At 40.8% G+C, this 230,686-nt stretch carries 176 protein-coding genes, 3 tRNA genes and 2 pseudogenes; 92 read left to right on the forward strand and 89 right to left on the reverse strand.

Going from position 1 to position 230,686, the window contains the following annotated elements:
- Nucleotides 1-80: 80 nt before the first annotated feature.
- From torA to SFRI_RS10270, 4 genes are all read right to left on the reverse strand, one after another.
- Nucleotides 81-2,573, reverse strand: a complete 2,493-nt coding sequence (torA, locus tag SFRI_RS10255) for a trimethylamine-N-oxide reductase TorA (protein ID WP_011637455.1) — start codon at nt 2,571-2,573, stop codon at nt 81-83.
- A gap of 12 nt (nt 2,574-2,585) precedes the next feature.
- On the reverse strand, nt 2,586-3,764 hold the full coding sequence (gene torC, locus SFRI_RS10260; RefSeq protein WP_011637456.1) for a pentaheme c-type cytochrome TorC: 1,179 nt from the start codon (nt 3,762-3,764) through the stop codon (nt 2,586-2,588).
- Between the two features lie 42 nt (nt 3,765-3,806).
- A complete protein-coding gene (locus SFRI_RS10265; RefSeq protein WP_011637457.1) occupies nt 3,807-3,977 on the reverse strand; it encodes a nitrate reductase in 171 nt (56 codons plus the stop codon).
- A 398-nt stretch (nt 3,978-4,375) separates the two neighbouring features.
- Nucleotides 4,376-4,969, reverse strand: coding sequence for a response regulator transcription factor (locus SFRI_RS10270; RefSeq protein ID WP_011637458.1), 594 nt, complete (start codon nt 4,967-4,969; stop codon nt 4,376-4,378).
- Between the two features lie 201 nt (nt 4,970-5,170).
- Here SFRI_RS10270 and SFRI_RS10275 point away from each other — a divergent pair, with 201 nt between their 5' ends.
- The 9 genes and pseudogenes from SFRI_RS10275 to SFRI_RS10315 all read left to right on the forward strand — a co-directional run.
- Nucleotides 5,171-7,024 (forward strand): sensor histidine kinase, encoded by a 1,854-nt coding sequence (locus tag SFRI_RS10275; protein ID WP_011637459.1) that lies wholly within the window; start codon nt 5,171-5,173, stop codon nt 7,022-7,024.
- A gap of 253 nt (nt 7,025-7,277) precedes the next feature.
- Nucleotides 7,278-9,560, forward strand: a complete 2,283-nt coding sequence (phsA, locus tag SFRI_RS10280) for a thiosulfate reductase PhsA (protein WP_011637460.1) — start codon at nt 7,278-7,280, stop codon at nt 9,558-9,560.
- Nucleotides 9,561-9,588: 28 nt separating this feature from the next.
- Nucleotides 9,589-10,161 carry a 4Fe-4S dicluster domain-containing protein gene (locus SFRI_RS10285; RefSeq protein ID WP_011637461.1) on the forward strand — a complete coding sequence of 191 codons (573 nt, stop codon included), beginning with the start codon at nt 9,589-9,591 and terminating at the stop codon, nt 10,159-10,161.
- Complete coding sequence (gene nrfD, locus SFRI_RS10290) at nt 10,158-11,099, forward strand: NrfD/PsrC family molybdoenzyme membrane anchor subunit (RefSeq protein WP_011637462.1); 942 nt, start codon at nt 10,158-10,160, stop codon at nt 11,097-11,099. The genes SFRI_RS10285 and nrfD overlap by 4 nt, the downstream gene beginning before the upstream one ends.
- Before the next feature lie 1,076 nt (nt 11,100-12,175).
- Complete coding sequence (locus SFRI_RS10295; protein ID WP_011637463.1) at nt 12,176-12,436, forward strand: hypothetical protein; 261 nt, start codon at nt 12,176-12,178, stop codon at nt 12,434-12,436.
- Between the two features lie 420 nt (nt 12,437-12,856).
- Entirely contained in the window at nt 12,857-13,270 is a 414-nt protein-coding gene (gene rnk / locus SFRI_RS10300; protein WP_011637464.1) for a nucleoside diphosphate kinase regulator, read from the forward strand.
- Nucleotides 13,271-14,288: 1,018 nt separating this feature from the next.
- Entirely contained in the window at nt 14,289-14,558 is a 270-nt protein-coding gene (locus SFRI_RS10305; RefSeq protein WP_011637465.1) for a hypothetical protein, read from the forward strand.
- A gap of 303 nt (nt 14,559-14,861) precedes the next feature.
- Nucleotides 14,862-15,332: a GNAT family N-acetyltransferase gene (locus SFRI_RS10310; RefSeq protein ID WP_244262870.1), complete on the forward strand. Its 471-nt coding sequence runs from the start codon at nt 14,862-14,864 to the stop codon at nt 15,330-15,332.
- Between the two features lie 335 nt (nt 15,333-15,667).
- Nucleotides 15,668-15,913 (forward strand): annotated as a pseudogene (locus SFRI_RS10315) (type I restriction endonuclease); the annotation flags it as partial.
- Nucleotides 15,914-16,334: 421 nt separating this feature from the next.
- Here the strand turns inward: SFRI_RS10315 and SFRI_RS10320 are convergent.
- From SFRI_RS10320 to SFRI_RS10330, 3 genes are all read right to left on the reverse strand, one after another.
- A complete protein-coding gene (locus tag SFRI_RS10320; protein ID WP_011637468.1) occupies nt 16,335-17,642 on the reverse strand; it encodes a tyrosine-type recombinase/integrase in 1,308 nt (435 codons plus the stop codon).
- 79 nt (nt 17,643-17,721) lie between these two features.
- Complete coding sequence (locus SFRI_RS21010) at nt 17,722-18,009, reverse strand: hypothetical protein (RefSeq protein WP_011637469.1); 288 nt, start codon at nt 18,007-18,009, stop codon at nt 17,722-17,724.
- 439 nt (nt 18,010-18,448) lie between these two features.
- Nucleotides 18,449-18,901, reverse strand: a complete 453-nt coding sequence (locus SFRI_RS10330) for a hypothetical protein (protein WP_011637470.1) — start codon at nt 18,899-18,901, stop codon at nt 18,449-18,451.
- A gap of 270 nt (nt 18,902-19,171) precedes the next feature.
- Here SFRI_RS10330 and ccoN point away from each other — a divergent pair, with 270 nt between their 5' ends.
- The 11 genes and pseudogenes from ccoN (at nt 19,172) to ttcA (ending at nt 29,589) form a co-directional block, all read left to right on the forward strand.
- Nucleotides 19,172-20,599 (forward strand): cytochrome-c oxidase, cbb3-type subunit I, encoded by a 1,428-nt coding sequence (ccoN, locus tag SFRI_RS10335; protein WP_011637471.1) that lies wholly within the window; start codon nt 19,172-19,174, stop codon nt 20,597-20,599.
- Nucleotides 20,600-20,611: 12 nt separating this feature from the next.
- Nucleotides 20,612-21,238, forward strand: coding sequence for a cytochrome-c oxidase, cbb3-type subunit II (gene ccoO, locus SFRI_RS10340; protein ID WP_011637472.1), 627 nt, complete (start codon nt 20,612-20,614; stop codon nt 21,236-21,238).
- Between the two features lie 9 nt (nt 21,239-21,247).
- Entirely contained in the window at nt 21,248-21,424 is a 177-nt protein-coding gene (locus tag SFRI_RS10345) for a cbb3-type cytochrome oxidase subunit 3 (RefSeq protein WP_011637473.1), read from the forward strand.
- 5 nt (nt 21,425-21,429) lie between these two features.
- On the forward strand, nt 21,430-22,398 hold the full coding sequence (ccoP, locus tag SFRI_RS10350) for a cytochrome-c oxidase, cbb3-type subunit III (protein WP_041413567.1): 969 nt from the start codon (nt 21,430-21,432) through the stop codon (nt 22,396-22,398).
- A 116-nt stretch (nt 22,399-22,514) separates the two neighbouring features.
- Complete coding sequence (locus SFRI_RS10355; RefSeq protein WP_011637475.1) at nt 22,515-22,994, forward strand: FixH family protein; 480 nt, start codon at nt 22,515-22,517, stop codon at nt 22,992-22,994.
- A gap of 57 nt (nt 22,995-23,051) precedes the next feature.
- Nucleotides 23,052-25,445: a heavy metal translocating P-type ATPase gene (locus SFRI_RS10360; protein ID WP_011637476.1), complete on the forward strand. Its 2,394-nt coding sequence runs from the start codon at nt 23,052-23,054 to the stop codon at nt 25,443-25,445.
- Nucleotides 25,442-25,606 (forward strand): annotated as a pseudogene (ccoS, locus tag SFRI_RS10365) (cbb3-type cytochrome oxidase assembly protein CcoS); the annotation flags it as partial. The gene SFRI_RS10360 and the pseudogene ccoS, both read left to right, overlap by 4 nt.
- A gap of 155 nt (nt 25,607-25,761) precedes the next feature.
- Nucleotides 25,762-26,451 (forward strand): sulfite exporter TauE/SafE family protein, encoded by a 690-nt coding sequence (locus SFRI_RS10370; protein WP_011637478.1) that lies wholly within the window; start codon nt 25,762-25,764, stop codon nt 26,449-26,451.
- A gap of 328 nt (nt 26,452-26,779) precedes the next feature.
- On the forward strand, nt 26,780-27,532 hold the full coding sequence (gene etrA, locus SFRI_RS10375; RefSeq protein WP_041412942.1) for an electron transport transcriptional regulator EtrA: 753 nt from the start codon (nt 26,780-26,782) through the stop codon (nt 27,530-27,532).
- Between the two features lie 98 nt (nt 27,533-27,630).
- Entirely contained in the window at nt 27,631-28,560 is a 930-nt protein-coding gene (gene uspE / locus SFRI_RS10380; protein ID WP_011637480.1) for a universal stress protein UspE, read from the forward strand.
- A 90-nt stretch (nt 28,561-28,650) separates the two neighbouring features.
- Nucleotides 28,651-29,589 carry a tRNA 2-thiocytidine(32) synthetase TtcA gene (gene ttcA, locus SFRI_RS10385; RefSeq protein WP_011637481.1) on the forward strand — a complete coding sequence of 313 codons (939 nt, stop codon included), beginning with the start codon at nt 28,651-28,653 and terminating at the stop codon, nt 29,587-29,589.
- A gap of 80 nt (nt 29,590-29,669) precedes the next feature.
- On the opposite strand, the gene SFRI_RS10390 is transcribed toward ttcA, so the two are convergent.
- Together SFRI_RS10390 and SFRI_RS10395 are read right to left on the reverse strand one after the other, a co-directional pair.
- Entirely contained in the window at nt 29,670-30,323 is a 654-nt protein-coding gene (locus SFRI_RS10390) for a DUF2987 domain-containing protein (protein WP_011637482.1), read from the reverse strand.
- Complete coding sequence (locus SFRI_RS10395) at nt 30,316-31,134, reverse strand: glucosaminidase domain-containing protein (RefSeq protein ID WP_011637483.1); 819 nt, start codon at nt 31,132-31,134, stop codon at nt 30,316-30,318. Before SFRI_RS10395 ends, SFRI_RS10390 begins: the two co-directional genes overlap by 8 nt.
- 269 nt (nt 31,135-31,403) lie before the next feature.
- Here SFRI_RS10395 and yvcK point away from each other — a divergent pair, with 269 nt between their 5' ends.
- A complete protein-coding gene (gene yvcK / locus SFRI_RS10400) occupies nt 31,404-32,360 on the forward strand; it encodes a uridine diphosphate-N-acetylglucosamine-binding protein YvcK (protein ID WP_011637484.1) in 957 nt (318 codons plus the stop codon).
- A 199-nt stretch (nt 32,361-32,559) separates the two neighbouring features.
- Here yvcK and SFRI_RS10405 read toward each other — a convergent pair whose 3' ends face one another.
- The 5 genes from SFRI_RS10405 to thrS form a co-directional block, all read right to left on the reverse strand.
- A complete protein-coding gene (locus SFRI_RS10405; protein ID WP_011637485.1) occupies nt 32,560-33,753 on the reverse strand; it encodes an amino acid aminotransferase in 1,194 nt (397 codons plus the stop codon).
- Between the two features lie 548 nt (nt 33,754-34,301).
- Nucleotides 34,302-34,661 (reverse strand): 50S ribosomal protein L20, encoded by a 360-nt coding sequence (rplT, locus tag SFRI_RS10410; protein WP_011637486.1) that lies wholly within the window; start codon nt 34,659-34,661, stop codon nt 34,302-34,304.
- A gap of 16 nt (nt 34,662-34,677) precedes the next feature.
- Nucleotides 34,678-34,872 (reverse strand): 50S ribosomal protein L35, encoded by a 195-nt coding sequence (gene rpmI / locus SFRI_RS10415; protein ID WP_011496149.1) that lies wholly within the window; start codon nt 34,870-34,872, stop codon nt 34,678-34,680.
- An 83-nt stretch (nt 34,873-34,955) separates the two neighbouring features.
- The gene (gene infC / locus SFRI_RS21265) at nt 34,956-35,498 is read right to left on the reverse strand and encodes a translation initiation factor IF-3 (RefSeq protein ID WP_081430133.1); all 543 of its coding nucleotides are present in this window, start codon (nt 35,496-35,498) and stop codon (nt 34,956-34,958) included.
- A gap of 3 nt (nt 35,499-35,501) precedes the next feature.
- Nucleotides 35,502-37,430: a threonine--tRNA ligase gene (gene thrS / locus SFRI_RS10425; protein ID WP_011637488.1), complete on the reverse strand. Its 1,929-nt coding sequence runs from the start codon at nt 37,428-37,430 to the stop codon at nt 35,502-35,504.
- Between the two features lie 493 nt (nt 37,431-37,923).
- Between thrS and SFRI_RS21270 the strand changes: the two genes are divergently transcribed.
- Complete coding sequence (locus SFRI_RS21270) at nt 37,924-38,124, forward strand: CPXCG motif-containing cysteine-rich protein (protein ID WP_011637489.1); 201 nt, start codon at nt 37,924-37,926, stop codon at nt 38,122-38,124.
- 63 nt (nt 38,125-38,187) lie between these two features.
- On the opposite strand, the gene SFRI_RS10430 is transcribed toward SFRI_RS21270, so the two are convergent.
- Nucleotides 38,188-38,802, reverse strand: coding sequence for a riboflavin synthase (locus SFRI_RS10430; protein WP_011637490.1), 615 nt, complete (start codon nt 38,800-38,802; stop codon nt 38,188-38,190).
- Nucleotides 38,803-38,831: 29 nt separating this feature from the next.
- Here SFRI_RS10430 and SFRI_RS10435 point away from each other — a divergent pair, with 29 nt between their 5' ends.
- The 3 genes from SFRI_RS10435 to SFRI_RS10445 all read left to right on the forward strand — a co-directional run bounded on the left by SFRI_RS10435 (nt 38,832) and on the right by SFRI_RS10445 (nt 40,724).
- Complete coding sequence (locus tag SFRI_RS10435; protein ID WP_011637491.1) at nt 38,832-40,193, forward strand: MATE family efflux transporter; 1,362 nt, start codon at nt 38,832-38,834, stop codon at nt 40,191-40,193.
- A 329-nt stretch (nt 40,194-40,522) separates the two neighbouring features.
- A tRNA-Val gene (locus SFRI_RS10440) sits at nt 40,523-40,599 on the forward strand.
- A 48-nt stretch (nt 40,600-40,647) separates the two neighbouring features.
- A tRNA-Val gene (locus tag SFRI_RS10445) sits at nt 40,648-40,724 on the forward strand.
- A 547-nt stretch (nt 40,725-41,271) separates the two neighbouring features.
- Here SFRI_RS10445 and SFRI_RS10450 read toward each other — a convergent pair.
- Complete coding sequence (locus SFRI_RS10450) at nt 41,272-42,654, reverse strand: NAD-dependent succinate-semialdehyde dehydrogenase (RefSeq protein ID WP_011637492.1); 1,383 nt, start codon at nt 42,652-42,654, stop codon at nt 41,272-41,274.
- 256 nt (nt 42,655-42,910) lie between these two features.
- Entirely contained in the window at nt 42,911-44,068 is a 1,158-nt protein-coding gene (locus tag SFRI_RS10455) for an iron-containing alcohol dehydrogenase (RefSeq protein ID WP_011637493.1), read from the reverse strand.
- A gap of 1,221 nt (nt 44,069-45,289) precedes the next feature.
- Here SFRI_RS10455 and SFRI_RS10460 point away from each other — a divergent pair.
- Complete coding sequence (locus tag SFRI_RS10460; protein ID WP_011637494.1) at nt 45,290-45,502, forward strand: hypothetical protein; 213 nt, start codon at nt 45,290-45,292, stop codon at nt 45,500-45,502.
- A gap of 132 nt (nt 45,503-45,634) precedes the next feature.
- On the opposite strand, the gene SFRI_RS10465 is transcribed toward SFRI_RS10460, so the two are convergent.
- Complete coding sequence (locus tag SFRI_RS10465; RefSeq protein WP_011637495.1) at nt 45,635-46,105, reverse strand: hypothetical protein; 471 nt, start codon at nt 46,103-46,105, stop codon at nt 45,635-45,637.
- A gap of 793 nt (nt 46,106-46,898) precedes the next feature.
- Nucleotides 46,899-47,186, reverse strand: a complete 288-nt coding sequence (locus SFRI_RS10470; RefSeq protein ID WP_011637496.1) for a sll1863 family stress response protein — start codon at nt 47,184-47,186, stop codon at nt 46,899-46,901.
- 554 nt (nt 47,187-47,740) lie between these two features.
- Between SFRI_RS10470 and SFRI_RS10475 the strand changes: the two genes are divergently transcribed.
- Nucleotides 47,741-48,349, forward strand: coding sequence for a flavin reductase family protein (locus tag SFRI_RS10475; RefSeq protein WP_011637497.1), 609 nt, complete (start codon nt 47,741-47,743; stop codon nt 48,347-48,349).
- A 127-nt stretch (nt 48,350-48,476) separates the two neighbouring features.
- On the opposite strand, the gene SFRI_RS10480 is transcribed toward SFRI_RS10475, so the two are convergent.
- Nucleotides 48,477-50,216, reverse strand: a complete 1,740-nt coding sequence (locus SFRI_RS10480; RefSeq protein WP_011637498.1) for a DUF885 domain-containing protein — start codon at nt 50,214-50,216, stop codon at nt 48,477-48,479.
- A gap of 261 nt (nt 50,217-50,477) precedes the next feature.
- Entirely contained in the window at nt 50,478-52,274 is a 1,797-nt protein-coding gene (locus SFRI_RS10485) for an acyl-CoA dehydrogenase C-terminal domain-containing protein (RefSeq protein ID WP_011637499.1), read from the reverse strand.
- Between the two features lie 574 nt (nt 52,275-52,848).
- On the opposite strand from SFRI_RS10485, the gene SFRI_RS10490 reads away from it, so the two are divergent.
- The 9 genes from SFRI_RS10490 (at nt 52,849) to SFRI_RS10530 (ending at nt 63,204) form a co-directional block, all read left to right on the forward strand.
- Nucleotides 52,849-55,296 carry a TonB-dependent receptor gene (locus SFRI_RS10490; RefSeq protein ID WP_011637500.1) on the forward strand — a complete coding sequence of 816 codons (2,448 nt, stop codon included), beginning with the start codon at nt 52,849-52,851 and terminating at the stop codon, nt 55,294-55,296.
- Between the two features lie 141 nt (nt 55,297-55,437).
- Nucleotides 55,438-56,100 (forward strand): nitroreductase, encoded by a 663-nt coding sequence (locus SFRI_RS10495; RefSeq protein WP_011637501.1) that lies wholly within the window; start codon nt 55,438-55,440, stop codon nt 56,098-56,100.
- Nucleotides 56,101-56,125: 25 nt separating this feature from the next.
- Nucleotides 56,126-57,103, forward strand: a complete 978-nt coding sequence (locus SFRI_RS10500) for an alpha/beta fold hydrolase (RefSeq protein ID WP_041412947.1) — start codon at nt 56,126-56,128, stop codon at nt 57,101-57,103.
- 124 nt (nt 57,104-57,227) lie between these two features.
- Entirely contained in the window at nt 57,228-58,418 is a 1,191-nt protein-coding gene (locus tag SFRI_RS10505; RefSeq protein ID WP_011637503.1) for a DUF2855 family protein, read from the forward strand.
- An 86-nt stretch (nt 58,419-58,504) separates the two neighbouring features.
- Entirely contained in the window at nt 58,505-59,416 is a 912-nt protein-coding gene (locus tag SFRI_RS10510; protein WP_011637504.1) for a bile acid:sodium symporter family protein, read from the forward strand.
- 177 nt (nt 59,417-59,593) lie between these two features.
- Complete coding sequence (locus SFRI_RS10515) at nt 59,594-60,286, forward strand: crotonase/enoyl-CoA hydratase family protein (protein ID WP_011637505.1); 693 nt, start codon at nt 59,594-59,596, stop codon at nt 60,284-60,286.
- Nucleotides 60,287-60,296: 10 nt separating this feature from the next.
- Nucleotides 60,297-61,151, forward strand: a complete 855-nt coding sequence (locus tag SFRI_RS10520) for a crotonase/enoyl-CoA hydratase family protein (RefSeq protein ID WP_011637506.1) — start codon at nt 60,297-60,299, stop codon at nt 61,149-61,151.
- A 90-nt stretch (nt 61,152-61,241) separates the two neighbouring features.
- Nucleotides 61,242-62,027 carry an alpha/beta fold hydrolase gene (locus SFRI_RS10525; RefSeq protein ID WP_011637507.1) on the forward strand — a complete coding sequence of 262 codons (786 nt, stop codon included), beginning with the start codon at nt 61,242-61,244 and terminating at the stop codon, nt 62,025-62,027.
- A gap of 73 nt (nt 62,028-62,100) precedes the next feature.
- On the forward strand, nt 62,101-63,204 hold the full coding sequence (locus SFRI_RS10530; RefSeq protein WP_011637508.1) for a PQQ-dependent sugar dehydrogenase: 1,104 nt from the start codon (nt 62,101-62,103) through the stop codon (nt 63,202-63,204).
- Between the two features lie 643 nt (nt 63,205-63,847).
- Here SFRI_RS10530 and SFRI_RS10535 read toward each other — a convergent pair.
- Nucleotides 63,848-64,924, reverse strand: coding sequence for a PDDEXK family nuclease (locus tag SFRI_RS10535; protein ID WP_011637509.1), 1,077 nt, complete (start codon nt 64,922-64,924; stop codon nt 63,848-63,850).
- A 497-nt stretch (nt 64,925-65,421) separates the two neighbouring features.
- On the opposite strand from SFRI_RS10535, the gene SFRI_RS10545 reads away from it, so the two are divergent.
- Nucleotides 65,422-66,599 (forward strand): IS3-like element ISShfr6 family transposase gene (locus SFRI_RS10545; protein ID WP_086019740.1). Its coding sequence is split into 2 segments (ribosomal slippage): nt 65,422-65,680 and nt 65,680-66,599, totalling 1,179 coding nucleotides; the frame shifts between segments, so codons are not numbered across the junction.
- 3 nt (nt 66,600-66,602) lie between these two features.
- Here SFRI_RS10545 and SFRI_RS10550 read toward each other — a convergent pair.
- Nucleotides 66,603-66,881, reverse strand: a complete 279-nt coding sequence (locus SFRI_RS10550) for a hypothetical protein (protein ID WP_049763536.1) — start codon at nt 66,879-66,881, stop codon at nt 66,603-66,605.
- A gap of 714 nt (nt 66,882-67,595) precedes the next feature.
- Between SFRI_RS10550 and SFRI_RS10555 the strand changes: the two genes are divergently transcribed.
- The 3 genes from SFRI_RS10555 to istB all read left to right on the forward strand — a co-directional run bounded on the left by SFRI_RS10555 (nt 67,596) and on the right by istB (nt 71,173).
- Complete coding sequence (locus tag SFRI_RS10555) at nt 67,596-67,934, forward strand: hypothetical protein (protein ID WP_041413570.1); 339 nt, start codon at nt 67,596-67,598, stop codon at nt 67,932-67,934.
- A gap of 907 nt (nt 67,935-68,841) precedes the next feature.
- Entirely contained in the window at nt 68,842-70,386 is a 1,545-nt protein-coding gene (istA, locus tag SFRI_RS10565) for an IS21-like element ISShfr5 family transposase (protein WP_041412878.1), read from the forward strand.
- Between the two features lie 28 nt (nt 70,387-70,414).
- Nucleotides 70,415-71,173: an IS21-like element ISShfr5 family helper ATPase IstB gene (gene istB / locus SFRI_RS10570; protein ID WP_011637026.1), complete on the forward strand. Its 759-nt coding sequence runs from the start codon at nt 70,415-70,417 to the stop codon at nt 71,171-71,173.
- A 78-nt stretch (nt 71,174-71,251) separates the two neighbouring features.
- On the opposite strand, the gene SFRI_RS10575 is transcribed toward istB, so the two are convergent.
- The 18 genes from SFRI_RS10575 to SFRI_RS10660 all read right to left on the reverse strand — a co-directional run bounded on the left by SFRI_RS10575 (nt 71,252) and on the right by SFRI_RS10660 (nt 92,849).
- Nucleotides 71,252-72,046, reverse strand: coding sequence for an SGNH/GDSL hydrolase family protein (locus SFRI_RS10575; RefSeq protein ID WP_011637511.1), 795 nt, complete (start codon nt 72,044-72,046; stop codon nt 71,252-71,254).
- An 87-nt stretch (nt 72,047-72,133) separates the two neighbouring features.
- Nucleotides 72,134-73,042, reverse strand: coding sequence for a haloalkane dehalogenase (locus SFRI_RS10580; protein WP_011637512.1), 909 nt, complete (start codon nt 73,040-73,042; stop codon nt 72,134-72,136).
- A 146-nt stretch (nt 73,043-73,188) separates the two neighbouring features.
- Nucleotides 73,189-74,361: a vWA domain-containing protein gene (locus tag SFRI_RS10585; protein WP_011637513.1), complete on the reverse strand. Its 1,173-nt coding sequence runs from the start codon at nt 74,359-74,361 to the stop codon at nt 73,189-73,191.
- A 6-nt stretch (nt 74,362-74,367) separates the two neighbouring features.
- Nucleotides 74,368-75,201 (reverse strand): AAA family ATPase, encoded by an 834-nt coding sequence (locus SFRI_RS10590; protein WP_011637514.1) that lies wholly within the window; start codon nt 75,199-75,201, stop codon nt 74,368-74,370.
- A 73-nt stretch (nt 75,202-75,274) separates the two neighbouring features.
- Nucleotides 75,275-77,389 carry a molybdopterin-dependent oxidoreductase gene (locus tag SFRI_RS10595; RefSeq protein WP_011637515.1) on the reverse strand — a complete coding sequence of 705 codons (2,115 nt, stop codon included), beginning with the start codon at nt 77,387-77,389 and terminating at the stop codon, nt 75,275-75,277.
- Between the two features lie 182 nt (nt 77,390-77,571).
- Complete coding sequence (locus tag SFRI_RS10600; protein ID WP_011637516.1) at nt 77,572-78,570, reverse strand: NADP-dependent oxidoreductase; 999 nt, start codon at nt 78,568-78,570, stop codon at nt 77,572-77,574.
- A gap of 85 nt (nt 78,571-78,655) precedes the next feature.
- Nucleotides 78,656-79,720: a patatin-like phospholipase family protein gene (locus tag SFRI_RS10605; protein WP_011637517.1), complete on the reverse strand. Its 1,065-nt coding sequence runs from the start codon at nt 79,718-79,720 to the stop codon at nt 78,656-78,658.
- Nucleotides 79,721-79,774: 54 nt separating this feature from the next.
- Complete coding sequence (locus SFRI_RS10610; RefSeq protein WP_011637518.1) at nt 79,775-81,445, reverse strand: AMP-binding protein; 1,671 nt, start codon at nt 81,443-81,445, stop codon at nt 79,775-79,777.
- Between the two features lie 106 nt (nt 81,446-81,551).
- A complete protein-coding gene (locus SFRI_RS10615) occupies nt 81,552-82,733 on the reverse strand; it encodes an acetyl-CoA C-acyltransferase (protein WP_011637519.1) in 1,182 nt (393 codons plus the stop codon).
- Between the two features lie 130 nt (nt 82,734-82,863).
- Nucleotides 82,864-83,784: an SDR family NAD(P)-dependent oxidoreductase gene (locus SFRI_RS10620; protein WP_011637520.1), complete on the reverse strand. Its 921-nt coding sequence runs from the start codon at nt 83,782-83,784 to the stop codon at nt 82,864-82,866.
- A gap of 57 nt (nt 83,785-83,841) precedes the next feature.
- A complete protein-coding gene (locus tag SFRI_RS10625; protein WP_011637521.1) occupies nt 83,842-84,303 on the reverse strand; it encodes a MaoC family dehydratase in 462 nt (153 codons plus the stop codon).
- Between the two features lie 386 nt (nt 84,304-84,689).
- Nucleotides 84,690-86,495, reverse strand: a complete 1,806-nt coding sequence (locus SFRI_RS10630; protein ID WP_011637522.1) for an acyl-CoA dehydrogenase — start codon at nt 86,493-86,495, stop codon at nt 84,690-84,692.
- A 125-nt stretch (nt 86,496-86,620) separates the two neighbouring features.
- The gene (locus SFRI_RS10635; protein WP_011637523.1) at nt 86,621-87,382 is read right to left on the reverse strand and encodes an SDR family NAD(P)-dependent oxidoreductase; all 762 of its coding nucleotides are present in this window, start codon (nt 87,380-87,382) and stop codon (nt 86,621-86,623) included.
- 154 nt (nt 87,383-87,536) lie between these two features.
- Nucleotides 87,537-88,571 (reverse strand): phosphotransferase family protein, encoded by a 1,035-nt coding sequence (locus SFRI_RS10640; protein WP_011637524.1) that lies wholly within the window; start codon nt 88,569-88,571, stop codon nt 87,537-87,539.
- A gap of 208 nt (nt 88,572-88,779) precedes the next feature.
- A complete protein-coding gene (locus SFRI_RS10645) occupies nt 88,780-89,991 on the reverse strand; it encodes an acyl-CoA dehydrogenase family protein (protein ID WP_011637525.1) in 1,212 nt (403 codons plus the stop codon).
- 90 nt (nt 89,992-90,081) lie between these two features.
- The gene (locus SFRI_RS10650) at nt 90,082-91,206 is read right to left on the reverse strand and encodes an NADH:flavin oxidoreductase (protein ID WP_011637526.1); all 1,125 of its coding nucleotides are present in this window, start codon (nt 91,204-91,206) and stop codon (nt 90,082-90,084) included.
- Nucleotides 91,207-91,288: 82 nt separating this feature from the next.
- Entirely contained in the window at nt 91,289-92,059 is a 771-nt protein-coding gene (locus SFRI_RS10655) for an SDR family oxidoreductase (RefSeq protein ID WP_011637527.1), read from the reverse strand.
- Nucleotides 92,060-92,114: 55 nt separating this feature from the next.
- Nucleotides 92,115-92,849, reverse strand: coding sequence for a histidine phosphatase family protein (locus SFRI_RS10660; RefSeq protein ID WP_011637528.1), 735 nt, complete (start codon nt 92,847-92,849; stop codon nt 92,115-92,117).
- Nucleotides 92,850-93,226: 377 nt separating this feature from the next.
- Between SFRI_RS10660 and SFRI_RS10665 the strand changes: the two genes are divergently transcribed.
- The gene (locus SFRI_RS10665; protein ID WP_011637529.1) at nt 93,227-94,138 is read left to right on the forward strand and encodes a LysR family transcriptional regulator; all 912 of its coding nucleotides are present in this window, start codon (nt 93,227-93,229) and stop codon (nt 94,136-94,138) included.
- Nucleotides 94,139-94,407: 269 nt separating this feature from the next.
- Here SFRI_RS10665 and SFRI_RS21015 read toward each other — a convergent pair whose 3' ends face one another.
- The 3 genes from SFRI_RS21015 to SFRI_RS10680 form a co-directional block, all read right to left on the reverse strand.
- Complete coding sequence (locus SFRI_RS21015) at nt 94,408-97,146, reverse strand: EAL domain-containing protein (protein WP_011637530.1); 2,739 nt, start codon at nt 97,144-97,146, stop codon at nt 94,408-94,410.
- A 539-nt stretch (nt 97,147-97,685) separates the two neighbouring features.
- Nucleotides 97,686-98,462, reverse strand: coding sequence for a hydratase/decarboxylase (locus SFRI_RS10675; RefSeq protein WP_011637531.1), 777 nt, complete (start codon nt 98,460-98,462; stop codon nt 97,686-97,688).
- A gap of 211 nt (nt 98,463-98,673) precedes the next feature.
- Nucleotides 98,674-99,816, reverse strand: coding sequence for a PcfJ domain-containing protein (locus SFRI_RS10680; RefSeq protein ID WP_011637532.1), 1,143 nt, complete (start codon nt 99,814-99,816; stop codon nt 98,674-98,676).
- 303 nt (nt 99,817-100,119) lie between these two features.
- Between SFRI_RS10680 and SFRI_RS10685 the strand changes: the two genes are divergently transcribed.
- The 8 genes from SFRI_RS10685 (at nt 100,120) to SFRI_RS10720 (ending at nt 113,074) form a co-directional block, all read left to right on the forward strand.
- Nucleotides 100,120-101,721 (forward strand): ABC-F family ATPase, encoded by a 1,602-nt coding sequence (locus tag SFRI_RS10685; RefSeq protein ID WP_041412957.1) that lies wholly within the window; start codon nt 100,120-100,122, stop codon nt 101,719-101,721.
- Nucleotides 101,722-102,103: 382 nt separating this feature from the next.
- Entirely contained in the window at nt 102,104-104,344 is a 2,241-nt protein-coding gene (locus tag SFRI_RS10690) for a peptidase U32 family protein (RefSeq protein WP_011637534.1), read from the forward strand.
- Nucleotides 104,345-105,015: 671 nt separating this feature from the next.
- The gene (locus tag SFRI_RS10700; RefSeq protein WP_011637535.1) at nt 105,016-108,000 is read left to right on the forward strand and encodes a TonB-dependent receptor; all 2,985 of its coding nucleotides are present in this window, start codon (nt 105,016-105,018) and stop codon (nt 107,998-108,000) included.
- Nucleotides 108,001-108,596: 596 nt separating this feature from the next.
- The gene (locus SFRI_RS10705; RefSeq protein WP_011637536.1) at nt 108,597-109,475 is read left to right on the forward strand and encodes an NAD(P)-dependent oxidoreductase; all 879 of its coding nucleotides are present in this window, start codon (nt 108,597-108,599) and stop codon (nt 109,473-109,475) included.
- 292 nt (nt 109,476-109,767) lie between these two features.
- Nucleotides 109,768-110,121 carry a YkgJ family cysteine cluster protein gene (locus tag SFRI_RS10710; RefSeq protein WP_011637537.1) on the forward strand — a complete coding sequence of 118 codons (354 nt, stop codon included), beginning with the start codon at nt 109,768-109,770 and terminating at the stop codon, nt 110,119-110,121.
- A gap of 248 nt (nt 110,122-110,369) precedes the next feature.
- Nucleotides 110,370-110,960 carry a hypothetical protein gene (locus SFRI_RS10715; protein WP_011637538.1) on the forward strand — a complete coding sequence of 197 codons (591 nt, stop codon included), beginning with the start codon at nt 110,370-110,372 and terminating at the stop codon, nt 110,958-110,960.
- A gap of 17 nt (nt 110,961-110,977) precedes the next feature.
- Nucleotides 110,978-111,148: a hypothetical protein gene (locus tag SFRI_RS21670; RefSeq protein WP_167526094.1), complete on the forward strand. Its 171-nt coding sequence runs from the start codon at nt 110,978-110,980 to the stop codon at nt 111,146-111,148.
- A gap of 42 nt (nt 111,149-111,190) precedes the next feature.
- Complete coding sequence (locus SFRI_RS10720; RefSeq protein WP_081430134.1) at nt 111,191-113,074, forward strand: DNA phosphorothioation-associated putative methyltransferase; 1,884 nt, start codon at nt 111,191-111,193, stop codon at nt 113,072-113,074.
- 54 nt (nt 113,075-113,128) lie between these two features.
- Here the strand turns inward: SFRI_RS10720 and SFRI_RS10725 are convergent, their stop codons facing one another.
- The 5 genes from SFRI_RS10725 to SFRI_RS10745 are packed head-to-tail and all read right to left on the reverse strand — an operon-like array spanning nt 113,129 to nt 120,343.
- On the reverse strand, nt 113,129-113,581 hold the full coding sequence (locus tag SFRI_RS10725) for a hypothetical protein (RefSeq protein WP_041412962.1): 453 nt from the start codon (nt 113,579-113,581) through the stop codon (nt 113,129-113,131).
- On the reverse strand, nt 113,574-115,634 hold the full coding sequence (locus SFRI_RS10730; RefSeq protein WP_011637541.1) for an AAA family ATPase: 2,061 nt from the start codon (nt 115,632-115,634) through the stop codon (nt 113,574-113,576). Before SFRI_RS10730 ends, SFRI_RS10725 begins: the two co-directional genes overlap by 8 nt.
- Nucleotides 115,621-115,845 carry a CxC ATPase DNA modification system associated small protein gene (locus tag SFRI_RS10735; RefSeq protein WP_011637542.1) on the reverse strand — a complete coding sequence of 75 codons (225 nt, stop codon included), beginning with the start codon at nt 115,843-115,845 and terminating at the stop codon, nt 115,621-115,623. Before SFRI_RS10735 ends, SFRI_RS10730 begins: the two co-directional genes overlap by 14 nt.
- Nucleotides 115,845-117,992, reverse strand: coding sequence for a DEAD/DEAH box helicase family protein (locus tag SFRI_RS10740; protein ID WP_011637543.1), 2,148 nt, complete (start codon nt 117,990-117,992; stop codon nt 115,845-115,847). Before SFRI_RS10740 ends, SFRI_RS10735 begins: the two co-directional genes overlap by 1 nt.
- 8 nt (nt 117,993-118,000) lie before the next feature.
- Nucleotides 118,001-120,343: a DUF262 domain-containing protein gene (locus SFRI_RS10745; protein ID WP_011637544.1), complete on the reverse strand. Its 2,343-nt coding sequence runs from the start codon at nt 120,341-120,343 to the stop codon at nt 118,001-118,003.
- 384 nt (nt 120,344-120,727) lie between these two features.
- On the opposite strand from SFRI_RS10745, the gene SFRI_RS10750 reads away from it, so the two are divergent.
- The 3 genes from SFRI_RS10750 (at nt 120,728) to SFRI_RS10760 (ending at nt 125,970) form a co-directional block, all read left to right on the forward strand.
- Nucleotides 120,728-121,684 (forward strand): DUF4007 family protein, encoded by a 957-nt coding sequence (locus SFRI_RS10750; RefSeq protein ID WP_011637545.1) that lies wholly within the window; start codon nt 120,728-120,730, stop codon nt 121,682-121,684.
- A 286-nt stretch (nt 121,685-121,970) separates the two neighbouring features.
- Nucleotides 121,971-125,081 carry a hypothetical protein gene (locus SFRI_RS10755; RefSeq protein ID WP_244262823.1) on the forward strand — a complete coding sequence of 1,037 codons (3,111 nt, stop codon included), beginning with the start codon at nt 121,971-121,973 and terminating at the stop codon, nt 125,079-125,081.
- Complete coding sequence (locus tag SFRI_RS10760) at nt 125,074-125,970, forward strand: phosphoadenosine phosphosulfate reductase family protein (RefSeq protein WP_011637547.1); 897 nt, start codon at nt 125,074-125,076, stop codon at nt 125,968-125,970. The genes SFRI_RS10755 and SFRI_RS10760 overlap by 8 nt, the downstream gene beginning before the upstream one ends.
- An 11-nt stretch (nt 125,971-125,981) precedes the next feature.
- Here the strand turns inward: SFRI_RS10760 and SFRI_RS10765 are convergent, their stop codons facing one another.
- Entirely contained in the window at nt 125,982-127,103 is a 1,122-nt protein-coding gene (locus tag SFRI_RS10765; protein ID WP_041412966.1) for a cysteine desulfurase family protein, read from the reverse strand.
- A 584-nt stretch (nt 127,104-127,687) separates the two neighbouring features.
- Between SFRI_RS10765 and SFRI_RS10770 the strand changes: the two genes are divergently transcribed.
- The gene (locus SFRI_RS10770) at nt 127,688-128,983 is read left to right on the forward strand and encodes a Xaa-Pro dipeptidase (protein ID WP_011637549.1); all 1,296 of its coding nucleotides are present in this window, start codon (nt 127,688-127,690) and stop codon (nt 128,981-128,983) included.
- 1,042 nt (nt 128,984-130,025) lie between these two features.
- Here SFRI_RS10770 and SFRI_RS10775 read toward each other — a convergent pair.
- The gene (locus SFRI_RS10775) at nt 130,026-130,928 is read right to left on the reverse strand and encodes a CLCA_X family protein (protein WP_011637550.1); all 903 of its coding nucleotides are present in this window, start codon (nt 130,926-130,928) and stop codon (nt 130,026-130,028) included.
- Between the two features lie 611 nt (nt 130,929-131,539).
- Here SFRI_RS10775 and SFRI_RS10780 point away from each other — a divergent pair.
- From SFRI_RS10780 to SFRI_RS10800, 5 genes are all read left to right on the forward strand, one after another.
- Nucleotides 131,540-131,863, forward strand: a complete 324-nt coding sequence (locus tag SFRI_RS10780) for a heavy metal-binding domain-containing protein (protein ID WP_011637551.1) — start codon at nt 131,540-131,542, stop codon at nt 131,861-131,863.
- Between the two features lie 243 nt (nt 131,864-132,106).
- Nucleotides 132,107-132,559, forward strand: a complete 453-nt coding sequence (locus tag SFRI_RS10785; RefSeq protein WP_011637552.1) for a DUF302 domain-containing protein — start codon at nt 132,107-132,109, stop codon at nt 132,557-132,559.
- 348 nt (nt 132,560-132,907) lie between these two features.
- Nucleotides 132,908-133,615 (forward strand): SDR family oxidoreductase, encoded by a 708-nt coding sequence (locus tag SFRI_RS10790; protein ID WP_011637553.1) that lies wholly within the window; start codon nt 132,908-132,910, stop codon nt 133,613-133,615.
- A 278-nt stretch (nt 133,616-133,893) separates the two neighbouring features.
- Nucleotides 133,894-134,280, forward strand: coding sequence for a lactoylglutathione lyase (gloA, locus tag SFRI_RS10795; protein ID WP_011637554.1), 387 nt, complete (start codon nt 133,894-133,896; stop codon nt 134,278-134,280).
- Nucleotides 134,281-134,293: 13 nt separating this feature from the next.
- On the forward strand, nt 134,294-135,394 hold the full coding sequence (locus tag SFRI_RS10800; RefSeq protein WP_011637555.1) for an alkene reductase: 1,101 nt from the start codon (nt 134,294-134,296) through the stop codon (nt 135,392-135,394).
- A 393-nt stretch (nt 135,395-135,787) separates the two neighbouring features.
- On the opposite strand, the gene SFRI_RS10805 is transcribed toward SFRI_RS10800, so the two are convergent.
- The 3 genes from SFRI_RS10805 to SFRI_RS10815 all read right to left on the reverse strand — a co-directional run bounded on the left by SFRI_RS10805 (nt 135,788) and on the right by SFRI_RS10815 (nt 138,677).
- Nucleotides 135,788-136,540, reverse strand: a complete 753-nt coding sequence (locus tag SFRI_RS10805) for a mechanosensitive ion channel domain-containing protein (protein WP_425271576.1) — start codon at nt 136,538-136,540, stop codon at nt 135,788-135,790.
- A gap of 354 nt (nt 136,541-136,894) precedes the next feature.
- The gene (locus tag SFRI_RS10810; RefSeq protein ID WP_011637557.1) at nt 136,895-137,728 is read right to left on the reverse strand and encodes a hypothetical protein; all 834 of its coding nucleotides are present in this window, start codon (nt 137,726-137,728) and stop codon (nt 136,895-136,897) included.
- 292 nt (nt 137,729-138,020) lie between these two features.
- Nucleotides 138,021-138,677 carry a Qnr family pentapeptide repeat protein gene (locus tag SFRI_RS10815; protein ID WP_150099423.1) on the reverse strand — a complete coding sequence of 219 codons (657 nt, stop codon included), beginning with the start codon at nt 138,675-138,677 and terminating at the stop codon, nt 138,021-138,023.
- Nucleotides 138,678-139,527: 850 nt separating this feature from the next.
- On the opposite strand from SFRI_RS10815, the gene hyaA reads away from it, so the two are divergent.
- The 12 genes from hyaA to SFRI_RS21675 all read left to right on the forward strand — a co-directional run bounded on the left by hyaA (nt 139,528) and on the right by SFRI_RS21675 (nt 152,067).
- On the forward strand, nt 139,528-140,664 hold the full coding sequence (gene hyaA / locus SFRI_RS10820; RefSeq protein ID WP_011637559.1) for a nickel-dependent hydrogenase small subunit: 1,137 nt from the start codon (nt 139,528-139,530) through the stop codon (nt 140,662-140,664).
- Nucleotides 140,665-140,666: 2 nt separating this feature from the next.
- Complete coding sequence (gene hyaB / locus SFRI_RS10825) at nt 140,667-142,370, forward strand: nickel-dependent hydrogenase large subunit (RefSeq protein ID WP_011637560.1); 1,704 nt, start codon at nt 140,667-140,669, stop codon at nt 142,368-142,370.
- Nucleotides 142,371-142,401: 31 nt separating this feature from the next.
- Complete coding sequence (gene cybH, locus SFRI_RS10830; RefSeq protein ID WP_011637561.1) at nt 142,402-143,070, forward strand: Ni/Fe-hydrogenase, b-type cytochrome subunit; 669 nt, start codon at nt 142,402-142,404, stop codon at nt 143,068-143,070.
- Between the two features lie 15 nt (nt 143,071-143,085).
- On the forward strand, nt 143,086-143,640 hold the full coding sequence (locus SFRI_RS10835; protein WP_011637562.1) for a HyaD/HybD family hydrogenase maturation endopeptidase: 555 nt from the start codon (nt 143,086-143,088) through the stop codon (nt 143,638-143,640).
- Nucleotides 143,633-145,630 carry a hypothetical protein gene (locus tag SFRI_RS10840; protein WP_041412970.1) on the forward strand — a complete coding sequence of 666 codons (1,998 nt, stop codon included), beginning with the start codon at nt 143,633-143,635 and terminating at the stop codon, nt 145,628-145,630. The genes SFRI_RS10835 and SFRI_RS10840 overlap by 8 nt, the downstream gene beginning before the upstream one ends.
- 55 nt (nt 145,631-145,685) lie before the next feature.
- Nucleotides 145,686-148,097, forward strand: a complete 2,412-nt coding sequence (gene hypF / locus SFRI_RS10845; RefSeq protein ID WP_011637564.1) for a carbamoyltransferase HypF — start codon at nt 145,686-145,688, stop codon at nt 148,095-148,097.
- 296 nt (nt 148,098-148,393) lie between these two features.
- A complete protein-coding gene (hypB, locus tag SFRI_RS10850) occupies nt 148,394-149,113 on the forward strand; it encodes a hydrogenase nickel incorporation protein HypB (protein WP_011637565.1) in 720 nt (239 codons plus the stop codon).
- Nucleotides 149,114-149,115: 2 nt separating this feature from the next.
- On the forward strand, nt 149,116-149,358 hold the full coding sequence (locus tag SFRI_RS10855) for a HypC/HybG/HupF family hydrogenase formation chaperone (RefSeq protein WP_011637566.1): 243 nt from the start codon (nt 149,116-149,118) through the stop codon (nt 149,356-149,358).
- Nucleotides 149,355-150,482 (forward strand): hydrogenase formation protein HypD, encoded by a 1,128-nt coding sequence (gene hypD, locus SFRI_RS10860; protein ID WP_011637567.1) that lies wholly within the window; start codon nt 149,355-149,357, stop codon nt 150,480-150,482. Before SFRI_RS10855 ends, hypD begins: the two co-directional genes overlap by 4 nt.
- A complete protein-coding gene (hypE, locus tag SFRI_RS10865; protein WP_011637568.1) occupies nt 150,472-151,479 on the forward strand; it encodes a hydrogenase expression/formation protein HypE in 1,008 nt (335 codons plus the stop codon). Before hypD ends, hypE begins: the two co-directional genes overlap by 11 nt.
- Entirely contained in the window at nt 151,479-151,823 is a 345-nt protein-coding gene (locus SFRI_RS10870) for a hydrogenase maturation nickel metallochaperone HypA/HybF (RefSeq protein ID WP_011637569.1), read from the forward strand. The genes hypE and SFRI_RS10870 overlap by 1 nt, the downstream gene beginning before the upstream one ends.
- Before the next feature lie 79 nt (nt 151,824-151,902).
- Nucleotides 151,903-152,067, forward strand: coding sequence for a hypothetical protein (locus SFRI_RS21675; protein ID WP_011637570.1), 165 nt, complete (start codon nt 151,903-151,905; stop codon nt 152,065-152,067).
- Between the two features lie 183 nt (nt 152,068-152,250).
- Here SFRI_RS21675 and SFRI_RS10875 read toward each other — a convergent pair whose 3' ends face one another.
- Nucleotides 152,251-154,008 (reverse strand): acyl-CoA dehydrogenase C-terminal domain-containing protein, encoded by a 1,758-nt coding sequence (locus SFRI_RS10875; RefSeq protein WP_011637571.1) that lies wholly within the window; start codon nt 154,006-154,008, stop codon nt 152,251-152,253.
- A 345-nt stretch (nt 154,009-154,353) separates the two neighbouring features.
- Between SFRI_RS10875 and SFRI_RS10880 the strand changes: the two genes are divergently transcribed.
- Nucleotides 154,354-155,289 carry a hypothetical protein gene (locus SFRI_RS10880; RefSeq protein ID WP_011637572.1) on the forward strand — a complete coding sequence of 312 codons (936 nt, stop codon included), beginning with the start codon at nt 154,354-154,356 and terminating at the stop codon, nt 155,287-155,289.
- 78 nt (nt 155,290-155,367) lie between these two features.
- Here the strand turns inward: SFRI_RS10880 and SFRI_RS10885 are convergent, their stop codons facing one another.
- The 9 genes from SFRI_RS10885 to aroA all read right to left on the reverse strand — a co-directional run bounded on the left by SFRI_RS10885 (nt 155,368) and on the right by aroA (nt 163,545).
- On the reverse strand, nt 155,368-155,919 hold the full coding sequence (locus SFRI_RS10885; RefSeq protein WP_011637573.1) for a DUF2058 domain-containing protein: 552 nt from the start codon (nt 155,917-155,919) through the stop codon (nt 155,368-155,370).
- Nucleotides 155,920-155,946: 27 nt separating this feature from the next.
- Entirely contained in the window at nt 155,947-156,789 is an 843-nt protein-coding gene (locus tag SFRI_RS10890; RefSeq protein WP_011637574.1) for an SDR family oxidoreductase, read from the reverse strand.
- Nucleotides 156,790-156,899: 110 nt separating this feature from the next.
- Complete coding sequence (gene pyrF, locus SFRI_RS10895) at nt 156,900-157,598, reverse strand: orotidine-5'-phosphate decarboxylase (protein WP_011637575.1); 699 nt, start codon at nt 157,596-157,598, stop codon at nt 156,900-156,902.
- Nucleotides 157,599-157,666: 68 nt separating this feature from the next.
- Entirely contained in the window at nt 157,667-158,827 is a 1,161-nt protein-coding gene (lapB, locus tag SFRI_RS10900) for a lipopolysaccharide assembly protein LapB (protein WP_011637576.1), read from the reverse strand.
- 1 nt (nt 158,828) lies between these two features.
- The gene (locus SFRI_RS10905; protein WP_049763537.1) at nt 158,829-159,125 is read right to left on the reverse strand and encodes a LapA family protein; all 297 of its coding nucleotides are present in this window, start codon (nt 159,123-159,125) and stop codon (nt 158,829-158,831) included.
- A 122-nt stretch (nt 159,126-159,247) separates the two neighbouring features.
- Entirely contained in the window at nt 159,248-159,535 is a 288-nt protein-coding gene (ihfB, locus tag SFRI_RS10910) for an integration host factor subunit beta (protein WP_011637578.1), read from the reverse strand.
- Between the two features lie 77 nt (nt 159,536-159,612).
- Nucleotides 159,613-161,280, reverse strand: coding sequence for a 30S ribosomal protein S1 (gene rpsA / locus SFRI_RS10915; RefSeq protein ID WP_011637579.1), 1,668 nt, complete (start codon nt 161,278-161,280; stop codon nt 159,613-159,615).
- Between the two features lie 114 nt (nt 161,281-161,394).
- A complete protein-coding gene (cmk, locus tag SFRI_RS10920; protein ID WP_011637580.1) occupies nt 161,395-162,084 on the reverse strand; it encodes a (d)CMP kinase in 690 nt (229 codons plus the stop codon).
- Between the two features lie 180 nt (nt 162,085-162,264).
- Nucleotides 162,265-163,545: a 3-phosphoshikimate 1-carboxyvinyltransferase gene (gene aroA, locus SFRI_RS10925; protein WP_011637581.1), complete on the reverse strand. Its 1,281-nt coding sequence runs from the start codon at nt 163,543-163,545 to the stop codon at nt 162,265-162,267.
- Nucleotides 163,546-163,983: 438 nt separating this feature from the next.
- Between aroA and SFRI_RS10935 the strand changes: the two genes are divergently transcribed.
- The 3 genes from SFRI_RS10935 to SFRI_RS10945 all read left to right on the forward strand — a co-directional run bounded on the left by SFRI_RS10935 (nt 163,984) and on the right by SFRI_RS10945 (nt 168,334).
- A complete protein-coding gene (locus tag SFRI_RS10935; protein ID WP_011637582.1) occupies nt 163,984-165,174 on the forward strand; it encodes an amino acid aminotransferase in 1,191 nt (396 codons plus the stop codon).
- Nucleotides 165,175-165,679: 505 nt separating this feature from the next.
- Nucleotides 165,680-167,041, forward strand: coding sequence for an SLC5/6 family protein (locus SFRI_RS10940; protein WP_011637583.1), 1,362 nt, complete (start codon nt 165,680-165,682; stop codon nt 167,039-167,041).
- 213 nt (nt 167,042-167,254) lie between these two features.
- Nucleotides 167,255-168,334: a methyltransferase gene (locus SFRI_RS10945; RefSeq protein WP_011637584.1), complete on the forward strand. Its 1,080-nt coding sequence runs from the start codon at nt 167,255-167,257 to the stop codon at nt 168,332-168,334.
- A 159-nt stretch (nt 168,335-168,493) separates the two neighbouring features.
- On the opposite strand, the gene serC is transcribed toward SFRI_RS10945, so the two are convergent.
- Entirely contained in the window at nt 168,494-169,585 is a 1,092-nt protein-coding gene (gene serC / locus SFRI_RS10950) for a 3-phosphoserine/phosphohydroxythreonine transaminase (RefSeq protein WP_011637585.1), read from the reverse strand.
- A 177-nt stretch (nt 169,586-169,762) separates the two neighbouring features.
- Nucleotides 169,763-172,492, reverse strand: a complete 2,730-nt coding sequence (gyrA, locus tag SFRI_RS10955) for a DNA gyrase subunit A (RefSeq protein WP_011637586.1) — start codon at nt 172,490-172,492, stop codon at nt 169,763-169,765.
- Nucleotides 172,493-172,879: 387 nt separating this feature from the next.
- Here gyrA and ubiG point away from each other — a divergent pair, with 387 nt between their 5' ends.
- From ubiG to yfaE, 5 genes are all read left to right on the forward strand, one after another.
- The gene (gene ubiG, locus SFRI_RS10960) at nt 172,880-173,602 is read left to right on the forward strand and encodes a bifunctional 2-polyprenyl-6-hydroxyphenol methylase/3-demethylubiquinol 3-O-methyltransferase UbiG (protein ID WP_011637587.1); all 723 of its coding nucleotides are present in this window, start codon (nt 172,880-172,882) and stop codon (nt 173,600-173,602) included.
- A 123-nt stretch (nt 173,603-173,725) separates the two neighbouring features.
- Nucleotides 173,726-174,388 carry an HAD family hydrolase gene (locus tag SFRI_RS10965; protein ID WP_011637588.1) on the forward strand — a complete coding sequence of 221 codons (663 nt, stop codon included), beginning with the start codon at nt 173,726-173,728 and terminating at the stop codon, nt 174,386-174,388.
- A gap of 591 nt (nt 174,389-174,979) precedes the next feature.
- Nucleotides 174,980-177,268 carry a class 1a ribonucleoside-diphosphate reductase subunit alpha gene (gene nrdA, locus SFRI_RS10970; RefSeq protein ID WP_011637589.1) on the forward strand — a complete coding sequence of 763 codons (2,289 nt, stop codon included), beginning with the start codon at nt 174,980-174,982 and terminating at the stop codon, nt 177,266-177,268.
- A gap of 72 nt (nt 177,269-177,340) precedes the next feature.
- Nucleotides 177,341-178,471: a class Ia ribonucleoside-diphosphate reductase subunit beta gene (nrdB, locus tag SFRI_RS10975; protein ID WP_011637590.1), complete on the forward strand. Its 1,131-nt coding sequence runs from the start codon at nt 177,341-177,343 to the stop codon at nt 178,469-178,471.
- Nucleotides 178,461-178,862, forward strand: a complete 402-nt coding sequence (gene yfaE / locus SFRI_RS10980) for a class I ribonucleotide reductase maintenance protein YfaE (RefSeq protein ID WP_011637591.1) — start codon at nt 178,461-178,463, stop codon at nt 178,860-178,862. The genes nrdB and yfaE overlap by 11 nt, the downstream gene beginning before the upstream one ends.
- Before the next feature lie 23 nt (nt 178,863-178,885).
- Here yfaE and SFRI_RS10985 read toward each other — a convergent pair whose 3' ends face one another.
- The 3 genes from SFRI_RS10985 to SFRI_RS10995 all read right to left on the reverse strand — a co-directional run bounded on the left by SFRI_RS10985 (nt 178,886) and on the right by SFRI_RS10995 (nt 181,601).
- Nucleotides 178,886-179,182, reverse strand: a complete 297-nt coding sequence (locus SFRI_RS10985; RefSeq protein ID WP_011637592.1) for a hypothetical protein — start codon at nt 179,180-179,182, stop codon at nt 178,886-178,888.
- Nucleotides 179,183-179,632: 450 nt separating this feature from the next.
- The gene (locus SFRI_RS10990) at nt 179,633-180,466 is read right to left on the reverse strand and encodes a hypothetical protein (protein WP_011637593.1); all 834 of its coding nucleotides are present in this window, start codon (nt 180,464-180,466) and stop codon (nt 179,633-179,635) included.
- Entirely contained in the window at nt 180,453-181,601 is a 1,149-nt protein-coding gene (locus SFRI_RS10995; protein WP_011637594.1) for a BamA/TamA family outer membrane protein, read from the reverse strand. The genes SFRI_RS10990 and SFRI_RS10995 overlap by 14 nt, the downstream gene beginning before the upstream one ends.
- A 631-nt stretch (nt 181,602-182,232) precedes the next feature.
- Between SFRI_RS10995 and SFRI_RS11000 the strand changes: the two genes are divergently transcribed.
- Both SFRI_RS11000 and SFRI_RS11005 read left to right on the forward strand, forming a co-directional pair.
- Nucleotides 182,233-183,096, forward strand: a complete 864-nt coding sequence (locus SFRI_RS11000) for a PA4780 family RIO1-like protein kinase (RefSeq protein WP_011637595.1) — start codon at nt 182,233-182,235, stop codon at nt 183,094-183,096.
- A 442-nt stretch (nt 183,097-183,538) separates the two neighbouring features.
- Nucleotides 183,539-183,865 (forward strand): EF-hand domain-containing protein, encoded by a 327-nt coding sequence (locus SFRI_RS11005; protein WP_011637596.1) that lies wholly within the window; start codon nt 183,539-183,541, stop codon nt 183,863-183,865.
- Nucleotides 183,866-184,053: 188 nt separating this feature from the next.
- On the opposite strand, the gene SFRI_RS11010 is transcribed toward SFRI_RS11005, so the two are convergent.
- Nucleotides 184,054-184,347, reverse strand: coding sequence for a hypothetical protein (locus SFRI_RS11010; protein ID WP_011637597.1), 294 nt, complete (start codon nt 184,345-184,347; stop codon nt 184,054-184,056).
- A 289-nt stretch (nt 184,348-184,636) separates the two neighbouring features.
- Here SFRI_RS11010 and SFRI_RS11015 point away from each other — a divergent pair, with 289 nt between their 5' ends.
- Complete coding sequence (locus SFRI_RS11015; protein ID WP_041412980.1) at nt 184,637-185,311, forward strand: haloacid dehalogenase type II; 675 nt, start codon at nt 184,637-184,639, stop codon at nt 185,309-185,311.
- Between the two features lie 148 nt (nt 185,312-185,459).
- On the forward strand, nt 185,460-186,329 hold the full coding sequence (yghU, locus tag SFRI_RS11020) for a glutathione-dependent disulfide-bond oxidoreductase (protein ID WP_011637599.1): 870 nt from the start codon (nt 185,460-185,462) through the stop codon (nt 186,327-186,329).
- Nucleotides 186,330-186,483: 154 nt separating this feature from the next.
- Here the strand turns inward: yghU and SFRI_RS11025 are convergent, their stop codons facing one another.
- Nucleotides 186,484-188,499, reverse strand: a complete 2,016-nt coding sequence (locus tag SFRI_RS11025) for an oxidoreductase (RefSeq protein WP_011637600.1) — start codon at nt 188,497-188,499, stop codon at nt 186,484-186,486.
- A gap of 163 nt (nt 188,500-188,662) precedes the next feature.
- On the opposite strand from SFRI_RS11025, the gene sppA reads away from it, so the two are divergent.
- The gene (gene sppA / locus SFRI_RS11030) at nt 188,663-190,507 is read left to right on the forward strand and encodes a signal peptide peptidase SppA (protein ID WP_011637601.1); all 1,845 of its coding nucleotides are present in this window, start codon (nt 188,663-188,665) and stop codon (nt 190,505-190,507) included.
- A 131-nt stretch (nt 190,508-190,638) separates the two neighbouring features.
- Nucleotides 190,639-191,652, forward strand: a complete 1,014-nt coding sequence (gene ansA / locus SFRI_RS11035; protein WP_011637602.1) for an asparaginase — start codon at nt 190,639-190,641, stop codon at nt 191,650-191,652.
- A gap of 134 nt (nt 191,653-191,786) precedes the next feature.
- Here the strand turns inward: ansA and SFRI_RS11040 are convergent, their stop codons facing one another.
- From SFRI_RS11040 to SFRI_RS11060, 5 genes are all read right to left on the reverse strand, one after another.
- Entirely contained in the window at nt 191,787-192,068 is a 282-nt protein-coding gene (locus SFRI_RS11040; protein ID WP_011637603.1) for a YeaC family protein, read from the reverse strand.
- Entirely contained in the window at nt 192,065-192,382 is a 318-nt protein-coding gene (locus SFRI_RS11045) for a hypothetical protein (protein ID WP_011637604.1), read from the reverse strand. The genes SFRI_RS11040 and SFRI_RS11045 overlap by 4 nt, the downstream gene beginning before the upstream one ends.
- Nucleotides 192,383-192,438: 56 nt before the next feature.
- Nucleotides 192,439-193,563 carry a M14 family metallopeptidase gene (locus tag SFRI_RS11050; protein WP_011637605.1) on the reverse strand — a complete coding sequence of 375 codons (1,125 nt, stop codon included), beginning with the start codon at nt 193,561-193,563 and terminating at the stop codon, nt 192,439-192,441.
- A 106-nt stretch (nt 193,564-193,669) separates the two neighbouring features.
- Nucleotides 193,670-194,332: a response regulator transcription factor gene (locus tag SFRI_RS11055; RefSeq protein WP_011637606.1), complete on the reverse strand. Its 663-nt coding sequence runs from the start codon at nt 194,330-194,332 to the stop codon at nt 193,670-193,672.
- A gap of 158 nt (nt 194,333-194,490) precedes the next feature.
- Nucleotides 194,491-196,290: a DUF885 domain-containing protein gene (locus SFRI_RS11060; protein WP_011637607.1), complete on the reverse strand. Its 1,800-nt coding sequence runs from the start codon at nt 196,288-196,290 to the stop codon at nt 194,491-194,493.
- Between the two features lie 270 nt (nt 196,291-196,560).
- On the opposite strand from SFRI_RS11060, the gene yegS reads away from it, so the two are divergent.
- Nucleotides 196,561-197,490 carry a lipid kinase YegS gene (gene yegS / locus SFRI_RS11065; RefSeq protein ID WP_011637608.1) on the forward strand — a complete coding sequence of 310 codons (930 nt, stop codon included), beginning with the start codon at nt 196,561-196,563 and terminating at the stop codon, nt 197,488-197,490.
- A gap of 53 nt (nt 197,491-197,543) precedes the next feature.
- On the opposite strand, the gene SFRI_RS11070 is transcribed toward yegS, so the two are convergent.
- From SFRI_RS11070 to SFRI_RS11095, 5 genes are all read right to left on the reverse strand, one after another.
- On the reverse strand, nt 197,544-198,863 hold the full coding sequence (locus tag SFRI_RS11070) for a DEAD/DEAH box helicase (RefSeq protein ID WP_011637609.1): 1,320 nt from the start codon (nt 198,861-198,863) through the stop codon (nt 197,544-197,546).
- Between the two features lie 183 nt (nt 198,864-199,046).
- Nucleotides 199,047-199,136: transfer RNA gene (locus SFRI_RS11075), tRNA-Ser, on the reverse strand.
- A gap of 231 nt (nt 199,137-199,367) precedes the next feature.
- Nucleotides 199,368-199,991, reverse strand: coding sequence for a YchE family NAAT transporter (locus tag SFRI_RS11085; protein ID WP_220491623.1), 624 nt, complete (start codon nt 199,989-199,991; stop codon nt 199,368-199,370).
- 680 nt (nt 199,992-200,671) lie between these two features.
- The gene (locus tag SFRI_RS11090) at nt 200,672-202,732 is read right to left on the reverse strand and encodes a dipeptidyl-peptidase 5 (protein ID WP_011637611.1); all 2,061 of its coding nucleotides are present in this window, start codon (nt 202,730-202,732) and stop codon (nt 200,672-200,674) included.
- A 197-nt stretch (nt 202,733-202,929) separates the two neighbouring features.
- Entirely contained in the window at nt 202,930-204,507 is a 1,578-nt protein-coding gene (locus SFRI_RS11095; protein WP_011637612.1) for a fumarate hydratase, read from the reverse strand.
- Between the two features lie 138 nt (nt 204,508-204,645).
- On the opposite strand from SFRI_RS11095, the gene pabB reads away from it, so the two are divergent.
- From pabB to SFRI_RS11115, 4 genes are all read left to right on the forward strand, one after another.
- Nucleotides 204,646-206,067, forward strand: coding sequence for an aminodeoxychorismate synthase component I (gene pabB, locus SFRI_RS11100; RefSeq protein WP_011637613.1), 1,422 nt, complete (start codon nt 204,646-204,648; stop codon nt 206,065-206,067).
- A 618-nt stretch (nt 206,068-206,685) separates the two neighbouring features.
- Entirely contained in the window at nt 206,686-207,360 is a 675-nt protein-coding gene (locus tag SFRI_RS11105; RefSeq protein ID WP_011637614.1) for a glutathione S-transferase family protein, read from the forward strand.
- 373 nt (nt 207,361-207,733) lie between these two features.
- On the forward strand, nt 207,734-209,455 hold the full coding sequence (locus SFRI_RS11110) for a phospho-sugar mutase (RefSeq protein ID WP_011637615.1): 1,722 nt from the start codon (nt 207,734-207,736) through the stop codon (nt 209,453-209,455).
- 263 nt (nt 209,456-209,718) lie between these two features.
- Nucleotides 209,719-212,112 carry a TonB-dependent receptor plug domain-containing protein gene (locus SFRI_RS11115; RefSeq protein WP_011637616.1) on the forward strand — a complete coding sequence of 798 codons (2,394 nt, stop codon included), beginning with the start codon at nt 209,719-209,721 and terminating at the stop codon, nt 212,110-212,112.
- A gap of 178 nt (nt 212,113-212,290) precedes the next feature.
- On the opposite strand, the gene SFRI_RS11120 is transcribed toward SFRI_RS11115, so the two are convergent.
- From SFRI_RS11120 to malQ, 6 genes are all read right to left on the reverse strand, one after another.
- Nucleotides 212,291-214,006, reverse strand: coding sequence for a glycogen synthase (locus SFRI_RS11120; RefSeq protein ID WP_011637617.1), 1,716 nt, complete (start codon nt 214,004-214,006; stop codon nt 212,291-212,293).
- A 9-nt stretch (nt 214,007-214,015) separates the two neighbouring features.
- A complete protein-coding gene (gene glgC / locus SFRI_RS11125; RefSeq protein ID WP_011637618.1) occupies nt 214,016-215,278 on the reverse strand; it encodes a glucose-1-phosphate adenylyltransferase in 1,263 nt (420 codons plus the stop codon).
- A gap of 95 nt (nt 215,279-215,373) precedes the next feature.
- Nucleotides 215,374-217,890 (reverse strand): glycogen/starch/alpha-glucan phosphorylase, encoded by a 2,517-nt coding sequence (locus tag SFRI_RS11130; RefSeq protein ID WP_011637619.1) that lies wholly within the window; start codon nt 217,888-217,890, stop codon nt 215,374-215,376.
- On the reverse strand, nt 217,890-219,989 hold the full coding sequence (gene glgX, locus SFRI_RS11135; protein ID WP_150099384.1) for a glycogen debranching protein GlgX: 2,100 nt from the start codon (nt 219,987-219,989) through the stop codon (nt 217,890-217,892). The genes SFRI_RS11130 and glgX overlap by 1 nt, the downstream gene beginning before the upstream one ends.
- A 42-nt stretch (nt 219,990-220,031) precedes the next feature.
- Nucleotides 220,032-222,266 carry a 1,4-alpha-glucan branching protein GlgB gene (gene glgB, locus SFRI_RS11140; RefSeq protein WP_011637621.1) on the reverse strand — a complete coding sequence of 745 codons (2,235 nt, stop codon included), beginning with the start codon at nt 222,264-222,266 and terminating at the stop codon, nt 220,032-220,034.
- Between the two features lie 13 nt (nt 222,267-222,279).
- Entirely contained in the window at nt 222,280-224,565 is a 2,286-nt protein-coding gene (gene malQ, locus SFRI_RS11145) for a 4-alpha-glucanotransferase (RefSeq protein WP_011637622.1), read from the reverse strand.
- 796 nt (nt 224,566-225,361) lie between these two features.
- Between malQ and SFRI_RS11150 the strand changes: the two genes are divergently transcribed.
- A complete protein-coding gene (locus SFRI_RS11150; RefSeq protein WP_011637623.1) occupies nt 225,362-225,937 on the forward strand; it encodes a CoA pyrophosphatase in 576 nt (191 codons plus the stop codon).
- Between the two features lie 113 nt (nt 225,938-226,050).
- On the opposite strand, the gene SFRI_RS11155 is transcribed toward SFRI_RS11150, so the two are convergent.
- The gene (locus SFRI_RS11155; RefSeq protein WP_011637624.1) at nt 226,051-226,386 is read right to left on the reverse strand and encodes a hypothetical protein; all 336 of its coding nucleotides are present in this window, start codon (nt 226,384-226,386) and stop codon (nt 226,051-226,053) included.
- Between the two features lie 181 nt (nt 226,387-226,567).
- On the opposite strand from SFRI_RS11155, the gene asnS reads away from it, so the two are divergent.
- Complete coding sequence (asnS, locus tag SFRI_RS11160; protein WP_011637625.1) at nt 226,568-227,968, forward strand: asparagine--tRNA ligase; 1,401 nt, start codon at nt 226,568-226,570, stop codon at nt 227,966-227,968.
- A gap of 316 nt (nt 227,969-228,284) precedes the next feature.
- Here asnS and uvrB read toward each other — a convergent pair whose 3' ends face one another.
- Nucleotides 228,285-230,306 (reverse strand): excinuclease ABC subunit UvrB, encoded by a 2,022-nt coding sequence (uvrB, locus tag SFRI_RS11165; RefSeq protein WP_011637626.1) that lies wholly within the window; start codon nt 230,304-230,306, stop codon nt 228,285-228,287.
- Between the last annotated feature and the right edge of the window lie 380 nt (nt 230,307-230,686).

A 230,686-nucleotide genomic window follows, 5' to 3' on the forward strand; every position in this document is an offset into this window, starting at 1 on the left:
TTATCTCCTGACCCTATTATGGCTGTTAACTTAAGCGCCAAGAATTAAATCGCTTGGCGCACAGTGATAATACTTACACGTTATAGCTGCGTTTCTATTGGGCCACTAAAAGAACTGACGTCAGGTAACTTACCTTGATACTTTTCGAAATCGACCAAGCAAGTGTATGCGGAGCAAGCCTGGGCAAGCTTTGATGTACCAATATCTTGCGTTAACGTATTTGGGTCACCATAGCTGCACAACGCCCCAATTTCACTACCGCCTTCTTTAGACCCATCTTTACCGACTGGGCCATACCAAGCCCCTTCATGAATTCGGATAACCCCACTAGGGAAGCTGTCGGATACCACTGCACCCGCTAACAGTTGACCTCGGTCATTAAACACACGAACAACATCGCCATCTTTAATGCCGCGCTGTTTTGCATCGGTAGGATTCAAGTACACGGGTTCACGACCTTGTACCGTATAGGTTTCCCGATATTGCTGCGACTCACACATTTGTGAATGTAAGCGTTTATCTGGGTGGCAAGATTGCATCCACATTGGGTATTTATCTGAACCAGGACCACCATGGCTGCGCTCTGACTTTTCTATCCAAGTAGGATGGCCAGGACAGTCATCGTAATTGAATTGGGCGATTTTACGGCTGAAAATTTCAATCAAGCCCGATGGTGTACCCAATGGATTCATTTCAGGATCATCCCTAAAGTCAGCATGGCGAGTCCAAGGTTGGCCTTCACCAAAATGTACATAACCTTGTTTCCAGAACGTGTCGAAATTTGGCATATCGAACTTACCGGCATTATCGGCTTTACAGTCCTTATAAAGTTTCTTAATCCAGTCAAATTCAGACATGCCACGGGTATATTCTGTCTCTTTACCCATTATTTTGGCAAAGCGGGTAAAGATATCAAAATCAGACAAGCTATCAAATAATGGTTCAACCATTTTTTGCATCGCTAAAACACCACGGTTAGCGTAGCTGCCATAAACGTCAATGTCATTACGTTCAAATGTAGTACAAGCGGGTAAAACGATGTCTGAGAAACGGCACGTTGCTGTCCAGTTAATGTCGACAGTGACCACACATTCAAGCTTTTGAAATGCTTGCTTCATCTTATTTCTATCTTGGTGATGACTCCATGGATTATTACCTGAAAATACCATCATCTTAATATCAGGATAAGTGACCTTAGCCCCGTTGGCATCGATGGTTTTACCCGGTTCTAAAATGGCATCAATCCAACGTGCAATCGGAATGGTGCTACTCGCACCTTTAAAATCATTACTGTCGAATAATGGCTTTTGGCCTTCATCAAGATTACGAGGAAACGCGCCCGGTGCCGCTGCGCCCGATGAAGGAACACCAATACTTGAGTAATGATGGCCATAGCTGATACCACCACCAGGTAAACCAATTTGGCCAATCATAGTGGCAAGTACAGCTGCCATCCAATAAGGTTGTTCACCGTGTTGTTGACGTTGAATACACCAACCCATCATGATTTGAGTACGACCTTTGGTCATCACTTTAGCTAAATCACGTATAATTTCAGGGCTAACACCAGTAATTTTACTGGCCCACTCTGGTGTTTTAGCTACGTTATCTGACTCGCCTAAAATATAAGGTACGAATCTGTCGAAACCTAGGCTGTAGCCCTCAATAAATTTTTCATCGTGTAACTTACTGGTGATCATTTCATGGGCAATACCCAGCATTAACGCAACGTCAGTTTGTGGGTTGACGTAAAGTTGCTCACAGCCTAAGTATTTTTGGGTTTTAGTGACCACTGGGTCGATACTGATCACCCGGATCTTACCTTGTTTTACTTTTTCTTTAAGCTCCGCTAGATAAGCGAACGATTCATGGGTTTCGGCGTTCCAACCCACTTGCAGGTTTTTATAGGGATCATTTGACCACAAAATGATGGTTTTAGATTGCTCAAGGATCAACGGCCATGAAGTACCTTGGGCATAAACTTCAGTAGAACCTAAAATATAAGGCAAAATAGTTTGGCCAGCACCCGTTGAGTAGTCACCTATTTTTTTGACAAAATTACCGTGCATTCCAACAGCGCGTTGCATGTGACTGGTACTTGAATGCAGTTGTCCAGTGGCGCGCCAGCCAGTTTGACCTGCGTGCAGTCCTGATGGGCCATATTGAGTCTGTACCTCATCAAGTGAATCTTTAAACAGAGTCAATGCTTTATCCCAAGTGACACGGACAAAGCGAAAATCACCTCGTTGACTGGTATCGCTTTTATGACCTTTCAATAAAAAATCTAGGCGTACCATAGGGTAGCGAACCCGTGAAGGGTTGTAGACTAAGCCTTTAACGCCATTAATCATATCGGTAGGGTATTTGTCCAACTCAAATGGAATCACCTGGTCAATCACGCCATTCTTACGTTTCATCTTGAATGCACCAAAGTGCGAACCGGTAGTCAACCAGTCGTCATTTGCTTTAGTGCCCGCAGCTGCAAGGGCATTGAATGGTGCCAAAACTGATGTACTGCTTAGTCCAACATAAGAAGTCGCCACTAAGCCTTTAAGAAAATGTCTTCTGTTCATGATGATGTCCTATTAATGCGCCGACTTATCGAAAGTAGATGAATGCTCTTGTAAGTACTTTTGTACAAGCGCTTGAGTGTCTTGGTCCATGTTGACGAATGCAATCATGCCTTTAAACATTCCAGGCCAGCTGTTAGCGTCAAAGTGTGCTTCTGCTGGTTGGGTATGGCACACACTACAACTTCTGGTATAAGTGGTGCGGGCATAATCCCAAAGTGGCTGTAAATCGTTAATTAGGTAGTCAGCATCTGTCCAAATTTTGGCTTCAACACGCTGCCATGTTAATCCGGTCATAGGGTCTTCTTTCTGTTCAAAAACATTCATTACGCCTTCTTCTAACGCAGCATCTTTTGATAACTGAGCTGACAGAATGTTAAGACCAAAATCGAAATAGATAACACGACCAGCACCAATTTTTTTACGCCAACCATTAATCCCAACTAGTACACGACTGCCATTGATTTCAAGTACCGTCACTTTAGTGGCAATGTTTAACGTGCCAGCTTCAACATCTGTTTTTTGATTAAAATAAAGGGGTTTAGTCAAGGCAGTAAAGTACTGAGCACCAACCACAAGACCAGTTTCGCCAGATCCTACTTGTGCAATGAGTTCTGGTGCACGAGAAGTCCCCATGTCAGGAAGTTTGTGAGCAATACCTTTATGGCAATCAACACAGCTCTGGTCTATCTCTGCTGCACGCTTCATTTGTTTTTGCGCCAACTTTGACATGTCATCCCATTTCATCGAGTCATAGTTATGGCAGTTTTTACACGCCAAAGAGTTATCACGGTCGAAGCGTTTCCACTCACGGCTAGCCATCTCTAGACGTTTTGATTCAAATTTTTCTTCAGTATTAACAGTTTGCATCAACCAACCCCACATATCATGTGATGCTTCAATCTTGCGCCCAATTTTACGACTCCAGTTATGAGGCACGTGACAATCGGGGCAAGTGGCCCGAACGCCAGAGTGATTAGACCAATGAACCGTTTGCTGTAGCTCTTGGTAGGGCTTGCTTTCCATACTGTGACAGCTAATACAGAACTCTTCAGTGTTGGTCATTTCCAGTGCGGTATTAAAACCACCCCAGAATATAATCCCCATTAAAAAAGCAGATAGGCTAATTGTGCCTAATGTAAGATATTTGGCAGGCTGGTTTAGCCTCCGCCAGGTATTAATAAACCATTTCATAACAGCATCCTTTATAAGATTGACTCATAATTTGTTTGAGGATTAGTGCGCAACAACGCCACCAAATGCTTGGATCATCCAAATGACAAAACCGTACGCACTAATGCTGGTTACGGTGATAATGGGAAAGAATAAAAAAATGATAAATCCAAGAGCTTTCAGCTCCTTAGACTTCACATTACTTTGGGGATCTACTACGTTTTTTGTTGTCATAGCTTGCTCGCTTAAAAATTACCTTTGCTGATGACAGCTATATTAGATAACAATTGTTAATGGCACTCAGACAGTGGATGAATGAACGTAGACAATATATGAAAGATTATGAACAGACTGATTGAGGGTTAGCTTGCTGTGAGGATTAACAATGTACGGCTTTATAAAATCAACTTAAGAAGGGTATCAATCAAGGGTCACTAAAATGTACAGTGCTTAATAAGCTAAATAAAAGTGATAGCAAACTTAATAACTGTTAATACCACTCAAAAGTTGGGATTCATAACCGGGGACAACATTTATAAAAGGTATCATATAAATTGCGTTGCAATTTGCTTGAAAAACATAGGGCTATGGGCAGTGTAAACACAATTGAACATGTCATAAGCTAGTAAAAACTAGGCTAATAAAGGGCTGAATTTAGCCAGTTCAGCAGCATTATGCACAGCTAGTTTTTTAATAATTTTAGAGCGGTGCACCTCAATTGTGCGCAGAGAAAGGTATAATTCATCTGCCATTTGTTTGTTAGTTTTACCTTCAATTAATAGATGCAATACTTGGATTTCACGCTCTGTTAACGTGTTATATCGTTGTTTTAGTAGAATAGATTCAAACATCTTATGACTACACGTAAAGGCCTTTTCTATAGCGACAACCAGCTCTTTACCGTTCACAGGTTTTTGAAAAAAATAACAGGCCCCTTGTCTAAATGCATTTACCGCCATCGGCAGATCACCGTGACCTGTTAAAAAAATGATGCCTAACGGACTGTTAGCGGCAATTAATTTTTGTTGTAGTTCTTGGCCTGTAATTTCTGGCATTTTGCTGTCCACAATAAGACAACCTGGTAGGGTAATATCAATGGTATTAATAAACGAAATGGCACTATTGAATACCTGTAAGTTGTATTCATATTGCAATAGCATAAATTGCATAGAATCAAGAATTGCTAGGTCATCATCCACCATATAAATATCTTTAAGCATGTGCATATGTAGTATCAATTCATTAAATGTTAACACAGTGTAAGCATTGTTGATTGTGGATCAAGTTGTTCGGTTGCTTTTGTGCTGTATGCATCTGTTTTGTTAATTAAGTTGCACTACACTGAGTTTGTTGCATAAAAACGGGTTGCTTTGTTTATGACTAAGTACCGATTAACTAAATATTGTTAGATGGCTAAAAGGTTACGGATGCGAATTGAAACTTTGCTGATTGGAGCACTTTCATTAATTCTTGCTGGATATTTAACTCAAGCAAGTGCGCAGCCTGTAACACCTGATGCGGACATTGAAAAACCCATTACGACTCAAACTGAAGTACATTACCGAGTTGCAGTGCTTGCCAATTATGGTGTGGCTAAAAGTATTGAACGCTGGCAGCCATTAATGGACTATTTAAGCCAAAATGTTGCCAATGCCAGCTTTGAAGTTGTGCCGTTAGACTTCAACAACATGAATCAAAAGCTAATCAGTGGCGACATACAGTTTGTTGTCACCAATCCTGGCCATTACTTTAATATGAGTGGCGACTATCCAATTTCCTGGTTGGCAACCATGAAGAGCAATCAACATAATGGCAGCACCTTTGCGATAGGTGCGACTATTATCGTCCGTAAAGACAGTCATTTGTTTAGTGTAGAAGATCTTGCTGGTCATTCCGTGGTGGCCAGTGATCCTAATGCATTAGGAGGGTACCAAGCCGCGATAGGGCTAATTCATTCAATGGATTATTCGATCAATAACTTCTTTTCCAAAGTGACGTTTCTCGGTTTTCCTCTTGAACCGCTTATTTATCAAGTCCGCGATGGCACAGCTGATATAGCCATTACTCCATTTTGTACTTTAGAACAGATGGTTGCAGAGGGTTATATCGAGGCTAGCGATTATCGTGTAATAAATGATGTCACTCCAGCTGATTATGAATGTGCTGTAAGCACCCCTTTATATCCGAATTGGTCGTTTGCATCGTCGGATGCGGTGCCGTTAATGGTGAGAACGGGGATCACTCGGGCATTACTGTCGATAAGTATGGATGACCCAGCGTCAATCATCGGACAAAATCGAGGCTGGGCAGCTCCCATTAGTCAGTTTCAAGTGGTTAAATTGTTTAATGACCTTAACTTAAATGCAGATGATAGCCCTGTGCATCTACAGGTGTTGCAATGGATAAAGCTTAATCAAAAATGGGGCTTTAGTTTATTGGGTTTATTTGTTATCGCGACCATATATCATCTTTGGTTGGAATATAAATTTAGACAAAAGAGCGAGTTCTTAATCAATACAGAGCGCCAATTGAAAAATAAAGCATTGCAGCTTGAGCGCATGCAAAGCGCAGCAATTTTAGGTGAAATAGGAGCCGGTTTAGCTCACGAACTCAATCAACCCATTGCGGCCATTACACAATATAGTGAAGGCGGTATGATTGAGCAGGCAAAAAATATTGGTACAAACTCAGTACAATACCAATTACTTGAAAAAATACACCAGCAGTCAATGCGTGCAGGAGAAATCGTTCATAGGATCAGAGAATTGTTGCAACGAAAAGGTACTGCAAGTACTGAGTTTGATGTACAAGAACAATTAATGATTTGCCTAGACTTACTAGAGCATGAGTTCGAAAAAGAAAAAATCAACATCAAAACTCAATTGACTACCACTGAAATTAAGCTAAATGGTGATAAAGTTGGTTTTTGTCAGGTGTTGATTAACGTGTTAAAAAATGCCATTGATGCAGTGTCTGAAAAAGAGTTTCCACTTCATAGCCGCAAACGGATATTGATAGATTTACACATTGTTGATCAAAGTTTACAGCTGAAAATTTATGATAATGGTATTGGGTTAACCTGTGCCAACGATGATTTTAAAACAAGTTTCTTTTCTACCAAAGCCAATGGCTTAGGGCTAGGACTGGCTATTTGTAGTGATGTTATTGCGCTTTTTGGTGGCCAGATAAACTTATCAAAATGCAAAGATGACCCAAGCCCACCGTGGCGATATGGATGTAGGGTTCTCATTGTTATCCCATTAAATGCTATGCCCGATTAATCAATCAAATACCCCTAGTTACTTTTATTCCAACCTGTCTTTTTTGGCTTATCTCATTTTATTGAGATGTTAAACCGTGACATCAATCAAATCACGCCCCTCAATGTGGTTTACCACAATACCCTTAATTTACATATGGATTAACAATGGTGTTAGCGATGATGCTGACTACAGATTGGGTCTGGTTAGTACCATTAATAATAAGTAAACAGAGAAAAACTTCGTGCTTCGTTGAAGATGAAGGGGGGCAATCATGATTGAGTTAAATCGACGTCATTTTTTAAAGGGAGCGGGTGCCAGTGGTGCCACATGTGCTTTAGCAAGCATGCTTCCTGGTTCGCTAGCAGCGTTAGAAAAGTCACCATTAAAAGGTGTTGCTTCTGAAGTTGCCAGTATTTGTGAAATGTGTTCAACGCGGTGTCCTATTAAGGCACGCATTGTAGATGGCAAAAACGTATTTATTACGGGTAATAAAGAAGCAAAATCGTTTGGTGGCAAAGTCTGCGCCCGAGGTGGAGCTGGCCATAGCTTACTTTACGATCCACAGCGTATCGTTAATCCACTTAAGCGTGTGGGTGAACGCGGCGCAGGTGAATGGGCTGAGATTTCATGGGCTGATGCTTATAAAGAAATCGCCACCAAAATGAACCAAATAAAACAACAATATGGTGCAGAAACCATAGCGTTCTCTTCAAAGTCTGGTTCACTTTCAGGTCATATATTTCATCTTGCTGAGGCTTTTGGATCGCCCAATACATTTACTCATGCCTCAACGTGCCCGGGCAGTTATGTTGTTGCTGCTAAGGCAATATTTGGCACCAAAATGAAGCGTGATTTGAGCAATGCCAAATACATCATCAACTTTGGGCATAACTTGTATGAAGGCATCAATATGTCTGAAACAAGAGGCTTGATGCAAGCTCAAATGGATAGAGGAGCCAAGTTAGTCGTATTTGAACCTAGATTCTCAATTGTGGCAGATAAGGCTGATGAGTGGCATGCAATACGTCCGGGTACCGACGTCGCGGTCGCGTTAGCGTTATGTCATGTGTTGATTAATGACAATTTATATGACCATGACTTCATTGAAAAATATGTTGTTGGTTTTGATGAGTTCGCCGCTGAAGTACAAAAATATACCCCAGAATGGGCCGAAACTATTTCAGATGTGTCTGCCACTGCCATTCGACGTATTGCACATGAATACGCAAGCCACGCTCCACACGCCGTTGTTGATTTTGGCCACAGGGCAACCTTTACACCAGAAGAGTTCGACATGCGCCGTGCACTATATGCAGCCAACATATTGATTGGCAACATCGAACGAAAAGGGGGCATTTACATGGGCCAGAAAGCACCTGGCTACAATAAATTTGCCGGTGAGAATGTGGCCCCAACGCTAGCCAAACCGGGTGTTAAAGGCATGCCTAAGCCAACGGCAATCCGCATTGACCAGGTTGAAAAGCAGTATGCAATGATGTGGTCAAATGGTGGCATTTATCAAACCATTTTAGATGCAACATTAGACGCCAAACCGTATCAATTAAAAGCATGGGTAATGAGCCGTACTAACCCAATGCAAACCCTTACAGACCGAGCCAAAGTAGAACAATCGCTTAAAAAGCTAGATTTAGTGGTGTCATGTGACCTGTATATCAGTGAAACCGCTGCATACGCAGATTATATTTTGCCAGAATCGACTTATCTTGAACGCGATGAAGAGATACAAGATAAATCAGGTAAAAATCCGGCCTATTATGTTCGTCAACGTGTGGTTGAAACCATTGGTAATACTCGCCCAAGCTGGCAAATATTTAAAGAATTAGGTCAAGCTTTAGGGCTTGAACAATTTTACCCTTGGGACAATATACAAACATTGCAATTAATGCAGCTGAATCGCGATCATAGCTTATTGGAACACATCAAAAAAATGGGTTACGTCAGCTACGGTAAGCCATTGATGTTGCGTGAACCTGAAATGGTTACCGAATTCGTTAAGGCTTATCCCAATGCCAAAAGTGTTGATGCAGACGGTACTTATGCAAGCTCAATGAGCTTTAAAACACCCAGCGGCAAGATTGAGTTAACGTCACCCAAAATAGAAGGCATGGCTCCAGGTCGAGGTGTGATTAAGCATCGCGATGTACAACTAAAACAAGCTGATGAGTTGTACTTTATACAAGGGAAGGTCGCGGTACACACCAATGGCGCCACCCATAATATTCCAATGTTAGCCAATCTTATGTCGAAAAATGCGATTTGGATCCATCCAATAACGGCCGGGCGACTCGATATCCATAGCGGTGATGCGATTAGATTAACCAGCAGTGTGGGCAGTGAGGAAGGCACCGCCTTAGTCACCCCAGGGATTCGTCAAGATACTGTGTTTGCATACATGGGCTTTGGCTCCAAAAATAAAGAACTGGTGCGAGCCACAGGAAAAGGTATCCATTGCGGCAACCTACTTCCTAATGTCATCGCCCCCATCTGTGGCATGAATTTACATACCACGGGTGTCAAGTTGGTAAAAATTTAGCCGGTAACTAATTGATTTGGAGTCTCCTATGAGCAAACGATATGTCATGGTGCATGATGAAAATAAATGCATCGGCTGCCAAGCTTGCAATATAGCTTGTCGTAGTGAAAACGAAGTCCCTGAAGGGGTAACACGCCTGCAAGTTAGAGTGGAAGGTCCTTTTGGTGAAGCACCAAACTTACATTTTAAATATCACCGAGTGTCCTGTCAGCAATGCGAAGACGCACCTTGTGTCAGTGTTTGCCCTACAGGTGCTGCTTACATAGACGAAAATGGCTTAGTGTCTATTCATAACGATAAGTGCGTTGGCTGTATGTATTGTGTCGCGGCATGTCCATACAAAGTGCGCTTTATGAATCCTATAACAAAGGCTGCAGACAAATGTAATTTCTGTAAAGACTCGCGCCTAACCAGAGATGAACAACCCGCTTGCGTTACAGCATGCCCAACAGATGCATTGTATTTTGGTGATGCTAACGACAGCAAAAGTGAGGTTGCTCAATTACTGAATACAAAAATAACCTATCAAGACAAAACGCATTTAGGTACCAAACCACGAGTGTACCGTGTTCCGACTAAACGAGGAGGGATAGAGTCATGAACAATATATGGGGCGACATGGCGCAATATGATCCAGTGACATGGAACTGGGTTATCGCCGTTTATTTATTTATGGCCGGTTTATCGGCAGGTAGCGTACTCATTGGTATTGGTATGCGTTGGTATAGTAAAGGGGGCAATATTGAAACTTCGATATTAAAAGCCTCTGCCATTATCGGGCCTGTAGCCATAAGCTTAGGCTTGGCCTGTTTAGTGTTTGATTTAACCAAACCATTTCATTTCTGGCTCATCTTAGTCAATTATAATTTTACATCTGTAATGGCGATTGGTGTGTTGGCCTTATTGGCTTATTCACCGTTAGGTATTGCTTATGCATTGATTGTATTGCGAGATGATTTACCAAAGTGGAAGTTAGGATTTTTAGCCCCAATAGGGCACATGCTATTGCCAATGCGTAAAGTAATCGAAATCCTACTGTTTGTACTTGCTATAGGTGTTGGTGCGTATACTGGCTTTTTAATCTCGGCCATGAATGCCTACCCAATGCTCAATACTGCAGTATTACCGGCATTGTTTTTAGCATCTGGTTTATCAGCGGGAGCAGCGGGTAACTTGATCGTTGCGTTAACCTGTTTTAATAGCAGCCCCCATGATAACGATGTGGCAAAAATGCATAGCCTAGATTTACCGGTAATCGTGTCTGAAATGATGTTTTTAGTGATGCTGTTTAGTACTCTTTATTTCACCGGAGGCGCAGCAGCTGAAGCATTAGCATCGTTAAGTACCGACATTTGGGCTAGCGTGTTTTGGATAGGCGTAGTCGGAATCGGGTTTATCGTTCCTATTCTGTCTATGTTTTTACCTGCCAATGCTCGTCACACTAAAGCCATCATGATATCAGTTGCCTGTTGTAGTTTGACGGGGGTTTTAGCGTTACGCCACTTCATCATCTATGCTGGACAAAGTTATATAAGTTAACCAAGAAATAAGTAAATAAGTAAATAAGTAAATAAGTATATAAGTAATCTTTTACCCTCCAGTTGACTTAAGTTGATTGGAGGGTAAAAATTAGGTCATTGGCTGCAGTATTCAGTTGTAACAACAATTAACGTGGGTCTTTGGTTTGTAACCAAACACTAATGTCGACCGTATTCACAGTCAAACCCATACGTTTGGGATGACAGCCGTAGAATACTCAACTTTACCGCTAACCTATACTTGAAGTTATTATTTAAGCTGCTATATTGGCTTTATGAAAACATCAATATTCACATTCTATTCAATTATTTTTTTAGGGAGCTTCGCCCTAAAATTCCCCGATTAAGCGGGCGTACATTTGCGCCCATCTGTTTCTGACAGAATCTACAATTAAAATTAACATTTTAAAAACAGCTTACATTTATATGTTGAGGCTTAGATTTTGTTAAACTATTTTTCGTCAATAGGATTAACTCAACCTTTGCTTTATCTACAGATAATAATTAGTTTTTTAAAAGTCTGTAATGACAATTAATTTTAATATAATACAAATAAACCAAAAAAGTTCTAAAAGGAGGGCGGTGGATTATTTATTTCAAAAAACGAGTTTGTTGCATTAAATAAACGTGATTAATATTTAGTTTATAAGGTAATAATATGTCTAAGCATGAAATGAAAAAACCATTGTTGTCGCTAAAAGAAAAGCGTAAGTTGAAAAAAGAATCAAATGCTACAGAGGTAGTCAAGGTAAGGAAGAAAAAAGGCTAGTACACTAAATATGTAGTACTTCCCCCCTTAATTAACTGAACAATTTTTGGATTAAATTTGTCAGTAAAAACACCATTTTGTGGGGCTAGGTCACAACAGTGTAGAATTGTAATATATAGGCTGAAGGTGTTTTTTATATTTAGCCTATTTTTTTACATTCAAAACTTTTGCTCATTAACATTACAGGCAGCTTAAGTGTATTAACTATTTATAATTAAAGACTTATTGGATTTTTGTTGCATTAATGATTTTTTAAAATTGATAATGATGTTAACTTTCTCTATGAAACAAAGTGCAGGAGTCTAGAGATGTCAGCAAAAAATAGCGAGGTTAAATCGCATCATGTTGGAGTAAGTATCATTAGAGCTCAAACAACTCAGCGATCAAAAAAAGTAGCCATAAGGATACCTGAAAATTACATTGGTCTAGTTAAGCAGTTAGTTAACTATTTGGATGAATTTACAATGGTTAATGGACACAAGGTTCAGGTGGAGTCTGAAAAAGTGTTAGTAAACTCTATACAACATAAGGCTCAAGAGATCATCTTTAAAGCATTAATTTCTAAATAGACTTCATGATAAAAATTTATTAAACCCTTAGTACACAAAAAGACACCAGATTAAAATTTAATACCAGAGATAATCCCCCAATCTTAAAGGTACTGCACAGCTTATTGGTTTATTTGTTAAATTCATGTGTGATTTTTGGTGTTATAAATTCAGCCGCAGAGCAATATAATAACGATTGAAAGTACAAACATGGATGTTTACATTGTAGTAGCTTGCATCTTCCGCCATATTTTAAGGTACTGGCACTCAGCTATTCAGTTATTTTTAATAAACTAGGAATAATATTTACAACCGCATGTAATTTCTTAAATTAATGTCACTAGATTAATAATGTTATTTACCTCATTGAACTTTCTAAAATCAAAGTTTGATCGTTAGGTAAAATATTCAAAGCATGATTATTAGATTTTGGAGGAAAAAATGAATAACAGACCTGAAATAACGATCTCATCACTTGATGCACAGAGATTATTTACGCTAATCGAGTCCTTACCTACAAAGAAAATGGTAGGTATAAGTGAGCTTGAAGAAGAACTCGCTCGAGCCATTATCGTAGATCCAAAAGAAATACCCACTACGATTGTTACCATGAATTCAACGGTTAAATTTACTGTCGAGGCGTCTCGAGAAGAGTTTTTAATGACGCTTGTTTATCCCAAAGATCTCGATTTGAAAGGCGATAAAATTTCTATTCTAGCGCCGGTTGGGAGTGCCTTACTTGGGTTGGCTCAAGGAGATCAAATTGAATGGCCAAAGCCTGGTGGGGGGTTAATAAAAATAACCATTAATGAAATTTTTTATCAACCAGAAAGGGCTGGTGAATACCATCGTTGATACATCATCTAGTCAATAGATTGATAAGGATCTAAACCAGCTCAATGAAGACACACTATTGAACTGGTTTAGAAATATTGGCTAAATCGTTAGACCTTAGAGCTACATTTCCTCATATTTTGAGTCTACATTGAGTTGATAACTCTAAACGTTATGTCGAAAACTGATCTAGATGCCTTGATTAAAAATGTTTGAATTCAACTCTAATCTGAGGCCGTTGAAGACTCTTTATAAAAGAATGCGTGAGCTTGATAGGACGTCAGGCTAGCTTTGGAGGGGAAGGGTCGTTCCTTGGCATCTGATCCATATGGATATGGGGAATGTCATTATGATGTCGGGAACATCATTGACCTTGCCACCACGACATTCGTGAATCCATTCACATAAGACTCCCATCTGAAGCGTTAGCATTTTCACTCTTTATTACCAGAGGGGCCGAAGACGGTTATAAACGAAGTCCAAAACTGGATTGATTTTCATCGTAATTTTTCGCTGCTGTTGTTTTTGTTAAAAAGCAAAGAAAATTGCCGGAATGCTGACGGTTTGCACAGGCTGATTCATAAACCAGAATGCGCTTTACCCCTTTGCTCTGGTGTGGGCGATGCGCACGACGTTAGTGGCCGCAGGCCATAAATACATAAAGGCCATAAGTACAAAACAAAAAACAGCTGGCTCACGGCTCAAAAGTATTACCGGGTCGACGTGAGAGTTGGGGGCGACAAGAAGGCTATTAGCAATCATCTGTTCATATATGAGTAGATGCCTTAGCTTGTAAATGAGCACAAATGGATTAGGGGCTTAACCCATTTGTGCTTCTTTAAGTATTAGTCGATGATATTGTCAGCTCAAAAAATTCGTTACGGCGCACAAAATTCAATCAGATTATCAACACAGATAAATCATACTCTACCTTTACGTTACGATATTGACTGCAACGCTCGAATATTTCAGAGTTTACTCTATTGCTTGCACTATGCTTGCGGCATAATGGCGTCAAATATTTAACAGAGTCGTTATAATGGATAAGCAGCAAGACAGTTACATGACCGAAGAAACACTCATTGAAGTAGTCGAAAATCAAATCGCCGACGGTGAACCCAAAAAGGTAAAAGAAACCTTGATGCGCTTAGTCATGACAGGTACACCGCGTGACGAAGCTATTCAAATGATGGCTTGCGCGTTGGCTATCGAAGTTTTTGATGTCATGAAAAATGGTTGCTCTTTTAACGAAATACGTTATGGCCAGCATTTGAATGCACTACCGAATATGGATTGGATGGAAGATTAATAGCAACTCATAAATTCCTGTTTTGTTAATCCCGATAAGTGACATTATCGGGGGTTAATTGAAAAGTCTAAAGTAAGATGTTGGATTTGCACTTTCGAAGAGTAGTGTTGGAGCCTGTTTAGAACTCGTAATCGCAAACTTAGTCTTTATTATGCTGATTTTGCGCTCTATTTATATAAAAGTAAGTTCACAGGTCAATGTTAAATTACTTACGAAGATTCACAGGGTTTATTAATGCTTAGATTCGAACACTGTAATGTCAAAACGTGTACTCATGAATTACTCGCCTTGGGTCAGGCCGACATGAAAATGTGGTACATTTTTGAGTGGTTAGATAAGCACGAGGAATTACAAAATGGGACTCAAGCAGAAATAATTAAACTTTATGCAAATGATGAATTGGTAGGGTACAGTCTTTTTGAAAACTTTGAAGCACGTGCAGACAAAGTTACTGTTCATCAAGGTGTGAACTATAAAGAATTGGGTATTATTCATTTTGTAACAGTCATAGAGCATCGTAATAAAGGTTATGCTACGTTGTTGGCTAATGCGTTGCTTAAAAATATTATTGAACCTATGTTGGCACGTTATAAAGATTTTCATGTTTACGTCATTGCGACGGGTCGAGCGGTCCCATTAATGGAACGGACTGATATCCCTTCAAAATACCTAATCAAGCAATTCTATTCTGATTTATCGTTTGAAGAGAAAGTTGTAAATTACCTAAGAAAACAAGAACAAAATGCATTGAATGCAGTTGCTGGTGAAATTTAAAATAAACAGCTAACAAGCCAATCTAAAGCATACTTATCATAATGCGAATAGTGAGTGTTAGAGCTTAGGCTCTAACACGATTTGGTCTAGATACGCTTTGTCTATACGAAATAAAATGCACTAAACCTCGAAAAACATGATCAGTTTGGGCGGTAAAGTAAGGCTAATCGATTTAAGATCCTTCATCAACATCAAACAATCGTAATGTTTACGCAAAATCACGCTTTTACATTTTTAGATCTGTATCTGTATGTATCCATTGGTGTTAACAAGGTTATGTGGCAAACTCAATATTATTGTCGTTTGCAATCGCGCTAGAAGGATCTAGATCTCGTATGAGTATCAATAAAGCCAAGCTTACCGAAACAGACATCATCAGCAAATTCATCATGCCAGCTATCAAAAATGCTGGGTGGGATGATATGTCGCAAATTCGCCAAGAGGTGAAATTGCGCGATGGTAAAGTCATTGTGCGTGGTCAATTGGGTGTGCGCAAAACGGTTAAGTCTGCTGATATCGTGCTGTATCACAAACCCAGTATGCCGCTGGCTGTTATTGAAGCTAAAGCAAACAAGCATGAGTAATGCATACTAAAACACACTGACAATCAAACCAAAAACATACCACAGGATTTGAAAAAGTCAGGTGGTATAAACTGACAACAAAAAGCGCTCTGAATAGGTTATTGCACCGTAATTGTGCAATGAAATCGTTAGTTTCAATATAACCATCTGATTACAAAAACTAAAACGCCAAAGTCACTAAGTGAGACAAAAGTCATTTGGTATGAGAAGCCACAAGAAGCTATTGAGTAACACTACACAAATTGTCTATTTAACATAATATACATTGTGCGCATGCTTATGCGTACATTAGACGTTATGTTCAATACTAAGTCTTTGTAGGCATTGATTGCGCATTAACAGCCTAATGTAGCTTAATGTGCTTTTATCATCGTGCTGAGATTGCATGCTTTAACTATTTACGGCTTGTGCCTGCCAATTATTTAATCTCAGCAAGATGATTTAACGGTTTATTGAATGCGCTTTGATGTCGTTCAGTTTGTGTGGTGTGTAAATACTGTGATGTTGTGTCGATGCTCTCATGACCGGCATCGGCCTGGACATGCGACAATGGTCGACGGTTGATATTGATGTCATGCGTGATCCCAGTGTGACGAATATTATGCGCACTGAGTTTTCGCATAAGTTGGCTGTCGTGTTCAAAACCATCTTTAGCAGCATTGTCTGCAGCTAAGTTAATCAGTTTATCTATTTCGTCACGTATGTGCCGAATACCAAGATTGGCGTTGATGATTCCAGATTCACGTCCATGGGCTGCGGCTTTGTGACGGACAAATATAGGATGTTGATCGTTGATGTTGGGTAAATCACTGAGACGCAGATAACGTCGATAATCAACTAGTCCAGCCAGCAATGCTTTTGATATGGCAATATTACGTGCTTTGCCGCTTTTAGAAAATGGTACGTGAAAATACCAGACACCAGAATGTGGATCTTGTCTAAACTGGCTCATGATGGGCGCGTAACCTGCACGTGCACTGATCTCGGAGATTCGTAAGTAGCAGCTATATAATAGTATGATGAGGAATAAACTGCGTTGATGCTGCTCTGGTTGAGTGTCTGCAAGCTGGCTTACGGTGCTTATAACATAAGACCATTGTAACTCTGTAAAGGCATGATGGTTATTGTCTTCGTCGATGGTAAATTTACGTTTAATAGCAAAACGACTGTGTTTTAACCATAACTGAGCCGGGTTACGCTCGGTATATTCTTCACTAATTAGGTAGCCATAAAATGATGATAATATTGCTATTTTAGTCTTCAGCGCATTATCACTCAGTTGATATGGTAGGCATTTCCCCAGGTGCTTTTTACCAATAAATGGCCGCCATTGTGGGTTTGGTGAACGCTCCCCAGTGGCTTTATCGAGTTTGAATTGCGCTACATTGAAATAGCCTATTAGTGTTTGTGGCGGCGATTGGCAGTAATCGATGTATTTGGCGATGTCTTTACGCGTTACCGCAATTGGCGATAATGCGACTACGTCAAAACACCAATGCAGAAATGTGGTTAACTCACTGCGGTAGGCTTTATAGTTGTTTTCTGACTGTTTTTGCTCAAATAACCAATCGGCACAGTGCTCTATAATGAGTCCTGCATCGGCAACTTTATCGATTGAAATTCGGGTAATATACTGATTAACAGACGCATTACCTTGTAATACATGCTCTGCAGCATCAAATAGTGGTAATACTGGTGGCAGTTCATCAGTGATATTTTTGGTCATATGATTAAATATAGGTTATTGATTGTATTACCTTATTATACTATTTTTTGCCTGATGCCGATAATGTTATTTATCGGCATCAATCGTACCGATTATTAGCGATGTGTTTTGGATATGTTGATACTGCAATATCTGTGTCTGTTATCAATTGTTGCATACAAAGCTCTACTGCAGTTGATGGCATACATGCTTGCTGACACTGCTTATTGTGACATGTCGACCTTTTTTGGCAGCTCCATAAACACAATTGCCAAACGGTTTGTTTGCTTGCCCTGTCTAGGCATTGTAAGTCTGCAGCACATAAATGACCTGCTTTAATTAATTGGGCCACTTTATCTGCATCGATAGACACATTTATTCTGTTCATGTGTGCTCCTTATTTCACGCTACTCTTTTTCATAACGTTATTGCTCTATTCCCTACTCACCCTGGAAAGATGAATGCTGTAGCTTAATAATACATTAATGAGAATAGTTATCAATTGCATTATGACTGTTCTAACCACTTCTGTGCTGTTGATCATATATAAGCGCATATAAAGGCTCACTTGAAATGTTTAATCGACAAGTGCTGTTGAGCATTAATGCAATATAATGTCAGTACTAGTCATAAGATTCGAAGTGAAATGAAATATAGACAGTAGGAGTGAAGTTTTTGACAGGATGACACTGATACTAACCATAGTGACAATTAAATAGGCCATTTCAAGACCTTTGCTATAGTGAAATGAAATGCCGAAAGCCATTAAATTACCTCTGCCCTAGCCCACAAAGGTATCGTCATCTGCATATAAGTTAGCGATAACGTTAGTTGTTATCGTTATCGGCTAAGAAATCGTACATTAATGTCCGTGGCTGTTGTTGGTAATCAAATGAAACAAATACTCGCCATACCATATAATCACTGCTGCATGAGCCAAAAATCAATGGTCCTTGATAGACATTATCTTTTATTTCGGACAATGAAACTGGGATAATACCCATGAACATGTCGCGCCCTTCAATTCTAATTGAAATATTAGTGATCGCTTGATTGCTGCTAAGCGTAACTATTAATGGTTTTTCGCTGGGGGTATTGACGGGATCAATCAATAAACCGACCTGCAAGTCGGCTACTTTTTTGTAACATTCTCCAACAGAAAACTGACATAACGTTTTATCGATGGCTAAATTAGCGTGTTCTTGTGTTTGTGGGTTGTCACAGGCTACTAAAAACATTAACAAAAAATTTAAAATGATAATTCGGACAAGTTTGTGCACAATTATTAACCTTTATGGTTGAGTGAGTAACATTATCTTTCACAGATTGATCTAGATCAACTTTGATACCTTTTGCTAAGTATCTTTTTTGACTTAGCTCAAGTATCATTACACCGCCTCATGCTAGAGAGAATTAACATGAGGTAACACCTTGACAAATGGCATTAAAAACAGCATTAATTAGTTTGTTTTATGACCACTTGTTAATCTAACTGGTAAAGCTCGCTTTACTAAATATTAAAAGTATAAGTAATAAGCCGTGGAAGCATTATGATGAACCATTCCCAGTCTACAGGCGCTGATTACAACTACACTATTGTCCGCCAATTCGCACTAACCACAGTTTTGTGGGGAATCGTTGGTATGTCAGTGGGTGTATTGATTGCGGCTCAGTTAATCTGGCCACAACTGAACTTCGACACTCCTTGGTTAACGTATAGTCGTTTACGACCATTACACACCAATGCGGTGATATTCGCGTTCGGAACATCAGCTCTTTTCGCTACATCCTACTATGTTGTGCAACGCACTTGTCAAATCCGTCTCTTTGCGCCCAAATTGGCCGCATTTACGTTCTGGGGTTGGCAAGCCGTTATTATTGCAGCTGCTATCACTTTACCAATGGGCTTTACCCAAGGCAAAGAATATGCAGAACTAGAATGGCCTATCGATATCGCGATTGCGATTATTTGGGTTAGCTATGCAATTGTATTCTTTGGCACAATCGCTAAACGAACGACATCCCACATTTATGTGGCAAACTGGTTCTTTGGTGCCTTTATCATTACTGTTGCAGTACTTCACATTGTTAACTCAATGGCAGTACCAGTAAGCTTATTTAAGTCTTACTCTCTGTACTCCGGTGCAGTCGATGCGATGGTTCAGTGGTGGTACGGTCATAATGCGGTAGGCTTCTTACTTACTGCTGGTTTCTTGGGGATGATGTATTACTTCGTGCCTAAGCAAGCTGGTCGTCCAGTGTATTCATACCGTTTATCAATTGTCCATTTTTGGGCGTTGATTGCGTTATACATTTGGGCTGGTCCTCACCACTTACATTACACTGCCCTTCCTGACTGGACTCAGTCATTAGGCATGGTAATGTCATTAATTCTATTCGCACCATCTTGGGGCGGTATGATTAACGGTATTATGACCTTGTCTGGTGCGTGGCATAAGCTGCGTACGGACCCTGTATTACGTTTCTTAGTTGTTTCATTGTCTTTCTACGGTATGTCTACCTTCGAAGGCCCAATGATGGCAATCAAAACAGTTAATGCTTTATCTCATTATACTGACTGGACTATTGGTCACGTTCACTCTGGCGCGCTAGGCTGGGTTGCAATGGTGTCTATTGGTTCTTTATATCACTTAATTCCAGTGCTATTTGGTCATGGTCGTATGTACAGCATGAAGCTGGTTAACGTCCATTTCTGGTTAGCGACTATCGGTACTGTTTTATATATCGTGAGTATGTGGATTTCTGGTGTTATGCAAGGTCTTATGTGGCGTGCGGTTAACTCTGATGGAACACTAACGTATAGTTTCGTTGAGAGTTTAGAAGCCTCGTACCCATTCTACTTTGTACGCTTTATTGGTGGTTGTTTCTTCTTAACCGGTATGTTTATTATGGCCTATAACGTTATCCGTACCGTTAAAGCGTCTAAAGATTCATTACCTGCTATTGCAGAAGCTTAAGGAGCAGATTCGATGAAATTTAATCATGAATTAATTGAAAAGAATGTCGGCCTGCTTGCTATCTTCACTGTTATCGCCATTAGCTTTGGTGGTTTGGTGCAGATTACTCCACTGATATTTCAGAAAGACACTACCGAAGCTGTTGAAGGTCTTATTCCTTATACTGCTTTACAGATTGAAGGTCGTGACATTTATGTTCGTGAAGGTTGTTACAACTGTCACAGCCAAATGATCCGTCCTTTACGTGCTGAAACAGAACGTTATGGTCATTATTCTGTTGCTGGCGAGTCTGTTTGGGACCACCCTTTCCAATGGGGTTCTAAGCGTACTGGTCCTGATTTAGCCCGTGTTGGTGGACGTTACAGTGATAAGTGGCACGAAGTGCATTTAATTAATCCTCGTGACGTTGTACCACAGTCAAACATGCCTGGTTTCCCTTGGTTAGCTGAAAATAAGCTAGACGGCGAACTCACTGGTGACAAGATGACTATTCTGCGTAACCTGCATAAAGGCGGTTACAAAGGTAATGATCTTTACACTGATGAAGAAGTTGCTGGCGCTAAAAAAGCGGTTGAAGGCAAGACAGAAATGCAGGCGCTGATCGCTTATTTGCAATCTTTGGGTCACGCACTCAAATAGGAGGCAATAATGGATTATGGTACTTTTCAAGGTATTTTAACCATAGTTGTTATGGTGACCTTTGTAGGCATTTTCTTTTGGGCATACAGTAAGCATAGCAAGTCAAAATTTGACGAAGCGGCTAACTTGGTGTTTACAGAAGATGAACTTGCAAAAATGTCAAAAGACTCGGGAGATCAGAAGTAATGATTATGAGTAACTTCTGGAGCATTTGGATTTCTGTACTGACGATTGTGGTCATTGCTGGTTGTTTTATCCTTCTAAAACTGGTTAATAATAATTACACCGGTGTTGAAGAAGGTAAATCAATGGGCCACAGTTTTGATGGTATTGAAGAACTGAACAACCCACTACCAAAGTGGTGGGCGTACATGTTCTATTTAACCATCGTATTCGGTGTGATCTATTTAGCTCTATATCCAGGCCTAGGTAACTACAAAGGTCTGTTTGGTTGGACAAGTTCGAACCAAAGTATTGGTACTGAAAAAGGCATTAAAGCCGACTCAGCTGCAGCGCTTGAAGCAGCAAAAGCTGACAACCGTTTATCTCAATATGACCGCGAAGTGGCCCATGCTGACGAAAAATACGGTCCAATTTTTGCGGCATATTTAGCGACACCGTTAGAAGAGCTAGTAAAAGACCCTGAAGCATTAAAAGTGGGCGGTCGTTTGTTTTTACAAAACTGTTCACAATGTCATGGTTCTGATGCTCGTGGCTCTAAGGGCTTCCCTAACCTTACCGACAGTGATTGGTTATATGGCGGCGAACTAGCCACTATTAAAACCACTATCATGAACGGTCGCAACGGCATGATGCCGCCAAAAGGTGGTTTACCTATCGAAGACAGCGAAATTAAAGGTCTTGCTGAATACGTAGTTAAACTTTCTGGTGGTGAACATGACGAAGCGTTAGCCGCTCAAGGTCAAGGTTCATTTATGAAAGGTTGTTTTGCGTGTCATGGTATGGATGCAAAAGGCAACAAATTCATGGGTTCGCCTAACCTAACTGATAACGTATGGTTGTATGGCGGTAGCCGTGGTGTGATTGCAGAATCTATCACTAATGGCCGCGCAGGCGTTATGCCAGCATGGAAAGACATTCTTGGTGAAGAGAAAGTCCATGTCGTAGCAGCTTATGTTTATAGCTTATCAAACAAATAGTTACATATGAGTAACAACAAGGCCTCGAGATTATCGAGGCCTTTTTTTTAAGTGATTATTAAGCCATTACGGGGTAAAATAGCCCCCGAATTATTAACACCATTTTAGGACGTATTATGTCGGATCAACTCCCTTGGTATAAGCAGTTTTGGCCTTGGTTTTTAATCATCTTGCCAATGTGTGCCGTTATTGCCAGTTTAACCACACTAAAAATTGCTCTAGATAATTCTGATTCATTAGTTGCCGAAGATTATTATAAGCAAGGCAAAGCGATTAACATGGATTTGCGCAAAATTAAGTATGCTCAGCAGATTGGAATGAAATTTTTAGTGACTGTCGATGATCAAGAGTTAACTATCACTCAACACGGTGGCCCTGAATATCGCGCTGCGCTGAATGTACGTTTTTATCATCCGACTATTGAAGCTAAAGATTTCAGCCTCAATGCAACGGCCGATGCTAATTATGTTTATCACATCCCATTAGATGCTGCGATTACCGGTCCTTGGGAAGTGCGCATAGAAGGATTTGATGCTAAGTGGCGTATACAACAACGTATTGATATTAAAGATGACGTTGAATATTGGCTAAATTAATAGTAAATCGATTAAGTCTTTGAATGATGACATATTTAATTAAGCTGGTATAAATAGATGACATCTTGCTTTCATTGCAATGAGCCGGTGCTAACGGGTGAACAGTTTACAACCGTGATTAATGGGCAACCACAACCTATGTGCTGCCCAGGTTGTCAGGCGGTTTCGCAAGCGATTATGGATGCTGGCTTAAGCAGCTATTATCAATTTCGTAGTGAGCCAGGCAATCGCCAAACTGCTTTGATACCTGAGCAATTGTCGCAGTACAGTGCTTATGATTTACCTGAAGTACAGCAAGACTTTGTTCATAAACAAGGGGCTATTGATTCGACCTCTTTGTCTATCGACGGCATTACCTGCGCCGCTTGTGCATGGTTAATTGAGCATAAACTCAAACCCATTGCTGGTGTCACCAATGTATTGGTTAACTCAACTACACAACGCGCATTGGTAAGTTGGGATAGTCAAATTATTCAGCTCAGTGAAATTTTGCAGATTATCAGTAAAATTGGCTATCAAGCAGCACCTTATCAAGTTGATGAACAAGAAAAACAATCAAAAGCAGACAGTCGTAAATTTTTACTTCGTTTAGGACTTGCAGGCTTTGCCACCATGCAGGTGATGATGTTTGCCCTCGCCTTATATACTGGATACTTTACCGACCTAGATGTCGAGTTTCGCGATTATTTCCGCTGGGTGAGTTTAATTTTTGCCGCTCCAGTGGTGTTGTATTCTGCTCAACCCTTTTATTTCAGTGCGCTTCGTAGTTTATTAAGTGGCAAGCTTAATATGGATGTCTCTGTCTCCATCGCTATTTTAGGTGCTTATATCGCCAGTTGTGTCGCGACTATTCAGGCCAATGGCGAAGTGTATTTTGAATCTGTTTCCATGTTTACCTTCTTCTTATTACTCGGCCGCTATTTTGAACAAACAGCGAGACAAAAAGCCTCTGTTAGTTCGAGTAATTTACATAAACTGGTTCCTTTAACCGCACATTTATACCGTGATGGCGAGATTACTGAGATTGCTGCTAAGCAGCTGGTCATTGGCGATATTATTTTGGTCAAACCAGGTGAAGTCATTGCAGCAGATGCTGAGGTGGTTAATGGCCTATCAAGTGTCAATGAAGCCATGCTAACCGGCGAACAAATGCCAATAGGTAAACAGATTAATGATACCGTTTATGCTGGAACCATTAATGTCGAACAACCTCTGCAAGTTAAAGTCACTGCGTTAGGCCAAGATCAACTCGTGGCTGAAATTATTCGCTTACAAGAACTTGCATCAAACAATAAACCAGCTATTGCTTTGGTGGCCGACCGTTTAGCACGTTATTTTTCCGCAACGATATTATCGATTGCAGCGCTAACCTATATTGTTTGGTTGTTTATTTCTGCCGATGATGCTTTTTGGATTACCTTGTCGGTATTAGTTGCCACTTGTCCATGTGCCCTCGCCCTTGCTACGCCGACAGCTGTGACATGTGCAACGGCAATTTTTACCAAGTTAGGCGTTATTCCGCGCAAAGCCGGCATTTTTGAAAAACTGACTAAAATTGATCATGTGGTGTTTGATAAAACAGGAACCTTAACCTGCGGTCAATTATCGATTGGTGAAGTGCAAACCTTTGGCGAATACTCATCAGAGCAAGTGTTATCGTTGGCTGCAGCAATTGAGCAAGGCTCTTTACATCCCATCGCACTAGCATTTAAACCTTTTTATGATAATAAACACCTTGTCGAAAATGTTGATCATCATATAGGTTTAGGCATTCGCGCGAGTATCGGTCAACTGCAAGTTTGTATTGGTACGGCTCAATTTGTTACCCCAGACGCAAATGTAGCGGCTTCACAGGCAATTGAAACCCAGTGGATATATCTGTCTGTCAATAACAAATTGATCGCTAAAATTGAAATGCTTGATGAGTTAAGAGTCGACAGTTTAGCCACCGTGAATGCGTTAAAAGCGGCCAATATAAAACTCAGTATTGCCAGTGGTGATAATTCGGGACATGTTGAGTTTTTGGCAAGTAAACTCGGTATTTCAGATGTACATTCAGGTTTATCGCCGCAAGATAAGTTAGCGTTAGTGAATCAATTACAACAACAAGCCAATGTGGCTATGTTTGGAGATGGCATTAATGATGCGCCAGTACTTGCCGGAGCAAACTTGTCTGTTGCAATGGGAAGCGGCAGTGCTATTGCAAAAAATAGTGCTGACTTAATTTTACTAGGCGATCACTTGTCACGATTTAATGATGCTATTGATGTCGCTAAGCAAACACAGCGCATTATTCATCAAAATTTGTTATGGGCTTTTGCTTATAACATAGTTATTTTGCCATTAGCAGTTACCGGACATGTAGCCCCGTATATTGCCGCGATTGGCATGTCGGTTAGTTCACTGATTGTGGTGAGCAATAGTTTACGCCTTCTTAGGATAAAATTATGAGTATCATTTACGTATTAATACCTATTGCGATGTTGTTTGTATTGATAGCAGTCTCTATTTTCTTTTGGGCAGTAAAGTCTGAGCAATTTGATGATTTAGATAGACAAAGCGTGTCTATTTTATTCGATGAAGACGAAAACAGCATGAACAAAAACAGCAGTGCTAATGCCGACTCTTCCAACGATAGCTCTGCAACTAATGATTTTCCAACTAACAGCTCTCCAATTAACCGTTCTGCTACTACCGATGTTGCCCAACAAAATACAGTTGGTTCTGCTGCTTCATCTACTACTCACACTAAACCAGAGTAAACCCAATGATTGAATATAATGTTGGTGGTGCATTTATTGTTGGTTTAATGGGCGCTGCACATTGTTTTGGCATGTGTGGCGGATTAATTGGGGCTTTTTCGGCAAACATACCCACCAATGGACAGACACGTTTAGGCACGCAACTGACATTTCTGTGTGGCTACAATTTTGGACGCATCTTTAGTTACACTGTGGCAGGGGCCATTGTCGGTGGTAGTGTCTCCGCTCTTGGTCATTTATTTGATGTTGATAGTTATTTAATTTTTCTTCGCATTTTTGCGGGCACCATGATGATTCTTACTGGCCTTTATATTGCTCAGATATGGTTTGGAATCGTTCATATTGAAAAAGTTGGAAAAGTGTTGTGGCGATACTTACAACCTTTAACACGTAAATTTATCCCCATTACTCATCCATTCCAAGCCGTTATGGCGGGTATGGTATGGGGCTGGCTCCCCTGCGGCCTGGTGTACAGTACATTAACTTGGTCTGTTGCATCTGGAAGTGCATTACAAGGTGGCTTGATTATGTTCGCTTTTGGTTTAGGTACTTTACCCGCTTTATTTGCGGCGGGATTAGCAGCTAAAACCTTGGCCCAATGGGTACAAAAACGAGCAGTGAGATTATTCAGTGGCGGACTTTTGGTGTTGTTTGGATTACAAACGCTTTACATTGCTTTTAATCAACTCACCTAGTCAATTACTTTTAAATATGCCTATATTAATTTTAAGCTAGAGCAGATTTAAAACTACTTTACACAGATTTGTTTAATGAATTTTATCCTTAAAATCAATGCTTATGAGTTAAGCGGTTAAGTATGTAGAATGTTTTTTAGATAGGCATTAGTTATAAGCGATTATATCTGCAATGCGTCGAAGCGAAGCGAGTTACAGTTGTGCTTTAAAATGTCATTATTACAGTGTCTGTTCTCTTTATTTAGTAGGTAATACTCTGATGTCGAAGAGTACCTTATTAAGGCAAAATGGTATAACATGATAACGTCTTCATAAATTGAGAATGGGTATGTCTTCAGATTTGATTAAACCTCGTCGTCCATCAACTAGCGGTTGCGCCATTCATTGTCACGACTGCAGTATGGAAGCCCTGTGTATCCCTTTCACGTTAAACAATGATGAGCTTGATAAACTCGACAGCATTATTGAACGTAAAAAACCCATTCAAAAAGGTGACCTTATCTTTAAGTCTGGTGACGTGCTTAAGTCCCTCTATGCAATTCGCTCCGGTACAATCAAAAGCTATACCATCACTGAGCAAGGTGATGAGCAAATTACTGGATTCCATTTGGCCGGTGACGTCATTGGTTTTGATGGTATTCATGCACAACGCCATCAAAGCTTTGCCCAAGCGCTAGAAACCTCAATGGTCTGTGAAATCCCCTATGACACATTAGATGATTTATCTGGATCGATGCCTAAGCTGCGCCAGCAAATTATGCGTTTAATGAGTAATGAAATAATGAGTGATCAAGAGATGATCCTCCTGCTTTCAAAGAAAAATGCCGAAGAACGTTTAGCTGCATTTATCAATAACCTGGCTAATCGCTTTGGTAATAGAGGTTTCTCGCCTCATGAATTCCGTCTGACAATGACTCGTGGTGATATCGGCAACTATTTAGGCCTAACAGTTGAGACTATTAGCCGCTTATTAGGGCGGTTTCAAAAATCAGGTTTAATTGAGGTCAAAGGTAAGTATATTTCTATTATCGATCACTCGGCATTAAGTACCCTTGCAGGAAATGCTCGCATCGCCACTTAAATTTGATATATATGATCTATCTCAAAGTTTATTTATTAGCAAACGGTAATACTATCAACAGGTAATGTAAATAAAAACTCAACAGCTTTGGAGGTTATATGAAGGATTATAAAAAGATATTAGTGGTGATTAATCCTACAACGGATCATCAACCCGCATTGGCACGTGCTGTTGAATTAGCGTCAAAAAGTCAGGCAGAGATAACTGCATTTTTATCTATTTTTGACTTCTCTTATGAAATGACCTCAATTTTGTCTAGTCAAGAACGTGAAGCAATGCGCCAAGGTGTTATTGATCAACGAGTCGCTTGGTTAGAAAATGCCATTGATGGTTTCAGTAAACTCAATATAAAAATTAATACCGAAGTGGTTTGGCATAACCGCCCTTTCGAAAGTGTGATTAACCATGCGATGAAAGGCAATTATGATTTAATTGTTAAAAGCACCCACGTACATGACAAATTAAAAGCCGTTATTTTTACACCGACTGATTGGCATTTAATGCGTAAATCTCCTGTTCCTGTTTTATTAGTCAAAGAACACGATTGGCCAGTGGCTGGTAAGATTATTTGTGCGGTTAATGTAGTGACTGAAGATGAAGATCATCAAACTCTTAATGGCAAAATTATTAATCACGCTCTCGATTTGGCCAAAAAATTCTCTGCCAGTGTTCACTTAGTTAATGGCTACCCTGGTACGCCAGTCAATTTGGCTATTGAACTGCCCGACTTTGATGCCAATGTGTATAACAACACAGTGCGGATGCAACATGAACAACGAGTACAATATTTAGCGCAAGCATATAATATTCCGCTTGAAAATTGTCATGTTGAAGAAGGTTTGCCGGAAGATGTGATTCCAGAAATGGCGGCGAAATTAGATGCCGAACTAGTGGTACTGGGTACAGTTGGTCGCACTGGTTTTTCAGCTGCATTAATTGGTAATACTGCTGAACATGTCATCGACAGCATTAATTGTGATTTGTTAGCGATTAAACCTGATGGCTATAAATCACCTTTAGAAGATTAGTCTCCAATAGAATAGGTTAACTACTTTACCCTGACCTCGAATACTGGAATAATACGCGCCCTGAAACACTTGGTTACTGGGCGCATTTTTATGTCTGAAGTTGATACAATCGCTAAACAAAATATTACTCGTATGAATAAACTGCAAAAGCGTCTACGACATGAAGTCGGTTCAGCCATTGCAGACTACAATATGATCGAAGACGGTGATCGTGTTATGTGCTGCCTTTCCGGCGGCAAAGACAGCTACACCATGCTGGATATTTTATTAACCCTTCAACAACGTGCCCCAATCAAATTTGAAATTGTGGCTGTTAACCTAGACCAAAAGCAACCAGGTTTTCCTGAGCACGTTTTACCTGCTTATTTAGATAAGTTAGGCGTGGCTTATCATATTCTCGAAAAAGATACGTATTCTATCGTTAAAGAAAAGATCCCTGAAGGCAAAACGACATGTTCACTTTGCTCTCGCTTACGTCGCGGCACTCTTTATGGATTTGCCCAACATATTGGCGCAACAAAAATTGCTTTAGGTCATCATCGTGACGATATTATTGAAACCATGTTTTTGAATATGTTCTACGCTGGCAAACAAAAAGCAATGCCGCCTAAACTATTGTCTGATGACGGCGCTAATATGGTCATTCGTCCATTGGCCTATTGCCGTGAAAAAGATATTGAAGAATATTCAACTCTAAAATCATTTCCTATTATTCCTTGCAACTTATGCGGCTCACAAGAAAACTTAAAACGTGGCGCAGTTAAAGACATGTTACAAATGTGGGATAAGCAACACCCTGGTCGTATTGAAACTATTTTTACTGCAATGCAGAATACCTCACCTTCACAAGGTGTTGATCGCGAGAATTTTGATTTTATATCATTAAAGCGTAATCCCGATGCTGTTAACACCGGTGATGTAGCCGATGCTGACTTACCTGCTTTTGATTTTGTTGATATCAGTAATAATGGTCATATCAATTTAGACATTAGTAATAGAATCGATGTGGTAGCAACGTTTAAGCCATAATCAATATATTAGATGTTAATAGATAAACAAAAGGCGTTGATATCAACGCCTTTTATACTATTATTTATCCCGAGTTCAGGTTACTGAGAAACGAAAGGACTGACAACACTGGGTTTGTGAGTAAATGAAATGTTTTTCAGCTGAGTGATTTGTTCGAGTGTTAAAGTGAATTTCTCGTTAGCCATTGATTCAACATCATCTATAACAACTTTAATTGTTTTGCCATCAGCTTGTATTTCAGCAAACTCAAACGTGAGTCCATTAATCGGTTTTCTAAAATACTTCATTGGAAAACCCTGTAAGCCATCAAGCAGTTTATTCATATCGTTAGTTAATGCTAATAGTTCTGTTTGAGTGAAACTTTGTTTAGTTTCTTTAGCGCGAACTTGCATGGCAATTCCACATTGAGCAGCATCACCCACCACATTAATATTCACCAAGCCGCGGTCAGACTTAAGCTGTGGATCGTAAGGAATAAATAAACGTTGTTGTTTGGTATATGTTAACGGAAACTGTTCTTTTTCGGTGGTAATACTGCCTGATACTATGGTGCAATCAGGTGTTATAGGAACACTAAAGGCTAGCTCAACTAGTGGATAGTTTTGCTTGTTGACTTGCTTTAATCGATCATAAAAGCCGTTGTACTCTAAAGAAACAGTTTCAGCAAAACTGCTATTCACTATAAAAATAGTCGATATAAAAATAAATCCGTTAAGTAGCGTACGATTACGCATTAGCTTTGTTCCCTTGTAAATAAGGCTTATTGTGTTTAAGCATTTCGAGGAGTTCATCAATGTACTCATCTTTTCGTTCTGAATAATTCATTAACCCATAAACCAATTTCTCGGCTGTTGGTTTAACTTTTTGAGCCCGTAAATCGGCTCGAATAGAACGAAATAAACGGTACGCAGAATTGGTGTTTAAATTGATCATGTAAGCAATAATGGAATCTTTGGGTGAATCGAATACTGCAACTTCATGGATTTTGCCATCAGCTCTTGCTAATGGCACTAAACCACAGCCCTCAATAAAACACCACTGGCCAAAAAAGTTAAACCCGTCGACAGCAAAACGTGAACTGCCCCAACCGCTTTCATTGGCCGCTTGTACTAATACCATATCGACTGGAATAATATCGATACGCTTTAATAATGGCGTTAACGTTATGCGAGTAAATGCTTGAACATCATATTGATATTTAGCAATAATAGATGTCAATCTATCATTATCATGTTCACTTAACCCTAAACCATTATCAATTTGCTCAATAACGGCCAGTAAAAATTGACGATCGTGAATAATTATCTGATTTTGTGCTTCAATGGCAGGACGTAAAAAATCAAAAAATGTTTGTTTTTTAGTGGCAACATCTTCTATTTCAGCAAACATTGGCACTTTACCTAGGTCAATATTATTCAGCTGACGCGCACCAGATGATACTGATACTTGACTAGTATTAGGAAAAATGAACAGTCGCATCGCTAACAAAGCAACAACGGCTAAACCTAATGCAAATGTCACCTGACCTACATTGCCTATCTTCAATATTACCTGCCTTATCAAAAATTGATTTTCTACTTATTAATCTTACTAATTATAACCTTAAAAAACGATGGGATACAGTAAACCCCTTTTGTAGATTGCGTACTTACCCGTAATGGATCACGGTATGTTAAGTCATCATCCACAAAAACAAAAATTAATTACACTTTAAAGACTATATCCAGTTAAAATTGATTACATGTAATTACGGTGCGGTCTTGTATTGGCTGCTTATCGTCTTATTCAACAACTCAAGGACTTGAGCACAGATTATGTTGAATCATAAACTCAATAATTATCACCATGTGGTAGCCATCGGTGGCGGACATGGGTTAGGCAGAATTCTTGCTTCATTATCTTTTTTAGGCCCAAGATTAACGGGCATTGTTGCAACTACGGATAATGGCGGTTCTACCGGTCGACTTAGGCAAGATCAGCAAACTATTGCATGGGGGGATTTACGTAATTGTCTTTCTCATCTTGCACATCGACCATCGTTAGGTTCAATGTTATTTGATCATCGTTTTACCGGTGATAATGAACTTTCTGGGCATAATTTAGGTAATGTCGTATTACACGCACTTGATCAACTTTGTGTAAGACCACTTGAAGCGGTTAATCTAATTCGTGGCTTACTTAAAATTGAAACACAAATTATTCCGATGTCAGAGGCTTCGACTCATCTTGTAGCACTTACCCACTGTGGTAATAAAGTGTTTGGTGAACTCAATGTTGATGGCATGAAGGAAGCACCGATCGCGTTATCTTTGGAACCTGAAGTTGAGGCGACATCAGAGGCATGCGATGCATTAGCAAAAGCTGATTTGATTATTATCGGTCCGGGCAGTTTTTTAACCAGCATACTGCCACCTTTATTACTGCCACAAATTGCCAAGAGCATTCGTGACTCAAACGCACATGTCATGTTAATTGATAACTTAACGGCTGAGTACTCCCCTGCAAGCACTTTTAGTATTGAAGATAAAATTGCTTGGTTTAACCAGGTAATAGGCAAAGAAGTGATTGCTGATGTTATTCAGCATGCAGATGAAATTAAGCTGTCTTACTCCAACATTAATGGTGTTCGTTTTAATCACTTTCCTTTAGTCAGTCAACACCATCCGGGATTACATGATAAAACCGCATTAGCTGAAGCGATTAGCCAAGTTTGTGACTTACACCACACGCCAATTGATATGGCACAATACCGTCATTGCAATATGAAATAAGTTTATCGATGTTGGGTTATATCGACGCTCAAAGCGTTTAACATTCGTTATTGATTTGGTTTATAGACAGACTGCTCACTGAAGTGATTTTTGATTTGATGAACACTTGACTATCGTTGTGATTTCTTAGGTATTAATATTGAAATGGAAAACAAAAATGGCTGCATATTGCAGCCATTTTTGTATCACAATAGTAAAACTAAATCACTTGAGCTATAGCTTTACAAACCGCTGGAATATTATTTTTCGTTAAGCCTGCAACGCTAATACGACCCGAGCCGACAATATAAATTGCAAACTCATCTTTTAAACGTGCAACTTGGCTTTTGTTCAAACCAGAAAAGCTGAACATACCATTTTGACGAGAGATAAAACTGAAATCTTGTTCAACACCTTCAGCTTTTAGGCTTTGCACAAATAAACTGCGCATCTCAGCAATACGTTCTCGCATTAGTGTTAATTCTGTTTCCCATTCTTGACGCAGTGTAGCATCAGCTAAAATGGTACTAACAATTAATCCACCATGTGCCGGAGGATTGGAATAGTTTGCGCGAATAGTTTTTTTAATTTGGCTAAAGCTTTTTACTGCATCATCTTGATTTTCAGCGACGATGGTTACCGCACCAATACGTTCGTTGTATAAACCAAAGTTTTTAGAAAATGAATTTGCAATCAATAACTCTGGTACCACGGCTGCAACCGCTCGTAAACCTTGCGCATCTTCATCAATGCCGGCACCAAAACCTTGGTAAGCAAAATCAAATAATGGCAACAATGATTTTTCCAAACAAACCTTGGCAACTAATTTCCATTGTTCAATCGATAAATCAATACCCGTTGGGTTATGACAGCAGCCATGAAGTAAAACAACATCACCGGCATTCGCATTGGCTAAATCAACCAACATTGAATCGAAATCCATGTCATGTGTTTCAGCTTTGTAGTAGCGGTATTCTTTAACGGTTAATCCTGCTGTTTCAAAAATATTCTGGTGATTGGCCCAAGTAGGATTACTAACCCAAATAGTTGTTGATTTAGTATTTCGGACGAGAAACTCTGACGCTACCCGTAATGCACCCGTTCCACCGGGTGCTTGCGCTGTTACCGCTCGTTTATCCGATATAATTTGGCTATCAGCGCCAAAGAGTAATTCTTGAACCACTTGGTTGTAAGCTTGTACACCTTCAATACCGAGGTAATTTTTGGTCTTTTCGGTTTCAAGTAAAATAGCTTCAGCTTTTTTTACTGAAGATAATACCGGCGTTTGCCCAGCTTCATCTTTATAAATGCCAACACCTAAGTTGACTTTGTGAGAGCGAGTATCTGCTTTGAAAGCATCTGTTAAGCCTAAGATGGGATCTGCTGGAGCAAGTGTTACTTGAGAAAAGATCATTACAACTATCCTAAGTGAGGTGAATAGACAAATTTTGCTTAGTTATACCACTCTATGTCCCTTGTGAGTAGTGAGTTTTTTGATTGTTGAGATAAAAATACAAAATTGATAAAAACAACGCAAAATATTTTAATGCTCTGGGCATTCTTATGGTCAAGATACATTTGGATAAACAGATTATTTGTACTAAGTGTGCCGAATTGGATAACACCTAATCATTAATAATCTTTCAAAAATGATATATCGTTTAGTTGCCCTATTCAGTGCTACGTTCATAGCTTCATTCAACTGCATTACCGCTTACTCGTATTGAATGTTTATATCATAAACTCAGTCTTGTATAACATTTGCAACTACAGCAACATTTATCTTTAAAGATAAACAGGCCCTAATCATCATCAATTTTTTGAACACAGTGAAAGTGCTCAAATGAAGACAGTTTATTGGGAGTAAACAAGATAACTCAATTTATTAATAATACAGGTGATATAAAAAATAAGTATAAAAAAAGGAACCCGAAGGTTCCTCTTTTTAAAGCGACAAACTAATTACTTAGTTAACGCTTCTTTTGCTTTCTCAACTAAAGTTGCAAAAACAACTTTGTCGAAAACAGCGATGTCAGCCAAAATCTTACGATCGATTTCAATAGACGCCTTTTTCAAGCCGTTAATGAAACGGCTGTAAGACAGACCATTTTGACGAGACGCTGCATTAATACGTGCAATCCATAACTGACGGAATTGACGTTTTTTCTGACGACGGTCACGGTAAGCATATTGACCAGCTTTAGTTACTGCCTGAACAGCAACACGGTAAGTACGGCTACGAGCGCCATAATAACCTTTAGCTAATTTTAAAACTTTCTTGTGACGAGCACGTGCGGTTACACCACGCTTAACTCTTGGCATTTTCTAAACTCCTAAATTAAGCGTATGGTAGTTGACGCGCGATTGCTGGAACGTCAGATTTAGCAACTAAACATTTAGCACGTAAGTGACGCTTACGCTTAGTGCTTTTCTTGGTCAAAATGTGACGTAAGTGTGCTTGCTTGCGCTTGAAACCATTAGCGGTTTTCTTAAAACGCTTCGCTACACCCTTGTCTGTTTTCATTTTAGGCATTTCTAAAACTCCGCATTGGGACGTTAATAAACGTAAGGCGAGCAAAAGCCTCAAGAGACTTTTGCTACTTTAGGGTTGCCCTACTATTTCTTTTTAGGTGCTAGCACCATAATTGCTTGTCGACCTTCCATTTTCGGGAAAGATTCAACAACCGCATACTCTTCCAAATCAGCCTTGATACGGTTCAAAAGATCCATACCTAGGTTTTGGTGTGCCATTTCGCGACCACGGAAACGCAGCGTAATTTTCGCTTTGTCCCCATCTTCTAGAAAACGAATCAGGTTGCGTAGTTTTACCTGATAGTCGTTTTCATCAGTGCCAGGACGGAATTTAATTTCCTTAACCTGGACCTGTTTCTGCTTCTTCTTTTGTTCTTTTTGAGCTTTCGCTTTATCAAAAAGGAACTTACCGTAGTCCATTATGCGACAGACAGGAGGCTCAGCATTGGGACTGATCTCTACAAGATCAACTCCGGCTTCATCTGCAACGTTCTGAGCTTCTTTTATACTTAATATACCAATTGGCTCACCATCTAAACCTGATAAACGGACTTCAGGTACACCAGTGATTTCATCATTGATTCTATTAGGGGCTGGCTGTCGCCCTGCTGTTCTTTTGATCTTTATGACCTATTCCTCCAACAATTTGAGACTACGGAGCGAAATCTGTTGACGTATCATCGCGGCGAAATCTTCTAGTTTTAACTTGCCTAAATCGATACCGTCACGTGTACGCACCGCTACTTCCTTATTTTCCATTTCTTGATCACCAACGACCAATAAATAAGGCACACGTCTTAGGGTGTGTTCGCGTATTTTAAAGCCTATTTTCTCATTCCTCAAGTCAAAAGATGCTCGAATACCCTGTTCTTTGAAGAATTTAACGATTTCTTCAACATAATCAGCTTGTTTGTCGGTAATGTTCATTACAACTACTTGCATTGGAGCAAGCCAAGTTGGGAATTTACCGGCGTATTCTTCTATCAATATACCTATGAAACGTTCTAAAGAACCTAAAATAGCACGATGGATCATTACTGGCGTCTGGCGACTGTTGTCTTCTGCGACATAAGTGGCACCCAAACGAGTCGGTAATGCATAATCGAGTTGTACTGTACCACATTGCCATGCACGATCTAAACAGTCATGCAAAGTAAATTCGATTTTTGGACCATAAAACGCGCCTTCACCCGGTAATATTTCATATTTAATATTATTATTGGCAAGAGCTTGCTTTAAAGCGTCTTCAGCTCGGTCCCACATATCGTCGTCGCCAATACGCTTTTCAGGGCGAGTTGACAGTTTAACTACGATATTATCGAAACCAAATGTAGCGTATGTGTCATATACCATTTGGATACATGCACTGACTTCTTCTTGTACTTGATCATCAGTACAGAAAACATGAGCGTCGTCTTGAGTAAAACCACGCACGCGCATTAAACCGTGAAGTGAACCAGATGGTTCGTTACGATGACAGCAACCAAACTCTGCCATACGTAATGGTAAGTCACGATAAGATTTTAACCCTTGGTTGAAAATCTGTACATGACCAGGACAGTTCATTGGCTTGATCGCGTATTCACGGTTTTCGCTATTAGTAGTGAACATGGCTTCTGCGTATTTATCCCAGTGACCAGAACGTTCCCATAACACACGATCCATCATTAGTGGGCCTTTCACTTCTTGATAAGTGTATTGACCTAGCTTTTGACGAATGAATTTCTCAAGTTCTAAAAATATGCTCCAACCATCGTTATGCCAAAACACCATTCCTGGTGCTTCTTCTTGCATATGGTACAAATCTAATTGTTTACCAATTTTACGGTGATCACGCTTAGCCGCTTCTTCTAAACGCACTAAATGAGTTTTAAGGGCTTTTTTATCGGCCCATGCTGTTCCGTATACACGTTGCAGCATTTTGTTATCAGAGTTACCGCGCCAATATGCACCAGCAACGCTCATTAACTTAAAGTTCTGACAAAAACGCATGTTTGGCACATGAGGACCACGACACATATCGATGTATTCTTCGTGGTGATAAAGCGCTGGTGTTGCGTCTTTACTGATGTTTTCATCTAAAATAGCAATTTTGTATTCTTCACCACGACCATCAAATGCATCGCGGGCCTCTTGCCAAGATACAACCTTTTTAACCACATCGTAGTTAGTTTTGGCTAATGCAAGCATACGCTTTTCTAGGGCTTCGATGTCTTCATGCGTCAGCTTATGGTCTAAGTCGATGTCGTAATAAAAACCGTTGTCGATAACCGGGCCGATTGCCATTTTGGTTTCTGGCCACATTTGCTTGATCGCGTGACCTAATAAATGCGCACAAGAATGGCGAAGGATTTCAACACCCTCTTCGTCTTTGGCCGTGATGATAGCTAATTCTGAGTCTGCAGTGATTAAGTCAGTTGCATCTTTTAATTCACCGTTTACACGGCCAGCAATACACGCTTTTGCTAAACCAGGGCCGATGTCTAATGCAACATCAAGAGTCGATACAGGATTGGCAAACTCACGTTTGCTGCCATCAGGCAATGTAATAATAGGCATGAAATTTCCTTTTCCAGTGGTGACCCACACGTAGGGCCACATGGTAATTAAGTATGTTCTTTTTGAACGAGAGCACGTTAATGAAATCAAGACAGTACAGGAGTCTTAGTTACCCAAAAACGTAAGTCTCTATTCTATGTGATAAGCGGATTATTGCGCAACCATCATGCGGCCAATAACTGCCAGAAATAGCATGTTTAAGTCAAATTAATCACGTGAGCTGACTGTATTAGTGAGTGATGATTTTAGGCGGAGACTGTATTGACAATGCTATGTAGGTTCTAACGATATTGATTTAGCGATACCAATTTCATTGAATGAATTAAACTATCAAGATAAGAGATTGATTAATAGTGATAAAATCATAGATCGTTACGCATTAACTTTTTTGGGTGAATTATATTCGCCACAAATAGAATCATTCTTAGGGATGATCCAAAATATAAAATGCTCACTATACTTATTTAAAAGGAGTCAGTGAGGAGTATTAGCTATGAGATTACTTTCGCGTGCCATTTGTTGCCCACATTGCGGACATCATCAATACGTCACTTTAGATGCAAGTTCTGGAGATCAAGAGTATTACGACGACTGTCGTATTTGTTGCAATCCGATACACATTAGAATGCACCTAGATGATAACCGTCGTACAATTGAACTTCATATCGGTTCTGACGACGAACAAATTTATTAATTTTTAGCTCGCCTGCTTAAAATTCAAAGCAGGCAAGTTAATGTTCAATATTCAGTTGGGTGATTAGGCGAGCTGCTTTTTAGCTAAAATTCGCTCAACAGTATCAACAATCACCTGTGTTTGACTGTCTATTTCGATATTAATTTTGTCACCAACACTGTAATGATTCAAATTGGTCAACTTCAAGGTTTCAGGTATTAAATGCAGCAAAAAACCACTGTCACTGACTTTTCCTACTGTTAAGCTGCAACCGTTTATTCCCACAAATCCTTTATAAAAGATGTAGTTCATCCACTGTGGCTCAACTTGTAGTTCTATATTGTAATGTTCGTTGGTGTCACTGACGGCCTTAACAGTTGCCAGAGTGTGTACATGACCAGATAATATATGCCCACCAATCTCAGTCCCAAACGTTAATGAACGCTCAATATTGACCTTGTCGCCGACACTGGTATTACCTAGGTTAGTTACGGCTAATGTTTCTTCCATTACATCAAAAAAAACCTTATCATTTAGTATCTTGGTTACGGTAAGACAAACGCCATTATTGGCTACGCTAGCGCCAGTCACTAATCCTTGTGTTAACTCTGGCGTCATTGCGACTTCAAAGGTTTTAAGACCAGCTGCATTGTTAATCGATACCACTTCACACGTGGCTTGGACTATACCAGTAAACATATTTATCTCGTTCCATTATAGGTTTTTTAATGAATAATACAGGTTTTCAGATTTCACGCTTGATAAAATTGGCGCTTCCAGTGCTGATAGCCCAAGTGACACAAACCATGATGGGTTTTATTGACACTGTGATGGCTGGCCGTGTGAGTGCAGTGGATATGGCAGCCGTCGCCGTTGGGACCAGTTTGTGGCTACCTGCTATATTATTTGTTCAAGGCTTATTAATGTCCTTTACCCCGGTGTTTTCACAACATCACGGGGCGAATAATCAACAAATCATTCCATCACTCATTTTTCAGGCGGGTTATATTGCCATAATTGGCGGTATTGGGGTGATGTTGTTTCTCGCATCTTCAACATATTTACTCGACTTTATGCATTTAGAACCAAAACTGCATGCATTAACCGTGGGTTATATAGATGCAATCTTGTGGGGAGCACCAGCTTTCGTTTTGTATCAGGTATTACGCGGTTGCAGTGAAGGGATTTCTTATACCATGCCGACAATGGTCATTGGATTTATCGGGTTAGCCGTCAATATACCCGCCAATTACGTGTTTATTTATGGTGGTTTTGGTATTCCCGCTATGGGCGGTGCTGGTTGTGGTGTTGCAACTGCATTAGTGTTTTGGGCTATGTTAGCTGCGATGATTATTTACATGTTAGTAGATAAAACATTTAAAGAGCTCGCGCCATTCAAGCAGTTTTTTCGTCCTCATTTAGCCAGTATGTGGTCCATGACCAAATTGGGTATGCCGATTGCGATGGCATTATTTTTTGAGGTAAGCCTGTTTGCTGTCATCGCATTATTTTTAGCGCCATTAGGCGCTAACGTCGTTGCAAGCCATCAAATCGCCCTCAACTTCTCATCAATTATATTTATGTTGCCCTTATCAATTGGTATAGCAGTATCGATCCGAATTGGCTATTACCTTGGCCGTGGGCAACCAGAAATATCGGCCTTAGTTGCAAAAGTAGGTTTAGGGTTATCATTAACGCTAGCCATTTTTACCGCGATACTAACCGTCACCTTTAAGCACCAAATCGCACTGCTATATAATGACAACCCTGAAGTCGTTGCATTAGCTGGCAGCCTAATGATGTTAGCTGCGTTCTATCAGATATCAGATTCTATTCAAGTTGTCGCAGCTGGCGCATTACGCGGCTATAAAGATACTCGAAGTGCATTTTACATTACCTTGTTCTCGTACTGGGTGATCGGCATGACAACGGGTTATATTTTAGGGTATACGAATTTAATTGTTGAACCTATGGGCGCACACGGTTTTTGGATTGGCTTAATTGCAGGTTTAACCTCTGCAGCAATTTTGTTTGCTATTAGATTGAAATACATTCAAAAGAAAGGATTTGAGTTTCAACAGATTGGCTAATCTAATTGATTTTTTACAAGCTTAAGCGACTCACATTGCTTAAGCTTGAATCAAGTTGCACAGCAAATCACCGTTTAGTCATAAAAATGTTTTTTTTGCTTGCATGCAATAGCCTATCCCCCTTAAGATAGCGTCCGCTTTGAAGCAAAAGTATTTAAAGCAAGCGTTAACAATACACCCGTAGCTCAGCTGTTAGAAAGAGTCGCACTACACTCTTCACAAATGCAAATGGCAGGTGTCGGTATTCTGTTGAAATAATAGAAGTCCACTCGGGTTTACCACTCTTCTCAAAGAGTCTAATAATTGAAATTGTAATAAATGTAAACAATACACCCGTAGCTCAGCTGGTTAGAGCACTACCTTGACATGGTAGGGGTCGGTGGTTCGAGTCCACTCGGGTGTACCACTCTTTTCAAAGAGTCTAAACATTGGAATTGTAATAAAAGTAAACAATACACCCGTAGCTCAGCTGGTTAGAGCACTACCTTGACATGGTAGGGGTCGGTGGTTCGAGTCCACTCGGGTGTACCATTTCAAAAATTACAAAATCACTTACCTGCTCAAAATAAATCCTTCGAATTAAATCAAATTTTCATATCTTCTAAATAATTAAAAAATCGATTTCTAGATTTGGACAAATTCATATAATCAATGACACACGATGATTTGTTAATGTTAGCCTCACCTCACATGATGAAAATACGGTGTAATGCAGATCCCAAAGATGAGCCTGACGCTTTAGAAGAATTTGAAACAAACACAATTAGAGACTCATTCAGTTTTTGCAAACCACGCGGGCCAGTTCATTAAGACTTTTAGTCTCGGTTACTGACTCCGATGATTTGATGATAGTCCAAAGTTTAGCGTTATTGGCTAAGCCATTTAACGTGAAATTAATTACCGTGGGCGTTGTACTTTGGATCGTTACTAAAGGTCGCTAGCAAAATGAGTTATCTATTTTGATATTTTTGCATGCTTAGAAGTGTTTATGTTGATATCGCTAAACAACTCACTATTTAACGATTTATGTCCTTACTGGATAAGCCAATCCGACTAGACATCGGATTGGCAATTAGCGCTAGAACGGAGCGTCGATGTCGACAATGGCGATAAGTTTGTGGTTAACAAATTCCTTGATGCCAAGACCGACCAGCTCGCGGCCGTAACCTGAACGTTTAACGCCACCGAATGGTAAATCCGCCTTAGCCATTGTTGGATGATTGACAAAGACCATACCTGTGGATATTCGCTTCGCAATTTCTGCACCATGGATTGGGTTGGCAGTAAATACCGAACCGCCCAAACCGAACGGTGAATCATTGGCTATATGAACCGCGTCATCTTCATCCTTGGCGCGAAACAGCATAGAAACAGGACCGAAAAATTCCCAATAGCGTGCAGGGTTATCTTCTGCAACGTCAGTCAATATGGTCGGCTGAACGAAATTGCCTGAATCGGGAACAATTGGCCCAACCTCAGTTGCTGTAGCCCCGTAAGAAACCGCCTGGCGAATCTTGTCTTTGATTTCATCGGCTGCCGCCTTAGATGACAGTGGTGCTAGCGTTGTGCTTGGTTCAAACGGATCGCCCGCTTTAAGATTTACAACACTACCGATATAACCTTCGAGGAACCGATCATACACCTCATCAACAATGATCATTCGTTTTGATGACACACAAACCTGACCTCCATTCCAATGTCGACCTAGAACAGCCCAGTTAATCGTTTTTTGCATATCTGCATCGGCTAAAACAACGAATGCATCAGCACCGCCAAGTTCAAGGGTCGATTTCTTCAAAGCCTTGCCTGCCTGTGCGGCAACAACTGCACCAGCCCCTTCAGACCCCGTTAATGCTACGCCCTGAACACGCGGATCGTTAATGATAGTTTCTATCTGTGACCGTGTAGCATACAGATTCTTAAACACACCTTGAGGCAAACCAGCATCGAGCATTAATTTTTCGAATGCGGCAGCAGCCTGCGGAACGTTAGACGCGTGCTTGAGCAACAAGGTATTACCAGCAGATATTTGCGGTGCAGCAATACGCACAACCTGATAGAAAGGAAAGTTCCATGGTTCAATCGCCAATAATACACCCAGCGGCTCACACAAAATTTCCGCATCAGCGTCGGCAACCGGTAGCTTTTGTGGTGCCAGCAATTTCTGTGCGTTATCTGCATAGTAGTCGAAGATATCTGCTGACAACGCTATTTCGGCTTTGGCTTCGGATATAAGCTTACCCATCTCAATGGTGAGCAGATTGGCATAATAATCAACGTCACGGCGTAATAATTCGGCGGCGGCGTGCATTATGCGCGCACGCTCAGTAAACCCAGTATTTTTCCAAAGTAAAAAAGCATCATGCGCATTTTCAATTGCTTGCTTTACTTCTGAGTCGCTTGCGTCTGGGAACGTTACCAGAAGATCACCAGTGTAAGGATTGCGTGTTTCATATGTCATAATATTTACCTTTTTTGGGTAATGTACCAACAGGAGACTGGTATTTAACAACCGCCCTCCCGGTTTTTTTTGCAAAAGCTATCGCCTTAGGGCGAACTCAGTACCATCAAGATGGTACTGAATTGATATTTTACTTTTTAGCAACATAGCGCATTAGCTTGCCGACGTTTCCCCCAGTTCATAAGACCAATGAGTCCATCAAGAGTATTTTTAGCCCAACCTTCTTCGAGTTTTTTTGTGTCATATTCAATCTCCTTTAAAGTGACGCTTCAAGAATGCGACGGACATCAGTTGGGGTGATGTCTTTGTGTTCGCCAAGGGCTGTCATGCCATGTTCCTGCAAAGCGCTAACGATAAGTTCAATTTCTGCTGCGGCAATACCGTAGTCGCTCAATCGAGTCTTGATCCCTAATTGCTCGAAAAACGCACGTGTAGCGTCTATTGCTGCGTCAATTCGCACAGCATCTGTGCCTTCGGTGATCCCCCAAACATTGCTCGCATATTGCAGTAATTTTTCGTGCTTGTGGCCACGCTGATCATTCAATAGTGACGGTAACACGACGGCAAGAGTACGGGCGTGGTCTGTATCATTGAGCGCGGTGATTTCATGTCCGATCATGTGAGAAGCCCAATCTTGTGGCACTCCGGTACCGATTAATCCATTCAAAGCCAGTGTGGCTGTCCACATCAGACTTGCACGAATGTCATAATCTTCTGGTGTCTCTAGCGCTTTAGGGCCAAGCTCAATAATGGTGCGTAGCAGAGACTCGGCAAAACCATCCTGCACGTGTGCGCCACTGGGATAAGTCAGATACTGCTCGATAATATGGACAAAGGCATCTGCAGCGCCATTGGCAATCTGACGCGCAGGCAGCGTATAGGTGAGTTCAGGATCGAGGACCGAAAAAATTGGGTAGCAATGTGGACTTCTAAAAGGAAGCTTGGCTATTTTCTCAGGGTTGGTTATCACCCCACCATTGTTCATTTCAGATCCTGTTGCAGGCAATGTAAGCACAGTTCCAAACGGCATTGCCGCGGTCACTTTTGCAGTGCCGGCAGTAAGGATCTCCCAGGGGTCACCTACATAAAGCGACGCCATCGCGATAAATTTAGTCGCATCAATGACAGATCCGCCACCAACGGCAAGCAAAAAGGTGATGTTGTTATCTACGATTACTTTGACGGCATTAAGAGTCGTGGCATAACGAGGATTTGGTTCTATACCACCAAACTCGACTAATGTGCGACCAGATAGTGCTGTTCTAACTTGTTCTAATACACCAGTTCGTTCCGCGCTACCACCGCCATAGATAATCAATACTTTTGCATCTACTGGAATATGATCGTTAAGGTGTTCGATTCGGCCTTTACCAAAGAGAATTTTTGTCGGGTTGTGAAAGTCAAAGTTGTTCATATTCTATGTTTCCTTCTGTTTCAATGTGAAGGCGTACGTTTATGCTGACATACGTCAATTTTTCTGTGTCTAGTATTCGAATATAGGCAGGCCTGATGAACACATATACTGCGACAGCTTGTAACTCAGGCGATAAATAAGAGACTTAGCAACAGCATCGCCAATATCGCTATTTTGCCGTTCATGGTAATTTCCTAGATCGTATAAAATGCATTGATCATATTCACTTACTTGATATCTACATTGTTATTTTTTCCTAAATGAGTAAACCACCTAAAGTAACCACTTGAATATGTCAATACGATATTTAAGTATAAAACTCGTTATTACCTCTGATTTAAGAAATTTATATTTAGATATAATATTAAAATATATTTTCAGCATGACGCTAACCATATTAAAACCAGATAATTAAAATCACTGTTAGTGTGACGTTTTAAATAAACCAAATTATATTTTACGGTTTAGTTACACTAACATACCAATGTTAGCCTTTCCAATTAGGCTAATAAATCTTAATAGTTGTAAACAGTTCAGACTAAAAGGATGTAATTGAGTGCATCCTTTTAACAATACTAACGATTGGGATTAAGTTTTGTTTGAATATAAAAATGATGATAGGACTAACTATAATCAGCGTATGTTATTAGCAACATAACATCTGCTTGATAACAATTCTGAAGTTTATATACATAGATAGAAAAGCATCTACGTTTTAAATAAGCCTTAACGTGCGTGAAAACCAACAGGTTAAATACTGCATAAGTTGTGCAAGCTTATTTTGATGAATGTAAACTGGCGTGTAAGAGTAAGTCGTAGGCATCTCTGTGGCATTTTAGCAATGATACTTTTACCTGTATGAATTGTTCACAATGTGAAAAATTATGCAGAAAAACATAATGAGAATGACAACATAACCCCAGCGCCAGCCATAATATTACTAAGATATAGATTAGAGAGAGTGTAAACGTGTCCAAACTTGGTCAATAGCAAAAGTGGCGTTTTCTGTAACGCTTTCTACTCATTGCGCAGGCTCAAAAAAACCGCTACGGTTTACTTAATGTATGTAACTAACATCAAATCGTTTAATCAACTGACTATGTCATCGGGTCAGATTTGATATGAATTTACTATCACTTTGATTGCAACATACACGGTTATATTGTTAGTGTGAGTAACCCGCTATAACATAACTATCGAACAATTAACGGAGCGAAACTAATGGGATCTAACAATACTGATCAACATAAACACAGTATCGCGACTTTTGCAGCCTTGAAAACCGCCATTGCAAATGATGAAGAGCAGTTAGTAAAGGAATTATTGGCAGATGAACCGATGCAAGAGCTTGAGAAAAGCTACCTACTTGACCTAGCCCATCTAAACAATAATCGTACTATCATCAAATTACTTGAAGATATTCCTGAAAAATAGCTAAACAGAAGAATATAGTGTGTTGATGTCACCTCTATTTAGATGACCACTTTTCGCTTAAGAGAATCGCCGCATATAGCGGCGAAAAATGTTCATATAAGCCGTAATAACTAAGTATCATTTTTGATACTGTTACAATTCACTTTCCTCTTCTCTTTTTTCTATAGTAGCGCTTAATTTTTGATATACGCCAAGCGAAACAATCAAAATCGCTGATACCATAATAAGTAAAGCCGGATAGAGTAAAAGGCTAAGGTCTTTCGTTCCGGCTTTAAATATAAAAACCAATCCTTCAATACTGACTGCTATGGTAATAATGACAATGATTTTTGTGATTGTTCGTCTTGCCTCTTTGGGATCCCGCAGCTCTTTGTCCTTAAAAACCTCTTCTTCCATCATATATTGTGCAACATCAATAATGGCTGCGGCTATGATTATAGCTGCGACAGATTGAAGCATTAATGGGATAAATCCAGAGTCATACTGAATGCCGGAAATGACTTCATAAATAGACCACAGCATAATTATCAAGGATAATATGATAAGAATTACAGCTGCGAACAGATGAACCCCAGCGAAAATCTTATTAAACAGTTTTTTCATATTTTTAGCCTTTAATATTTTATAAAATAGCGTCGCTCATTCAGCTATTAAGTTGTACACACAATTAGGTTTTGATCTTCATTCAATGTAATGCTGATTATTTTTAACAACTCTTGATTGTCACAGGCTTATCACCCCAGAGGTTAATGTAGATAAGGTAGCGATAATGGCAACAGATGATAAAACATCATTTTAAGCTCATGCGAGGGTTAATTTGACTGTTAATGTCTTAAAAAATTGAATGGGGCACAATGAAGTGATGTGATATCACTACCGCCAAAATGATGCAGTAGCGAAATAAAGTTAATATTTTTATTTAGTTAACAAGTTGATTGTCATCAACCCGTATTGTTCTTGTTTTTAAATATCAAGTTAGCTGAACATGATCAATATTAAAATCGCCTACTAAATGAAAATAAATGGAACTTGAAGAAGTCACTCAACAGCGCTTATCTACGCTGTTACTAATTGAAGGGTAACACACTATGGAGTATTAATGGCCGATTAATTCGACCGCATCGAGAAAGCCACTTACGCTGGTTTCTTCAAGCGTAGTAGAAATATTTATAGTGCTAGAGAGTAAATGCCTACGGTAACCTGTTTAGGGTAATCAAATGGAGAAACCAAATTATCTGCCAAATCGGTAATTATAAGCTTACTTTAAGTCTCTATTTATCGGTGCTATGCCGACCAATGTTAATACTTGCTTGTATCATTTAATATATAAACACATTAATGATTGGTCGCCATAATATTGGATGACTTTTAACTCGAATAGCCATTATCTAGCATTTTATTTGAATCTTGACGTCGCAGACTTAAATGCAGAGCCAAGTGAATCCCATGCGCTATCAATACCGACTTTTATGTCTTCCCAAGCATCGTCCCCAGCCTTTTTAAGCTCAGTAAGCTTTTTATTGGCATTGTCCTGCATAGACTGAAGTTCCTCTATTTTTTTGTAGTATTCAAGCTGTTTATCAGCAGTTGCAGCGTCAGCTTTTGCTTTCAGTTTGTCGATATCTGCGCTCCACTCGTCAAGTTGCGCCTGCAATTTTTTTTCGTATGCTTGTTTCTTGCTCATAATGATTGTCCTTTTAAATACATTGGATACGCTATACATTTTAAGTGTTTCTAGTTTATTTGAATCACTGGGCCTCAGCATATTTGATTCTTTACCGGCATAAATTTACGTTACCACGCAACGCGGCATATTACTCACTTATGCCTCATTATTCCTTGTTCATGTAATATCGTTATGAAGAGATTTTAATGGATCTATTTGCAACTTTTGCTCGTAAAAACTAACTATAGACTAATCAAATTAATTACATGATCGTTTTTACGAAAGCAATTCACCAATATGCCGCATCTTAATAAAGAAGCTATAACACAGTGAGATTAACAATAATTTTACTATAGACATCATGATGCAATTGATTTTACTATTTAATATCAATGGATAACTACCATAAAAGCAATGAGTTATTTACAGGAAAATACGTAATCAGATGAAATGATTTATGGTCTAGATTCCACAGAATACACATTTACGTACAATATCCCACATGTAGATCTAATTGGTGAACCTACGAATTTGATTGATAAGGTTGCACGACTAAGTGTTAAGGACAATTAATGCATTTTTCTAAAGAGCACATAAACGCACTTGAAACTCGTACTCGCGCACATTTTATTAATTCGTTGTCTGGATTTAAAAGCGCCAATCTCATCGGCACACAAGATCGACAAGGTAATACTAATTTATCTATTGTGAGCTCGGTCATTCATCTCGGTGCAAATCCCCCGCTAATGGGTATGATAATCCGGCCTCATAGTGTGCCACGTCATACCTTTGAAAATATTATGCAAACCGGTTTGTATACCATTAATCACGTCAATCAATCCATTTATGAGCAAGCTCATCAAACTTCTGCTCGTTATGATAAAGATGAATCAGAGTTTGAAGCAACGGGATTAACGCCTGAATATCTATCAGACTTTTGCGCCCCTTTTGTAAAAGAAAGTCGCCTAAAATATTCAGTTAAACTAGTAGAGCATCAACATTTAGCTATCAATGGTACTGAGTTTGTTATTGGTGAAATAGTAGATGTGTATGTAGACGATAATGCGGTGCAAACGGATGGTTTTATAGATTTACAAGCCATTGATACGGTAGCGATTAGCGGGCTCGATTGTTACTACACAGGCGATAAACTGGCTCGTTTGCCTTATGCTAAAAAATAGTTGTGAGGTAATTTTATAGTGTTTAAGGTAATTTATAGCGATGCGGCTACATAAAATAGCCAGAATACGAGTCGTATTTGATAAAATCCCATTTAACTAAATGGGATTTTATCAATATCAACGTATTTTACTTTTTAGTTAAAAAGCGTTCTTTAACGGCTTCAGCCATTAGGTTTGGTGGAATTAACCCTTGCTCTAACACAAAGTTATTAAACGCTAAGCGGTCAAATTTATCACCAAGGGCAATTTCTACATCGGCTCGGATTTCTAATAATCGTGATAAGCCATAAAAGTAACTACCAGCCTGCCCAGGCATTCTCATAGTGTATCGATCTACTTCTTGTTTCACTGCCGCTTCAGAAAACACCACGTCATTGCGTAACAATGTATAGGCGTTTTCTTTTGTTGTTAGACCTAGGTTTAACATCGGATCTAACATCGCGCGGGCATTACGTAATAATCGGTGTTGAAGCGCTATAAGCTGTGCTTCTATAGGAAGATATGGCAACATTTCTGCTTCGGCGTACAGTGCCCAACCTTCAACGTTGACACTGTTAAAAGCATAATACACACGGGCCAAAGACACGCCCTGCTCTAACATGACCGCAAATTGTAATTCATGACCGGGTCTGCCTTCGTGGGCACTTAATGTATAAGCAACGGCATTAAAATTAAAGTCATCATAAGCAGCGTCACCGGTTAATGCCGGGTTACCTGTTGTTAGTACAAATTGGCCTTGTTCACCTGTGTTACCAATAAACGGTGGTGGCAGCATATGAGGTGCAGGGCTGCCCGCCGCTTCTGCTTCACTCGCCAATCGCATAATCATGTCGCGTTCAGGTAAATTCACCACATTTTGCTGAGTGATTAATCCTTCAAGTTTCTTATTAATAGCTCTGTAATGATCTTCAATTTTATCGTTGGCTAAAGAGTCTTTTTTCAGTGTTTTAATCACATCGCGATAATCACTAGATGGCATATTAAATTTTTGTGCCACCAAGGGAGCTAACGCCTGCATATTCGCCTTGGTTATCATGTAACTGGCTTTAGCACGTTCAATCAACAACTCAGGTTCGATATCAATGCCAACCGTTTTGAGTTTTAAAGCATAAATCTCTGAAGGTAAACGAAAGTCATCTCGGCTAGTCGGAATTACAGTTTTTTCTGCCCACTGACGGTAATCAGCAATTTGCTGCTTTAGTAGCGACAGATTCTCATCGGCTTTTATGAATTCATTTTTCTCAAACAACTGCTGCAAACCTTGCAATAAGGTATCGGTTCTTGCCAGTGCTTGGTTTACTTCTTCTTTTGTTGGCCCCATTAACTTTTTGTTGGCTAATGCGGCTTCATATAAGGTTTTTGCTTGTTCAGTTAATGCAGGTTGACCCGTTTTACCGACATAACACGCTAAACGAGTATTAGCCGCTTGTTTACGCGTATCAGACATTTGATCATCTAATAATGCTGAAACACCTCTAAAGACAATTAACGGCACATCTACCCAAGGCAGCATGTATTTGTCTTCTAACTTACCAGAGGCAATAGTCTGATCAATATTATTGATAATAATGTTGAGATCTTGACGAACAGGCAATGACTTTTCTGTCTTAAGCGCTTGTAGTAAGGTCTTTTTACTGGCTTCTAGCGTGCGAATATACTTATCTTGTTGTGCCTTAGTAATGCTACTGCACTGACCGTCAGCCTCTGTTATACCAATCGAGCTCGCCATTTCCGGTTGGAATTGGCTAGTGATTTTGATTTGTTTATTGGTGTATGCATTACTGACATCAACCCAGGATTCCGCTGATGATGCGAACGGAATAAGAGCAAGTAGTGGAATCACAGACGTGAGTATTTTGCCTGGCATCGGCTTAATCCTTTTTTATTATGAAGTGATTACTATAACCGAATAATGATCTAAAGTGATGAGCGCTGAATTAACTAATCTGTAACGAATAGTGATCATCAGCCATTATGGATAAAGCCATTTTAGTTAACGTCGTGATGATAAAAACACTCAGTATGAACATATCGCTAAGTCGCACCCAATAAAAAACCGCAGCGATTGACGCTGCGGCTTGTTCTATCGAGAATATAATCGATATTAGCGGATTAGATGATTGCTCAATTAAAAAGCAAAGTCTTCGCTATCTAGTGCCATCATTGAATCAACACCATTGGCAATACATGCCGCATGGCCTTTGGCTCTTGGTAACATACGCTGCATAAAGAATTGAGCGGTTTTGATTTTAGCTTCATAAAACGCAGTTTCAGTGGTGCCTGCAGCCAATTTGTCTTGTGCCACTTTAGCCATTTTTGCCCAGAAGAAAGCAAGTGTCACATAACCGGCATACATTAAGTAATCAACAGATGCACCGCCGATTTCATCCGGGTTCTTCATCGCTTTGCCGCCAATTAACACGGTCAGTTCATGCCACTCTTTGGCATAAGACATAATCGGTTTAATAAACTCAGCCATGGCTGGGTTGTCCATGTTTTGTTGGCAGAATACGGTAACGTCTTTAGAGAAAGGCTTTAATACTTCACCCTGAGTACCAATAATTTTACGAGCCAGTAAGTCTAATGCCTGAATACCAGTAGTGCCTTCATATAAGCAGCTAATCTTGGTGTCGCGCATTAACTGTTCCATGCCCCACTCTTTAATAAAGCCGTGGCCACCGAATATTTGCACGCCGTGGCTGGTACATTCAAAACCAAGCTCGGATAAAAATGCTTTAGCAATAGGTGTTAACAAGGCTAACTTAGTTTCAGCATCAGCTTTAATGGCTTCGTCTTTTTCGGCATGGCCAATATCAACTAGCTGGGCAAGATACGAAATTAACGCTCGGCCGCCTTCAGCAATCGACTTTTGGGTCAATAGCATTCTACGCACATCTGGATGAACAATGATTGGGTCTGCTGGGCCATTAGGGTTTTTAACACCGCTAATTGAACGCATTTGTAGGCGATCTTTTGCGTAGGCTAATGCCCCCTGGAATGATGCTTCAGCAGCCGCAACACCTTCACTTGCCACACCAATACGTGCAGCATTCATAAAGGTAAACATGCACTTAAGGCCGCGATTAGGTTCACCAATCAAATGCCCAGTTGCACCATCAAAATTAATCACACAGGTAGCGTTACCATTAATGCCCATTTTATGTTCAATAGAACCACAACTCACGCCGTTTCTATCTGAAATTGTGCCATCTTCATTAACGTTGAACTTAGGTACGATAAATAGCGAGATACCTTTGTTGCCTTCTGGCGCACCAGGAATACGGGCAATAACAATATGCACAATGTTGTCAGACAGATCATGCTCGCCTGCTGAGATAAAGATTTTAGTGCCACTCAATGAATAAGTGCCGTCAGCTTGCAGTTCAGCTTTGGTGCGCAACATGCCTAAGTCAGTACCACAATGTGGCTCTGTTAAACACATTGTGCCAGTCCACTTACCTTCTACTAGGCTTGGCATAAACTGCTGTTTTTGAGCCTCTGTACCGTGGGCTTCAATTGTGGCTAATGCGCCATGGCTAAGGCCTGGGTACATAGCAAAGCTGTGGTTCGCGCTGGAAAACAACTCAGCAATACTGATATTTAATGAATGAGGTAAACCTTGGCCACCAAACTCTTCAGACTGAGATAACGTTGGCCAGCCGCCTTCTACATATTGTGCGTACGCCTCTTTAAATCCGTCTGGTGTGGTTACAACGCCGTCTTTCCAGGTACAACCTTGTTGATCGCCAATTTGATTTAATGGTGCAACAACTTGTTCAGTTAATTTTGCCGCTTCAGCAATAATGGCATCAACCATGTCGATACTGGCATCTTGGTAACCCAAACGCTGATAGTGCCCTTCACAATCTAGCAGCTCTTGCATAACAAATTTTACGTCACGAATGGGGGCTTTATATTCAGGCATTGTTACTCTCCATGTCATTATCAATCGATATCTAGTTAGTGATTATTTGGATGAAACCTTTCATACCAATAATGTTTGTACTACTGATGCTAAGTTAACTGTAAGTATTATCCAAATGCATATTAATAATATGTATACATTCGTTTGAATTATAGTTTACGACCATTATTCGACTGATATCAATCACTACGTCATAAAATTCACACTTCTTTAAGCAGTTATTCATCCTGTGCATGGCTCAAAACAGTAAGAGTGCGCTATTGATTAATGCATTATTCTTTATATGAATAGTAGCGTATTAAAATAATTGATTTGTTTAATTATAAAACACCCCCTAGCATGATTTGGCGGTTAATTGTTCACTATAAGTGGTAATGACGTATTTTCAGGACATGTTTTTGGTATTGAATATGAAGCTGATTAATCCCCTTGATGTTATTGAATAACGCTAATTTTACAACGCTATATATTTACAAATTACGAACAAGAACGCTTAAGCGTCATGCATATCTTTTGTAAATCAATGTATTGGCAAGCTTGTTTAATAACGATTAGTCATCGTCTGGGGAAATAAATGAATAATAAATCAACATGTTTTAAGCAATCTTTACTCGCATTTGCGATTATGGGTGTAATAAGTTCAGCAGCAAATGCTGAAGACGCAAAACAAAAACCACAAAAAAATGCTGACGATATAGAAAGAATTGTCGTAACAGCATCTAAACGTGCCAAAGGATTACAGGAATCACCTGTTGCCATTACGGTAGTAAGTAGCAAAGCAATAGAACAAGCTAAAGTAATGGATATAACAGATTTACAAACCCTCGTTCCGACGCTACGCGTCACCCCATTACAACGCTCTACTAACACTAACTTCTCTATTCGTGGCTTTGGTAATGGCACTAACAATACGGGTATTGAGCCTTCTGTTGGGGTATTTATCGATGGTGTGTATCGCTCCCGAGCGGCCTCTCAAATAGGTGATTTACCAAGGCTGCAGCAAATTGAAGTCTTAAGTGGCCCGCAAAGTACCTTATTTGGTAAAAATGCTTCCGCTGGGGTCATTAGCGTTACCACTCGAGAACCGGCTTATTATCAAGAAGGCAAGATTGAAGTTGGCGTAGGCAATTTCAACCAAAAAGAAATTAAAGGTTATTACACCAATGGTATAACGGATAATTTGGCATTCAGTGTTTCAGGTGGTGTAAACACCCGTGATGGTTTTACTGAAAGTGTAGTGGGATTAGACGATATTAACGACCGTGACCGTTGGAATATTCGAGGTCAGGCACTGTACGAGCCAACTGAAGATGTAAAACTTCGCTTAATTGCAGACTATAGCAAAATTGAAGAAGCCTGTTGTTCTGTCGAAAACTCAATTAATGGCCCTACTACCGCTGCAGTTCGTGCGCTCGGTGGTATGGATCTTGATGAAACCGGATCATTTGCTTATCAATCTACCCTTAACTCAGATCCAGACAATAATGTAAAAGACAGTGGTGTATCACTGCAACTTGATGTTGATTTTGATGGTTATTCATTTACATCCATCAGTGCACTTCGTACCAATGATTCTGATTTTATGAATGATGTCGATTACACCTCTCTCGATATATTAAATGAAGGCGGTTACACCGATATCGAAACGATTACTCAAGAGTTTCGTTTAACGTCTACCGGAGATCGTCAGCTAGAATGGATGTTTGGCGCCTTCGTTTTTCATGAAGAGGTCACCACTGGCGATACCTTATATTATGGTAACGACATTAGAAATTACTTTGATGTATTGATGGCTGCTGGTGGCGCTCCAGGTTTATTAGCCGGAGTAGAAGGTGCTTATGGCTTAGATCCCGGTACATTTTTCTCAGGTGATTCGGCCGTAAGTTCTGAGTTTGAACAAGAAAATGATGCTTACTCGATCTTTGCCAGCTTTGATTACCATATCAACGACGATTTTACCGCGATATTTGGTGTGAGTTACACCAACGATCAAAAAGAAATCAACATTAGCCAACAACATTCCGATGTACTTTCAGCGCTTGATTTAGCCACAGTGCCAACATTATATGGTGTGCCGATTGGCAGTATTCCTCAGCTTGCACCTGCTGTACCGGTTATTGAAAGTTTACAGTTTTTACCGCCTATGTTGGGATTGCCTAATGCTGTAGAAAACAATAAGTCTGATGACAGTAAAACCACTTGGTCGCTGCGCTTATCGTACGAAATCACCGACAATGTCAATATTTTCGCTACTGCAGCTACAGGTTTTAAAGCCACGTCTTGGAATTTATCGCGTTATTCAAGTCCTTTCGCATCAGATCAATCAGCATTAGAAACAGCAGGCATAGCACTTCCCAATCAGGTTTATGGTGGCCGATATGCCTCTCCCGAAGAAGCGCTGGTGTATGAGTTGGGTATTAAAACTCAATTTGAACATGGATCATTTAGCGCAACGATATTTGATCAAACCATTGAAGGGTTTCAGTCATCTATTTTCATTGGCACGGGCTATGTTCTTGCCAATGCGGGTAAACAAAGTACTCAAGGCCTTGAGTTCGACTCTAACTATAACCTCACTGAAGATTGGTCATTTACCTTAGCAGGTACCTTCCTTGACCCTGTATACGACTCATTTGTTGGCGCATCGGGTTTAGACGGTCCAGTTGATTTATCTGGTGAAAAACCTGCCGGTATCCATGAAGTGAGTATCACTGCTGGTATCGTGTATAACTTTGAAGTGTTTAACGGTGCAGATGGTTACATTCGTACCGATTACCTTTTCGAGAGTGATACTAAACTGGCTGAAAATACTCCTGAATCATTATCTCGCGAGGTAAACACCTTTAACGCAAGTACAGGACTAGCGTTTGATAATGGCGTTAGTTTACAGCTTTGGGTGCGTAACTTAACCAACGATGAGTATCTGTTGTCGGCATTTCCACCTCCAATTCAAGCGGGCAGCTTTAATGGTTATCCAAATCAACCTCGGACCTTTGGAGCCAATATTTCGTACCAGTTTTAATTAACCAAACAGTCTGCAGGGCAATAATAACGCTCTACTGCCACTGCAGACCTTATTTATTAACACCAAAAACAACTAACTGATTTAAATCGTTAATAGCGATATAAATTCACTATCCATAAAACAATAAGAGTCACCAATATGTCTATTGAATCAATATTGAAAAACCGTTCTTCAACACGCGCCTTTCTTGACAAACCGGTTACCAAAGAAACCTTGGATTTGATTTTTGCGCATGCACAACTTTCACCTTCAAATTGCAACGTACAACCATGGCAAACCTGCGTGGTGTCTGGTCAGACAAAAGACACATTGAAGCAAAAATTTATGCAAACTCTCATGAGCGGTGCTTCACCTAATCCTGATTTTAATTGGTTACCGCAATATCAAGGTGTACATCGTGACCGCCAATTTGGCTCAGCAAATGCCTTATACAGCTCAATTGGTGTCGCACGTGAAGATAAAAAAGCCCGCCAAATGGCGATGGTACGCAACTGGCAGTTTTTTGATGCGCCACATGCGGTGTTTTTCACTATGGATAAATACTTAGACATTATGGGCGCTGTTGATTTAGGTATATATGCTCAAACCTTGTCATTGATTATGGCTGATCATGGCATATCTAATTGTATGCAAGGTGCATTAGGGCAATTCCCCGACCCAGTACGAGAAATACTAAACCTCCCAGCCGAGCGCGGTATTTTATTTGGGATGTCATTTGGTTACGCCGATGACAGTGCAGCGGTAAACAATACCCGTACCGATCGTGAACCCATTGAAAACGCAGTGGCATTTTTCGATTAACCAGTCATGACTAATGAGATTGAATATGAAGCTAGAGCATAAAAACATTTTAGTGGATAACGTCAATATTCATTACGTTGAATCTGAACAATCCACTGATGAAACGGCATTAAGACCGACAATTATTTTTCTACATGGATTTCCTGAATACTGGGGAACATGGTCAGCCCAACTCAATTTTTTCTCACCATATTATCGTGTTATCGCACCTGACTTACCGGGATACAACTTAAGCGACAAACCCGACGATGTTAGTTTTTATGCTGTACCCAATCTTATCGGCTTTATGGCCAAGTTTATTGCTGCAATTAGCCCTACTCAGCCTGTTATTTTAGTCGCACATGATTGGGGCGGCGCTATCGCCTGGCCATTAGCGGCGTTTCATGCTCAGTTAATCAGTAAGCTGATAATTGTTAATGCTGCCCACCCAAGTACTTTCACTCGCGAGATGATGAACAATCCACTGCAACGCAAAAAAAGTGCTTATATTCATCAGCTAATTAGCGCGTCGGGTGAGTCACTATTAACGCAAGATGATTATCGCTATTTAAGTGAAGACATCATGGTGAGTACAAACCCAAGCGTGTTTACCGCCGATGTAAAAGCACGTTATAAACAAGTTTGGGGTCAACAAGGTGCAATAAATGGCATGTTGCAATATTATCGCGCTATGCCACAACTGGCAGAAAATGACACAGATAATCAACGTTGCAAGGTAACAGCTGCATCATCTCTAGACACATCAGCTACTCAGAATGACACAACTAAATCGAGTCCCGTTAAACAAGCATCGCAGCTTAAAGTACCCAATATACGGATTAATGTTCCAACATTGATTTTATGGGGCGAACAAGACCTTGCCTTCGTTAATGAGAATCTCGATGACATCCATCATTATGTGCCTAACTGCATCATAAAACGTTTTCAAGACACCAGTCATTGGCTACAACACGAAAGACCAGACGAAGTGAATGTCGCCATTAATAATTTCATAAACGATTAATATTTATTTAAAAACATTTAAATACAACAAGTTAATTACACCCTTAGTTAAAGGCTTGTTGTAAAACAAACTCAATATAGTGCGCTGAATAACAAACAAATAATAATAACGATAAAGGGATTTTATGACGACATTAACATCACAAACTCAACAGGCACTCGTATTTGAAGTGGCTAAAAATGACTTGTCACAAACACGTGTTGTTGAGCTTAATATTGAGCTGCCATTGGCTGAAAATGAAGTATTACTTAAAGTGAGTAAATTCGCGTTAACCGCAAATAACATCAGCTATGGCATCACTTGTGATGCATTAGGTTATTGGCAATTCTTTCCTGTTAACAATTCCCCTTTGGATACTGCTTCAAATTCGATTACGTCTAAAGCTAATACAGTTCAACACACTCAATGGGGACGATTACCTGTGATGGGGTTTGCCGATGTGGTGTCATCTAATAATAAAGATATCAACGTTGGTGAACGAGTATGGGGATTTATGCCGATGGCGTCTCATTTCAAAATCATTGGCGGTAAAGTTAACCCTACGGGATTTTCAGATCTCAATCCATGCAGAGAAGGCCTATCTCCGGTTTATGCGCGCTTTGATCGCGTCAGTGCTAATCCTTTTTATCAGCAAAAAAATGAAGACTACGACATCTTATTACGCGGACTGTTCACCACGTCTTGGCTAGTGGATGACTTTATGTTCGACAATCAGTATTTCGATACGACTCAGTATCTGATTACCAGTGCATCCAGTAAAACCAGCATTGCCCTCGCCTTTGCCATTAAGCAAAGAGGTCAACGCAGTGCGATTGGTATTACCTCCGAGGCCAATTTAAATTTTGTTAAATCATTAGGTTGTTACGATCACGTTATTAGCTATAACGACATCACCACCCTAGATGCCAATGTTTCATCCATCTTAGTGGACATGGCCGGTGGTAAAAAAACCTTAGCCGCCATTCATCACCACTTTAACCAACAACTGCGCTATTCATGTCGGATCGGTGCAACCCATCATGGCGATATTGACTTAACAGACACACAAAGTGATGGTCTGCTACCAGGTGCGACTCCAACATTCTTCTTTGCACCAACGCAATTGAAAAAACGTAGCCTTGAATGGGGCGTTGGTGAAACCATGAAACAAATGAATCAATCGTTACTCAATTATATCGAGTTTTGTCGTTCTAACATCACCCTATCCCACACCCATCATCTTCACCACGTTAATGATATTTACCAACAAGTGTTAACAGGCACCGCTGATGCCGCGGTTGGCCAAATCATCTCGTTTGATACAAGTTCATCATAAACAAACCCAGTATAAACACGCTCATAGTAGAAAAATAAAAAAGGACGTTATCGGCCCAATAAAGGTCATATTTGAATGAGGTTATTATGAAAGATATTGAATTAGTGACATTTGTTAACACGCAAGTTATCCCTGTTTGCATCTTTTTAATTATGATGGGCATGGGGTTGTCTTTAGTGACAGATGATTTTAAACGCGTGCTTAAGTACCCTAAAGCGGTTGCGATAGGACTAACTAACCAGCTGCTTTTGTTACCTATTATTGGTTTTGGATTAGCTAACATTATGCCGTTAGAACCAGAATACGCTGTAGGCGTTATGTTACTGGTACTTTGCCCTGGCGGCACGACTTCTAATATGTTTTCTCACTTAGCAAAAGGTGATGTGGCGCTGTCGGTCACGATGACTGCGGTGGCCAGCTTAATTACCGTGTTTACTATTCCTGTAGTACTTAACTATTCGTTAATTCACTTTATGGGGCAAGGCAATGAATTTCAGTTGCCAATACTTACAACGATGTTCAGCTTAATGAAGCTGACTATTGTGCCTATTGTAATTGGTATGATGATAAGACGTTACGCACCTAAAATAGCAGAAAGCACTCAAGTTCATGTGTCACGTTTTGGCATATTGTTTTTGACGTTGTTGATTATATTTTTAACGTATATTCAGCAAGATATCGTTATTCCAGCACTTATCGCCGCAGGGCCAGTATCGATTATTCTTAATATCTCAACCATGCTACTTGGATATTATTCAAGTAAATTGTTTGGATTAAATTTGGCGCAACGCACCTCGATTACGATTGAAGTCGGCTTACAAAACAGTACCTTATCAATGTTTATGGCATTAACACTGTTAGCTAACTACAAGATGTCTTTCACGCCCGCGATTTACACACTCACAATGCTCTTTACCGCAGGGATTCTAGCGGGTATGTTAAATTCAAAGTATTTTAAATCAAAAAGTAATAGTGAAGTGATGGCCGATAACGCCTAGGCTAATAAAACACTGACGATGAGCTCCGCGCGAATCGTCAGTGATGATTTAGTCGCAAAAATATTTAGACAGACTTCTTTAAAATACCTAACGAGAACAATGAAATAGTAAGCATTGTTAGCGCTCTACATTATAACGTTTAATAACAACTATTTATAACAAGAAGAAAGGTAAACAATGGAACTGATCACCGTAGTAATCGAAAACAATGTACATGTTATTACCCTGAACAATGGCAAAGTGAATGCAATATCGCCTGAAGTCATCGCTCAAATTAACAGTGCATTAGACCACGCAGAACAACAAAATGCGGTTGTCATATTAACTGGCCAACCTGGTATTTTATCTGGCGGTTACGATCTTAAAACCATGAAGCAAAGTTCACAAGCTGCAATTGCTTTGGTCACTGCGGGCTCAACATTAGCTCGCAGAATGCTGTCATTCCCAACACCGATTATTGGTGCCTGTTCAGGCCATGCCATTGCTAAAGGCGCATTTTTACTACTCAGCTGTGACTACCGTATTGGCAGCACAGGGCCATTTAAAATTGGCCTAAACGAAGTGGCTATTGGGATGACAATGCATCAGGCTGGCATTGAAATCGCGCGTAATCGTATTCCGCAAAATTATCTGTCGCGCGCGGTAATCAATGCTGAATTGTTTGCACCAGAACAAGCTGTATTGGCAGGTTTTCTTGATCAAGTGGTTGAGCCAGAACAACTCATGGACACTGCACACGCCGTGGCTAAACACATGCAAACACTGAACATGCCTGCGCATTTGGGAACCAAGTTAAAGGAGCGTCAGTCTATTCTTGCCTCTTTGGATGCAGCAATAGAACAAGATAAGCTTATTACATTGAATTTATAAGGATATAAATATGATATCGCAAAAGACCTACCAAACGCTCTCTGTCGACATTAACGATAAAGTGGCCCACATCATCCTCAATCGACCTGACGCATTAAATTCAATGAACGTCGATTTTTGGCATGAGTTTCCAAGCGTAATACACGAGATTAATAATCAATCTGCGGCTCGCGCGATTGTTATCTCGTCTACAGGCAAGCATTTTAGTGCCGGTATGGACTTAGCGGTATTCAATGCAAGCAACAGCGACGATAATATCGAATTAGGTCGTAAACACGACCACTTACGCCGTTTAGTGCTCAAATTGCAAGATTGCTTTAATGTGCTTGAAACTGCCCGTATGCCTGTACTCATGGCCATTCAAGGTGGCTGTATTGGTGGTGCTGTCGATATGGTCACCGCGGCAGATTGCCGTTATTGCACCAGCGACGCTTTTTTTAGCATCGAAGAAACCAAACTCGGCATGACCGCTGATGTAGGGACCTTGCAGCGTTTACCTAAATTGATTTCAATCGGATTAGTTAAAGAGTTAGCCTACACAGGTCGAAGAATGCCTGCGGCAGAAGCCAAAGCAGCTGGATTAGTCAATCACGTGTATGAAGACCAAGCATCAATGCTAACTGCTGTATTAGGCATTGCTGCAGACATTGCCGCCCGCTCGCCTTTAGCCGTTACCGGTTGCAAAGAGATGATTAACTATGCACGTGACCACAGTGTCGCCGACAGTTTACATTACATGTCGGTATGGCAAAGCGGCATGTTCCAACCTCAAAACGACATGATGGAAATATTTAAAGCGAAAGCGCAAAACCGTGCGCCTGAATTTGAAGAGTTAACACAAATCGATCCTTTAAAAATATTCTAAGCATTGGGTACACCCGCGTTATTGCCAATTAACTTAACTCATGACTGAATTAATTTAATCATTAATAGCGCTAACCCTTTAGAGCAAACTATGACAAAACCATTAATTAACCTTGTGCATGCCAACGGCTTCCCCGCGGGCAGCTATAAAACATTCCTACAAGAATTTGATAACGACTTTAGAACCATAGCCCACAATCAGTTTGGCCATAATGTACTTTACCCAATACACAATAACTGGCAACACTTAGTCACGGAACTTGTTGAATTTATTAAGAAGCAAGATGAAAAGGTCATTTGTGTTGGGCATTCATTCGGCGGTGTTATATCGTTTATCGCTGCCTGCCAACATCCTGAGCTTTTTCGAGGTTTAGTGATGCTCGATCCACCTGTCGTCACCGGCGCATTCTCACATTTGCTGAGTTTTATTAAGCGCACACCTTACATTGATAAGCTTTCACCCGCCGGTAAAGCGAAAACACGCCAGAACCAATGGCCAGAAAACACTAACTTGGTTGATTATTTTTCACAGAAAACCTTGTTTAAAAATTTCGATTCACGTTGCTTACAAGACTATGCATCATCAAGTGTGGTGCTACGCAATAAACGTTTAGAGCTCAGCTTCTCTCCTGCCGTCGAAGCCGACATTTTCAGGCATTTACCGACCAACCTTGTTAAGTACAAAAACAAACTGACCGTGCCAGCAAAACTGATTTACGGTGAAAAGACTCAGATATTCCCGATTAAACATTTTGTTCGGTTTGCAAAACTGAACGACATCGAGTTAATGACCCTACCCAATGGCGGACACATGTTTCCATTAGAACAACCAGAAAACACCGCCAATATGGTCAAACAGATCATTAAAGACTGGTGATAATTAACCCAGCTCTCGGCAACTAACTCAAATAACTCATACCGATAAACAATCTACTTTAAGAGGCACTTATATGATGAAATCAATTAGTTTATGTTCAACCTTAATCATAGCAATGGGTGTCTCTTATCCATCATTTGCATTACCACTGGATAAGATCAAATTACAAGAAGGGTTTACCATCGATGTGTATGCCGAAAACTTAGAAAATGCACGCCAGATGGCACTTGGTGACAACGGAACTGTTTTTGTAGGCAGTCGTAAAGCAGGCAATGTTTATGCGCTTATAGACAGTGATAATGATTTTAAAGCTGACAAGAAAATCATTATCGCAACGGATTTGTTTATGCCATCCGGTCTTGCTTACCATAATGGCAGTTTGTATGTCGCTGAAGTCGATAAAATCTGGCGTTATCCTGATATTGAACAATCATTACCCAAGATCCCTAAACCAGAATTGGTGTACGACAAGTTACCTAACAAATCCCATCACGGCTGGAAATTTATCGCTTTTGGCCCAGATGGAAAGCTGTACATTCCCGTCGGCGCGCCTTGCAATGTGTGTGAAAGTGAGCAGCCCTTTGCCAGTATTTTACAATTAGATCTTGAAACAAAACAAACCACTATTGTAGCCCAAGGCGTACGTAACAGTGTTGGATTTGATTTCCACCCACAAACAGGTGAGTTATGGTTTACCGATAATGGCCGCGACATGATGGGCGATGATTTACCCGATGATGAGCTTAATCGTGTGAGCAAAAAAGGCCAACACTTTGGTTTTCCTTATATTCACAACACAGACATTGCCGATCCGGATTTTACTAACCCCAAAATCGCCACACTCAACACGCCTCCGGTATTAACCTTAGGTGCTCATGTTGCTGCATTAGGCATGGAGTTTTATCAAGGTAATCAATTCCCAGCGGCTTATAAGCAATCAATCTTAATTGCCCAGCATGGTTCGTGGAATCGCACTAACAAAGTGGGTTATCGCATTATGCAAGTGGCACTTGAGGGAAATAAGGTGATTGACTATAAGCAGTTTGCTACGGGTTGGCTTGAAGGTGAACAAAGCTGGGGCCGCCCTGTAGATGTGATGACCCTGGCAGATGGCTCTATCTTGGTATCTGATGACTTTGCCAATGCCGTGTATCGGATTAGTTATACCAAGCAATAAAAGCCAAGCGTTAAGCTTTAGCTGTACGACCATGGTAACGTTTGATAATTTTTCAGAGAATGTGTGTCTTTTTTGATAATCAATTTTGATTAGTATCAAACTCACTATTGTACAAAACTTGTTAACCCCCCTTCTCGTCGTCGCAACTCTCACGTCATCCCGGTAATGCTTTTGAGCCGGGATCCAGGTGTTATTTTTTTATTGTACTTTATGGCCTGCGGCCACTAACGTCGTGGCGCTTCGCCCACACCAGAGCAAAGGGGTAAAGCGCATTCTTGTTTATGAATCAGCCTTTGCAAACCCTCAGCGTTCCGGCAACATTTTCGCTTTCTAACCAAACAACAGCAGCGAAAAAATTGCGACGGAAATGTAATCCATCTTCTGACTGCGTTTGTAGTCTGCTTCGGCCTTATTCGAAAATGCTAACGCTTCAGATGGGGCGTCCCTTCCCCTCTAAAGCTAGCCAGACATCCATGTCTGGGCTCACGCTATTTTCTTCAACGGCCTCAAGTTCAGAGTTGAATTTAGACATTTTCAAGCAGTAACTAGCTCGTTTTTAGACAAAAGCGTTTTAGAACTGGTGCTCTATAGCGTTTCTGTTAGATTAGGAAAAGTATGTTGAGGCCTTAGACGTTTGTTATACCTAATTTTCGATGATGTCGAAGACACGCTGAGCACAAGCTATCGGCGAGTTCATGATATCGGGGCCCGAAATTCTAATACTGCGTATTCTTATAGCTTCTAGCTTGTCATCTATTGTTTTGTCTTTAGCAATGGCTTCTTCAGAAGAATGATGAGCTACAGAATCAACAAAAATCGCTACACGCTGTTCAGCAAAGTAAAAATCAACCTCTGTGATTGTCTTGCTCAAAGCTTTAGTTCTAACACCACCTTCCCACATTGTTTGCAAAGTTGGAAAAATAGTTCCGTCTGTTAGGATGTGGGTTTGAATTGTAGGCTTTAGCCCGAAACTGTGCATAGCTTGAAGCAAGAAAAGCTCTATAGGAGAGTCGCACCCCCAGATTTTTACCGGTTCGATGTTATCAAATGGTTTAAAGTATCGAGAGAACCTAAATTTTCGGTAATCACTGAGCAAAGCCTTACTTTCACCGAGTAGTGATGTGCATAAACCGGGATCTAAAACGTCTGACTTATCGTATTTTGATGCAAGAAAATAGGTGTTATAAACAAACCCTATTACATCTGAACACATTTGCTTGTTAACTGGCATCCCTTCACCAACACAATACAAACCAAACGCATTTGAAAACGGATTGAACCCCATATAATCTGGGTTGCCATCTAAAATGCGCTCCAAGTGGATTTTATCGATCCAATCAACTCCGACGGATGATGGTAGTCCTCTTTTTTGTGCAGGTCTTAACGATAAATGGTATGGAAGTCCAAAAAGTTGACCATCTCTTTCTTCAAATGCATAGCAACAAACTACTACATTGATCATTTGAAAATCGTCACCACGCCCACGATAAAATTCAATAGCTTCATCTGATGAGTTTACATTAATCAGACCACCCGTCAATTTCAGTATGCTGCCCTCTATCGGCTGATTTCCATCAAGATCAAATAGGTCATGACCCAAAAAATCACCGAGAGCACCATTTAAATCTATTTGAAAACTACCATAAGGTAAGTAACCATAATTAGGAAGCTTGAATAACTCTTTTGGTCTATTTTCTATATCTGCTGCTTCTTGTGCCATAATTTCCTCTATTAGGTATAACGCCTCAATCAGCCACCGCGTTAGCGGCCGGCTGCGTTGATTTGTTAGGCTTTTCTTCGACACTGGAGTGATGATTGTTACCTTCACTCCACATGTAATAGGCATTTGAAAATGCAGCCAATAGCCCGCTTAGCAAGACAACTATGGCAAGATATTTAGCTATTCTGTAATTTAGCTCGCCAGATTTAACGCGCCTCCACTCATATTTTAGGAGCGGTTTACTTGCCTATCTCAAAGGCTCACAAGCCTTTCTAGCATCTGACAATTCGTTCTTATGGTAGTGTTCTCTTGTTTTATAAAGCGCCGACAAAAAGGCATCATTTAGTTTCTTACCTTTCGCATTTTTTTCACTGTCATTGATACGAAAAATTATGTCGTTGTATGACTCGTTGACTCTCGCATTGTAGTGGCATAGTTATTTTGGCCACCTAAATAGAGGTGATATTATTACCTCGTACATGACTTTAGGTGAACACATGAGATCGATAACCAGAAAAACATTTAGTGCTGAATTCAAACTTGAAGCAGCCCAATTAGTCCTCGATAAAAACCATAGCATCATCGAAGCAGCAAAGGCGATGAACGTGGGTAAATCAACCATGGATAAATGGGTGAGACAGTTAAAACTAGAACGCCAGGGTGGCACGCCAAAAGCCTCTCCCATTACCCCTGAACAAATTGAAATCCGTGAACTGAAGAAACAGGTAGCCCGTCTTGAGGAGCATAATCTTATTCTAAAAAAGGCTACCGCTCTCTTGATGTCAGACTCGATGAACAATTTACGCTGATCAGCGCACTCAAGCAGAGCCACTCTATTCTCACAATTTGTAATGCATTCAAAGTGCATCGAAGTAGCTATAAATATTGGCTAAAAAGAAAAGAACATATCGATGCTGACTTTACTATTTTATGCAGTGAAGTGAAGGCCGCGCATCGTATTAGTAATGGCTCTGCCGGTGCTAGAACGATAGCGCAATTAGTGACTAACAAAGGGATTAATCTCAGTCGTTATCGAGCCCGTAATCTAATGAGAAAGCTTGGATTATTAAGCTGTCAGCAGCCTAAGCATTCTTATAGGAAAGCTGCACAAGAGCATGTAGCGATCCCAAACACGCTTAATCGACAGTTTGCAGTAACTCAACCAGATCAAGTGTGGTGTGGCGATGTGACGTATGTTTGGGTCGGTAATCGTTGGGCATATTTAGCCGTTGTTTTAGACTTATTTTCCCGCAAACCTGTTGGGTGGGCTTTGTCATTATCGCCTGACAGCGAGCTGACCTCTAAAGCCTTGAAAATGGCATTTGAGTTAAGGGGGAAACCTGAGAATGTGATATATCACAGCGACCAAGGTTCACATTACACAAGCTTGAAATTCAGACAGTTATTATGGCGTCTTCAGATTGAGCAAAGCATGAGTCGTCGCGGGAATTGTTGGGATAACGCACCAATGGAGCGTTTCTTTAGAAGTTTGAAATCTGAATGGGTACCCGCAAGTGGCTATGGGAATTTTACAGAAGCAGACAAAGCGATCACAAATTACATCACTGGATATTACAGTGAAACTAGACCCCATCAATATAATGGTGGGTTAACTCCAAATGAGTCAGAACGTTTATATTGGAATGACTCTAAAACCGTGGCCAATATTACTTGACCACTACACATATACCTCTTCCACATCTCGAGCCATCTCAAATTTATCTCGCTTTTCTTCCGGTCGCGCTGAATAATGAATATAAAGTGTTGATAGGTATGTAAGTGATGAAATGTATCGCGCGATAGAATTTCTGAGCGAATTAATCCACTCCTGCCTAAATTCTGATATCTTATTTTCTTTTGATGCCACGAGATTTGTAAACGCGAAATATCCCGCAATAAGGGCAGTAAACATTGCTCCCAATAAAACAATAGTGTTTTTTCCTATTACTGCGTCCAATCTTTATTCTCCTTTAGAGCCTAACAGTGTCTTTTCAGCAGACATTGTCTATATAATATTTTCATAAAATGCAGATACCATAGCAGCAACATACTGTTCAAACTATCTTTATATTTCTTGCACTTACAAATTGCAGAACATGTCTGTATAGCCGCAAATGCTCAACTAAGTTCATAATCTGCTATTAGGAAAAGTTGGTCGAGAACTGACATAAGAGAGTGGTCAGGAACCTCGAGCTAAATGATTTTGGGGCAGAAATGAGTCAGCCAGCCATAATTTTAAAATGGAAGGGTTCAACTCTGAACTTGAGGACGTTGAAGAAAATAGCGTGATGCTCACATGGATGTGAGCTTAGCTTTCGCGGTACAGGATGTACCATCGGAAGCGTTAGCATTTTCGAATAAGTCCGAAGACGGTTACAAATGAGGTTAAAAGCTGGATCAATCCCCATGGCGACCTTTTCGCTGTTTGAAAATGTTGCGGGGCGGTTGGGAGTTCCAAGAGGGAACAGCCGTTGGTTTCCTCTTGGTCTGGTGTGGGCGAAGCACCACGACGTTAGTGGCCATAGGCCATATTTCAAACTCATTATGGGGCAAAGACGTGTTTCAAGGTGGCCTAGTGAATGACCGTAAATTGCACAGCATTACTAAATCTCTACTACGTTCTGCCCCTGATCATGTTAAAATCTCCGCATCAGAATTACCGAGAAACTCAATGTTTATCCATCATGTTAACGGCATCGACTGGCTAGTTATCACAGCTTTTGAAGAACTCAAAACTATGTTTATCGAAGAAGCAGGTACGATACCCTCTTGCTTCTCTACCGCCAGCGAATTGAACCTGGTTGATCAGGCAAAGCGAACTTATAGATATTTGCCTACTCTCAGCGGCGTAATCACCGATATCGGTACATATCAAAGACAGGGTAACGAAGAAGATTTGGACCCACAGCTTGCCTGCTTAGTTGAGGGGCATGGTCGGGTATTTATCTATCACGGCGGCTTTGTAGCTTTTGTGGATGACTTGCAAACCTTTATTACCCGAATAGACTGAAAATTATTCAGTAAGTTGAAATTGGCGAATTGGCATCCCTAGGAAGGAATGGGGCATAAATAAGTTAAATACTTTACTTTCAAAGGGTGTGAATCAACTCTGAACTCGAGGACGTTGAAGACTCTTTATACAAGAATTCGTGATGCTCACATGGCCTTCCTCGCACATCTGACCGATAAGGATATTGGAAATGTCATTAGGATGTAGGGAACATCATTGACCATGTGCTACAAGGCATTCAGGCATCCTGCCTATCAGATGTGAGCTTAGCTTTCGAGGTACAGGTCGTTCTTTGGCATCTGACCCATATGGATATGGGGAATGTCATTATGATGTCGGGAACATCATTGACCTTGCCATCACGACATTCGTGAATCCATTCACATCAGATTCCCATCGGAAGCGTTAGGATTTTCACTCCTTATTACAAGATGGGCCAAAGCAGTCTACAAACGAAGTCCAAAGCTAGATAAATCCCATGGCGATCTTTTCGCAGCTGTTGTTTTGTAAATAGAGAAAATGTTGCGGGGCGGCTGGGCCAATTCTTTTATAAAGAGTAAAGAGGGAACAGCCGTTGGTTTCCTTTTGGTCTGGTGTGGGTGAAGCGCCACGACGTTTGTGGCCACAGGCCATATATCCGACTCATAATAGGCAGCAACACATGAGAAAATACCTATTTCATTCAATAGCTGCATATTCTCATGCATCGCGATCACCTAATACCATCTAAGCCGATCACCTAATACCATTCATCGCGATCACTCAATACCATCGATGCCGATCACTTTTCGGTCAAAATAGTATTGAGTGATCGGCTTGAATAGTACCGTTCGTTTTTTGTACTTTTTTGTCTGCCCGTAGGTGTTTTTAACCGTTATTCTTTTCATTTTTGATGATGAGAATGACCATGCCAACGGCACCTATTTCAATGCGTAAACTCAAAGAAATTTTAAGACTAAAATACGGCTGTAAACTCAGTCATCGTCAGATAGCAAAAAGCTTATCTGTTTCACCCTCAATCGTGTCTAAATATGCCTGTAAATCAGCAGAGCTAGACATTACTTGCTGGCCGCTTGATGAGAAGTGGGATGATAACTCTCTACAACAAGCGTTTTTCAAAACAAAGCCTCGTTTAAAAGGCTTTACCATTCCTGACTGGTCGTTAGTTCAACAAGAGCTTCGGCCTAAAACCATGACGTTGTTGCTGCTTTGGGAAGAATACAAAGAGCGGCACGCGGAAGGTTTTTACAGTTACACTCACTTCTGCCGTCAGTACAAGGCATGGCTTAAATGCCAAAAACCCTCGATGCGACAAAACCATAAAGCTGGTGAAAAACTGTTTGTGGATTACTGTGGCCCAACCATGAGTATTGTTGATAGAAGTACAGGCGAATGCCGTACTGCACAAGTATTCGTCGCGGTCATGGGGGCATCAAATTATACCTATGCCGAAGCGACTTACAGCCAGAAACTTGAAGATTGGGTGATGAGTCATGCCCGTTGTTTTGAGTTTCTTGGTGGTGTTCCTGAGCAGATCATTCCTGACAACCTTAAAAGTGCCGTCACCAAACCCTGCCGATATGAGCCTGACTTAAACCCAACCTACCAACAACTAGCGACGCATTACGATACCGTCATTGTGCCTGCAAGACCCTATAAACCAAAGGATAAAGCCAAGGCTGAAGTGGGTGTACAAATTGTTGAACGTTGGATCATGGCACGTCTTCGTAATGAAACCTTTTTTAGCTTGCGTCAATTAAATCTAAAGATTCAAGAATTACTCATCGATTTAAATCAGCGACAAATGAAAAAACATCCTGGCTCACGATTAAGTCAATTTGAAGCCATTGATAAACCAGCGTTAAAACCATTGCCCTTGCAGCCTTACAGCTACACCTTAGTGAAACAAGTGAGAGTACATATTGATTATCATATTGAGATTGAAAAGCACTATTACTCAGTGCCACATACCTTGATCAAGCAAAAACTTGAAGCACATGCCTCAGGAAAATTGGTGACACTCTACCATCAAGGCATACGAGTCGCTGTTCACCCCAGATCATACCGAGAAGGTGCGCATACAACACTTGAGCTACATATGCCTATCGCTCACCAAAAACAACAGCAATGGACACCGCAGCGATTTGAGCGCTGGGCAAGTCAGTTTGGTAAATCAACCGAGCAGTTTGTTATGCAATTGATGCAAGCTAAAAAGCATCCAGAGCAAAGCTACCGTGCTTGTATGGGGTTATTAAGCCTAGGCAAGAAGTTTACAGACCAACGTCTTGAAGCCGCCTGTCATCGCGCATTAGCCACAGGTGTTACTCGCGTAAAACAAGTGAAAACCATCTTAGAAAAAGGCTTGGATAAGCAACCCTTGCCACAAGCTCAGGGTGATTCGCTACAAGATATTGATCATAAAAATATCCGCGGCAATAACTATTACCATTAATAAAAACTAACCAATCAAAGGAAATCTTATGAAAAATATCAATCAACAAGTCAATAACCAGTTAAGTAACTTAAAGCTAAGCGGCATACGTGATGCGCTATTACAGCAACTTGAACAACCTAATCTATACGTAGAACAAAGCTTCGAAGAGCGGCTAAGTTTATTGCTTGAGCATGAAATAACGCAGCGTGACCAGCGTAAAATTGACCGCCTAACTCGACAAGCAAAGTTCAGAGTTGGCGGCACGCTTGCTCAACTCAACTATGGCGCAGCACGACAACTCGATAAAACTCAGATCCGTTCATTAGCACAAGGTGAATGGCTTCGCCTTCACCAAAATATTTTGATTACGGGAGCAACGGGGTGTGGCAAAACTTACCTCGCTTGCGCTCTTGGTCAAAACCACTGCCAACAAGGGAGTAGCGTTTATTATTTTAGGCTCAAGGAGCTATTAGAAAAGATGTTCTTAGCGCAAGCCGATGGTAGTTATCGAAAACTGATCAACAAGCTTAGCTCTGCTAATTTACTGATCTTAGATGATTGGGGATTAGAGCCATTAACGGCTCAACAACGTAGTGATTTATTGGAATTAATTGATGCAAGATATGATACAAAATCGACATTAATTGCCAGTCAATTACCGATCGAAAATTGGTATGAAATGATAGGAGAATCGACACATGCTGATGCGATTCTAGATCGACTTGTTCACGGAGCAATAAAGTTGGAATTAAAAGGCGAATCGATGCGAAAAAAACTAAATACCTTGACTGAAGCCGATCACTGAAGCTAGATTTTACGGAGGTCTACTGGCGAACAAAAAAGTGATCGGCTTGAATGGTATTGACCGATCGGCATCATGGTATTACGCAATAGCTGCAGATTTAATACCACCAACTATTTGCTCAACAACCAAATTAGCCCACGCTGAATATATTGGTGCTCCTGGGTGAAACCCATCGCTGGCCATCACTTGACGCATAAACTCCAGCATAGTGATGTCGGGTTGTGGGTTTTCTAATGGTAATTTAATTAATCTGAAATCTGTCGGTTGGTCGACTTGTTGATTCAACTTAATAAGTAATTGCTGTAACTGGCGGTTAAATTGATTTGCACGCTGACCTAAACTCCAGCGAAGTGGATGAGGCAATGCAGGAAATAGCCCCAAAGGCGGTAACGCTGTGACCAAGATCAATTTGGGTGTGTATCGCTTTGTAATCAGTTCAAATAATGCTTTTTGTTGCAGCAACCACTTCTCGCAACTGATAGATGAGGTAATGTCATTCACCCCTAACGATGTCACGATGACGTCAAAATGCGTTTGCCCGAGTATAGGATGTGCGATATCAATCTGCTCTTGTAAGGCTTGTAAAGTGGTCGATGTTGTTGAGCCTGTTTTAGCAAACAAGCCATAACTAAACTCAAGTTGAGGACTTAATTGCTCAATAACCTGCCCTAATAATGCGTGCTGTTGAAATGCAACTCCAACGCCAGCCGCCGCTGAGTCACCTAAAATTAATAAGCTCAGAGCAGGATTAGCACCAGTTTGCCCCACTCGTTCGCCTTCAGGTTCAGGCAGCCTTGGCGTAGTACGACGAACGTTAAGCCCCTGAAACACCAACAACGGTGCTAAAATGAGTGACACTCCCTGATACAACATTGTTTATCCTTAATACCAATGACGATTAATCGAACCCTAATTTCGACTTACTCAGCACTAGATGTTCATTAAATGCAAAATCGACCGTTAACGATTATCAGCAATAAAATTCACTACAACATCCGCTAATACTTCGCCTTTGTCCTCTTGTAAAAAGTGCCCTGCAGCAACGATAGTGGTGTGTTTTTGCCCTTTTGTTCCAGGAATGAGCTTTTGCATCAAGGCATCGCCGCCCGCAGTAATCGGGTCTGAATCGCTAAAGACTGTTAAAAATGGCTTTTTCCATTGATTCAATACTTTCCACGCGGCGCGGTTTTTATCAGCTGCAGGATCGTCTGGGGTGATTGGTACTAATAACGGAAATTGGCGCGCGCCTTCTTTATAACGCTCATCCGGAAACGGCGCATCGTATGCTGCAATAATCTCAACCGTTAAAGTCGATACACAGGCACTGTTAATTAAGTTGCCCGTTGGGAATATTGCAACGTCTTGTGAAAACTGACGCCATTTTGTAAAGGCTTCACCCGGCGGATGGTCACCGGTAGGCAACATGGTGTTAGCACACACAATTCGTGCAAAACGCTCGCTTTCTTCGGCGGCTAAACGTAAACCAATTAACCCGCCCCAATCTTGGCAAACCAAGGTAATGTCGGTGAGAATAAGTTGCAGCATAAATGACTTCATCCAATCAACATGACGTTGATAGGTATAATCGTGACGTTTTGTCGGCTTATCTGAACGGCCAAAACCGATAAGATCAGGGGCAATAACACGATGTCCGGCTTTAACAAGAATGGGGATCATTTTGCGATACAAAAAGCTCCAGGTCGGCTCACCATGTAATAACAATATTGGCGCGGCATCCTTAGGGCCTTCATCAAGATAATGGACTCTCAGTTCACCACCTTCAGTGTCATCAACGGTTAAGTAATGCGCTGTAAACTGGTAGTCAGGCAAATTGGCAAAAAAACTGTCGTCGGTGCGTAAAAATTCCATATTACTGCTCTTCCTTATTATGTTTTCTATCAATATTGTCTGAGTAATTTAACCTCAAGCTAAATAAACCACATGGCTTAGCTTACCTTTACAGATCCAGTGAGTGTTTACCTCACTGGATCTGTCATCAATAAAACGAACTGCTATTAACTAAGATCTTTAATCGCGCGGCCAATGCCATCTACTGTTAACGGGTACATTTTGTTGTTTACTAACTGCTGAATAATGGAAATAGAGTGATGTATTGGCCAGCGACTTTCTGGTTGTGGATTGAGCCAGGCGATTTTATTGAAATGTCCCAGCAATCGATTCATGTATTCAATGCCGGGCTTTTCATTCCAATGCTCAACACTGCCGCCTTTAGCAATAATCTCGTAAGGACCCATGGTCGCATCGCCGACAAATATGACTTTGTAATCGGCCCCAAATGTTCTGATGACTTCTTCTAAATCAATCACTTTATCAAAGCGGCGGTTATTGTCTTGCCAGACTTTGTCGTACACACAGTTATGAAAATAAAAGAATTTTAAATGTTTAAACTCGCCGTGCGCCGCAGAAAAGAGTTCTTCGCATGTATGAATATAATCATCCATAGAGCCGCCGATATCGAAAAACATCAACACTTTAACGGCGTTGTGACGTTCCGGTTCCATGTGCACATCTAACATGCCGCCATTTTGTGCAGTGGAACGGATAGTCGTATTGATATCAAGCTTTTCGCTGGCGCCAGTGCGGGCAAATTTTCTGAGTTTTTTAAGCGCTAATTTAATATTTCGGGTCCCAAGATCACGGTCTTGGTCGAAATTTTTAAACTCGCGTTTATCCCATACTTTCACAGCACTGTTGTTACGGTTTTTATCTTGGCCGACTCTAATCCCTTCAGGGTTATAGCCGTAGGCACCAAAGGGCGAAGTGCCACCCGTACCAACCCACTTGTTACCGCCAGCATGGCGTTTTTTCTGTTCTTCTAGACGTTCTTTTAACGCCTTCATTAATGCTTCAAGCCCACCTAAGGATTTAAGCTTGTCTTTTTCTTCTTGTGAAAGGTGCTTTTCAAACTCCTTTCTTAGCCAATCTTCAGGTAGAATTTTATCAAAAATATCAATACTTTCGATGCCTTTAAAATACTCAGCAAAGGCGTTGTCGTATTTGTCGTAGTGGATTTCATCTTTAACCATGACAATTTTCGCAAGGTTATAAAACTCTTCCACATCTGCAAACACAACCCCAGATTTTAATAACGCAATTAAGTCGAGTAGCTCACGTAAGCTACACGGTACTTTGTGCTTTTTTAGGGTCAGAAAAAAATCAATAAACACAATGCACTACCTGTTTCTGCGGCTCATGAAAGCCAGCTTTTCAATTAATGAAACGTCTTGTTCATTTTTAAGCAATGCACCAAACAAAGGAATAATGTCTGATTTTTTATCGAGCAAAGTGTCTTGAGAGATATCGTCTGATATCAGTAGCTTAAGCCAGTCGATCAATTCTGATGTCGAGGGTTTTTTCTTAATCCCATTGACGTCACGTAAATCGAAAAACACTTCTAATGCTTGCTGTAACAAGTCCTGCTTAACATTAGGATGATGCACGTCGATGATCTTTGCCATTTCATCTTTGGTTGGAAACTTAATGTAGTGGAAAAAACAGCGTCTTAAAAATGCATCTGGCAGCTCTTTTTCGTTGTTAGAGGTAATGATGATAATAGGACGTTGTTTAGCCTTGATAACCTGTTGAGTTTCATACACATAAAACTCCATTTTATCGAGTTCTTGCAATAAATCGTTAGGAAACTCGATGTCGGCTTTGTCAATTTCATCAATCAATAAAATCGATCTCTGATCTTCTTCAAACGCCTGCCACAATTTACCTTTAACGATGTAGTTACCAATGTCGTGCACGCGGGCATCACCTAACTGGCTGTCGCGTAGGCGTGATACTGCATCGTATTCGTATAAGCCTTGTTGCGCCTTGGTAGTCGACTTAATGTGCCATTGATACAGTTTACAATTAAGTGACCGAGCCAGTTCTTCTGCTAACTGTGTTTTGCCCGTGCCCGGTTCGCCCTTAATTAATAACGGTTTTTCTAAGGCTATGGCCGCATTTACCGCTAAAGTAAGCTCGTTTGAGGCAATGTAGTTATCTGTACTTTTAAACATGGTCAACCTTTTCATTTATGTCACTTTGTCGTCGCAAAGCTTGTTATGTATTAGCTTGTGCAAATATTAGGCTTTAAGCCACGTGAATGGCCACTGGAGTGCCATTAAATGCTGCATTTCCCGTTAGCATATCAACTCTAGCCGCATCCGTTAAATCATTAATGCTCACACCAGGTTGGGCAGAAGCCACCGACATATTGGTGCCTTGCTGATTATGGCCCCACCCTTGCGGCATACTCACAACACCTTGTTGAATATCGTCGGTAATTGTCACTTCGATTTTGATTTGGCCAACGGCAGAACTGACTGACACGATTTGCCCCTGTGTTATCCCAAGCTGTTTAGCATCTTCAGAATGCACTTCTAAAGTACACGGATTTTTACCCTTAGTTAACCGCTCAGAGTTCTGTGTCCAAGTATTATGACTTTTCACTAATCGTCGGCCAATTAAGTCAAATGGATATCTGTTATCACGAGCTGCTTGAGTCATCACGGCATTCAAGCGTGGTAAGTCATCAACATACACTTGCGGGAATAAATTAACCTTACCATTTTCGGTTTTAATGCGTTGTTCGATACAGGGCATTAATGGGCCAAGGTCAATACCATGCGGATTGTCGATTAACGCTTGCAAGCTGATGCCTTGATCGCCATACGGGCCCTTTTTAAGCTCCATATCCAGTATCATTTCTGGGGTAACGTTTTGCATTGGGTCATCGGCAGGCAGGTTTAGCATTCTGGCTGATATCTCTTTTAATATTTGCCAATCACTGCGTTGATCAGGCTCTTTTTCAAATAATGGTGCTGAGTATTTGACCGTGTTGCGCACCGAAAATGAATTAAAGAAAATATCAAAGTGGGAGTTCTCTACTCCTGTGGTGCCAGGTAAAATAATGTCTGCGTATTTAGTGGTTTCATTTAAATAGATATCAACCGACACCATGTATTCAAGGCCTGCAAAAGCTTGTGCCAATTTATGGCCACTGGGCGCTGACAAAACAGGATTGCCCGCGACAGTGATGAGGCTTTTAATTTGCCCTTCACCCTCGGTTTGTATTTCTTCTGCTAAGGTTGCTACCGGAAACTCGCCATTAAAGAATGGCAATTGACGAACACGAGTTTGATGTTGACCAAATGAGCTTTTATGGCCACGTTTATGATTGCGTAATAAATCAAAAGCGGGTTGTGGAAACATCGCCCCACCGGCACGGTCAAAATTGCCGGTAATAATATTGAGCACATTGGTGAGCCATAAACATAAGCCGCCAAACGTTTGAGTTGACGCGCCCATGCGGCTATAACACACCGCAGAGTCTGCAGCTGCCATGTCATCTGCAAGCATGCGAATACTTACAGCATCAATACCGACAAATTCTGCTATGGCTTCTGGCGAATAGGCCTTGGCAAGATTGGCTACCTCATCAAACCCTTCAACCATGTTATCTAAATGACGTAAATTAACTTTATCATTGGCAAACACACAGTGAATTAATGCCAGTAACAACAGTGCATCTTTTTCAGGTCGAATAAATAAATGCTGATCAGCAATTTTAGCGGTGCGGGTTTTACGCGGGTCCACTACAACAATTTTTCCACCACGTTTTTGAATCGCTTTCATTCGCCCTATCACATTGGGCGCGGTCATCATGCTGCCGTTTGATACCACCGGATTAGCGCCAATGATCAACATAAAGTCAGTTCTATCAATATCCGGAACCGGAATTAACATGCCTGCGCCAAACATAAAGTTAGACGCAACATGATGAGGTAATTGATCAGCCGAAGCTGAGCTAAACCGATTCACGGTACCAAGCGACTTCATAAAAGGTTTAAGCACCAATGCATTGCCTAAGCTATGCGCATTAGGGTTACCTAAATACACCGCTAATGCATTTTTGCCATGTTGCTGCTGAATACTTTTGAACTTATCGGTAATTTCGCTAAATGCGTCATCCCAACTAATGGCTTTCCAGCCAGAACCGGTACGCTTAATCGGTGTTTTTAAGCGATCTTTGTCGGTATAAAAATCTTCTAAAGCCAACGCCTTAGGGCAGTTATAGCCTTGGCTGAAGGGATCGAGTTGATCGCCTTTGATCGACAAAATCTGTTTGTCTTGATAGCTGATTTCCAAGCCACACATGGCTTCACAAATATTGCAATTTCTATAATGGGTTTTTATGTCGCTCATATATATCGCCTGACTTGGAAAATGAATGTAACTGAACTGCTAGCGATAACTCAGCTAATAACGCACCTAATAACACAATGCTGACTGTGCTATTAGGTTTATTTGGCGAGGTTATGTGGTGGCTAAGTTCAGTTATGCCCCATTAATAAATAAGGCTTATCGATTGCTGATGGCCATAGCAGTTACAGTTTGACGATTAACTTGCCTTTGTTTTTACCGGTAAAAAACAAATTCAAGCCAGTCATTGCAGACTCAAGTCCATTTAATACGTGGGCACGATGCTTAATTTGCCCTTTCATCACATAAGGGGTTAATTTTTCGAGTAATGCAGGCACATCACCGAAATGATCTGGCATGGTGAAACCTTGGATAATCAAGCGCTTTTTAATCACTTGGATCCAATTTGGGCCTAAATCAGGAACCGCTTTCGGGTAGTCTGCAATCATGCCGCACACCACAATACGTCCATGGGCATTCATTCTGGCAAACACATGATGTTGAATTGGACCGCCAGTATTTTCAAAATACACATCAACTCCATTAGGGGTTAACTCGGCAAGCTTTGCTGCTATATCGTCGGTTTTATAATTAACTGCGCCGTCAAAACCAAGCTCGTTTACTATCCAATCTGCTTTTTCGTCGCTGCCGACAACGCCAATCACTCTTAGGCCATCTGCTTTGGCTAATTGGCCGACAATAGAGCCAACTGAACCTGCCGCGCCAGAAACCACAATAGTTTCACCTTTTTGTGGTTTACCTACGTTGAAAAGACCTTGTGTTGCAGTTAAGCCCGGTAAGGCGAATACCGATAAAATAGCTTCGTCTGGTAATGGCGCGGTGACTTTATTTAACCCTGCACCATTACTTAAAAAGTATTCTTGCCAGCCCATCATGCCCATTACGCGGTCGCCCACTTTAAAATCAGGGTGATTGCTTTCAACAATTTCACCAATGCCTGAGCTGCGCATCACATCACCTAACTCAACTGGTGGAATATAGCTTTCGGTGTCTGCGCTCATCCAACCAAACATGGCAGGATCCAGTGACATATGGTTCTGTTTCACCAAAAATTGCCCTTGTGCCACTTTTGGCATTTCTTTTTGGACCACTTCAAACAATTCAGGGCCGACTGGGCCGCCCTCTGGGCGTGCGATTAAGTTAATGGCTTTATATGTGGTCATGTTCAAATCCTTTTTTAAATGAGTTATCGTCAAAATATTAATGACAAGTGCTTAATTGATACCAAAAAATGAAATCTTGTCGCCATTAAGCGAGTAACGGCTCAATGCTTTTAATACTGTGAATATTCTGTTGTTGATAAAAATCTTTAAAATGTTCAGCTAACTTTTCACTTTCAACAAATACCTGTTGCCAATAATGTAAGCGCTGCGCCGGTTTCATTTCGACAAAATCACTACGGTCGGGGATTTTATTAAACGGCAGTGATGCAACAAACTCAGCAGATGGACATAAAAGCACGGTTTTGTCGTAGTGTTGTAAACGCGCTTTACGAGACAGGTTTTTATCAAACCAGCCAGGCTTTAATGTAGAACTGAAATGTGGATACAGAGTTAAGCCTTCATTTTGAATTTTAAAATCAAAATGATAGTCAATAATCCCACCATCGCGGTACATGCCTTGTGGGCAGTCGGCAATGTCTTTTATGCCTTGCATAACGATAGGAATAGAGCCAGATGCTAACAGCGCCGCTTTAATATTACGCTGGCTCAATGCCATGGACGTGGTAGCAATATTGTCAGGATCATAAATGCTTAAATTGCTTTGACCATGTTGAAAAATGTAACGCTCATACTGACTATTAAGCAGAGGCCTACTGATGGTATTTCTAATAAAACTATTAAATAAGCCTGCCCCTTGCTTGATTTTATTTTCTGATGCAACCAATCCATTGCATTTAGCCACAATAAAATGGGCTTTAAAGACTGGGTTATTAATTATTTCATCTGCACCAGTGTCACCAAATAACTCATCAAGTAACTCAACTGCTTTGGCTGTTATTTCATCTGGTTGTGGTTTAGTGTCATTTGAATAAACAGTTTCACTGTAATTTTTGGCTAAACGTTCTATCGCCGCAACCGGGTCATTTTGGGCAAAGCACGCAGCGCGAAAAGCGCCAGCACTTGATCCAATTAGGTTTAAAGGTTGTTGTCTGCCTTTAAAAAACTCACCAAAAAGGTATTTGTCTAAGCCCAGTAAGGTGAACCATTTAGGCCCGCCACTGGCACCAAGAAAAGAGCTGAATAACTCTGGAGTAAACCCCTGTTGCTGTATTGTTTTTAAAGCCGTTTTACCGGCATATATTTCTAACATATGATTCTTATTATTAAACTGCCGCAATACATGCCGACAGCTGCCCTTGTTATTTTATGCTTGTGCCTGATTCCGAAGATCTTTACGCAATACTTTACCCACATTGCTTTTAGGCAATTCATTCATAAACTCAATGATTTTAGGACGTTTATAGTTAGTCAGCATTTTGTTGCAGTGATCAAAAATATCTTGTTCTGTTAATGTTGGGTCCTTACGCACGATATACACTTTGACGCGCTCGCCAGTAATATCGCAAGATACACCCACCGCAGCGGCTTCAAGTACGCCTTCATGAGACACTATCACTTCTTCAATTTCGTTAGGGAACACATTAAAACCAGACACGTTAATCATGTCTTTTTTACGGTCAACAATCTTAAAGAAACCATTTTCGTCCATAGTGGCAATGTCACCGGTTGCCAACCAACCATCGATTAATACTTCATCGGTGGCTTTTTGGCGATTGTAATAGCCTTTCATTACTTGCGGGCCTTTAACCCACATTTCACCAGGTTCACCTAATGCAACATCTTCACCATCGGCACCCACTAAACGAATATCGGTTGATGATGCCGGTAAGCCAATCGAGCCGTTGTAGCTTTTTTGGTTATAAGGGCTCATTGTCACTAATGGCGCACATTCTGTTAATCCATAGCCTTCAAGTAAACGACTTTTAGTCACTCGTTCCCAATGTTCTGCAACCGGCCTTTGCACCGACATTCCGCCGCCAAAACCCATTTTTAATGCACTGAAATCAAGTTGATCAAACCCTGGAGTATTCAACAGTCCGTTAAACAAGGTGTTCACACCCGTAATCACGGTAAAGCGATATTTAGCCAGTTCTTTAACAAAGCCGGCCATGTCTCTTGGGTTGGTGATTAATAAGTTAGTGCCACCAAATGGCAAGAAGGCTAAGCAATTAGAGGTTAGTGCGTAGATATGATAAAGCGGCAATGCAGTGATAATCAGCTCTTTGCCTATTTCATAAACGTTCTTGGTAACCGCATTGGACTGCTCAAGGTTGGCAACCATATTACGGTGAGTCAGCATGGCACCTTTTGAAGGGCCTGTAGTGCCGCCAGTGTATTGTAAAAAGGCTAAGTCAGAACCGATAACATCAACTGGCTTAAAGGTTTGTTTGCTGCCTTTTGCCATGGCGTCATTAAATTTAACCGCATTAGGTAAATCGAACGCTGGCACCAATTTCTTCACGTGCTTAATCGCGCCGTTAACTAATGCGCCTTTAATCAGGCCTAATCGGTCACCCACACCAGTGGTGATAACATGTTTAACATCGGTTTTATCAATGACTGCCTGCAATACATGGGCAAAGTTTTCTAAAATTAAAATAGCTTTAGTGCCAGAGTCTTTTAATTGATGTTCTAATTCACGTGGGGTATACAGTGGATTAACATTCACCACAGTTAAGCCTGCGATAAGTGCACCAAATAATGCGATAGGATATTGCAGTGTATTGGGGATCATGATGGCAAACTTATCGCCTTTCACTAGCCCTAAGTCTTGCTGTAAATAGGCTGCAAAGTCTGTCGCTTGCTGGGCAAGCTGTTGATAAGTAATGCTGACATCCATGTTGATAAACGCCGTATTAGTGGCATATAACTTGGTATATTTTAAAAACAAATCTGCCAACGAGTTGTATTTATCTGGATCAATTTCAAACTCAACCCCAGGCGGATAACTCTTTTCTAGCCAAATCCTTTCCATAATACTGTCCCCAATTATTACAATATTGTCAGCTGCCTAACTCGGCTGCTGTGATTATTATTTTTATTCTTAACACACCTTAACAAACACTAACCTACACTCAGTTTTACAACACTTCAAATAAACCTGCAGCGCCTTGACCACCACCAATACACATACTGATCACCACGTATTTAACACCACGACGTTTACCTTCAATTAACGCGTGCATCACCATACGAGTACCGCTCATGCCATAAGGATGACCAATAGAAATTGCGCCGCCGTCGACGTTTAAACGATCATATGGAATGCCCAATTTTTCTGCACAGTAAATGACCTGAACCGCAAACGCTTCATTGATTTCCCACAAACCAATGTCATCAATATTCAAACTATGACGTTCAAGCAACTTAGGAATGGCAAAAATTGGACCTATGCCCATTTCATCTGGCTCACAACCTACAACCACCATGCCTCGGTAAACACCTAACGGCTTAAGACCGCGTTGCTCAGCGAGTTTTCGTTCCATTACCACAACAGCGGCAGCACCGTCAGACAGTTGCGATGCGTTACCGCCAGTAATTGAGCCGTTATCTTTTACCGCTTTTAAACCCGCTAAGCCTTCAATATTGGTTGAAGGACGATTACCTTCATCTTGAGTTAAGGTGACTTGTTCTTTAGTGATATCTCTGCTGGCTTTATCCATCACCAATTTTGTACACGTAACAGGCACAATTTCGTCATCAAATTTACCTGCAGCTTGTGCATCAGCAGTGCGTTGTTGCGAGATTAATGCATAAGCATCTTGTGCTTCACGCGAGATGCAATAACGATTAGCAACCACTTCGGCGGTATCAAGCATCGGCATATAAATCGCTGGACGATACGCTTTAACACTTGGGTCGACGGCTCGGTGCATGTTCATTTTATCGTTTTGAACCAAGCTGATTGAGTCACAACCGCCAGCAACTACCACGTTGGCGCCATCACAAACAATATGATTAGCCGCGATAGCAATAGACATTAATCCTGATGAACATTGACGATCTACCGTCATACCAGGCACAGACACTGGCAGTTTTGCCGCCATGGCCACTTGACGACCAAAGTTCATCCCCTGGTTACCTTGAGTTAACGCAGCACCAAAAATACAATCTTCAATTTCATTCGGGTCAATACCCGCACGTTCAACGGCTGCATTAACAGCAACTGCGGCTAATGTCGGTGCAGATAAATCGTTAAATGCGCCACGGTATGCTTTACCGATCGGGGTTCTTGCTACAGATACAATAACGGCTTCTCTCATGGTAATTCCTTTGTTTATCTGTCTTTAAAGACATGTAGTTTTTATGTTTGCTAGTGCGAGCTTACTGTTAATGGTTTTGCTGCTCATGCAGTATCGCCATTAATATCAAGCTCAATCCGCATCGAATAATTTATTGCTGTTGCGACTTCATAAAAGCCATCGCCTTCATCACAAACTTCTCGCCTTGTTGAGCTCCAGACTTCAATGCTTTTTGATTATCTTGCGCAGTGAGTTGCGCCCAGTTGTCACGCACCGCTTCTGGGGTTTGTGATGCTTTAGGAATAAAACAGCCTTCGGTTTCAAAAATACTGGCACTTGAATAACCGCCCGCACCAGCACATAAAATAAACCGAGTTGGCGCAAGTTCATCACACAAGGTCAGCATGCCAGCAGTAACAGCCTCTGGCGCGAAGGCTTTAACGATTTCTTCTGGCATTAAATCTTCTGTCATACGCGTGCCCGCTGTTGGGGCCAACGCATTGATGTGGATGTTATTTTTGGCACCTTCAAGCACTAAGGTATTCATTAACCCAAGCACTGCCATTTTGGCTGCACCATAGTTAGACTGACCAAAGTTACCGTACATGCCGCTTGACGATGTGGTCATCACAATGCGGCCATAATTTTGCTGCTTCATGATTTCCCATACCGCTTTAGTGCAGTTTACTGAGCCCATCACGTGTACATCCATCACTAGCTTAAAGTCATCTAAGGTCATTTTAGAAAACGATTTGTCGCGTAAAATCCCTGCATTATTAATTAAAATGTCGACACGGCCCCACTTGTCCATGGTTTGCTGCACCATGTCTTGTACTTCATCAAAGTTGGCTACGTTTGCGCCATGACTAATGGCTTCACCGCCCATTTCTTCAATTAAACGAACCACATCTTGTGATGCTGCAGAAGATGCACCGCTACCATCGCGTGCGCCACCTAAATCATTTACCACGACTTTGGCGCCACGTTTAGCGAGTTCCAATGCATGTGAGCGGCCTAAACCATTACCGGCACCTGTGACTATGGCTACTTGTCCTGCAAAACTGATCGTCATGTTGGTTCCCTCAATATACTGATAAATCATCTTGTTATAATGTAGTTATATGTCTGATTACTTGACCATTTGCACAGAAATCCACTCAGCCACTAATGCCGGAGTATCTACACCTTCAATTTCAATGGTTACTTCGGTTGATAAACGGAATTGTCCTGGTTTCTTTTCTTCAATCGAAAGGGTTTTAGCGTGTGCTCTAATGCGGCTATTAACGGTAACCGGCTGTAAAAATCTCACCTTATCGAAACCGGCATTCAAGCCCATATAAAAACCGTCAATGATGACGCTAAATTCTTCAGCAAAATGTGACAACATGGAAAGTGACAGGAAGCCATGGGCAATGGTCGAGCCAAAAGACGTGGCTTTGGCTTTTTCTTCATCTACGTGGATAAACTGATGATCCAGTGTGCAATCCGCAAACTGATTAATCTGATCTTGAGTGATTTGATACCAGCCTGTTGGCTCGGCTTGGAAGCCAATATAGTTTGTGATGTCGTTACGATTGATGACTGTCGGCATTGTTCCCTTTCCTCTTGTACTTTAAAAGTACTGTCCATGAATGAAATTTAAGCGATATCTCATGCTAATTGGGCTGAGCACATTAAACAAATGAATAGTTTTGATACCAAGACATTCGCAATATGAATAGTCTAGAGTGTTGAAAAGGAATTAACACGTCGGGGATTCATAACAAAAACGCATTACCCAATTAATGAGTAATGCGTTAATAACAATGGATTTATACTAGCTATAATTGAGAAATCACCCCGTGAATCAAAATACAACTATAGGCAAAGTCTGACTGGTAATACTCATCTAGGGAATCAACTTACCTACAAATAACTCAGCTCAGTCAGTGATAACCGATGATGACTATGACCAACTTGGACATCATTCAATTTAGGCTAAAACCAGTCGGCTTGCATGTCAAAACTGGTACTGTCAGTACTCCTCAACAGAGATGACCACACCGCAATTTTGGGTAATTCAAAGCGATAGAAATACTGCGATGCCTGTAACTTACCTTTATAGAAAAACTCATCAGCTTGATGCGGTTGCTGTGCTAAGGCTTTGGTGGCAACCATACTTTGTTTAAGCCATAACCATGCAATAATGACATGGCCAAACAACTCTAAATACTTAACTGAGTTGGCTAAGGCTAAATCGATATTCTTCGTTGCCATGCCGTTAAGGACGGCTTCGGTTGTCAGCGTTAATGTCTCTACCGCTTCGCTTAGCTTCTGGGTATATTCGCTCAAGCTGTCGTATTGTTTGGCTTGTTCAATAGTTTTAGTTATTTCGTGTAAGGTGGCTTTATAACCCTGCATCTTATTCATCGGCACTTTACGGGTGATCAAATCTAACGATTGTATTCCCGTGGTGCCTTCATGTATTGGGTTTAGGCGGTTATCACGATAAAACATCTCAACTGGATGTTCATTGATGTAACCATGCCCGCCCATGACTTGAATAGCATAAGAGTTAGCTTTAGGGCCATATTCAGATGGCCAGGTTTTAATGATTGGGGTTAAAAAATCTAATAAAGTATGGGCATGTTCACGCTGCTCACTGGTGTCTGCAGTACGTTCGTCATCGCTTAATTGAGTCCCATACAACACTAACGCCATTGCCCCTTCTGCATAGGCTTTTTGCGCTAATAACATGCGTTTTACATCAGCATGCTCAATGATGTTGACCATAGGGGATTGCGGGTCTTTACACGAGGGTAGTCGACCCTGCGGACGGTTTTTAGCGTAATCGACTGAATATTGATAACCAGCCACAGCCAATACCGCACCACTGGTACCCACCATGATGCGAGCTTCATTCATCATGTGGAACATGTACTTTAAACCGCAATGTTCTTCACCGACCAAATAGCCTATTGAGCCATTTTTTTCACCAAAACTCAGAGCAGTTGAGGTTTGCGCGCGGCCACCCATTTTATGAAATAGCCCAGCGAGAGCGACCTCATTGTCTTCACCGACTGAACCATCTTCATTAAGCAAAAACTTAGGTACCACAAATAACGAAATACCTTTCACACCTTTTGGTGCGCCTTGAATTCGTGCTAACACCAAATGAACGATGTTGTCGCTTAAATCATGGTCTCCGCCTGAAATATAAATTTTATTGCCAGTAATGCGATAAGTACCGTCGTCCGACTTGACTGCCTTGGTAATTAAGTCACCCAAAGCCGAGCCACTGCCAGGTTCGGTCATGGCCATGGTGCCCATAAAACGGCCTTCGCGCATGGGCTTAACCCAAGTGTTAATCAGTTCTGGACTGCCATGTGCTTGCAACAAGTTGGCGTTGGCTGTGGTTAACATGTTGTAACCCATACCGACACCGCCAGCCACACTCAAAAATGAGGCTGCTGCACTGGCGATAATCGGCGGTAATTGCATACCACCTAAATCATAATCTGCAGTAGCAGAACCAATACCAGACTCGTTAACCGCATCGATTGCGGTTTTAAGTTCTGGAATGATATGCACTTTTTTACCATCAAATGTCGGTTGGTGAGTATCCAATTTCTGACGGATAGGAAGAAAGTATTTTTCTGCGATCGCTTTTGCCGTAGTGACAACTTCATTAAAGGTCTGGCGATCGTGATCTTGATAACGTGCTCGGCTCGTTAGCGCTTCACTGTCAAACAGTTCGTAAAGCATAAATTCGAGATCGCGTTCATTCATTAACGTTGCAGGCATAATATTCTCTTCTTATCTTGTGACTAAGCAGAGGCCGATGTTGGCATCTGCTTACCATGTTTAGACTTATTAATGAGTCTCAAAAATGTCCGTCAATAGCGTCCATCAACAACCGCTACATCCGCTTAAAATGCTGACACGCCGCCATCAACGGCAATGCATTGTCCTGTCATATAAGTGTTGGCGGGAGATAACATCATTAGCATCACTGCGACGATTTCTTTTGGCTCTGCTAAACGATTCATTGGCGCGCCACGGGCCATTTTCTTTTGCTTTTCTTCGTCAGCAAAGTTGGTCACCATCGGCGTGAGAGTAAAGAATGGGCATATTGCATTAATACGAATATTTTCACGGCCGTATTCCACTGCACCGGTTTTAGTTAAGCCAATAACAGCATGTTTTGCCATAGCATAAGCACTGCCTCGAGCTGCACCACCTAAACCAGCCATTGAACTGACATTGAGGATGGCGCCTTCGCCTTGTTTAAGCATTTGTTGTATTTGGTGACGCATGCCAAATTGCACACCTTTAACGTTAATCGCAAACTGGCTGTCCATAATGGACTCGTCAATGTGGTGCAGCGGCATAAACTCGTGTGCGATACCGGCATTGTTAACACCAATATCCACTCGGCCAAAATATTCAATTGCAGTATCGACCATGGCTTTACAGGATTCATTCTTAGACACATCGCATTTCATTGCGACCACTTCTGCACCTGTCGCGGCAATGGCATCGGCCACTTGATGTACGCCAGCTTCGTTAATGTCACTGATGACTAACTTAGCGCCACGTTTGGCTAACTCTTCGGCCAATAATTTACCAAAACCTTGTGCGGCGCCTGTAATAACGGCGACTTTGCCAGTAAAGTCTAATAATGGATCCATGCGAGTAACTCCTGTAATTGATGGTCTTATTGTTATAGTGAGTGTCTGTTTATCTATTTTTTATCATTTGTTCTTAACTTCAATCTTAAGTATTAACTATTAAAATGAGTGTTAACGTCGCTTTATCACGGTAAATGTCGTTGATAAAACGCTGCTATTTTTCTTGGGCGACAACCTGCAATGCCATTTGTGCCAGTGGCTCAACGAACGCCCCCACTTTATTGGCATGTTCATTTGATGCATTGCCTTCTGCGGCACGTTTTGCCACCCCTTGCGCAATCGCCGCTAAACGGAAGAAGCTAAACGCAAGGTAAAAAACCCAGTTTTCAATCCGTTCAATGCCCATACGTTGGCAATATAAATCGACATATTCTTGTTCAGTCGGAATGCCTAAGCTGCCACGGTCGATATCTTTTAAACCATCAATACTGCCCATCCCAGCTGGCATACGTAATTGCATGCATTGATAAGCAAGGTCGGCATATGGATGACCTAATGTTGATAATTCCCAGTCGAGCAACGCTATAACCTGTGGCTTATCTTTGGCAAACATCATGTTGTCTAATCTAAAGTCGCCGTGGACTAAACACACACGGCCATCATCTTCGGGTAAGTTGTCATCAAGCCACTGACTTAGCTGGTCCATTGCAGAAATTTTCTTAAGCTCGGTTAACCGATATTGCGATGTCCAGCGAGTCAATTGGCGCTCAAAGTAGTTACCCGCTTTGCCATAATCACTTAAGCCAACGCCATCAACATCAACACTGTGCAAAGCCGCCAATACTCGGTTCATTTCGTTGTACATCGCTGAGCGGCGTTCATCGGAGTCTATCTCGGCTAACGATGCGCTCCAGTAAACAGTGCCATCGCAATATTCCATTAAATAGAACATTGAACCGATAACCGTAATGTCTTCACACAGATGGAATACTTTTGCTACAGGCACATCGCTGTCTTTTAAAGCATTAAGGACCCGATATTCGCGATCTACAGCATGAGCAGACTTTAATAACTTGCCTGAAGGTTGACGGCGTAACACATACACACCCGATTTTGCGGACACTTTAAACGTCGGATTAGACTGACCGCCGGCAAACTTTTCTAAGGTAATCGGGCCTTTAAAACCATCGACTTGATCTTGTAAGTAAGCAGTCAGCTGTTCATTATTAATTGATAATACTTGGGGCATTTGGCAATACTCTTGTTGTTATTCTTAGTCATTGGATCGCAGTCATTAAAATTAGTCAGCTTGAATCAGTGTTTACGATCCAATGTTTAGCAATCAATGTTTAGCAATCAATGCTCATAAATAATTGCGATCTGATCGGTGACACGGCATTTAGATTGAAACGCAGTTATGCGTTTCAATCTGTTGCTGATATCTGCGACTTATCGATTTATTCAGTAATCTTTTTCACTAAATCACGACCTAACTGCATCATATGCACTTGGTCTGGGCCATCGGCTAAACGCAAAGTACGTTGGCCTGCCCATGCGTGTGCTAAGAAAGTATCTTGACTCACACCCACTGCACCGTGGCACTGAATAGCACGGTCAATCACATCAAGAGACATGTTCGGCGCGACAATTTTGATCATGGCAATCAGTTCTTTGGCGGCTTTATTGCCGTCTGTATCCATTTTTTGCGCCGCTTTTAAGGTCATTAAACGGGCTTGTTCAATTTGGCAGGCAGATTTAGCAATATCTTCACGTACTGACTGTTGCTTGATCATCGGTTGACCAAACACAATACGTTCACCAACGCGTTTACACATTAAATCTAACGCGCGCTGGGCTATACCGACTGAGCGCATACAGTGATGAATTCGTCCAGGGCCAAGACGGCCTTGAGCAATTTCAAAACCTTTGCCTTCTGCAACAATAATATTTTCAACCGGTACGCGAACATTGGTAAACGTCACTTCACCGTGACCTTCTGGAGCGTCGTTATAACCAAACACTTTCATTGGCCGCACTAACGTCACGCCCGGGGTGTTCATTGGCACAAGCACTTGTGATTGCTGAATATAACGATTGCTGTTGGTTGGGTCTGTTTTGCCCATCACGATCATAATTTCACATTGCTTACGACACGCGCCGCTGATGTAAAACTTACGGCCATTAATGACATACTCGTCACCATCACGTTCAATGCTTAACTCAATATTAGTCGCATCACTTGAGGCAACTTCTGGTTCTGTCATGGCAAACGCTGAACGGATTTTGCCTTCTAGCAATGGCTCTAACCATTGTTTTTTCTGGGCTTCATTACCGTATTTAGCCAATACTTCCATGTTGCCGGTATCGGGTGCCGCACAGTTAAACACTTCAGATGCCCACATCACTTTGCCCATAATTTCAGCCAGCGGTGCGTATTCTAAATTAGTCAATCCAGCACTGTATTTACCGTAAGCAACGGGCAGAAATAAATTCCATAATCCTTCTGCTTTCGCTTTGGCTTTTAATTCTTCCATTAACGGAGGCGTTGACCAAAGATCAAGCTCTACCTGCCGGTGCATTTCTTCTTCTACCGGAAACACGTTCAAATCCATAAAATCATTTACACGTTTGATTAATGCTTGAACTTTTTCACTGTATTCAAAATTCATGTTCTACCCTTCTATTGGTTATTACGGTGTAATAGCAGTGCTAGAGTGAGGCTTAATATTTCAATTAAGACTCAAGCAGATCAGCAAACGTTAACTGAGTGACGTTAATGATTTTTTGTTAAACGGTTTAATATCCGCGATGGCTTTGTGTTTAATTTTATTGACCCACTGCGGATCGACTAATAAGGCGCGACCGACAGCGACTAAATCAAATTCGTTATTGTTTAAACGTACTAATAACTCATCAATGCCAGTTGGATTAGACGTACCCGATAAATCGGCATTACCTTCGCCAATAAAGTCAGCGTCTAACCCCACATTGCCAACAGTAATAACAGGCTTATTGGTCAGCTTTTTTGTCCAACCCGCTAAGTTAAGGTCTGAACCTTCAAATTCAGGCACCCAAAAACGACGTGTACTGGCATGGAAAATATCGACGCCAGCATCGCTTAGCAAACCTAAAAATGTTGCTAACTCTGCAGGGGTTTGACACAGTTTTGCGCTGTAATCTTGTTGTTTCCACTGTGAAAAACGGAAGATAATCGTAAAGTCATCACCCACAGCGGCGCGAATCGCTTTTACAATTTCAACACCAAAGCGAGTACGATTTTCTAACGATCCACCGTATTGGTCATCACGTTGGTTCGTGCCTTCCCAAAAGAATTGATCAACTAAGTAACCGTGGGCGCCGTGTACTTCAATGGCATCAAAGCCAATGTTTTTGGCATCCAATGCGGCTTGTGCAAAAGAAGCAACTACTTCGTTGATATCATCCTGGGACATAGCAACGCCATTTTTAGCACCGGGTTTATACAAGCCAGATGGACTATAAGCTGGGGCTTCTTTGTCTGGGCCAACGCCGGGTTTTCTTACAGAACCTACATGCCAAAGCTGTGGTGCAATTTTGCCACCTGCCGCATGCACTTCATCCACTACGTGTTTCCAGCCAGCTAATGCTGCTTCGCCATAAATAGCGGGTACGTTTTCATAACCGTTAGCGGCTTTATGAGAAATAAATGTGCCTTCGGTAATAATTAATCCCACGTCACCCTCAGCACGTCTGCGGTAATATGCTGCAACTTCTTTATTAGGAATGTAATTTGGTGAAAACGCACGTGTCATTGGCGCCATAACGGTTTTGTTTTTAAGTGATAACGATTTAGTGTTAAATGATTCAAATAACTTATCGATACTGGTGTTTTTGTCACTGTTCATGGGTGCTTCCTAGCCTGTTATATTTTTTATTTTGTCTGCAATATTGTTTTTACTGTCGGTAATGGGTTACCTCATTAGACAGTTAGCCAATCAAATAGCCACCATCAACATTAATAGCCGTACCCGTGGTGTAGCTTGATGCGTTTGAGGCGAGATACAACACTGTGCCGGCCATTTCATCTGGCTGAGCCACACGCTTCATTGGTACGTGGTACATCATTTGTTTCAAAATGGCTGGGTTATCAACTAACGCAGAAGCAAACTTGGTATCTGTTCCGCCGGGTAATAGAGCATTCACGCGGATATTGAATTGGGCACATTCTTTGGCGAATGCTTGTGTCATTGAAATAACAGCCGCTTTAGTAATAGAGTAAATACCTTGGAAGTCGCCTGGGATGACGCCATTAACAGACGCGACATTAATGATTGAACCACCGCCACTGTCTTTCATTAATTTTGCGCCTTTGGTCGACATAAAAAAGTAACCACGAATGTTAACGTCAACGGTTTTTTGAAAGGCGATTAAGTCAGTATCAATAATGTGACCAAAATATGGGTTAGCAGCAGCGTTATTGACCAGAATATCTAGTTTGCCATGTTGCTCTGTAATGGCGGCGAAAATCGACTCTATTTGATCCATGTCGCCAATGTGACACGCAATAGCTTGTGCACTGCCGCCGGCTTTAATAATATCATCAACCACTATCTGGCATGCTTCGATTTTTCGACTTGATACAATGACATGGGCGCCATACTGAGCTAATACTTTGGCAACACTTTCGCCAATACCACGGCTTGCACCAGTCACTAAGGCAACCTTCCCTGTTAAATCAAACAAATTGACATTGTTCATGTTTTTTCCTTTATATTTTTTGATTAATGGTTCAAAGCGCTAAAGTACCCTGATATTACCTAAAGGTTACCCAGTCATCGCCAGCCTGTTCTAAGTGACTGTAGTTATTAAAATAATCAACACTCAACATATTTTCGGAAAATAACAGTTTAGTAACAGCTGTATTTCTGGCCTGTTGATTCAAGGCTAATGTTTGTCGATCGTTCAATTGCAAAATGTGCTGCACAATTGCCGAAATTGTCCCTCCGGAGGTAAACACTAAAACGTCTTTTGATTTTGTTATGTGATTTCCGGCAGTGATAATCTCACGTTTTTTTGCTAATTCTTGTTCAATAATATTCTGCAGAGCCCGAATGCAACGCGCCTTAAATTGTGGCCAACTCTCTTTGTATTCATTGTCTTTATCACCCGTTATCCAACGATCGAGCGCTTGAGAAAATTCTTTTTGTAGCGTTTTATTGGGTTCATTACGTTGACTGATTTCATGGCTCATTTCTGCGAAGTTTTGCCACTGATCATTGTATTTTTTTAAAATATCGACATGGTCAAACTCATTAAAACCAGAGTGGATAACCATTGGGGTGGTTTCACCTTGATAGCCTTTTACAAAGCTGGTTAACGTTTGCCCATGACGCAATAAATCACCACAATAAAACTTGCTAGGTATCGCTCTAGCACGCCAATACTCTCCTAATATCGCAGCTTGCTGACTTCCTTTATCTGACAGTTGATCATAATCAGTACTTCCAAAAGATGCCTGTCCGTGTCGAATCAAATAAATTGCTGCCATATGAGGTCTCTAACTGAATGAAATGATGGTTCAATACCAAAGTAATAAATTAACTAGCTACTTAAATTACTATTTAACTGATTGTTTAGATTGTTGTTAATTTAGGTTTAACCGCTTTGAAAGCAACATGGAATTATTTTCGAACACCAGTACTTGCTATTAATAATGACAACGTTAGCGTTTATTTAACCCACTATTGTATTGCACCGAATCTACTTGACTATGCTAATAGCAACATCTAAATTGAACAAATGAATAGTTCTAATACCCTACTATTTATATTTTAAATAGTGACAGTGCTACTTGATACCTAATACTAGACAGCAGATATGAGTTGAGGTGTTCTCAACATAAACAGTGAGATCACCGGAGTAAGAATGAAAATTGATTTGAATTTGTTTGTGGTTTTCGATGCGATTTATTGTGAGGGAAACATAACCAAAGCAGCGTCAGTGCTAAATTTATCGCAACCTGCGGTGAGTCATTCATTAGGTAAACTGCGGACTCACTTTGATGATGCTTTGTTTATAAGACAAGGTAATGAAATGCGCCCAACACCAGTGGCCAAGAACGTCATTGATGACGTGCGTGAAGCATTACATCAGTTACAAGTGTGTTTGGTACAGTCTCGACAATTCGAACCATTAACTTCACGTAAGAGTTTTTCATTGTCATTGCATGGTTCGCTAGAACCCTACTATTTACCGATACTGCAACAGAGTTTGTCTTTAGAGTCTCCGTCCATCAATTTAAGCAGTAATAAAAGAGTTAGACGCACAGAACTGGAAAACAAACTGGCCAGTGGTGATATTGACTTGGCAATTGATACACTTATACCTGTTAGCAATAACATTATGCATACTCAATTAGAGCTTGACCAACTTGTTGTTGTTGCACGTAAAAACCATCCAGCAATGAATCCTGATCTTGATTTAGCAACCTACCTTAAACTCGACCATGTGCTGGTTTCATCTCGCTCCACTGGCCCTAGCCTAGAAGATTTTGAATTATCACGTATTGGCTTACACCGTAAAATTTCATTACGTTGCCAACATGCATTATCAGCCTGCCGGGTCATTTTAAATAATGACATGTTGCTAACACTGCCCAAAACCGCAGCAGCTATGTATAGCAAGATGCTTGATATTGATATACACCCAATGCCGGTTGAATTACCTGATATTGGTGTTCATTTATATTGGCATGTTAACGTTGACAAAGAGCCAGCCAACAAATGGCTTAGAAACAAGATGATTATTGCGGCAACTGAAACTAAAAGACCGACTTAACGACGGACAGTTGTTATTATTGATTTTTTATTCAGAATAACCCGTTGATTAAGTTAAGGTTAATTTGAGGTTAAGTTAGTAGCATGCATAGAGTTTTATTATGTTTGCAATCAAATTTAACCTTAAAAAACAAACAACGTTAGTTCAATTTAGCTATAACAAGCAGATTACATTAGTGTCATTTTCTATGCATTTTTTGTCATAACTAAAGAGCTTAATACTTATTACTAAATCACATTGTTGAGCAGTTCCACACACATATAAGTATTTTAATGCGCACCATCATCCATTGAGTTAATGATTACAGCGTATTTATGATAAGCATCATCAGCATTCATCGGTTTTGAAAAATAATATCCCTGTGCAACATCGCAATGATGTTCAATCAAAAAGTCTAATTGGTCTTGTAATTCAACTCCCTCAGCCGTGACACATTTACCTAATGAATGCGCCATGTTTATCACCGCTTTTACCACGGCTTGATCTTCAGCTGAATGAATTAGATTACAGATAAATGACTGGTCAATTTTTAACATTGTTGCTGGCAGTGATTTAAGATAAGCAAGTGATGAGTAGCCCGTGCCAAAGTCGTCGATAGCCACATGAATATCAGCTTGGATAAGCTTTTGTAAAATATCAATTGATTGTTCAGGAATGGCCATCAAAGCGGTTTCTGTGATTTCAAACTTAAGCCACTTAGGTTCGGCACCAATATCTGTAATAACAGCCAGTAAATCGTCAGCTAAGTTAATGCTCATCAATTCTAGCGCAGACAAATTGACTGATACCCTTTTGAAGTCAAAACCTTGCTCATGCCATTTCACTAACTGTTGGCATACCGTTTTGAGCATCCAACGGCTTAATTCAAAGATTAAACCAGTATTTTCGGCAATAGGGATAAATTCAGCCGGAGAGATAAGCCCAAAGTCTGGATGGTCCCAACGCATCAACGCTTCAAATCCACCTAGGCCTTGGCTTGGTAAAAGGATTAAAGGCTGATATACCGCAAACAATTGATAATGTTCAATAACAGGTTCAGCTAACGCTTTACGTAACCCCTGCTCAATAATGAGACGGCGTTTATTATGTATCGCTTGTTGTTTGTTACAAAATGCCACCCCAAACGGTCTTTTTTTCGCTTCATACAAAGCTGAATCTGCTTGGTTCAATATCGCTTCAGCATCTTTGCCATCTTCAGGAAAAAGACTAATACCCACACGACAACCTAAAATAATGGTTTGTTCTAAAAACTCAAAATGTTGTTGAAATACTTCAACTAATTCAGTCGCAATGGCATTTGCTTCATCGGCAGCTTTATTGGGTAATGCAATACAAAATTTATCACCGCCAAAACGTGACACTGTGAAGGTTCCATTTAGCGTAGTACTAATGCGTGTAGCCGCCTGCTGTAGAATATAGTCGCCAGCACTATGTCCAAAGTTATCATTAATAATTTTAAAACGAGTAAGATCTAAAAATAGTAATGCCAGCGGCTGTTGATTTTGCAGACATATTTGAATATTTTCGTCGAGTAAAATCTTAAAAAAATAACGGTTAATTAAGCCCGTTAAGTCGTCATAGTGCGACAGCTGATACAACATATCTTGTTGCTGTTTACGCGATGTCACATCGTGGGCAATACCTTCGCAACCAATGCATTCACCTTCATCATCATACATAGGTCGTTCAAGCACCTCAAAGGTATGAATAACGCCATTCGTATCAAATATTTCTATCTCAAATGGCGCTAATTTCTCTCCGTTAATAATGCGTTGGATATATCCTGAGATCAGTTGATTTTTCGGATTGTCAGTTAACAATTTATAATAATATTCGCCAAATCCAGTAATAGTGAGCCCTAAAATATGAGTCACTGAAGGACTGACATATTGTACAAAACCATCGGTATCGTGCTGATAAAAAATGTATTCATCTTCTAACGACTCAACCAAACCACGGTATCTATTTTCGCTAATGGTAAGCTGAAGCGTCCGTTCCAAGACGTTTTTTTCAAGATTATTTTTTAATTCGTTTAATGCCATATTGGCATTTGCAGTATTAATATTAGCAATGGTTAAGGCTTGATTATTCCGTCTAGCTTGCAAAATCCACACACTAAGCAACAAAATTAATACACCTGCCACCGCCGCAAACTCAATCAAATCTTGGTTATCTTTCGGCAGCGTAATATTTGCCCCCCAAGCTTCATTAATGGCAATTTTTTCAGTAGAGCTCAACGAGCTCAACCCTTTCTGCATAATACTGGCTAAAATAGGAAAGTCTTGTCTGACTGCAATGGATTCATTAGCATTGTTTTTTTCGTAAAAGGCGAAGAATTTCAAATCAGAAAATGAGTACTTTAACTGATAATAATTTGCTGCAGCTAAAAAGGTGATTGCCGCATCGGCTTGATTAGCCTGCACAGCTTCCATTGCTTCACGCATGTTATCAACCACAAATGGCGTTACGCTGGGGAACTCTTTAATAAGTTTATCGGAATATTGATAATCCTTCACTATCGCAATGGTTTTATTAGCAATATGACTGCGGTTATTAATTTGATGGTTATTATTTTTACCAATAATCACCAGCGATTTATAAACAATTGGACTAGTGAACAAAAATTGGTTTTCGCGCTCAGGTGTGTTGACCATGGTTAACACTATATCAATCTCTTTTTGCTGCAGATTTTTGACGATATCTGGCCAGCGATGTTCATCATTTATGACAAACTCTATGCCTAACTTTTGCCCAATCAACAACAAAGTATCAACTGCCATTCCAACAATTTGATCGTTTTCATTGATATAAGTATAAGGAGGGAAATAACCATCCACACCCACACGAATTGGTTGATGTTCGCTCAGCCATTGTTGCTCATGTTCATTAAGGGTTATTGGCCTAACAGCGGTCATCTCGACAACATCAGCACGTGTAAAGTTAGCGAATGACAATAATAACAATATACAAAGAAAAACATTTGTATAGGCAGTCGGTTTTTTCGGCATTATTATTTTATTCCTGGTGTTTATATAGCCAATGCTAAAACTAACACCGGTAAAATGTAATGAACTTGTGAACGGAACATTTAATCGTAGCACATTTAAAACAATAGCCTACAATTTTAACCATTAACTATAATTTTTCAATTACTTAGTCGCGCACATTTAGATGATTTATTTATACTAAAAAAGGTTACTGACATACAAACTTTAATAAGTATTTTGTGTCAATAACCTTTAGTGAACTGTATTTTTGTGATCAAGCGCTCAACCATACGGTTTATGTCGATCTGGGGAGTGTGAACAGTAGGCCAAACAATATTAGTACTGCCATCGGTGTATTATTATCTTGTAATAGACAAGCTGCATCCATGCAGTCGTCGGTAACTGCTCCTGCGTTACTCTAGCTCCTGCATCCATGCAGTCGTCGGTAACTGCTCCTGCGTTACTCTAACTCCTGCATCCATGCAGTCGTCATTTAAGTCTACTATCAGGATTTTGGTTGAGGTTTATCCGTTATCGCTAAGTAATAACAGCACAGTCGATTATTGACTGAAGCTTAACTCACTAAACGACAACGACATCTTGCCTAATCCTTGATATTCAATCTGCAGAGGTTTATCCATGTCGACTTTAAGTACACCGCAGTATGAGCCGGTAATTATCGCTTGGCCGGCTGTAATCTCAATGCCGCGAGTGGTTAAAAAATTCACTAACCAGTACAAAGGTGATGCAGGTAAATCACACGGATGACAACCGTCATAGGTATTGGTAGTTTGTTGTTGAGTGACCGTTATTTGGATTTTGCTAGCCATCAATGCCTTAGCTATGTCAATTTCTGGGCCTAAGTACAACCCCTGATTACTGAGTCCGTCAGCCAATTTTTCAACAAATGTGGCTGGATAATCTCGGCTAAATCGTTGTTGAATTAACTCCAATGCCATATGAGTAGCGCTAATTTGCTGATTAATTTCGGTTTCAGAGTAATGACGATGAGCCTCAAAAGTTTGACCAACAACAAAAGCGATTTCAGGCTCAATCAGGGCACGCTGTGCAGATGATAAAATGGCACATTCTTGTTGATTGACAATGGCATCGGCCAAAATAGGTGCAACAATCAAATCGCCATTGTCTCGCGGCGTTAAACATTTCCAGCCAGTAACATTATGTTGATTCAACGCAATCATCGCGACTTGGATTTCAAGTGCCGTTTCAATACTGTCTATATGCTGTTCAGGTAGTAAATTTGACTCAGGCTTAACACAATGCCTTTGTGAAAAGAGATGTTTGGCAATGTCGTTTATATTCGTTTGTTGAACCATTACGGTTTCCTATTGCGATAGTGAAATACTTTAACAAGCGAAGCATTAGTCGCGAGTAAGTGATTATTATAAATACATCTTCGGTTAGTATTAACGCCACACATTATTCACAGCTGTATCGATGCTAGTCGCGTTAAAGTTAGTGGCATTTAAGCTGATGACTCCGCACAAACAACCACAGCATCAAAGCTAGTATAAAGTAACGCTCACGTTATCCAGCTTTGCGTTGTTTTAACTGTGCTTTAGTTTGCTCAAACCATTGATAAACAATCTCGCGTGCTTGCTCCGATGGCATTGCATTAGACGCGCCTCTAATCTGGTCGATTTCGCACATCAACGGCTGAGTTTTAGTGATTTTGATACCAATAGTCATTCGCTCAGGCTTAGCCATTTTAAACGCACAATAATGTCCGTTGGCAATGCTTTGATGATAAATAGCGATACAGTGACCTTGTTCCAGGCCTTCTGCAACGAGTTCATCATAACGGCTAATAGCCATAATTTGACTATTGGCTGTAAGCAATTGCGGATAGGCGATATCAGCATTTTGTGGGCGGGCATTAACTACCGATATTTCATTGCGCTCAAGCACCCAGCGATCATGTAACTGGCGTAAATCTTCAATCGACGGCAATTGACTAACCCGTTGCAGCGGATCGAAAACCCCTAGCGCGACGCCTAAATGCAAAGTGTCATTCAAGTACGCCATTAATTTACTTCGTCTTTGTTGCTGATTAAACGCCAAATCGAGCCCAAGCGGAGTGCCAGTAAAAAATGGGTACATGTGATCAACACTCAGAGCAGTTAAGTTAATCTGTTGATAATGCTTAAAACGACTAAAGTGTTCAAATCGCACATCTAACTGACGTTTAACATGCAGTAAATCGGCTTCTCGTTCATAGGTTAACGTTAACTTATCAATAAACTTAAGCGCTGCTTTACTGCTGTGATAGCCCAGCGCCGTTAAAATCTGCCGCTGACCAAGTAAACAAAATTCAAGCGCTTGTTGATTATCGACACTGCATTGCTCGCAAATCAGTAATAACAACACCGGTCTGCTGAGTAATATCTGTAATGCGGGTTCACAATTAGCTGCCAGCCACAACATTTGGTATTGATGCTCTGCAAAAGGCTGAGTGATCTTCAACAAATGTTGCGGAATAGTCGCCAACCAGGCTCGACCAGCTTCGCTTTGAGTCACTAAATCAAGTCCTAGCCCTAACCCGCCTTCCAGTTGCTCATTAGATTGATGATTAAAGGTTCTAAATCCAGCTAAGCCATTATCCCAGCAGTGTAATTGAACATCATAATCAAAACCCCATTCGCGCATAGGGATGGATAACGCACCAGTCATGTCGACTCCTAAAACAACCAAATCAATAATGTAGCTGATATTGAAACTTATTTGGCATCAGATTCTATAGCAATCGATTCAACCGCGCAGATATCAGCCAATTTACACGGTTCGATACTTCCCTAACACAAGGTTAACGCCATTGTCTGCTATATAAGCAGATTATAAATCGACAACTTAGCGCTAACCTGTATAATCCGCGGCCTATTTACTTACATATACTTATGTCTGTCTTATTCACACGTGGCTGTTGTCTTGCCCTTTGTTGATAAATATTCAGTAGTACACAGTTGGAACATTGCTTTGATTTCTACCGCTAATATCACCATGCAGTTTGGCCCTGAGCCATTATTTGAAAACATCTCGGCTCAATTTGGTCACGGTAACCGTTACGGTTTAATCGGCGCAAATGGCTGTGGTAAATCCACGTTTATGAAAATTTTGAGCGGTGCTTTGGCTCCAACATCAGGAAACGTGTCGATTACGCCAGGCTTTAAAGTCGGTACGCTTAGTCAAGATCAGTTCGCGTTTGAACAATATAGTGTTGTCGACGCAGTGATCATGGGTGATGTCGGACTGTGGAAAGTAAAACAAGAACGTGACAGCATTTATGCAAAAGCAGAAATGACCGACGAAGACGGCATGCGAGTAGGCGACCTAGAAAGTCAGTTCGCGGAAATGGACGGCTACACAGCTGAAAGTCGCGCTGGTGAAATTCTGTTAGAAGCCGGCATTGAAGAGTCATTTCACTTTGGTTTAATGCAACAGGTTGCTCCAGGTTGGAAATTGCGCGTGCTATTAGCACAAGCTTTATTCGCTAACCCAGACATTTTGTTACTCGACGAACCTACCAACAACTTGGATATTCATACCATTAGTTGGTTGGCAACAGAGCTAAACAAACGTAAATGCACCATGATCATCATTTCGCACGACAGACACTTCTTAAACTCTGTTTGTACCCACATGGCTGACATCGATTACGGCGAATTACGTGTTTACCCTGGTAATTACGAATATTTCTTAGCTCAATCTGGGCTAATTCGTGAGCAACTATTAGCAGGCAACGCCAAGAAAAGTGCTGAAATTGACGAGCTGCAAGACTTCGTTAACCGTTTTGGTGCAAACGCATCTAAAGCAAAGCAAGCTAGTTCACGCGCTAAAAAAATGGACAAAATTAAGTTAGATGATGTTAAGTCATCTAGCCGTATAACCCCATCAATTCGTTTTGCAGAAAGCAAAAAGCTGCATCGCCAAGCACTCGTACTTGAAGAGTTGTCACACGGTTTCGACGAAGTGTTATTCGAACACGGCGACCTTATTCTTGAAGCGGGTTCTAAACTGGCGATTATTGGCGAGAACGGCGTAGGTAAAACGACCCTATTGCGCTGCTTAGTAAATGAATTGCAACACAATCATGGCCGTATTAAATGGTCTGAAAATGCTGCGATTGGTTACTGCCCGCAAGACAGCACCGCTGACTTTGATAATGACATGACTTTATTTGATTGGATGTCATTATGGCGCACACCAAAGCACAATGATTTAATGGTTCGCGGCATGTTAGGTCGTCTGTTATTTTCTGATGACGACGCCAATAAAAAAGTCCGCAACTGTTCTGGTGGTGAGAAAAACCGCCTATTATTCGGTAAGTTAATGATGATGGATATTAACGTACTGGTAATGGACGAGCCAACCAACCACATGGACATGGAAGCGATTGAAGCGCTAAACCAAGCCTTGAAATTATTTGAAGGCACATTGATATTTGTCAGCCATGACCGTGAATTTGTGTCATCTTTGGCAACACGCATTATTGATGTAAAAGGCAAAAGATTGATAAACTTCCAAGGTACATTTGATGAATACCTTGCAAGCCAAGCTGAAGCAGAAGCCCGAGGTTAACCTCTTTTTGGGCATGCGATACTCAATGTCCATTAACGGATAACATCGTTAAAGTAAGGTCTTCATGTTGCATAATATTGCAAAGATGAAGACCTTTTTTGTTTAATTCATTATAAAGATAATGGTTAAGCAGAAATCGCGATTGCAGATGTAAGTATAAAGATCCGAAGTGTAGACATGAACAACTGTCAAACTTGTCATTTACTTTACTAACTGTGCGAATTAACGCCGTTAGCAAAGCAAAGGCTGTTTGGGAGGCGTTGGTTATCACGAACTGAGGTTATTTATATTCATAAAGCCTAATCAATAGTAATCCGTTGCAGATACACGTAAAATCTACGCCTAAAATTAATAACTAACGACATAAAATAGCGAAAATATCATGAATAGAAAAATCGAATTATTGGCACCCGGTGGAGATGTCGATGCGATCAAAGCTGCGATAATAGCCGGTGCAAACGCCGTTTATTGTGGCTTAGATACCTTCAACGCCCGTAACCGTGCAGCAAACCTATCATTCGATGACTTAATTGGTGTTATCGCGCTTGCACATCAATATCAGTGTGAAGTGTTTCTTACTATGAACATCGTTATTTTAGAAAACGAAGTTCCGACATTGGTTAAATTGCTCAATCAGCTTGTGAATACGGGTATCGACGGTATTATCGTCCAGGATTTAGGCCTGTTTAATCTAGTGACTAAACATTTTCCAAGCCTAGCAATTCATGCCTCAACCCAGCTGACAACTCATAACGAAGGTCAAATTGGCTTCTTAGCCAAAATCGGCGCCACTCGAGTCAATTTATCTCGTGAGCTAAACCTTGGCGAAATTAAAAGCCTCACCACCCTCGCCCACGATCACGAAGTGCTTACCGAAGTTTTTGTTCACGGTGCATTATGTATCGCCTTCTCTGGTCAATGTTATTCAAGCTCAGTGAGTGTTGGTAATTCTGGCAACCGTGGCCGTTGTAGCCAGGCATGTCGTGACGAATATGAAGTCACAGCTGCGGGCAACAAATTTCCGCTGAATCTAAAAGACAACTCAGCTTACTTTGATTTACCAGAATTGGTTGATGCCGGTGTTGACTCACTCAAAATTGAAGGCCGCATTAAAGGTGCACAATATGTGCATACCGTGGTGGATAGCTGGCGTAAACAGATCGACAAATTTATCGAAACTGGCAAGCTATTAGCCGATGACTCGAACTTACATAAAGTATTCAACCGTGATTTTACCAACTCGTTTTTAAAGGGTAACCTCACCAAAGACATGTTTATCGACAATCCACGCGATAACAGCTTTAAACATGCTAACGATAAAAGTAACGCGATATCAGTGGTTCAAATTCAAGAAGCGCAACAAACACTGTCGTCAGAAAAAGACGCCATTGTGCAACTGGTTGCCGAAAAAATTAATCACCTGAGCATTGCCAAGCCAACGTTAGCACTGGCATTTTCAGGTCAAGTTGATCAACCATTGTCGATCACGGTGACCACGCCAGACCAACACTTTGTGATTGAATCATCTATCTCTCTAACCCAAGCGACAGAATCGCGGGTTGATGAAGCGGCCATTGAGAAACGCTTTAAAAGCTTAAAAGGCAGTGGTTACTTGTTACAAGCGTTTAATTATGACGGCTTGCAGGCTGATTTAAGCCTACCATTTAGTCAGTTAACTCAGCTTAAAAACCAACTGTTATTACAGCTAACACAAAGAGAATACATAGGTGCAGTAACCTTACCCAAGTTACCTAAGCATCCTAAAGTAACAGAAACACCGACATTATCTTTGCTTATTAGTGATGAAAAAGACGTCAACTTATGTGATGTTACCGATGCCGACATCTACTTTAAGCTGCCTGAAAGCTTTAAGAAAAACGACAACAAGTATATTGATATCTTTTTACGCAACCCAAGATTAATCCCGTGGTTTCCGGCTGTGCTTATTGGCAAAGATTACATCGAAGCAGTAAGAGTGTTAGAAGTGGTTAAGCCTAAGCGAATTGTTACTAACAATACCGGCGTCGCGTTTAAAGCTTATGAAATGGACATTGAGTGGATCGCAGGCCCGTTTTTAAACACCACTAACTCTTATGCCTTGCTGACATTACAAGAGCAATTGAATTGTGCTGGTGCGTTTATTTCGAACGAGATTAATCGTAATCAAATTAAAAACATCGCCAGGCCGGAAAACTTCAAACTGCTTTACAGCATCTATCACCCAATTTTGATGATGACCAGCAGACAATGCTTTTTCCAACAAACGGTAGGCTGTAATAAGCCCAGCATTGAAGACGGTTGCATGCTCAAGTGTGAAAAAGCCACTACCATCACTAATGTGAAAGGTATTTCGTTTGCAGTAGACAAACAAAAAGGCGGTTACCCGAGCATCTATAACCACGAGCAGTTTTTAAACATCGAAGCTGTTGAAGATTTATCACACTTATTCGATGAGTTCTTTATCGATCTCACCAACATAGGATCTGGCTCAAAAGCCGAAATAGATAAAACTCAGCTGGTAACCCACTTCGAAAATGTCCTTAAAGGCGTTAGCGAATCGAAACTAGAGTTAAATCAACTGGTGACCATTTCGACTAATGCCCAGTATCAGCAAGGTTTATAATAACGCTGGATAATGACTCGCTCGACATAGAGTGTGATGGTTAACTTATGACTCAATTAATTTATCAGTTATTGATTATCAATGATCGATTGTGATAATAAGCGATAAGTTACCTAGTCCAACATAACAAACACCAAGGGTCGCATTAATGCGACCCTTGGTGTTTCTGATGCTAGCCGCTGTTAATTTCGCACTACAACATTCTTTATCGACGTTAATTTCAAGTTAACATATCAACAAGCTATATCCATCTAAATACCTCCAACGACCTTAAAAAAGCTTCATTTAGATGTACTAACAATCGTAATAACATTAACCCCATCGAATTGTAATACCAATTAAAGAACCTACATTACCAATTTGATTGGTGTTTTTTGACCCTATAAAACCAGTATCCATCACGATTAAGCATGAATTATATACACCTAAAGTGACGCACTGCTGTTTTAAACGTGATAGTCACAAGCAAGAGTACAATGGCATTGTTGAATAATGACGAGTAGATTAAACATATCATCTTATAAATTTTAATAAACACAATTTGGTAAGACAAATAATTTAATTTGGTAATGATCAATTGCAATTGTTGGTAACGTGTTATATAAATGTATCTGTTGATTAAAACAACAACATTGGTAATACCAAAATAAACAATTTCTTTGGGGGGAATTATGAAGTTGAATAAAATAGGCGCCATGTTCAGTGGTGCTAAAAACAAAGCCAACAATATAACCATTTTTGGCGCGACTTTAACAGCCATGTTAACCATGCCAGCATTAGCTGCAGAACCAACAGCACAAACTGAAGCAGAAAAAGTTAAAGCAAGTGAAATTGAAGTTATAGCCGTTCGAGGCATATTTGGCAGCTTAAAAGCGGCTAACTTACTTAAACGTACTGACGAACGAATTGTCGATGTTATCGTTGCCGAAGATATTGGTAAATTACCAGACAACAACATTGCTGAAGCATTGCAACGTATAACAGGTGTTTCTATTGAATCTGATTTTGGTGTAGGCGAATCAGTCACTATCCGCGGTGTATCAGAAAACCTCATTTTGCTTAATGGTCGTTCAACAGCAGGCCCTGGGCGAGGTGGTATTAGTTTAGATGACTTCCCTGCTAGCTTCTTAAAAACAGTTGAAGTGATTAAATCTCCAACGCCTGAAATGATTGAAGGTGCTTTAGGTGGCACAGTTAACATGCAAACAGTACGCCCATTAGAACTTAGTGAGCCGCTAGTTGCGATTACCCTCGACGGTGAATACGCAGACAAAACTGAAAATGTTGCCCCAAACTTTACCGCCGCAATCGGTAATAGCTGGGATTTAGGTGATGCCGGTACCTTCGGTGCTGCAGCTAACGTATCGTACCAAGACCGTGAATTACGTCGTGACGAGTATTTTAACAAGGTTGATTTACAAGACGATATCGATTTAGACGGTGATGGCACTGTTGATGTATCTGGTGGCCCTAACGGCAAATACCTTCGTAGAACAGAAAGTACAGTAGAGCAAAAAACAGAACAACGTGAACGTACTGCATTTGGTTTATCACTACAGTGGGCGCCAACCAGCGAAGAGCTTAATTTCTACGTTGACATGAACTCGACAAAACTGGATGGCGGCCAAGCGGCTTATTCAATTCTCGATGTTGGTGGTACCGTGGTGCCAAGAAGTGATTCCTACTACGATGGTAATGGACAACTGCAAAATTACGACCTAAGTGGCGTATTGGTTATTCCTAAAACCTGGAGTGACTTTACAACATCAGAAACAACTTCTCATGCTATCGGCGGTGAGTGGAATATTACTGATAACATCGAAATCTCGGGCGAATATTCAATCTCTAAATCAGAAGAACGTCAAACAGCTTCTGAATTTAACTTGCGCCCAATTGAACGCACAGACCCTACCCTTGATCTAGTAACACATACCAGCACAGCAAGCATGACTAATGGTGGTGGCATTCCATCTTATGTCTTTGAAGACACAGGTATGTTAACTAATCCAGACAACTTGGTATTCCGTGAGTTTTACCACAAAACGTTAGACACAGATAACGAAGAACAAGCATTACGCTTTGACTTCAAAATCCACGATGTGGGTGTAGATTTTATCTCTGCAATCAAAACGGGTGTACGCTTTACCGATAGAGATTACAGTTCAAATCGCTTTGATCTTAAACCTAATGGCAACACGCTTAAAGATTCGTATAAAAAAGCTAAAAATGCAGACGGCTTATATAGCCCAACCTGGATTGATAACCCAATTATCAGCGACAGTTTTACCACTATCAATGCCAGCAACTCATTCGACCAAACCGGTATGTCTGGTCAAAATGACCTACTAACCTACAACGTGTATGACGCTGAAAAACTGCAAGATGCTGAAGCAACTTACTTACTAGCCCAACAAATGCTAGCAGGTACCACTTATGCAATGAACGGTACTTTAGCTGACAACATGGTTGAAGACACTGGCGCATATAAGTTCATCAACGAAAAAACTCGTGCTATTTATGCACAGTTTCATTTAGATTTTGATGACATTACTGCAGTGGTTGGTGGGCGTTATATTCAAACAGAATTAGAATCTAGTATTGTTGATTCTGTAGACAGTAACGGTAACAAAATCCTCAATACTGGTAGTAACGATTATTCAGACTTTTTACCTAGCTTGAATGTCACTTATACTTTATCTGAAGAAACCTTAATGCGTTTTGCAGCAGCTAAAGTGATGCGTCGTGCTGATTTTGATGAATTAAGTCCTGCATTATCAATCGATAACTCTTTAGTTACCGGTACTCAAGGTTCATATCAATTAGAACCGTATCGTGTTACTCAATATGACCTTTCTGTAGAGCATTACTTCGGCGACGGTGGTTTACTTTCTGCGGCAATTTTCTATAAAGATGTTAACTCGTTTACACAAACCGACAGTAGCTGTTTAGCTGATTCAAGCACGATAAGCGGACAAAATACCACCCAGTGGAACAATATATGTTTACTTAACACTGCTGGTCAAAGCCAAGGTGACATTGTTAATGCCACTCAAGACCAAGGTTTAGCATATGTTGATGCTCAAAAAGCGGCAGGTCGCACCGGTATCGTCATCGACACTGATGTAAATGGTGGTAGCGGTGAAGTCAGAGGCTTGGAATTAGGTTACCAGCAACAGTTCAGCTTTTTACCAGGTATTTGGGCAGGTTTAGGTGTTAACGCAAACTATACCTATGCAGATAGTCAGCAACCCGATGGCAATCCATTATTGAATATTTCTAAGCACACCGCTAACACTCAAGTTTACTGGGAAGGTGAAGAAGTTCAGTTACGTTTAGCCTACAACTGGCGTGACCGTTATTTAGACGACCAAAGCACCAAGCGTGTACAAACTGTTGGCGCTTTAGGTTATAACGTTTTCAACCAGAATGACCCTTCAGCTGACAACTACGACCCTACCGTGGGTAACAGCTACCGAGAAGATAGAGGCCAACTTGATTTTTCAGTTAGTTGGGATATCAACGAAAACTTCACTGTTGTAGCCAATGCGGTAAACCTAACGGGTGAACCAATTGTTTATACTACTGAGCTAGATTCTATCTGGGCTTACAGTGAAGCAGACCGTCGCTACACTCTTGGTGTTAGAGCTAAGTTTTAATCAACTGATGTCTTAAAGTAGAGCCTATCAAATTGATAGGCTCTACCATTAACGACAACAATATTATTGACCGTCACTACAAACGATATTAGAGCGTTAAATGGATATGACACTAGCAGCGGCTTAACGCGTTACGTATGTGCAGGGTCATATAAACGATTTATTAGTTGATATAAATGTCGAATTACAAATAGCGATACCTTGCTACCACACCATCATTAATTCTAGTTTTAGTTAACAACCAACAACGCCACCCTTACCAATCACATTTTTGGTATAACCTTGGTGAGATAATTGGTTGACAATAACCTTAGCATTACTTACAATTTTGTAATACCACTTGATAACCAATTCAAGCAAGAGTAAGCATCATTGTTACCGATATTTTCAGTCCGGCAATATTAAATGATAAATAATGAGTCGTTTTGAAGAGTAAACAGGAATACACCATTTGAAAGGACATTAACCCACTCAATTGGCTTATAGCAATCCTGAACTCAAGATGGCTCTTTATACAAATTACATAGCGCACTGGCACATTCGGTGAGCTGAATAAAATTGAAATACGCATTTACCAATATATTTAGGAGTTAGACATGACAAAACCAGTCATCGGTTTTATCGGCCTTGGCCTTATGGGCGGCAACATGGTTGAGAACTTACAAAACAGAGGTTACCAGCTAAATGTAATGGACCTTAACAAAGAAGCGGTTGCTACATGTGTTGCTCGCGGTGCAAAAACCGTAACGACAGCAAAAGAACTTGCTGCATCTAGCGACATCGTTATGCTGTGCTTAACCACATCTGCCGTAGTTGAAAAACTGGTTTATGGTGACGATGGTATTCTGGCGGGCATTAAAGAAGGTTCTGTACTAGTTGATTTTGGTACATCAATTCCTTCATCTACGCGTAAAATTGGTGCAGACCTTGCAGCAAAAGGCGCAGGTATGATTGATGCCCCACTCGGCCGTACTCCTGCTCACGCTAAAGACGGTTTACTAAACATCATGGCAGCTGGCGATCTTGAGACCTTTAATAAGGTTAAGCCAGTATTAGACGAGCAAGGCGAAAACGTCTTCCATTTAGGTGCATTAGGCGCAGGTCACACGACTAAGCTAATCAACAACTTTATGGGTATGACTACCGTTTGTGCTATGTCTCAAGCCTTTGCTGTTGCAGATCTTGCTGGTGTTGACCGTGCGCAACTATTCGACATTATGTCAGCGGGTCCATCTAACTCACCGTTCATGAAATTCTGTAAAAACTATGCAGTAGACGGTGTAAGCGATTTAGGCTTCTCTATTGCTAACGCAAACAAAGATCTTGGCTACTTCTTAAAAATGGTAGAAGACTTAGGCACAGAATCTAAAATTGCTGAAGGTTCATCTGCTAATCTACAAGCTGCATTTGACGCAGGTTTAGGTAACGGCAACGTACCAGAAATTTTCGATTACTTTTTGAAGCTCGCTAAGTAAGCCATTAATTTCCATACATCAAACCTTTTTATCTGTATTAATTGCAGGTAAAAAGGTTTTTTTATGGGTGAATCGTTCACCTCACAACCCTTACTTTTCCAACGTTTACCGTCAATCAGTAAATTGGTTTACCCGCCGCTTATTCATCGTCACAATATCTTGTATCGCTAAAAGACTACCCCAAATAAACCCACTCACACATCCGTTGTAGTCGCCCTTACCTGCTTAACGACTTTTAGTCAGCCCACTATCGACGTATAATATGCACGAATTCTTCAAACGTTAGGCATTAATGAAAAATAACATAGAGATAGTCGATCTACTGCGCGAGCGCATTCCTTCATTTAAATGCAAACCAGGCTGTCATGACTGCTGCGGCCCAGTGACAACATCATCTGCAGAAATGGCGCGTCTACCGGTAAAAACAGATGCCGAACATGAAGCCGCGTTAAAAGAATGGAACTGCGTGTATCTTGGCCCTAATGGTTGCGAAGTGTATGAAGAACGCCCATTGATTTGCCGCTTATTTGGCACAACGCCGCGTATGCCTTGCCCTGAAGATCGCCGCCCAGATGAGATGATTGATACTAGAACTGAGGCTCAAATCCATCACTACATTGCCAACACGCGCCAAGTGTTAGTGTAGCCATGCCTTGTTTACCGCAATTTCTGTTCTCAAGTTTATTGCGGTAAAACGTCTCAAAATATCCTCTCATAAATTAGGCAAATATCATTCATCTGCTGTATTAACATTACTATTCATCTCAAATGGCTGTTTTAGTTGTTAAACAGCTTATTTTTACTACTTTATCAACGTAAATAACAGTTCAATCTGGTCAGCATAATCAATCCGCGGTATTGTTACCCCAAATGAATGCACACGATGGATTTTGATTGTTTACCTATAATATCAACGGTAAAGCGAGCCGCTTTTTCACTTACGCAGATCTCATTAATTGTGGTGCAACTGCGCTCGAACATAATATTGAAAACCTGCCTTTACAGCCTGACACTTGGCGCGCCCTGAGTTTATTGGCCACCCAAATACTTGATCCAATCGTCGACCAATTTGGCCCTATCTCGCTCACCTATGGTTTTTGTTCACCCGAGCTTGTTAGAAAAATAGCTAAAAACCGTAATCCGCATATTGCGCCAAAGCTTGATCAACATTGCTCGCACGAACTCAATCAAAATCAAAAAATCATCTGCGACCGCTTAGGTGCCGCCTGTGACTTTACCCTAGTAAGCAGCAACAATGACCAACCGATTGATATGCAGCAAGTTGCACAATGGATGTGTGAAAACCTGAAATTTGATCGCCTGTACTATTACGGTAAAAATCGACCGATACACATCAGCATTGGCCCGCAAATGAATCAATTTATACAAACCATGAAAACCAATGCCGACACCGGCCACCGTGTACCGTCTAAAAAAGGCCGAAATGAAACGGCAATCGCGGTAATACAACAAGTTGATTATTAATAGCAAAAAGAGGCTACATGGATAAACCTCAAACAGAAATAGATAAAACGTCGCAATGGCTAAACAGTAAAGACACCATGCGGCAGCTCAAAGTATCTTCTTGTCATTTAATGCATATGCGCCAAGCTGGAGAAATTAAGCACAAAAAAAAAGGCAACAGTTTTTGGTACTTAATCGAACAAAAGTAAACCTCGTTGAGATTTATCACCTAAACGAAATGGAAATACATCATGGATGCAGTTTTATTTAAAAAGCTTGTGACAACAATGCCGTTAGGTAAAAAATTACCCGACGCCCATTATTTACACCAGGACGGCCTCGCAGAAATAGATAAGCAACTCAGTGGTTTCATCATTGCGGTGAGTAATGCGTTAAAAATCCCACTCGACGATTGGCAAGTCATTAAGCTCAGTAAAACTGAATTTAAATTATCTCTGTTGTCATACCCTACGTTTTTTACCGAAGCCTACCCTGCACTTACGCAAAGCGTTACCGTTGACTTAAGCAAGCTTGAACATCGCATCACCCAATACTTGTCCAGCGACAATCCACCTATTCTGCATCGCAAAGAAACCATGCTGCCAAGTTCACATGCCAGTTATGATGAATTTGAAGCCATTACCCAAGAAGGTGAAAATGCAGGCTTATATGCCAAAAGCCGCATGATAGGGTTTAAACAGTCATGGGAAAAAATAATCCAACAACACGGCTACGAACTCGTCGACGGTCGGCTATTTAGAAGCTCTAGTTTTAGTGTGCAAACAGACAGCAGCAATATCGACAGACATAAAACGGCATTGGTAAGACACGACTTAAGCTCACCAATGAAGCATCTTGCCAAACAAAGTTATTTAAACGGTGATTACAGTGTATTTGATTATGGATGTGGTCGAGGGGACGATTTAAGAGAACTACAAGCACACGGTTTAGAAGCATTAGGCTGGGACCCAAATTTTTGCCCAGACGCTGACAAAGTTGAATCCGACATTGTTAACATTGGCTTTGTCATTAACGTCATCGAAGATGCAATAGAAAGAACAGAAGCCATACGAGGCGCTTGGCATCTATCTAGAAAGTTATTGGTAGTGTCTGCCATGCTGGCAAACGACAGCTTTATCAGCCAATTTACTCCCTATAAAGACGGTGTCATTACCTCACGCAATACGTTTCAAAAATATTATGCCCAGGCCGAGCTAAAAGGTTATATCGAACGCACGTTAGACGAAAATGCTATCGCTGTTGCACCAGGCATTTATTATATTTTCCGTGACAAAATTGAAGAACAACGCTTTTTAGCCAAGCGGCATCAACGCCATCACCAATGGCACCAAATAACCACACCGACACCAACATCCGAAGAACAAGCCAGATTACTATTCACTCAACATCAAACATTGTTAACCGCGTTTTGGGACAGATGTTTAGAGCTAGGCCGCTTACCAGTAGATGACGAGTTTGCTGAATCGGCCAACATCACAATGCATTTTGGTAATGCTAAAAAAGCCTTTAAATTACTGATACAAGTGCAAGGTGAATCAGCTGAACTCGAATTTAAACAAGCCATAGCCTTAAGACGTGAAGACTTACTAGTATACTTTGCATTAAGTCAGTTCGAACAACACAAAGGTTACAGTCGATTACCCGACGAGCAAAAACGCGACATCAAAATATTTTTTGATACTTACAAGGTCGCCATTAATGAAGCCAAAGTATTATTATTTGCCATCGCAGATACCCAACTAATTGAAAAAGCTTGTACCGACGCACACGACAACAAACTGCCCGCAAGTAAACTCAATAACGGACACTCGTTAGAGTTCCATAAAAAATACTTAAGTTACCTGCCCGCATTACTGCGTGTCTATGTTGGCGCAGCTGTGCAACTGTATGGCGAACTGGATGAAATCGATTTGGTAAAAATCCATATCACTTCAGGTAAAGTCAGCTTTATGGGCTACGACAACTTCGACACCAGCCCACTCCCCACCTTACGTGAACGTATCAAGGTTAAGATGTGGCAGCTCGATGTAGATTTTTTTGATTACGTGGAAGTAGATAAACGGCCGGTGTTGATCAATAAAGAGCAATATATGAACAAAAATGTTGAGACGTAAACTTATACGTCTCAACATACAACATTAAAAGAAAGTAATATTATCAAGTGCGATTTAAGTATTTTCAGTTAAAAACTCTAATGTTTGATTAAATAGTATGTCTGTGGCTAGTGGTTCACCTATGTTATTGATAATCCAATCATCAATATGTTTAAGGCCGCCATTGCAGTATCCTTCAAAGATACTTATTGCTTCCCTTAGATTTTCATCTTTGAGGATGTCTAGTGATTTATTTTTTGCTAAAGCAATTAAATAAATATATGAGTCATGTTTAGTACTTGCATATGTCTCAAGTATAAGCGGAGTGCTATCCGCTTTTGATTTCAAAGGCTGAAAATCATCAAGCTGAAACCCCACAAGAGCTGCAAAAACCATTAACTCTTTAATAGTACCAAATATAAAATTGTCATTAGTATTATTTTTTGTTGCGCACAGCTTCTTTTCAAGCGCTATATATCGAGAATCTCTGCTAACAGAAAGTTTACGCCAATCCATTAATTCAGCCATTAGTAAGAACCTCTTCAATTGTTACTTTATCAAATTCACTACCAAATCGAACAACATCGTGTTCCTTGCCTTGAACAATTAATTTAGTAGGGTATTGCCCCTTAAACTCTTTCTCTGTTAACACTGTATGCTGTACTAAGTTGTATTCTTTACCTATTTTATCGCGAATACCTATATCTGTATGTTTTTCCGTCCATTGTGCTTGTGAAAACATGAATATAGATTGTTCGACAGAATCAGCTATGTAACGAACCAATTCACGTCCATTATCCGGCCCGATAAAAGCTAAAATAGAATCTGCAATAAAAGGAGCAATTGTCCCGGGGGTTAAAAGATGCTGTTTACTATTTACCCTGCCTTTTGAGAATTGAATTAAAGCAACAATAAAAGAAATTGACAACATGGCTTGATATCCATTACCTGCAGCAACACGTTTTCCTTCCTTATCCACAATAGTCCAAGTAAAGCTACCACTCCCTGAACTAGAATCTTTTTTAACTGTATAACCGTTGAATGCAACACGACCAAAAAATTCTTGCATCTTTTTCAATAAAATTAAATCTACCCCTTCTTTAGATGAACTAATAGATTTATTGAAAAGTTCTATTATTTTATCTGTTGCAATAATCAAACTTCTAAACTTATCAGCTCTAGGTTGTGTTGATGAAAGACGCATGACTTTACTATCGATATCTTTTATATCAACTGTCGCTTGACGAATCTTAACCTCTAATTTAGGTATTTGATCTCTTAATTGATTACATTCTCTTTTAGCTGATTCTCTTTTGTTTTCGATTATTTTAATATCATCTATATCAGATTCGACAATTGTATGGCTAAGTTCATTTATACTTTTTTTAAGCTCACTAATTCGATCTTGACAATCGTCAATCTGACTCAGAAGGTTAGCCATTGCTTGCTTAGGGGATGAAAAACTTGCAAGATTAGTATGTAATTCTTCAGCTCTTTGCCATCGACGCTTAAGCTCAGGATCGACAGCAGACTTTTCCAATTGTGCAATTATTTCAGCTGCCGAGCTATTATTTTTAATAGCTGCGCCACAAATGCACTCTTGATTAGCTCTAATAGCTTTAATTAACTGTTTATCGACTGTATAACGTGACGAATTATTAAGTTCCGCGATGTCAATTTTTGAGAGTTCGATCTCCCCTAACTTCTTACTATATGAATTATTAATCCAGTTAAGAATTGATTTAGATTTATCAGCGAGTAATCGAATAAGTTGTCTTTCAAGATCAGACAAAATCTGTTCTTGATGCTTTCTAATCTGTAACTTCTCATCTATGGAGGTTTTGTCAAAGCGTGCAAGATTAGTAATTTGGGATTCATACTCTTTTTCCGCAACCTCTAAAAGCGCTTTTTTTTGTTCAAACTCAACTTGATTTTTAATTAAGTTAGCTTCTAAAAGTTCTTTATTGGAAAGATTATGTTCAATTTCGTTATTAGTATCGAATTGTCTTAATTCTTTCTGATAAGTAATTTTTATACCATTCAAGTGAGTTAATGTTTTCTCAGAGACAGTTAAACCAAGGACTTTACTTATTGCAGACTTGATATGTGAAAAATCATTTTGACTATTTAGGGTTCCTGTTCCCTCTCCTTGATAAAAGAAATATTGAGACATTTCTTTCGGTAATAGAGTATTAATTAAAGTGTTTGGGTTTTTCTCTTGTTGTTGTGAGTAGCACCCCTCTTTAATTTCAAAAACTTGAAGGTTACTATCTGATTTTGAACGTGATTTTGTTCTTCTTATTTCTAACAAACGATTTTCATGAACTAGTTGGATATACACACTAAAAGTGTTAATTCCTTGTGATAATGCATGTTTATTCAATAGATGTTTAGAGTCTTGCAAATTATCTGTTGTTTCTTCATATAAACACCAGCGTAAAGCATTCAATAGTGCGGTTTTTCCGCCATTGTTTTCTCCATGAATCAGAGTAACCCCTTTATTGCTCTCAGATGCAAAATCAATGATCTGTTTACCATAAAACTGACGGAAATTATTTATCTCTAATTTAATTAATTTCATTGATAATGTCTTCCACATTAATATCGATAATTTCTTTAATTTTCTGCAAATGCCTACCTGATGAGCTATCTCCGTAATACAGCTCTTTCTCAAACTCTATTATTTGTAATGCAGCCCGATGTACTGCGGAGATTTTAGAGAAGTCTTCGTGAGCAATTTCTGTTGCTTTATGTGCTTCTTGAAGCATAGCTTTTAGTTTGTCTAAATTCATTAGCAAATACCTAATTCAATAACTCTTTTCTCAACATATTTACGGTTGAGGGCTGTTAATTTAAAATCGTTAATTCTGGTTAATTCTGCTTTACGTAAATTTTGACTTGCATTACTAAGAACTCCAGGCCGAGGTAGAACAACAAAATCAACAATTAATGCTTCACTTTTTCCTTCAGATCTTCTGAGAACTCGTCCTCTGCGTTGAACATACTGTCGAGGGTTTCGAGTACTTGCCAAGATAAAAGCACTTCTACAAACAGGAACATCGATGCCTTCATCTAATACTTTCATAGCAACTAAAGAATCAGTAACTTGATTGATAAAGTCAGTCATAATCTGTCGACGCTCAGAACTATTTTCTAGTGATGTAAATTTAGCTACTCGACATCCATGTTCATGTAAACGATTTGTAACTCGAGTAATATACGGAACATCATCATCAATAGCGTAACCTTCACCTACATAAATTAAAGAATGCTTTAATGACATCTCAGGATGAAGACTAATGTAGTTAATCAAAGCCGGTAACTTACCTTTACAAGTTGCAAGCAATCTTGAACGCTTACCACAAAGACTTGTTAGAATTACTTTCTCCTCAGACGTTAAACTACCTCCTCTAGACTTTAAAAATAACTTTAAAATCTTAGATGAGAAATCTTCGTATAGTTCCTGTTCATCATCATCCAGATATGCTGGCACTAAGTCGTATTTATAAGGGGCTAAAATACCATCTCTTATAGCGTCGCTTAGAGAATACTCGCTAACAATACCATGAAAGTAAGCAAGCAAATTTTGCTTCACAGTATCAGCAAACGGAGATCCCTCTATCTCGTCATCTTCACTTCGAAATGGGGTAGCAGAAAGACCTAAACGATATTTACATTGAGGAAGGGAAACAGATAACCCCTCACTTCCTAAGTGATGGCACTCATCACCAATCAATAACATATCATCATGTGGTATCTTATTAAGCTTTGAAATAAACATATCCGAAGACATGGTCTTATTAACTACAACAATACAAACAAAATCTAATACACCGGTTCGAAATCTTAAAATCTTTTTATCTAAGACGGAAGACCATTGTTGACTGCTTTCGTAACACTTCACTGCAGTAATATTGAATGCAGTAAGCTCATCAACCCATTGATTAGCTAGTTCAATATAAGGAACACTAATAATAACAAATGTTGGCAACTGCTTTTTATGACGTAACTCATATAAATCAACCATTGCACAAATAGATGTGAATGTTTTGCCAGACCCTGTAGCCAATTTAAAAAGCCCTTTATAATCGGCCTTGACCCAACTTTCAATTGCTTCTAACTGATGCGAAAACAACCCAAATGCCTTGCCTTTTACCATTAAGGGTTTACGAGGTAATTTAGTTTCGATATTAGGCTTCGTTAGACTTTTATCAGATTTAGGAAAACTATAACTAAAAAATGGTTCTGCATTTAAATCTAAATGCCCAAAAATCTCTTTACGTAATTGTTTTAGATCCACTCTAGCTTGAATTTTTTTGTATGCGTCGGAGTCTAAAGCAATCACCTTAGCTCTTTGCTTCTTGTTATCCCAAAGAGAGTTGAAATTATCAACTTCCACTTGTCCATATTCCGCAAAAGATTCACGCCAATTAAAAAATACAGAAATTTCTTCTGAATTATATTTAGAGAGGCCTGCTAAAGTTTCATTAGCCGAACCACTAAAAACAACAACCTCTTCATCTAGGTAGAAAATGCCAATTTTTTTATGAAACATTCCTTGATGAGTAAAAGCAAATTTAATTTCTAACTGCTGATTAGCAATCAAATATGTCAACAGACGTAGTTTAGAGTCATTGGTTTGAATAAGTAATTCACTCAATTCCGTAGATCTTTCGCAGGCAGGGTTTAACACTCCTTCCATAACAGCTTCATATTCTCTGTCAGATAAAGGATCACCAATTATCAATCTCATTTTTCCATTGGTAAGAATAAACTTCTCAAGTCCAATAGCTGCTGATGCAAGAACATCGGATGAAAAATACCCTACGGCACGATCATATGCAGTTGCTTGTGACAACAACTTAATATGAAAACTATTAAGAATATCATCCTCATCCGAATCATACTTTGGTTTTAGACCCAAATCTGAAAAACTCATAAGAAAACCTATTTAAGCCATTGATTTAGGTTTGTCCATGCGTTTTTGAGTAGCAGCATGGTTCTTTCATCAATAGCATTTTTATCCCACTCATCTGCAAATGTAACTTCTTCATATTTACTCTCTAAAAGCAATATGGATGCATGTCTCTTTGCTTCATCAGAGATAATAGATTTTTCAGAGAAAATACTATTGATGTTCTCAAGAGAGTCGTTAGATAATGCATCTAACATATTTTGCTTAATGCTGTACCATGAAGTCTTTGTAGAAGATGTAATAATATTATCACGAGCATCTACAAGCACATTACCTAATTTGTTAAATACTTCCGGGTTGAAAATATTAGGATCAGACCATCCTGACGAAGAAGTCCCTCCGCTATAAACTTTTTTAATACGGTCTTTATTAGAAACCAATTCCCACATAATTGGAGTTATAAATTGAGTTATTGGTTCTTCAGATCTTATAAAGTTTTCACCTTCTAACTTAACACCATGAAATCCCGCTAACAATAATAACTTTATACTTTTTGACTTAGTTAAAAGTGGCTGTTTTGAACAAATATCCAACCATTTTTCATACGCGCCATCTTTAGGTGACTCTTTATCAATAATTTTACTTTCAAGTTCTTGAACAAAAAAAGCTTTTACAGCATCCACATTAAATTCTTCAGAACTTATTGTACTATCTTTTAATTTGTAAGCTTTAGAGTGAACACCTGAAATATCGAAACCTTTTTCATGCAGTTTCTTATAAACACCATCAATACCATCTGCGCCACCACTCATAGCTCGCCACAATACACTAAATGCTGTTATTGCCTTTAAAACTTTAATAAAACTAGAGTCGACATTACCGACAAACTGATACTTTTCGTCTTGTAACATGAACTGAATTAGTAATGGCTGAACAATATCGTGTTTCATATCTACAAGGTAACGTAAACACACATTGGCAGTATCCAAATCAGAATTAGATACAAGTCCATTAACGTCAGGAACTGGAGACTGCCAATGATCAAATAAAAATTTTGCTGTAGAGCCTAATTGAGCTAAATATTCATCTTTATTTACATATGCACATTGTTCATAACTTTTTAACATAGCATCACGCTGATCTCGTAAACTTGTTACCTTTACCCTACCGTCATAGGCCCGAATAAAAGCTAATATAAGTGCCTTAGTCTTGTCATTTTTATCTTTGCTCTTAATCATCCTCTCGAAGCGATCTGTAATCGAATTAAGCGATAACATAGCTTCATCAACTCCAGGTTCACCTTCATTACGTTTATAACCAATATGTTCAATAACTTTCGGAACAAAAGTTTCTATCGCTGTTAAGGGCTCACCAGTCGTATTAAGGGCTTCAAACATGTCAAAAGCATAGGATTCATTGTTAACTTCAACAAAAGTAAGACAAACTCTATGTAACAAGAATTTAGTAAAAGCTGTAATGAAAATAATATCTTGAATCTTAGTGTTATTTTTCGATGCTTTTAATAAACTTTCATCAATAGGAAAATCTAAACATATATCTAAAGTATCAACATTTACGAAATCACTAATCAGGAGTTTTTCTTCACCATCTTCATCTTGGTTTTTGAACTGAAAACCATTTTGTATACAATTAAGCTGCCTTCTGATTTCTTTAACATTATTTACAACTCGTTTACATGAGTCACTTAGCACACTAAGATCTATTTCTTTGAAAATTGTTGAACCGTCTGACTCAATAATATGTCTTTGATAGCTGATAAGTAATTCAGAAATAGGACTTTCATATACTGCATTTTTCTCATCTTTACCCCAACAATCTAATTGTGAACGAATAATCTTCGGAAGATATTTATATAAACTATGCTCAGCAGTAGTTTCAATTACAAAGTTTGATGTGTCTAAAATACTTTGTGAAACAATTTCTCTTAAATTTTCAAGAGTATCGATTGCATCATCATCTACTTCATCTTCTATTGATTTCTTCAGTTTAGGTAAAAGAAAACGTAATCTTTCGTTAAGACACATGATAATGATAGCTAGAGTAGATAAACGCTGTTGGCCGTCAATAATGAGTTTTATATGGGTAGGTGTGTGTCGTTTAGCTAAAGGATATATAGTTTGTGCGCCACTATCGTCCACACTAAGTATTGATCCAAGAAATATAATTGCGTCAGATGAATCTAGGAGATTTCTAAACACATTGTCGCAATCAGAAAACAAATCTTTGATATGGGCTTCTTCCCATGAGTAAGGTCTCTGGTAAGCAGGCATGTAAAAGCCTGTATTTTTTCTATCGCATAGTACATCAAATACAGATTGAGGATCAGCTTTGAAAATATCCAACGATTTTTGCATTAAAAGTCTCCGAAATTCAAAATCTTATCCAAATAACTAGTAGCTATATGTGGTATAAGAATATGAGCAATTAAAATTTCGTAGTGGCAAAAATTTCAAAGAAGACGTATGAATAGATCTAAGGCTTATCTAATAATCCTTCAACTTAAAGACGAATTCCTTTCGTAGCACTACAATAATATGTTTATCTTACTGAATTGAAAATATAGATTTTATGTCTTTATTTTCATAAATTTATCTCATAATCTCTTTTGATACAACAGAAATTATTATCTAACAAAACAACTGTGCAAAAGTACAGTATTTTGAATAAAATGCTTTTTTTCATCTTTAAATAGGTCTAGAATCCCCGCTGGACAATTTCTCCAGAGGCACTAATAAGCGATGAAAGCTAAGTTTACAGGTCATGACACTTTCCCTCTGCGCTATGGATGGCTATTCAAGGCAGTTAATCATTTGAATTCAAATGGTAAATTCTCAAGTTCTGATGAAGACAGCATTCGTCAATCGATAGTTGAACTTGGTGTTGGTAAAAATATGGTTAAAGCTATTCAGTATTGGGCTGAAGCTTCTAACGTGATCCATTCTGAACGATCAAATAATTCATTTACTCATGCTGTGTCACAAAATGGCGAATATCTTTTTGGTGGTGAAAGCTTAGAGGATGGAAGAGATCCTTATTTAGAATTGCCTGGTTCAATTTGGTTAGTTCATTTCTGGTTAAATTTTAATGTTGAACATTTGACGGCTTACCGTTACTTTTTTAATTTTGCAAATGTGCAACATTTTGAAAAAACAAAGCTAATCGCTGATTGTTTTGAAGATGCGAAAAAACTGGTTGATAGTGAACTAGGTAATATATCTACTATCAAGAAAGACATTGACTGCTTTTTGAATACCTATAGTAAAAAGCTCAAAGCTACTCCATCGAAAAAAAGTATCAACATAGATGAAGACCATTTTATTTCGCCTTTGTCTGAATTAAATTTGATACAAGATAACGGCGGCGGTTTTTACATTAGCAATCTATCTGAACGTCCTGAACTACCTATCGAAATATTTACTTATGCCCTGCTTGAGTTTTTTAAAACTGAAACTGTTGATTCTAAAGTCAGCACTGTCGATTTCGACTCATTATTGAGTAAACCCTGTTCACCCGGTCGTATATTCCGTTTGTCTGAATCTGGGCTTGGTCAAAAACTCGATGAAGTTCAGAACTTTACAGACAAAAACATTTCGTGGGTCGATTCATTAGGATTAAGGCAAGTCAACGTTTCTGATTATGCAAAGACCAACAGCACTCTCTATTTGAATCAATATTATGGCACTAAAAATGACTGAATCACTCATAACTATCAACCAGCGTTATAAAAGCTCAACCCGTATTGATGGTGATAGCGAAGATTTACGGTCCTTTATTGACGATTTTATTCTTCATGGTACTGCCGTTAATGTGCTTGATACTGTCAGTCGCGAATACGACGCTAATGCACAAAGGGTATATACCATTACAGGGCCTTATGGTTCAGGTAAATCTACCGTCGCGTTATTTTTATCATGTTTATTATCTACTGATACTAAGTTACGCGAGTACGCTACGGCAAAGTTACAATCATCGCCTGTCCTTTTGTCTGAATTCAAGAAAAGATTTGCTATCAACATTGGTTGGAAAACGGTTAAACATGTTTGTGGTTTAGAGTCACCTGCAAACAGTATTTTACAAAGTTTGTATATTGCACTTGGTATAACGCACGATGTGAATATAATTGCAGACTTAACTGACGATGAATGTCTTTCTGAAATTAAACTGGCTCTGTCTTCAACGCAAAGTAATGATGATGGTGTATTAATTTTACTCGATGAAATGGGCAAGGCTTTAGATTACCAATCACGCGCTAATAAGGACTTACATTTATTCCAAGCATTAGCTGACGTAGTTCAACAAGCTAATCGCCCTGTATTGATGATAGGTTTCTTACATCAAGCTTTTTCTGATTACGCTAAAAATAAAGATGCTAAAACTCAGCAAGAATGGAGTAAAGTTCAGGGGCGCTATCGAGATCTTAGTTTTAATCCATCAATTGACGAATCATTAATCCTCGTTGGTGACTCGATAACACGATCAGCTGAAATTTCCGTAAAAATAGAAAGCAAGTATGCAAAGTTAGTCAATGTCGTCAGCAGTACTTTCGCTAATCAAAATCGGAATGTTGGTGCGTTAACCGATACTCTGCCACTTGACCCTATTGTCAGTTTACTTTTAGGCCCTGTTTCAAGACGCCGCTTCTCACAAAATGAGCGTAGCTTATTCGGTTTTCTTGCATCACATGAAAAGTATGGTTTTCGTGAGTTCCTAGAAGATAACTATACACAACCTCAAGATGACTTGGTTTTATACAGGCCAGAAATGTATTGGGATTACCTTCACCATAATTTGCATCACTTAATTGTTACATCGCATGATAGTAAGGCTTGGTTGGAAGGTTGTGATGCTATATATCGCGCAGAACAAAAAGCAGAAGGTAGTGAGCTACATGTTTCTATAACTAAGGTTATTTCATTACTGACGATATTTGGTTTTCATCATCAATTACATGCTAAAAAAGATTTTTTAAAAAAATACTTTGTAAATCGTGGTTATAAAAATACTGAAATAGCTAAAGCGTTAGATGATTTACAAACATGGACTGTCATTATTTACCGACAGAAACATGATGCTTTGTTTGTATTCCAAGGTAGTGATATCGATATCAACACATTGATAAGTGAGCGTGTTGAAGCTGTTAGTCAAGGTGTTGATTGGACTAGCGTTTGTGACTTGCCGCAAAATATATTAGCGACGGCACACTATCACAAAACAGGAACAATGCGATGGGCAACAACTAAGCTCATCAATAAAGTCGAAAAATCGTTACTTGAACAGCTCTGTACTGAGCCGAAAACAGGCGAAGCTTTCCTTACTTTTGTTTTATCGGTATCACCCGATGTGACAGAAAAGTTTAAAGAAATTGCATCAAACTTAAGCCATTGCGTTATCGGTGAGTATGGCGATTTTAGCATTTTACAAACAGCTGCAATTGAGCTGATAGCACTTAAACAAATCCTTAAAGATGAGCAGAAAATCACACATGACTTGATCGCCAAGAACGAGTTAGAAAACCGCATCATCTTTGCTCAACAAAATGTAGAAAAAGAACTGCAACACATCTACAAAAATGCACAGTGGACGCATTGGAATAACCCATTACCGCCCTCATCTCCTCTTACTTCATTGGCGTCTGTGATTGCAGAAGAAATCTATCACAAAGCACCAATTGTAATTAATGAATTAGTTAACCGCTCTAAACCTTCTGGTAGTGCAAACAGTGCCATTCGTAAATTGATGAATGCAATGTTTGTAAATGGCGATAAAAAAGATTTAGGTTTCGATGAAACTAGCTTCCCACCAGAGAAAGGCTTATATCTATCGTGCTTAAAGAGCAAAGGTTGGCATAATTATACTCCTGAGGGTTATTTATTCCCCAAAACATGGAGTAAAGAAACCAAAGATGCCAATCCAAAGATGCATGCACTTTGGCAAGATGGTTTTACTTTTATTAAAGAGAACTCAACCACAGCACATGTTTCCATCGCACAGTTATATGAACGTTGGATGTTGCCACCTTTTGGCTTAACAACCGGACTTTGTCGTATCTATGGACTAGCGTTGTTAAAATCACTAGAGGGACAAATTGCCTTTTATGATTGGGATTCTACAAATCAGTTTATTTTTATTCCTGAATTAGATGAGGAACTGGTTAATAAAATCTATAAGCATCCACATGAAGCTGCGGTACGATATTTTGAAATATCTGATATTCAGAGTCATTTGTTAGAAAATTTAGCTCAAGCTACAATCGGAAATGCTAAGACTGACAGTGCTATTTTGAATATAGCAAAACACATTGTTGGAATAGTTCATAAGCTACCATCTTGGGTTAAAAAAACCAGCGGCGAGAGCTTTAGCGGCAGCCAACAAAATGGCTTAACTAAAGAAGCAAGAGACTTTAGAAATAAAGTCATTGGCGCTAGCGATCCCTTTAAGCTTATCTTAGAAGATTTACCTGCTGTATTTGGTTTTGATAAAAATGACCCCGTTTTAGAAGATCAATTGGGTTATAAGCTGAGAACGGCAATTGAAGATTTAAGTGCTCAAAATGATATTTTATATAATGGATTCAAACAAATAATCATTGATACATTAGGTGAAGAATTTAATAAAAATCTCAAAACACGTTGCGAATTTGTTGAGAGCATAGCTAAGCGACCTAATGTCAAAGAGCTTGCTAAACGAATAGGCCAATGCATTAATAACCCGAGTAAATTTGAATTTGTTATTAATCTTGCAACGGGTGCACCTGAGCGTAATTGGACCGATAAACATCTTCGTAACGGCTTAGATGAATTGCAAAACTTATGTGTTCAATTTAGACGTATTGAATCATTTGGTAATTTACAAACTAAAGGTAGTTCAAAACCTTTGGCATTCATCACTACGAATAGTGAAGGTAAGCATCAAGAATTTGGTGGTTTTATACAGTACGATTTAGAAATGGATAGCGACGTTTTACAAGTGGTAGAAAAAATAAAGTCGTCTTTCTCTGATTTATCTAAAGAGAAACAATTGGCCGCTTTAACTAACTTGCTAACAAATTTGATGGAACAAAGTGAAAGCGGAACAGAGGTTGTTAATGACTGAAAAAGTTAAACATGTTCTAGGGTTGTCTGGCGGCAAAGACAGTAGCGCCTTAGCATTATTTGTCAAAGAAACGTATCCAGAATTAGAGGTTGAATACTTCTTTACCGATACCGGCTACGAGCTGCCAGAAACCAACGAGTTTATTGATCAGCTTGAAGAAAAGCTGGGTTATATTCACCGTTTAAATGCACGATCATTGAACAATATTGAAGGTCGTGGCGAAAAAGACTTTGCTCACTTGTTAAAAGAGCATGGTAACTACCTGCCCTCACAGCGTGATCGCTGGTGTACCGTGCAAATGAAACTAAAACCATTTGAACAATGGTTAGATAGTTTTATTCGTGATGGTTATAAGATTAAAAACTACGTTGGAATTCGAGCTGACGAGCCTGAAAGAACGGGATACATGACCATAGAGAAACCTATTGAGTCTGTATTTCCTTTCAGAGAGCATGGCATTGTTAGAAGTGATATTGAAAATATCCTTCAACGTAATGGGTTAGAGCTTCCTGAATATTACAAGTGGCGTTCACGTTCGGGTTGTACTTTTTGCTTCTATCAGCGAAAAATTGAATGGGTAAAGCTGATGGAAAAGCACCCTACATTATTTGAAGAAGCTAAAGCTTTTGAGAAAGGTGATGACAACAATAGCACTACTGGTGAGCGCTTTTATTGGATGGGCCAAGGTCAACCTCTTGAAACCTTAGAAGATCCAGAAGTACAAAAACGTATCATTGAAAACCATGAGAAAAAAGTCGCTCGTTTTAATAAAAAGAAACGTAGTAACGCTTTATTAGGTGATTTTGGTGGTGTATGTAATTTTGGTGAACTAGACGACATATACGATGAAGCCGAAGGTGGCGGAGCTTGTGTAACCTGTTATAAATAAATAAAAAGCGACTATCTAGTCGCTTTTTTTACAGCTTTGATAAATATATCAATTTGTTCAAATGTCACATCAAGTGGAAAACTAAGTCTAATAGTACCTTCAGCTTGTTCACGCGTTAAACCTAGAGATGTTAATACATGCGAAGCTTCGATTTCTTTTGAAGAACAAGCTGAGCCTTGAGCTAAACTAATTGTCTGATCATTTTCTCTGATCATTAACGCTACGTTGGTATTCAAAAGTGTTAAGGACAAACAATGAGGTAAGGCTTTAGTTCGGCCATTTATGTTAAAGCCAATCCCTTCATTACTGAGCCCTTCAATTAAGTACTCTTTTATGCGCATTTCAGAAAACGATTGGTAATATTTCGGGAATAAATCAATTGCGGTTCCATAACCAATAATCAAAGGCGCAGCAATTGTTCCGCCCCTCAAACCTTGCTCTTGGCCAGCGCCATGAATAACTGGCAAAAGTTTTCTGTGGCGTAAATCTCGTATGTAGATCGCGCCAATGCCTTTTGGGCCACCGACTTTGTGTGCTGAAAATGACATGACATCTATATTAAAATTATCGACATCGATCTCTGTTTTTCCATAACTCTGGGCTGCATCTGAATGGAATATAATATTGTTTTCAGAGCATAATTTACCGATTTCACCAATCGGATTAATTGTGCCTAATTCGTTATTAACGTGCATGATTGACACTAATGCCGTTTTTTCGTTAATGGCATCCTTAACATCATTCGGGCAAATAATGCCATCTACATTAGGTTTAATGTAAGTCACTTCAAAACCAATCGATTTAAAATAATCACATATCGCTAATACGCACTTGTGCTCAATTGTGGATGTGACTATATGGTTTTTTCCTGTAGGGATGTCACCACTTAACAGCAAGCTTTTAAAAGCGATGTTATTTGATTCCGTTGCGCCACTAGTAAACACAATTTCACTTGGATAAGCGCCAATTGAATCCGCTAGTTTTTCTCTTACTTGATCAATTTCTTTTTGAACAATTGAACCCATTAAATGACTGGATGCTGAATTTGCATAAAATGTCTCAAAAGCATTCATCAGAGATATTTTAACTTCAGGCAATAAAGGATATGAGGCTGCGGTATCAAAATAGATCATGGGAGTATTTATCGATAAAATATTTGTACAAAGATTACCACATGTTGGACTCTACGATTATGAAAAATTCAATAAAATACAACAATCCATAACATAATCTTGGTGTTTTTTATTTTGAAAAACCATCACTTTCTTTGCTTAGCAAACACTTGCCCTAAAGGTTCAAAATACTCCATCATAGCTTGATTTATTCACACCCATGCCAGCCAATGAAACCATGAACACCTTTGCAAGATTAAAGCAGGTATTAAATGACTCTGATTTTGTGTAAATCATAAACACCTACCATTTAGCACTTCTCTAAAAAGCCACTCGCGAGTGGCTTTTTTATGCGTTTTTTAATCGGTCTCTCTATTACGCTCTTTCCGCCAAACTGGCTTAAATTACTGTCCGCTAATACAAATTGATACACAAAATGATTACGGTTAAATTTAACACGTTGTTAATATAAATTATCAGTTTTACCTTTACCTCTCGCATACTTTCCACCTTATTAAACTGATAAATAATTGATTGTGCCTAGTACGATACAAAGTAAACAATGTCCGCGCCTAACAATAACAACACAGGATATTAAAATAGTCATGCCTTTAAAAAACAATAAGATTAATGCGATTTCATTCGCCCTTAGCCTAATTTTAGGTACCACTTTTATCACCCCAGCGATTGCCCAAGACACGCTGATTTTAGCCGATGCGTATATCGACGTAGCCAAAGGTAAAAGCATTAATGATGCTGCGATTATCGTATCAAACAATCAAATCATTAAGGTTACCACCGCGACAAACATCAACAATAAAGCCGATTACAGTTTGATTGATCTTAAGGGTAAAACGCTGGTGCCTGGTGTGATGGATATGCACGTGCATTTATCCTTTGATGCCGAAGATAACTTTTTAGAGTCGATGAATTATTCAGTGCCAAGGCAAACTGTTAAAGCTGTTAAAAATGCTCAGAAAACCTTGTTAGCGGGTTTTACCACAGTGCGGGACTTAGGCGCATCGGGTTATTCCGTTATTGCCACTCGTGATGGAATTGATGCTGGCGATATTCCTGGGCCCCGTATTTGGGCTGTGGGCCATGCAATTGGGATCACTGGCGGGCATTGCGATGATAACTTCCCTGCACCAGAAGCCCATGCAAAAGCTCAAGGTGTTGCAGACGGCCCTTGGGAGGTACGCACTAAAGTACGTGAAAACATTAAATACGGTGCCAATGCGATTAAAGTCTGTGCCACTGGTGGGGTATTTTCTAAAGGTACTCAAGTTGGTGCGCAGCAAATGACTTACGAAGAACTCAAATCTGCTGCAGATGAAGCGCATATGCGCGGCCTTGTTATCGCCGCCCATGCTCATGGTACCAGCGGCATTAAAGATGCAATACGCGCAGGTATCGATAGCATTGAACATTGTAGTTTTATGGATGATGAAGCCATAAAGATGGCAATAAAAGCAGGCACGTATTTGTCTTGCGACATTTACAACACCGAATACACCCTCGCCTATGGCGCGGCTAACGGCGTACCAGAAGCCAATATCAACAAAGAAAAGCAAGTGTCGCAAGCTCAGCGCGACAGCTTTAGAAAAGCCGTTAAGGCTGGCGCTAAGATGGTGTTTGGTTCCGATGCCGCTATTTATCCTCATGGCGATAACGGTAAGCAGTTCTCGCGCATGGTGACCTTTGGTATGACGCCTATTCAAGCGCTGCAGGCCGCAACAATTAACAGTGCAGCCTTGATAAAACAAGATAATCTAGGCCAGATTAAAGCAGGATTTATGGCAGATATTATCGCTGTCGATGGTAATCCGCTGGATAACATTAGCTTGATGGAAAACGTCACCTTTGTGATGAAAGACGGGGTGGTATACAAACAGCTTTAGAGCATAAGCTAAAGGCTATCGCTATCTAAAATATGTTTCTAAATGAGTTTCTAACATTAGTATCTTAAGGCTGCTATTAGCTTGGATATACTTAGCAGTTTAGTCCTGATGACTTATCTCAGGACTAGACTAGCAACAACATACCAAGGCCTAGCTTAATCGCTTGGCCTTTTTTAATTATTTTATAATCTAAGTGAGCAGATATGACTTGTAGGGATTTAATAACAAGACCTTGTGACTAAAGGTTGTTTACCTTGTGATGGACTGCTTTTACACGCTAGGTTTTTATTAACTCAAGATGATTATTCGTCCAAAGGCTATTACTGGCTCAAGGCTGTTAGTCGGCTCAAGGCTGTTATTTGACTGATGCCTATTGTCGACTCAACGCTGAACCTTAATATATCGTATACTAAGCTGTCTAGTCCTGATGACTTATCGCAGAACGGAACTAGCAACAACATACCAAGGCCTGGCTTAATCGCTTGGCCTTTTTTTATTATTTTATAATCTAAGAAACTGATATGACTTGTAGGGATGTAATGACAAGACCTTATGACTAAAGGCTGTTTGCCTTGTTATGGACTGCTTTTACACGCTAGGTTTTTATTAACTCAAGATGATTATTCGTCCAAAGGCTATTACTGGCTCAAGGCTGTTAGTCGGCTCAAGGCTGTTATTTGACTGATGCCTATTGTCGACTCAACGCTGAACCTTAATATATCGTATACTAAGCTGTCTAGTCCTGATGACTTATCGCAGAACGGAACTAGCAACAACATACCAAGGCCTGGCTTAATCGCTTGGCCTTTTTTTATTATTTTATAATCTAAGAAACTGATATGACTTGTAGGGATGTAATGACAAGACCTTATGACTAAAGGCTGTTTGCCTTGTTATGGACTGCTTTTACACGCTAGGTTTTTATTAACTCAAGATGATTATTCGTCCAAAGGCTATTACTGGCTCAAGGCTGTTAGTCGGCTCAAGGCTGTTATTTGACTGATGCCTATTGTCGACTCAACGCTGAACCTTAATATATCGGCTACTTTTGTCCATTCTGCTTATCAAACGCTAGCCCTAAAGGTTCAAAATATTCCATCATGGCTTGATATATTTCACGACAGTGTTGTGCGTCGGGATAAGCGCCATGCTTAGCAAGTGGCGAATCAATAGTGCTGTTAACTAGGTACGGATTGGATATGTTGGCATAATCCTGTGAATACATTTCAATGCAAGATTCAAAGGCGCGCGCCATCATTTCGGTCGGTTTAGCAAAGTAATGGCTGCGTTGCTGCTTATCGAGCGCGATGGAACGCCGCACATAATCGTGTGGCTCTTGGCCGTTGGCACTCAGCAAGGTCACTTTAAATAAGCTAGAGAGTTTTTTATTCAGCGGGTGGGCGATTATGGATTTATCGGCCAGCCAATTGTCGCTGGCGCAAGCAAATAAATTGGCACGACTGAAGTTAGTCCGAGTTGTATTGGTAGTTTGCTCTGATAATATAAGCGACGACAAATACGGGTCTAATATACTGTCGTCGATAAACATTTTATCAGCAATATAGTGATCGAATGCATGCCAAAACTCATGAGCCAACGCCCCTGCTCCGGCATTTTTGGCTAATGCCAGTTCTCGGTATGCTGGCGAATAATGAGCTTGCACACCTTTTTGGCCACCATGGCCAAAGGCAAAACGTAAGCTACCGCGTAAACCAATCAATTCTGGTGGTACCGCTAAGATGTTGGCTAAATCTGCTAGCGAATCAAAAATTAAATTTGCCGCCAGCGCCGATTCCTCACGGTTAACCCATTTTCCAACACGGATATGCTGCAAACCAAAAGTGTGTTTAATGTCGAGAAAACTGACCGAATCGCCATTTCGATAGTCGGGCCCGATACGTTCAAAATGACGTTGATGATTTAATAATGAATGATGTGAAGCCAAACATACCTCTATTGTCACTAAAGCGATTGCCAAAAATGTTTACACAAAAACGAATGCTGAACCTAGTGACTAATTATGCCATGTTTAACGCCATAAACCGCCCTATAAAAATAAAGTGATAGTATAAAATACCGCTAACGTAGGCTAATACCACCAGCACACGACTAGAATAACTATTCATAATTATGCAAAAATAAAAGTATTACCCTCGGTAAATTTTTAACCGTCATTCATTTTAATGCATATTCACTCAAAATAAGTCTGCGCAGGTTACATAAAAGTGACCTATAAAACACCGAGCGTATTTTACTCTGCCATTAAGTGTCTATTACGATACTCACTAAGTGACCTATTACGTCCACCAGCATTATATGGCTCGTCTAGATTACGATTCTGTATTATGCATCTACATTACGGCTATTTATTACGGCTCTTCATCACGACCCTTTATTGCTTCTCTTCAATACGACTCATCATTACTTCCCTTTATTACAAGATGCGCCTAAAGGGTAAACAACAGTATTGGGGGTCAGTTAAGTATCACTAATTGGATTCCTATTTAAGCTCGTTAGCAGTACGATGGTTTACGATTGATTTTTCATGGAGGATTTATGATTTATACCACGACTGAAACCATTCCTGGTCGGGACATTATCGAGATTGTCGGCGTTGTAACCGGTAATGTGGTTCAATCTAAACATATTGGTCGAGACATTATGGCCGGCTTAAAAAGCATTGTTGGTGGCGAAATACGCGGTTACACCGAAATGTTATCTGATGCCAGAGATGTCGCAATTAATCGTTTAGTTGCCAGCGCGGCCCAAAAAGGGGCTGATGCGATTGTGGGGATCCGCTTTACAACAAGTGCCATTATGGATGGGTCGTCTGAAATTATGGCTTTTGGTACAGCAGTGAAATTAGGGCCAAGCAGATAAATAAGCCTGAAACTAAACTCATTAATTGATCGATAACTTAATTCATATGAGGCACGCTCGCCTAGAGCAAATACGCAGCTAAGTGTTTATCAGCTCTTAGCTACATGTTTCGCTTAGTGTTAAACACGATTATTTTAATCTTAATGTTGCCCGAGCTTAACGCCGAAATACCTCTATTGATCCAACGTAACTAATATGACCAAGCATAACGAGTATGACCAAACATAACGAATAGGTGATTTTATGATTAACAATATTTTTTTAGCCGTTGCCGTCTTGTTGGCTTCTGCTCATGCTTATGCGGTAGAAAGCCTTATCACTGTTGAAAGCCATTACTCGGCCAAAGAAACGGCAGATAGGTTTGAGTCGATCATAAAAGACAAAGGGTTTACGGTTTTTTCCAGGATTGATCATCAAAAAAATGCCGCCGGTGTGAACTTAACTCTGAGACCAACTGAAGTGATTATTTTCGGTAACCCTAACATCGGTACTCAATTAATGCAGTGTAACCAACTTGTCGCGATTGACTTGCCACAAAAGGTATTGATTAGCGAGGATGCTGATAACAAGGTTTGGCTGTCGTATAACAATCCGCAGTACATTAAACAGCGTCATAGTATTACAGGTTGCGATGAAGTCATTAATAAAATTTCTGGTGCTCTTAATACGTTAAGCATTGCTGCAACGTCTAAGTAATCTGAACTAGGGTAACTTGGACAAGAATGACCTGAACTAGAAATAGTAAACGCCTCTCAACAGCCATTTGCCTTGCTAACTGCGTTATTCATTACACAACAAGGGTTGCAATAGACCTGCTATTGCAACCCTTGTTAGCAATGCAAATGACAAGCTTAGTTATGGTTATGTTATTGGTTATGGTATTGGTTATGGTGTTTCAGAGAATAAACGCATCCCTTTACTGCCACAGTGGCACGATTAAACTATTAACCTACAGAACTACGGAACTACGGCAAGGTGATAATGATTAACGATGTACAGTTGTATATATCAGCAGTACTGGGTAGATAAATTTAGAGGTGTTTAATGAATAGTGAAGTAGTTTTAATTTCCGGTGCGAATAGAGGCATTGGTTTAGCGTTAACTGAGCAATATCTTATCAACGGTTGCAGCGTCATAGCGACCTGTAGAGATATCGCTACAGCGACTGGGCTTATGACGTTAAAGGCTCATTTTGCTGACAAATTATTGATTGAGTCAGTGGATATCACGAGCTCTGAATCAATCCAACGCTTAGCGAATAATCTCAGCCAGCAAAATATTAGTCTCGATTTAATTGTTAATAATGCGGGCTTTTTAGATCGAGATAATCACAGTATTCATGCGATCGATTATGCTGACGCTGAAATGTGTTTTAAAGTAAACGCGCTCGGGCCATTATTTTTAACCCATTGTTTAATAAACCTGCTGAATAAAACACGTTTATGCAAAATAGCGATTATCTCTTCTTCAAAGGGAGCGCTATCACAAGAACAAGGTGTCGATTGGTATGGTTACCGAATGTCTAAAGCCGCAGCCAATATGTTAACTGTGAATTTAGCGACTGAACTGGTTAATGCTAACGTCGCGGTGGTATCTGTTCATCCTGGCTGGGTGCAAACTGATATGGGCGGCAGCTCTGCAAGTGTTAGCGTTAACGATTCCGCACTTGGAATTATCAAAGTGATCAACAATTTATCGATCCACAATACCGGTCAGTTTTATGATGTTAGCGGCGAACAACTGCCGTTCTAATCAGCGTATCATCGCGCAACACTCTTTGGACAACTGAAACTCACTATTTTCGAGTGTTAATGCTTAAACGTTAAATCCATTACATTAAATTATTAAAAGGATAAGTTTTAATAATTTAATGTTTAAGGATACTCGCTGTATATTACTCTTATCGAACATAATTAATCATTAATACGCACACTTCACCCGGCAATGTAACCAATTGTTTATCCGACTTTATACCCGAGTGCTTGCACATTTAATGATGCGATTCAGAGATATTGCTAAAAGAGAAATAGATGAAATTTTTACACACCATGTTGAGAGTTGTTGACCTAGCGAAATCAATCGAGTTTTACACCAATGTACTGGGCATGAAAGTGTTAGAAACAACCGAAAACAAAGAGTATCGCTACACCTTAGTCTTTGTCGGTTATGGCACTCAAGCAGACAGCACCACAATTGAATTAACCTATAACTGGGATACCAATGAGTATGACCAAGGTAATGCTTTTGGTCATATTGCGCTGGGTGTAGAGGATATTTATAGTGCCTGTAATGACATTAAAGCACGCGGTGGCAAAGTCACCCGTGAACCAGGACCGGTAAAAGGTGGCACAACCCACATCGCCTTTATCGTCGATCCTGATGGATACCAAATTGAACTCATCCAAATTAGTCAGTAAAGAGGAATACACAATGAAAGATTCACTATTTCAACCGATACAACTCGGTAAAATTTCTTTAAAAAATCGTATTGTTATGCCTCCAATGACGCGATCGCGCGCCTCTCAGCCAGGTAATGTTGCCAACGATATGATGGCTGAATATTATGCTCAACGCGCTTCAGCGGGCCTTATTGTGAGTGAAGGTACCCAGATTTCAGCCATGGGCCAAGGTTATGCTTGGACGCCAGGTATTTATTCTCCAGAACAAATAGCCGGATGGCAAAAAGTCACCAACGCTGTGCATGCAAAAGGCGGCACTATCTTCGCCCAACTTTGGCATGTTGGCCGCGTGACTCACCCAGATAATATCAATGGCAAGCAACCTATTTCGTCTTCTGCACTAAAAGCACAAAATGTAAAAGTGTTTGTGGATAATGGTACTGACGAACCTGGTTTTGTTGACGTGGTTGTGGCGCGTGAAATGTCTAAAGCTGACATTGAACATGTTATTGGTGAATATCGCCAAGCGGCGTTAAATGCTATTGAAGCAGGTTTTGATGGCATAGAATTGCATGCTGCGAACGGTTATTTAATTAACCAGTTTATCGATTCTGAAGCGAATAATCGTATTGACGAATATGGTGGTAGTATGGAAAACCGCCTGCGTTTCTTAGGTGAAGTGGTTGGTGCAATGACTGATGCCATCGGTGCTGATCGTGTTGGTGTTCGTCTTGCGCCATTTACATCTTTAAATGGTACTGTTGATGCAACCCCCATTGCAACCTACACCGCAGCGGCAGTATTACTTAACAGTTTAAATGTGGTTTACATTCATTTTGCTGAAGTCGATTGGGATGATGCCCCGGAGACTCCTGCAGCGTTTAAAGATGCCGTTCGAGCGGCCTATAAAGGGATACTCATTTATGCTGGTCGTTACGACGGTGAAAAAGGCACACAGGCAATTAACGATGGCCTAGCTGATATGATTGGTTTTGGTCGACCATTTGTATCTAATCCTGATTTGCCAAACCGCATTAAGCATGGTTATCCATTAGCGGTGCACACACCAGAGACATTATTTGGTGGATCTGAAAAAGGCTTAACTGATTACCCACAATACAGCCCAAGTTAATAGCAATCGTGCTATTTAACTACGTGCTATTTAACTAATTGAGTATTATAGCGATTCTGACGTAACGTTAGGATCGCTTTGTGCTTATATACCGCTTATCAATCTGCATCTGTCTTTGTGTAAGGCTGTATCATTCAGCTTTGCCAAAATGTTGCTCCCTCTACCCCTGCCATAAGCTGGAAAAAATTTAATTAAACCAATGTTTGCGCGGTAGACCATTCTTATACTGGCCACTATGCCTGCTGCTGTGGGTTGGATAGCTTCCAAACTTGTAATTTTAGAGATGCACGGTGAAGTGTTTATTGATGCTAAAACTGAGTGGCGCTATTGATGCTAAAGCCGAGTGGCGATTTGATTAATCTCAGCATTAAACTGAGATTAATCAAAATTGAATTAACTAAAGTTTTCGTGGTAAGCAATCATAAAGTCTTCTCTTATTAACTGCTCTAAATGTATGGCGCGCTCTGTGGGGCAAAAAATCATAATATGCACATTTTGCTCGCCGTTAATGCCGCTAGTGATATGAATATGCGGTTCGCTGCCAGGTAAATCGACACCAGCATGTTTTTCTATTACGCCGTTGTAACGCTTAGCCACTTCAATAAAGTCTTCACAGTGCTGTTCTATTTGACGGGTTAACGACGGAAACAGTGTATAGAGATTAACAAACTGAACTACGGTAATCGTTATGTTGTGGTAAACATAACGTTTCATAAAGTTGAGGTTTTTAACCGCATAGGTAAAAAACATACTGTTAGGTAACGTCGCGGTTTTTCCTGTGTAATGGTATTGACCTTGATCGAGGTCGATCTCTTGGATCACTGTGGCCATTAAGTTATGTTCAATCACTTCGCCATATATTTTTCCCACTTCAATCCAATCACCAATCACAAATGAACGTGAACTCGCGCGTTGTATGGAGCCGGTAAAGCAAAGAATGATTTCTTTTGATGCTATCACTATGGCAATGGCAATGGCGGTGACTGACAGGGCAAATTTGCTAACTTCGGATTGCCAAAGTATGAACAAAATAACCAGTATTAAAATGAAGGTGCCATTTTTAGTGCGTGACATCCATTTCCGTTGCACATCAGAAAGAAAAGCGACGTCGCCACGAATACTTGAAATGATAAAACGTTTTATCATTGAGATAAGCATTATTATTAACACCGTTAATAATAATTTGTGTTCAAGAAAGAAATCGACGATCAAAGTTATATTATCTATCAAACCTGTTACCTACGTTGTTTGTGTTTTCACACTGATGGTGCTGAATTACGGACATTCCGGCCGTCACTCTATTGGCAATAGCAGCAGAAGACAAGGTAATTAGGCCATAACAGCATGAGGTCTAACCTGGTGCAGCATTTAACACTTAGTCAACTTCGGTAAACTTGCGCCTTAATAAACACGATAAAACCATTAATGTGGCTGACATTAATGGTTTTAAGCGTATCGACATGCGGAATAAAGAAATGAACATTTTGGGTGGTGATCATTTTAGTTAGTTTGGTAGTCAATAACCGTTGGTGTTATTGCTATAACATCATCATATGGATACCCCAAAGCATTTGGCTGCCCTTTTACTGGCTTAACATCTGAGTTGTCGCTTAGCTTAACCCCCCAATGATTATTACTAATACCTTCGAAAACGATATTAATTACCCCGTCACTTTCTTTAACCATCGCGGCAACGTGGTGCTTGGCCATAATGTCTCTTACCTTAGCTGAGCGTGTTGAGCACAAATCACACGCTTCTATATTGGTGACATTGTTAAAAAAAGTGGCATCGCCTGAAGGAACAAACCCCGCTACTGCTGACGGTTGATATTGAATAATGCCTGCGGGGGTGAAAAATGCGTTATTGACTCTAAATACCTTATCATCTGACTGCTGCACGATAGTGATATCGACATTGTCCTTAAAAAAATCACGGATTACGTCTTGCTGTATCAGCAATTTGTTGATGGCCTTAACCCTTTGGTTTCGGCATGATGTTTGATTGCACAGTACTCGATTGGGCAAACTGGTGACAAAATTGGGGTCGGCTTTAAATATGGCGTTACTCATTACACCTAAGTTGAAATTAGCAAAATCATTTTTATCCTCGGCAGAGGTAAATTTTGTAGGGTGCACATCAAGCAAACTATACGGTGAGGCTAATCCGGGCAATATTTCTGCAATGCCATTTTTAGGTAATAAACCCCGTAAATGATTTATTGTTGCACGGTACTCTTTATCAGAATCTGCAGTGAGGAAGTTTGGTAAGTTATTAGCGCAGACAACTATCGGCACTAGCAATGAGCATAACAAAAATAGATAAGTGGCTCTCATAGGTGAGTAACATCCTTTTAATGTCATCGTTAACGTCATTGTTAACGTCATTGTTGCTTAAGCAAAACACAATTTTGTTGTCATGATGTTATAAAAACAAGCAAAGTGAAAGCTGTACGTTGTCATTATTAGTACTCTTTACTCAATAATGTCGACTCGGTTAGAGTGCAGACTTCACAATAAACCGAGCACTCTGCACATGTATATTACTTAGCGCTAAACACGTGAACAATTATTGATGACAAGTTCATTCAGAACAAGCAGAGCCAATATAGTTATACCTCATTTGCTGTTAACTAGGTAAAACGATAACGCCGAGTTGCTCTAATAATTGCTCTTGTTGCCAGTCGCAGATTTTGACCCCGGTTAAGTTAACTCGACGAGGATCCAAACCGGTTAATTCACAATGTGATAGATCACAATATTGCATATCAAATTGTTGCCAGTTATTGGATGAAAATTCACCGCGACTTAAATCTGAACCTTTAAAAGAGGCCTTTTGTAAATTGGCGCCCGTCCAACGGTTTTCGAACAAGTCACATTTTTCAATGCATTGCTTTTCAAAGTCGGTATAAGACAAATTACAGCCGGTAATATACACCAAGCAAAAATAACTTTTGTGTGAAATCTGGTTTACAAAGCTGGTTTTTAAAAAACTGGCTCCTTGTAAATCACATTCTCTAAACTCGGCTCCAAAACCATTAGCACCTTGAAAGTTGGCCATGCCTAGCTTGCAATGTTTGAAACTGGCATCACGCAAATCGGCGTACTTAAATTGGCAACCTATACTGTCTCCTGCTTCAATAAACTTACAGTTGATGAATGTTGCATCCCTTAAGTCTGCACGACTGAAGTCGCAATGATAGAAATGACAATTTTCAAATGTGGTTTCAGGTAAAAGTTGTTGTGAGAAATCATGTTCACGAAAAGTTTGGTTGTTACTCATCAGGGCCTCCAAATTGACTATTGGCCAAGGTTAACATTGTAAAACAGCAAAAAACCAATTTATTAACACCATTAAAATCAACATATTACAAACCCCTCAAATAGCGATTTTAAGGGGCAAAAGAGACGTTTTGAGAGACTTTATATAGCATCACCCTAGTCGATTCCCTCGAAAAAACTTTTAACCACTTCACCAGCGACTGAATTAAATGACCTTTTGACTAAAAATCACTCAGCTTGATAACACATTTTGTCTGTTTTCTGAGTAAAAGCATAAATTCATTTAAACCGAAATGTTGGTATTTGCTTCAGCATTTTGGCCTAATTTGACAGCGAAAAACCATTAATGCTTAGGGATAAGTTTCACGGAATAGCATTTCTGTTAATCAGCAATTTATTTAAAACCTGATTATTACGCTTAATGGTCAATTGAGGGTTGGCAAGTCTCCTTTGATAAAAAGCAAAGAAAGGGAGCGCATAATCTCAATACTGCTTATCTATATTTATCTGTCCACGCAAATAAGTTGTGTAGCATTTATTGTTGCCAATATGGGGTACAGCCGATATTGCAATGGTTGTTAAAAACAACAACAACATCATGTTTCTACAAAATCCCCAAGTGAAGTGCTTGATCACCTTCTCTATGAATTAGTGATCTGCGACAATTTGTCCAATTTCATTTTTGTTAACTTGATCAACATCATAAATACTGCGATATAGCCCTACATATGTTATGGGAATATCTCACAAATTGATTTATATCAAAGACGATTTTTGGCCAAGTTCTAAAATTGATACCGATGGATTGCAACTAATTATTAGCCACTGAGCTAACATAAGCAGAAGGTATCAACATGGACACACATGCAGCCCTTTATAAACAGGGTCAAGATCGCCTTGATTATTTACGCCAATTTGCCCAACGTCAGCCCGTGTCACTACAACAAAAAATGGCCAACATTGGGATATCTCGTCGAGACTTCATTAAGTGGACCGCGTCGGTCACTGCAATGTTTGCCTTGCCCCTACCCTTTAGTAATCTGGTTGCCGAAGCGGCTGAATTAGCCGACCGAGTGCCGCTAATTTGGTTACATTTAGCCGAATGTACTGGGTGCTCTGAGTCATTAATTCGTACCGATTCGCCCAATTTAGACACATTGATTTTTGATCATATCTCGCTTGAATATCATGAAACCTTAATGGCAGCTTCTGGTTGGCAAGCCGAAGAGAACCTAGAGCATGCACTGGAAACTTACAAAGGTCGGTATTTACTGGCCGTTGAAGGTGCCGTCCCTACCGCCAATAACGGCACCTTTTTAACCGTAGGCTGTAAAGGTCACACTGGTTTACACATTGTTAAAGAAGCGGCTGAAAATGCTGCTGCAATTATCTCTGTCGGGACTTGCGCTGCCTTTGGTGGTGTACAAGCCGCTGCACCCAATCCTACTGGTGCAAAAGGCGTTTACGAAGTGGTCGATAAACCTGTGATTAACTTAGGCGGTTGCCCTCCGAGCGAAAAGAACATTGTTGGCACGCTAATGTATTTCATTATGTTCGGTAAGTTACCTGCACTGGATATGTTTAATCGTCCTAAATGGGCTTACGGCGCACGGGTACATGATAACTGTGAACGTCGTGGGCGCTTTGATGCTGGTGAGTTTGTTGAAGAATTTGGTGATGAAGGTGCAAAAGAAGGTTACTGCCTTTATAAAGTCGGCTGTAAAGGCCCATATACCTACAACAACTGCCCTACTGAGCGTTTTAACCATCACACCAGTTGGCCGGTGTTAGCGGGTCATGGCTGTATGGGTTGCTCTGAGCCGAATTTTTGGGATGACATGGCGGACTTTGAAAAACCGCTAGGACGCCAACTTTTACATGGCATAGATGCCACCGCAGACACCATTGGTGCGGTCATTTTAGGCGCTACCGTTGTTGGTATTGGCGCCCATGCAGTTGCTAGCGTATTTGCTAAGCCTTTGGAGGAATAATCATGAGTAAACGTGTCGTTATCGACCCTATCACCCGTATCGAAGGCCATTTACGTGTCGAAGTTGAAGTGGATGACAATAATGTCATTACCAAGGCTTGGTCTTCGTCGACCTTATGGCGAGGTATTGAGGTTATTTTAAAAGGCCGAACTCCAATGGATGTGGGCTTAATTGTGCAGCGTATTTGTGGCGTATGTACCTATTCGCATTATCGTTGCGGTACTGAGGCAGTTGAAAATGCCCTTGGGGTTAAGATCCCACTTAATGCTAAATACCTGCGCAGCATAATGCAGTCATCACTCTACATGCATGATCATATTGTGCATTTTTATCATCTACATGGTTTGGATTGGGTGGATGTGGTATCAGCATTAAGTGCCGACCCAGCCTTAGCGGCTAAAGTGGCAATGAATTACTCTGATGCACCGATTGCTGCCGGTGAAGGTGAATTAAAAGCGGTACAGGCACGAGTGAAAGGCTTGGTCGAAACCGGAAAACTGGGTCCATTTGCCAATGCCTATTGGGGTAATGGTACTTATCGTTTTACCCCTGAGCAAAACCTCATTGCGTTATCGCATTATTTAAAAGCACTTGAAGTACAACGTGTGGCAGCTGAAATGTTAGCTATTTTTGGCGGCAAATCGCCACATCCACAATCTATTGTTGTGGGCGGCGTAACCTCAGTACGTGACATGTTAAGCCCTGCCCGTTTACAAGAATGGAAACAAAAGCACGCTATCGTGCAAGACTTTATTGAGCGAGCTTACCAAGCCGATATTGTGATGGCAGCAGAAGCATTTGGTACAGAAGCCAGTGTACTTGGCGGCGTAAATGTTAACAGTTTCTTGTGCGGTGAAGATTTTATTACGACCGATGGCGAGTACTTATTTAACCAAGGGGTCATTTTAAACGGTGATTTAGCCAATGTATTGGATATCGACCCGAGCTTGATTAAAGAAGATGTGACTCACGCCTGGTATAAAGCTGATGGTCCGCAACATCCATATCAAGGAACCACCATTCCTGATTACACCGGGTTTATTGAGCGTGACACTGTGTATGGCAAATTGCCAACCATTAATGGCGATGGTAAATACTCGTGGGTTAAGTCTCCGCGTTACCAAGATGAACCGATTGAAGTAGGTCCACTAGCGTGTTTGTTGGTTAACTATGCCCGTGGTAATCAAGTTGTGGTCAATGCGGTTGATGGTTTGTTAGCTCGCACTGGTTTGCCTCTTGAAGCATTGTTTACCACTTTAGGCCGTACTGCTGCACGTATGCTGCAAACGGTATTGGTTGGCCAGGCCAGTTTGCAAACCTTTGATGCTTTACTGGTAAACATACAGTCGGATCAGTCTACTTACGTTAAACCTGAAATAGACCCAGACCGTGTTTACGAAGGTTATTCGATGATTGAAGCCCCTCGCGGCATGTTAAGTCATTGGATCCGGATTAAAGATGCCAAAGTCGAAAACTACCAAGCTGTGGTTCCTACTACCTGGAACGCAGGCCCTGTGGATGCTAATGGTAAAATGGGCCCATACGAAGCTTCGTTGATTGGTTTGAAACTTGAAGACCCAACTAAGCCGTTAGAAGTCATTCGCATTATTCATTCCTTTGATCCTTGTATGGCGTGTTCCGTTCACGTGATGGATTACAAGAAACATACCCTAGGTCAATTTAAAATTGATCCAAATGGGTTTTAATCAGAGGTAATGGAGTAGGAGGGATAAAAGTATGGAACATATTGCAACCCATAATCGGCAGCTGATATTTACTCCAGCGATTCGAATATTTCACTGGTTACGCGCTCTGGCCATTTTGGTATTAGTGATCACCGGATTTTATATCTCGTGGCCATTTTTAGTGGCGCCTGCCAGCACTGATGTACTGGTACAAGGTTGGATCCGATTTGCGCATATCATTTTTGGATTTGTGCTCACCAGTATCACTTTGGTGCGTTTTTATTTGTTTTTCTTCAGTCGCAACAACATTGAAAGACGTTCGTTTAAAGATGTGCTGAGTGTGAAAAGCTGGATAACACAATTAAAATCCTATTTATGGATGGGTAATTTGCATAAAGCTGGGGTTTACGGACCGTTACAGTTTATGACTTATGTGGCGATTTCGTTTGTTGCCTTGATTGTGTGTATCACAGGCTTAGTGCTGTACGCCAATGTGTACCACTTAGGCCTGGGCGGGTTACTTGGCGATGTATCTGCATGGTTAACAGCACTTTGTGGCGGCTTAGCATCACTTAGAACCTTCCACCATTATTTAACTTGGGCTTTCATTATTTTTGTGGTGATCCATGTGTATATGGCGGTGTGGTCGGGTATTCGCTTTAAACATAATTCAGTCGACTCAATAGTGTCTGGCTATGACTATCACAAAGATCATAAATAAGGTGAATCTATTATTGTGAAAAAAATATTGCTGTTAGGTATAGGCAATGTATTGTACGCCGATGAAGGAGTCGGCGTGCATTTTGTCAATTATATCAAAGAGAAATACCAATTTAGCCACCAAACTGACAGCATAGATATTGTCGACGGTGGCACCTTAGCTCAAGGCCTTATTCCGATGATAAGCCAGTACGACCATTTAATTGTGGTCGATACGGTGAACAGTGTTGGCGTGGAGCCTGGTGAAGTGTACTTTTTCGATTTTGATCACGCCCCTGCTGAAATCGATTGGCAAGGTAGTGCTCATGAAGTAGAAATGCTGCAAACACTCAACATGATGGACATTGTGGGTGATAGGCCACACACGTTTGTATTAGGTGTTACCCCTACCGTGATTGAGCCAATGACTTTGGGGCTTACGCCACATTTACATGCCGCCATTCCGCTAATGGAACACGCCCTGTTAACCCATTTAACCGACTTAGGGTTTAGCCAGCAGATTGTGAATGAAATAACGGTTGATCAGGTGATTCCTGACGCTTATAAGCGAGGTTGCTATGTCGATGCATAACATTCGATTTGATTTTGTATGCCAACGCCATGTGCCGTTATATGAGCACTTGTGCAATCAATACCTTGAACGCAGCGAATTTAATATCAGTATTGGTGCTGAATCCGAGCTTCAAACCAGTAAAATACGTTACTTTATTGAGGCCTTTGCTCCTCAAGCGCAGCTTGAATCGTTAGCCGATGACATCGCCAGTGATTTCTTGTTATCTGTTTGGTTGCTTGACACCCACATTCAGCGTATAGAGCAGCACAGCGGGCAGCGAAAACCATTTAACATTAAGCCGCTTCACTCTGGTTTACCGCTGAATTTTTGCCAAGATTGCCAGCCAAAATTTGGCGATAATCAACATCCCTCTTTTGGTAATATTAATCTACAATGTCATCATTGTATGGGGCATGAAAAACTCAGTCGTGATGAAAAATCGTTAACTCAGACCGATATCGCCGCAATGGCAAACCGCTTACTCAGCCATAAGTCTCTGCCCTTACCTATTCTTGGGATCACGTTATGGTTAACCCCACCAGCGGCCATATTGTCCTCAACCATACAACCCTCAACCATATCGCAAAATGCAGATGAACAACTGACAAACTCATCACAGACCAATGCGTCAATGACCAAAACAATAAAATATCAACGGCCTCGAATATTAGTCTGTAATCCCAATTCTTTAAACAGTCATTTTATTGTCAATGACAGCCAAGTGTTGGCATTATCTAGCATCGAAAAACCCTTGCTAAGAGTACGACCAAGTAGCGAGCATCCCAGCTTATTAGCGCCGCTGTATGATATTCAATTTGCTGAAAATCGTTTATTAGTGATACTCACTGAAGTACTGCGTCAAAAAGGCATTAATTGGTTGCATGTCACTAGTGATATTGAACCACATACTAACCAAGAAGCCCTACTCAATGAGCCGCTGCGTTTAGCCAGTATTAATCAACATTGGTTACCGATCACCACCCTAAGCGATGGCAGCATATCGTTACCGACTAATGTGACCTGTTTGCATGATGAGCATCATTACCAAGATGACCAACATACGTTCAAGGTTCAAAGCACTAAAACTGATATTAATTGGCAAGTGAGTGACAACGGTGCTAAATCGTCTACTTCAGCGTTAACTTTGCCACCTGTTTTAGCCAGTTCTTGTGCAGAAGACTCAAACACAATAACTAACGATATTACTACCAGCTTATGTGCATTGAATGCTGCGGTATTACGTTGTGATCCCAATAAAAATCACCATAAAGCGCAATTTGTTAAACATGCTGCGGTATTGTATTTCAGCCAACAAAATGCTTGCCAAATTGTCACACTCGACAGCCAAAGTAACCCTGAATTATTTTTCCAATTACCGACGTTGCCGACATCAGGTTATGAGATTTGTCATAGTTTGTCTGAGTCGCCGCAAAAAAGTCTGTTAGATAAGTTTAAACAGTTATTTCCAGCCGAATATAATCAATTATTGGATCTTCACATTCAAGCCGACGATGGTGCATTGTCTCAGCTAATGGCTGTTGCAACCCTAATTATTGGCGCCTATCCGGTAGAAACTGCTCAACGAGTGACCGTAACCGAACTTGCCGATAAATTTATTGCTTTGGCGATGTCTCATCATGGCAATAATGCACCACGCATTGATTTTCCTCTCACCAAAGGCGCCGCGCATCGTAGCCTCAATTGGTGTAAAACCTTGGGCACATTAATGAGTTTCAAGTTGGCAGGCGAGACTAACTTAGCAAAACTTGCTTTTGCATTTCATGACTCGTTTGCCGACTACTTAAGCCATTGGGTAGAACATTTAGATCAAAATATTGGCGTAAAACAATTAGTGATTGCTGGAAGCGAATTTGCTAATCCGGTGCTAACTGAACGGGTGCAATTACGTATTGGTAAAAACTTTCCACTGGTGGTCAATCCATTATTGGATTTAGATGGCGTTAATATCGCAATTGGTGGGCTATATCTCAAACAAAGACGTAGATAAAAGGTATCTTAAAGTATATCAGTTATTGCTTATCCTTGTATGAGATTGAGTCCTTATGAAACCATTACAGCAAGTTACCATTATTGTTAAAGGTATTGTGCAAGGGGTTGGTTTTCGCCCCTTTGTTTTTCGTTTGGCACATCAGTTAACTTTACTCGGTAGCGTGCTAAATAATCACCTTGGGGTGACGATTGTTTTACAAGGTAATAGCGAACTGATTGAACAGTTTATCGATAAATTAGCTAAATCTCCGCCGCCATTAGCGCGCATTGATGCCATTGAGGTTACTCATCAAGCTCAATTAAGTTTATTTGACCAATTTAGTATTATTGATAGCCATGCCGCTACTGACGAACATGCAAATGTGGCTATTTCGGCCGACATGAGTATTTGCCGAGATTGTCTTAACGACATTAATGACCCTCAAAACCGCCACTATCAATACCCATTTACCAATTGCACCAATTGCGGTCCGCGCTACACCATTATCAACACCCTGCCTTATGACCGATGCAACACTGCCATGGCTGATTTTGAAATGTGCGATGATTGCCACGCCGCTTATATCAATCCAATGAATCGACGCTACCATGCACAACCAGTGAGTTGCCCACATTGTGGTCCACAATTAACCTTTAGCGTTATCAATGCTCGTGCTGAATGTCTTTATGATTCATCGATGTTGATGGCATTAGAGCAAGCCGTCGAAATGATAAACCGTGGTGGCATAGTGGCCATTAAAGGTTTAGGCGGTTTTCATTTAGTGTGTGATGCCACCAATAACGACGCGGTTGCAGCTCTGCGTCAACGTAAACAACGCCTCGCCAAGCCATTAGCGATAATGGTGACTAACTTGGCCCAGGCGAAATTATGTGTCAGCGGTACTGAAACGGAATGGCAAGTATTAACCAGCCCTGAGAAGCCGATTACCTTGATGACCAAACGTGTTGCTAGTGTTGATGGTAAAGATAATGGTAGAGATAATTGCGGAAATATTCACCCTATCGCACTGAGTCCATTGCTAGCGCCGGGTATTGATCGCCTTGGAGTATTTTTACCCTACACACCATTACATCATTTATTGATGCAGCGATTACACAAACCCATTGTGGCTACCAGTGCCAATCGCAGCGGAGAACCCATTATTGCTAATCAAGCTGAGATTGAGCAGCATTTAAGCCATGTAGTTGATGGGATCCTCGGCCATAATAGGCCGATTATTAATGCCTGTGATGACAGCGTGGTACAAGTGATTGACGGGCAGCTACAAGTCATTCGATTAGCTCGTGGTTATGCGCCGCTAACCATTAATTTGCACTCACCGATGCTATCAAACAGTAAAAATAGCGTGTTGGCTGTTGGCGCACAACAGAAAAATACGGTCGCATTCGGTTTTGCCGATAATCTGATCGTATCACCGCACATTGGTGATTTATTCACTCTAGAAACAGAGCAATATTTTAGCCGAAGCTTAGCAACATTTAAGCGTTTGTATGACTTTAGCCCAAGTCATATTGTGCATGATAATCACCCGCAATATGCGCCGACACAATGGGCAGTAAACTACCAATCTGAACATCGCCTTTTGCCATCTCATTGCATTGGCATACAACACCACTTCGCCCATGTTTTGTCTGTTATGGCGATGCACCAACGCACTGAGCAAGTATTAGGATTCAGTTTTGATGGCACAGGCCTAGGTGATGACGGCACATTATGGGGCAGCGAAGTAATGCTGGCTGATGTGCACGGTTTTACCACGGTGGCCCACTTTAGTTCGTTTAAGTTAATTGGTGGTGAGCAAGCGATTAAACACCCAGTTAGAATTCTGCTGGCATTATTGTTTGAACAAATGTCGCTTGAACAAGTACTTTCACTCCCCATTGCCGCTATCGCCGACTTAGGCAGCAAAACTGTCACTAATTTGTATCAGCTGTGGCGTAACAATAGCCATTGTATTGAATGTCGATCTGTTGGGCGTTTATTTGATGCTCTTGCTGTAGCGTTAGGTTTTATTGCTAGCTCGCAGTACGAAGGTCAAGCGGGCATGATGATTGAAACAGCAGCCAATGCCTATTATACCGAATCAAATATTGAGCCTTTATCTGTAACGCTCAACACCTTATACGACCAAGAGTCGTTACCTATTCAATGGCACAGTAGCGACTTTATTACTCAATTGGTTAACTGCGCGGTGGAATACTCACATAACCCTTTAATTAAAAAACAAATATGTTGGCATTTTATCAATATGATTAGTCAGCAATTGGATAGAGTTGGTCAACAATATCCCCAATTACCACAGGTATTTTGTGGTGGTGTATTTCAAAACAAAACCTTACTCAGCCAGTGTATTGATGATTGTAAACGTGGCCAACGGCAAATTTTACCCAGTGGCCATATTCCCATTAATGACGGTGGTATTGCATTAGGCCAATTGTGGTATGGCATACATCACATGGCGTAAGTGTATCGAGTACTCTTAACTTCTTAACCAATGTAAGTAACTTAAGTAACTTACATTGGTTAAGTTGCTTTAATATATGCATTTTTTATCGTAATTGGGCTAACAACCAGAATCGCTAAAGCTGTCATGCAGCATAAAAATTGACCTTCAGATAATTGTGGCATCTGTCACATAATTAACGCAATAACACTGTTGTTCACAGTGTTTATTGCAAAAACTGATGTGTATCAAAGAATCCTTTATCCACTTAACCGACACTAGTTAATAAGAATAACAACAAGGTTAAGGAACATAACATGTGTAAAGATTGCGGCTGTTCAATTACCCATGATCATGACCATACTCTTCATAGTAATCCTCAGCTTAACGATAAAAAGACCTTAGCGGTTATCCATAAAATACTGGATAAAAATGATGTCGAAGCACAGCATAATCGTGATCATTTTGCGGCTCATCAGGTCAGCGCCTTTAATCTAATGAGTAGCCCTGGCAGCGGTAAAACCAGTCTTTTAGAATGTTTACATGAATACCTTGATGCTCGCTATGCCGTAATTGAAGGCGACCTTGAAACCTCACGCGATGCCGACCGTTTAATTGCCAAGGGTATCAACGCCTATCAAATCCAAACTGGCTCTGCCTGTCACCTTGATGCATTTATGGTTCACGGCGCACTGCATCACATTAATTTAGATAATGTTGATATTTGCTTCGTTGAGAACGTGGGAAATCTTGTGTGTCCTGCCAGTTATGATGTTGGCACCCATAAAAATATTGTGTTGTTATCTGTGCCTGAAGGTGACGATAAAATTGAGAAGTATCCGGTGATGTTCCGCCGAGCTGACTTAGTGGTTATCACTAAATCTGACCTACTTCCTTACTTTGACTTTAGTATTGATGAAGCCAAAGCACAGTTAAGTAAATTGAATCCAGATGTCGAATTGCTCGTCGTGTCAGTGAAAAATCCTGATTCAATGAAAGTATTGGCAACATGGTTTGATGAACATAAGGAATATTAACTATGTGCTTATCAGTACCATCAAAAGTAGTTGAAATTCATGATGATGCAACAGTCACTGTTGACACGCTTGGTGTGAAACGTCGGGTAAGTTGTCATTTAATATGCGACCCGTTGGCGTTAGGCGACTTTGTGTTGATTCACATTGGCTTTGTGATGAATAAAATTGACCACAATGATGCACAAGAAAGCCTCGATTTATATCAACAAATTGTCGCTGAGATGGAATTGGAGTCTGAGCAATGATTAGCCTCAATGACTTTTATCAAGGATTTCGAGATCCTCAGACAATTCGTCATTTAGCGCAATTGATTGCTCAACAAGCGGCTAAAACGACTGAGCAAATTAACATTATGGAAGTGTGTGGTGGCCATACCCATACCATTATGAAGTACGGTTTATTACAGCTATTACCCGACAATATTCACTTTATTCATGGCCCAGGCTGTCCAGTGTGCGTTATGCCTAAAGAACGAATTGACCATGCAGCCACCCTTGCCTCACAAGCCGATACCATTTTAGTCACCCTAGGCGATATGATTAGAGTGCCGGGTTCAATGGGTAGCTTGGCGCAATTTCGGGCTAAAGGCTGCGATATTAGGCCAATATATGACCCATTAGATACCTTAAAAATTGCCCAGGATAATCCTGACAAAACGGTGATTTTTTTCGCTATTGGTTTTGAAACCTCTACGCCTATGACTGCCGCCTTACTGGCACAGGCTGAAGCGTTGAAAATAGATAATATCTTGTTTCATATAAACCATGTGCTGGTTCCACCTGCTATTGATGCTGTGATGTCTGATAGTCGCAGTAAAGTAAACGCTTTTATCGGTCCGGCCCACGTAAGCGTGATTAGTGGTGCTCAAATCTACCAATCTACAGTCGACCAATATAAAACACCTGTTGTGGTGTCTGGGTTTGAACCGGTAGATGTGATGGAATCTATTTTACGTATTACACGTCAAAAAGTGGCAGGCAAAGCAGAGCTAGATAACCAATACAGTCGTTCAGTGAGTTACGAGGGCAACATTGCCGCTCAACAACTGGTCGACAAATATTTTATGGTCCGCGACAGCTTTCGCTGGCGCGGACTAGGCCCTATTGCCAAGTCTGCTCTAACATTACGCCCTGAATATCATCATCGAGATGCCGAACGCATTTATGCAAAAGTATTACCGACTACCGAAATTGACGACCATAAAGCCTGTATGTGTGGCGATATTTTGCGAGGCTTAGCCAATCCTAAAGACTGCAAAGTGTTTGGCAGAGGTTGCTCACCACAAACACCGCTAGGCAGCTGCATGGTTAGCTCAGAAGGCGCGTGTAATGCTTATTACCGCTATGGAGAAGTTAATCATGACATCTAAAAAGACGATTCAACTTAGCCACGGTGGTGGCGGTAAAGAAATGGATCAATTGATCCACGATTTGTTTTTTAAAGCCTTTGATAATCCTATTTTAACTTCGCAAGAAGACGCGGCCAAACTGAATATGTGTGGCCATATTGCTTTTACCACCGACTCTTTTACCGTTTCACCGTTATTTTTCGCTGGTGGCGATATCGGTAAACTCGCGATTGCAGGCACAGTAAACGATTTAGCCATGATGGCTGCACAACCCGAATATTTAAGCTGTAGTTTTATTATTGAAGAAGGTTTTCCACTGGATGACTTAACCACTATTGTAAATAGCATGGCAGCTGAATTACACAAATCAGGCGCGCGGATAGTTTGCGGCGACACTAAAGTGGTGCCCAAAGGCTGTGCTGATGGGCTATTTATTAATACCTCTGGTGTAGGGCGTATTTTGCATCCTGATATTTCAGTGCGTAATTTACAAGTAGGTGATGCCATTATTGTCTCTCGTGACATTGGTTGTCATGGGGCGGCAATTTTAATGGCCCGTGATGGCTTAACGCTGGAATCTGAGTTACGCAGTGACTGCGATACGCTATGGCCGATTATTGAACAACTGCTGGTGGCAAATATCGATATTCATGCCATGCGAGATGCGACCCGCGGTGGCTTATCTGCAGTACTCAATGAGTGGGCGAAAGCATCGAACATTGGCATTGATGTCGAAGAAGCCAGCATTCCAATTTGTGATGAAGTAAAAGGCTTATGTGAGTTATTTGGCTTTGAGCCTTTTGATTTAGCCAATGAAGGCACCTTTATTATGGCATTGCCTATGGATTTAGCCGAAGGTGCAATTGAGGTGATGCAGCGCTATGGACATTGTGAACACGCAGCAATTATTGGCCACGTTACTGAGCGTCACCCTGGCAAAGTGGTGCTACAAACGCCTTGGGGCAGCAGTCGCTATTTAGATTTACCACAAGGTGAATTATTACCAAGGATTTGTTAATGCACGAATACTCGATTGTAATGTCATTAATGGAACAATGTGAAGCGCTTGCACAGCTGCATAAAGCCACACGAATTGAGCAAGTTGAACTGAAAATTGGGGTGCTAAGTGGCGTTGAGCCAGCCCTACTGTCGAAAGCGTTTGAAACCTTTAAATTGGACAGTGTTTGTCATGAGGCAAGATTAGTTATTAATGTGCAGCCATTAGTGTTGCAGTGCAATCACTGCGAACAACAATCGCAAGTAGATGAACGAACCATTGTTTGCCCTATTTGCCAGTCTAATAAAACCACCGTGATTGACGGTGAAGACATGATGTTAATGCAGCTTGTGATGGATACGTAGCACGAGTTTTTATCAAAGCGTTATATTGAAATACCCTAACCTAATAACCAGAGTAACCTTAAAATAGAAGGACAACACCATGAAATACTTATCAATTGCCTTTATCCTTGCCACTATTCCATCTATTGCTATGGCACATGAGGGCCATGGTGGTGTTGGACTGTTTCACCATTTTATTCAATTAACACCCGCCATAGCTCTTGTGGCCATTGTGGCGTTTATCTATTGGAAGCGCACTAAGTAATTGCCTAACCTGTAGTCAACACGTACTGTGGAGCAAAGCTAAAATGGTTTGCTAGATCAACGCGATTAAACATTGGTGATTTACGTTGGTTAACACGTTGCTTTAAACATTGAGAATATAATGTTCCCAAACAAATAAGCCTTCCATCGGAAGGCTTATTATTTTGTTGCATTACAAATAGGCTTAGAACATTTCTGCAGGCATTGCCATTATCGATTTATCACCTTGATTAACTTGTGATAAATGATACTGAGATTTTGATAACAGCTTATCCATATAGAAGTCAGCCACAAACTGCTTTTGGGCAGCAAAGGTTTTATCTTCATGGCTTGACGCTTTGTCGGCCATCAATAACCAGAAGTAACCGTATAGGGCATAACCAAAGGCATCTAAGAAGTCGACCGCACAAGAATTGACTAATGCTGGTTGAGTTTTCTTGTTGTCATTGACGTAGTTAGCTGTCGTGAGCAACTCAGCAAACACTTGGCTTACCATGGCTTTATGTTCAGCATTAGCTTGAGTTAATTGTGCAAGACTTGCATTCACTTCAGCAACAAATTCGGTCAAAGTGACCACATTGTCGTAAGTAATTTTACGGCCTAAAAAGTCGATTGCTTGAATACCGTTAGTGCCTTCGTATATTTGTGCAATACGGGTATCACGAACAAACTGCTCGATTCCGGTTTCACGAATATAACCATGACCGCCAAATACTTGTTGGCCCATAACTGTAGCATCTAAACCGCGATCGGTTAAAAATGCTTTTGAAACAGGTGTAAGTAAACCAACGTACCTAGCCGCTTTAGCTTGCACATCGCCGCTGGCATACTTTGCTAAATCCAACTGCTTACCGGTATAAACCGATAATGCACGGCCTGCTTCTGTCATCGCACGGATAGTGAGTAACATGCGACGTACATCGCCATGCACAATAATCGGATCAGACGTTGCACCCGTTGCAGAACCTGCTGCAGCAACACCTTGTAGGCGTTCTTTAGCATAATCACTGGCCATTTGATAAGCCGCTTGTGCGTTACCTAAACCTTGTAAACCAATGGCTAAACGTTCGTAGTTCATCATAGTGAACATACACACTAAACCGCGATCAGGCTCACCAACTAAAAAGCCTTTGGCATTATCGTAGTTCATCACACAGGTAGCAGACGCTTTAAGACCCATTTTGTGTTCAATAGAACCCACCGTAACACCATTAGATTCGCCTAAGCTACCATCGGCATTGACGCTGATTTTAGGTACGATAAACAATGATATGCCTTTCGAACCGGGCAGTTTTGCTAATACTAAATGAATCACGTTTTCAGTTAAATCATGATCGCCGCCAGTAATAAAAATCTTGTTACCGGTAATAGAATAACTGCCATCATCAAGTGGTTCAGCTTTAGTACGAATACCTTTTAAGTCAGAACCTGCGTGTGGCTCGGTCATGTCCATTGCTCCGGCCCATTGGCCAGAATATAAATTAGGTAAATAAGTTTGTTTTAATTCGTCATTGGCATGTGCATTAATACATAACGCTGCACCAGCGGTCAGGGAGTTGTATAACGTAAACGAGTTACACGAGCTGTAATTCATTTCATCGACTAACACGCCAAGCATTTTCGGCATCCCCATGCCACCAAAATCTGACTCGCCGCAAAGCCCTACCCAGCCACCTTCAGAAAACTGTTGATACACTTCTTTAAAGCCATCTGGAGTAATAATGTCATTACCTTTATGAACCACACCTTGCTCATCACCACTGCGATTTAAAGGGTGAAGCAGATCACGGCTGATCTTATTCGCTTCATCTAGAATGGCTAATGCGGTATCCATGTCGACAACATCTGCCATAGCAGGAAGTTGTTCCCACGTAGCTTGGGCATCAAATACCTGTTCCAACAAGAATTGCATGTCCTTCAACGGGGCTTGGTATGGGTTCATAAGAGTCTCTCAAACAAATAATTAAAACAGTTGTTTTAATTTATACTAAAGCGTCACAAAAAGAAAAGCTTTTTAGCAATTATCTAACCATAATTTGACGAATGTCGACTCATGCCAGCCTTTATCTCGATAGTTTATGTTTCTCAGCCCAATAGGGTTCCAATGAGTTACAATTACCCGTACGATCCTTGAGTTAGCAGCTTATTTGATTGAGATCTGTGGTCTTTTTGAACTTTACTTTATGACCCAATAGTTCCAAACCCAAGTATTAAACCTTAGTATTAAGCCCGAGTATTAAACACGAATATTAAACTCTAGTAATAAACCATAGCGAACGGCACTTTTATGCATACACGTACTGAGCAGATCCCTTCATCATCTTCCCTATCTGGGCACTATCAGCAGATCACCGTCATTGGCAATGCACATGGCGATTGGCAACCTGCCGACATAGGACATACTTTCATTTTTAATGGGACTGAACATGATGCCGATAACGTTATTAACATTTGTAATGGCCCTTATGCCGGTTCGCATCAAGCCTTCGTTGTCAGTAATAGTCTAGATGACAATCAGTTAGTTTCATTACTAACCGAAGTGGGTGAAAAACTCGAAGGACAACTTAACTGCTGGCCATCTTCGGGATTGGCGACCATTCTATTGATGTCGTTGATGGCAACACAGGTCAATGTACAACGTATGTCTTTATTACCGTCTTTAGCGAGACCCAACGATATGCCCGCTTCAGAACATTTGCCTTGCATGGTGCATAATTGGTTAGGTGAGCGCCGTATTGCATTAGGTTTGCAACTCACCAATAATAATATTCAGTGGCCCGAATTGTTTGTAGATGATGCATCTACCCTATTGCTACACGATGTTGAACCTGTTGATATTAATCCGTTTGAAGTACTGTTGAGCGATGCGGTTCGTCGACGCCAAAATGATATATTGACCCCAGACAACGCTGATCCGCAATTTAAAATCGCCCAGCGTTTAGCCTTGCAAGTAACGACCGAACAACCTGATAATCTTGAAGTACAATATGCGTTGTTAGCCGCCTTGAGTAACTTACCAAGCGTGCAATGGTTAACCTATGCTAACCAAAGCGACCTAATTATGGCCGAGTCGTTGTTTTACAATCAGTATCCACAAACAGCCAGTTATTGGTACCTTATGGATAATCAAGCATCACAATACTTAGACACAATCCGCCATCACCTTGCTTATTGTCAGCAAGTCATTGCGTTAACGGCAAAACAGGCTAATGCAGACTCGTAAAATATTGATTAACACCAAACAAAAAACGCCTCTATTTAGAGGCGTTTTTTGTTAATGATTAACGGTTAATGGTAACACTTACCACATTAAATCATCTGGAATTGCATAATCTGCATATGGGTCATCGGCTCCGCTCACTTGCGCAACAGAATCTTTAGCGGCTTTATCCCACAAGTAACCACACCATTGTGGAACAAGTAACTTCACTCGCTCTGCGAGCTTATGCGGTACGATGTAGGTTTTATCTTCATAACGGACGATGCCTAAACTGCCATTGAGTAAATCAGCTTGGATTTTATCGGTAATATAAACCGAATAAATCTTGTTTTCTAACGTGAAGTTAAACTTAAGCTCAGCATCACGCGCTACGGTAATAGCAAACTTAGAAAACTCGCTGATTAAACCACGCACTTGACCTTTTTCAGCTGCTTCAGCAAAGCGCTTTTCATTCAATGCTTTATCTTTTTTCGCTTGCACTAACTTTTGCTCAGCAATTTGTTGCTTAAGCTCTGAGCTGCCGTCGTCAACTTTAGCTTTTTTGTCACGACGCTTTTGTGTTTTTGCGTCACGTACTTTTTGTTTACTGGCAAGACCTGCTTTAAGCAGTTGGTCTTGTAATGCGTTAGCCATGGAATTTACCTTTAAATTTATCGATTTTTATAAACCGTGCTTGGCGGCTATGTCGCCTAATTCTGTCATTGCAATACTGGCACCACCCAATGACCAACCACCGTCTACTGGTAATACAACACCGGTAATGTATGACGCCATGTCGGATGCAAGGAATAAGGCTGCGTTGGCAATATCTTGACCTTTGCCATTGCGTTTTAGCGGCACACTATTGGCCACTCGCTGTTGCATTTCATCACTGGGCGCTAAGCGGTTAAAGCCTTCGGTATCTGCTATTGGGCCTGGTACGATAGAGTTAATTCGTATCCCTTCAACACCCCACTCTAGTGCTAATGTACGAGTTAACATATCGACGCCGGCTTTAGCGGCGCAAACATGCACTTGTAATGGCATCGCGATATACGCTTGTGGTGCTGAAATTTGAATAATGCTGGCATTCGGACGTGATAATAATGGGTAAGCTTGTTTTAACACTTGAAAACTGCCAATTAAATCAATATCAATAACCGATTTAAAACCATTGTTCGAAAGCTTTGCCGCACTGGCCGGAAAGTTACCCGCAGCCCCACTCACTAACACATCGATATGACCGTAGAGATCTGCAATTTTTGCAAAACCAACCGTTAATGCATCATTGTCACGTACATCAAAACTGACGCCTAAATGCTTGGCGTTTGGGTTAGCTTGGTTCAGTAATTCTACCGCGGCATTAACTTTATCAATACTGCGACTCGCGACCGCAACATTGGCTCCAGCGCTAGCAAATTGAATCGCAACTTGAAGGTTTATTCCAGATGTACCGCCAACCACAACAACATTTTTACCTGTGTAATCAAATCCTTTGCCATCAAATCCTTTGTCATCAAACATAGTCATCCCTTATTTCTGTGTGATTTGGTTAATGTAGATAAGGTATCTTTACCCACTAGATTGACTAAATACAGTGACGCAGTCAACCTAACCGTTAGCGTGATAACAAATCAAACATGCAGTGATTGATAAATAGCTTTAAGTGCTGCTAATGGGTCGGCAGCTTGAGTAATTGGTCGACCAATCACTAAATAATCTGACCCTGCCGCAATAGCCTGGGGTGGAGTCATGACACGATGTTGATCACCGGCATCACTTCCTGCGGGTCTAATACCCGGTGTAACTAAGGTAAAATCTTGCCCAAATGATGATTTAAGCAATTTAGCTTCTTGAGCCGAACACACAACCCCGTCTAATCCTGCTTGATGAGTCAATTTGGCTAAGCGCAGCACATGTTCAAACGCAGGCACATTAATACCAAGCAACACTAAATCTTCATCTGACATCGATGTTAATACTGTGACGGCAATCAATAATGGTGCATCGTCACCAAAGGGAATCAATGCTTTTTTGGCTGCCTGCATCATGGCTAAGCCGCCACTGGCATGCACGTTAGTCATCCACACACCTAGATCAGCGGCAGCGGCAACAGCTTTTGCTACCGTATTGGGAATATCATGAAACTTTAAATCGAGAAATAAATCAAAATCACGACTGTGAATGTCTTTAACCAGATCAGGTCCGAATAACGTAAACATCTCTTTGCCGATTTTTAAACGACACATCTCTGGATCAAGTTTATCAATAAAGGTTAATGCGTCGTTTTTATTGTCATAGTCGAGGGCGACTACAATGGATTTATCAGTCATTAGGACTCCAGCGGCAATAGCTTGTGTTAATGCATTTATTATAAGGATTCTATCTTGTGATGGCGACGTTATTCACCATCGAGGCCTTTGATACGCTTGATACTGCCCCACTGTTTACACGATGGACAATGCCAATATAAACCGTGAGAGGGAAAACCACAGGCGGTACAGCGATAACTAGGGCGGAATTTAATTTGTTGTTCAACAAGTTGCTCAAGCATAGACAAACTTTGTTTGGCTTGACCATCTTCAGCTTGTTTAATGTGTAATTTCATTAAATGCTGAAAGCCTTTCATGGTCGGATGACGATATAAATTATCGAGCATCATGGTTTCAGCACTTTGATGCTGGCCGAGGCTAATTTTGTGTTCGGCTAATGCAACAACCACACTGGCACCCGCGCCATCAGCAATCGCTTTGGCAAGCAACTCATGAAAACCGTTTGGATCTTGGGTGTCTCGATAAACTTGCTTTGCAATTGAAACACCATCGGCAAATAAATTAATATCTGCCACTTTTAGCTCTTGTAGCGCCTGCTTACATAACTCAAACTGGCCAGCATCAAGATACATTTTTGCTAAGGTTAACCAAGCTCGACCGCATTGGGCGTCTTGTTTAATTGCTTGTTGTAATTTTTTGATTTTATCAGCGTCATTATTGGCTTCATCAGCTAACTGACAATAAAAATGGGCCGTGGTGCATTTAAGCACTTGCTGACGTTTACGAGGTAAGCGTTTAGTGATGTCGATGGCATTTTGCCACTCTTTGGTCACTTGGTAGATTAGCAGCAGTTGTGTTTCAGCTTCTTCACTGTGGTCATCTTGGCTGACTAAGTTTATAAAGATTTCTTCAGCGCGGTCATAAAAACCTGCAGCCATATAATCTTTACCTAACTCCATCATCGCAATGTCACGCTGCTCATTGGTTAAGCTAGGCCTAGCAATCAAATTTTGATGGATGCGAATAGAACGATCCACTTCACCTCGTTTACGAAATAACGAACCTAACGATAGATGGGTGTCGATAGTTTCGTCATCAACATCGAGCATGCTGATGAATAAATCAACCGCTTTGTCAGACTCGTTAGACAGTAAAAAGTTAAGCCCAGTAAAGTAATCTCGGCTTAGTTTTTTAGTCTGCTGGCTATCGCTATGACGAATACTGCGTCGTCCCATGTACCATCCATAACCGGCAGCGATAGGCAATAACAAGAACAAGATTTCTAGCATACTAGGCGGCTTGATCCTTAGGCGTTACAACAACACTGATTGCATCCGCAGCGGCGAACTTTTTAAGCGCTTTGTTACTTTTACGTAACGCGAGTTTTAACTTCACGATGTGGTAACTTGCAAATATCCAGCTGATGATAAAGCCGCTGAAAAATACCACAGCAAGAACCATAGGCAATCGATATTGCCCTTCAGCAATAAAGTAACTTAAGGTTACGACTTGTTCATTTTTAGCGCCAAATAATAATGCTAGAACAAACATCAATCCAACCAGTACAACGATAATAAATGATCTCACGCTATTCTCCATGAAGGTGCATCAATATAATGATTATCCAAGAAATTTACTGGGCTGACCAGCATTGACTGCCATTAGATACAAAAAAGCCTCCAATAGGAGGCTTTTTATTCAAGCGTTAATCAAGGATTAACAGCATCGACACGTTCGCGCAGCTCTTTTCCCGGCTTAAAGTGCGGTACATACTTGCCTTCCAAGTCAACAGAGGTTCCTGTTTTTGGATTACGACCCGTACGAGGCGCACGATAGTGAAGTGAAAAACTACCAAATCCACGGATTTCTATACGATCACCGGTTTCTAATGTTGTTGCCATTTGCTCCAACATTTCTTTGATTGCACTTTCCACTTCTTTCGCCGACAGTTGCGACTGCCTAGTGGCGAGTTTTTCGATAAGTTCAGATTTTGTCATCTTAGCTATCCCATATTATCAAGCCAAACACAGTCGCCTAATGGGGACAAGGTCCCCATACAACAGACGATTTTCGATTACTTACGAGCTGCTTTGAAGGCTTCAGCCATTGCGCTGCTCATTACAACATCGTCTTGCTTGTTCAAAGTAGCGATCGCTTCTTTCTGTTCAGCTTCATCTTTCGCTTTGATAGATAAGCTGATAGAACGGTTCTTACGATCTACACCCATGAACTTAGCTTCGATTGCATCACCAACTGAGTATACAGTAGATGCGTCTTCGATGCGGTCTGCAGAGATGTCAGCTACACGAATGTAACCTTCAACTGTTTCTGCTAATTCAACTGTAACACCTTTTGCGTCAACAGCAGAAACAGTACCGTGAACTACGGTGCCTTTCTTCTTGTCAGCTAAGTATGCGTTGAATGGATCATCTTCAGTTTGCTTAACACCTAGGCTGATGCGCTCACGCTCTGGGTCTACTGAAAGAACTACAGCGTGGATCTCATCGCCTTTCTTGTATTCAGAAACTGCGTCTTCGCCAGTACCGTTCCAAGAAATGTCAGATAAGTGAACAAGACCATCGATTCCACCGTCAAGACCGATAAAGATACCGAAGTCAGTGATTGACTTGATCTTACCAGATACTTTGTCGCCTTTGTTGTAACGAGTTGCGAAGTCATCCCATGGGTTAACTTTACACTGTTTAAGGCCTAGAGAAATACGACGACGTTCTTCATCGATGTCTAATACTAACACTTCAACTTCATCACCTAAGTTAACAACTTTAGATGGGTGAATGTTCTTGTTAGTCCAATCCATTTCAGAAACGTGTACTAAACCTTCAACGCCTTCTTCGATTTCGACGAAGCAACCGTAGTCAGTTAAGTTAGTTACGCGACCAGTAAGCTTAGTGCTTTCTGGGTAGCGCTTGCTGATTTCTAACCATGGATCTTCGCCAAGTTGCTTAAGACCTAGTGATACGCGAGTACGCTCACGGTCATACTTAAGAACTTTAACGTTGATTTCGTCACCAACATTAACGATTTCAGATGGGTGCTTAACACGTTTCCAAGCCATATCAGTGATATGTAAAAGACCGTCAACACCACCTAAGTCTACGAATGCACCGTAGTCAGTAAGGTTTTTAACGATACCTTTAACAGCTTGACCTTCTTGTAGATTCTCAAGAAGAGTATCACGTTCAGCACTGCTTTCAGATTCGATAACTGCACGACGAGAAACAACAACGTTGTTGCGCTTCTGGTCAAGCTTGATAACTTTGAATTCTAATTCTTTGTACTCTAAGTGAGCTGTGTCGCGAACTGGGCGCACGTCAACTAGAGAACCTGGTAAGAAGGCACGGATACCGTTTAATTCAACAGTGAAACCACCTTTAACTTTACCATTGATGATACCGATTACAGTTTCAGCATCTTCGTACGCTTTTTCTAGAACGATCCAAGCTTCATGACGCTTAGCTTTTTCGCGAGACAATTGAGTCTCACCGAAACCATCTTCAACAGAGTCAAGGGCTACGTCAACTTCATCACCTACTTGGATTTCTAAAACGCCTTGTGCGTTTTTGAATTCGTCAGCATTGATTGGGCTTTCAGACTTAAGACCAGCGTCAACAAGTACCATACCGTTTTCGATGGCAACAACTGTACCACGGACGATAGAACCTGGACGGAACTCTAGGGTTTGAAGGGATTGTTCAAATAGATCAGCAAAAGATTCAGTCATGTTTTAGGTTACTTTCATTAAATAAACCACCATCCATCCTAGATGTGGAGTCTAGTAATATTATTCGTGTCATCCTTAACACGAATACCTACTGCATAATAATCGACCATTCGATTATGTAACAGTAATTTTTTGTCCAACATATTCAAGCACTTGCTTCAATACATCTTCAATGCCTATGCCGCTTGTATCAATAACAAGTGCATCATCAGCTGGGACTAGTGGCGAAGCGGCGCGATTGGTATCACGGTCGTCTCGTTCAATAATTTCAGCTAAAAGGCGATCGATTTTAACATCGAAGCCCTTGTCCTGCAACTGATTATAGCGTCTTTGCGCACGTTCTTCAGCAGACGCAGTTAAAAATATTTTTACTGGTGCTTTAGAAAAAACCACTGTGCCCATGTCGCGTCCATCGGCAACAAGTCCTGGAGCGGCGCTAAATGCACGTTGACGACGTAATAATGCCTCACGTACGCGTGGTAATGCCGCCACTTTTGAGGCAGCATTTGAGCATTCTTGTGTGCGAATGGTGGTGGTAACATCTTCACCTTCGAGAATCACTTTAATGGCATCGGCCTCGGTGCCCGTTAAAAATTGAACATCAAGGTGTGCAGCCAATAAGGTCAGTGCTTCTTCGTTTTCTAGCTCAACATCATGATGAATAGCGGCTAAGGCTAAAACACGATAAATCGCACCACTGTCTAACAAATGCCACCCTAAATGTTGTGCCAACAATTGGCATATAGTCCCTTTCCCTGCACCGCTTGGGCCATCTACTGTGATCACTGGAGATCGTTCAGACATAATTTCCTCCGAAAATAATCTATCTTCCTTGAAAAGATAAAGGGTTCATCAAAATAAGCGCGCGCATTGTATAACAAAAAAATGTTAATTACTGATGAATTTTCGGTTATTAAAACCAAGATCGCCCTTTAGTGCATACCTGATGCACTAAAGGGTTCGTTTTAATTTCACGATATAAGATTATTTTGCCAATTGTGTAAATTGTGCAAAGTAATCTGGAAAGGTCTTAGATGTGCAGTCTGGATCGTTAATGGTGATCCCACAATCAGCAAAGGCCATCATTGAAAAACACATTGCCATACGATGATCATTATAGGTATCAATTGCTGCAGTATTGAGTTCTGCAGGTGGTGTGATCGTAATATAGTCATGACCTTCTTCAACTATTGCGCCCACTTTACGTAACTCAGTGGCCATTGCGGCTAAGCGGTCTGTTTCTTTAATGCGCCAGTTGTAGATGTTAGTCAGTTTTGTGGTGCCTGTCGCAAATAAAGCAGCTGTAGCAATGGTCATTGCAGCATCGGGAATATGATTCATGTCCATTTCGATGGCTGTTAACGTAGACTTTCTGGCAATAATGTAATCATCGCCCCACTCTATGTCTGCGCCCATTTGGGCTAATGCATCAGCAAATTTTACATCGCCTTGAATACTTAAACGGCCAACACCAGTGACCTTAACTTCACCACCTTTAATGGCACCCGCGGCTAAAAAGTACGATGCAGATGAAGCGTCACCTTCAACTAATACTTTACCCGGAGATACATAGTGCTGACCGGCTTTAATTTCGAAACGTTGATATTGGTGGTTAATCACCTCAACACCGAATTGTTTCATCAGTGCGATGGTAATATCGATATAAGGTTTTGAAACTAACTCACCTTTAATTTTAATATTAACGCTGTCTTTAGTCAGCGGTGCGACCATAAGCAAAGCCGTCAAAAACTGGCTTGATAAATCACCGGCAATTTCAACATCGCCGCCGTTTAGCCCTGTGGCATTTATCGTTAACGGTGGAAAACCATCGTTTTTAAGGTAAGTGACATCTGCACCGAGCTGACGCAGCGCATCAACTAAATCACCAATTGGTCGCTCTTCCATTCGTGGCTCACCCGTTAAGGTAAATTCGCCTTGGCCTAATGTTAATGCTGCGCATAAAGGACGCATTGCCGTACCAGCATTACCTAAAAAGAGGCTTTGAACGCTAGCAGATGAAATTGGACCTTCGTTTCCTTCAACAACGCATTCGGTTTTGTCTTCACTTAATGTGTATTGAATACCCAGTTGTTTAAGCGATGCCAGCATATAGCGAATGTCGTCAGAATCTAACAAGTTTGTAAGTGTAGTGCTGCCTCTGGCAAGCGTGGCTAAAAGTAATACACGGTTTGAAATACTTTTAGACCCTGGAATATTAATTTCGCCGTTGATGCAATTAATAGGATTAAGACGCAGTTGCTTCATTCGCTTTCTTCTTTTTTGCTAAAGATTAAGTTCAAGTTAATCTTGATGGAAAACATCACTCATTTATTGCCAGACAGCGTAAATCAAGTGGAACAAATTCATTACAGAATGAAAGGGTTTATCGTCACTAAACAAAAACCATTACAAGCTGATAAAATACGGATTACAGCGCTAATATCAACAACTCACGACCATTATTTGGCCTTTAAATACGGCAACAGTCTTACGAGATTGCCAACAATAACACTTAACACTGTAATGGAGGTCCATTACATCAGATAATCTTACAATATGACAGTATTATTTGCTTGTTACGTTAACTTTCCAAATGAAAAAATCTCAATAAGATATTAATTGAGATCGAGAGCAATTATGGCTTTAACTCTTAGTTTAAAGCGCGTTATGCTTAGTGCAAATAGCTAATATAAGGTTCTATTCATGTTCGATACCCTAAAAGCCTTACCAGCAGATCCTATTTTAGGCCTGCTAACTCAATACCGCGAAGACAGCCACGCAAATAAAGTTGACTTAGGTGTGGGCGTTTATAAAGACCCTGTAGGTCATACGCCAATTTTAGATTGTGTTAAAGCCGCCGAAAAAATTCGTTTAGACACCGAAACAACCAAGGTGTACATCGGCCCGACTGGCTCAGCGTCATTCAACCAACTTATGGGTGAATTAGCTTTTGGTGCTAGCCACAGTGCATTACTGGCTAACCGAGTTCGTACAGTGTCAACCCCTGGCGGAACTGGCGCCCTGCGCGTGGCGGCAGACTTTATTAAACGTTGTAATCCTAATGCGGTGCTATGGGTAAGTGACCCAACATGGGCAAACCACACAGGGTTATTTGAAGCTGCAGGTATTACGGTTAAAACCTATCCGTATTATGACTATGACAGTAAAACACTTAAGTTTGACCAAATGCTGGCAACCTTAAATACCATTGGTAAAGATGACGTAGTGCTTTTACATGCTTGTTGTCATAACCCAAGCGGTATGGATTTAACCACTGAGCAATGGGATGAAGTGGTTAAGGTTACGGTGAAGCAAGGCTTTACACCATTAATTGATATGGCTTACCAAGGTTTTGGTGACGGCGTAGATGAAGATGCTTATGGCGTTCGTCAGATGGCTGCTGCAGTTGAAAGCATGATTCTATGCAGCTCTTGCTCGAAAAACTTTGGTTTATACCGCGAACGTATTGGCGCTTGCTCAATTGTTGCTAAAGATAGCGCAACTGTTGATGTTGCCCAATCGGTATTGTTATACGTAGTGCGCTGCATTTATTCTATGCCGCCAGCACACGGTGCTGCGATTGTTGAGACCATTTTAGGTACCCCAGCCCTCAAACAACAATGGTTAGACGAGCTTAAAGTGATGCGTGACCGAATTAATGGTAACCGGGCAATGTTGGTCAATCAATTAACAGCCAATGGTGTTGACCGTGACTTTAGTTTTATCGCCCGTCAAAAAGGGATGTTCTCATTTTTAGGTGTTAACCCAGAACAAGTGGCAATCCTTAAACAGCAATACAGTGTGTACATGGTCGGCTCAAGCCGTATCAGTATTGCCGGTATTAGTGAAACTAATGTAGATTATTTAGCTAAATCAATTGCGGCAGTGCTATAACCGATACCATTTTGATTTATGGGTAGCTGGTAATATTACGCTATAAACAAGGTCGCTTAATGCGGCCTTGTTTATGTTAAGTCTAAAAAATTGTCTACTTAGCCCCCCTCAAAATGACATAATAATCAGTTATCAAAAATAGCCGTTTGTTATTCCATCTTAACGCCCAAATACCACAATTCGAGTTAGGTGAACTTATCTGCCTTTGCAAATAACAGCGTTAAGTGCAGCCAAATCTAAGCAATGCAATTTATCGAATTGAGCCAATATGGCTAATGCATAATACTGTTAATTCTCGGGTATCTATTAAAGTAATCGCACTGTTAAATATATAGGTGATGGTTGTATACGAATTGAAGCCGCTTGTAGTTTTTAATTTACGCTCATCGGGATACAGCTCCCATAGCATGAACATTATTAACATAATGGCTCTGTAGCTGTTTAAATTTTCATAAAAAGAGATAGCCTGACGCTGAAATTAATATATCAACAAAGTGAATCAGCCATGCAAAATGAAGCCATAAGTGTACAAGAGGTCCCCGAGTCAATCGTTGTTTCAGCTACTGGCTGGACACGTCAGGATACCACCTGGATGTTGAGCTTGTTTGGCACCGCAGTTGGCGCTGGAATTTTATTTTTACCGATCAATGCCGGAATGGGAGGTTTTTGGCCATTAGTGTTAATGGCACTCATGATAGGCCCAATGACCTATCTCGCTCACCGTGGATTATCTCGCTTCCTATGCTCATCTGCTATTCCTGGCAGTGACATCACTCAGGTAGTTGAAGAACATTTTGGTGCTGGAGCCGGTAAAGCGATTACTTGGCTGTATTTTTTAGCCATATATCCCATTGTATTAATCTATGGCGTTGGGATAACCAATACCGTCGACAGTTTCATTATTAATCAATTAGGCATGTTTACCGACGTCCCAAGAATGTTACTCGACGGTACGCCTGCACTGACAGAAGCTGGCGGGCAAATCATCGATAAAGTCAGTGGTATTCAACGTTGGCTACTTTCGGGTATGTTAATTTTAGGCATGATGTCGGTGATGGTTGCGGGTGAAAAATTTATGCTCTCCGTGACGCGGTTATTAGTCTATCCGCTCGTCGCAATCCTTGCTTTTATGTCCTTGTACCTTATACCAGACTGGAAGTTTGATGCGCTAATGGTTGTGCCTTCAACAACCAATTTTCTTGGTACTGTTTGGTTAACCATTCCAGTGTTGGTATTTGCCTTTAACCATTCACCCGCTATCTCACAATTCTCGGTTTCTCTCAAAAAAGAACATGGCGCTAATGCTTCCCATAAAGCCGATGTCATCCTCCGCAATACAGCCATTATGTTAGTCGGATTTGTGATGTTGTTTGTGTTCTCCTGTGTTCTGTCACTAACACCGGCGCAGTTATTAGAAGCTAAAGCCGATAACTTACCGATATTGTCTTATCTAGCCAACGTGCATGAAAGTGGCTTTATCAGCTACTTTGCCCCTGTCATTGCTTTCATCGCCATTATTTCATCTTTCTTCGGTCACTACATGGGGGCAACAGAAGGTTTGAAAGGCATCATTATCAAGCAATTACCCGACAGCAGTAAGCCAGAAAATAGCAAAAAACTGGATAAATTTATCTTAGGATTTATGTTTATGACTACTTGGGGCGTGGCGGTTATGAACCCAAGTATTCTGGGTATGATTGAGGCGCTTGGTGGCCCGGTGATTGCGGCTATTTTATATCTCATGCCAATGTATGCGATATACAAAGTACCGGCACTGAAAGCCTACCGCGGTCGAGTCAGTAACATATTCGTCGTCATTACTGGTTTATTATCTATGACAGCCATTCTATTCGGCTTACTGAGTTAAATAAGATAATTCGAGCGGGCTCACACCCGCTCGAATGATTCATTGAGGCAGAGTTTTGCATAAAGAACTCACTCAAAATGTAGTGTTATGCTTCAACTTCTACAGTTATACATTTATCAAAAAACAAAAACTAGAAGTAGCTCAAAACCTTACTAGTATTATCTTGTTAGTATTGAAGCTATATCACCTCCTTCCTTTGAGTTAATTCAGTTAATGTCTTTTTACCAATCCCCAAAAAAAATGTCTGCATTTGATGCTAAGTTTGAAGCACAAAAAATAGCCTTCGCACCGGTAAGCTTTCAAGTCGCTCGTTGCTTAAGTCAATTTGGCATACTCACAAAGATTGATGGCGCCGGAGACGAAGGTATTAGCTTAATTCAACTGATTCAACATGTTGAATTGTCTGAATATGCCATTCACGTATTGCTCGATATGGGATTAAGTATGGGCATTTTTTGGTGTAAAGATGATCGTTATCGACTCGATAAAACAGGTTATTTCTTACTCCATGATGATATGGCCTCAAAAAATCTAAACTTCATCCATTATGTTTGCTATCAAGGCTTGTTTGACCTTGACGATTCACTTAAGCAAGGCAAAGCAATTGGACTTAAACACTTTGGCGATTGGGACACAATTTACCCAGGGCTAAGTCAGCTACCTGAACAAACTAAAAAAAGCTGGTTTGAGTTCGATCATTACTATTCAGATCATGCCTTTGACAGTTTATTACCTTTGATTTTCAAGTCAGATCCCGCTCATATTATTGATGTAGGCGGTAATACCGGTAAATGGGCATTTGCCTGCACCCGCTATAATAAAAACGTCAACGTCACCATTATGGATTTACCCGGTCAACTTGCTGTGGCAATGAAAAATGCCCAAGCATGTTTGGTTGCAGACCGAGTTCATCCGTTTGAAACAGATTTACTTGATAACAACAAGCCTTTTTACCAAGGAGGTGATTTGTATTGGATGAGTCAATTTTTAGATTGTTTTTCTAAACAACAAATCATCACTATTCTCCAGCGCACAGTGGCTGCAATGAAACCTGACAGTGAACTGTGTATTTTAGAGACGTATTGGGACCGACAGCCTCACGAAGCTGGTGCCTATTGCGTTAACGCAACCTCTTTGTATTTTACCGCGATTGCCAATGGCAATAGCAGGATGTATCACAGTAAAGATATGCTTAAAATGATCAATGAGGCAGGCTTGTATGTTGATGAAGACATCGACAACATTGGCCTAGGCCATACTTTACTCCGCTGTAAATTAAAGCCGATGAATTAACAGAACGGCAATTCCGCAATAACCAGTGGCATGAGATGTGCGTTCAGTAATATAGCGATGAAATACACATTTATTGACGTCATAAAAAAGCGAATGCTGCTCGGCATTCGCTTTGTTTTTATTAAGCCGATCTTACGTAAAATAAATAAGCTTTTTAAATTAACTGTGCTTTACGGCAAAGTTATTCATAAAGTCTACTAACGCTTGTACACCGGCAAGTGGCATGGCGTTATAAATACTGGCACGCATTCCACCGACAATACGATGACCTTTTAACGCGACTAAACCTGCCTGCTCTGCTTGAGCTAAAAACTCGCTGTCGAGGGCATCATTCACTAGTTGAAAGGTGACATTCATGCGTGAGCGGTTATGAGGTGCCACACCGTTTTTATAAAACGGATTACTGTCGATACAATCATACAGTAACGCAGCTTTTTGTTGGTTCACTTCAGCCATCGCGCTTACGCCACCCTTTGCGGCTAACCATGCAAACACTTCCGAGGCTAGATACCAAGCAAACGTTGGCGGTGTATTAAACATAGAGCCATGCTCAACGGCAACGCGATAATCCATTACTGATGATTGCGGCAGACTTGGTAGTTTAAGCATATCGTCACGCACAATGACAATCGACAAGCCTGACGGGCCAATGTTCTTTTGTGCGCCGGCATAAATAAGACCGTATTTGCTGACATCAATTTCGTGCGACATGATGGTCGATGATAAATCAGCAACAATTGGCCATGGACTGTCTAGCTCTTCAAAAATCTCGATGCCATCTACGGTTTCATTTGAGCAGTAATGCACATAACGATAATCTTTATCGATTGCCGTTAAGTCTGGTAATTTAACCTGATAAAGCCCATTGATCTGCTCAACAATATTGATACTGTCAATATTGTGCTCGCTTACCAATTTCTTCGCTTCAGTTACTGCGGCCGATGACCACTGACCACTGACCAAATAAAGTGCCTGACCATTATCGCCAAGAAAGTTATTCACCACGTTAGAAAATTGAGCTCGGCCACCACCGTGCATAAATAACACGTGGTAATTAGCAGGAATGCTCATCAACTTGCGTAATGTCACCTCAGCTTGATCGGTCAGGGCAATAAACTCTTTACTGCGATGACTGATTTCCATCACGGAGACGCCTAGGCCATTCCAATCAACTAATTCCTGTTGTGCTTTTTGCATTACAGCTTGAGGTAACATGGCAGGTCCAGCACAGAAATTATAAATCGCGCTCACAGACAACTCCTTTGACAAATAATCAATATAGACAATAACAATTTAACCGTAATAGTAAGTATTTTACGGGTTGATGAATAGGCCTTTATTTACCTATTTTGATGAAATTTATTCCGTAAAATAAAACGGGCGCCATAAAGGCGCCCGTTCGAGGATATCGACAACAAAAGTAATCTACTACTCTTGTTCGTCATCTCCGGTTTTGGCTTCATCTGGATCTGTTGCTTCAACATCGTCAGTTGACTCAGCATCTGTCACTTCAGCATCGATAACATCGCTTACTGGAATAACATTGCCTTCTTCGTCTAACAGCTCTTCAGTTTGAATTTCTTCAATACGTTGCAAACCAACGACTTTCTCGTCTTCTGCGGTACGGATGATGGTCACACCTTGAGTGTTACGACCAATAATGGATACGCCTTCAGCAGGAGTACGCACTAAGGTGCCTTTATTACTGATCAACATGATTTCGTCAAAAGTACCCACTTGAACAGCACCGACTACTTCACCGTTACGTTCACTGACTTTAATCGACACAACACCTTTAGTACCGCGGCTCTTCGCTGGGTATTCACTTAGCTCTGTACGTTTACCGTAACCATTTTCAGTTACGGTTAAAATTGCACCGTCACCTTTAGGCACAATTAACGACACCACTTTTTGGCCCGCATCAAGCTTAATACCACGAACACCGGTAGCAGTACGACCCATAGGGCGCAGTGCAATGATTTCTTCGCCAGTTTCAGCATCTATCTTCACTTCACCGGTTTCAGAATCACGCGCTTTCTCATTAAAGCGAACCACTTTACCTTCGTTAGAGAACAACATAATGTCGTCACTACCTTCAGTAATATCAACGCCAATTAATTGGTCGCCGTCTTTTAGGTTCACAGCAATAATGCCGTTTGCACGAGGGTTACTATATGCTGTTAATGCTGTTTTCTTCACGGTACCGTGTGCTGTTGCCATGATGATATATTTATCATCTGCATACTCACGTACCGGTAGAATGGCAGTAATGTGCTCACCGTCAGATAGTGGTAATAAGTTAACAATTGGACGACCACGGGCAGTACGACTTGCCAATGGTAATTGATACACTTTTAGCCAGTACATCTTACCAAAGTCAGAGAAACACAAGATGGTGTCATGAGTGTTTGCCACCAATAACTTTTCTACAAAGTCTTCATCTTTTACTTTAGTTGCGGCTTTACCTTTACCACCACGACGCTGCGCTTGGTAATCAGACAGTACTTGGTATTTCGCATAACCTAAGTGAGACAAGGTCACTACAACGTCTTCTTCATTGATTAAGTCTTCAAGACTCATATCAATTTCATTAGCGTTAATAATAGTGCGACGTTCATCACCGTATTGCTCAAGTATTTCTTCAAGTTCTTCTTTAATCACTTCCATCAAACGAGATGGAGTACGAAGAATGAATAACAAACCTGCAATCAGAACTAAAAGCTCTTCATATTCAGCTAAAATCTTGTCATGTTCTAGACCGGTTAAACGGTGCAGACGTAATTCCAAAATCGCTTGTGCTTGTTGCTCAGTTAAATAGTACTGACCGTCACGGATACCGAACTCAGGCTCTAACCATTCAGGGCGTGCAGCGTCATCACCAGCTTTTTCAAGCATGCCTTGTACATGACCTAATTCCCAACCTTGTGCAACCAATTTTGCTTTGGCTTCAGCAGGTGTAGGAGAGGCTTTAATAAGCGCAATAATAGGGTCGATGTTAGCCAATGCAATGGCAAGTGCTTCAAGAACATGAGCACGTTCACGGGCTTTACGCAGTTCAAATACAGTACGGCGCGTGACCACTTCACGACGGTGAAGAATAAAACACTCCAGCATTTCTTTAAGGTTAAACAATTTAGGCTGACCGTTAGTCAATGCCACCATGTTGATACCAAAAGAACACTGCATTTGTGTTTGAGAATATAAGTTGTTTAGTACAACCTCACCCACTTCACCACGTTTGATTTCAATAACAATACGCATACCGTCTTTATCAGACTCATCGCGTAGGCCACTGATACCTTCTAATTTTTTATCTTTAACAAGCTCGGCAATTTTTTCAATCAAACGGGCTTTGTTAACTTGATATGGAATTTCATGAACAATAATACGTTCACGACCATTCTCTTCAGTTTCAATTTCCGCTTTAGAGCGCATGATAGCGCGTCCACGGCCAGTGTTATAAGCATCGATAATGCCTTTGCGACCGTTTATTGAAGCTGCCGTTGGAAAATCTGGACCTGGAATGTATTCCATTAACTGTTCAATCGATAAACTTGGATCTTCGATTAACGCCAAACAGCCTTTCACTACTTCTGTTAAGTTGTGAGGTGGAATGTTAGTGGCCATACCAACCGCAATACCTGATGAACCATTGATTAATAGGTTCGGTACACGTGTTGGTAACACCGCAGGGATCATTTCGGTGCCATCGTAGTTAGGCACAAAATCCACAGTTTCTTTTTCAAGGTCGGCTAATAATGAATGCGCCAACTTTTGCATGCGGATTTCGGTATAACGCATCGCCGCTGCCGAGTCACCGTCGACCGAACCAAAGTTTCCTTGTCCGTCAATCAATGTGTAGCGTAGCGAGAACGGTTGCGCCATACGTACAATTGTATCGTATACAGCTGTATCACCGTGTGGGTGATATTTACCAATTACGTCACCAACGACACGAGCGGATTTCTTATATGGTTTGTTCCAATCGTTTTTTAATTCGCTCATTGCGAACAATACTCGACGGTGAACTGGTTTTAAACCGTCACGGACGTCAGGTAAAGCACGACCTACAATTACACTCATTGCGTAATCAAGGTAAGAATTCTTAAGTTCGTCTTCGATGTTAATTGGCGAAATAGATGATGCCAGATCAGTCATAAACTGCGCGTTCCCCTAAAGTGAGCTGACAATAAAACTTCCATATTATTATCTAGCTTAAAAACGTGATTTGGCATTCTAACACAGATATTTAATGTCGCCAGAGCAAAGACCAGCCAAATGCTCTATCACTCTTAAAAATTATAAAAAAGCTAATATTTTCAGCTAATTTAGTTTATTCATTGGCTAATATATGACTAAATTTAAGCAACAATAACCGTTAACTTGCTGATGCTTTAAGCAGTTGATAGCACAAAATGACAATTCACCTCGCTTAAATGGATGTTTTATGAGCAAGCGTGAACCGCAAAAGCCATTGTTGACTACTATTCGCAAAGGTTATCGCTATAATAGCGACCATACTTTATTACACACTTAGGTTAAGTTATGTCACACGCTGAACAATCGACACCCAATGTTGATCCGCTAGAGATCGCAAAATTTGAAGCCATGGCGCAAACTTGGTGGGATCTCAATGGCGAGTTCAAGCCATTACATTTACTTAATCCACTGCGCTTAAACTACATCGACCAAACCGCTGATGGTATTTTTGACAAGAAAGTACTTGATGTTGGCTGTGGTGGCGGCATTTTGTCAGAAAGTATGGCGCGCCTAGGTGCTAACGTTGACGGTATTGATATGGGCAACGAACCTCTTGAAGTGGCAAAACTACATGCCTTAGAGTCTGGTGTTACGGTTAATTACCTCAAAACAACAGCCGAAGCACATCGTGATAATCACCGAGAATATTATGATGTGGTTACTTGCATGGAAATGCTCGAACATGTACCCGATCCACAATCGGTGATTCAAGCCTGTTGTGACATGGTTAAACCTAACGGTTTTGTGTTTTTCTCAACCATAAACCGTAATATGATGTCGTATTTACAGACGATTATCGGCGCTGAGTATTTATTAAAAATGCTGCCAGTTGGCACTCACGATCACAGCAAATTTATTCGCCCATCGGAACTGATGGCATTGGTCGATAACACCGACTTATTGTGTAAAGATGCGCTGGGAATTACCTACAATCCATTGTCAGGTGTGTTTAAGTACACTAAAAGTGTCGATGTAAACTATATGATAGCCACTCAAAAAATTGATTGATCATCCAGGTGATTCTTTTCAACATTTCAACGTGAATGCAGCACAATAGCGTTATGTTGTACTAATAACGCTATAAAGGGTTTGCACTGTCTATTGTTATTTTATCTCGTTAGGAGCTAGCCCTTGCATAAACAAGATATAAAAGGAGTGCTGTTCGATTTAGACGGTACCTTAGCCGATACAGCCCCAGATTTAGTGCAGGCATTGAACCTCAGCTTGGATGAAGCCGGTTTTAACGTCCAACCGCTTGATTTGATGCGCCATGCAGCATCACATGGCAGCTTATATTTAGTCAAAACGGCCATTCCAGATGCCGATGAACAAGTACAAATCACCATCCAGCAAGCGCTACTTCAGCATTATGCCCGTATTAATGGTGACAACAGCCGTTTATTTGATGACTTACCTGAACTGTTGTCTTTATTTGATGCCCAATCGATTCCTTATGGTGTCGTGACCAATAAGCCAGCTCGATTTGCCAGGCCATTAGTGGAAAAGCTTGGTTTAACTCATAAATTGAAAACCATGATCAGTGGTGATAGCACCCGCCACTCTAAACCTCATACCGCACCAATGCTGTTAGCAGCACAACAAATTGCCATTGCTCCTCAAAGTATCTTATATCTAGGCGATGCCGAACGCGACTTAGTCGCCGCCCATAATGCCAGTATGTTAGGTGGCGTTGCTTTATGGGGTTATTTATCTGCGACAGATAAACCTGACACATGGCCTGCAGGCAGACAATTTGAACATGGCGCCTCACTAAAGCAATTCTTCACTGATTAATGACACTATTGGGCATCAAGTTAGCGGGATATTTGTGCTAAATGAACAAAGCATGAGTGAAGTTTAACGGGTCTTATTCGGCTTAAATGAACAGTTAACCGCCACCAATTTCCACCCGATCAAAACCAACAAAAGATCAACCAATAAACAGTCCATTTTTTTTGATCGCTGTTTATTTTAGCGATCAAATCTTTCTCATTTGATGGATTAAAAAATATCATTTATCAAAAACTCTTTATGAATTTGGGCTCTAGGGTTAGTTGTCACTAACCCTGCCGTTTATCCTCAAGTTATCCACAAGAAGTTAATGAAATTGTGGCTTGCAATAAACCTCAAACCTCACTATCTTGTATCTTAGATTTTAAATAACACCATATCTTGTGTGTGGCTAACAATCAAAACACTACTCCAGGACGTTCCAAAGGATGTAGCTGCTAACTGAACGTACTGGTGTTTAACTACCACGTTGTGAGTACATCAGGTTGATTGTTTTAACATGGAATTGTTTTGTAACTGGTTCGGATCGAATCAAGCAGCACTGCATCCAACAACAGATCACATGATTAGATATAGAACCAAGGCCTCTCTTCAATGAATAGCAATATGACAGTCACTAAACGCAGTGGCGAACGTGAATCTATCGATTTAGATAAAATTCATCGCGTGATCACTTGGGCAGCCAAGGGATTAAAAAACGTCTCAGTATCTGAAGTAGAACTTCGATCTCATCTGCAGTTTTTTGATGGCATTCCAACAGAAGCCATTCATGAAACGATCATTAAAGCCGCGGCTGACTTGATCTCTCCTGAGTCACCTGATTACCAATTTGTGGCTGCCCGCTTAGCGGTGTTCCATTTACGTAAAAAAGCATTTGGTCAATTTGAGCCACCAACGTTATATGACCATGTCACCAAGTTAGTTGAAATTGGTAAATATGACATGCATATCATGGCTGATTACAGCCGTGAAGAATTAGACATCCTCGACACCTATATCGATCACTGGCGTGACTTGAACTTCTCTTATGCCGCGGTAAAGCAACTTGAAGGTAAATACCTAGTTCAAAACCGTGTAACGCATGAAGTGTACGAAAGCGCCCAGTTTTTATATATTTTAGTGGCTGCATGTTTGTTTGCCCGTTACCCAAAAGAAATCCGTTTGAAGTACATTAAAGACTTCTATGACGCGACGTCTCTGTTTAAGATTTCTTTACCAACGCCAATCATGGCCGGTGTGCGTACACCTACACGTCAGTTCAGCTCTTGTGTATTAATTGAGTGTGATGACAGCTTAGATTCAATCAATGCAACCGCATCTTCTATCGTTAAATACGTTAGCCAACGTGCTGGTATTGGTATTAACGCTGGTCGTATTCGAGCCCTTGGTAGCCCTATTCGTGGCGGTGAAGCTTTCCACACTGGTTGTTTACCTTTTTATAAGTATTTCCAAACTGCGGTGAAGTCTTGTTCTCAAGGCGGCGTACGTGGCGGCGCAGCAACCCTTTTCTATCCTTTATGGCATCTAGAAGTTGAATCGTTACTAGTCCTTAAAAACAACCGTGGTGTTGACGACAACCGTGTACGTCATCTTGACTACGGTGTGCAGTTAAACAAATTAATGTACCAACGTTTGATTAAAGGCGAATACATCAGTTTATTCAGCCCATCAGACGTGCCAGGTCTTTACGATGCATTCTTTGAAGATCAAGCTGAGTTTGAACGTTTATACCTTCAGTATGAGCAAGACAGCAATATCCGCAAAAAACAAATTAAAGCGGTTGAACTGTTTTCATTGATGATGCAAGAACGTGCTTCTACTGGCCGTATCTACATTCAAAACGTCGATCACTGTAATACTCACAGCCCGTTTGACTCTAAAGTTGCGCCAATTAAGCAATCTAACTTATGTTTAGAAATTGCTTTGCCAACTAAGCCACTGACTAATATTGATGATCCTGACGGTGAAATCGCGCTATGTACCTTGTCAGCACTTAACTTAGGCGCAATTAAAGATTTATCTGAACTTGAGCCATTAGCTGATTTAGCCGTACGTGCCCTAGATAACTTACTTGATTACCAAGATTACCCAATCAAAGCCGCACAAACGAGTTCAATGAACCGTCGTACCTTAGGTATTGGTGTGATTAACTTTGCTAACTATTTAGCTAAAAACGGTAAAAAGTATTCAGACGGTTCAGCCAATAACCTAACTCATAAGACTTTTGAAGCAATTCAGTTTTATTTACTGAAAGCGTCAATGAACTTAGCTAAAGAGCAAGGTGCATGTCCGTTATTCCACGAGACTACGTATTCGAAAGGTATTTTACCTATCGATACTTACAAGCGTGATTTAGACAAGATTTGCGACGAGCCATTGCACATGGACTGGGAAAGCTTGCGTAGCGACATTAAGCAGTACGGTTTACGTAACTCAACCTTGTCTGCGCTAATGCCGTCTGAAACCTCATCGCAAATTTCAAATGCGACCAATGGTATCGAGCCTCCACGCGGCTTAATCAGCGTTAAAGCCAGTAAAGATGGTCAGTTAAAGCAAGTCGTTCCTGATTTTGAATTACTGAAAGATAAGTATGAACTACTGTGGAATATGCCAAACAACGATGGTTATATCCAACTTGTTGGGTTAATGCAGAAATTTATCGACCAAGCTATTTCGGCCAACACCAATTATGATCCTAGCCGTTTTGAAGGCGGTCGTGTACCGATGCAAACGTTGTTAAAAGACTTGTTAAGCGTATACAAACTGGGCATTAAAACATTGTATTATCATAATACTCGCGACGGTGCTTCGGATCAGTTTGACGACATTATTGCTGTCGAAGAAGAAGACGATGGCTGTGGTGGCGGTGCGTGTAAGATATAATCATCACTTTATGTATATTTAGCGGGGGCCTTCCCCGCTTTTTGAAAAATGCGTTTTCAGGACACCTAAATAATGGCTTACTCAACATTTTGTCAAACACCTAACGATTCGACTAAAGAACCGATGTTTTTCGGTCAATCGGTTAATGTGGCACGCTACGATCAACAGAAATATGAAGTCTTTGAAAAACTAATTGAAAAGCAATTATCGTTTTTCTGGCGTCCAGAAGAAGTTGATGTCAGCCGTGACAAAATTGATTTCGGTAATTTACCTGAACATGAACAACATATTTTCTTATCAAATCTGAAATACCAAACCTTGCTAGACTCAATTCAAGGCCGCTCGCCGAATGTGGCATTTTTGCCTTTGGTATCGCTACCTGAATTGGAAACGTGGATTGAAACATGGTCGTTTTCTGAAACCATTCACTCGCGTTCGTACACTCACATTATTCGGAATATTGTTAATAATCCATCTTTAGTATTTGACGATATTGTACAAAATGACGAAATCTTAAAGCGTGCCGGTGATATTGCCGCTTATTACGATGACTTGATTAACCTCACCCAGATTAATAACTTGCTAGGTGAAGGAACGCACATTATTAACGGTAAAGAAATCACCGTTAATTCACGTATTCTTAAAAAGTCATTATATTTGTGCATGATGTCAGTTAATGCCTTAGAAGCGATTCGCTTCTATGTCAGTTTTGCTTGTTCGTTTGCCTTTGCAGAGCGCCGTGTTATGGAAGGTAATGCTAAAATTATTCGCTTAATTGCCCGTGATGAAGCATTACACCTCAATAGTACACAACACATTTTAGCTCTGATGCAGGGTGGTAAAGACGACCCTGAAATGGGAGAAATTGCTGCTGAGTGTAAGCAAGAAGCGTATGACTTATTCGTCAAAGCGGCGGAACAAGAAAAAGAATGGGCCAAGTACTTATTCAAAGACGGTTCGATGATTGGCTTAAATGAACAGATTTTATGCCAGTATGTTGAGTTTATTACTAACCAACGGATGAAGTCAGTTCACTTACCTCAACCTTATGATGAACAATCGAATCCACTACCGTGGATGAAAAACTGGTTAGAAAGTGATGCAGTACAAGTTGCCCCACAAGAAGTTGAAGTATCGTCTTATCTTGTTGGTCAAATTGATTCTTCTGTTGATGGCGATGAGTTTTTAGATTTTGACCTATAAAAAACTTTTCAAAAAAGCCCCAATCGTAAGCTTGAAAGGACAGCCGGTTATTTTATTTGACGGCCAACATTCAAGCTTATTAGAAGCGCTTGAGTCGAAAAAAGTGAAAGTGTTTTCAGAGTGTCGTAATGGATTTTGCGGCGCGTGTAAAACCACAGTGATATCAGGAGAAGTTAAATACTTCTCCGAGCCACTAGCTGAACTTAAATCAGATGAATGTCTGCCCTGTTGTTGTGTGCCTGAGGGTGATTTAAATCTCAAACTATCAACTGAAGGTGTGCAAGTGGTGGCTAAACGTCAATATGCCTCAACCAATGACACTCATAAGCCAACAACTGCGTTAACCCAACAATTACAGACTAACAGCCCTAAACTTGCCCACGAACGTTAACTTATCGCCCCGTTAACACCCTTTTAGATATTCAAAGCAATACTTAATAACACGCGTTTACCCGTCTCAATCTTAGTCACGCTATGCTCATATTTATCAGGACGAAATAAATACACTCGCCCGCATAAGTTCATGATGCATTTTGCACACAGAAACACCCCACCGACTTTAGGTTGCACAAGGACAAAATTGAGTTTGTAATAGCGGCCTTGTTGTACCGGATCGATATGGGTCATCACTCGGTGATGAGTATGGTAAGTCACCAGGTTTATCGACAATATCCGACTGCTAAAAATGGCTTTATTGATTACCTTGGCCATGGTATCTCCAATGGGAACATCTGCAGCAAATTATACCTATTCGATATAGATTTGTGGGCATATTCACCAGCCAAAATCATATAATATAGACGACAAGATTCCATCATGTTAGCCATCGAGTTTATGTCGAAGAGGCATCATTATCATTAGATAAGTTGTAAAAAATGAAGTCTATTGATGAGCTTACAGGGCTAATAGTAAGGTATCGGGAGCAATTGTTTAGTCATTATTGACTAGAGCTAATAATGGCTATGACGAGTGTGGATAATGGCTAATGTTAAAATAACTAGCATAAATAATGATGAGTCAGCCGCCCATAACGAGTAAATGGATTCACTATTGTGTCTATTCATTCATTGTAATCATATTGTGTGAACTAGCCTCATTGACGCGTCAATGAGGCTAGTGAATTAAACGGGTACTGAATTTGCTGCTTATCACGAGTTAGGGTTAACTCTCAGACATGGTATCGCAAGATGAAACATAACGATCAAGCTCAATAACCCCTTGCAAAATCATCCCATGATAATGGGCTTTTACCAGTTGATAATTCATACTTGGTGCAAAGTAATACGTCACCTCTTCGGCCCCAGTTTGCTCTACCGGAATAAGCTGTATCTCCCCCCAAGAGCCGATAGTGGTAATTAATTTGTCCTTCACATAAAACTGATAAGGTTCAATTGCATCTGAAGCTTGCCTAATTAACGCAAATTGACGTCGGCCGCCCAGCAAGTTTTCGCGGATTTGAATCGCTAAGGTGTCTACATCCCTTAATGGAATTTGGCTTGAGGTATAATTCTCAATATCGCCATCAATATCCACGCGTGACTCAAGGCCATTATTGTAAAAAGTGGCTTGCATGTCTCGAGAACGAAAACCAGTTACCTGTTGATGAAAACTATCAGTTAACCATTCATTACTGTTATTTGACCACGATAACTCAGTACGTTGTTGATATTGAGTACCTATCCCTAAAATACTGGCTTCACTCTTAGAGATGATAACAGCAGACTTACCCTGCCAGTTCTCGGTACGACTCATCTCACCTGTGTGAAGTCCACTGAGATAAATAGAGTAATTGAAGCTTCGCTGGCAACTTTGTGGGATGTCATTGGCCAAGACTCTATTACTTTGCAATAAGCCACTAACCAGACATACACTTATCAGTATTCTCGAGACTAGGACACCAGCTATCGCCAACGACCTGTTGTTACGACACCCGGTCATTATAAGTCTTATTCGCGACGTTAATATATTCAATCGTATCGCCTTAAAAAACTTCATTCACATTCAGGTAGAAGTTAGTTTCATTTTCACCAACACCTACGTCAAAACGTAAATTAATATTGTCTTTTATTTTAAATCTAAACCCTGTGCCATAGGCGGTTAATAGCGTATCGGTTAGTTCACTCACTTTAGGTGCGACACTGCCAACAGCGCCCCAAAATACCATGCCATAACGTTGAAATACTGGTAAGCGATATTCAACTTGTCCCATCATCATTTGCTCATCACGATATCGGCCTCTAATATAGCCTCGCATCGCGTCAGAGCCACCAAGATCAGGTAATAGATTCCAAGGTACGTCGCCACTGGTTAGATGACCTTGTACTTGCCAAGCGATTAAACCCGGTGTCGAGCCTAAATCAATATAATTAGCTAATTCAATATTATAAGTAGAAAACGAATCGAACTGGTCATTTTGATATAATCCAGCATCAACTTGAAATAACCAGCCTTTTGTTGCATTTAAACGGTAATCTCTTGAATCATAAATACTGGTTACCACAACACCTGAGCTAAAATTGTCTGGCAAAAGAGTATTTGAATCCATTGGTGCTTCTGTTGCGCCTAATTCTAAGCTGTCGGCCGTGGTATAAATAAAGTCAGCACCCACACCAATAAAATAGTTACTGGCAATTTCGGTCATCCAACGCGGCTTAAAGCTATACAGTTGTTCTTTAAATTCATGATGATTTAGATCTTGATCGCCTTGTTCAATCCCTATTCCATAATAAACAGCAGCTTCATTATGCAGTTCTAAGTCAAGTAACAACCGCTGCTTACCTTGATTTAAAAACGTCATATTTTCTACTGTGACGCCATAAGAATTGTTCACAGAAGCAAATGAATTCAACACCAATGATGAAGGCTGTTGTTCACTTGATGCATTATCAGTTTTGTATAACCCCACCATAAGCAAACCCACACCAAACTTTTTCTCTGGGGTGTAATAAGCTGTAGGTAAATAACTCATATCAATAGCTTTAGTGTCATCGAATTCACCATCCGCGCCAAAAACCGACAAAATGTCATCAATCCATGTTGGTTGCATATCTTTGGGGGTTTCAAATAAAGGTTCAACTGCAGTGGCTGCGTTAGAAAAAACAAATAGTGCTAAAAGTAAGGTCCGTTTCATAAAAACTCTATTAAAATGTTGAAAAACTAAGTACGCATGATGACTTCCATGCCAAATTTTGGAATTGCTGTTCAATGAGTTAACTCGATAGCATTCAGTATAAATAGTTGTTATCGATAATAATCGATTCACATAGCGATCGATTCACATAGGCATCAAATAGCAACTAAATCAGAACAGATTATCTTATTCATCGCTCAATATTGGCTGAAGAAAAACTTAAGCTTTACTGAATTTCAACGTCATTAAATACTAAATAATGAATACACTAGGCCATATACTGAGTTACACGCTGACATTTAAACCTAGCGTTAACTTAGGTATACAATCAGCAATCTTTTTATCTAAAGACGCAACTGATATTATTAGGCGAAATAACGGCCGCTAATATAGCACGTTTAGCTGCTCTTTTTAGTGTTAGCTCAACATTTATCCTATCAGTATCTTTCGGTAAAAGGACCAGAATCGACTATATTTAACTGAATGGCTACAGCATTTTTATCTAATAAACAAGAGTCTACAAAGCACAAATTCAGTACTATTGAGCCTCATTTAATCAGTAGCCCATCAGCAAGTAAAAATTATTTCCTTAGATATATCATCCAGCGCGCAAGTAAGGTATAACGACGCTATGAAAACGCCTATACGATTACAACCACTGGTTGACGATGGTCTCGTCGATGAAGTGATAAGCCAACTCATGAGTGGCAAAGAAGCTACGGTCTATATGATCAGATGTGGCGATGCGATTCGCTGCGCCAAAGTGTATAAGGAAGCCACTAAGCGCAGTTTTAAAAAAGCAGCACAATATCAAGAAGGTCGAAAAACTAAAAACAGTCGTCGTGGTAGAGCCATGGAAAAGGGTTCTAAATACGGTCGTGAAGAACAAGAAAAAGCTTGGCAGAATGCCGAGGTCGACGCGTTATATAAATGCGCCGCAGCTAAAATTAGAGTACCTGTACCTTATGGCTGCTTTGATGGGGTGTTATTGATGGAGTTGATCACCAATGTTCATGGTGATGTAGCACCTCGATTAAATGACGTCACCCAGATGAGCGTAGAACAAGCACAAACACAGCATTACGTCATGATGGGTTATGTAGTACGGATGTTATGTGCAGGTATTGTTCATGGCGATTTATCAGAATTTAACGTGCTCGTAGATCAGAATGGACCGGTGATCATTGACCTGCCCCAAGCTGTTGATGCATCAGCAAACAATAATGCCAAAGCGATGTTATTTCGTGATGTGAATAATATGACAGACTATTATTCTCAATTTGCCCCAGAATTAGCAGCAACAAAATATGCTAAAGAAATGTGGGCCTTGTATGAACAAGGTGAATTAACGCCGGAAACACAATTGACCGGTTTGTTTGAAGAAGACACGACCGCAGCTGATGTCGATTCGGTATTAGAAGAAATCAACGCTGCATTTGAAGAAGCGCAAGAAAGACGCGAGCGCATGAGTGATGCAAACAACGACGAGTATTAAATCGATCGTTTATATACTCATGTGAACACCTAGGGAGGTTTACCGACAAATTATCGAATACATGATCGAATAAATTGTCGGTAAGTCCCCTATTCAATTAGCCTTCCCCCCTTAATTAACGCCAAGCCAACCCGAGTTGACGGCTAATTACCCCTAGCGAATACCAAATTAAGACGCTCATCTCAACTAAGCAAGTTGGTTAACCATAACCGCTGGCCGCCTAAACACTCCGCTTTTAAGCGACGCTTGTTAACGCTATCGTGTGCAAAAGCAATCTCATTACTGGCTAAACGTCAATTTGTTCCTTTTTCCACATAGCCATGAGTAAACCGTTATGTTTGTTAAAAAGTAATATGATCAATTTACACACGTTAAATAACCTTGTTTTTTACATGGGTAAATAGGCGTATAATGATATTAAAAAGTTAACAAGGAGAATATTATGAGTAGCTATGTTCTATCGGTATTACTAGTTTGTCTTACTATTTCTATGTCACCTAATGCTATCGGAAATGAAAATGGAATGATGAGAATGTCTCAGATGCCTGCATTTTCCGATTTTGATACTAATCAGGACAAATTGATATCTGAAGAAGAGTTTGAGCGCTTTCAAAAAGCCAGGCAAGCATTGCGTGAATCTGAAGGTCGTCTATTAAAAAACTCATCGAATTGTGATGAAATGTTTGAGCGTATCGATTTGGATCACAATAAGTTTATTGATGCTGAAGAATTTCAATCTCATCGTGAAATGATGAGAAATTCTAAATAATTTTAGTTTGGGATATCTACATAAACTCTGCTCGGAGTAGTAATCAATATCGCCATAGAGAGGTAATCAGCATCACCTCTCTTTTAAATACGCTATAGCATAGCAAGCGACTTAGTTGTATCTACACCGGCAAGGTATAGCGCCATATTTCAACACCATCGCTAAAATTACTCATCACTCATTACCCATTACTCCTGCGCTGCAATAAGCTTACTTTTAAATACGCCATAAAAAGCAATACAAGCACCCGCAAAACCTAAAAACGAGCATATTAAGCGATAATCAGTGTTGTCGATGAAGAAGTTAGCCACACTGAATACCAACAAAATGAATAAGCCAATATTTTTGGTCATCATCATTTTAGGCTCGAACATCAACCATTGCTCACATTTAGGGCACTGTGTTTCAACCCCATGTTTACCTTTACGGACTTGTTTAAGCGCTTTACGGGCAAAGATACCCTTACAACGAGGACACTCCATTTAACATTACCTTCAATAATTTTTAATCAATATAATACAATGAATTAACTCTGCATCAAAGTTTTCCTTGAACGCCAATACAGCAGTTCAAGCTAATGCCATTTAATCGCTTGCATCATTTGGAACGTTCGCTCAAAATAATAATTGAACGAATGTTATAGTTAGTTTATAGTAACTCATGGCTCACATTATGAGCGCGCAAAATCACTACAGATAAAGCTTATCGACAAGTATATCAAATGACAAAGAGCTTAAGCACTTGGCTCACAACCCAAATGGAACAATGAACATGCAAAAAATGATTGGATTTGATGTTTACGGCACATTAGTGGATCCTGTGGATATGGGCCAGCATCTGCAACAATTGATTGGCGACAAGGCACAAGAATTTGGTCAATTATGGCACGATAAAAAAGTCGAATATGCATTTCGTCGTGGCTTAATGCAACAATATGAAGATTTCGGTGTGTGTACTCAACAAGCTCTGCAATATTGTTTATCTGTTTTCAACGTCACACTGTCAAAAAGCGAACAACAAGATTTACTGGCTAAATTTAGTCAACTCAAGGCCTTTGATGATGTCATTCCTGGACTAGCATTACTGCGCAATCAAGGTCATACCTTGGCCGCTTTTTCAAATGGACCAGAAGTTGCGGTTCGTACACTTATGCAAAACTCGGGCGTTTTACCTCAACTACATGACGTTATCAGTGTCGATGATCTAAAGACATTTAAACCTAACCCTGCTGTTTACGATTATTTAATGACTCGTACTCAATCTGACCTCAATCATTGTTGGATGGTGTCGAGCAATCCATGGGATGTCATTGGTGCGAAAGCCGCCGGACTGAATACAGCTTGGATCCAAAGAGACAGTAAAAAAATATTTGATCCTTGGGGCATTGAGCCTGACATCACCGTCGGTAATTTAATCGAATTAAGTGAACAGCTCGATTCCCTGTAATAACTAACATGCTGCATTTAAACAATAAAAGCATAACTCATACGCGTTGATGCTAATACATTAAAACTTTACACGCTACACTAACAACATTGTGCTAAGCGCATTATCAATTTACTTAACCTGCTAACAGGTTGCACGAGGATATTTTATGACTAACCAATATACCCCACCGAAAGTTTGGCAAAATAATACCAATGGCGCGAATAAGTGGGCAAACATTAATAGCCCAGAGTCAGGTGCAAGATTTGATAAAGAGCTGCCTGTTGGAAAGCATGCTTTGCAACTCTACTCCCTTGGCACACCAAACGGGCAAAAAGTGACGATTCTGTTAGAAGAGCTACTGGCCTTAGGCATTAAAGAAGCGGAATACGATGCTTATCTGATTAACATCGGGGAAAAGGATCAATTTTCGTCGGGGTTCGTTGCTGTCAATCCAAACTCAAAAATACCCGCTTTATTGGATAAGTCAGCTGGTGAAGACGAAACCGTATTTGAATCTGCCTCAATTTTGGTTCATCTAGCAGAGAAGTTTAACCAATTCCTACCTAAGGATGGCAAAGCCAGAACACAAACATTTAACTGGTTGTTCTGGGCTCAAGGTTCAGCGCCGTTCCTCGGTGGTGGCTTCGGTCATTTCTATGCTTATGCCGATGAAAAACAGGAATATCCAATTAATCGCTTTGCTATGGAAGTTAAACGACAGTTAGATGTGTTAGATAAACAACTGGCAAAAAACACCTTTATTGCTGGTGAAGAATATAGCATTGCAGACATTGCTATTTGGCCTTGGTATGGCAACTTAGTCTTGGGCAATTTATACGATGCAGCCGAATTCCTAGAAGTAGAGTCATATACTAATGTTGTTCGTTGGGCTAAATTGCTTGAAACTCGTGAAGGGGTTCAACGTGGTCGTATCATCAATCGCTCTTGGGGCGAAGAATGGGAACAAGTTCCTGAGCGTCATTGCGCACAAGATATTGATAAAGTACTAAAGCTGCGTCCTAGCAAGTTAAAATAAGTCAGCAGCTAAAGTTTGACGCGATGGTATCCTGACTTATTTTATTGGGATACTAAAAAGCCTTCTGCAATGCAGAAGGCTTTTTATATTGACGTATCAGAGGCCGAAACAACGCAAATTGTGAACGTTATTTCAAGCCAGACGTCTGTGACAATTAAATACTCATCGCAAGTTCTGCACCCTGACGGATAGCGCGTTTAGCATCTAATTCAGCCGCCACATCGACTCCACCAATTAAATGTACAGGTAATCCGCTGGCTTTCATTTCATCAACCAAACTGCGATTCGACGTTTGTCCAGCACACAACACCACGTTATCTACAGCAAGAATTTCAGATTGTTCACCGATTTTAATGTGCAGACCTTGTTCATCAAACTTTTCGTAGCTTACGCCAGTTTTCATATGAACTTGATGTTGCTTCAACACACTGCGATGGATCCAGCCAGTAGTTTTACCCAAACCTTTGCCCATTTTGGTGGTTTTACGTTGCAGTAAATACACTTCACGACCTGGAACATGTTCGGCTTCTACAGTTAACCCGCCAGCATTCTGATAGGTTTTATCAATGCCCCACTGTTTTAACCATTTATCGGGTTGCAAAGTGCTCGATTCTAATTCGCATAAGAAATGAGCCATATCAAAACCAATACCGCCAGCACCAATCAATGCTACCGTTTTACCTATTTCAACTTGGCCGGTTAATACTTGTTGGTAATCGACCACTTTAGGATTATCAAAACCTGGTAATTCCAACGCTCGTGGCACCACACCAGCGGCGATGACCACTTCATCAAATTTCTCATTAGCTAACACTGCCGCATCCAATTTAGTGTTTAGACGCAGTTCAACGTTATGTAACTTAATTTGGTTAATGAAATATCGAATAGTTTCATTGAACTCTTCTTTACCCGGAATTTTACGCGCTAAATTGAACTGACCACCCACTTCTGACTTGGCTTCAAACAATACCACTTCATGGCCACGGGATGCTGCATATACAGAGAACGCCATTCCCGCAGGACCGGCGCCCATAACAGCGATACGTTTTTTACTGGTTGTTGGGGTAAAATTAATTTCGGTTTCATAACAAGCACGGGGATTAACCAAACAGGTTGCCCGCTTCATCGAAAAGGTGTGGTCCAAACAAGCTTGATTACAACCAATACAGGTATTAATCAATTCAGGGGTATTAGCTGCCGCTTTATTCACAAACTCAGCGTCGGCAAGAAATGGCCGGGCCATCGACACCATATCAGCTTGACCTGATGCAATAATCGACTCGCCAATTTCTGGAGTATTAATCCGGTTTGTAGCAATTAACGGCACCTTGACTTCTTTTTTGAGTTTTTCGGTTACCCAAGAAAATGCCCCACGCGGTACACTGGTCGAAATCGTCGGTACACGGGCTTCATGCCAACCAATACCGGTATTAATAATACTTACACCAGCTTGTTCAAGCGATTTTGCCAGCTTTACGACTTCGTCCCACGTTGAACCATTATCGACTAAATCGAGCATCGATAAACGGAACACAATAATAAAGTCACTGCCAACCTTCTGGCGAATAGCATTAACGATTTCAATCGGGAATTTAACCCGATTTTCATAACTTCCGCCCCATTCATCGTTACGTTTATTGGTGCGCGAACTGATGAATTGGTTGATCAAATAGCCTTCAGACCCCATGACTTCAACGCCATCATAGCCGGCTTTTTTCGCCAATGCCGCGCTGGTAGCGTAGTCTTTAATCGTCGAGCGTACTTGACGAGCAGACATCGCAGAGGGAGTGAACGGGGTAATGGGCGATTTTACTTTGCTCGGCGCTAGACTAAAAGGATGATAACTATAACGGCCAGCGTGTAAGATTTGCATACAGATTTTACCGCCCGCTTCATGCACGGCATCGGTAACAATTTTATGTTTTCCCACCTGCCAAGAAAAGCTCAATTGGCAGGCATGTGGCGCTAGACGGCCGCGCAAATTAGGGGCAATACCGCCGGTAACAATTAACCCTACGCCACCTTGAGCACGTTCTTTATAAAATGCTGCCAGTTTCTCAAATCCGCCTTTTTCTTCTTCTAAACCCGTGTGCATAGAGCCCATCAACACGCGGTTTTTCAGCTGTGTAAAGCCTAGATCTAAAGGTTCTAATAAGTGTGGAAACGACATTCAAACATCCTTTTTAAACAAGTGATTTAAACCAGCATACCCCGACAGTAAAGTTTGCTCAATCATTTAAACGCTCGTTTGTTAAAAACCTTTACAATTGAATTTCACATTTTTATTGATTTTCAGTTAGGATGACTACATTAGACTGATAAAGGAGTGGCAAATGTCCGCTAAACCCTCGTTTTTAAAAAGGATGTTTTTACTGTTATGGAATACAGTAAACGGTATCCGTAAGTTCATCATCAACGTAATATTTTTTGGTTTGTTGGCTGTCATCACTGTGGTACTTCTCAACAGCGAAGATGAAATTGTCGTCGAAGATCAATCAGCATTAGTGCTGAACTTGTCTGGGAGCATAGTGGACCAAAAACATTATGTAGACCCAATAGAAATGGCATTTAGCCAAGGGCAAGCGAATGATCCAGAAGGTGAAATTCTATTAGCTGACGTACTTTATACAATTAATAATGCGACTCAAGACGCCCGCATTACCAGTATCGTATTGGACTTAGCTGATCTTCGTGATGCCGGCATTAGTAAAATGACCGCCATTGGTGAAGCATTAACTCAGTTTAAAGCAGCCAATAAGTCAGTTATCGCAATGGCCAATGGTTATGATCAAAATCAATATTTTTTAGCCAGCTTTGCAGACAAAATATACCTTAATAACCAAGGTATGGTAGCGCTTGATGGCTTAAGCCGTTATCGCTTATATTACAAAGCAGCACTCGAAAAACTCAAAATTACCACTCACGTATTTCGAGTGGGAACGTTTAAGTCAGCTGTAGAGCCCTTTATTCGTGACGATATGTCTGATGCCGACAAAGTCGCCAGCAAAGAATTGTTAAATGATATTTGGCAAAGCTACTCGACTATTGTTGCCAGCAACCGTCAAATCGCTCCAGATCAATTAGTGTTAAGTACAGATGAGTATCTCGCTCAGCTTGATAAAGCTGAAGGTGACAGTGCTCAAATGGCTGTAAACATGAAATGGGTTGACGAACTGGTTTCGGCTGATGCATTCCGTGTCGCTATGATTGAACGTGTAGGCAGTGATAAAGAAGGTAAAAACTTTAAGCAAATTAGCTTTAATGATTACCGAACATTAACCGCACCAATGCCTAAATTTGTTGAACAAGACGCAGTGGCCGTTATCGTTGCTAAAGGCACGATTCTTAACGGTAAACAACCTGCCGGACAAATTGGTGGCGAAAGTACCTCTGCATTGCTCATGAAAGCACGCTTTGACGATAAAGTGAAAGCCGTCGTACTTCGTGTTGACAGCCCTGGTGGTAGTGCATTTGCATCAGAGCAAATTCGTCAAGAAGTGTTAGCGCTAAAAGCTGCAGGTAAGCCTGTGGTTGTTAGCATGGGTAGCCTTGCTGCATCTGGCGGATATTGGATATCAGCCAGTGCCGACTATATTGTGGCTACGCCAACAACCCTAACAGGTTCAATCGGTATTTTCGGTATGTTCGCTACGTTTGAGCAAGCTCTTAATCATTTTGGTGTAACCTCTGATGGTGTCGCAACATCTGATTGGGCAGGTTTATCGCCTGCACGTGAATTAAACCCACAAGTTGCCGCGGTAGTACAACGTCATATTGAACGTGGTTACCATGAGTTTATTTCTCTGGTAGCAAAAGAGCGTCATATGACGCTAGAGCAAGTAGACAATATTGCTCAAGGCCGTGTATGGACAGGTAAACGCGCACTCACCTTAGGCCTAGTTGATGAACTGGGTGATATGGATGTGGCATTAGCCAAAGCTGCTGATTTAGCGAAAATGGACAAGTTCGACGTTAAAGTGATTGAGCAAGAGCTAAGCGCTGAACAACAACTGATGCAGCAAATCATGGGCGCTACTGTGGCTTATGTTCCAGACAGTGTTCGTCAAACTAGTTTCATTGAACGCTTTGCCAAGCAGTGGGCTGGTGCATTTGAAACATTGTCGATGTTTGATGACCCTAATCATGTCTATATGTATTGCGAAAACTGTAATTACTAATCAATAATATGATAGCAATATGAATATTATTCAAAAAAAGCCTGCTTAGCAGGCTTTTTTATTGGGGATCGTCAAATAAACTCGTATAATTTGCACAATCTGCAATCGACATTCAATTAGAGCCTACATACATGACAAAACGTTCAATTTACGTTGCTTATACCGGCGGTACCATCGGGATGCAAAAGACCGCGAACGGTTTTGTGCCAGTATCAGGCTTCTTAACAGATTGTGTTCAGTCAATGCCCGAGTTTTATCATGACGAAATGCCTGAGTTCTTTATTCATGAATACAGCCCATTAATTGACTCATCCAATATGGCGCCGACAGACTGGCAAATGATAGCTAATGATATTCAAGCCAATTATGAAAAGTACGATGGATTCGTTATTTTACATGGAACAGATACCATGGCTTATACCGCCTCTGCATTGTCATTTATGCTGCAAGGTTTATCCAAGCCAGTTATCGTAACAGGTTCACAAATTCCGTTAGCGCAGTTACGTTCAGACGGTCAAACCAACTTGCTCAATTCGCTTTATATTGCGGCCAACTACCCCGTTGCAGAAGTCTGTTTATTTTTTAATAACAAACTGTTTCGTGGTAATCGCTCAACCAAAGCCCATGCTGACGGATTCGATGCGTTTGCATCGCCTAACTTCCCGATGTTGCTCGAGGCAGGCATTAAAATTAACCTTAAAGCGGGTAAAATAACGCAGCCAACGGGTGCCCCGTTAGAGGTTGTTACCATCAGTCCGCAACCTGTAGGTGTGGTGACACTTTACCCTGGGATCTCCACTGACATTTTTAATAATATTTTACAGCAACCGGTAAAAGCACTGATTTTATTGACCTTTGGCGTCGGGAATGCACCACAAGATAAGAAGCTACTGGATACACTTAAACAAGCCGATGAACGCGGTATTATATTGGTTAATTTGACCCAGTGTTTCCAGGGTAAGGTCAATATGCGCGGTTATGCTACAGGTAATGCTTTAGCACAAGCTGGGGTAATAAGTGGTGCTGATATGACCATTGAAGCGGCGTTAGCTAAATTGCATTATTTGTTGTCTATTGGATTAACCCCAGCGCAAATTAAACAACGTATGCAGGAAAATCTGATTGGTGAACTGACGACGGACTAGATTACGTTATTGATATTTTATGTGGTTATTATTTTAATCAGATAACAGCTTAATAAAAATGCGAGCTCATTAGCTCGCATTTTTTGTATCATAATATCCATTACTGATAACACATATTATTCAATTTCAGATGATTATAAATCAGCTTCTTTAAACTCGGCGATTGGATCGCCTTTAAATTGTTTTTTCAGCTCAGATTTGGACAGCTCATTAATATTGCCACCCGCTGCGATAGTAAAATGTTCAGTTTGTTGCAGCTTACGCGCTTGATACAACATCACGACTTGTAAGGTCGACTCACGCTGTGGCTCAGTTAATACCGTACCGTCATCCCACTTACCGAGCTCCGTTGCAGACAACAAGCGTTGGTATACTTCTTCAGGCATTTCATCAATGACTTTATTGATATCGTTCATACTGATTTCCGTTTATGTAACACTATTCTGACTCGGGTAACAAGATAACCCGTAAAGCCAATAACAAAACTTGCAATCGCGGCGTAAGAAGTTAACCCCTGTGCAGGCTCTCCTCCCCAAAACCACACTACAACCCCTGCGATAAATAATGTCAAAAAAATAAAGCTTTGGGTCATTAAGCTATTTGAACGCTCAATGTGACTGATAATCGTTAATGACTCAGTATTACCGCTCAAGTCTGTCTTACAATGCTCACATTGCTTAGCCAGACTTGAAATACGCTTTTGACATTTAGGACATGCAACTAAGGCCATAATTCATTCTACCTGCTTGATCATCTGAAGATAAAAATTACCGCTTACGGTCGCGATTATAAATTATCAACCACTGCTAGCATCGCAACTAAAGACGCTTCACCTAAATATACGCAACGTTCTGGAGACCAGCCCACAAATGGGTCGGCTAAATTGGCGTTATCTTTAAATGGCATTTCTAAGGTATTCGATAAACAACTGAACGTATTAGCAACCCAATTAGAACCCACGGTTAAATTAGCTTTACCTGGCTCATCTTTATCGTAACCAAACTCTGTTTGGAAATCAGCACTGGCAATGGTCAATGCACTCAAAAATTGCTGTTGTAATTGAGCCATTTTATCGTTGTAGCTTGGCACCCCTTCACAACCGGCAAGGAACACATAAGGAAGACCTTCATCGCCGTGCACATCGTAAAATAAATCAACACCAGTTTGATGCATTTTATTAACGACATAATACACTTCAGGGCTTTTTTCTAAGCTCGGTGTTTGCCATTCGCGATTTAAGTTAGTACCTACAGCATTAGTGCGTAAATGGCCGCGTGCGCTGCCATCTGGATTCATATTAGGCACAATATAGAAATTGGCTTTGTCTAATAAGGCTTTCGATGTTGGACAATCACTATCGAGTAATTGATTTAACAAGCCTTCAACTAACCATTCAGCCATGGTTTCGCCAGGGTGTTGACGTGCAGTGATCCAAATATTCTTTTTATCTGGGTTAGCATCACCAATTTTAAGCAAAGTCATGTCGCGACCATCAAGCGTTAACCCAAGATGTTCAAGACTCACGGCTGGATGTAATTGCACTTCGCTGATTAAATCTAAATGACGTTCGTAGCTGTACGGTGCAAAATAAGCAATTTGAATGGCTTCACAATCGAGCTCAGCTTGGATGGTTAATTTGCCATCGACATACTGAGTAGGTAATCGGAACCAGGTTTGGCGATCATAACTGGCCACGGCTTGATACTCTTCCCAACCTTTTGGGTAAGATGCACTACCGGCATTGAGAATGTTAAGGGTATATGTCTGACCGACTACCCCTTCTAAACGAAAGTTAAACCATTGATAAAACTCACCTCCAAAATCGGGACGAATGGCGAGTTGTATATCATCATGTTTGTCTAGATTAATGACGTCAATATTGCCGCCGTCAAAGTTTGCTGTAATCCGCATTAGATTATCCTTTATTGCTTGCGCTTATTTTGTGGCTTAATAACGATTGGTTTTAGCCTTATTTTATGCGCCATAGCTTATCAAATGCGGCAATTGGTGTGAACCATTAAAAGCTAAAGCTGTAACCTTGACCGCGAACGGTATTAATTAGTTCTCGTGGTAAATTACGTTTGACTAATTTACGGCGTGTATTGCTGATATGCATGTCTAAATTGCGGTCAAAACGTCCAAGTTCTTTATGCAGCACTCGAAGTTGTAATTCTTCTTTAGTAACCACCTCGCCTTGCCTATCAAATAAATATTTGAATAATCGATATTCTGTTTGCGTCAACACGAGCGACTTATCGGCAAAACTAATGGTATAGGAGGTATCATCAAAACCAATACTGTCATTAACATCATCATTAATCGGTGCTTGGCATCGTCGATGGAGTACATTAAGACGTAACTGCAATTCGCGGATATTAATCGGTCTAGTGAGGTAATCGTCGGCGCCTAACTCTAACGCATTAATACGCTCAAGCTCGCTATTACTTTCTGCTAATACAATAATGGGGGTTCGGCTTTGTCGTGCGACCAGCAACCAAAATGACTCCATTTTGGGCACCGAAAAATCTAATAATATGGCTTCAAGCTGCAGAGTCTCCATTTGGATCAACGCATCAAAGGCATTATTAACCCGATGAATACTGTAGCCCTGCTCATTTAACTGTCGACCTACGTCACTTTTATCGGAAAGGGTATGTTCAATGAATAGGATATTCTTCATGCTCAGCTACTTAATGATAACGATTACCATTAAGATTATCATATTGATTTACCCAAAACCAGATTTAATCCACCCTGTGACCCTTTTCATTAACAAAAAAGGCCTGAAACTTCAGGCCTTGAGACATTTGTCACAATTATGAGTGAGACGTCATAGGTCTATTTATCTGTCATCAACTGCTTAATGAACTTAACTGGCGCACTACCGTAACTTAAAAACTGTTCATGAAACTGTTTCAAATCAAAGCTCTCACCTTGTTTAGCTTTAAGTTGTTCGCGGAAATCATAAATCTCACGGTAACCGGCGTAATAACTCGTCAGTTGAACTTGACTTAACGTGGCTCTGCGCCACTTTCCTTCAGCTTCAGCACGTTGTTGGAATGCTTCATTCTCGAGCAAGTCAATCACCTCTTGCTCGCCCATTCCATTGACTTGAATGCTGTAGTCTAAAATAGTGTTACAAATAACCCGTAAATTCCATTTGTAATACATCAGCCACATTTCAGGTTCAAAATTACCATAGCCTTCTTCCAACATCATTCGTTCGGTATACACAGCCCAACCTTCAATCATGGCACCATTACCAAATAAGCTTTTCACTAAACTAGGAGATTGGTTAGAAAAGACTAATTGCGTGTAATGCCCTGGGATAGCCTCATGAATATTCAGAACCTGTAAAATCCAGTGATTGTATTCACGTAAATAGCTCTCTGCCGACTCATCACTCATGTCATCAAGGGGTGAAACGTTGTAGTAAGTATTACCGCCTTTGTCATACGGTCCTGGTGCACTGATAGAAGCTCCGGCAAAACCGCGCATGTATTCAGGCGTTTCACGAACAATTAACGGCTTCTTAGGATCAAGCGTGACCAGTTGTTTGTCATTGACAAACTTAATCAGCTCTGGAATTTGCTTTCGCACTTCGGCTACAAAGTTTTCTCGTTTAACATGTTTGGTTGATAACACATCAATCAACTGACGAATTGCTTGTCTCTCATCGTCTGGTTTTGGAGTATCGATATATTTTGACCAAATGGTATCGGTGATCTTAGCCATTTCTTGCTGAACATGATTTTTATCTGCCACAGCTTTGTCATATAACTGTTTAGCCGTCATACCAGACTGAATATCAAAGGCGAACTTTTCTTCGTATAAGGTTTCACCAATACGGAAATCGCGGCCTCCATTTTCGGTTAGCTTAGTTTCAAGCGCGGTTAACCACTCAATGTGCTGTTTAATTGCTGCAGTTGCTGCATCAAAACGCTCAGCAAATAACGCTTTCTGCTCTGCGCTTAAGCCTGAATCAGTGACTTGCTGGACTAACTCGGCAGACAATACCGAAAATGCGCCTTGATTTTGCATAATGGCTAATTGGGTATGCTCAAGTGTCGGCTCACTAATATTGTTTCGCGCGGCCTCATAATAGGCTGGCACATTTTCAAGACGTGCAATCACAGATGTTAAGCGTTCATCTAATGGCGCAAAGTCTTCATTGATAATTTGCGCAAAACCACCGGCAACATTGTAATTTGACGGGTCCCATTGCCAACCTTTAAAGCGTGTAATTTCCCATTGCATTGACTCCACTAAATTACTCAGTAATTTATAATCAATTAACTCGTTAGCCGTTAGTGACTGCGGATCAAATTGGGCTAGCGCCGCTTGCTGTTGTTTAACAAATGCCAACGTTTTGTCGCGGCTTGCTTGATTTGGGATATCTAAATAGCCATCATTAACATGTTTGCCACTGTACAGCGCCCAGGTTGGTGATAATGCCCACAGCTCATCAATAAACTGTTGTGAATATTCGTTAAAGTTTAATGCTGCCGCAGCACTAGTTGTGCTAGCCTCAGCAGTAACGGCCTTGGTTTGTGGACTTTGCTTAACCGAGTCATCGCTACAACCTACCAATCCAGCCAAGGCAAAAGAAACCGCCAAAGCAAGTAAAGATTTTTTCATTAGTTATCCCTTACATTGTTATTATTTTTTAGTGTATATAAACTTATTTTTTGATGCATATCGCTTTCGTGCACAAAGATTTTTGTTGCGAAGATACGAATAAAAATTCATCTTACGACAATTATAATGAGTTAATCATGTTCGTCATTGTTTTGCATCAAGCAGACATCTTTTGTGACAGAAAAATCGCGAATAGGCCAACTACTTGTGACTTAAAAAAGTATTTTTTGTCTGGTGACCGTTCCAAAATAACTAACAGAGAACTTAACGATGCCCTTAACACATATCCGACTACTGCTTAATGGTAAAAAGGCCACCAATGTCGACATAAGACAATCGGTTATCGCTTTGCGCGAGCAGGGCCATACGATTGACGTGCGAGTCTCTTGGGAAAGCGCTGATATGTTGCGTTTTATAACAGAAGCCATAGCCGATAATGTCGGCAGAGTCGTGATTGGCGGCGGAGATGGCTCGCTTAATGAGGCAGTAAATGCCCTGATGCAACAACCACAACAGGATCATAAGCTCGAAATAGCCGTGCTGCCATTAGGCACCGCAAATGACTTCGCCACAGCGTGCGGTATTAGCAATATTATTCAATCCACTCTGGAACTGGCAATTCATGGTGACAGCTACCCTATTGATATCATCCGGGCCAACAATAATTATTTTATTAATGCAGCAGTCGCCGGGTTTGGCGCGCAAGTCACCGCAGAAACCCCAACAGAATTAAAAGACTTTCTTGGCGGTGGAGCTTATACCTTAGTCGGATTGGCTAAAGCATTAGGCTTTAAGCCTTATCAAGGCAGTATTACCACCGATAAAGGAACGTTCAATGGTGATATTGTGGTGGGGGCCATTTGCAATAATAAGCAGGCTGGCGGTGGGCAAATGCTGGCACCCAATGCATTAATTGATGACGGTTTGATGGATATTACCCTGTTGAAGTCATTTTCAACCTTTGATATCCCGGTGGTGTTAGATGAAATACAAGCCATGAGTCATGAAGCTAAGTTTTGTTATCACTTTCAAACCCGTTGGTTAGAAATTGATTTTCCTATCAAGTTACCGCTTAATTTAGATGGCGAACCTTATCCAACCAAAAAAATGCGTTTTGAAGTTCTCCCAAAAGCCATTCAGTTTGTATTGCCGCCAAACTGCCCTTGCCTTGTACAATCCACACAAAAAAGCGGAATATAAATTCCGCTTTAATCACCAATACGATAACTGAGTTAATCGTTTACCTAATCAACTTAAATGTTCCAGGGATTAGGTTTGTTACCCTTAGGCGTAGTTGACGCTTTAGATGGTTTGGTTTTTCTAAAATCAGCAGAAGCTGTTTTCGACTTGCCCAAACTCAGCGTTGGTCGATCTGTCGCTGATGTTGATTTATGCTGACGATTTTTAGGAATAAAATTCAACACTGAAATAGGAATTGGCTTCGAGGGTTCAAACCCCGCTATTTCTTTACGTTCAATTAAATGCCCTAAACGGCTTTCAATCATACACAAATTTTTAAAGTCATCATTGGACACAAAAGAAATAGCAACACCAGCAGCGCCCGCACGACCGGTACGACCAATACGATGAATATAGTCATCGGCCGGATAAGGTAAGTCATAATTAACAACACGCGATAAATCGTCAATATCAATACCGCGCGCTGCAATGCCGGTAGCCACAAGGTATTTAATGTTACCCGATTTAAAATCAGCTAAAATTTGTTCACGCACCGGCTGGCTTCGGCCACTGTGAATACACTCTGCAGCAATATCACGCTTTTCAAGCTGACTCACCAATTTGGCAGCACCTTGTTTGGTTTCGATAAAGATGAGTGCTTGGTTCCACTCTTCGGTTTTAATTAAATGACTTAATAAAGCTGATTTTTTATCTTTATCAACCGTCGTTAACCACTGCTCGATTTTCGGTGCTGAATCGCGATCAGCAATCACTGAAATTTCCACAGGACGTTTAATGGCCGTTTTCGCTAACGCTCGCACTTGGTTTGATAACGTCGCGGAAAACAATAAACTCTGACGTTCAGAAGGTAATTTATCGATGATTTTATTAATATCTTCGATAAAGCCCATGTCGAGCATTCTATCGGCTTCATCAAGCACCAACACTTCAACTTCATCAAAGTGCACGGCACGTTGAGTATATAAGTCTAGTAAACGTCCCGGTGTGGCCACCAAAATATCGACACCATCGATTAAGGCTTGTTTTTGCGGCTTCTCATCAACTCCACCATAAATGGCAATAGAGGTTAATGGTAAATGCTTGGCGTACTGCACTACGTTGGCATGAACTTGCACTGCGAGTTCGCGAGTTGGGGTTAAAATCAACGCTCGAATACGTTTTGCACGCTGGATTTCAGTGTCGGCTAAGCGTTCTAATATTGGTAATACAAAACTTGCGGTTTTACCGGTACCAGTTTGCGCAGCGGCGAGCAGGTTCTTACCCTTTAAAATAACCGGAATAGTCTGTTGTTGAATAGGTGTCGGCTGACTGTATCCCACTTCATGTAGGGCATTGACAATCGTGTCGCGTAATCCAAGTGTCGAAAAAGGCATGAAAGTGGGTCTCAGTAGTAAAACAAGAATAAAGCATTATAGAGGCTACGCATAACAAGCGCTAACACCTCATTAATATAAAGTCATACTAGACAACGGCGAGACGAAGCATCACTCAAATTGTCAGTATTGTATTAAAACACAAATGAAAAAAGACGTCCGAAGACGTCTTTTTTCATAATATGGCGGTGAGCGAGAGATTCGAACTCTCGTTAGGGATAAACCTAAACACACTTTCCAGGCGTGCGCCTTCAGCCACTCAGCCAGCTCACCAATTTGTGACTTACTTTTTATCCATACCATTAAAAGTCATCAGATAAAAAGGCAGTACTTAATATTTGATTCTATTGAGTGGAATAATTACCTCTCAATAATACAAAACCACTTAATACTAACCGCGGCAGTTCTAATCGAGGCGTACTTTACGCAAATGATGATAGCGGGTCAAGCTAAAAAACCCCACTATCAAGCGTTTGCACAAATGCACAGCAACTAACAAGCTAACTAACCTATTAAGGTAGGGAAAAGTCCTTTAACACCTGCGGCAATCACTTCAATGCCTAAAGACAACATCAGTAGGCCCATTAGACGGGTAATAACGTTAATGCCAGTTTTACCTAATAGTTTAAACAGCATTGGCGCCATACGAAATAAACCCCAACTAACAAGGCCTAAGGTAATAATGGTTAAAAACATACCAATGTAGTTGGTTATTTGGTGATGCTCCGCCGCAAACACAATCACCGCACTAATGGCACCAGGACCAGCCATTAATGGCAAAGCTAATGGCACAACTGCAACAGATTCCATCCCTGAAGACTCACGGTCTTCTTCTTGGTTGCGTTTCACTTCACTGATTTTACCTTGCAACATCGACATCGCAATAATACAAATCAAGCTACCACCGGCAATACGAAAAGCCGATAATGAAATACTGAACATACTAAGAATGTAATGGCCTGCTATTGCCGTCACCAATAGAATGATCACTACGGCCATATTTGCATCACGATTAGTATTTTGGCGATCAGCTTCAGTTTGATGGCTGGTTAAGCTCACAAATACAGGTAATAACCCTACTGGGTTAATGATGGCTAACAGTCCTAAAAAGAACTTGATATAAAGCATAAAATCCACTAACTACACCCTCTTGATATTACCTGATTTGAAGCTCGATTCTGAGGGCGCTAATGTAGCTGAAACATTGCCATTCCCCAAATGAAATTTTTTATATTTGATAGACCGTTTTACCATACAAAAACTAATGTCACGTCTATTATTTATGTTTTGATATCATATTGACAGTTTACGTAAACACGCATTTTTAGTTATTTTATTTCACCAGGCTGTTCTAATTATCATCAATATGATGATTTAACCTACAGCAGGACTTAAAATCTTGTTTTCCTGTGGTTAACCTACATATTAATCAACAAAATAAGAATAGCCTTATGATGAAAAATACTAACGATAGCGGATTTTTTATTTCTCACAAAAGTGCTCGCTTTACTGGTCAGTTTATTTTCAACAGAATGTAGTTTTATTTTTATGAGTAAACAGTGTAGATATTGACTTGAGTATCATCTTGATTAATGAATAACTCATTGCCTCTGGTAAAACTGCGATTGGCTTGAGCCACAATATCCGAAGCCACAATATCCGAAGCTACAATAGCTTAGGAACAAAAAAGAGATGTTGCCAGTAGCAACATCTCTTTTAATTAACTTATGAAGGTAAATCTGTGTTGAGGACTACGCCATTTTTTTAGTACTGGCTTTAGCATGTCTTCTACAGAGAAAGTACAAACACTATTGCGCTGTCCAACGATCCATCCAGCCTAATACATTCTTGTACCATAGCTGTAAGTTATCTTGATTTAAAATCCAGTGATTCTCATCAGGAAATACCAATAGCTCAGAAGGAATACCTTTACGCTGCATAAAGGTAAATGCAGCAAGGCCTTGACCATAAGGAACACGGTAGTCTTTTTCACCATGGATGACGAGCATTGGTGTTTTCCAGTTTTCAACATAGTTTACTGGGTTAAACTTTTCATATAGTTCTTTGTTTTGATCGTATGGGCCACCGAATTCATATTCAGGGAACCACAATTCCTCTGTGACGTAATACATAGAACGCATATCAAACAAACCAGCATGGTCGACTAGACACTTGAAGCCATCGTTCCATTTGCCTTGGAACCAGTTCATCATATAGCCACCGTAGGAACCGCCCAGTGCACATGCATTATTAGCATCTAACCAAGGTTGCTGTGTGGTAACCGCTGCCATCCCTTTTTTAAGATCTTCAAGCGGTTTTCCGCCCCAATCCTTGCCAATAGAGTCAGTAAACGCTTGGCCATAACCAGTAGAACCATGGAAGTCGACCATCACGACGCCATAGCCTGCACCAGCCCATAATTGAGCATTCCAGCGGCTGCTAAAACTGTTACCAAATGAGCCTTGTGGACCGCCGTGTACAAGGTAAGCAATTGGGTATTTTTTACCTTCTTCATAGTTAACGGGTTTGATCCAATAGCCATGAACGGTTTCGTCATTCCAACCTTTAAAGTTGAACTGTTCAAAATCACCAAACTTAATGTCAGCTAATTTTTCACTGTTGACGTTGGTTAGCTGTTTCAGTTGCTCACCTTCTAGTGACACACTGAATAAATCGCCAGGTTCAACTAATGATGATTTCTTGAAAATAAGACGATTACTGGTCACAGCCACTAGGCTGTTACTACCTTGGTTGTAAATAGGACGAACATCACCAAACTGTGTGTTCACTTCAAAAATGGTCACTTGCCCAAGATCTTGTGCTGTCACATACAAAGTACGGCCATCGGCACTAAAGTTCAATGAACTCGCACTGCGATCCCACAATGGTGCAACTTCTTTTTCTTGGCCAGTAACATTGTCACGTAACATAATACGGTAACGATCAGCTTCGTAACCCGCCTTGCTCATGGCTAAATAGGCAAGATAACGGCCATCTGCAGAGAACGTTGGCTGGGCATCCCATGCTTGGTTATCTGGGGTTAAGTTAACCGTTTCACCGCCAGCTACAGGCACTTGCCATAAATCGTAATTAGTTGTCCAAGCTTGATCGCGGCTCGGCGCTTTAGCGCTATAAACAACGTACTTACCGTCTGCAGTAAAAGTGACCTCTTCCATACCAGAAAATGGCTTAGGCGGTGTTTCAGTATCACGGCCCGCTGTAACGTTTGTCGCGGTGGTAATTTTGTTGCCATTAAGCGAGGCTACAAACAAATGGTTACGTGCGTGGTCTTCCCACGTGTCCCAATGGCGTACCATCAACTGCTTGTATTCGCGGCCAGTGCTTTTACGTTCAGCTTCGGCAGTAAACTTGTCTTTTGAACACGCTAAGTCTTTACACTCTGGAAATACCCGCAACGTCATAACGACTTGCTTACCGTCGTTAGACAATTTGTAGCCATTGATATCTAACGGTAAATCAGTAACCGCAATAGCCTCTCCACCATCAAGGGCCAATTGATACAATTGACTGGTGCCAGAACGACTGGCGAGGAAATAAATCGATTTTCCATCTGGCGAAAAGCTGACATCGTGTTCAGTGCCTGCAGCCGAAGTAAGTTGCTTTGGCTTAGCATTTTTATCGTTCAAGTCGAGAAGATAAAGATCTGAGCTGCCCTCGCCTTTATCATCAACCACTTTTACGCCGTATACCATGGTTTTACCATCATTTGATACGGCTGCTGAATGCAACTTATTTAAGTTAACCAGTTGTTGAACATTAAAAGCTGCGGGCTCAGCCGCAGACACTGATGTTGCCATGCCAGCAGCAATCAGTGCGAATAATACAGAAGACTTTTTCATTGTTATCATGTCTCAGTTATTTAAGTAAAACGTATTACGTTTAGGCCGCAAAAACAGCCAATATCAAACGTAATCATAAAATGTATATTGCAGACTAACCAAAGCAAAACGCTCAGGCAACAAGCCTTTTGTAAAAAGCTGTAAACCCGAGCGTTTAATCACATTGACACTTATCGCTTATGTCTAAGCACAATGTTATCGATGGCTTACTTATTAGCTTTACTGTTAGCGATGTTAATTTTCCAAATCGCTGGGCCAGTTTCGTGCGCATTAACACCATTGGTATCAACCGCCACGGTCACTGGCATGTCTTGCACATCAAATTCGTAAATCGCTTCCATGCCTAAATCTTCAAATGCGACAACACGTGATTTCTTAATCGCTTTCGACACTAGGTATGCAGCGCCGCCAACAGCCATTAAATAGACTGCTTTGTGCTTTTTAATTGAAGCAACCGTTTCAGGACCACGCTCAGACTTACCAATCATGCCCATTAGGCCTGTTTGGTCTAACATCATGTCAGTGAACTTATCCATACGGGTTGCCGTTGTTGGGCCTGCAGGGCCAACCACTTCATCACCGACTGGATCGACTGGGCCAACGTAATAAATAAACTTACCGGTAAAATCGACACCTGCTGGTAAACCTTCACCAGATTCAAGCAACATTTGAATCCGTTTATGAGCTGCATCGCGGCCAGTCAGCATTTTACCGTTGAGTAATAAGGTATCACCACTCTTCCAAGTTTCGATTTCAGCTTGAGTGACCGTATCTAAATTGACACGGTGAGTGTTTTCTCCCGCTTCACGAGTAATTTCAGGCCAATCAGACAACGATGGTGGTACTAAATCGACTGGACCAGTGCCATCTAAATGAAAATGCACATGGCGCGTTGCTGCGCAGTTAGGGATCATCACTACTGGTTTAGACGCTGCATGAGTCGGTACAGATTTAATTTTAACGTCTAATACTGTGGTTAATCCGCCCAACCCTTGAGCGCCTATGCCTAAGTTATTTGCCCGTTCAAAAATGTCTAAACGAAGCTTTTCTTCTGTGGTCTCTGCACCACGAGCCATCAACTCATGAATATCAACAGGGTCCATTAATGATTCTTTGGCCAGAACGGCCGCTTTCTCAGCAGTACCACCGATACCTATGCCTAACATACCCGGTGGACACCAGCCCGCGCCCATTGTTGGTAATGTTTTTTCTACCCAAGCGGCGATATCGTCTGACGGATTAAGCATGGCCATTTTGGATTTATTTTCCGACCCACCACCTTTGGCTGCAATCATCACTTCTATTTGATTACCAGCAACCATGTCAATATGAACCACTGATGGTGTGTTGTCTTTAGTATTTTTACGCGCACCGGCAGGATCTGACACTATTGATGCACGTAATGGATTATCTGGATTGGTGTAAGCACGACGTACACCTTCATCGACCATTTCTTGAACTGTCATGTCAGTTTTATCCCACTGAACAGACATACCAATTTTAACAAAGGTGGTGACAATTCCAGTGTCTTGGCATAAAGGGCGTTTGCCTTCGGCTGACATGCGGGAGTTAATCAGAATTTGAGCAATGGCGTCTTTAGCGGCAGCGCTTTCTTCACGCTCGTAAGCTTTGGTCATCGCATCAACAAAGTCTTTGGGATGGTAATACGAAATGTATTGCAGAGAATCAGCAATACTTTCAATAAAGTCAGCTTGTTTAATCACGACAGCTTGACTAGATATAGTTGAATGAGTTGTAGAGTGAGATGTGGTATTCGTCGACATATGGGGTGCTCCAGCAGCCATTGCGGCCTAACATGGTTATCGTTTTTATTAGAATCGATTTAATATTAACTATTAAGACCAATATGATACTCTTTCCATCCTTTTTGGGCTACATCACATTTTAGATAAGGGTTATCGATGTCTGCGCGGGCAAAAAACGCACTATTTATGCAAAAACTGGACTGGAAAATAGATACAAAGCAGCTATTTTCACTGGTAAGCCACCAGCCATGGGCGATATTACTCGACTCAGCCAATGCTCCGCACCAAGATGCCAAATTCGACATCATCGGCTTTAATCCTATTGCAACGTTAACTAGCAGTGATGGCGTCTGTCAATTTAGTAGCAAAGATCCAGCCATTGAAACACTCAACATTAAAATAGATAGCCACGCCAACCCTTTTAACACATTAGCTAAACTGCATGCGCGGTTATATCCTTCAGCGCAAGAAAGCCAACATCCATTTAGTGTCGGAGCCCTGGGCGCATTTGGCTATGACCTGGGCCGAAATATTGAAAAGCTGCCACAAATTTCCATTAAAGATATTCATCTTGATGATATGAATATTGGTTTTTATGATTTTTCACTCGTCTACAGTTACGTTGATAAATCTTGGTATGCTTACCATTACTGTGGTTCTTACGCGTTAAAAGTTGAGTTGAATTTAATTGAATCTAAAATACAAAAATCAGCCAGTAACGCGATAACATCAAGGCCTTTCAGATTAACTACGGCTTGGAGTAATCAGATAGACAGTCAGCAGTATCAACATAAATTTGCTCAAGTGCAGCAGTATTTATTGAGTGGTGATTGTTATCAAATCAATTTAACCCAACGATTTGAAGCTCAATATCAAGGAGATGAATGGCAAGCTTATTGTGCTTTATCCCTTGCAAACCAAGCGCCTTTTTCGGCATTTATGCGAGTTGATAACCACTGCATGTTATCTATCTCACCAGAACGTTTTATTAAACTTAACGATCAATATATCGAAACTAAACCCATTAAAGGTACCATGCCGCGCCATCATGATCCCATTTTGGATCAACAAGCCGCTAGCGCATTAATCACTTCCGAGAAAGATCGTGCCGAAAATGTGATGATTGTAGACCTACTAAGAAACGATATCGGTAAAGTCGCCGCCCCAGGCTCGGTTAAAGTGCCGACGTTATTCGCCATTGAAAGCTTTCCTGCGGTGCATCATTTAGTCAGTACGGTGACTGCCACACTTGCACCACACAAAACAGCATTCGATTTACTTAACGCCGCCTTTCCAGGTGGGTCAATTACCGGTGCGCCAAAAATCCGCGCAATGGAAATCATTGAAGAATTAGAACCGTCCAGACGTAATCTTTATTGCGGCAGCATCGGCTATATAAGCCAAAACGGAAACATGGACACCAGTATAACCATTCGTACTTTGGTCACTGAAAAAAACCACATTTACTGCTGGGCAGGTGGTGGTATTGTTGCCGACTCTAATGGTGCCGCGGAATATCAAGAAAGCTTTGATAAAGTCAGTAAAATATTACCTTTGTTGACGAGTTTGAATCAGTAATAAACAGCTATCGATAGACATTAAGTAGACAGACAATCCCGATTTGCATGAATGACGGTTATTCTTGACTTATCGAATCGTCAAATTGTCAAAGTACAGGAATATAAATGACCCAAGGGTGCACATCGCAATGGCTTGATTAGTTTAAAAATGAACTCGTGTCTAGCAAGATACATAAGGCATAAAACTCCTTTCAATCGATGTATACCAAGATCAGCTGATGCTTGATTTCTCTGTACTCGTGAACTTGATAACGAATAATCTCGAAACCAAGTTTACGCCAATATTGATAACAACTGATGGTAACTAACATTATTCCTAAGGTATTTCCCTACTCGCCAAACCAGTATTAGCGTCAGTATTCATGTTAGTTTATTTACATCTGTTGGTTTTCTTAAAACCTAATTATCTTTCAATACACACCCTTTAATACTGACTGAGCGACTCATTATTTTTCAGGTGTAACTTTAGGTTTCAAGTCATTTTCATTACAAGTTTTAAACTATTACTCATGATATTCACTCAAACTACCTTCAACCATGAACGATCGCTCAAATACATATTGAGCATTCGTTCAAAACCTGCTTAAATACGCTTCTTACTTAATAAGGAGTTCACATGATTAAATTTTATTTCCATCCAGGCCCTAACCCAATGAAAATTGCCTTGTTCCTCGAAGAAACAGGCCTTGAGTTTGAACTCGTGCCTGTGGATACCTTAAAAGGTGAGCAACATAGCGCTGAATTCAAAGCGATTAACCCAAACAGCAAAACACCCGCTATTGAAGACAACGGCGTAAGGGTATTTGATTCTAATGCTATTCTTTTATACCTTGCTGACAAAACAGGTCAATTAGCTGCAACCCCAGAAAATCGTGGTGAGCTTCTGTCGTGGTTAATGTTTGTCGCCACTGGTTTAGGCCCTTATTCTGGTCAATGTGTTCATTTCACTCACCATGCACCTGAGAAAATAGATTACGCAACAAACCGTTATCTACGTGAAACTCAACGTCATTACCAAGTACTTGACGCACATCTTAATAACCGTGAATTTATCGTGGGTGATGAATTGAGCATTGTCGATATCGCTGCATGGGGTTGGGTTGATAAAGTCGGCTATGTATTAGGCCAAGATGCCCTTGCCACTTACCCGAATATTCAACGCTGGTTTAACAGCATCAACAACCGTCCTGCTGTTGAACGCGCCAGAGACATGGGTAAAGATATTCAATTTAAAGCAGAATTTGATGAAGACGCAAAACGTGCGTTTTTCCCACAAAATTATGCTGTCTAAGCAAAAGATATTTTGAACGCGTTATTTTAATCGCGTTATAAAAGGCTTGTGGATGATATCCATAAGCCTTTTTTGTATTTGCGTATATAGCCACACTTTTGCTGTAACGCCACTATGCACGCTATAGGTTTCTATCTATACAACGTTTTTAAGTTTATATATAAAAGCTTCAAAATTGATCTACACGGTTTATAGGGTTGATATTTAACTACAACTGATTGTTTATAGGCTAATGATCGCGTTTAAGCATGTAGATTAAGCGTATAAATCATGAATACAATTTGTTATTTTTATCCACTTTAAGACGAATTTACTTGTTCTTGCGGCGGTATTTTTCTACTGTTATTGAAAATGATTATCAATGAGGTTACTCATGAATACCCATCTTCAACATCAAATCAACCAATGGCTCAATAACGATCCCGATCCACACACCCGCTCACAACTGCAAACGTTAATTGATAACGGCAATGAAACCGAGCTAGCGGCGCGCTTTGCGGGTCGTTTAGCGTTTGGCACTGCAGGGCTAAGAGGTGAAGTGGGCGTTGGCCCTATGGCGATGAACCGTTTGGTTATCCGCCAAACCACTGTCGGTCTGGGAGCTTACTTACTCGAGCAAATCGACAATGCTGCCGAACGTGGTGTAGTAATAGGTTACGATGGACGTCATGATTCCTTTACCTTTGCCCATGATGCCGCAAGTGTATTAACCGCTATGGGCATTAACGTGCATTTAACCTATAAGGTAGCCGCCACGCCGTTAGTCGCTTTTGGAGTAAAACATCTTAACGCTGCGGCTGGCATTGTGGTTACCGCAAGCCATAACCCACCACAATACAATGGCTATAAAGTCTATTGGGAAAATGGCGCGCAAATTATTCCTCCTCACGACACAGGCATAGCAGCCCAAATTACTCGGGCTGCCACTCAGGCGATTCCCTTTTTAGCCTTAGATGACGCAATATCACAAGATAAGCTTACTTGGTTACAAGACGATTTCTATCAAGCCTATCGCCAAGGAATACGTGAAGCTAAAGAGCTGCAATACCACAGCGGACAGGACAAGGTCAGTTTAGCTTACACCGCAATGCACGGTGTTGGTGCCGACATGGCTGAAACGGTATTAAATGATGCTGGTTTTACCCAAGTGTATTCAGTGGCGGCTCAACGTGAACCTGATGGCGACTTTCCTACGGTAAACTTTCCAAATCCTGAAGAAAAAGGCGCAATGGATTTGGTGATTGCAGAAGCCAAAAAGCACCATGCTACACTCGCTTGTGCCAACGACCCTGATGCTGACCGCTTTGCTGTTGCCGCTCGCACTGAAAATGGCGACTACCAAATGTTGACAGGCGATCAAGTTGGAGTGTTATTTGGTCATTACTTACTCAGCCATGCACCTAAAAATCAGCAACTCACTGGCACCACTATCGTGTCCTCAAGCCTGTTGTCTAAAATTGCCACTGAGTTTGGTAGCCAAAGCTATACCACTCTTACCGGCTTTAAGTGGTTAATGAATGTCGGTATTGCCAAGCACCAAGCTGACAATCAGTTCTTATTCGCTTATGAAGAAGCGCTCGGCTACACCATTGGTAACTTAGTGTGGGATAAAGATGGATTATCGGCATTAGTGGCCTTTGCCCAACTGACTGCAGAACTTGCAGATAATGGACAAACCATTTGGGATAAACTCGAGCAGATTTATCGCCAACATGGATTTCACCTTAATAAACAAGTGAGTATTGCCCTTAATGCTGACACGCCAAATATTGGTGCCTATTTACGCGAACATCCACCCGTGAAAATTGGTGAGTATGCGGTGATCTCGACCGACGATTTAAAAAGTCTGCAGCGAACTGATGCTGATGGCAGCAAACAAGCCATTGATTTACCTAGCAGCGATGTGTTGATTTATGCCTTAGAAGGTGGCGCTCGAGTCATTGTTCGCCCGTCGGGTACTGAACCTAAAATTAAATGTTATTACGAAGTGGTTGAAACCATGACAAGCTCAGACACTTGGGGATCTGCACAAGCTCGTGCGGAACATGCCATGGCTGCCTTGATTAAATCGCACCAAACCAGTTTACCCAGCTAACAACTCATCAAGCGATTAAGTCTCATTAACAAAACTCAAGTCTCATTAATAAAAAATGTTAAATGCCTGTTACTGTTAACAGGCGTTTGTTTATGTTTTCGGGTAATTGTAATCCTTATGGAGTCATTTTCACCTTTAACTAGATCAGAGTGTCATGAGATATGCCTGATTGACCTAACTACGCCTGCATTAAACAATCTATGCTCGAGATAAGTTCTCTATAATGTTACAAAATTAATCATAACGTTATCGCAGGATTGCTAATGTATAAAAGTCTCGTATCTTTGGCCGTTATTGCCAGTATTTCAGCCCCTGTAGCAATCGCTGCAGAGGAAGGTAAAAACCTAGAGCGTATTCAGGTAATTGGCTCGCGTATCGCCCTTCGTACCGCCACAGACAGTGCAACTCCTGTCGATATTATTACCTCAGAACAACTTGAAGCGACAGGTATAACTGAAACTGCCAAGGCATTGCAGTTTGCGGCTCCAAGCTACAGCTTTCCATTTTCGTCCATTACCGATGGAAGTGACGCGGTTCGCCCTGCAAGTTTGCGAGGCATGTCACCTGATCACACTTTAGTGTTGGTTAATGGTAAGCGTCGCCATGGTTCTGCATTGGTTCACTTAGCCGGCACGTTAGGCAAAGGTTCATCAAACGTTGACCTTAATGCCATTCCAATGACATCCATTAAGCGAATTGAAATTTTACGTGACGGTGCGTCAGCGCTATACGGATCTGATGCGATTGCAGGTGTAATCAACGTCGTACTTAAAGACAGCGACGAAGGTGGCAGCATTGTCGCTCAAGTTGGCCAAACTTACGAAGGCGACGGTGAGCAAGTACGTGTTGGCATTAATCAAGGCTTTAGTTTTAGCCAAGACGGCTTTGTGAATGTGTCTTTGGAAGCACATCAGAAAAATTCAACTAACCGTGCAGGTCTCGATCCACGTCAGCAATACCCAACGCTAGCAGACGGCAGCCCAGATCCACGCGAAGCCACATTCAATCGTAAAAACCATCATGTTGGCGACAGTGATTATGACAACTACGGTTTATTTTTGAATGCTCAGCAAGGCTTCGATACAAAGGGTAAGCTTTATGCCTTTGGTGGTATTAGCAAACGCAGCTCAACTTCAGGCGCTTTTTATCGTCGTGCGTTAGATTCTCGTAATGTTATTGAAGTGTATCCTGACGGGTTTTTACCACAAATAAGCCCAGAAATTATTGATTACTCCTTGGTAACAGGTTATGAGTTTGAGCTGGGCCAGTGGGAAATCGATTCTTCTGTTGGTTTTGGTAGCAATAGCTTTGAATACAATGTAGAAAACAGCATTAACGCTTCGCTTGGTCCTAACAGCCCAACAAGCTTTGATGCTGGAACATTATCAACCAGTGAGCTAAATCTTAATTTAGATGCTTCAACCTACTACGATTTTGCCAATGACTCTGACTTACTCGTGGCAATGGGTATCACATGGCGCGAAAGTGGCTATCAAATTGAAGCTGGCCAAGAAGAATCGTATATCCAAGGCGATTACCAAGATAAATCGGGTGGTAGTCAGGGATTTGGTGGTTTTACTAAAGAGTCTGAAGTAGATGAAGACCGTACAAACCTTGGTTTGTATATCGAACTTGAAAACCAACTCACCGATGACTTTTATTGGGCGGCTGCCGTTCGTTATGAAGACTATTCAGATTTTGGTAGCAATACCAGTTGGAAATTGTCCGGTCGTTATGAGCTAACAGACAGTGTGGCACTTCGTTTAACCACCGATACAGGTTTCCGCGCCCCAAGTGTGCAACAGCTTTATTTTACCAACGTATCAACTTTCTTTGATCCAGACCCAGATACTGGTGAGTTTATTCCTAGAGAGTCAGGTACTTTTAACCAGTTATCACCGGTTAGAGCTGAGCTGGGTATTCCTGATCTTAAAGCGGAAGTATCACACTCTTATAGTGCAGGTATTGTTTACACTGGCGACAATGGCTTTGCAGTGACATTAGATGCATATGAAATCAATGTTGATGACAGAATCATTTTGTCAGGTTCTATCGACAAAGAAAGCTCCCCCGCCATTGCTGCCATTCTTGAAGGCACCAATGCAGACTCAGCGCGTTTCTTTATGAATGCGGTTGATACTAAAACCCAAGGTGTAGACTTAGTTATCACTCAAGGTTTTGATCTCGGTGAATATGGCGACCTAAAAGCAAACCTTGCTTACTCATACAAAGAAACTGAAATTGAGTCAATTTCTTTGCCTTCGATCCTCAACGGATTAGAAGACGAACTATTTGATAATATTGAAGTCGTTCGCATGACGGAAGCTAATCCGAAAAATACCGCTAACATCGGTTTTACTCATCAATATGATGACTTCACCACTAACTTACGTTTCAGTTATTTCGGTGAATATACCGTGGGTTATTCATCTAGTGAAGTGGAATATGGTGCAAGATGGACCACAGATTTAAGTACTCGCTACCGTGCAACAGATAATCTTGCTGTTACGTTAGGGGTACAAAACCTGTTTGATACTTATCCAGAGAAACGCCCTGAGGATAATAATTTTAACGGCATATTTGTATACCCACTGACTAATACTCCATTTGGTTTTAACGGTGGCTACTATTACTTAGATCTACGCTACACCTACTAAATAATCGTTATTAGTAAGCATTAATCAGCCGATAACTGCGCTGAAAACAAAAAGGCCAATCATGTTTGATTGGCTTTTTTATTACATCAAGCTGAACAGAGAACGATTGGTTAATAACATTGGCTTGAGTTGTCTTGCTAACGGACTAATGCTTATTGATCGTGTTTACTGACGATGTTTAATGATCATTAGCATTCGTGACATAGAGCTTTGCAAGATATTGCTTCGCGACATCGTCCCAGCTAAATCGCTGTTTGGCGGCATTGTGCTTCACCTGTTGCCAAGTATCGCTGCCATATAACTCGAACACTTGATTAACACGTTCAACCAGAGCTTGCGCTTGCGCTGCTAGCGTTTCACCATTAAACACCCAACCACTGACATTATCTATAATAGTGTCGTTCAATCCGCCCACGCCATGAACCAAACAAGGCTGCCCTTCCCGCATTGCCAGCATTTGACTTATTCCGCATGGCTCAAATGAACTTGGCATTAAAAATAAACTGCCCGATTGATAAAGTTGCTCAGATAATGCTTCATCATAACCGTGTAAAAACAAAAAGTTATCATAACGCGCCGCTGTAGCCTGCAGTGCCTTAGCAATATGCAGATCACCGCTTCCAAGCAACATAAACACCCCGCTCGGTTGATGTCGCTTAAGCGATTCGACTATCACATCTAGCACGGTTTTTGTGGTGGTTTGACCTTCTGCATCAATAAATGGTTGTAATAAAATTAACATTTTTTGTTCTGTTAAACGTCCAACAAAAGTCAACAGAAAACGGTCTGTATCGGGAACAACCTGACTGTTTTTTAGCAACTGGGTGTTGGCCAATAGTGCATGTTTATATTGGCTAATACGGGTGAGCGCGATCGAATCTATCACGTTGACATTAGCAACCTTAGCTTGCCATTTAATAAGGGTATTTTCAGCTTTAAGTAATAATGCCGCATAATCATGATGATGAGGTTCATCGGTGTTATTAACCTCATCATAAACGCAACCATTAATGATCCCGACTAACTTGCCTTGCTGACATTTAGCAATTAAGTCTTTCTCTAAACCTTCTCCACCAAAAAAACCTTTAATATAGTCAGATGGTATTAGCACTTCTCGAGCATAGGTCGGTGACACCAAATGCACTTTGTCACTCAGTACAATCCCCATTCTCATAGGATTGATGCAATTGTCATAACGAGGATCAAACAAGCTGTTATCCGCAATTGGATTTAACTTACCCATATATTGCGGAAACCAATGGCCGAATGAAGAATCATCTCCGGTAAAGGGGCGGATCCCTTGTAATGCCAAGTTGTGAATCGTAAATACACAAGGTAAAGCCTTTAAAACTGCAAATTCATCAACACAACTGCGAAGCATTGCCACCATGGCGGTGTGCCAGTCGTGAAGGTGTAACACATCCACACGCGGTAATACTCCTTGCACTAAACTAGTGGCAACACAGAGTGAAAACAAGGCAAACTTTGTAGCGTCTTCGGCAAAAGGTCTGTCGGCGGAACCGTCACAATAGACTTTACCGTGATGGTTAAATAACGGATGATCAAATAAATAGATTTGTGCTATTGAATCGTCAGCATCAGTTTGGCTGACCGCTGCTATGTCATCTTTGTTTTGCGGCCTAGGCATTCGATACACAGCTACAGTGTGGTGTTCACCAGCAAAGCACACCTCAATATCAACCATATGCATAGCATGATATCGCTGGGCCAAAAAACCATAATTTGGCATAGCAACATCGGCTATCACTTCACATATGGCTAATGCAGGGGGCAAATCGCGGATAACATCCGCCATGCCACCCACCTTAACGCCGTGCAGTGCATCGTTTTCTGCTGCCACCAGCAGTACTCGCTTTACACTATCTTGAGTCATTTACAGTCCTTATTCGTAGCCAACAGGTAAACCCAACATTTTCCGTGTTACTAAAGTAACGCCTTTTTCGGATACCCTAAAACCCTTAGCCCGATCGTGATCATGATTATAACCAATCACCATTCCTTCAGGGATGATACAACCTCGATCTAAAATGGCATTTTGGATTTTACAGTTCTTCAATACCACCACATCGGGTAATAAAACCGAGTCTTTTACAAACGAATAAGAACATACCCTCACTTCATCAAACAACACACAACGTTTAACTTTAGCACCTGAAATAATACAGCCACCGGAAACGATAGAGTCCACAGCCATACCGCGCCTATCATCATCATCAAACACAAATTTAGCGGGTGGTAACTGCTCTTGATAGGTCCAAATTGGCCACTTTGCATCATAAAGGTTGAGTGGTGGTGTGGGTAATAACAGTTCCATGTTTGCTTGAAAAAACGAATCTAATGTCCCAACATCACGCCAATATGAAGGTTGTCCAGCAACCGCACTGGAAAATGGAAATGCAAACACTTTGTGATTTTCAATAATGGCTGGAATGATGTCTTTGCCAAAGTCACGATCTGATTTTTCGTTATTGGCATCTTTTTTTAACTGTTCAAATAAAAACTTAGTGTTGAATACATAGTTGCCCATAGAAGCTAAACACATTGTTGGATCGCTTGGTATCGATTTAGGCTCAGCTGGTTTTTCTTCAAAGCCAATCACCCGATGCTCGCTATCAACTTCCATCACCCCAAAAGCTCCAGCGGCTTCATCAATAGGTGTTTCTAAACAGCACACCGTCATTTCAGCACCTGATTCTGCATGGGCAGCTAACAAGCCGGCATAGTCCATACGATATATATGGTCACCAGATAGGATCATCACATATTTCGGAATTTCCTGTCTAATAATATCAATATTTTGGAATACGGCATCTGCAGTACCTTGATACCAGTTACCTGATGTTTGTTGAGAAGCCGGTAGTATTTCAACCGACTCCCCTAGCTCTTTTTTAAAATGTCCCCAGCCACGAGTAACATGACGAATTAATGAATGCGACTTATATTGTGTCACCACCCCCACGCGGCGTATTCCTGAGTTAATACAGTTTGATAATGGAAAATCAATAATGCGATATTTCCCCCCAAAATATAGTGCGGGCTTAGCGCGCCAATCGGTTAATTCGTACAAGCGTGAACCACGTCCACCCGCTAAAATCAACGCATAGGTATCACGGGTTAAATTACTAATATAACGAATATTACTCATAAGCAGACTCCATTTTGCTATTTAATATAGCCATTAAAAAATAAACATTGATACATGATTTATCTTATTTGTGGCATCACATCACTTTCCCTGTTTTACTTTTTCATCCAAATTTCGTCGCGGTAGCCCGCTATGGTGTTGTCGCTTGAAAAACGCCCGCTTGCAGCGGTATTTTTAATACTCATTTCTTGCCAACTATCTTGATCAAGATAGGTTTTTGCCACCAGCGCTTGTGCTTGGCAATAACTGTCAAAATCAGCGGCCGTCATCCATTGATCATTAGGGTCGATAATCGAGGCAATAATGCTGTCGAAAATCCCCGGTTCGACCAAATTAAAATGACCACTTTCTAACATATTCATCACCCCTTGAAAGGCTGGCGAATGATCAATAATGTGTTGAGGTTGGTAATCCATACGAGCTTGCGTTACTTGGCTAGCATTTAAGCCAAATAAGAAGAAGTTTTCATGGCCAACCTCTTCAAGCATTTCAATATTGGCGCCATCTAATGTGCCAATGGTCAAGGCACCATTCATCATGAATTTCATGTTGCCTGTACCTGAAGCCTCTTTACCAGCTGTTGATATTTGCTCAGATAAATCAGTGCCCGGACAAATTTCCTCCATCGCACTGACGTTATAGTTAGGTATAAATGCCATGCGTAAATATGGCGTAACAAGAGGATCTGAATTCACCATATGGGCTACATTATTGGCCAATTTAATAATCTGTTTTGCCATGGCATACCCAGGGGCTGCTTTTCCACCAATTAACACGCAACGCGGCACCATATCCTGCGTGTCTCCATTAAGAATACGGCGATATAAATGGATAACATGTAGGATATTCATCAATTGGCGCTTGTATTCGTGAATACGCTTAACTTGCACATCGAACATCATCTTTGGATCAAATTCGACGCCACACTGCTGTCTCACAAATTGGGTTAATGATTGTTTATTCTCAAATTTTACCAGGGCCCATTCTTTAACAAATGCTTTGTCACTAATACAGTCATTTAGCCCCTTAAGCCGTGACAAATCCTTAATCCAATCATTGCCTAAACGACTACAAATCAACGAAGATAATTTAGGGTTACAAAATGCTAGCCAACGTCTAGGAGTTACACCGTTAGTTTTGTTATTAAACTTGTTAGGCCATAATTGATAGAAGTTATTAAATAACCCCTCTTTGAGTAACTGAGTATGTAACCCTGCCACACCATTAACAGAGAAACTGGCAACGATGGCTAAGTAGGCCATACGAACTTGCTGTTCTCCGCCCTCTTCAATAATTGACATCTCAGTTAGCTTTTGAATGTCACCAGGCCAATGATGTGCCACCAACTCTAAATACCGTGCATTAATCTCAAATATGATTTCGACAATACGAGGAAGCATATTTTTCATCATAGGAACTGACCAACGCTCTAATGCCTCTGGCAATAAAGTATGATTGGTATATGCCATCGACTGATTTGTAATTGCCCACGCAGCGTCCCAACTTAAGCCATATTGATCAAGCAACAATCGCATCAATTCTGGCACCGCAATGCTAGGATGAGTATCGTTAAGCTGCATTACGTTAAGCTCACTGAAGTGGCTAAAATCTTCACCAAACTTGTTCACATAACGGATTAATAGGTCCTGTAAACTGGCTGAAGATAAAAAATATTGTTGCTTCAGCCGTAACTCTTTACCATTAACGCTAGCGTCATTGGGATACAACACCATGGTAATTTGTTCAGCCAAGTTTTTAGTCGCTACTGCTTCTGCATAATCACCTTCGTTAAACTCTGCTAAATCGAAGTCATCATTGGCTTCCGCTTTCCACAAACGTAAGGTGTTAATACGATTATTTTTATAACCAGGAATAGGCATATCATATGGAATAGCTAATACTTTTTGAGTGTTAACCAAAACATGATGCCGATGTCCCTGCTTAAAAGAATGAGTTTCGGTATGACCATAAAAAGGGACAGAAACAATATGATTAGAAATTCGGACTTCCCAAGGATTACCATTTCGTAACCAACGATCGGGTCGCTCTACCTGATAACCATCTATTATTTTTTGTACAAACATGCCGTATTGATATCGGATACCATAACCTGTAACGGGTAAATCCAAACTAGCACAACTGTCGAGAAAACAAGCCGCTAAACGTCCAAGTCCACCATTTCCTAACCCTGCATCATGCTCAACTTGTTCAATATGTTCTAAATTAGTGGCGTACTCTGTGAGTACTTGTTGAGCATCCTCGGTAATGTCTAAACTTAATAATGCATTGCCTAATGCTCGGCCCATCAGAAACTCTAATGACAAATAGGCCACTTGTTTTTGTTGATATTGATTATCCTTGAGCCGTGTTTGTCGCCAGTCATCAAGCATTTGTTCCTTAACGCTTTGTGCTAAGGCATTAAACAATTCATGTTTATCGTGATCGTCTCTACATAACTCGTAGCGCATATGTCTTGCTAATAAGGCTTTTAAGCTATCGCAAGGTTCTTCGTGAGAACAATCTTGTTCGTCTATTAATATCTCGGCAGTGACTTCAACTTTACTATTGGTTTTACTGATATTAGCACTGGCGTTATCTTTCGCTGTGGTCATCAATTGCTCCTTGTAAACTCGGTATGGAATAACATTAAACTACGACTCATTAAACTGACTTGCTGATCCTCATCCACTGAAGGCTCACTTTCTTGGGTATGTAATAAACAATGCCAATATCGAAGATGGGGTAATTGGGGCAGAGTAAAGGTATGCGCTAACTCGTCTGTATTAATCATCAATAACAATGCTTCTGTACTCTCAGCGACAGCGCCAACATCAGCATGAGCTAAATTTCCCGTTAAGATGACACTCAAAGTCCGGATTTGATACTCACCCCAATGGCATTTGTTCATCACCTCACCCTGGCGGTTAAACCATGCTAGACCATTATCGAATAGTGCTTCAGGTTTATGAATAAATGCTTGATGGCATAACATAGGAAAGCGTTTACGTAAGGTGATCAACTGAGCGGTAAAATTCACCAATGACCAATCTATTTGCTGCCAGTTGAACCAACCAATAGGATTGTCTTGGCAATAGGCATTGTTATTACCTTGCTGAGTTTGGCTAGATTCATCGCCGGCCAACAACATTGGCACCCCCTGAGACAGCAACAAACACGTTAATAAGTTACGTTTTTGTCGGCTGCGGATTGCATTAATATCGACATCGTCGCACTCACCTTCTATGCCGTAATTGCTGCTACAGTTTTCTTGATGACCATCGCGATTTTCTTCACCGTTGGCCAAGTTATGACGATCACGGTAACTGACCAAATCATGCAAACTAAAACCATCATGGCTAGTAATAAAATTGATGCTGGCGGCAGGGCCACGACCGTTATGTTCGAAAAAATCGCTTGAACCGTGGAACCGCTTGGCAAACTCAGGTGATAAACCACTGTCGCCACGCCAGAATTTGCGCATAGCATCTCTATAACGGTCATTCCACTCACTGAATGCCACTGGGTAATTGCCTAACTGATACCCCCCCGGGCCGATGTCCCACGGCTCAGCAATCAATTTGACTTTGCACAACACAGGATCTTGAGTGATGGCATCAAAAAAGCCACTTCCACGATCAAAACCATAAGCTTCTCGTCCAAGGCAACTGGCTAAATCAAATCTAAACCCATCCACTCCCATCACTTCTACCCAGTAGCGCAGCGAATCCATGACCAGCATCAGTACTTGGGGATGATTAAGGTTGAAGGTATTACCGCAGCCAGTATCGTTAATGTTGAAACGTTTTTCATTGGGTAATAACCGATAGTAGCTAGCATTATCGATACCACGAAAACTGAAAGTGGGTCCCAAATGGTTTCCTTCGGCGGTATGGTTAAAAACCACATCGAGGATCACTTCAATCCCAGCAAGATGAAGTGTAGAAACCATTCGTCTGAATTCGCCAATATCTCCCTCATCCGATAAATAAGCAGAATGTGGAGCCATAAAAGCAATACTGTTGTAACCCCAGTAATTAGTCAGGCCTTTTTGCACCAAAAAGGGTTCATCAAAAAAGCCATGCACGGGTAACAACTCTATGCAGGTAATCCCTAAGTTTTGTAAATAGTCAATTATCGGTTGGCTAGCTAACCCAGCAAACGTCCCTTGTTGGGACAATTGAATATTGGGGTGCTGTTGAGTAAAACCCTTTACATGAGTCTCGAATATGATGCTTCTAGCGAGACTAATATTAAGGGGTGCAATTGGAATATCGTTTACAAATCGACTGTCTGACACCATACATTTGGGCATGTATGGTGCGCTGTCTTGAGTATCAAATGACAAATCTTCATTTAAGGCATCAATGTCATAACCATAAATCGCAGAGTGGTATGTCACTTCCCCGACTAATCTTTTGGCGTAAGGATCGAGCAGAAATTTATGATGATTAAAACGGTGCCCGAGTTCAGGCTGGTAAGGCCCAAAAACTCGATAGCCATAAAGCAGTCCCGCTTTAGCACCCGATAAGTGGCAATGCCAAATTTGTCGTGTTTGATGCTGCATAATGTATTGCGCTATTTCAACACAGCCTGTGGAGTCAAAAATACACAGCACTACTTTTGTTGCATGCGCCGAAAATAACGAAAAATTCACCCCGTTATCATCGAGTGTTGCCCCTAGTGGATAAGGATAACCGCTGGTCATATCCATAACATGCCCTTGTAAAGTTGAAACCATTATTTCGTCACCCACTTATTGCGTAGGCTGATCTTGTTCGTCTAGTTCTGGAACCCAAATACTGCAACCCAACGGTGGTACTGTGATAACAATACTGTGTGACATGCCCTGCCATGGAGTAACCTGAGCTTCACAGGGATTATCATTGACGACATCACCGCCACCATAGTGGCGATGGTCGCTGTTAAGCAATTCGCGATAGTTTTGCGCCGTGGGTACACCCACTCTGAAGTCGTAATAAACCTGTGGAGACATGTTGACCACAATCACGACATGTTGTTGCTTGTCCATTCCAAAACGGCAAAACACCAAAATGTTATTGTCAGCATTGTTGCAGTCGAGCCATTGGAAACCGTCGCTATGATGATCGCGTTGATATAATGCAGGATATTGTTGATAGCATTGATTGAGATCGCGCACCCAATCTTGCACACCTTGATGTGGTGCATAGGTTAATAAATGCCAGTCTAGGCTCTGGTTATGGTTCCATTCGTTGCGCTGGGCAAATTCGTTACCCATAAACAATAATTTTTTGCCAGGATGAGTCCACATAAAGCCATAATAAGCACGTAATGTGGCGAACTTCTGCCAGTCATCACCCGGAATTTTATGCAGTAACGACCCCTTGCCGTGAACTACTTCATCGTGACTGAGTGACAAAATAAATTGTTCCGTAAAGGCATACACCAAGCTAAAAGTAAGTTCACCATGGTGATAACGCCTAAAAAGGGGATCGCAACTGATATAACGCAGAGTGTCGTTCATCCAGCCCATATTCCACTTAAAACCGAATCCTAAGCCATTATTGCTGGTTGCTTGCGTCACACCTGGCCATGCGGTGGACTCTTCAGCAATCATGTTAATGCCTGGGAAGCATTGGTACATGCGCGCATTTAATTCTTGTAGAAAGCTGATAGCTTCAAGGTTTTCACGACCGCCAAATTTATTTGGGATCCATTGATCCGCTCTTCTGCTGTAATCGAGGTAGAGCATAGACGATACAGCATCAAGCCTTAAGCCATCAAAATGAAATTCATCTAACCAGTAATGGGCATTACTGTATAAAAAACTGCGTACTTCTGCGCGGCCATAATTATAAATTAGTGTGTCCCAATCCGGTTGTTCGCCTTTGCGGGGATCATCATGTTCATACAAGCAACTACCGTCAAATCGCACCAAGCCATGAGGATCGCGAGGAAAATGTGCTGGCACCCAATCGAGTAACACCGCAATGCCTTGCTGGTGGCATTCATCAATAAAAGCTCTAAGGCCATTGGCATCACCAAAGCGATACGTAGGGGCAAATAACCCTACGGGTTGATATCCCCAAGAGCCATCAAACGGATATTCACTGATTGGCATTAACTGTAAATGGGTAAAACCCATCTCTTTGATATAAGGCACCAACTCGGCAATTAACTGCGAGTAATCAGTATATTCCTGGCTGTCATCCCCCTTGCGTCGCCACGATGCTAATTGCACCTCATAGATAGACATAGGTTGTACGTGTGGCTGATGACTTGCCCGATCTGCTAACCATTGACTATCTTGCCAGTCGTAACGTTCGACATGAGGGATTTTCGAGGCATTATGAGGTGATGGTTGCATGGCGACCGCGTAAGGATCGGACTTAATAACTTGATTGCCATGCATATCGCTAATGGCGTATTTATAGTGTTGTTCGGGCTCAACCTCAGCAATAAAAATATCCCACAGCCCACTGGCTGGATGGTGACGCAATATATGGCGCTTATTGTCCCATAAATTAAAATCACCCATCACCGCAACTTGCTTAGCATTAGGCGCCCAAACACAAAAATGAACCCCTTTCACACCGTGATGCTCGCGCCAATTAGCCCCCTGAAAATGGTATGTTTGCAACTGGCTTCCTTCGCCAAATAAATACACGTCATCAGGGTTGAGTAAGCTGTCAAATTGATATGGATCGTTAATAAGTTGCTCACACAAGGGATATTGTACCCGTAATAAATAAGCGAAAGATTTCACTCTTCGGCCCATTTTACCGGCAAATAAACCGTGCTCGTTTACTTGCTCAAGTGTTGCCACTTTACGTCCATCCTTAGCGCTCAACACATCAACACTGATCGCACCAGGTATTAAGCAACGGACAACCAGCGCTTTACCATCATTAACACTGTGCATGCCAAGCAGTGAAAACACATCTGTGTACTCACCATTTAATAAGGCTATTTCACTACCTTGTTGAAAATACGGGGTCGCTACAGTCATATTCAATGATCCATTAATAGGTAAGTTTATCGGATGACGATGTGTTTTCTGTATTTGTGTTTACTGTTCTTGTATTTACTGCACTTGTGTTAACTGCACTTGTGTTAACTGCACTGGCTTGAGTTCGGGACTTTCGGGCTGATGCTATCGCTTCTAGACGTTGCTGCACTTTAGGGCTTTGGGACATTTGTTTGATTGAAAGGGGTAATCGACGCTGCCAATTAGGGAATGCTTTCCAGGTGCCGGGAATATTTACCCCGTGTTTATCGGCGACTAAATCACTTAATTGCACACTAAACAGTTGTGCATTGCCATTTGCGGCAACACGTATCCAGGCCAATAACACACTGTCAAAATCTAATTGTTCAACCGATGTAATGGAGGTTGGTAGTTCAAATTCCTGTTCGCGGATAAGCAAGTCAATCAATTGCAGTTTCTCTTGCTGACGCTGGTCTATGGCCTGTTGTAATTTGTCATCGGTTTCAATCAATTCGAGCTGACGTCGTAGACGTAAGTCAGCACCAAACCACCACGCAGAAAGCGTTGGTACATCATGATTAGCCAGCATCATCAGGCTTTGACGCTTATAGTTTTGTGGTGATTTGAAGCGATTGTGGTCTTTACAAAAATAAAATAATTCATTGGATAAAATGCCGGCTTCCTTCAAACACGCCACAATTTCCGGTGGTACTATGCCTAAATCTTCGCCAATCACGATACAACGAGCGCGCTGACTTTCTAAACAAACAATGGCTAACAAGGTTTCTAACGGATAATAGACATAACAACCATTACCGAGTTCTTCATGTAGTGGCCACCACCACAAACGCAATAATCCCATGACATGATCAATTCTCAATGCCCCGCAACTTTGCATATTACTGCGAACCAACTGGATAAAATGACTATAATCATGCTGTTTTAATTTAACCGGATCGAATGGGGTTAAACCCCAATTTTGGCCATGTTCAGCAAAAGGATCTGGCGGTGCACCAATACTGGCGTTGTCACAAAACAAATCGGCATTGGCACTAATTTCGGCGCCATGACTCACAGCCCCGACAGCCAAATCACGAATAAGCCCAATACTCATACCACATTGTTTTGCATTCAACTGGCAAGCTTGTAATTGCTCATTAGCGACAAATTGTAGATACAAATAAAAGCCAACATCTTGAGTGAAATATTTAGATGCCAATTCCACTTCAACGGTAACAAACTGCATCAGTGCAGCTTCATCATGTGCTAAAAACGCCTTATAGGCTTTGTACCGTGGCGTTTCGAGCTTGACGTGGTGAGAACAAAATATTTGATACATTTTCTCTAAGGCTGCGTATTTCAGGCTATGCACTTCATCGTAATTTATAAGATGTGCTTGATTCAGCACTAACCTTTTTTGTTGCCACTTCTGTGATAATAGTTCCCCATTGAGGGCCTTATATTCATCAACGGCTTCAATTTGTATATATAAAGGGTTTAATCGACGGCGGTCCGTTGGACTGTATGGACTAGGGTTATCTGGCTGGCTGATGTCTACAGCATGTAGTGGATTGAGAAGGATAAAATCCGCACCGGCATTGGCAGCATACTCTATAAGTTCAGCTAAATTGCCAAAATCACCAATGCCCCATTGCGCCTCATTACGTAAAGCATACAGTTGCGCATTAAGTCCCCATGATTCCTTATTGTTGTTAAATGGTTGCGCTGAACGACCTTGATAAGCCGAAGACGGTGCAACCATCAACTGTCCATGTAAGGTGTCTTTACGCTGAGGATCATGATTAAACGCTAAATCAACTTGGTGATAACCTAAATTCAATGTAGCGTTATCAAGCATTAAGCGATATTGGCAATAACGCTTATCATTAATATGATATTCGCCAGCAATAACACAATCACATACATTGGCACTCACCGAGATTGTGTCAATATTTTCACCGCTGATGGTCACCACAAACCCAGATACATAATTCTCTGGCAGATAGACATCAACATGAGGCTTATCAATAGTACACCATTGAAAAGTATGTAGCGGAAGCAACCAAGGCTGTACATCGAGTAGCTCTATTCGTGCGTCTATCCTTGGTTGTGATAATTGCTGCTGAGTAAAATCCTGTACATCAAATGATTGCGGGTCGGACTCATCATGAAGATGTTCATGTTGATGAAACGATGATTGCAATAACATCGTGGTTAAAATGCCCTGCCTGTCCCTAGCGGGTATGTGAACAAGATTACCGAAACAATCGATAAACTCTGCCCCAACGCCTTGCAAATATAGCAACTTCTCTAGTCCCATATTTGTCTCCCTCGCGATAATTAACTGCATTAATTCCAGCAGTTACCATGCCAGTTCATCATAACAAATTGAAGACAGATTAATGGCAATAAAATGACAACGATTACTAACTAAAAATCAGTGACTTACCAATCGATGTTGACATTCAAATGTTTACACACACAATCATTTTAGGACTATTAAATGCACGATAATCGGGCGCGCGTCACAAAATGGCGCAATTAAGCAATCAATGTCACTATTATTATTGTTACTCGGATTGTTGTGTAGACGGCTGATATCAAGTAGGAGCGGTTAATCGTGCAGCAAACAAATTACACAAACTATTGAGCATTCTGATAGGCTTATTAAATCGTTATGCTATGAGTTGCTGGGCGCTACCCATTGCAGGATATTTATACCAATTCGATTAACTATCAGGTCATTCAGTGGGAGTTCTGTGGCTTCTAGGTAAATAATAGGATTGTTAGGCATCGTTGTTCTGGGCAACTGCTGCTGCGTTGCTCTATCTCCTGCATCTGACCGCCATGGATGGTGGAAATGTCTTATTTTTTATGGCAAAAAATAGACCATGTAATCGTACGTCAAAAGCATATTAAGCAGCATAGAAGGTGCAGAACCCCGCCCTTGAGAGCCACAGAGGCTTTCCATTTCTTTGTTGCATTGTTTTACAAGGAAACAACCATTCTTTCAACAATGCGTTTCAAACTGAAAAACTGAGTGACTCTGATTGAGCACATAATTAATCGAATAGGTATGACACCGAATAGGCTATTAATTGGATTTAAAAACATCAATGAATAAACACGAATTTACCTTACGCTATAATTTACATCGTCTGGGTTCAATCATCCCTTCTGCGCCCCCATCATACCTTGGCCGCAAAGCTGCGGTGTTAATCCCTGTTATTGAAATAGAGCAACAATTACATCTAATTTTAACCCGACGCCCAATGCATTTACGTCACCATCCAGGGCAAATTAGTTTTCCTGGCGGCAAAGTTGAGCCTGATGATATTAATGCCATCCACACTGCGTTGCGCGAAGCTCACGAAGAAATTGGCTTATTGTCAGAAAATGTTGATGTTTTAGGCGTGTTTCCAGCCCATAAAACCTTTACCGGTTTTGAGATCACCCCTGTCGTGGCGATGGTAAAGCAGCCATTTGAGTTGGTGCTCGACCCCGGTGAAGTGGATGATTGTTTCTCAGTACCATTGAATTTTTTTATTGAGCGAAGTAACCGTCACAAAATATTTCATTATCGCCACGGCGAACATTATCAAGTTCACTTTATGCCATTTGAAGACAAATTTATTTGGGGAGTAACGGCAGCCATTATCGATTTGCTGTGTCATCACATAGAAGATAATTAATCACACCACACGCATGATGTAATACCCAATTGATGATTGAGATTGATAGTTGAAATAATCAACTTTTATCTATTCAGTTTAGTTCTATTGTTCCAAGCATCCACAGAGTGATGTTACACCACATAGCGAATATACAAACCTGCTGCGAGTGATACCAAAAACAACAACGGAATATTGACCCAAAAACCAATTCGAGTGGTGGCTTTTGCATAAAAGTTTACCAGCAGATTCAAAAAGCTAACCCCAGCACACCACCATATTAAATACTCTAATTTAATGGTTAACTCAGGATCCCAGTTTAATCGTACCGATGCACCTTTACTCAAAAAATAACCTACCGCGCGATCAGGTCTGGCTTCTCCAAAAATAATCAAAGCATAAATGGCTAAGCTCCAGCCTAATAACGACAAAACGGTCAATACAACCTGTATAATTCCTAAACGAGACATGGCCTTTCCTTGGTTTACGAGAGAATATAAAGGCTAATTAGCCATATATTTAACCGACTTACTCAAAAGTATCACATTAATCACCCTAGAATAGCGTTTTCAGCTTGAGAAAAGCCACCAGCAAGGTAAGATAAACCCCAATTTTATATTTATATTCGATACGTTGGAGAATAAAGCAACAATGAGCATTGCATCTGTCGCTTCTGTATTTAAAGGTGAACACGCCGTTGGTTCGCAAGTCACTGTCCGTGGCTGGGTAAGAACTCGTCGTGATTCAAAAGCGGGTATCTCTTTCTTGGCCGTGTATGACGGTTCATGTTTCGACCCTATTCAAGGTGTCTTGCCTAATAGCCTAGCCAATTACAATGACGATGTATTGAAATTGACTGCTGGCTGCTCTGTCGTAATGACGGGTGAAGTAGTTGCCTCTCCAGGCGCTGGTCAAGCATTTGAATTACAAGTCACTGAAATTGTGGTCACAGGTTTTGTTGACGATCCAGATACTTACCCAATGTCGGCCAAACGCCACTCTATTGAGCATTTACGTGAACTTGCCCATTTACGCCCACGTACCAACATTATTGGTGCCGTAGCTCGTGTTCGTAACTGTTTATCGCAAGCGATTCACCGCTTCTATCATCAAGAAGGTTTTATCTGGGTATCGACCCCGTTAATTACAGCTTCTGACTGTGAAGGTGCTGGCGAAATGTTCCGTGTGTCTACTTTAGACATGGAAAATCTACCTCGCACAGCTGAAGGTAAAGTCGATTACGATAAAGATTTCTTCGGTAAAGAATCATTCTTAACCGTGTCAGGTCAGTTAAACGCTGAAACGTATGCTTGTGCATTATCTAAAGTGTATACCTTTGGCCCAACGTTCCGTGCCGAAAACTCAAACACCACTCGCCACCTTGCAGAATTCTGGATGGTTGAGCCTGAAGTGGCATTTGCAACGTTAGATGATGCGGCTGAGTTAGCGGAAAAAATGTTGAAATTCGCGTTTAGCGCAGTGCTTGAAGAACGCATGGATGATTTAAACTTCTTTAACGAACGTGTTGATAAAACCGTTATCGAACGTTTACAAGCATTCGTAAGCAGTGATTTTGCTCAAGTGGATTACACAGATGCAGTTGAAATCCTTAAAAACTGTGGTAAGAAGTTTGAATTCGCAGTTGAATGGGGTATTGATTTACAATCTGAGCACGAACGCTACTTAGCTGAAGAGCATTTTAAAGCGCCTGTTGTTGTTAAGAACTACCCGAAAGACATTAAAGCTTTCTATATGCGCTTAAACGATGATGGCAAGACTGTTGCCGCAATGGACGTGTTAGCACCAGGTATTGGTGAAATTATCGGTGGCGCACAGCGTGAAGAGCGTTTAGACGTGTTAGATGCACGTTTAGCTGAAATGGATTTAAGCCAAGAAGATTACTGGTGGTATCGTGACCTACGTCGTTATGGCACCGTACCTCATTCAGGTTTTGGTTTAGGTTTTGAGCGTTTAGTGTCGTATGTGACTGGCGTTAACAACATTCGTGATGTTATCCCATTCCCACGCGCCCCACGCTCAGCCAGTTTCTAATTATCTCCATAAAATAGAACCATATCAACGCGCCAATTGGCGCGTTTTTTTATGAACAAAATTTATCTTGTTTGTTCAAAATGTATTATCTAATTCACAGTTTCCATAATACATTCTGCCTAGAATTTCCAGCAATCAAATACTGCCAGTATCCAAGTCGGTCTGTTATCGCAACAGTAACGAGCTCAAATTGGTCAATTCAAGATAAATTAGCTGATATTGTATTGTCATTATAAATAACATTTTCGGCCAGTTTTTCATATTTTAATTGATAAACTGGCCATCTTTTTACCTTAAACTACACTTTTTCAGTCGGTTAACTATTTACAATAATCAGGTCACGTAAATGTTTGACGTCATCACGCACTGCGGCAGCTTGCTCAAACTCTAGGTTTTTAGCATGTTCATGCATTTGTTTTTCCAGTTTATCAATTTGATGACTCAAGTCGGCAATACTGGTGTATTTCGCGCGTTCTTCTGCCACTTCAGCAAATTTAGAGTGATTTTTACGGGTACCTTTACTGAAGTTAGTATCACCCACATCCATTACATCGGTAATACTTTTCACTACTCCACGAGGCACAATACCCAGCTTAAGGTTGTGTTGATGCTGTTTTTCACGGCGACGCTCAGTTTCTCCCATGGCTTTAGCCATTGAGTTTGTTATTCGGTCCGCATACAGAATGACTTTACCGTTAACGTTACGAGCAGCGCGGCCGATGGTCTGAATAAGTGAGCGCTCTGAACGTAAAAAGCCTTCTTTGTCGGCATCTAAAATACACACTAATGACACTTCAGGTAGATCTAAACCTTCACGTAATAAGTTAATGCCAATCAGTACGTCAAAACGCCCCAAGCGTAAATCACGAATAATTTCTACGCGCTCAACAGTATCAATATCCGAATGTAAATAACGAACTTTAACCCCATGTTCATCAAGGTATTCACTCAGATCTTCAGACATCCGTTTGGTTAATGTGGTTACCAGCACACGTTCATTAACCGCCACGCGTTTGTGGATCTCAGACAACAAATCGTCAACTTGAATGCCCACGGGCCGAACTTCCAGCACAGGATCGAGTAACCCAGTTGGCCTTACCACCTGCTCTGCTATCTCGCCGGTACTTTTTTCAAGCTCATATAAGCTGGGTGTTGCTGAAACAAAAATAGTTTGCGGCATCAACCGTTCAAACTCCTCAAACATTAACGGCCGGTTATCCAATGCTGATGGTAATCGAAACCCATACTCCACTAAGTTCATTTTCCGGCTTCTATCGCCTTTGTACATCGCCCCTATTTGCGGCACTGTCACATGTGACTCATCAATAATCAGCAAACCATCGGCAGGTAAGTAATCTAATAATGTTGGTGGCCCATCTCCAGAGGATCTGCCTGATAAATATCGAGAGTAGTTTTCAATCCCTGAGCAATATCCTAGCTCGACCATCATTTCAATGTCGTATTGAACGCGCTCGGTGATCCGTTGAGCTTCAATTAATTTGTTGTTATCGAGTAAATATTGACGACGTTCTCTGAGTTCTTCTTTGATCTCTTCAGTTGCCGCTAATATTTTCTCTCTTGGCGTTACATAATGCGTTTTGGGATAAATGGTGGCGCGTGCTATTCGTTTGTTAATCTGCCCGGTCAAAGGATCAAATTCACTTAAGCGTTCTATTTCGTCGTCAAATAATTCTATTCGAATAGCTTCGCGTTCAGATTCTGCCGGAAAAATGTCTATCACTTCACCGCGAACACGATATGTTCCGCGTTGTAACTCAATATCATTACGTTTGTATTGTAATTCACTAAGCCGAATGAGGATGTCACGTTGGCCCATAAAATCACCTTGGCGCAAATGCAATAACATCTTCATATAAGAATCTGGATCGCCCAAACCATATATGGCTGACACTGAGGCAATAAGCACCACATCTTTACGCTCTAATAGCGCTTTAGTGGCCGATAAACGCATTTGTTCGATATGGGCATTCACCGATGCATCTTTTTCTATAAAGGTATTAGAAGCGGGTACATAAGCTTCTGGTTGATAGTAATCATAATAAGAAACAAAGTATTCAACCGCGTTATGCGGAAAAAATTCTTTCATCTCACCATAAAGTTGCGCAGCAAGTGTTTTGTTGGGCGCCATAATGATAGTTGGCCTGCCCATTTGCTTAATCACATTCGCGATAGTGTAAGTTTTACCTGACCCTGTTACGCCTAATAACGTTTGGCTAGCAACGCCAGATTCTAAGCCATCTACTAATTTTTTTATCGCTGTAGGTTGATCGCCGGCGGGTTCGAATTTGGACTCAAGGGAAAATACTGACTCTGACACAACATGGTTTCCTATTCTATTGAACCATTTATCATATACCTAAATACAGGTTAATGGCGATACATAATAGCACTGAACATCTTCTGACCTAGCTTAAAATAATGACTCTATCGGTGAAAAAAACACATCACATTTTTTAATTTCGACCGGCTTTATTCAGATCAATATCCGTCACTTAGTTCATCAATATGACAACAAAATGATCGTAATATGAAAGTTATCAACAAATCGATTAGATCAGTATAAAAGGCCATGAATGCGCTAAAAACCGAGCTTAAACCACAATTTAATACACAATCGGCTATCCAAAGAGATTACAATTTTGCATTTGAGAGAACAGTGAATAAATAAAGTAGTTGATTTTAGTATCTAACTGATAA

This window comes from Shewanella frigidimarina NCIMB 400 (genome assembly GCF_000014705.1).
GTDB lineage: Bacteria > Pseudomonadota > Gammaproteobacteria > Enterobacterales > Shewanellaceae > Shewanella > Shewanella frigidimarina.

Excerpts from the sequence above, each read along its gene's own strand:
- torA (WP_011637455.1), bottom strand. The coding sequence starts at position 2,573 with ATGAACAGAAGACATTTTCTTAAAGGCTTAGTGGCGACTTCTTATGTT.
- torC (WP_011637456.1), bottom strand. The coding sequence starts at position 3,764 with ATGAAATGGTTTATTAATACCTGGCGGAGGCTAAACCAGCCTGCCAAA.
- SFRI_RS10265 (WP_011637457.1), bottom strand. The coding sequence starts at position 3,977 with ATGACAACAAAAAACGTAGTAGATCCCCAAAGTAATGTGAAGTCTAAG.
- SFRI_RS10270 (WP_011637458.1), bottom strand. The coding sequence starts at position 4,969 with ATGCACATGCTTAAAGATATTTATATGGTGGATGATGACCTAGCAATT.
- SFRI_RS10275 (WP_011637459.1), top strand. The coding sequence starts at position 5,171 with ATGCGAATTGAAACTTTGCTGATTGGAGCACTTTCATTAATTCTTGCT.
- phsA (WP_011637460.1), top strand. The coding sequence starts at position 7,278 with ATGATTGAGTTAAATCGACGTCATTTTTTAAAGGGAGCGGGTGCCAGT.
- SFRI_RS10285 (WP_011637461.1), top strand. The coding sequence starts at position 9,589 with ATGAGCAAACGATATGTCATGGTGCATGATGAAAATAAATGCATCGGC.
- nrfD (WP_011637462.1), top strand. The coding sequence starts at position 10,158 with ATGAACAATATATGGGGCGACATGGCGCAATATGATCCAGTGACATGG.
- SFRI_RS10295 (WP_011637463.1), top strand. The coding sequence starts at position 12,176 with ATGTCAGCAAAAAATAGCGAGGTTAAATCGCATCATGTTGGAGTAAGT.
- rnk (WP_011637464.1), top strand. The coding sequence starts at position 12,857 with ATGAATAACAGACCTGAAATAACGATCTCATCACTTGATGCACAGAGA.
- SFRI_RS10305 (WP_011637465.1), top strand. The coding sequence starts at position 14,289 with ATGGATAAGCAGCAAGACAGTTACATGACCGAAGAAACACTCATTGAA.
- SFRI_RS10310 (WP_244262870.1), top strand. The coding sequence starts at position 14,862 with ATGAAAATGTGGTACATTTTTGAGTGGTTAGATAAGCACGAGGAATTA.
- SFRI_RS10320 (WP_011637468.1), bottom strand. The coding sequence starts at position 17,642 with ATGACCAAAAATATCACTGATGAACTGCCACCAGTATTACCACTATTT.
- SFRI_RS21010 (WP_011637469.1), bottom strand. The coding sequence starts at position 18,009 with ATGAACAGAATAAATGTGTCTATCGATGCAGATAAAGTGGCCCAATTA.
- ccoN (WP_011637471.1), top strand. The coding sequence starts at position 19,172 with ATGATGAACCATTCCCAGTCTACAGGCGCTGATTACAACTACACTATT.
- ccoO (WP_011637472.1), top strand. The coding sequence starts at position 20,612 with ATGAAATTTAATCATGAATTAATTGAAAAGAATGTCGGCCTGCTTGCT.
- SFRI_RS10345 (WP_011637473.1), top strand. The coding sequence starts at position 21,248 with ATGGATTATGGTACTTTTCAAGGTATTTTAACCATAGTTGTTATGGTG.
- ccoP (WP_041413567.1), top strand. The coding sequence starts at position 21,430 with ATGAGTAACTTCTGGAGCATTTGGATTTCTGTACTGACGATTGTGGTC.
- SFRI_RS10355 (WP_011637475.1), top strand. The coding sequence starts at position 22,515 with ATGTCGGATCAACTCCCTTGGTATAAGCAGTTTTGGCCTTGGTTTTTA.
- SFRI_RS10360 (WP_011637476.1), top strand. The coding sequence starts at position 23,052 with ATGACATCTTGCTTTCATTGCAATGAGCCGGTGCTAACGGGTGAACAG.
- SFRI_RS10370 (WP_011637478.1), top strand. The coding sequence starts at position 25,762 with ATGATTGAATATAATGTTGGTGGTGCATTTATTGTTGGTTTAATGGGC.
- etrA (WP_041412942.1), top strand. The coding sequence starts at position 26,780 with ATGTCTTCAGATTTGATTAAACCTCGTCGTCCATCAACTAGCGGTTGC.
- uspE (WP_011637480.1), top strand. The coding sequence starts at position 27,631 with ATGAAGGATTATAAAAAGATATTAGTGGTGATTAATCCTACAACGGAT.
- ttcA (WP_011637481.1), top strand. The coding sequence starts at position 28,651 with ATGTCTGAAGTTGATACAATCGCTAAACAAAATATTACTCGTATGAAT.
- SFRI_RS10390 (WP_011637482.1), bottom strand. The coding sequence starts at position 30,323 with ATGCGTAATCGTACGCTACTTAACGGATTTATTTTTATATCGACTATT.
- yvcK (WP_011637484.1), top strand. The coding sequence starts at position 31,404 with ATGTTGAATCATAAACTCAATAATTATCACCATGTGGTAGCCATCGGT.
- SFRI_RS10405 (WP_011637485.1), bottom strand. The coding sequence starts at position 33,753 with ATGATCTTTTCTCAAGTAACACTTGCTCCAGCAGATCCCATCTTAGGC.
- rplT (WP_011637486.1), bottom strand. The coding sequence starts at position 34,661 with ATGCCAAGAGTTAAGCGTGGTGTAACCGCACGTGCTCGTCACAAGAAA.
- rpmI (WP_011496149.1), bottom strand. The coding sequence starts at position 34,872 with ATGCCTAAAATGAAAACAGACAAGGGTGTAGCGAAGCGTTTTAAGAAA.
- thrS (WP_011637488.1), bottom strand. The coding sequence starts at position 37,430 with ATGCCTATTATTACATTGCCTGATGGCAGCAAACGTGAGTTTGCCAAT.
- SFRI_RS21270 (WP_011637489.1), top strand. The coding sequence starts at position 37,924 with ATGAGATTACTTTCGCGTGCCATTTGTTGCCCACATTGCGGACATCAT.
- SFRI_RS10430 (WP_011637490.1), bottom strand. The coding sequence starts at position 38,802 with ATGTTTACTGGTATAGTCCAAGCCACGTGTGAAGTGGTATCGATTAAC.
- SFRI_RS10435 (WP_011637491.1), top strand. The coding sequence starts at position 38,832 with ATGAATAATACAGGTTTTCAGATTTCACGCTTGATAAAATTGGCGCTT.
- SFRI_RS10450 (WP_011637492.1), bottom strand. The coding sequence starts at position 42,654 with ATGACATATGAAACACGCAATCCTTACACTGGTGATCTTCTGGTAACG.
- SFRI_RS10455 (WP_011637493.1), bottom strand. The coding sequence starts at position 44,068 with ATGAACAACTTTGACTTTCACAACCCGACAAAAATTCTCTTTGGTAAA.
- SFRI_RS10460 (WP_011637494.1), top strand. The coding sequence starts at position 45,290 with ATGGGATCTAACAATACTGATCAACATAAACACAGTATCGCGACTTTT.
- SFRI_RS10465 (WP_011637495.1), bottom strand. The coding sequence starts at position 46,105 with ATGAAAAAACTGTTTAATAAGATTTTCGCTGGGGTTCATCTGTTCGCA.
- SFRI_RS10470 (WP_011637496.1), bottom strand. The coding sequence starts at position 47,186 with ATGAGCAAGAAACAAGCATACGAAAAAAAATTGCAGGCGCAACTTGAC.
- SFRI_RS10475 (WP_011637497.1), top strand. The coding sequence starts at position 47,741 with ATGCATTTTTCTAAAGAGCACATAAACGCACTTGAAACTCGTACTCGC.
- SFRI_RS10480 (WP_011637498.1), bottom strand. The coding sequence starts at position 50,216 with ATGCCAGGCAAAATACTCACGTCTGTGATTCCACTACTTGCTCTTATT.
- SFRI_RS10485 (WP_011637499.1), bottom strand. The coding sequence starts at position 52,274 with ATGCCTGAATATAAAGCCCCCATTCGTGACGTAAAATTTGTTATGCAA.
- SFRI_RS10490 (WP_011637500.1), top strand. The coding sequence starts at position 52,849 with ATGAATAATAAATCAACATGTTTTAAGCAATCTTTACTCGCATTTGCG.
- SFRI_RS10495 (WP_011637501.1), top strand. The coding sequence starts at position 55,438 with ATGTCTATTGAATCAATATTGAAAAACCGTTCTTCAACACGCGCCTTT.
- SFRI_RS10500 (WP_041412947.1), top strand. The coding sequence starts at position 56,126 with ATGAAGCTAGAGCATAAAAACATTTTAGTGGATAACGTCAATATTCAT.
- SFRI_RS10505 (WP_011637503.1), top strand. The coding sequence starts at position 57,228 with ATGACGACATTAACATCACAAACTCAACAGGCACTCGTATTTGAAGTG.
- SFRI_RS10510 (WP_011637504.1), top strand. The coding sequence starts at position 58,505 with ATGAAAGATATTGAATTAGTGACATTTGTTAACACGCAAGTTATCCCT.
- SFRI_RS10515 (WP_011637505.1), top strand. The coding sequence starts at position 59,594 with ATGGAACTGATCACCGTAGTAATCGAAAACAATGTACATGTTATTACC.
- SFRI_RS10520 (WP_011637506.1), top strand. The coding sequence starts at position 60,297 with ATGATATCGCAAAAGACCTACCAAACGCTCTCTGTCGACATTAACGAT.
- SFRI_RS10525 (WP_011637507.1), top strand. The coding sequence starts at position 61,242 with ATGACAAAACCATTAATTAACCTTGTGCATGCCAACGGCTTCCCCGCG.
- SFRI_RS10530 (WP_011637508.1), top strand. The coding sequence starts at position 62,101 with ATGATGAAATCAATTAGTTTATGTTCAACCTTAATCATAGCAATGGGT.
- SFRI_RS10535 (WP_011637509.1), bottom strand. The coding sequence starts at position 64,924 with ATGGCACAAGAAGCAGCAGATATAGAAAATAGACCAAAAGAGTTATTC.
- SFRI_RS10555 (WP_041413570.1), top strand. The coding sequence starts at position 67,596 with ATGTTTATCCATCATGTTAACGGCATCGACTGGCTAGTTATCACAGCT.
- istA (WP_041412878.1), top strand. The coding sequence starts at position 68,842 with ATGCCAACGGCACCTATTTCAATGCGTAAACTCAAAGAAATTTTAAGA.
- istB (WP_011637026.1), top strand. The coding sequence starts at position 70,415 with ATGAAAAATATCAATCAACAAGTCAATAACCAGTTAAGTAACTTAAAG.
- SFRI_RS10575 (WP_011637511.1), bottom strand. The coding sequence starts at position 72,046 with ATGTTGTATCAGGGAGTGTCACTCATTTTAGCACCGTTGTTGGTGTTT.
- SFRI_RS10580 (WP_011637512.1), bottom strand. The coding sequence starts at position 73,042 with ATGGAATTTTTACGCACCGACGACAGTTTTTTTGCCAATTTGCCTGAC.
- SFRI_RS10590 (WP_011637514.1), bottom strand. The coding sequence starts at position 75,201 with ATGTTTAAAAGTACAGATAACTACATTGCCTCAAACGAGCTTACTTTA.
- SFRI_RS10595 (WP_011637515.1), bottom strand. The coding sequence starts at position 77,389 with ATGAGCGACATAAAAACCCATTATAGAAATTGCAATATTTGTGAAGCC.
- SFRI_RS10600 (WP_011637516.1), bottom strand. The coding sequence starts at position 78,570 with ATGACCACATATAAAGCCATTAACTTAATCGCACGCCCAGAGGGCGGC.
- SFRI_RS10605 (WP_011637517.1), bottom strand. The coding sequence starts at position 79,720 with ATGTTAGAAATATATGCCGGTAAAACGGCTTTAAAAACAATACAGCAA.
- SFRI_RS10610 (WP_011637518.1), bottom strand. The coding sequence starts at position 81,445 with ATGGAAAGGATTTGGCTAGAAAAGAGTTATCCGCCTGGGGTTGAGTTT.
- SFRI_RS10615 (WP_011637519.1), bottom strand. The coding sequence starts at position 82,733 with ATGAGAGAAGCCGTTATTGTATCTGTAGCAAGAACCCCGATCGGTAAA.
- SFRI_RS10620 (WP_011637520.1), bottom strand. The coding sequence starts at position 83,784 with ATGACGATCAGTTTTGCAGGACAAGTAGCCATAGTCACAGGTGCCGGT.
- SFRI_RS10625 (WP_011637521.1), bottom strand. The coding sequence starts at position 84,303 with ATGCCGACAGTCATCAATCGTAACGACATCACAAACTATATTGGCTTC.
- SFRI_RS10630 (WP_011637522.1), bottom strand. The coding sequence starts at position 86,495 with ATGCCTGCAACGTTAATGAATGAACGCGATCTCGAATTTATGCTTTAC.
- SFRI_RS10635 (WP_011637523.1), bottom strand. The coding sequence starts at position 87,382 with ATGGATCCATTATTAGACTTTACTGGCAAAGTCGCCGTTATTACAGGC.
- SFRI_RS10640 (WP_011637524.1), bottom strand. The coding sequence starts at position 88,571 with ATGCCCCAAGTATTATCAATTAATAATGAACAGCTGACTGCTTACTTA.
- SFRI_RS10645 (WP_011637525.1), bottom strand. The coding sequence starts at position 89,991 with ATGAATTTTGAATACAGTGAAAAAGTTCAAGCATTAATCAAACGTGTA.
- SFRI_RS10650 (WP_011637526.1), bottom strand. The coding sequence starts at position 91,206 with ATGAACAGTGACAAAAACACCAGTATCGATAAGTTATTTGAATCATTT.
- SFRI_RS10655 (WP_011637527.1), bottom strand. The coding sequence starts at position 92,059 with ATGAACAATGTCAATTTGTTTGATTTAACAGGGAAGGTTGCCTTAGTG.
- SFRI_RS10660 (WP_011637528.1), bottom strand. The coding sequence starts at position 92,849 with ATGGCAGCAATTTATTTGATTCGACACGGACAGGCATCTTTTGGAAGT.
- SFRI_RS10665 (WP_011637529.1), top strand. The coding sequence starts at position 93,227 with ATGAAAATTGATTTGAATTTGTTTGTGGTTTTCGATGCGATTTATTGT.
- SFRI_RS21015 (WP_011637530.1), bottom strand. The coding sequence starts at position 97,146 with ATGCCGAAAAAACCGACTGCCTATACAAATGTTTTTCTTTGTATATTG.
- SFRI_RS10675 (WP_011637531.1), bottom strand. The coding sequence starts at position 98,462 with ATGGTTCAACAAACGAATATAAACGACATTGCCAAACATCTCTTTTCA.
- SFRI_RS10680 (WP_011637532.1), bottom strand. The coding sequence starts at position 99,816 with ATGACTGGTGCGTTATCCATCCCTATGCGCGAATGGGGTTTTGATTAT.
- SFRI_RS10690 (WP_011637534.1), top strand. The coding sequence starts at position 102,104 with ATGAATAGAAAAATCGAATTATTGGCACCCGGTGGAGATGTCGATGCG.
- SFRI_RS10700 (WP_011637535.1), top strand. The coding sequence starts at position 105,016 with ATGAAGTTGAATAAAATAGGCGCCATGTTCAGTGGTGCTAAAAACAAA.
- SFRI_RS10705 (WP_011637536.1), top strand. The coding sequence starts at position 108,597 with ATGACAAAACCAGTCATCGGTTTTATCGGCCTTGGCCTTATGGGCGGC.
- SFRI_RS10710 (WP_011637537.1), top strand. The coding sequence starts at position 109,768 with ATGAAAAATAACATAGAGATAGTCGATCTACTGCGCGAGCGCATTCCT.
- SFRI_RS21670 (WP_167526094.1), top strand. The coding sequence starts at position 110,978 with ATGGATAAACCTCAAACAGAAATAGATAAAACGTCGCAATGGCTAAAC.
- SFRI_RS10720 (WP_081430134.1), top strand. The coding sequence starts at position 111,191 with ATGGATGCAGTTTTATTTAAAAAGCTTGTGACAACAATGCCGTTAGGT.
- SFRI_RS10725 (WP_041412962.1), bottom strand. The coding sequence starts at position 113,581 with ATGGCTGAATTAATGGATTGGCGTAAACTTTCTGTTAGCAGAGATTCT.
- SFRI_RS10730 (WP_011637541.1), bottom strand. The coding sequence starts at position 115,634 with ATGAAATTAATTAAATTAGAGATAAATAATTTCCGTCAGTTTTATGGT.
- SFRI_RS10735 (WP_011637542.1), bottom strand. The coding sequence starts at position 115,845 with ATGAATTTAGACAAACTAAAAGCTATGCTTCAAGAAGCACATAAAGCA.
- SFRI_RS10740 (WP_011637543.1), bottom strand. The coding sequence starts at position 117,992 with ATGAGTTTTTCAGATTTGGGTCTAAAACCAAAGTATGATTCGGATGAG.
- SFRI_RS10745 (WP_011637544.1), bottom strand. The coding sequence starts at position 120,343 with ATGCAAAAATCGTTGGATATTTTCAAAGCTGATCCTCAATCTGTATTT.
- SFRI_RS10750 (WP_011637545.1), top strand. The coding sequence starts at position 120,728 with ATGAAAGCTAAGTTTACAGGTCATGACACTTTCCCTCTGCGCTATGGA.
- SFRI_RS10760 (WP_011637547.1), top strand. The coding sequence starts at position 125,074 with ATGACTGAAAAAGTTAAACATGTTCTAGGGTTGTCTGGCGGCAAAGAC.
- SFRI_RS10765 (WP_041412966.1), bottom strand. The coding sequence starts at position 127,103 with ATGATCTATTTTGATACCGCAGCCTCATATCCTTTATTGCCTGAAGTT.
- SFRI_RS10770 (WP_011637549.1), top strand. The coding sequence starts at position 127,688 with ATGCCTTTAAAAAACAATAAGATTAATGCGATTTCATTCGCCCTTAGC.
- SFRI_RS10780 (WP_011637551.1), top strand. The coding sequence starts at position 131,540 with ATGATTTATACCACGACTGAAACCATTCCTGGTCGGGACATTATCGAG.
- SFRI_RS10785 (WP_011637552.1), top strand. The coding sequence starts at position 132,107 with ATGATTAACAATATTTTTTTAGCCGTTGCCGTCTTGTTGGCTTCTGCT.
- SFRI_RS10790 (WP_011637553.1), top strand. The coding sequence starts at position 132,908 with ATGAATAGTGAAGTAGTTTTAATTTCCGGTGCGAATAGAGGCATTGGT.
- gloA (WP_011637554.1), top strand. The coding sequence starts at position 133,894 with ATGAAATTTTTACACACCATGTTGAGAGTTGTTGACCTAGCGAAATCA.
- SFRI_RS10800 (WP_011637555.1), top strand. The coding sequence starts at position 134,294 with ATGAAAGATTCACTATTTCAACCGATACAACTCGGTAAAATTTCTTTA.
- SFRI_RS10805 (WP_425271576.1), bottom strand. The coding sequence starts at position 136,540 with ATGATAAAACGTTTTATCATTTCAAGTATTCGTGGCGACGTCGCTTTT.
- SFRI_RS10810 (WP_011637557.1), bottom strand. The coding sequence starts at position 137,728 with ATGAGAGCCACTTATCTATTTTTGTTATGCTCATTGCTAGTGCCGATA.
- hyaA (WP_011637559.1), top strand. The coding sequence starts at position 139,528 with ATGGACACACATGCAGCCCTTTATAAACAGGGTCAAGATCGCCTTGAT.
- hyaB (WP_011637560.1), top strand. The coding sequence starts at position 140,667 with ATGAGTAAACGTGTCGTTATCGACCCTATCACCCGTATCGAAGGCCAT.
- cybH (WP_011637561.1), top strand. The coding sequence starts at position 142,402 with ATGGAACATATTGCAACCCATAATCGGCAGCTGATATTTACTCCAGCG.
- SFRI_RS10840 (WP_041412970.1), top strand. The coding sequence starts at position 143,633 with ATGCATAACATTCGATTTGATTTTGTATGCCAACGCCATGTGCCGTTA.
- hypF (WP_011637564.1), top strand. The coding sequence starts at position 145,686 with ATGAAACCATTACAGCAAGTTACCATTATTGTTAAAGGTATTGTGCAA.
- hypB (WP_011637565.1), top strand. The coding sequence starts at position 148,394 with ATGTGTAAAGATTGCGGCTGTTCAATTACCCATGATCATGACCATACT.
- SFRI_RS10855 (WP_011637566.1), top strand. The coding sequence starts at position 149,116 with ATGTGCTTATCAGTACCATCAAAAGTAGTTGAAATTCATGATGATGCA.
- hypD (WP_011637567.1), top strand. The coding sequence starts at position 149,355 with ATGATTAGCCTCAATGACTTTTATCAAGGATTTCGAGATCCTCAGACA.
- hypE (WP_011637568.1), top strand. The coding sequence starts at position 150,472 with ATGACATCTAAAAAGACGATTCAACTTAGCCACGGTGGTGGCGGTAAA.
- SFRI_RS10870 (WP_011637569.1), top strand. The coding sequence starts at position 151,479 with ATGCACGAATACTCGATTGTAATGTCATTAATGGAACAATGTGAAGCG.
- SFRI_RS21675 (WP_011637570.1), top strand. The coding sequence starts at position 151,903 with ATGAAATACTTATCAATTGCCTTTATCCTTGCCACTATTCCATCTATT.
- SFRI_RS10875 (WP_011637571.1), bottom strand. The coding sequence starts at position 154,008 with ATGAACCCATACCAAGCCCCGTTGAAGGACATGCAATTCTTGTTGGAA.
- SFRI_RS10880 (WP_011637572.1), top strand. The coding sequence starts at position 154,354 with ATGCATACACGTACTGAGCAGATCCCTTCATCATCTTCCCTATCTGGG.
- SFRI_RS10885 (WP_011637573.1), bottom strand. The coding sequence starts at position 155,919 with ATGGCTAACGCATTACAAGACCAACTGCTTAAAGCAGGTCTTGCCAGT.
- SFRI_RS10890 (WP_011637574.1), bottom strand. The coding sequence starts at position 156,789 with ATGTTTGATGACAAAGGATTTGATGGCAAAGGATTTGATTACACAGGT.
- pyrF (WP_011637575.1), bottom strand. The coding sequence starts at position 157,598 with ATGACTGATAAATCCATTGTAGTCGCCCTCGACTATGACAATAAAAAC.
- lapB (WP_011637576.1), bottom strand. The coding sequence starts at position 158,827 with ATGCTAGAAATCTTGTTCTTGTTATTGCCTATCGCTGCCGGTTATGGA.
- ihfB (WP_011637578.1), bottom strand. The coding sequence starts at position 159,535 with ATGACAAAATCTGAACTTATCGAAAAACTCGCCACTAGGCAGTCGCAA.
- rpsA (WP_011637579.1), bottom strand. The coding sequence starts at position 161,280 with ATGACTGAATCTTTTGCTGATCTATTTGAACAATCCCTTCAAACCCTA.
- cmk (WP_011637580.1), bottom strand. The coding sequence starts at position 162,084 with ATGTCTGAACGATCTCCAGTGATCACAGTAGATGGCCCAAGCGGTGCA.
- aroA (WP_011637581.1), bottom strand. The coding sequence starts at position 163,545 with ATGAAGCAACTGCGTCTTAATCCTATTAATTGCATCAACGGCGAAATT.
- SFRI_RS10935 (WP_011637582.1), top strand. The coding sequence starts at position 163,984 with ATGTTCGATACCCTAAAAGCCTTACCAGCAGATCCTATTTTAGGCCTG.
- SFRI_RS10940 (WP_011637583.1), top strand. The coding sequence starts at position 165,680 with ATGCAAAATGAAGCCATAAGTGTACAAGAGGTCCCCGAGTCAATCGTT.
- SFRI_RS10945 (WP_011637584.1), top strand. The coding sequence starts at position 167,255 with ATGTCTTTTTACCAATCCCCAAAAAAAATGTCTGCATTTGATGCTAAG.
- gyrA (WP_011637586.1), bottom strand. The coding sequence starts at position 172,492 with ATGACTGATCTGGCATCATCTATTTCGCCAATTAACATCGAAGACGAA.
- ubiG (WP_011637587.1), top strand. The coding sequence starts at position 172,880 with ATGTCACACGCTGAACAATCGACACCCAATGTTGATCCGCTAGAGATC.
- nrdA (WP_011637589.1), top strand. The coding sequence starts at position 174,980 with ATGAATAGCAATATGACAGTCACTAAACGCAGTGGCGAACGTGAATCT.
- nrdB (WP_011637590.1), top strand. The coding sequence starts at position 177,341 with ATGGCTTACTCAACATTTTGTCAAACACCTAACGATTCGACTAAAGAA.
- SFRI_RS10985 (WP_011637592.1), bottom strand. The coding sequence starts at position 179,182 with ATGGCCAAGGTAATCAATAAAGCCATTTTTAGCAGTCGGATATTGTCG.
- SFRI_RS10990 (WP_011637593.1), bottom strand. The coding sequence starts at position 180,466 with ATGAAGTTTTTTAAGGCGATACGATTGAATATATTAACGTCGCGAATA.
- SFRI_RS10995 (WP_011637594.1), bottom strand. The coding sequence starts at position 181,601 with ATGAAACGGACCTTACTTTTAGCACTATTTGTTTTTTCTAACGCAGCC.
- SFRI_RS11000 (WP_011637595.1), top strand. The coding sequence starts at position 182,233 with ATGAAAACGCCTATACGATTACAACCACTGGTTGACGATGGTCTCGTC.
- SFRI_RS11005 (WP_011637596.1), top strand. The coding sequence starts at position 183,539 with ATGAGTAGCTATGTTCTATCGGTATTACTAGTTTGTCTTACTATTTCT.
- SFRI_RS11010 (WP_011637597.1), bottom strand. The coding sequence starts at position 184,347 with ATGGAGTGTCCTCGTTGTAAGGGTATCTTTGCCCGTAAAGCGCTTAAA.
- SFRI_RS11015 (WP_041412980.1), top strand. The coding sequence starts at position 184,637 with ATGCAAAAAATGATTGGATTTGATGTTTACGGCACATTAGTGGATCCT.
- yghU (WP_011637599.1), top strand. The coding sequence starts at position 185,460 with ATGACTAACCAATATACCCCACCGAAAGTTTGGCAAAATAATACCAAT.
- SFRI_RS11025 (WP_011637600.1), bottom strand. The coding sequence starts at position 188,499 with ATGTCGTTTCCACACTTATTAGAACCTTTAGATCTAGGCTTTACACAG.
- sppA (WP_011637601.1), top strand. The coding sequence starts at position 188,663 with ATGTCCGCTAAACCCTCGTTTTTAAAAAGGATGTTTTTACTGTTATGG.
- ansA (WP_011637602.1), top strand. The coding sequence starts at position 190,639 with ATGACAAAACGTTCAATTTACGTTGCTTATACCGGCGGTACCATCGGG.
- SFRI_RS11040 (WP_011637603.1), bottom strand. The coding sequence starts at position 192,068 with ATGAACGATATCAATAAAGTCATTGATGAAATGCCTGAAGAAGTATAC.
- SFRI_RS11045 (WP_011637604.1), bottom strand. The coding sequence starts at position 192,382 with ATGGCCTTAGTTGCATGTCCTAAATGTCAAAAGCGTATTTCAAGTCTG.
- SFRI_RS11050 (WP_011637605.1), bottom strand. The coding sequence starts at position 193,563 with ATGCGGATTACAGCAAACTTTGACGGCGGCAATATTGACGTCATTAAT.
- SFRI_RS11055 (WP_011637606.1), bottom strand. The coding sequence starts at position 194,332 with ATGAAGAATATCCTATTCATTGAACATACCCTTTCCGATAAAAGTGAC.
- SFRI_RS11060 (WP_011637607.1), bottom strand. The coding sequence starts at position 196,290 with ATGAAAAAATCTTTACTTGCTTTGGCGGTTTCTTTTGCCTTGGCTGGA.
- yegS (WP_011637608.1), top strand. The coding sequence starts at position 196,561 with ATGCCCTTAACACATATCCGACTACTGCTTAATGGTAAAAAGGCCACC.
- SFRI_RS11070 (WP_011637609.1), bottom strand. The coding sequence starts at position 198,863 with ATGCCTTTTTCGACACTTGGATTACGCGACACGATTGTCAATGCCCTA.
- SFRI_RS11085 (WP_220491623.1), bottom strand. The coding sequence starts at position 199,991 with ATGCTTTATATCAAGTTCTTTTTAGGACTGTTAGCCATCATTAACCCA.
- SFRI_RS11090 (WP_011637611.1), bottom strand. The coding sequence starts at position 202,732 with ATGATAACAATGAAAAAGTCTTCTGTATTATTCGCACTGATTGCTGCT.
- SFRI_RS11095 (WP_011637612.1), bottom strand. The coding sequence starts at position 204,507 with ATGTCGACGAATACCACATCTCACTCTACAACTCATTCAACTATATCT.
- pabB (WP_011637613.1), top strand. The coding sequence starts at position 204,646 with ATGTCTGCGCGGGCAAAAAACGCACTATTTATGCAAAAACTGGACTGG.
- SFRI_RS11105 (WP_011637614.1), top strand. The coding sequence starts at position 206,686 with ATGATTAAATTTTATTTCCATCCAGGCCCTAACCCAATGAAAATTGCC.
- SFRI_RS11110 (WP_011637615.1), top strand. The coding sequence starts at position 207,734 with ATGAATACCCATCTTCAACATCAAATCAACCAATGGCTCAATAACGAT.
- SFRI_RS11115 (WP_011637616.1), top strand. The coding sequence starts at position 209,719 with ATGTATAAAAGTCTCGTATCTTTGGCCGTTATTGCCAGTATTTCAGCC.
- SFRI_RS11120 (WP_011637617.1), bottom strand. The coding sequence starts at position 214,006 with ATGACTCAAGATAGTGTAAAGCGAGTACTGCTGGTGGCAGCAGAAAAC.
- glgC (WP_011637618.1), bottom strand. The coding sequence starts at position 215,278 with ATGAGTAATATTCGTTATATTAGTAATTTAACCCGTGATACCTATGCG.
- SFRI_RS11130 (WP_011637619.1), bottom strand. The coding sequence starts at position 217,890 with ATGACCACAGCGAAAGATAACGCCAGTGCTAATATCAGTAAAACCAAT.
- glgX (WP_150099384.1), bottom strand. The coding sequence starts at position 219,989 with ATGGATATGACCAGCGGTTATCCTTATCCACTAGGGGCAACACTCGAT.
- glgB (WP_011637621.1), bottom strand. The coding sequence starts at position 222,266 with ATGACTGTAGCGACCCCGTATTTTCAACAAGGTAGTGAAATAGCCTTA.
- malQ (WP_011637622.1), bottom strand. The coding sequence starts at position 224,565 with ATGGGACTAGAGAAGTTGCTATATTTGCAAGGCGTTGGGGCAGAGTTT.
- SFRI_RS11150 (WP_011637623.1), top strand. The coding sequence starts at position 225,362 with ATGAATAAACACGAATTTACCTTACGCTATAATTTACATCGTCTGGGT.
- SFRI_RS11155 (WP_011637624.1), bottom strand. The coding sequence starts at position 226,386 with ATGTCTCGTTTAGGAATTATACAGGTTGTATTGACCGTTTTGTCGTTA.
- asnS (WP_011637625.1), top strand. The coding sequence starts at position 226,568 with ATGAGCATTGCATCTGTCGCTTCTGTATTTAAAGGTGAACACGCCGTT.